The organism is Paraburkholderia sp. BL18I3N2, assembly GCF_003001875.1.
Lineage (GTDB): Bacteria > Pseudomonadota > Gammaproteobacteria > Burkholderiales > Burkholderiaceae > Paraburkholderia > Paraburkholderia phytofirmans.
This window is the reverse complement of the sequence record NZ_PVNC01000006.1, coordinates 115,343-346,028: the sequence shown is the minus strand read 5'-3', so window position 1 is coordinate 346,028 and position 230,686 is coordinate 115,343. Positions and strand designations below refer to the sequence as shown.

Here is a 230,686-nt window from a genome sequence, read left to right as displayed (position 1 = left end):
TATCGTCGCTTACGAGGACACCCCTTCATGATTCAGCCTGCTTCAACGGTGCTCGAAACCAAAGCCGCCGACATCGAACTGGTGCACGTGTCGAAGCAATATGGCGACTCGCTCGCCGTCGACGCGATCGATCTGCGCATCGACGGTGGCCAGTACTGCTGCCTGCTCGGGCCATCGGGATGCGGCAAGACCTCCACCTTGCGCATGATCGCCGGGCATGAATCGGTCACCGATGGTGACATTCTGATCGCCGGCCGCAACGTCACGCGCGCCGAACCTGCTGCTCGCGGCACAGCCATGGTGTTCCAGAACTACGCGCTGTTCCCGCATTTGAGCGCGCTCGACAACGTCGCGTTCAGCCTGAAGATGCGCGGCATCGCCAAAGACGTACGGCGCAAACGCGCGGGCGAACTGCTCGAACTGGTCGCCATGTCGGCGTACGCGGAACGCAAACCGGCGCAGCTATCCGGCGGCCAGCAGCAACGGGTCGCACTCGCCCGCGCGTTGCTGAATCAGCCGGGCTGTCTGTTACTCGACGAACCGCTCTCCGCGCTCGACCCGTTCCTGCGCGTGCAGATGCGCGCCGAACTCAAGCGCTGGCAGAAAGAACTCGGCATCACTTTCGTGCACGTCACCCATTCGCAGGAAGAAGCGATGGCGCTCGCCGATCTCGTCGTGGTGATGAGCCATGGACGCATCGAGCAAAGCGGCACGCCGCACGAAGTGTTCAACCGTCCGCGCACCGAGTTCGTCGCGCGATTCCTCGGCGGTCACAACGTCTTCAATACCAATGGCCGCTCGTTTACCGTGCGCGCCGATCATCTGCGCGTTGTGCCGCATGGCATTACGCCGGTGCAGAACGCGAGCGGCGACAACGGCATGACGCGCATCGGCGGCGTGCCCTGCACGGTGCGTGAAGCTGAATATCAAGGCACGCATCTGCGCGTGACGCTCGACCCGCTCGACGGTTCGCCCGAACTCGTCTCGCTCGTGAGCGATGGCGACTACGACCCGGCGCGGCTCGGCCCCGAGGCGCGCGTGGTGGTCTGGTGGGAAGAGCGGGACGCGCATCCGCTCGCGGCGTGAGTATCGAACCGCGTCGTCCACACGTGACTGCAACAACAAGCAAGCGATAAGCAAACGTCAATCGAACGTCAACTGAGGAGAAAGCAATGAGTGAAGCGAACGAAAGCCCGGCAGCGGCCGCAACCGATGTGAAGGAAAAAGGCCTGTCGCGCCGCACGTTCATCAAGGGCGCGGTGGCGGCGGCCGGCATTGCCGGTTTTCCGTACGTGCACGCACAGGATAAGATCACGTTGCGCTACCTCGGTACGGCGGTCAATCAGAGCGCCGACATCGCGAAGAAATTCAAGGAAGACACCGGCATCGAGATTCAATACGTGCCGGTGACCACCGACGACGTCGCCAAACGCATCATCACCCAACCGAACTCGTTCGACATCGTCGACACCGAATACTTTGCGCTCAAGAAGTTGATTCCGGCCGGCACGCTGGCCGGCATGGACGCGAAGCGTATCAAGCTCGCCGACAAGATTACGCCGGTGCTCACGCGCGGCGAAGTCAACGGCAAGAAGATCGGCGATCAAGGCACCGCGCCGAAGAAGGTGATGTTCCTCACCGGCCCGCGTTCCACGGAGTTCTCCGCCACGCCGACCGAGTGGATGACGCTCATTCCCACCACCTACAACGCGGACACGCTCGGCATTCGGCCCGACCTGATCAAGCGGCCCATCGACAGTTGGGCGGAACTGCTCAATCCGCAGTTCAAGGGCAAGGCGGCGCTGCTGAACATTCCCGCGATCGGCATCATGGACTCGGCCATGGCGATCGAGGCGATGGGTCACATGAAATACGGCGACAAAGGCAACATGACCAAGGCGGAGATCGATCAGACCATCAAGATCCTGATCGAAGCGAAACGCGCCGGCCAGTTTCGCGCGTTCTGGAAGGACTTCAACGAGAGCGTGAACCTGATGGCCTCGGGCGAAGTGGTGATCCAGTCGATGTGGTCGCCAGCGGTCACGAAAGTGCGCACCATGGGTGTTGCCTGCAAGTTTCAGCCGCTCAAGGAAGGCTACCGTTCGTGGGCGTCGGGCTTTGGTTTCCCGCGCTCGCTGCAAGGCAAGAAGCTCGACGCCGCCTATGAGTTCGTCAACTGGTTCCAGGACGGCTGGGCGGGTGCATATCTGATGCGTCAGGGCTATTACTCGGGCGTGCTGGAAACCGCGAAAACGCACATGCAGCCCTACGAATGGGACTACTGGATCGAAGGCAAGCCGGCTGCGCAGGACATCAAGGCGCCGGACGGCCAGTTGCTCGAAAAGACCGGCACCGTGCGCGACGGCGGCTCGTACAACCAGCGCATGGGTGCGATTGCCTGCTGGAACGCGGTGATGGACGAGAACATCTATATGGTCCAGAAGTGGAACGAGTTCATCGCGGCCTGATTGGCGCAGCGGTTCGAGATGACAGCCGGCACGCGACACGCCGGTTGTCACCACCTGTCCGAATGAACGCATAGTCCACTCTTTAGAAATACGCCCATGGCAACGATCGACCTTCCCTTGCACGCACAGGACAAGCCTGTCAAACATCGCCGCGCGCCGGCGTGGTTGCAGGCGACGCCACTTTCGCTGACGTTCCTGCTGTTTTTTATCGTGCCGCTGGTCATCACGCTGATCGTCAGTTTCTGGGACTTCAACGAATACCAGATCATTCCCGCGTTCACGCTAAAGAACTACGCGGCGATCTTCAATGGCTGTTCGTCGCTGACGGATGTTTGCGTCACCTTCAAGACATACTGGTCGACGCTCAAGTTCTGCGCGATCGTGTGGGCGGTGACCTTGCTGCTGGGGTTTTCGATCGCCTATTTCCTTGCGTTCCACGTGCGCACCACGAGCATGCAGACCGTGCTGTTCCTCGTCTGCACGATTCCGTTCTGGACCTCGAACGTGATCCGCATGATTTCGTGGATGCCGCTGCTCGGGCGCAACGGCCTCGTCAATCAGGCTCTGCTCGGTGCGCATCTGATCGATCAGCCGCTGGAATGGCTGCTGTATTCGAACTTTTCGGTGGTGCTCGCTTTCGTTCACCTCTACACGTTCTTCATGATCGTGCCGATCTTCAACGCGATGATGCGCATTGACCGCTCCCTCCTGGAAGCCGCGCGCGACGCCGGCGCAAGCGGCTGGCAAGTGGTGCGCGACGTGGTTCTGCCGCTGTCGAAAACCGGCATCGTGATCGGTTCGATCTTCGTCATCACAATCGTGATGGGCGACTTCCTGACCGTCGGCGTGATGGGCGGCCAGCAGATCGCGTCGGTGGGCAAGATCATTCAGGTGCAAACCGGCTACCTGCAATTTCCCGCGGCGGCGGCCAACGCGATCATGCTGCTCGCCGTGGTGCTGATGATCGTGTGGGGCTTGACGCGGGTCGTCGACATCCGCAAGGAGTTGTGAAGATGCAGGCCATTCGTCTCAAACATCGGGAACACCGTCCGGCGAGTTTCTATTGGCTCGCGCTGCTGTTCGGCCTGTTCGTGCTGTTTCTCTACGGCCCTGTGATCACGATTTTCATTCTGTCGTTTCAGGGCCCCGAAGGCGGCCTCACATTTCCGATGCGCGGTGTGTCGCTGCACTGGTTCGCCATGTTGCGCAACGGTGTGGGCGATGTCGATATCTGGGGTGCGTTCGGACGTTCCGTGCGGCTCGCGTTGGCGGTCACGGTGCTGACGGTGCTGTTTTCCGTCGCGGCGGGTCTCGCGTTTCGCAGAAAATTTCGCGGCGATACAGCGGTGTTTTATGTCTCCGTGGCCAGTCTGATCATGCCGTCCATTATCGTGTCGCTCGGCATCGGCTTGACGTTCCGTCTGCTGGATAACGGCGTGAAGTACTTCGCCACCGCGTGGGGCTATCAGTCTTTCGCCGACAGCTACACCACGTCGATGGGCTTGTTCAGCTCGGCACTCGGCGCGCATCTGACGTGGACGCTGCCGTTCGGTTTGCTGGTGATGTTCGCGGTCTTCAACCGCTTCAATCCCGCTTACGAAGAAGCCTCGCGCGATCTGGGCGCCACGCCCTGGCAAAGTTTCCGGCATGTGGTGCTGCCGATCATCGGACCGTCGGTGGTGGGTGTCGCCATGTTCGGCTTCACGCTCTCATGGGACGAAATTGCCCGCACTTCACAGGCGATCGGCGATCAGAACACCTTGCCGCTCGAGCTTCAGGGTCTCACCACGTCGGTGACCACGCCCGTGATCTACGCGCTGGGCACCATGACGACGGTGTTGTCGCTGACCGTGATGGGCGTGTGTCTGCTTGCCGTGCGATTGCTGGCGCGCAGGCGCGCGGTGGCGGCACTGAAATAAAGCGCGCCGCTTATCGCGGCGCGCCGCAACCATTTCACTCCTGCTGCTAAGAATCGGCCAAATACTTCGTTGCTAGCACCCTGCCGCGTCCCTTACCGTTCTCTGATTGCGCCTCGTGCGCATCCCGTTTCGGAGAACCCATGTCCGCAGTTGAGTTAGCAATAAACCCGAATCACAGCATTGCCGACGCCGCGCAACTCTTCGGCGACGATGCGCTGACCCGCCGCTTCGCGCCGGTTTTCGCGCGTATCGCCGAGGGCGCGGTCGAGCGCGAGCAGCATCGCGAACTCGCCTATGCGCCCGTCGAGTGGCTGCGCGAGGCCGGCTACACCAAACTGCGCGTGCCTAAACAGTACGGCGGCGAAGGCATCTCGCTCGCACGGTTCTTCGCGCTGGTTACGCGCCTCGGCGAAGCGGATTCGAATCTGCCGCAAATCCTGCGCGTGCATGGCGGCTTTATCGAATCCCTACTGGAACAAGGCGACGAAGCGTTGCGCGACCGTTGGCTCACGCGTGTGGCGCAAGGTGAGATAGTCGGTGGCGCGGTGTCGGAGCGCACTGGCGTCACCAGCAACAGCGTGCGTCTCACGCAAACCGATGGCGCCTGGCATCTGGATGGCGAGAAGTACTACACCACCGGCACGCTCTACGCCGACTGGGTAGACGTCACCGCGCACGACGGCCCGAGCGATGTGCGCGTGCTCGTCAAAACCGACACGCCGGGACTCGAACGCATCGACGATTGGGATGGTTTCGGGCAACGGCTCACGGGCAGCGGCACGGCGCGCTTCACGCACGTGCCGGTCTCGCTCGACAATCTTTACCGCCGCTATAACGCCTCCGAGCCGCGTCGCAACAGCCTGCTGACGGCCTACTACCAGGCGCTGCATGTCGCAAACCTCGCGGGCATCAGCCGCGCGGCGCTGCGCGACGCGGTCGCGTTCACGCAAACTAAAACGCGCACTTTCGGTGTGCCGGGCGAATCGAGTCCGCGCGACAATCCGCTCGTGCATCGCGTGGTCGGGCGGCTCGCGAGTCTGGCTTACTCGGCGCAGAGCATCAGCGCGTCGCTCGCGCGTGCCATCGACGACGTCTCGGTCGCGCGGCAGGAAGGCCGCACCGACGAACAGACTTACATCAACCTCGACATCCAGACCTTCCAGGCGCAACAGATCGTCATCGAGCAAACGTTGCAGGCGGCGACGCTGCTGTTCGAGGTGGGCGGCGCATCGGCGACCAGCGAGACACGCCGTTTCGATCGCTACTGGCGCAATGCACGCGTGCTGGCGTCGCACAATCCCGCGATCATTCGCGAGGCCGCGATCGGTGATTTTTACCTGAACGGCAACGCGCATAACGAGCGCTTCAGCGTGGCGCGAGGAGCGGTGTTGGCAACCGAAGCGGCCACGGCAACGGCATAAGGACCGCTGCCGCGCGGGTCGCCCGCTTCATGTGGCACAGTATCGTCGGACGCATGCGCTAAGCTTGCGCAATCGAACAGCCCTGACGAGCGACATGAAGAACTTGCCTGCCTACGAGCCGCCGGTCGACGAGAACCAGCTTCTGTTGAAATGGATCCGGCGCGCGCGCGAATCCCAGATGAGCCACTACGACATGGCCGATCTGCTGTCGGCGCGCGACCGCAAGGTCGGCTGGCTCGTGACCGCTTTGACCGCTTTCGTGGGCACGGCGGTGTTTGCGTCGCTGAATCTGTCGGCGGTTTCGCCGGGACTCAGGATCCTGGTCGGCCTCGTGAGCGTAACGGCCGCGGTCTCGGCCGCGTTGCAGACGTTCCTGCGCTACGCCGAGCGCGCTGAGAAACATCGCGCGGCCGGCGCACGCTATGGCGCGGTGCGCCGCCGGCTCGAAGCGATTTTCGCGGGCGATGCCGATGCGCGCGACGGCCACTACCTCACGGCAATTCGCGACGAACTCGACCGGCTCGCCGAAGATTCGCCCAACGTGCCACCGCGCGTTTTCTACCGCACGCAGCGGACGCTATCCGCGGATCCGCAGCGCAAGCGCGGCGACTAATGCGTGACCGGATCGCCGTAAATATTTTGTGTCATGTGTAAATAGCCTTAACTGGAATCCGCACAGATCGAATACAGGTACGTTACGAATGCCGAACCTGCCGGCTTGCGTCTTGGTTCATGCAGGTTAGATGGGAAAGCGCATCGCACGATTTTAAGGGCACTGCCCAAAGCCCTCGCAACCACCGCGCAATTACGCTTAAGCATCACTTAAGCTCGCATACCCCATCATTCATTACGCTGAAAATAGCCCGCTTCACGAGCGTCTATTTTGTCAGCCAATCGAAATACAGCATTTGCGCCTGAACATTCAAATTTTACACTTGCCCGATTTCGAGTCAGCGCGCTTATGGTATTGTCCGGCCTGCGCTCGAATGCGCACGTCACACTCAATCGGGAAGCGCCGTTGCTCCCCATAAATAAATATCATGGAAGTTCAGAACGCCCGACGCTGGGCACCACGGGGAACGCGCGCCTGGCTTGCCGCCGCTGCCGCATTGGCGATTGCCAGCGGAGTGCGTCTGTTGCTCCACCCATTTATCGGCACGTTTCTGCCGGGCTCCGCCTTTTGTATCGCGGCATCGCTGGTCGAATATTTTTTCGGGCTGGCGCCGGCATTGACGGTCATGCTGCTCGGCCTGTGTATTGCCGACTATCTATTCGTGCCGCCTTACGCGGACATTACCGTATTCGATCGCGCGGACCTGGCGCTGCTGATTTCCTATCCGCTCGTCACGCTGCTGGTGATCGTTCTGATCGAGCGTTTGCGACGCTCGCAGTTTCGCGCGGAGCTCATTGCCTCGGTCGCGCAGTCGCGCTATGAAATGCTGCTGCGTCACGATAACGAACGCATGCTGGCGCGGCGCGCCGTGGACGAAACGCATCGGCTGCTGCGGCATCTGTCGCATCATCACAAGACCTTTATTTTCATTCAGGCGCTCGAGCGCAATGCCTTGCAACCGGCGGACGACCTCAAGCCGCAAAGCGCGCTACCGCGTTTGCCCAATGAAATCGCCCCGGGCCCGCGCTTTGCCGATGCTGATCCCGACGACATTGCGCGGCTTAGCAAGGGATTGTGGCCGGGCAGCCATCGCGTACGCATGAAAAGCGGCGACGGCGCCGCGAAGATCACCGAATGCGTGTGCGAGCGCTTCACAACACATGCCGGCGACTTCCTCGTGCTGCGGATTGGAACCTGAACCATGAGCCAGCCGACCGCCCCGAGCGCCCTGTTCTTCCCCGGCGACGACCACGCCGTGCTGATGTTGCACGGCCTCTCGAGTTCGCCGCTCGAATTGCGTTTCCTCGCGCGCTTTCTGAACGCCGAAGGCTTCACCACCTGCGCGCCGTTGTTGCCCGGCTATAGCGCCGGTTCCGACGAAGCCGCGATGGAAACGTGGATCGAGGCCGCCGTGCGCGAGTACGACGCGCTGGCCGCCCGTTTCGCGCGCGTGTCGATCTGCGGCCTGTCGATCGGCGCGGCGTTGGCGCTCGCGCTGGCGCAGCGCCGGCCGCAGGCGCAGTCGCTCGTGCTGCTTTCGCTCACGCTCTCGTACGACGGCTGGGCGATGCCGTGGTATCGCTTCCTGCTCGACTGGGCGTACTACACGCCGCTGCGCAAACGCTGGCGCTATCGCGAAGCCGCGCCGTTCGGCCTGCGCAACGAAGCGCTCCGGGCAAAGATCGCCCGCGCCATGCAGCGCAGCGATTTCAGCGAAGTCGGGCCGTCGACGATCTCGTTGCCTGCGTTGCACGAAGCGAGCCGCCTCGCGTCGAATGTGCGCACGCTGGTGCGCGACATCAAGACCGATTGCCTGATCGTCCATGCCATCGACGATGAAACCTCGAGCCCGCGCAATGCCCGCTTCGTCGCCGGACAGATCGGCGCCGCCTTCTTACGCACGATCTGGCTGGATGATTCGTATCACATGATTACGTCGGACAACGAGCGCGAGATCGTCGCGCGCGAAACCGCGCTGTTTTTGCGCGAAAGCGAAGCCGCTCACAGCGGCGACGAAGGCGGCAAACAACCCGTCGTCTCGAAGGCGCTGGCGCGCCGCCTCCGGCAACTCGCGGCGCTCGGCAAGGAACGCGTATGACGGCGCGCAAACCTGTGAGGCCGACGCCGGCATCGTTGCTGCTCGCCGCGGCGCTGGGTCTTTCGGCGGCACCAGCCGCCCATGCCGACGACGCCGCTTCAAACGCGAATGCAGGTGCGGATGCCGGCACGAGCGCTGCCGCCGACAGCAAATGGAAGATCGGCGTCGGCCCCGGCGTCGTGATAACGCCGAAATATCCGGGCTCGCGGCAACTGAGCTACATCCCCTTCCCGGCGCTCGATATCTCTTACGACGACCGGTTCTTCTCGCAAGGCCCGGACGTGCTCGGCGTGAATGTGTTGCGTGGTCCCGCGTATCACGTGGGCGCCGCGCTGAGTTTCGATTTCCAGTTGCGCAAGGAGTCGGACGATCCGCGCCTGCATGGTCTCGGCGACGTGGACGGCGGCCCCAAGCTGAAGCTGTTCGCCGACTACACGTGGTGGGCATTCACCGGCTCGGTCGCGTTGTATCAGGACATCGCCGGACATCATCAAGGGACGACGGTCAGCACCGACGTGCTGGCGTCGGCGCCGGTGGGCGGCTGGCTGTTTTCAGTGGGTCCGGGTTTCACGTGGGCGAACGGCACGTATACGCGGACCTTCTTCGGCGTGTCGGACCAGCAAAGCGCCGCGTCGGGACTGCCCGCCTACAGCACGAGCGCGGGCGTGCGGGACATTCATATGAACGCGATGGTGACGTACGATTTTTCGCGCCACTGGAACGGTTCGGTCGCCGCGACCTTCGGGCGTCTTCAGCATGATGCCGCGAACAGCCCGATTACCGAAAAGCGCTTCGAAATCAATACGCTCGCTTCCGTGAACTACAAGTTCTAGGCTGGCCGCTTTCTCGCCTGCCGCGCGTGAGGTCATGCGCGACAGGCCATGCGAACGCTATTCGCCTGCCGTGAGATCGCCGGCATCGATGCCCAGTTCCGCCGCCATGCGGCGGACCACGGTCTGCAGCCGGCTCACTTCGTCGGCGAGACGCTTCTGTTCGGCCTTGACTGCTTCGAACGCGGACAACGGCACCGAGTCGTCTTCATCGCCCGGCTGCGCCAATTCGCTCACGCTCACTTCACCGCACAGCAGATGCATCCAGCGGTTCTCGCGCTCGCCCGGCACGCGGGCGAGTTTCACGACCCGTGGCGGGTCGTTGGCCGCGAGTTCGTCGAGAAACGCCTCGACCGATGAGATATCCGCGAAACCATGCAAACGCGCGCTGTTCAGGCGCAGTTCAGCCGCCGTTTGCGGACCGCGCAGCAGCAGGATGGTAAGCAACGCCGCCGACTGGCTCGGCAGCCCCAGCACGCGGTTCATGTTGTGCTCGAAGCGCGGCACGCGGCTGCTGCTGCCTTCCATCACGAGGCTCAGCCGCTTCAGGCCGTCGACAGCGGTCAGCACTTCGGCTTCCGTGGCGTTCATGACCGGCGCGCGGCCGGTTTTCTGGTTGCAGCCCAAGGTCAGCGCGTTCAGCGAAAGCGGATAACTGTCCGGTACCGTGTTTTGCTTCTCGACGAGCACGCCAAGCACGCGTCCTTCGAGCAAGGTCAGCGCGCGGATCGAAGGACGGGAAGAAGCGTCGGGAGTGGAATTCATAAGTGATGTCGCGGCAAATGCCGCCGGGTCTCGTGGATGAGGTGCCTTACCGTTGCACAGCCGGACGGCGTTTTCTGGTTTGTGGGCACTATCATAAACGGCCCAGGCCGCGCGAGTGTGCGAATCTCGGCTGCATCGTGGCGCGCGCGGTGCCGTCTGGCATGTCGCGTGCTGGCACAGGAAGTCCTTCATTCATGGAGTCAATCGATGGCACTACGCGGACAATCGGTGCTGCGCGTGAGCGCCCTTTCACTGGCGCTTGGCGCGGTGTGCCTGCTCGGCGCCTGCGCGCTCAGTCCTGCCGGCAAGAGCGGCAACGCGCATGTGCCCGAGCCCGCCAAGCCGGTCGACCTGAGCCGCTATCTCGGTCGATGGTACGAACTGGCGCGCTATGAAAACGGCTTCGAACGCGGTTGCGAAGCCGTCACTGCCGACTACGCCACGCGCGACGACGGCCTGATCGACGTCACCAACAGTTGCCATAAAGGCGGCGTGAATGGACCGCTCGACGTGTCGAAAGGCCGCGCGAAGGTGGTCGCCGGCTCGGAGAATAACAGGCTGAAGGTGTCGTTCTTCGGACCGTTCTTCTTCGGCAACTACTGGGTGCTCGATCACGCGGACGACTATAGCTGGTCGATCGTCGGCGAGCCGAGCGGCCGTTATCTATGGATTCTCACGCGCGCGGCCATTCCCGCTGCGAGCGTGAAGAACGCGCTGATCGAGCGGGTTCGCGCGCTCGGCTACGACACGTCGATGCTGCGCATGACCCGGCACGGGTAAGCCAGGCGCGCCGCTTCCGTCGAACCGCCCCACGTTTTTTCCTAGTTGACTGGTTTCCATATTCGAGATAATTTCCCGAATATGGAAACCACGCTCCCCGACGACAACGCTATCGACCGCCGCATCGCACAGCGGCTGCGAGCGTTGCGCGCCGAGCGCAACTGGTCGCTCGACGATCTCGCCAAACTCAGCGGCGTGAGCCGCGCGACCTTGTCACGCCTCGAAAACGCCGCCGTGAGCCCGACGGCGAGCGTGCTCGGCAAGCTCTGCGTGGCCTACGCCCTGCCGATGTCGCGCCTGATGCACATGGTCGAGGAAGACTTCGCGCCGCTGGTCCCACGTGCCGCCCAGCCGCTCTGGACCGACGCCAGCGTCGGCTTCCGGCGGCGCTCCGTGTCGCCGCCTGCGCAGGCGCTGAGCGGCGAGGCGCTCGAATGCGAACTCGACGCGAGCGTGCAGATCACCTACGACGCGTCGCCGCGGCCTGGGCTCGAACATCATCTGATCCTGCTCGACGGACAACTGCAAATCACCGTCGACGGCCAGAGCCACGACCTGCAACCGGGCGACTGCCTGCGCTATCAACTATTCGGCCCCAGCGCATTCGTGACGCCCGCACATAGCGGTGCCCGCTACCTTCTCTTCATCGTGTGAGCGAGAGCATGAGCGTGACTACCACCACTAACATCACCACCTTCACCGCCGACGACCTCGTGCGTCATCTTCCCGAACTCGGCGCGCTGCTGCGCGCCTGTGTGCATGACGGCGCCAGCGTCGGCTTCGTGATGCCGTGCGGCGTCGACGAGAGTGAAGCATTCTGGCGCGGCAAAGTCTTGTCTTCGCTGCGTGCCGGCGGTCTGGTGCTGTTGGTCGCGCGTCAAGGCAAGACGATCGCCGGCACCGTGCAACTCGATTACGACACGATGCCGAATCAGCGGCATCGCGCGGAGGTGCGCAAGCTGCTGGTCCATCCGGAGTTTCGCCGCCAGGGCATCGCGCGGGCGCTGATGACGGAAATCGAACGCCACGCGCATGGATTGCAGCGCAGCCTGCTCACGCTCGACACTCGCACCGGCGACCACGCGGAGCCGCTTTACGCGGATCTCGGTTATCGCACAGCGGGCGTGATCCCTGGATACGCTCGCGGCACGCACAACCATGAGTTCGACGCGACCACCATCATGTACAAGGCGCTATGAGCGTTTGGACCTCAAGCCGGCCGTGAATACTTGAACGTGCCCTGCGCGCTGGCGATCAGCAGCTTGCCGTCCACCCAGGCCTCGCCGCGCGAGAAGAAAATCGAACGGCCCGCGCGCTCCAGAAAACCCTTTGCGGTGATGGATTCGCCGAATCCCTTGTCGAGATAGTTGGTGGTCAGCGAGAGCGTGAAAGCATGCCGCGCCGGTGCGCCCGTTTCTGCGAAGAGTCCCGCATAGCCCGCCGCCGCATCGAGCAGCGTCGCGATCGCGCCGCCTTGCAGCACGCCCTGGCGATTGAGCTTGCTCGCATCGATCGGCATGAACAGTTCGGCGTAGCCATCGCGCCATTGCGTGAGACGAACGCCGAGCGATTCGAGAAACGGGTTGTCGATGGGAAAGTCGGACATGGGCTTGCAACTCAGCGACGCGAATCGAGCGCGATGCGCACCGCGAGTCCGGCGAGCACGGTGCCCATCAGCCAGCGCTGCACTTGCAGCCACACCGGCCGTCCGCCGAGAAACACGGCGATCGAGCCCGCCATGCTCGCGATCAGCGCGTTGACCGTCACGCTGATGACGATCTGCACGCAGCCAAGCGCGATAGACTGCGAGAGCACACTGCCGTGCCCCGGCGAAATGAACTGCGGCAGCAGCGACAGGTACATCACCGCGATCTTCGGATTCGCGAGGTTGGTGACGAGGCCCATGGTGAAGAGCTTGCGGCGGCTGTCGTGCGGCAGATCGCGGACCTGGAACGGCGAACGGCCACCCGGCTTGACCGCCTGCCATGCCAGATACAGCAGATAGAGCGCGCCGCCGAAGCGCAACGCGTCGTACGCGTACGGCACCGTCAACAGCAGCGCGGTGATGCCGAACGCGGCGCAGAACATGTAGAACACGAAGCCGAGCGCGACGCCGCCAAGCGATATGAGGCCCGCACGCCGCCCCTGGCACAGCGATCGCGAGATCAGATAGATCATGTTTGGACCGGGCGTGAGCACCATGCCGAGCGAGACCAGGCCGAAGGCGAGCAGCGTTGTGAAGGCGGGCACGGCATTCTCCTCAGTGAGCGGAAGTGGGGCAGTGGCGTCGAATATAGCCGATCCAGGCATTGGCCGTGCCTCGACATGCCTGCCGATGCCGGCTACAAAATCCCGTAGTTCTGCTAGTGTTCTCCCCTTACGTATCACCGCAGCGGAGAAACCCATGCCTCACGCCCGAGCAGAAAAACACAAGGCAGACAGCGCGCGTTTGAGCGACGCGCAGATCGCCGCGGAGGCGACCCGGCGTCTCGCCTGGGACGCCGCAGTCCCCGAACACGCCGTGAAAGTCCACGTCTCGCGCGGTCGCATCACACTGCGTGGCGAGCTGCAACGCGATCAGCAACGCACCGCGGCGCTCGAAGACGTGACACGCCTGTTCGGTGTAACCGGCGTATCGGATCACACTGTCGTCAAGCCTGAATGAAAGTCAGGCCTTCGTTGCCTGGCGCAATAGCGTGCGGCAATGCCGCGCGATCTGCTTTTCCTCTTCAGTGTGAATCGCTCTCACCTTGCCGGCCGGATCGCTTTCCGTCAGCCCCATGAAAGCAAGCCCGTCGCACACGCGCCTGCGAATCTCCTGGCTGTGTTCGCCGATGCCGCCGGTAAACACGAGCAAGTCGATTCCGCCCAGCAACGCCGCATAACCGCCGATCGTCTTGCGCACGGCGGTCGCAAACGCATCGAGCGCCAGCGACGCATTCGCATCGCCCGCCGCGGCGCGTTTTTCCAGCGCTTGCATATCGCTTTCGCCGTCCGCGTAACCGGCGAGACCGCTCTGGCGATTCAGCAGCGTCTCCAATGCGCCGGCATCGAGCTTCTCCACGCGCATCAGATACAGCAGCACGCCCGGATCGAGATCGCCGCTGCGCGTGCCCATCGGCACGCCGCCGGTCGGCGTCAAGCCCATCGACGTATCGATCGATCTGCCGTCGCGCAATGCGCACACGCTCGAACCGTTGCCGAGATGTGCGAACACCGCGCGCGCCGGCAAGTCGGCGCCGAGCCGCGTTACCAGCGATTCGTACGAGAGCCCATGAAAGCCGTAGCGCATCACGCCGGCCTCCGCGTAACGGCGCGGCAACGCAAGATGCGCGGCGCGCGGCGGCAGCGTCGCGTGGAACGCCGTGTCGAAACACGCGAAGTGCGGCGCGTCGTCGAAAATCTTTTCGGCCTCGTCGATTAACGCAAGCGCCGGCGGAATATGCAGCGGCGCGAAGTGCAGGGCCTCGTGCAATTGACGGCGCACGTCGGCGGTAATGCGCTGGTGCGTGCGCAAATGCGGTCCGCCATGCACCACCCGATGCCCCACCGCCGCAGGCCGGGCATCGTGCTGTTCTTTCAGCACCTGCGCGAGCTTTTGCAACGCGTCGATCTGCGATTCGAGCACGCGCTCCTGCTGCAGCAGCACGCGGCCATCGGGCGCCTTGATCCGCAAACTGCCGTCGTCGCGCCCAATGCCTTCGGCACTGCCTTCCAGCAGCAGGGATTCGTCATCGTCCGCGTGCCTGAATAGTCCGAACTTTAGCGACGAGGAACCGCTGTTCAGCACCAGAATCGTTCGATCGTCAGCGCTGTTTTCAGTTTGCATGGTCATGCCTCGCTCAGCCTTTCCACGTCCAGTTGCGGATTTCTTCCTTATCGATGCCCTCGGCGTGCGCATAAGCCAGATGCTCGATGATCTGGCCACGCAGCCATTCCTTCGCATGGTCGCCGACACCGCGCAGCTTCGGCACACGATCGATCACGTCGATCGCCAGCGAAAAACGGTCGACCTGATTGATGATCGCCAACTCCAGCGGCGTGTTGATGTTGCCCTTCTCGTGATAGCCGTGCACATGCAGGTTGTCGTGGTTGGTGCGGTTATAGGTCAGCTTGTGCACCAGCGAAGCATACGAGTGGAAGTTGAAAATCACCGGCTTGTCAGCGGTGAACAACGAATCGAAATCGCGGCTGGACAGGCCGTGCGGATGCGCATGCTCGGGCATCAGGCGAAACAGGTCGACAACATTGACGAAGCGGATCTTCAGGTCGGCGAACTGCTCCTTCAGAATCTGCACGGCGGCGAGCGCCTCCATGGTCGGGATATCGCCCGCGCAGGCCATCACCACGTCGGGCTCGGCGCCTTGATCCGTCGACGCCCAGTCCCAGATGCCGATGCCCTTGGTGCAATGCGTGACGGCCGCGTCCATGTCGAGATACTGCAGATGCGGCTGCTTGTCGGCGACGATCACGTTGACGTAATCGCGCGAACGCAGGCAGTGATCGGCGACGCTCAGCAGGCAGTTCGCGTCCGGCGGCAGATAAATGCGCACCACGTCCGGGCTTTTATTCGTGACGACATCCAGAAAGCCGGGGTCCTGGTGCGTGAAGCCGTTGTGATCCTGACGCCAGACGAGCGATGTGATCAGCAGGTTGATCGACGGCACCGGCTGGCGCCAGCCGAGATCGCGTTTGGCTTTCTCCAGCCACTTGGCGTGCTGGTTGAACATGGAGTCGATCACGTGGACGAACGCTTCGTACGTGGCGAACAGGCCATGGCGGCCGGTCAGCACGTAGCCTTCGAACCAGCCTTCGAGCGTGTGCTCGCTGAGCATTTCCATCACGCGGCCGTCTACCGCGAGTTCGCCGCCGTCCACGTCGCTCGGCACGGTTTGCGCGAGCCAGGTTTTTTCCGACGCCTCATAGATCGCGGTCAGCTTGTTGCTCGAAGTCTCATCGGGGCCGAACACGCGGAAGTTCGTCATGTTGTTGCGCATCACGTCGCGCAGGAACTTGCCGAGCACCTCGGTCGGCGATGTGTACGAGCCGGCTGGTTTTTTCACCGCCACTGCGTAATCGCGAAACGGCGGCATGGCGAGCGTCTTGCAAAGCACACCGCCGTTCGCATGCGGATTGGCGCTGATGCGGCGCGCGCCTTCGGGCGCAAGTTCGCGCAGTTCTTTCACGAGGCGCCCTGCTTCGTCGAACAGCGTTTCGGGCTCGTAACTGCGCAGCCAGTTCTCGACCAGCTTCAGGCTCTTGCTATTCGTCACCGGATCGAGCACGGGCACCTGGTGCGCGCGCCACGAGCCTTCCACCTTGTGTCCGTCGACCTCCTTCGGGCCGGTCCAGCCTTTGGGCGAACGCAGCACGATCATCGGCCAGCGCGGCCGCGACGCGTCGTTGCTCTCACGCGCATGCTGCTGGATCGCGCGGATTTCGCCGATGCATTGCTCCAACGTCGCGGCCATCTGCTGGTGCATGATGGCGGGATCATCGCCTTCGACGAAATACGGTTTGTGTCCGTAGCCGGTCAACAAGGCTTCGAGTTCTTCACGGGGAATGCGCGCGAGAATGGTCGGATTGGCGATCTTGTAGCCGTTCAGATGCAGCACCGGCAACACCGCGCCGTCGCGGATCGGATTCAGGAACTTGTTCGAGTGCCACGAGGTGGCGAGCGGACCGGTCTCCGCTTCGCCGTCGCCGATCATCACCGCGACGATCAGATCGGGATTGTCGAACGCGGCGCCGTAGCCGTGCGAGAGGCTATAGCCAAGTTCGCCGCCTTCGTGAATCGAGCCCGGCGTCTCCGGCGTGCAATGCGAACCGATGCCGCCCGGAAACGAGAACTGCCGGAAGAAGCGCTCCATGCCGGCTACGTCCTGACTGCGGTCGGGATAGATTTCCGAGTAGTGGCCTTCAAGATAACAATTGGCCAGCGTGGCCGGTGCGCCATGACCGGGACCGGCTACGTAGATCACATTCAGATCGAGCTTTTTGATCAGCCGGTTCAGATGCACGAGCAGGAAACTCTGCCCCGGGTCCGAACCCCAGTGGCCCAGCAGGCGGTTCTTGATGTGTTCGGGCTTCAGCGGTTCGCGCAGCAGCGGATTGTCGCGCAGATAGATCATGCCGGCCGAGAGGTAGTTGCAGGCCCGCCAGTAGCGATCCATATTGCGCAACGTGTCGGCGTCTAAAGTTTGCGGCGGCGTGGGATGGGAGGTTGCTTCAGCCATGGTGTCACTCCTTGAAAAGGACTGTCAGGCAGGTTGGCGAATGCGGCAATGGTGGTTCGTGACGCGGCCGGCGTGAAAGAATCAGCAACGCCGGCCATCCTGTCACGCGAACGACACAAGAAAAGCGTACGGGTAGCGTCCCGTGTTGGCGGCGGGCGTGAGCGCCCTTATGCGGTGAGCCTCAGTGTGACAGGAAGCGCGCCGCATGGTTCGACGCAATCGCCCAAACCTTGATCCAACTGCGACTTCGCGACTTCGCGACAACCGCAAGCGTCGGCCTCACGCTGCATGCGCCAGACTTTAAGCGCATATTAAGTGAATGCCTTTATGCTCCCCTTCATGCTCCTCATGCCGCAGGCGCGACCGCGAACCGCATCAGGCGTATCCCGCCTTGCTCACCTCTTACCCGAACGCTCAATCATGCCGACACCCAGCCGCGTCAAAGCGCCGTTGATCCTCGTTCTGACCTTCGTGTTCCTGTGCGCGGGTGTCGCCATCCTGCTCGGCGTGTTCGGCTTGCTGGTCAAGCTGTTCGGCCACGCCTGAGTGCCGCTGCGTGGGCGTCGCCGGCGCGAAATGTGTATCCTGAGCAATCTTCCCGGCGCCTTCACACAGGGTCTCCTGCCTTCCCGAGACCCGGAACGCCCGGCTTCATTGCAAGGAGTTTCCATTGACGGACCACGCTGATACTTCCCCGACCTCCGGCCAGCCGATCGATCCGGAGTTGCTCGAACTGGCGCATCAGGTTTTCGACCTTGCGCGGAGCGGCGATGCCGCCATGCTTGCGGCAGTGATCGAAAAAGGCGTGCCGCCGAATCTGCGCAACGACAAAGGCGACAGCCTCGTCATGCTCGCCAGCTACCACGGTCACGCGGACGCCGTGCGCACGCTGCTCGAACGCGGAGCCGATCCGAATCTGCGTAACGACAACGGACAGACACCGATTGCGGGAGCGGCGTTCAAGGGCTTCGACAAGGTGATCGCAACCTTGCTCGCGCATGGCGCGGATGTGGAAGGCGCGTCACCGGACGGACGCACCGCGTTGATGATCGCGGCGATGTTCAATCGCATAGCGATCATGGAGTTGCTGATAGCGCATGGCGCGGACCCGAAGGCTCGCGACGCGAACGGCGTGACGGCAATGGATGCCGCGGGCCGCATGGGCGCCGGCGATGCCCAAGCGCGCCTGAAGGAACTCGGTTCATAAAGCGAACCGTCATTGGCACGCGGCGCTCCCGCATCTTCCTATGCGTGTCACGCACATGGAGATGCGCAACACGCCGCGAACCGCTAGCCTTTCTCCGCCAACAAAGACTCCACGTCGATCTCCGCCAGCTCGCCGATCCGCTCCACCGTCACGTCCGCCGGTGGATTACTGGCGATCTCTTTCGGATCGAACGCATAATGCCCCTGGCGGGGAAACACCGTCGTCAGTTTTGCGCCCCACGCCTTTTTCATCGCCGTGAGAATGCGCAGCTTGTCGTCGACCATCACATAGTGGCGCGCGGGATAACACTCCATCACCTGGTCGAGCATCAGCTCTTTGTGGATGTAGATCAGCACGCGCCCTTCGACTTCGTCCCACAGCCCCGAGCGGGCGATCTTGCGCGGCTGGAACACCACGTCGCCGTCGGAGAGGATGACCGTGGGGCCGCGCTTGCCCACATGATCAAGCGCATCCAGCGCGCCCGGATACAGGCGGTTCGCAAACGGATACTCGATCAGGAACGACGACATCAACAGCAAGCGCGTATCCCGTGGACGCTCCGAGCGATACCGCTGCAACGCGCCCAGGTAGTCGGCATAGCCGAGCTCGGCGCGCAGGTTCTCGAAGATTTCCCAGTACCGCGCGCTGTTCTCCGCGCCGAACTCGCGCATCATGTGCGCGCGCAGATCCGCGAGCACATGGTCGTTGTCCAGCAAGGTGTTGTCGCAGTCGAACAGAAACACGACGTCGTGCGGCGTAGAGGTAGTGGCTGGCATCGCGGCTCCCTGAAATCAGCTTTTCGGCTTATCGGACGGCGTGGCCGCTTTCTCGGCGTGGCCACCGAAATCATTGCGCATGGCCGAGAGCACCCGGTTCGCGAAATCCGCCTCACCGCGCGAACTGAAACGCGCAAACAGCGCGGCGCTCAGCACCGGCGTAGGCACACCCTCGTCGATGGCGGCCGCCACGGTCCAGCGCCCCTCGCCCGAATCGGATACGCGCCCTGCGTAGTTCTTCAGATCGGCGTCGCTAACGAGCGACCCGGCGATCAGATCGAGCAGCCAGGAACTGATCACGCTGCCGCGCCGCCAGACCTCGGTGACGTCGGCGAGATTCAGATCGTACTGGTACAACTCGGGCCGGCGCAGCGGCGAGGTTTCGGCGTCGGCCTCGCGCGCGTGCTTGCCGGCGTCGGCGTGATGCAGAATGTTCAAGCCCTCGGCATACGCGGCCATCATGCCGTACTCGATACCGTTGTGAACCATCTTGACGAAGTGCCCCGCACCCTGCGGCCCGCAATGCAGGAAGCCCTGATCCGCGGTGCTCGAGCCGGCGACACGCCCCGGCGTGACCGGCTCGGAGCCGGCACCCGGCGCGAGCGTCGCGAAGATCGGTTCGAGCCGCTTCACGATCTCCGGCTCGCCGCCGATCATCAGGCAGTAGCCGCGCTCGCGGCCCGCCACGCCGCCGCTCGTGCCGACGTCCACATAGTGAAGCTTGCGCTCGGCCAGCTCGGTGCCGCGGCGGATGTCGTCGTGGTAATAGGAGTTGCCGCCGTCGATCACGATGTCGCCCGGCTCCAGCAAGGGCACGAGTTTCTCCAGCGTCGTGTCGACCACGGCGGCCGGCACCATCAGCCACACGGCGCGCGGCTTGTCGAGCTGCGCGACGAGGTCTTCCAGCGACGCCGCGCCCGCCACGCCGTCCTGCTTCAGCTTCTCGACCGCCGCTGGCTGCACGTCGTAGGCGATACACTGCTGACCGCCCTTCGTCAGACGCCGCACCATGTCGGCGCCCATGCGTCCCAATCCAATCATGCCTAGCTGCATATCTCGCTCCGGAAAGTGCCTCGTTGCGCTGCTGGATGTGCTTCGACGATTTGCTTCGTTCTGTTGCGGCTCTGCTGCGTTTTCGCTGGGCGCTTCAGTCGCGGCGCCAGGGATCGCGCGTGACTACGCTCACTGTAGTGGTGTTTTTTCGCGTGCGCCGGACACACGGTAGCAGCCCTGAAGCGCTCTTGCAGCGAAGCGGGCAGCGCCGCATGCATCGAAAGACGATACGCCCTTTTGCAGAGGTTTTGCGCGGCGTAAAGTTTCTCGCGGTTGCAGTCGCGCTGGATTGCCGGGCGAGGCGCTCGCGCAGGCTTCGATCCGGCTGACTGCCTTCTTACAGTTCCACTCGCCGTGGCAGCCGTTGCAGCCGCCGCGTCTAACGCTGTCGCTCCCGCTGTCTGGCCTGGAGCTTGCCATATTGCGAACGCGCAAAGCGCTTCACGGCTTTCCACATCAACGGATAGCGATATCCCGGCACGGCGAACAGCACCAGCGCGCACAGCGCCAGCAAGCCGCAGAACAGAAACGTGCCGCGATAGCTGAACGCCTGCACCAGCAAACCCGACAACACGCCCGAGAGAATCGAGCCGACGCGCGCCGCGTTGAAGAACAGCGCGGTGGCGCGGCCCGGCGCGTGCGGCATCAGGTCCTGCACATAGGTCATGCCGAGACACGAAGTCACGGCGACCACGAAGGCGTTGAGCATCTGCATCGGGATCAGCACGTGGACGCCCCCGGCCAGCGACATGCCGACGAAATACACCGCGTGCACCGCGGCGCAGGCGGCCAGCCAATTGGGCTTGTGCAGCGCCGACGACTTCGCGCCGAGCGCGAGCATCATCGGAATCTCCATCAAGGCGCCGAGGCCGAGCATGATCGACACGTCCAGATGCGTGCCGTTCAGCCCGTGCACGATATAGAGCGGCAGCACGATCATGGTCGCGTTCGCGGCGAGGCCGAGCAACGTGAGCGCGGCAACCGCGCGGCCGATGTCGTTGGCCGAGGCGACACCCGGCAGATCCTCGTGCGCCTCTTCGCCCGGCGTGGTGAGCGGCGGTACGGTGATCGAGGCCGACGGCTCCGACGCGGTGTCTTCCACCGTGTGATCGCCCAGATGGCCTTGCGGCTCGCGCATGCGCCAGACGATCGTCGCGCACGCGCCGAAACTGGCCGCGGCGAACAGGAAAAGCCCGTAAAAGCTGCTGGCGGCGAGCACCAGCGCGCCCACCGACGGCCCAAACACCCACGCCGCCGACAGAATGGTCCGCAAGGTCGCGCTGGCGAACACGCGCTCCGCCGGGTCCGCGACCGGCAAGGCCGCGCGGCTGAACGAGAACACCATCGAAATGGCCGAGCCGCCCGCGCCGATAAAAACGATGCCGACCACCAGCAGCAGCCGGTAATCACGCACCACGCATAAACACAGATAGCCGAGCGCCGCGGCGATCAGCGCGGCCAGCAGCAAAGGCCGGTGCCGTCCGCTCGCGTCGCTCCAGCGGCCCGCGAAGGTGCTGGCGAGCACCCCGCTCGCCGCGATCAGCGTCATGAACACGCCGAGCCTGAACGGCGTCATGCCGGCGCGCTCGACGCCGAACAGGGAGAGATAGGGAGCGGTGAACGACATCGCCACACCGAGCATGAGCGTCGCGGCGGCGAGCGGCTTGAAGCCGGGAATGCGCAGTAGATCGAAAAAACGTGAGGTCTTTAACACGAGGGGCGGTGGGTCAGGGAAAGCGAGCCTGCGACGCGCGATGCACGCCGCACACTTCGTGGCCGGAACGACCGGGGCATTATCGGCTTAGCTCGCGGGCGCGTAAACCGGCGCCACCGCATCCCAAAATTGCAGACCATACGGTTGCCGCGCGGCTGACGGTGGGGAGCACGCTACTTGCCGTCCGTTGCGCGCATTTGCTGCGCTTGCGCCTTGTAGTCGTAGGTCGGATAAAACTCGGTGCGATAGCCGCCCCATGCGGTTGTTTCGATCGCCCGGTTGACTTCGCGCAGACGGCTCGCGGGCACGCGCAGCGTGACCACCTGCCCGATGCCCATCATCACGTACCACGACACCACTTCGATGCCGGGCGGCGGAAAGGTCTTGAAGAAACCTTGTGCGCGCAACTGGTCGTTGATCTTCGGCAGCGGCTTGGACTCGTCGTGACGCAGGAAGATGGTGAGCAGGAAGGTGTCGTCTGGAGCCGACGCTGCCGGTGCGGACGCTGCCGCCGCGGTGGCGCTCGACGCGCCGGGTGAGCCGGTCATGCCGGCGCCTGGCGCTGCACTCGGGTCCGCGCCATATGCAAGCGGCGCAATGCCAAGCGACACGGCCAGCGCTGCGCCGGCCAGGTTGCGGCGCAGCAGGCCGGACAACATCGTGCAACGGCGTGGAGCAAGTGCATTGGGCATGGGATGCCTCCATGACGCGGGGGGAAATATGTCTGACGGCGCGCGCTTCGGTTTCTTTGTTTCGTTTCGTTTCCGTGCATGCGCGCGCGGCGTTGGGCAAGCAATATCCACTCCCGCGCGACACTGCCGACGCGCGTTACAGCACGACGTAACCGCGTTTCTCCAACGTCCAGCGGTGCCACTGATTGCCATACATACCGCAAGCGATACCGAACAGCACCGACAGCACGAGTCCGATCAGGTCGGCAGTTTCGCCCCATAGACCCGAGCAGAAAAGCAGCAGGTTGATCGCCAGCATGACGAAAGCAGCAAACCACATCTTCTTCGACAACGCCCACACGAAACCCAGCAGACACGCGCCCCAACTGAAGCCAGTGGCCACCGCGACGGTTTCGTCCTTGCCGGGATATCGCAGATAAATCTTTTCGCCCATTTCTTCCCTTTCCTACCTCGATGATTCGCCGCACGTCGGCGACACCCGGACGAATGTTTAACACGCCATGCCGGCAAGAATATGAGTTTGCGTGAAATTCACACCGCCGCGCTTCGAGCCGCGCCGCGCCGCGCGTTCGGGCGAAGCCACGCTCACTGACGATCCCGCGCATAGCTGCTACTCTTGGCAAATCCACCCGCAGGGGACCGCCACGACGGCGCAATCCCCTGCCTGCACAGGTTAAACCGCTCCGGAGCACGCATGGCAACCCAGACAGCCTATTCTTCGCAAGCCCCCTCGCGAGCCCAACTCGATGCCCTGCCGGGCGCCACCCTCGTCGAATTCGGCACGGACTGGTGCGGCTACTGCCAGGGCGCGCAGGCGTCGATTGCCCAGGCTCTCGAACCGCACGACGGCCTCAGGCATCTGAAGATCGAAGACGGCCCGGGCCGGCCGCTCGGCCGCTCGTTCAAGGTCAAACTCTGGCCCACGCTGATCCTGATGCGCGACGGCGCGGAAGTCGCGCGCGTGGTCCGCCCGGCCAATGCCGCGGCAGTCGCGAACATTCTGACGTCGCTCTGAGGTCTAGCGGCGCATGCGACGTCTCATGCGCCGCGCCATGTCCACCCGATCACTATCATGCGACAAGCCATCCACCATCTGAGCATCAAGGCCCGCAGCCGCGGCCTCGTCGAATTCACCGACGAAGCGCGCCGCTTCGTCGCTGCGCAGGCCATCGATACCGGCTTGCTGACGCTGTTTTGCCGCCATACTTCCGCTTCATTGCTGATTCAGGAGAATGCCGACCCGTCGGTGCAGCGCGATCTGGAGCGCTACTTCGCGAGCCTCGCGCCCGAAGACGCCGAGCGCTACGAACACGACGCCGAAGGCCTGGATGACATGCCGGCTCATTTGCGCACCGCGCTCACGCAAGTGCAATTGTCGGTGCCGGTCGAACACGGGCAGATGGTGCTCGGCACATGGCAAGGCTTGTATCTGTTCGAGCATCGCCGTCACACGCAGCAGCGGGACATCGTGCTGCATCTGATCGGCGAATGACGCCAGTTCACCGCCTCACAGCGGCGCCCCGCCGAACGCCTGGCGCTGCGCGAGCGACACGAAAGCCTGCGCGTCGCGTGCCGCCTGCACCACCGCTGCCATGCCGAAGAACTCGTGCGTCGCGCCCCGATAATTGCGATGCTCGACGGGCACGCCCGCGCCGTGCAGTTTCTGCGCGAGCTTCTCGCCGTCCGAGCGCAGCGGATCGATACCCGCCGTCACGATCACGGCCGGCGGCAAGCGTGACAGATCCGCGCTCACCACGTCGATCAGCGGACTGGTGAGATCGCTCTCGCTGTTGATCACGTTATGCATGAACCACAGCATCATCGACTTGTTCAAGGGTTTGGCGTTGCGGTTCTCTTCATAAGAGATCGACACGATGTTATTGCTCGCCACCGGATAGATGAGCGCCTGATGCATCGGCATGCGGATGCCGGTATTGCGCGCGCGGATCGATACGTTGATCGCCAGATTGGCGCCGGCGCTCTCGCCCATGATGGCGATCTTGTCCGGGTTGCCGCCGACGCTCTTCGCATTGCCGATCAGCCAGCCCCACGCGGCGAACGCGTCGTCATGCGCGGCCGGCAAGCGGTGTTCGGGCGCCTGCCGGTAGTGCGCGGACACCACGATGGCGCGGCTTTGCGCGGCCATCGAGCGCGGCGTGGCGTCGTAGGTATCGAGATCGGCGAGCACCCAGCCGCCGCCGTGAAAATACAGAATCAGCGGGAACGGCCCCTCGCCTTGCGGCGTGTAGACGCGCGCCGAAATGCTGCCGGCCGCGCCCGGAATCATGATGTCCTTGGTGCGTACCGCTTCCAGTTCCAGCGCGGGCCGCGCGCTGAATGCCGGGTCCTGCATGAGTTTTTTGACGGCGTCGGCGGGCGTGGGCTGCTGCCTCGCCTCCTCCACCGTGCAGTCTTCGATGGGCTTCGGGTCGAGACTCTTGAGCGCGTCGAGCACCGCTTTCATGTCGGGATCGGCATGTCCCGTTGGATCCATGCCGACCATGCCTTTGATCGTATCGCCGAGTGTCATGTCCATGCTCCTGCGGAAAACGAGGGGCACGGACTCATCGGAGGCTTTCACGACCGGCGCTCGACAACCGTGCATGCGGTCAATTTCAGCAAGGGCTATACCTGTGAATGGCATGCAGCGCCGGCTACGGTTGCGTCACTGCCCCTTCGTATCGCTGCTTGCGTCCGCGCCCGGCATATTGGTCGAGTCGGTTGCCGGCTTAGTTTTCGACGACTTCATGTGATGCTTTTTAGTCGACTTCGAATGCGCCATCGCGCCGGACGCCTGCATGTCGCCGCCTTCACGCGTCGAGCCGGCGTTGGTGCCCGCGTTCGGGTCGTTGCCGGCCGGACCGCCGCCGCCGCTGCCTTGCGCCATCGCGACCGACGAAGCGGCGAGCAACGCCGAGATGAGAATTGCGCTGCGAGTCCTGTTTCTGAAGTTCATGACTTTCTCCTGTCCGAAAAGAAGCGGGCTGCGCCGGCCGGTTCGGCCAAATACGCATACCTCGTCTCCCTCTCAGCAAGGGGTGTGCCGCAAGTCACGGAACACTTCGAACATCCCAGGCCTCGAGCTGCGAACGGCGAGCCTTACGGTTCACACGCCACCAGCGCGTGCAGTTCGTCGATATTGAATGGCTTGGCGAGTATCGCCACGCCAAGGCGCCGCGCGCGTTCGAGTTCGTCCGCGTAGCCGGTCATCAAGGCGATCTTCTGCGACGGCCACGCGCTGCGCACCTTCTCCGCGAGGTCGATGCCATTCAGCTTGCCCGGCATCTGGATGTCGGACAGCACGAGTTCGAAGCGCGCGCCGCCCGTGAGGACGTCGAGCGCCTGATCGGCGGTCGGCTCATGACGCACCTCGCAGCCGAAAGTCTCCAGCACCGCCGCCACGCCTGCCGCGACTTCTTCGTTGTCTTCAACCAGCAGCACGACCCCGCTCGGCGCCGGCACCGGCGCCGACACTGTCTCGGCTTGCACGACCGACGTCTTCCGGCGGCCGCGATAGCGCGGCAAATACAGCCTCACCGTCGTGCCGCTGCCCGGCACGCTGTCGATCTTCGCCGTGCCGCCCGCCTGTTCGCACATGGACAGCACCTGTGCGAGCCCGAGGCCGGTGCCCGAACCACACAGCTTGGTCGTGAACAGCGGCTCGAAGGCGCGCCGCGCGACGGCTTCGGGCATGCCCTCGCCGTCGTCGGTACAGGCGATCAGCACGTATTCGCCGTCGGGCAGCAAGGTATCGCTGCCGACCAGCCGGTTGTTCTGGCAACGAATCACGAAGCGGCCGCCGCGCGGCATCGCATCGCGCGCGTTGACGGCCAGATTCATGATGGCGAATTCAAGATCGGTCGGATCGGCCAGCACCTGCCAGACGTTCTCGACCATGTTCAAGGCGAGCTCCACGTTGTCGCCGAGCGCGGCGTCGATCAGGGGTGCGGCGGCGGGCAGCCACGTGGCGAGCTCGAGCGGCTGCTGTTTGAGCGGCTGCTTGCGCGCCACGCTCAGAAGGCGCCGCGTGAGCGATTCGGCGGTGGCGGTGGCGCGCTCCACCGCGAGCACTTCTTTCTCGACGTTGTTAAAGCGCTTGAGCCGCGCGAGCTCCGTGTTGGCGGAAACGACCATCAGCAGATTGTTGAAATCGTGCGCGACGTTGGCGACGAGGTTGCCGAGTGCGCCCATGCGCTGCAGTTGTCTGCTCGAGGCTTCGGCGGAGAGACGCATCGCCACTTCGCCCTGCCAGCGTTCCCACGCGCGGCGCTCGCCCTCCAGTTGACGCAGCGAGTAGAACACCAGCAGCCAGACGGCGATGCAGGGCAGCGCAGTCAGTGCAGCAATCATGATGAAGTGCTGGCGCCATGCTTCGCCGATCGACGAAGTGGCGTAGGCGCTCATCACATAGAGCGGATAGTCGCCGACGCGGCGAAACGCCAACAGACGCTCCACGCCGTCCACCGTGGAATTCAGACGGACGTGGCCGGACAGTTGTCTGTCGCGCAACGCCTGCGTGAATTTGCTTCGCGGGCTAGGGTTCGCGCCCGCCGGCCACGGCGGATAGCGCACCAGCAGGCTGCCGTCCTGGCGATACAGGGCCAACGCCAGCGATGAATCGCCGTTGGTCAGCTCACGATAGAAGCGCGAGAAGTACTCATTGCGCAGCGCCACCGACACCACGCCGAGGAACTGGCCGTTAGCGTCCGAGCGGCCCGTCGCGGTGGTGAACACATTGGTCCGCGAGAGTGGGCCGAACATCGGCAGAGAAAAATACGGCTGCGGGCGCATCGCCTTCGCGCTGATGAAGTCTTCGCGCTGCGCGATCGACATGGCGGGCGCGGGATACGTGCGGCTCGACACCAGCAGATCGCCTTGCGCGCCAAGCAGATAGATCGACGAGACCTGCGGAAAGTCGCCGCCGATTCCGTGCAGACGGTCGTGCAGCATCGCTTCACGCGCGCGGATCTGCGCATCGTCGTCATTGCCGAGCAGTTCGACGATGCGCGAGGACATCTGCTGGTTCAGATCCATCACCTTGACGGCCTGTTCCTCGGCGACGCGCGCGAGCCGGTCGATCATGTCGTTCGAATCGGCGATCCGGCGCTGGTAGTCGAAGTAGCCGTAGCCCGCAAGGCAGACCAGAGGAATGGCAATCGACACGGCGAGGACGATCAGCAGCATGCGCCGCGTCGCCGCGAAATTGCGCGACGGCATGGGGAAATCGACTGCTGCACGTTCCGCACGTTGCACGGTCACGATCTCCAAAAAGGTCAACACAGGTCAGGCACGCCATGGCACGGCATGTTCGTCGCATGTTCGTACGCTGTTTCTTTTTCCCTGAATTTACCGCACTTCAGCGGTTCTCCATAGTGCGCCGGGCGAGGAAACCGCGCTTGTGCCGGTGCGCGCAGCTGGGCACATGAATTGCTGAACCATTAGGGTTCTGCGATCTGAAAGCGTGCTGCATTGCGGCGTGCTCATGCGCGTTGCGCTGCTTGCGCTGTTCTGCGCTGCGCTTTCTCACTCCACCGTCCGCGAGGAACCGTCCATGCCTACGACTGCCCGATGCGTCGCTCAGCTCTCGCAATTGCGAACCGACCGCGCTGAACGTGTCGTGGTGAACGACGAAAAGATTCTGCTGGTGCGCGACGGCGATACCGTGCACGCGTATTCCGCCGATTGCCCGCACGCGGGCGCGCCACTCGAAGAAGGCGCGCTCTGCCACGGCCGGATCATCTGTCCGTGGCACAAGGGGACGTTCGACGTCGCCACCGGCAACGTGCTCGAACCGCCCGCGCTGGTCGGGCTCGATCGCTATCCCGTGGTGGTGACGGGCGACGACGTGATGGTCACGCCGGAAAAAATCCCACAGCCGGCGCATAACGCCAACACCAACGCCAAAGAATCGCATTACGTGGTGATCGGCGCGGGCGCGGCAGGGGCCGCCGCATGCGCGGCCCTGCGCGACTGTGAATTCAGCGGCCGTATCACGCTTGTAGGCAATGAACCGCACGCGCCCTACGACCGCACCTCGCTGAGCAAATTTGTCCCGTCCGGTGAAATGGCGCCCGCCGATGTACCGCCGCTTCTTGCGCCGGATTGGCTCGAGCGGCACGACGTCGAACGCATCGTGCAGAAGGTTGCGCGGCTCGATGTGCCTGCCCGCACGATTCATTTCGAAAGCGGCGCCACGCTGACTTACGACACGGCCCTGCTTGCGACCGGCGGTGTGCCGAAGCTTCCCCACATTCCCGGTGTTGAACTCGGCGGCGTGCACGTGCTGCGCAGTCTCGACGATGCCGCCGCGCTCGTCGACGCCGTCGGCGACGATGTCAGCCAGACCCAGGTCGTCATTCTGGGCAGCAGCTTCATCGGACTCGAAACGGCTTCGGCGCTGCGCAAACGCGGCACGCCAGTCACCGTCATTTCGCCGGAGAAAGTGCCGTTCGCGAGGCAGTTCGGCGAGCGCGCGGGCGCGATGTTCCGCGCGCTTCATGAGCGCAACGGCGTGGTGTTTCATCTGGAAGCGAAGGTCGCCTCGCTCGAAGGAGAAGAAGGCAACGTGCATCAGGTGATGCTCGAAAACGGCGAGCATGTCGCCGCCGACGTCGTGCTGTTGGGCACGGGTGTCACGCCGGCCACCGGTTTTGTCGAAGGCCTGCCGCTGCAAAAAGACGGCGGCGTGCTCGTCAACGCGGGCATGCAGGCCGCGTGCGGTCTCTACGCGGCGGGCGATATCGCGGTCTTTCCGCTGCATGAAGATCAGGAACCGGTGCGTATCGAACATTGGCGCGTTTCCCAGCAGCATGCGCGCATTGCCGCGCAAAACATGTGCGGCGCGCGGCATCGCTACGTCGGCGTACCGTATTTCTGGACCTATCACTTCGGCAAGAACTTCGAATATCTCGGCCATGCGAGCGAGTGGGACGAGATCGTGACCGACGGCGACCTCGATCGCCAGCAATTCCTCTCGCTGTATTTGAAGGACGACAAGGTGGTCGCCGTGCTCGCCTGCGAACGCGAAGCGCAGACCGCGCGGCTGATCGATGCAATGAGAAGCGGTGTGTCGCGCGCGGATGCGTTGGCCATCGTCGGCGGCGCTTCATGCGTCACGAAATGAACAACCGGTAACCTGAAGGAGAAACGCCATGACAGACAACAAGGAAAAGCACCCGCACTCGAACAAGAGCGAAAAGCAGATCGACAAGCAGGTCGAAGACAGCTTTCCCGCGAGCGATCCGCCTTCCACGGGCGGCATCACGAAGATCGTCCCCGACAACGAAGCCGCTTCGAAAGACAAGTCGGCCGCAAAGAAACCGGCTGCGCACTAGCCTGCGCTGAGCCGCGCAAAGTGGAGATGAACCGCCCTGCCGCATTGCCGGCGGGCGGTTTTTCCAATGATGTATCGCACCGTTCAGACGCGCTGTCGTCGCATCGCCGAGCAAAGAGAACAACTTTCAAAGAAATCGCAGCGACTTAACCGTTGACCACGATGGGCAGTTCGTCCTCCGTCCGGCTTCTCGCCGCCTCGACACGCCGGCAAGCCGCGAGAATCTCCTGCAACGTGCTCGCATAACACTCTGCCCCGACTGCGCTTTGCAGATCCGCGCTCCACTTCTCCGTATCCTCCGCCGCCCACAATCCGATCACGATCGACACGTTCGGCAATCGTGCGCGAATGCGCCTGACCAGATAGCGCAAATGCGACGGAATGCCGTCGATCTGCAAGTAGAGAATACAGACGATGCCGACATCGTCGGCGTCGAGCTGATCGATCGACGCGCGCGATGCGGCCTCATGCGGCAACGCACGCGACGTGAACCCGTGCTTGCCCAGCAACTGCAACAGGATAGTCGTCGCTAATGGGTCGAGCGGGCCGCGTCCGGGAATGCACAGCACGCGGCTGCTTGCAGCGAGCGGCGACTGGTTCGTTGCATGTGCTTCTCCCGAATGGCCTGACGTGACGGGCCGTGGATTCGCTGCTTCAGTTCGTGCAACTTCGGACGCGTCGGAAGCCGACGGCGCCAACGGCCCTGCCGCACTCCAGTTTTCGTCCGCGGCGGAGGTAGCAGGCTCTCGGTCGTCATAACCGTCAAGGCCATCCACGAGGTCGTTCGTCGTCGCCTCGATGCGCGCAAGCTGCGTCGCCGTGACGCTGCCGCGCACGACGTCGTTGGCGGCGAGCTGCAGGCCCTTGATCGCGACCTCGTCATAGTACGAGGACAAGGAGCGCTCGCGCAGCAGGAGTTCGGCTTGCTCGATTGCCTCGTCCGGATCGCCCGCCAACGCACGCTGATAAAAGTTTTCCACGGGCGTCAGCGCGGGCTGGTCGCCCAGCAGCACGTCGAGAAACTCCAGGCGCCGCACATGCCTGCCGAGCACGAGCAGGCAAAGCGTCAACGGCGTGGACAGAATCAAGCCTATCGGCCCCCAGATCCAGCTCCAGAAAATCGCGGCCACCACGACCGAAAACGGCGAGAGCCCCGTGCTGCGCCCATACAGCAGCGGCTCGACGATCTGCCCAACCAGTACTTCCACGCTGACGAACAGCGCCAGTGACCAGATCGCCATCGTCCAGCCCGGACTCACGGCGGCGGCGAGCGCGGTGGCCAGCGTCGCTGAGATCCATATGCCGACGTAAGGCACGAGCCGCAGCAGCGCCGCGAGAATGCCCCACAGGATCGGACTCGGCACACCGATCATGAATAGGCCCGTGCCGATGATCACGCCGACGCCCGCGTTCAGGCCGAGTTGCGAAACGAAGTAACGGCTCAAACGCCGCGCGGCTTCGTCCATCACCATGGTCGTGCGGTGCAGGTCGCGCGAGCCGAACAGACGGATAGCGCGGTCGCGCAGATCGTCGCGTTGCAACAGGATCACCACCATCACGACGAAAACGATAAACGCCGTTTCGAGCGGACTGATCGCCGGCGACAACACCCGTCTCGCGAGTTCGAACGGCGTCGGCACCGGCTCGCGCACTTCGACGGGCACGGCAGCGGGCTCGCTAGCTGTCGAATGCGCGTCGCCGCGAGACGCCGCGCCACGCTGCGGCGCGGGTTGCGGCGGCTCGACCGTCGCGCGTTGCAGCGCCTGGCCTGCCGCACTCGCAAACCGGTTCAGTTTGCCGATGGTCAGGCTGTGCGCCGCCTCCATCTTCTGCTCGATGGTCGCCTGATAGCGTGGCATGCCGGCCGCAAGATCGGTCAATTGCGTGGCAATCACCGCGCCGAGCATCCCGATCACCGATACCGAAATCACCACGGCGGCGAACACCGACGCGACGTGCCCAAGCCGCAAACGCATCAACGCATTGGCGAGCGGCGCGACGAGAAAGCTGAGCAGGATGGCGAGCGTTATCGGAATCAGTACGGCGCTCGCGAAGTAGAGGCAAGCGACCACCGTCACGCCCACCGCGAGCGAGATCAGGCTGTCCAGGCTGAAGGCCGTGGCGGGTGCTCGAATGTGGGCGGCCGGCCTCACGCCGCGCGGTTCGGGGATGTCCTTCATTTGCGCCAATCTATCCGGTTGTGTTCGGTTCCCGCTCCTGTCAGGCGAGACTTGCGAGGCGAATTGCGCACGCCGATGGTGGCGACGTGCCGACGCGCTGTCGTGCCTCGCTCATGCGTTCAACCTTCAGTTGCGTCGCGATACCACACTTACTTCGCGGGTTCGCCGGAATCCGGCCCACTTTCCACCGGCGGGGCTTCCTTCTCTATCTCCGCGCGCGCCTGATCCCAATACTCGTCGGGCGTACCTTTGGGATCGTCAGCCTGCTCCCACAAGTAATAAGCGCGCATGCGGATCTGCTCCTCCTGAGAGGTTTGTTCCTGTTCCATTTGATCACCTCGGTTGAACCTGGCGTGGGCCGATATTGGCGTGCGCTGCACGCAGGCCGCCGCAAAAGAAGCGGCTCGCGCGCAGTCCCTTGCAATCGAGCAAACGCTATACCCGGCGGCGCGAGCTCGACTGCGTTGCACGCCCGGGTCCGTCAGGCTCCGGCGGAGGGTTCGCTTTCGTCAGTGGTGAGCTGCTCTTCGAGGCGGTCGAAGACACGCTGCGTGACGCGGTTCGGTGTCTCGAGGGCGAACAGCAGGAGCGAGCGTCCCGTCACCTGATACGCGTCGCCGGTGCTGAACTGCGGCAATTCGGAACGTACCGGCATGTTGGTGTCGACGAGGCAGGTCCACCGATCACCCTCGGGAACGTCCGGCAGTGTGAAGTTGACGACATCGTGATGCGCATTCAACACGAGCAGCAAGGTCGCGTCCGAGGCCGGCCGGCGAATGCCGCTCGCCTGCGCGCGGCCGTCGATCACGAGGCCGAAGCAGCGCATCAATGGATCGTCCCACTGTTCCTGGGAGAGATCCGTGCCGTCCGGCGAGAGCCAGCGCGCGTCGGTCACGTCCAACGCCTCGTTGTATTCGCCGATGATAAAGCGGCCACGCCGCAATACCGGCAGACGGTGACGCAGCGTGGTCAGATTCTTGACGAACTCGATAAGCGCGCGGCCGTCGTCGTCGATGCCTTCCCAATCCACCCAACTGATCTCGTTGTCCTGGCAATAGGCGTTGTTGTTGCCCTGCTGCGTGCGGCCGAATTCGTCGCCCGCGAGAATCATCGGCGTGCCTTGCGAGAGCAGCAACGTAGCCAGCAGATTGCGTTTCTGGCGCTCGCGCTGTTGACGAATCTCCGGATCGTCGGTCGGACCTTCCACGCCCATGTTCCAGGACTTGTTGTCCGAGTGGCCGTCCTTGTTGTCCTCGCCGTTGGCTTCGTTGTGTTTGTCGTTGTATGAAACCAGATCGTTGAGCGTGAAGCCATCGTGCGCGGCAATGAAGTTCACGCTGGCCCACGGGCGGCGGCCGCGATGATTGAACTTGTCGCCCGAGCCGGTGAGGCGCGTGGCGAGATCGGCGACTTTGCCTTCGTCGCCCTTCCAGTATTCGCGCACCGTGTCGCGAAAGCGGTCGTTCCACTCGGCCCAGCCGGGCGGAAAGCCGCCGACCTGATAGCCGCCCGGGCCGCAGTCCCATGGCTCGGCAATCAGCCGCACGCTCGAGAGCACCGGGTCCTGCCGGCAACTGTCGAGGAAACCGCCGCCCTCGTCGAAGCCATGCAGTTCGCGGCCGAGAATCGTGGCGAGATCGAAACGGAAACCGTCCACCTTCATTTCCGTTACCCAGTAGCGCAGGCTGTCGGTCACCATCTGCAGCACGCGCGGATGCGACAGGTTCAGCGTGTTGCCGGTGCCGGTATCGTTGATGTAGTAGCGCGGCTCGTCGGGCATCAGGCGATAGTACGACGCGTTGTCGATGCCCTTGAACGAGATCGTCGGGCCACGCTCATTGCCTTCCGCGGTGTGGTTGTACACCACGTCGAGTATGACTTCGAGATTGTTGTTGTGAAAGCGGTCCACCATCTCCTTGAACTCGCCCACCGAATCGATCGACGATGCGAAGAAACGTGGATCGGCCGCGAAGAAACCAATCGTGTTGTAGCCCCAGTAGTTAGTGAGGCCCTTATCGAGCAGATAGCTGTCGTTCACGAAGGTCTGGACCGGCATGAGTTCGACCGACGTCACGCCGAGGTTTCTGATGTAGTCGAGCACGACCTGTTGCCCGAGTCCGGCGAACGTGCCGCGGAGATTTTCCGGTACTTCCGGATGCCGTTTGGTAAATCCGCGCACGTGGGCTTCATAAAAAATCACGCGCTCCCACGGCAGCGCATTGCGCTCGGGATGACTCCACGAAAAATTGGCGTCGACCACCTTGCACTTGGGCACGAAGGGCGCGCTGTCGCGCTCGTCGAAAGACAGGTCGCCCTCTTCGGAATCCAGCGTGTAGCCGAAGATTTCCGGCGCCCATCTGAGTTCGCCGATATGCGCCTTCGCATAGGGATCGAGCAGCAGCTTGTTCGGATTGAAGCGATGGCCTTTCTCGGGTTCATAAGGGCCATGCACGCGATAGCCGTAAACCGCGCCCGGTTTGAGGTTTGGCACGAACACGTGCCAAACCTCGTCGGTGTATTCCGGCAGTTCGATGCGTTCGATTTCGTTTTCGCCGGTTTCATCGAACAGACACAATTCGACCTTGGTAGCGTGCGCCGAGAACAGCGCGAAATTGACACCGCTTCCGTTCCATGTCGCGCCGAGCGGAAAAGGCGTGCCTTCCGCGATGCGTGTCGAGTAGTTGGCCTGGAATGACATAGTGGTTCCTGTGGAAGCAAGAGGCGCTGGCGCGCATGTTTTAGTGTAAGGGTGGATCAGTCGATGCAGGAGTTTCCGGCCGTATGGAAGCCACCGTCGGAACGTCGAGAGCAAGCCCCGCTGATTAGCAAATTCCGGACCTGAGAGCACTGGCGCGAGTATTTGCGCGCCGCGGCACAACTCTTGCAGCAAGCATGATGCAGGCTGACTCAGTGAAGCGGCGCGGTACAAGAAGCGCCGCACATGTCATCAGGGAGAAAATCATCATGCAACGAGTGCAGATCAAGTCACTGGCCGCCACCGCCCTGCTCCTTGCCACGCTGGCCTCGTATGGCCACGCGTACGCTCAGGGCGCGCCTCAGGCGATCACCGAGAGACGTACAGACGTGGTGCAACTCGCAAGCGGCTACCGCGCGTCGAAGTTGAGTGGCGCCGATGTCTACAACAAGACCAAGGACACGATTGGCACGTTGGACGATCTGATCGTCTCGCCGAGCGGCGACCGCAGCACATACGCGATTCTGTCGGTAGGGGGATTCCTCGGCATGGGCAAACACCTGGTCGCCGTGCCGTTCAACGATTTGCAGATCAATAACCGCCGAGTGGTGCTGCCCGAAGCCACCAAAAAGTCGCTCGAGGCGCTGCCTGAATTCAAGTACGCGCCGGACTGATCGATGCCTTTGACTCCACTGGCCCAGCTGCAAGGGACTAGCCTTTGCAGCTGGTTTGTTCCACTGGCGTAAGCTACGTGATCAGCAGACCCGTCGGCACGGCGATATATTCAATTAACCTAAATAATTGCGTGCCGCTTAACGTTCGATCCAGCAAAACAGTAATTGAAGTCGTGCCCTCGACACCGCGCGTTTGCTTCAGTCCGCGGCGAATTCCACTATTGCTGCATGGAGAATTTCTTTCAAAGCGCGCGCAGCCTTTACGACGGACCGGCCACGTGCAGCGCCGCCGCCGATTCAAGCACTCGCAACAGACGCTCGGGCGTCAGCGGTTTCGCGCAATGCGCATCGAAACCAGCGGCTTTCGCACGTGCGCGGTCATCACGTGAGGCAAACGCTGTACACGCGACTAGCAACATATGCGAAGTCGAAGGATGGGCGCGCAGGCGCCGGGCCAGCTCGAGGCCATCCAGGCCCGGCATCTTGATGTCCAGCACCACCGCGAACGGCTGCCATTCACGCGCCATCTCGCAGACGGCAAAAGGATCCTCGAGCGCGCGGCACTCGAAGCCGTCGGCAACCAGCAACATCTGCAATGCTTCTGCCGCTTCCTGGTAATCGTCCACCACGAGGACGCGCCGGTGCGATGCCATCGCGTACTGGATAGGCCGCCACACTACGACGTCTTCGTTATCGTCCATCCGGTCGTCGAACGTCACCATCTTCTCCTTGGCATTTGCGCGTGCCACTCGCGGGCACTTCGGAACCTGCGTGCAAGATTCGCTCCTGACACGCGGACAAAACTCATCGTTCGCCAGACGATGGTCTCCCCGTTGCGTCGCGTTCGCGACGTACGCCTTACCTCATCACCTTAGCTCAGGCAATAAAATGCCGCTGGCTAAAAACCCTGCACCTTTTTAGGGATTTGTACTCAGCGGGTTATCCCGCACGATCGTCGATGAAGCCCTTTAGCATCGCCAGCGTATCGGCGTCGTCGATATGTTTATCGGTCCGCCAGCGCAACATGCGTGGAAAACGCACCGCCACGCCGGACTTATGACGGGGACTCGCCTGAATGCCTTCGAAGCCGATCTCGAAGACCAGCGTGGGTGTGACGCTGCGCACCGGGCCAAATTTTTCGATCGTGGTCTTGCGCACGATTGCGTCTACCTGGCGCATTTCTTCGTCGGTTAGACCGGAATAAGCTTTCGCGAAAGGCACCAACGTGCGCACGCCGTTCGCCTCGTCCCATACCGCGAAGGTGAAATCGGTGTAGAGACTCGCACGGCGGCCGTGGCCGCGTTGTGCGTAGAGCAGCACCGCATCGATTGCATACGGATCGATCTTCCATTTCCACCACGTGCCGGAGGCTTTGGTGCGGCCCACGCCGTACATCGATTCGCGTTGCTTGACCATGAGCCCTTCCACGCCACGCGCACGGCTCTCGTCACGTAATGCAGCAAGCGCCTGCCAGTCCGCTGCGCGAACCAGTGGCGAGACGCGCAGCAGATCTTGCGCAAGCGTGCCTTCGATTGAAACAGCCAGCGCCTCCAGTTGCGCGCGCCGCTCGACGAGCGGCGTCATGCGCAGGTCCTGGCCGTGCGCTTCGAGCAGATCGTAGGCAAGCAGCGTCGCCGGTGAGTCGGCGAGAATTTTTTTAGTCAGCGTTTTGCGGGCAATGCGCGGTTGCAGGCGCGCGAACGGTAATGGCGCCATGTCGCCGGGTTCCCACGCGAGAATCTCTCCGTCGACCACGAAACCATCCGGCAAGGCTTCGCCCAACGCCGCTACTTCTGGGAAGCGATCCGTGATCAGATCCTCGCCGCGTGACCATAACCAGACACGCCCACCACGTTTGACGAGTTGCGCGCGAATGCCATCCCACTTCCATTCGATCTGCCATTGCGATGGATCGCCAAGCGTCGCCGGATCGGCTTGCAATGGATGGGCGAGAAAGAACGGATACGGCAGGCCGAGGTCGCTCTCATGCGGATGATCTGCGGCCTGCGTCTCATCGCCTGTCGCCTCCGGTGCGATCAAACGCAGATAGCGCGCGGCATCGGGCTTCTGTTGCGAGTCGGTCCAACCGACCATGCGTTGCGCAATCCGTTTATGATCGACGCCCGCGACTTCCGCCAGCGCCCTCACCACCAGTTGCCGCGCAACGCCCACCCGAAATCCGCCGCCAATCAGTTTGGTCAGCAGGAAACGGCCGCCCCAGTCGAGTTCGTCCCAGTAGCTGAGCAAACGCGTGCGCAATTCTTCCGGCGCCACGCCACGTAAAGTCAGCACGCGTTGCTCGATCCATTGCGTGAGACCCAGTTCCGAACTGCGTTGCGCGGGCGGCAGGATATGGGCGATGGTTTCGGCCAGATCGCCCACTGCGTGATAGGACTCTTCGAATAACCACTCGGGCAATCCGGCACGCTCGCGGGCGATCTCGGTCAGCAGACGCGTCGGCACCGATTGGCGCGGTTTGCCGCCGGCGAGAAAATACGACGCCCACGCCGCGTCTTCCGGTTCGGCCACGGCGAAGTAGCTGGTAAGCGCTTCGAGTTTGTCGTGCGTGGACGTGGTCGCGTCGAGCGCGGTGTAGAGGGCGGCGAAGCGTTTCATACGCGGCTCGACGGGTTGGCCGCGTTGGCCGTGTCATCAGTGGACGCGTCGCGCTCCGCGGCCTGAGCGAACTCGTGCGGCACGCTGCCAGTCGCGGCGGTTTCATCCGCGCCCGCGGCATCGGCTTCGACCGTATCGTCGCCATATTGCGTTGCAAACGCGCCGGCCTCGAGGCCTTGCTCGCGCAACCATCGCACCATCGGTTCCACCGAACCGTGCGTGACGATCACGCGTTCGGCGCCCGTCGCCTGAATGGCGGTTTGCAGGCTGGGCCAATCGGCGTGATCCGACAGCACGAAGCCGCGGTCGACACCCCGCCTGCGGCGCGCGCCACGCAGACGCATCCAGCCCGACGCGAACGCATCGCTATAGTCGCCGAAGCGCTTGAGCCATGCGCTGCCCTGTGCGGACGGCGGCGCCACGATCAATGCCTGGCGGAACGCCACCTTGTCCTTGACCGGTATCTCGCTCACGAGCCGCACCGGCGGCAAATGCACGCCAGCGTCGCGATACGCGCGATTGAGCGGCTCCACGGCGCCGTGACAGAAAATCGGCCCAATGCCCGCATCGACACTCGCGAGCACGCGCTGCGCCTTGCCGAACGAATAGCAGAACAGCACGGACGCGCGTCCTTCGGCGGCGTTATGACGCCACCACGAATCGACGCCGTCGAATACGGTTTGCGGCGCGTCCCACCGGTAGATCGGCAGGCCGAAGGTCGACTCGGTAATGAAGGTGTCGCAGCGCACCGGCTCGAAGGCATCGCAGGTCGGGTCGGGGTCGAGCTTGTAGTCGCCCGAGGCGACCCACACGCGCCCCCGATGTTCGATCCGCACTTGCGCCGAACCAAGCACATGCCCTGCGGGATGCAGCGAAACGGCCGTGCCGTTGAGATCCAGGCGCTCGCCATACGCCAGGGTTTGCAGCGATATGCCGGGCAAACGCGACAGCAGTACGTCCGCTCCTGCATGGGACGCGAGGTAGTGCCGATGCCCGAAGCGCGCGTGGTCGGAATGGGCATGCGTGATCACCGCGCGTTCGACGGGACGCCACGGATCGATATAGAAGTCGCCAGGCGGACAATACAATCCCTCCGGGCGTGCCACTACGAGGTCTGCGAGATCTGCTTCGTCAGAGGCTATAGTCAATGGTGGTTCCGATGAAAAGCGGGCGTGTTGCGGCAGGTCGATGCGACCTCGATACAGCCGCCAAGCAAACTGCATTCCTGGCACGTGCTGGCGACCCGGAATGCCAGGAGGAAACGGCAATGTGAGAGTGGCTGCATTCTTGCTTGAGTACGCACGAGCAACAAGGCAAGCGCATCGGCGAAGCCAGCAGTCCGGCAGGCCAGCCACGCGCGCTGTGAGGTCCCATGCAAACCATCATCGATGACCACGCGTTATATGTGGCGAGACATCCCGGTGCATTCGCGCTGCAAACCTTGAAGGCGTTTCGCGCCAACCAAGGGCTGCTGCTTGCGGGCGCGGTCGCGTATTACGCGCTGTTGTCGATCGTACCGCTCATGATCCTGATCGTGATCGCCCTGTCGCGTTTCGTGCCGCAGCATGTGTTGCTCGCGGCGCTCGCGCATCTGTTGCAATGGCTAGTGCCGGGCCAGTCGAACGCGCTGGTGCACGAGCTGGCCAATTTTCTCTCGCATCGCGCGGTGATCGGCTGGGTCCTGCTGCTGACGATGATCTTTTTCAGTTCGCTCGCCTTCACCGTGCTGGAGAATGCGATGTCGCTGATTTTCGTCCACCGCGTGGTGGTCCGGCGGCGGCACTTCCTGCTCTCGGCGATGCTGCCGTATTGCTACATTCTGTGTCTGGGCGTCGGTATCCTGATCGTGACCTTTGTGTCGAGCGGACTCGAAGCGATCGGCGCCGAAGGCATCGATCTGTTCGGCCTACATGTATCGTTGCAAGGACTCTCGCGCGTCGTGTTGTATCTGCTCGGCCTCGCGGGTGAGGTCTTCGTGCTGACCTCGATCTATATGGTGATGCCGGTCGGTCGTCCTTCACTCAAACATGCGCTGTTCGGCGGCGTGGTCGCCGCCGTGCTGTGGGAGATTACGCGGCACGTGCTGGTCTGGTACTTCGCGACGCTCTCGCAAGTCAGCGTGGTGTATGGGTCGCTGACCATGGCCATCGTCATCCTGTTCAGCCTGGAATGGCTTGCGACCTTGCTGCTGCTCGGGGCGCAGGTGATTTCGCAATACGAGCGGTTCGGGCTCGAACCGCTTCAGGCGCCGCAGCCTGACATCAAGACCGGTTGAGACCTCGCGGCGGTGCGCGTTATGGCTCGGCAACGAGGTTTCGCGGCAAGACTGCTGTAACATTCTGTTGAATACCGGCCGAGGCGCACGCCTGGCATAACCGCCGCTTCGACCCGGCAGGCTTCAGGACCCACAATGAGCATCACCCAGCGCAACAACATACAGATTTCCGGCAACGGCAAGCGGACCATGGTGCTGGCGCACGGCTTCGGTTGCGATCAAGGCATGTGGCGCTTACTCGCACCGTCGTTTCATGACGAATACCGCACCGTGCTGTTCGATCACGTCGGCAGCGGTTCGTCGGATCTGAACGCCTACGACATCGACAAATACGACTCGCTGTACGGCTACGCCAGCGACCTGATCGAGATCGTCCGTGAAGTTGCCGAGGGCCCGGTGGTGTTCGTCGGCCACTCGGTCAGCGCGATGATCGGCCTGATCGCGAGCCTCAAGGCGCCACAGCTTTTCTCCGCTCTGATCATGGTGGGCCCGTCGCCGTGTTACGTGAACGACGGCGACTACGTCGGCGGCTTCTCGCGCGAAGACATCGAAGATCTGCTGCGCACGCTCGAAAGCAACTATCTCGGCTGGTCGAGCACCATGGCGCCGGCCATCATGGGCGCGCCGGAGCAACCGGAGCTCGGCGTCGAACTGACCAACAGTTTCTGCCGCACCGATCCCGAGATCGCGCGGCAATTCGCGCGCGTCACGTTTCTCTCCGACCATCGCGCGATACTCTCGCGCACCACCACGCCCACGCTGATTCTGCAATGTAGCGACGACATCATCGCGCCGTGCGTGGTGGGCGAATACCTGCACCGCACGATTCCTGGCAGCACGCTGCATCTCATCGAGAACGTCGGCCATTGTCCGCACCTGAGTTCACCGGGCGCAAGTGCGGACGCGATGAACGCTTTTCTCGGGCCAATGAGCCTGTAGCACGATGCACAGCACGGACCGCCCGCTGCCCTCAGCCGATGCGTTGTTCGAGCACGCCGCTTGCGGCCTGCTCATCACCGATGTCAACGGCCGCATCCTGCGCGTGAACGCGACCTTCTGCGGCTGGCTCGGCTACGAGACCGCGGAGCTCGCCGGGACGAGGCAAATCCAGGATCTGCTGAGTGCCGGCGGCAAGGTGTTCTATCAGACGCATTGGGCGCCGCTTCTGCAAATGCAGGGTTCGGTGGCCGAGGTCAAACTGAACATGGCGCATCGCGACGGCCACATGGTGCCGATGCTGCTCAACGCGGTGCGCCGCCGTCATGGCGACGTGACTTACCTCGAAGTGGCGGTGCTGATCGTCGCCGACCGTCATAAGTACGAGCAGGAGTTGCTGCTGGCGCGGCGCAATGCCGAGGCGTCCGTGGCCGCGCATCAGCGCGCGCAGCGCGAGTTGCAGGAAAGCCGCGACGTGCTGAGTCTCGCCATGCGCGGCGCGCGCATGGGCGCGTGGTCGCACGAGCCGAAGTCGGGCAAGTTCTGGTGGAGCCGCGAACTCGAAGCGCTCGCGGGCTACGCCGAAGGCCGTTTTGCCGACACACCCGGCGGCTTTTTCGAACTGATTCATCCAGGCGACCTGCTCGCGCTGAACGAGGCAGTAGATCACGCGGTGGAAAGCGGTGACGACTATGTCGCCGAGTTCCGCTTTCTGCACGCGAGCGGCGAGTGGTGCTGGATGGAAGGCCGCGGGCGCGCCACTTACGACCGCCACGGCGAGCCGCTGACGATCTACGGCCTCGGCATCGACATCACCGAACGCAAGGAAGCGCAGACGGTCCTGCTGCGTCAGGCGGCAATCTTCGAGCACCTGAGCGACGCGATCGTGATCACCGATTTGCGCGGCAGTATCACCGACTTCAACGTGGGCGGCGAACGCATGCTGGGTTATCGCATGCGCGAGGTTCTCGGCAAACCGGTCGCGCTCTTCCTGCCGCCGGAAGAGGCACTGAACATCCGCCGCGAAGCACTCGCCGCACTCGCCGCCGAAGGCACGTGGCGCGGCGAATTGCCATTCGTGCGGCGCGACGGTTCGCGCGGCGTGTGCGAAACCGTGATCAAGCCGCTCGCCAACGCGCGCGGCGATATCTACGGCGCGGTCAGCATCAATCGGGACATTACCGGGCGCCGGCATGCCGAACAGCAACTCACGCGGCTAAACCTCGAACTCTCGAAGGCCGATCGCCGCAAGGACGAATTCCTCGCCACGCTCGCACACGAACTGCGCAATCCGCTCGCGCCGATGCGCAACGTGCTCGAAATTCTGCGCCTGAAGGAATTCGCCGATCCGCAGTTAAGCTGGTCGCGCGACGTGTTCGACCGGCAACTGCAGCACATGACGCATCTGGTCGACGATCTGCTGGAAGTCTCGCGTATCACTCAGGGCAAGCTGGAGTTGCGCAAGCAACGTCTCGAACTGGCGCGTGCGATGCAGTCGGCCATGGAGGCGGCGCGGCCGACCGTGCAGGCCTCGTCGCACCATCTGAGCGTAACGCTGCCACGCGAGCCGCTCTACCTGGTCGCCGATCCCACGCGCCTGTCGCAAATGATCCTGAATCTGCTGAACAACGCCGCCAAGTACACGCCGCCCGGCGGCACCATTTCACTCGCGGCGGAACGCGAAGGCGACGAAGCGGTGATCGTCGTGCGCGATTCCGGCATCGGCATTCCGGCCGAGCATCTGAACAGCGTGTTCGAAATGTTTTCGCAACTCGCGCCGGCGTTGGACCGCTCGCAAGGCGGACTCGGCATCGGCCTCGCGCTGGTGCGCGGCCTCGCGGAACTGCATGGCGGCACGGTCGCGGCCTTTAGTGACGGTCCCGGCAAAGGCAGCGAATTCGTGATCCGGCTGCCGGTGACGAACGCCGCGTCGCTGCCGTCAGATAGTGCGCCGGTCGAGGCGCCGCACGCGGGCGGCCTGCGAGTCGTGATCGTCGACGACAATGCGGACGCCGCCGACAGCCTCGCGATGGTGCTCGAACTCGAAGGCCACGAAGTGCGCACGGCCGGCGACGGTATCGCCGGTCTCGAACTGATCGGCGCGTTCGAACCGCAGGCGGTGATTCTCGATATCGGCTTACCGCAACTGAACGGCTATGAAGTGGCGCGGCGGATTCGCCAGGATTATCCGGACGCCGGCGTTGTGCTGATCGCCGTCACCGGCTGGGGCCAGCAGCAGGACAAGCAGACGGCTCTCGCCGCGGGCTTCGACCATCACTTCACGAAGCCGGTCGATCCAGGCGAGTTGCAGCGGGTGTTGAGCCGGCAGCGGGTATGAGCGATGAACGCGCCTTGTTAAACTGACGCGATTTCCGCCCGCCGTCCGCCCTTTATGTCCATCGACACCGCCTCCCCATTCGCCCTCCTCTCTTGCGAAACCGTTTCGTCACGCACCGGCACGCGTGCCCATGCTTGACGACGCTCAGGTCACACGCACCCTCGCCGCGCGCGGTATCGTGCCCGACGCGAGCCAGCGCGAAGCGATCGCCGCGCTCATCACGTTGCTCGGCGCGAACGGCCAGCGCGCGAGTTCCGGTGCGACATCGCCGCATCAGGGCGTGTATTGCTATGGGCTGCCTGGGCGCGGCAAGAGTCTGGTGGTCGATACTGTGTTCGAGTTGGCGACCTGCCGCAAGCGGCGTCTGCACTTTCACGAATTTCTGCGTGAGATGAACCGGCGACTCGTGAGCGAGCCGCGCGGCGACGACCGGCTCGGCTCGGTGTCGCGGCAATGGCTCGACGGTATCGAGCTGCTGTGCTTCGACGAATTTCACGTGCACGATATCGCCGATGCATTCCTGATGGGCCGCTTTCTCGATACCGCGATCGGTCTCGGCACACGTATCGTGCTCACCTCGAACTACGCGCCGGAAGGCCTGCTCGCCGACCCGGAGTTTCACGAGCGTTTTCTGCCGACCATCGAGCAGATCGAACGCCGCTTCACCGTGATTCATTTCGACGGCGCGCGCGACTACCGTTTCGGCGGAGAAGAAGCGCAAGTGCCGCATTTCTTCGCGCCGCTCGATGCGGCCACGCGTGAGGCCTTGCTGCGGATTTTCGTGCGCTACGAAGGCAGCGAAACGCTGGATCCGGTCACGGTGAGCGCGGCGGGCCGCCCGCTTTCCGCACGCGCGGCGGGCGCCGCCTTGCTATGGGCGGACTTCGAGAATCTGTGCGTGGCAAGCCGCTCGCATCTCGACTATCTGGATCTCGCCGAGCAATGGCATGGTCTGATCCTCGACAATCTCCGCACGGAGTGGCTGCGTACGTCTCACACGCTGCAACGGCTGATCTGGCTGGTCGATATCTTCTACGACCGCAAGCGTGCGCTGTTCATCGCGTCCGATGAACCGATCGAGACAGCGCTCACCGGTTTGGAAGGCGCGCACGACTTGTCGCGCACGCTGAGCCGGCTCGCCGAAATGCAATCGCGCGCCTATCGCAACACGCTCGACGGAACGCGCGAGGTTTCGGCGGACACGCCCGCAAATGCACTGGACGGGTCCGCGTGAACCAACCGCCGCCAGGGGCGCGTTTTCTGCAAATCTTGCAACACAATCGCAAATCCTGCGCGCCTCTCTGAATCGCCGTCCTGCGAAAAAGGCCGCTATTCATAGGATGAAACGGTAAAAAGCGCGCACGCGGCGCGACTCGGGAATGGCAGCTGCTACCGCCGTCGGGTAAAAAAACCGGCGGTTCTCATCGAACCGCCGGTTTCTCATTGCTCAGCTTTTCGTACCTTTATCCCTGGCTGCGCTTCGACTTCACCCGCTCGATCTGCTGCTTCGCCGCTTCATACACACGCTCCGGCGTGAAGCCAAACTTCTTCTTCAGATCGGCGAGCGGCGCGGACGCGCCGAACGTATGCATCACCACCTGCGCGCCGAGTCGGCCCACATACCGGTCCCAGCCAAGCGAGGCAGCCTGTTCGACGGCGACACGCGCGTCGACGTCCGACGGCAACACCGATTCCTGATACGCCTCGTCCTGGCGCTCGAAGATGTCCCACGACGGCATCGACACGACACGCGCCGCAATGCCCTCGCCCTTGAGCTTTTCGTACACGTCGACGCACACCGAGAGTTCGCTGCCCGTCGCCATCAGGATCACTTGCGGCTTCCGTCCATCGGCCGCATCGGCGAGCACATAAGCGCCCTTCTGCGTGCCGCTGGCGGCGGCATAGCGGCTGCGGTCCAAGGTGGGCAACGCCTGACGCGACACCACGATGCACGACGGCCGCCGCGGATCCGACAGCGCCACACGCCACGCCTCGGCGACTTCGTTGGCATCGCCCGGGCGCAGCACGGTGAGTCCCGGCACACCGCGTAGCGAAGCCAGTTGTTCGATCGGCTGATGGGTCGGACCGTCTTCGCCCACGCCGATCGAATCGTGCGTGAACACGAAGATGGACGGCACTTCCATGATGGCCGAGAGGCGGATCGGCGGCTTCATGTAGTCGCTGAAAATCAGGAACGTGGAGCCGAACGGCCGCAGATTCGACAGCGCGAGGCCATTCACCGCCGCGCCCATCGCGTGTTCGCGAATGCCGAAGTGCAGATTGCAGCCGCCGTAGCTATCGTGCTCGAAGCTGCCCGCGCCCTCGAATTTCAGATTGGTTTTGGTGGACGGCGAGAGATCGGCCGCGCCGCCGATCATCCACGGCACGCGCGCGGCAATCGCGTTGAGCACCTTGCCCGACGAGTCGCGTGACGCGACGCCCTTCGGGTCGGCATCGAACGTGGGGATGTCGCTGTCCCAGCCCGCCGGCAATTCGTGTGCTTCCATCTGCGCGAATTCACGCGCGAGTTCCGGGTACTTCTTGTTGTAGGCGTCGTACTGCGCCTGCCATGCCTCGCGCGCCGCCTTGCCGCGCGCGCCGATGCCCGCCGCAAAGCGCTCGTGCACGCCGTCAGGCACATGGAAGAATTTATCCTCGGGCCAGCCGTACGCCTTCTTGGTGAGCGCCACTTCTTCGACGCCGAGCGCTTCGCCGTGCGCCGATGACGAGTCCTGCTTGTGCGGCGAGCCCCAGCCGATGATGCTGTGCACGACGATCAGCGTCGGCCTGTCGGTGATGCTTTTCGCCTCGACCAAAGCGGCTTCGAGCGCGGCGGCGTCGTTGGCGTCGTTCACACGCAGCGTATGCCAGTTGTAGCCGCGGAACCGGCTTTCCACGTCGTCGCTGTACGCGAGGTCCGTGTGGCCCTCGATCGTCACGCGATTGCTGTCGTAGATCCAAATCAGATTGGACAGTTTCAGATGCCCGGCGAGCGAGGCCGCCTCGTGCGAGATGCCTTCCATCATGTCGCCGTCGCCGCATAGCGCGTAGACGCGATGGCCGAAGAGCGGCGCATCCGGCTTGTTGAAGTGGCTCTCGCACCAGCGCCCCGCCATCGCCATGCCGACGCTGTTGCCGAGTCCCTGGCCGAGCGGGCCGGTGGTGGTCTCGACGCCAGTAGTCATGCGGTACTCGGGGTGCCCCGGCGTGTTGCTGTCGATCTGACGGAAGTGCTGGATGTCGTCGAGCGAGACGGAGGGCCTGCCGGTCGGCTTGCCGTCGTCATCCACCGCCTTTACGTTGGCGAGATGCAGCAACGAATACAGCAGCATCGACGCATGCCCCACCGAGAGCACGAAACGATCGCGGTTCGGCCACAACGGCTCGTCCGGATCGTACACAAGATGGTTTTGCCACAGATGATAGGCCACGGGTGCCAGTGCCATCGGCGTGCCGGGGTGACCGGAATTGGCCTTTTGCACAGCGTCCATCGACAGCGTGCGGATCGTGTTGATACACAGCTGATCGAGGGCGGGATCGTTTTGCATGGGACACTCCTTGTTCGGCGGTTGAAGAGAAAAGCCGGGACGCACTGTGTCGGCGCACCCGGCGAACCGTGTTACGTGGAAGAACGCATGAGGAACCGCTGCGAGGCTCAACGATGATGCGCCGATGCGCGCAAATCTGCACGGAGCGTTACACGCGGCATTGGGGCAAGCTTGCAGCGGGAAGCGGATCTTTCAGCAGGCTTGCGGTCCGAACCCGCCCAGATCGGCACGGATACGCAAAAATGAAACGGCGTACGCCAGCATCAAGCCGCGCGCAGCCAATGCTCGACCAGCGGACCGTGCTTGCCGTCGATCGGGTCCAGCGGCGGAAAAGGCAATGCCTCCATGGCCGTCAGTTCGTCCGGCGTGAGCGGCTCGCGGCGGATGTCCCACTGCTGGCCCTCCGGATAGCCGGCGACGACCCGAAAATGCCGCGCGAACGATTGCAGACAGTGGCCAGTGCCGGCCGGCAGCAGGATCGCATCGCCGGCGGATAGCGTCACCACTCTGCCACCCGGACCGCCGATGATCACCTGCGCCGAGCCATCCGTTACGCCGAGTATTTCATGCGCCGTGGCGTGGAAATGGTGATAGTCGAAGATGCCGTCGCGCCACTGCGGCGGCCATGCGTTGCGTTCGAAGAGAATTTCGAAGGCGGCCGCAAGGTCGCCGCTCTCCGGCATCAGCGCGCGCCGGTAAATCACGACGGGCAGGTGGCGATTATTTGGCACCCAGTCGTGCGGCTTGAGCATGAAGGCTTCGTACTCGGTTTTGGCGGCGTCGAATCCATGCTTTGAATCGTTGAACATGGTTTGCTCCCTGGCGTTCCGAAGATCGCGGTGCTCCGTTGAAGCCGGCGTTGAGGACACTGTGCTCGTCGGCTCGGGCGATCTTTTTAGCGCCGCATAAAGCGCGCCTGCCCTGGCATCCGCCTCTTTTCGGGCATGTCTGTACGCGCTGCCGTGACGGTGGACGAATTTTGCAAACATATGAGGTATTGCTCGCTGGTTACCCCGCCTTGCGTGGCATCGGCCGCGACGGTCGAGTGCCGCGCAAGCCGGACATTGGTCAGCCGCCGCCGATGCCTTGCAGCACTTTGCCGGTGCCGCCGCACACCGCGCATTGTTTGCCTTCCACCGTGCCGGTGCCGCGACACACGGCGCACGTGTCTTCGCCGACGCCGGGTGCATCGGGCGATGCTTCGTCGCCGGGGTTCAGCGGTTCGTTTTCCTGTTGCATGAATTTCTCCTTCCGGTTTCTGGCTTGTAGTGTCAAGCCCGCATCCGCCGCATCATTCCTTGTGCTGCGATTCACGTCCGCCGCCTCCGGGCGGCTCCGCATGCGTGTCGGTGCCGAGGGGCACTTCGGCGGTTTGTGCAGGGCGCTCGTTCGAGCGCGGCGGATTGGTTGCCTTATCGACGCCCGTCTGCTCGACGGGCTCGATGCCGAGCGGGCTGGGTTCGACATAGTGCGCACCGCTCGGCTTGTTGCGCTGCTTGACCTCGTCCGTGACCAACGCGTCCAGCTCGTCCTGCGATTTGATGTCCTGCATGTCGCTCTCCTCGTGAGGTCGGATATAGATTCGATGCAGCAACATCCGGTCCCTCTCCGTCAACTCGTCCACTGCACGTGAACGGCCGGCTGGGCACGGCCGTTGCGGAAGGTGCGCTGAAGGTCTGGACCGACATTTGTAAAAAGGAGATCCTCATGACAATGACGACGATTCGCGTGTCCGATACCGAAGTGCAAGTCGAACGCACTTTGTACACATTCGCGCAAAAAAGCGACGCGGACGCATTCCAGCGCTGCCTCGCCGATTCCTCCATCGACAGTTGCTACCGCACTCATCCGCCCCTCTCGGCTCAACCGACCATGCCTGACGCACAACCCGACGACCCGGCCCGCGGCAGCACGATTTCTCCGTCGCTCGGCGGCATGCCATAAGTAAACCGGTCTTTGCGGCGGCGCGCATGCGCCGCCATTCGTCACATACCCTCACTTCTCAGGGCTCGCACGATCCGCGGCCACGATCTCCCGTCCATAGTCGATCGCGGCGCGGCGCGCTTCGTCGGCGGTCGCGTAGGGCCCGATTTCGGGCGCGCCATCGAATGGAAACAGAATTTTTCTGTCCGCCTTTCTGACGACCTTCAGTCCACCTACGTAACGGCCGTCGCCTGTTCCGTGATAGCTGGCGTAAATCTCGAAGTTGTCGTCGGCAACGTCGGCCTTATGTCGCGCCATTTGTCTTTCCCTTATCCCTGCACTTCAGTGCGTCATGTTCCGTCTGATATCGCGCTGCGCACCGCCGCTGTGGCGTACGCGCTTGCGGTGGTCGAGCAATAGCTGTTCCACACGGTGTGCGCCCGCGTTGCGGGCGGCTCGCGCCGGTGGCATGCCAGTTGCGGCTTCGCTGTGGCTCCCACGCAGCACATCACGGAGACCACGATGACGATGACGAACACCCGCTGCATACCGGGTCTGCATCTGCACACACCGATGCCACCGGAAATCGACCCCGACGCGCCGCAGCCGACAAGCGATCCCGATCCATCGCCGCCACCTGACGATGTGCCGCCGAATGATCCGGATCGTGCGCCCGAAGGCGATCCGCCTGCGAGGCCGCCGCCGGTCAACGCCGCGTGATCTTGTCCAACACGCTCGAACACAGTGAAGGCTCGGCGGGACGGTTGTAAGCGCAAATTAATCCAGTGGTCCGGTAATTGCGGAAGGCTCGGTTAAGCCGGTGCGCAAGGACCGGCAACCCGCCAGGAGTCAACATGAGCACCGATCACACCGTCGACGGCGCGCCCGAGCGTGGAGCGAAAGACACGCCGGGCACACCCGATAGCGAGCCCATCACGCCATATCGCAACGCCGCCGGGGGCTGGGGCTCGGTGAAAGCGGTCGCATCGATCCTCGTGCAGGAACACGTGACGCTGAACGGCAGCCGCATCCTCGCCAAGCAGAACAAGGCTGACGGCTTCGCCTGCGTGAGCTGTTCGTGGGCCAAACCTGCGGACCCGCATCTTTTCGAATTCTGTGAGAACGGCGCGAAGGCGACCGCGTGGGAAATCACCAGCAAACGCGTCGACGCGGACTTCTTCGCCAACCATACGCTGAGCGAATTGCGCTCATGGAGCGGCCTGGAACTCGAATCGCGCGGCCGGCTAACCACGCCAATGCGCTGGGACTCCGCCACCGACCGCTACGTGCCGACCACCTGGCAACACGCGTTCACCGAAATCGCGAGCGAACTGCAAGCGCTGGATCCGAATGAGGCGGTGTTCTACGCGTCGGGCCGCGCGTCGCTGGAAACGTCTTACATGTATGCCCTGTTGGCGCGCCTGTATGGCACCAACAACCTGCCGGACAGTTCGAACATGTGCCACGAAAGCACTTCGGTCGGCTTGCCGAAGACGATCGGCGTGCCAGTCGGAACCGTGCAACTCGAAGATTTCGAGCACACCGACTGCATGCTGTTTTTCGGCCACAACACCGGCACCAACGCGCCGCGCATGCTGCATCAGTTGCAGGATGCCCGCAAACGTGGCGTGGAGATCATCACCTTCAATCCGCTCAAGGAACGCGGCCTCGTCACCTTCGCGAACCCGCAGTCGCCGCTCGACATGCTCACCCCGGCCGACACGCGGATCAGCACGCAATATCATCAGGTCAAGATCGGCGGCGACGCGGCGGCGATTGCCGGGCTCTGCAAGCTGCTGATCGAGTGGGACGACGACGCGCAACGCAACGGTGAGCCACGCGTGCTCGACGCCGCCTTCATCGCGGAGCATACGCACGGTTTCGACGAGTTCGCCGGGGCGATGCGCGCCACTTCATGGGAAGAGATCGAGCACCACTCGCAACTCAGCCGCGCCGCGCTCGAAGACGCCGCACGCGTCTACGCGAAAGCCAATGCCGCGATGGTCCTGTACGGGATGGGCATCACCCAGCATCGCAGCGGCGTGCACAACGTGCAGATGCTGTCGAACCTGCTGCTTCTACGCGGCAATATCGGCCGGCCGGGCGCGGGCATCTGCCCGATTCGCGGCCATTCGAACGTGCAGGGACAGCGCACGGTCGGCATCACGGAAAAGCCTGAACTCGCGCCGCTCGACAAGCTAAAGGAACTCTACGGCTTCGAGCCGCCGCGCGACAAAGGCATGACCACGGTCGAAGCCTGCCGCGGCGTGCTCGACGGCAAGGTCAAAGCGTTCATCGGCCTCGGCGGCAATTTTCAGGTGGCGATTCCCGATCATCACGTGATGGACCCTGCGTGGCAGCGTCTGCGGCTCACAGTGCAGATCGCCACCAAACTCAATCGCAGCCATCTGCTGCACGGCGAGGTCGCGTATCTGTTGCCATGCCTCGGGCGCATCGAGATCGACCGTCAGGCGAGCGGCGAGCAATGGGTCAGCGTGGAGGACAGCACGGCCTGCGTGCACGGCTCGCACGGGCTCGCCGAGCCGGCCGGCGACATGCTGCTGTCGGAGCCCGCTATCGTCGCGGGTCTTGCAAAGGCGCTGCTGCCCCGCAATCCGAAGATCGAGTGGGATGCCTGGGTCGACGACTACTCTTTAGTGCGCGACGCGATCGAACGCACCTATCCGGATCAGTTCAAGGACTTCAATCGGCGCTTCAGGCAACCCGGCGGCTTTCACCGGCCGCTCGCGGCTTGCGAGCGCAAATGGAACACGGAAAGCGGCAAGGCGAATTTCATCGTGCCCGAGACGCTCGACGAAGACGCCGACATGCCGTCGCGAGGCCCCGACGTGCTGCGCCTGATGACGACACGTGGCGACAGCCAGTTCAACACCACGGTCTACGGTCTCGACGACCGCTTCCGCGGCGTGCACGGCAGCCGCAACGTGCTGCTCATGCATCAGGACGACATGACGCGGCGCGGCTTCGCGGAGGGCGACGCGGTGTGCATCTCCACCGTCTCGAACGACGCCGTGACGCGCGAAGTCGACGGCATGCATGTCCACGCGTTCGACATTCCGCCCGGCTGCATCATGGGCTACTACCCGGAATGCAATCGCCTGATTCCACTCTCGCATCACGCGGAATCGAGTCAGGTGCCAGCGTCGAAGTCGATTCCGGTGCGCTTGCGCAAGTCGGTGAGCGAGGATCTGGCGGCGTAAGAACGCACGAAGGGCGCACCGGCGTGAGCCGGGGCGCCCCTTGTTCCATTCCGCACCACCCGCTCTCTACACCGCGTCTAATCGACCGTGTCTAACCGACCGCGTCTAACCGACCGCGTCTAACCGGCCGTGCCTAACCGGCCGTGTCAGAACTGATGCAGCATCCCGACATACGCACCGGTTTGCGATTCGCCCACCAGCGGACTCGTATTGCTGGTCGCATCGCGCGGCGACGCTTCGAGCGAGAAATTCGAGTTGCTGCCATTGCGCACGTAGCCCACCGTGCCGTACAGGAAGGTGCGCTTCGACAGGTTGTAGGTGGTGCCGAGCACATACATCATCGCGTGGCCGGAGGGGTCGTGCGCGGCATCGCCCGAGCCGTCGCCGACCTTCACATAAAAGCCGCCCGCCGTCATGGCCCAGCGCGGCAGGAAGTTGTAGGTGGCGCCGAGCCAGTAGTGATCGGCCGAGTCGGCGACGCCGACTGGCGAGTCAGGCGCCGAGTAATGCGTGTAGGCGCCCTGGATCTTCACCGAGTCGAAATGCACGTTCACGCCGGCGAAATATTCGCGCGATGCCTGGAAGATGTTGCTGAAGCGGCCGTTGTTGTCGCGCAACTCGTCGTAGATGCCGCGCACGTCGAACAGCGGCGAATGATAAGTCAGCATGATGCCGTCCGAGCGGCCGAACTCACCGGCCGCGCCGCTGTTGAAAGCGCCCGCCTGATTGCCGAACGCATATTGCGCCTGCACGTCGAAACCCCAGAACACCGGGCTGTGATACTCGACGTTGTTGCTGGTTTGCTGCCAGTTGCGCCCACGCACGAGCGAGGCCGACGAAAACGCCTGCTGCACGAACGGATCGAATTCCCATACGCCGTCGCTGTCTATAAACAGATTACGTCCAGCCTGCAATGTGCCCCACTGCTCGCTCTTCAAACCGACGAACGCGCGCCGCGACCAGAGCCGCCCGCCGCTCGTCGTACCGTTCATGACCTGCAAACCGGTTTCGAGGTTGAAGATCGCATTGAGGCCGCCGCCCAGATCTTCGTTGCCTTTGAGGCCGAGCATGCTGGTGCCCCAGTCGCCGCCTTCCGCGCTCCAGCGGCTCGAACTGCCGCCCGCGCCATTATTGATGTGATTCAGGTATTCCAGGCCGGCGTCGAGACGGCCATATAAGCTCACGCTGGTTTGACCATATGCCAGCGGACTTGCCACGGCGAGGGCCGCCATTAATTTTGTATGTAGTCTCATTGTTTTGCCGTCAATTTTTTGTGTCGCGATGCAGGCCAAAGCGGACTGCGGATGCTTTCAAACACGATCGGCGAGAAAGATATGGATGAAACCGCAGCGCCAGGTCCGACGAACTATAGGCGACAGGCGCTTCATGGCCTATTCGATTGACGCAATAAATATTTGCCCGGCATGCGCTCGACAAAGCCCGCCTGCCAATGCAACGGAAGATCGAAAGGCACTCAAGATAAGATAGTCGGTCATTCGGCCTCAGCCAAATTGCAATGCATGATTCGTTATTGACTATTCAACCTCTGCCATGAACGCGCCCGAACTGACCGAAGACGAAAACCTTGGCCTTTACCAACGCGCAACGGAGAACGGCGCGGAATGGTGGCGCGTCAGCGTGGCCGACCGGCCGGAAAACTATCGGCTCGAACACGGCGTCGACAATGGCGGGGGCCCTGGCGCGGTCGACATCGATCTCGTGGTGGACGCGGAAAATCTGCGCGCCAAACTGAAGAAATGGCGCCGCGAAGGCTTCGCGATGGATACGGCCGACGCCGCGAGCGAGCAGTCCGCAGCCGGCCGCGTCGCCTTCATGCCGGAGTTGCAGCGCGCGGCGGCGCGGGCTGGCGCGGCGAAACATCGGCAGCCGGAAGGCACCGGCGAGACCGTGCGCATCGGTCATGTGGAAGTGCCGTGCGGCGTCGGCAATGCGCTCGTGCCGCGCATCAATCCGGCCTATCTCTTCTCCGAGCGCTTCAACGACATTGTCGAAGACATCGTCGAGAACCGGCGCGTGATGCTGATCGGCCACACCGGCGCCGGCAAGACCAGCCTGATCGAACAGGTCGCGGCGCGTTCGCGCCACGGCGTGCTGCGCTCGAACATGAACGGGCAGACCACCGTCGGCGACTTCGTCGGCTTCTGGACCGTCAAGGGCGGCGAGACGCTGTGGGTCGACGGCGTGCTGCCCACGGCCATGCGCGAGGGGCTCTGGCTGATCGTCGACGAGATCGATTTTGCCGAACCGTCGATTCTCGCCGCCCTCACCGCTGTGCTCGAACCGCACGGCCGCCTCGTGCTGAAGGAAAAAGGCAATGAGATCGTCGCGCCGCATCCGGCCTTCCGGCTGTTCGCCACCGCGAATGCGGTCGGCGCGATGAGCCAGTTCCGGCACCTGTATCAGGGCGCCAATCTGATGAACGAGGCGTTTCTGGATCGCTGGCGCGTGTATCTGCTCGACTATCTGACGCCCGCCGAAGAAGCCGACGTACTGATCGCCACCCTCGCCCCGCATATGACGCGCGCGCTCGCCACCACGCTCGCCGCGATTGCCGCCGACTGCCGCGCGGCGTTCGCGCGCGAGGATCTCTCGAGCGCGTTCTCCACCCGGCGCCTGCTCGACTGGGCCGAACTGATGCTGCGCACGGGCGATCCCGAACGCGCCGCCGGGCCGGCCATCTACGCGAAGGTGAGCCCGGAAGACGCCGCGTTGATTCGCGGCATCGTTCGTCATCACATCGCGCCGGCCCCGGAAGCGTAAGCGCGATGCATGCAACCCGCGACACGCGCGGCTTCGCATTCGAATCCACGCTCGGCAAGGTCGCCCGTGTACTAACGGGGCAATACGGTGTGACGGTCGTGTTCAGTCCGGACGGTCCGCGCGTGGAACCGGGCCGCATCGTGATTCCCGACTACGAGTTGAATGGCGAGGTCGAGCGCGACGTGCTGATCGGCTATCTGGATCTGCTGGTCGCGCGCGCCAAGCATGCGTCGCTCGCGCAATTCGACGCGCTGCCGGCGGGCGTCGCCGCGAATCTCGCGGAAGTGATCGACGACCGCCGCGTCTGTGCGCAGTTGCTCGACGAATATCCGGGCGCGCGCTGGTTCATCGGCAAGCTGCGCCTGCATGCGGCCGAGCGCGTACGGCAACGCTGGCCGAAGCTGCACTGGCGCGACCGGCTGGTCTGGCTGGTCGAGCGCGCGTTGTGGGACGAACCGCCCACCCGGACCGAAGCGAGCCATTCGCTGCTCGCCGCCTTGCATGCCGCGGAGGATCTGCTGCACGAGGCGCGTGCGAGCCGCTCGACCGCGCAGAGCGTCGCGGTGGCGCAGGCGCTGGTGGCGCGCGTACGCGCGCTGTCGGAGGGCGAGGTGAACAGCATGATGTTCACTGCGGACCCGGTCGAGGACATCGATACGGAAACGGCGGCTTCGTCGTCTGCCCCAATCGGCGATGCCGACACCGCGCTGCCCGATCAGAACAGTGCGAACTCCCCGCCATCCGATCGAAGCGGTGGCGCGCAGGCGGACAACGCGGTCGGCATGGGTCAATCGCTGGCGGACGCGCAGCAGCCGTCCACGCGTTCCTCCGAAGGCAAAGCGGGCAGCGCGAATACGCATGCGTTCAAAGCCACCCTGTCGATCCCGCTCGCCACCGAATTCGACGACATCCGCGACCTCACGGGCCAGGGCGACAGCACCGCGTGGCGTGAGTTGCGCGCGCAGGCTCGCGCGGACACCGCGCCGCTCAAGGAGAAACTCGAACGCGCGCTGAGCGCCGACGAGCGCGCGCGCTGGCGCCGCGAGCAGGAGCGCGGCGAGATCGATCGCACCGCGCTGGCGAGGCTTGCGACCTCGCCGGGTTACCGTACGCCGTTTCGCACGCAGCGGGCTGCTAAAGGACGCGACGTCGCCGTCACGCTGCTGATCGACCGCAGCGGCTCGATGGCCGGCCGCAAGATCGAACTCGCGCGCCAGTGCGCGGCCGCCTTGTGCGATGCGCTCACGCAGTTGTCGTTCGATTGCGAAGTGCTCGGTTATTGCTCGGTCGAATCCGCGCCCATGAAGCAGCTCTACGAGCGGCAACTCGCTGGCGGCGCGGATCTGCGGCGCTACAACCGCTTCGTCGAACGGCTCGACCTGAAGGTTTATAAGCGCTTCGGCGCGACGGACCTGAGCGGGATCGCCGCGATCGACTGCGGCCATGAAAATCCGGACGGCGAGGCGCTGGCCTGGGCCGCGACGCGCCTCGCCGACCATCAGGCCGAACGGCGCATTCTGATGATGTTCTCCGACGGTTATCCCTCCACCGGCGATGGCAATCCACAGGTATTGCGCAGCGATCTGCGCGAGCGCGTCGCGGCCATCGGCAAGCGCGGCATCGAGCTGGTGGGGATCGGCGTGCTGACCGACGCGGTCGAGGACTTCTATCCGCACAACGTGGTGGTCAGCCGCCTTGCCGAATTGCCGTCCACCGTGTTCTCTGTGTTGAGCTCGATGCTGCTCGCGCGTTGACGCCGGCGCTCGCCCGGTTCACGCAAGTCACGCCGCGTGCGGCTTGAACGGATACTGTTCGATTTCACCGCCCCGTGCCACCACCGCCGTGCTCTCGGGAATCTCCTGCCACCAGCCGGGCAGGTCCGCGAGCGGCTCGGACAGCACCAGAAACGCATTCTCGCCGGCCGCGATGATACGCGGATCGTCCGGATACAGCGCGTGCAACTGCTGAAACGAGCTGCTGTGAAAAAGCGAGCGCGACTGCCCTTCGCTCGAATAGCGCACCGCGACGATCTGCTCGCCGTCGGTGGCGCACACGGTCATGTTCAGCGGCTCATCCACGCCGTGTTTGTGAGCGGTCTCTTCGACGAAGGCCACCATCCGCTCGAGCGCGGTGACCGGCGCCAGTTCGAGACCGAAGCTCAGCGCGAGGAAAAACATCACCTCGGAGTCGGTCGAGCCTTCGATGGACGGAAACAGATCGGCGTCGATCGCCAGCATCAGATCGCGGCGCACGGATGGATAGTTGCGGATCAGCCCATTGTGCGCGAAGAGCCAGCGGCCATAACGGAACGGATGGCAGTTGGTTTCCTGCGAAGGCGTATCTGTCGCCGCGCGGATGTGCGCGACGAACAGCGGCGCGCGGATCGCCCGGGCGGCCTCGCGCAGATTGCGGTCGCTCCACGCGGGATGGATGCAACGGTAGCGAAACGGAATATCGGTCGGGTGGCCGTACCAGCCGATACCGAATCCGTCGCCGTTGGTCGTGGTCTGGCCGAGCCGCGAATGCAGGCTCTGGTCGATCAAAGAATGCTTTGCGTTGAACAACACCGTTTCGAGTTGAATCGGGTTGCCCGTATAAGCGAGCCAGCGGCACATGAGCTTCTCTCCTGTTCGGTCCCACGCAAGATAACGGCTGTCCGGTACGCATGGGCGCCCCGGCGCAGCGTGCTGCCGGGTACGCGTCTACTTGACTACGGGCTGCATCGTCGCGATCGGAATAAGAAATTCGGAGAAGCCGGTCAACATGATCTGCACGCCGATGCACAGCAGCAAAAAGGAAGATACACGCATGGCGACCTTGGTGCCTTCCACGCCGAGGTACTTGGCGAACACCACTGCGCGGCTGTAGATCAGATAGACCGTCACGGCCACCGCCAGCGAGATCACCACCGACGCGATGCTCGAAATCACGAACTCGGAGAGCTTATGCGTGCGGTTCGCGGTCAGTGCGACAGCCGTGGCGATCGAGCCCGGCCCGGTGGTCAGCGGAATGGTGAAGGGGAAAAATGCCTTCGACATCGCATTGTCCGCGTCCACCCGCTTGACCGCCGGTTTTTCGGCCGGCTGCGTGTCGGGCGCATTGAGCATCTGCCATCCGCCCACCGCGACGGCGAGCCCGCCGCCGATGCGCAGCGCCTGCATGGAGATGCCGAAGAAATGCAGGATCGGCGTGCCGATGAAGAACGCCACCAGCAGCACGCACATCACGTTGATGGCGATCTTGCGGGCGAGCGCGGTGCGCTCCTCCGTGGTCAACGAAGCAGTCCGGTCAAGGAAGACGAAAGCAATGCCGATTGGATTGATGATGCTGATCAACCCGGTAAAGCCAAACAGAATGTCCGAGATCAGACTTTCGACCATATGCGTTCCGTGTCGAGCGGCGGCTCAGGCGGCTCCACTGCGCACCCGGCACGCCGCGCCAATGTTGATGGAACCGGACTCTGTCCGGCGCTCCGGTTGTTTGTTCAGAGGTTGCTCGCGTTGCGTGGCGAGATGATATCGCGCCGCGCCAGTCAAAGCCGTAAAAAGGCCAGGCTCCGGCAGGCGTGCGGCAGCGCGCCACGCTATACGCGCCGCCTTGCAGCGCAGCAACCGACCCCATAAAGATGCGTCCGCAACTTTCAGAAAGCCTACACTTTTTTGACCAGCTTTACGGGACCAAAGCATCCGGCATACAGTCCCCAGCGAAGCCGCACTTTCAACGAGACGTACTTACCAGTTCGAGGAGTTGCCCCCATGTTGCTTCGTGTACTCGCCGCGCTGCCGTTCATCGGCATTCTGCTCGGTGTCCCGTTTGTGAACCGTGTCGAGCCGCTGATGCTCGGCATGCCGTTCGTGCTGGCCTGGATCGTCATGTGGGTGGTGCTCAGTTCGATGATCATGGCGATCGTCTACCGTCTGGATCCGTCCAACCGTCAACTTGCCGCCGATGGCGAGGAGGTCAGTTCATGAGCGCACTCGTCATCATTGCGGCAATCACGCTGTTTGCGCTTTACCTTGGCGTGCGCGCCAAGCGCGGCCACGATATGAGTCTCGAACAATGGACCGTGGGCGGCCGCAGCTTCGGCACCGCCTTCGTGTTCCTGCTGATGGCCGGTGAAATCTATACGACCTTCACCTTCCTCGGCGGCAGCGGCTTTGCTTATGGCAAGGGCGCGCCCGTCTATTACATTCTGGCGTACGGCACGCTCGCGTATATCCTCTCGTACTGGATGCTGCCGCCGATCTGGCGTTACGCGAAGAATCACCGGCTCGTCTCGCAGCCGCACTTCTTCACGCGCAAATACGACAGCCCGGCGCTCGGCACGCTCGTCGCACTGGTCGGCGTGGCCGCGTTGATTCCCTACCTCGTGCTGCAACTGAAGGGGCTGGGCATCATCGTCGCAACGGCCTCGTACGGCGCGATTTCGTCGACGGCGGCCGTGTGGATCGGCGCCTGCGTGGTGACGGCCTATGTGATCGTCTCCGGCGTGCGCGGCTCGGCGTGGAATTCGGTGGTGAAGGACATACTGATTCTCGCGATCGTGCTGTTCCTCGGCATCTATCTGCCGCTGCACTATTACGGCGGCTTCGGCGACATGTTCCGCGCGATCGACGCCGCGCGCCCCGGCTTCCTGACCTTCCCGGCCAAGGGTTCGAGCGTGACGTGGTTCCAGTCGACCGTGCTGCTGACGGCGCTGGGCTTCTTCATGTGGCCTCATACGTTCGGTTCGATTTTCACCGCGAAGGACGAACGCATTTTCCGCCGCAACGCGATGGTGCTGCCGCTCTATCAGCTGATTCTGCTGTTCGTGTTCTTCGTCGGCTTCGCGGCGACGCTGAAGGTGCCGGGTCTGAAGGGCGGCGACATCGACCTCTCGCTGTTCCGCCTGTCGTTGCAGACCTTCGACCCGTGGTTCGTCGGCGTGATCGGCGCGGCCGGGATTCTGACCGCGCTCGTGCCGGGCTCGATGATCCTCACGTCCGCATCGACGCTGCTCGCCAACGACGTATACCGCGGCATGGTGAGCCGCAACGCCTCGGACGCCACGGTGGCGAAGCTCGCCCGCTTGCTCGTGCCGGTGGTGGCGCTGGTCGCGGTCGGCTTCACGCTGCAAGGCGGCGAAACCATCGTCGCGTTGCTGCTGATGGGCTACAGCTTCGTGACCCAGCTCTTTCCGGCGGTGATCTGCAGCCTGCGTCCGCATAATCGCGCGACGAAGCAAGGCGCGTTTTGCGGGATTCTGGCCGGCGTCGCGGTGGTGGCCGTCACGACCACGATGCACCTGAGCATCGGTCAGTTGATGCCGTTCCTGCCCGATGCGCTGAAGGACGTCAATATCGGCTTCCTGGCGCTGGCGGTGAACATCATCGTGTTCGCGGCGGTGAGCGCGGTGACGCAGCCGCGGCCGGTCGAGCAGACGCCCGCGCCGGTGCATTGATTCGGGCTTGCCCGTTTGCGTAGTGAACGAAGGGCTGTCGTTTCGGCGACAGCCCTTTTAATTTTTTCAGACGCCACGCCGGCTTGTCGAATCGAATGTCAAACCTACACACGAATGAAAAAAACGGCGCTGCAGACGGCTGAGCGTCAAGCCAGATAAATAGGCTTTTCAAGCCAAAGAATCGCCCACCCGCACTGCAATACAAACCCTCCTCGCGCCCCCTGCAAAACCGCTGACCTCAGGCACATCCCTTGCTGAAATGACGCGTTCGCGATCTCACCGCACTGTGCAAGTGCAAAAAAACCCGTCCTTGGGGGCCACTTTGCCGCTTAACGTTCTTCTCGTCGCTTCCGAAGCCCTGCCGCTCGCCAAATCCGGCGGCCTCGGCGACATGGTCAGCGCCTATGCCGCCGCGCTGCGCGATGCCGGCGTCGACGTCTCGATCCTGATGCCCGCATATCCGGCCGCGCTGGAACGCGCGGTCGACGTCGAGCCGGTGGCGCGCATGACCGGCCTGCCCGGCGGCGACGCGCGGCTGCTGCGCGGCCAGATGCCCGATACCGGCGTACCGGTGCTGCTTCTGCAAATGGATCACCTGTTCGCGCGCGAAGGCCTGTATCGCGATCCGCAAGGGCGCGACTACCTGGACAACCTCACGCGCTTCGCCTCGCTTGCCGCAGCGGCCGCGCGAGTCGCGCGCGGCGTGCGCAACGTGAAGCGCCCCGACATCGTGCACGCGCACGATTGGCATGCAGGACTCACGCCGCTCTATCTGCGGCTTGCGGGCGTCGCCGCGAAAAGCGTCTTCACGATTCACAACCTGGCGTTCCAGGGCAATCATCCGCTCGCCATGGGCGGCTGGATCGGCGTGCCGCCGGAACTGCTGGCGCCGGCGCTCTCCGACGAACGCAGCATCGAGTTCTACGGGTCGCTGAGCATGATGAAAGCCGGTATCGTCCATTCGGATCGCGTCACGACGGTGAGCCGGCGTTATGCACACGAAATCATGACGCCGCGCTTCGGCCACGGCATGGAAGGCGTGTTGCAGGCACAGGCCGGCAAGCTGTCGGGCATCGTCAACGGTATCGATACGAGCGTGTGGAACCCGGCCACCGACAAACATATCGCGCGCCCCTACTCCGTCGACGACACCGCCGGCAAGCAGGCCTGCAAGCGCGAACTGCAACAGGCCTTCGGTCTGACGCGCGATCCGTTCGCGCCGCTGGTCGCAATCGGCAGCCGCCTGACGGAACAGAAGCTCGCCGATGTCGTCGTGCATACGCTGCCGGCGCTGCTCGAACGGCATCCACGGCTGCAGTTCGCGATTCTCGGCCAGGGCGAGCACGGGCTCGAACAGGCGTTGCAGGACGTCGCGGCCGCTTGGCCGGGACGTGTCGGCGTGCAGATCGGCTATGACGAGCGGCGTGCGCACATGCTGCACGCGGGCGCGGACATTCTGCTGCACGGCAGCCGCTTCGAACCGTGCGGCCTCACGCAGCTCTATGCAATGCGCTACGGCACGATTCCGGTGGCCTCGCGCGTCGGCGGCCTGGCCGACACCATCGTCGACTACGTACCGCACGACCCTCGTGGCGAACAGAAGGCAACGGGTTTCCTGTTCGACGGCGAAAGCGCGGACGACGTGATGCATGCGCTCGGCCGCGCGCTGGCCGCGTTCGTGCAGCCGTCGTCGTGGCACGTACTGCAGCGTAATGCGATGAGCCGCGACTTCGGCTGGGACGCGTCCACCGCGAACTATCTCGCGTTGTACGCGGATCTGGTCGATGCACGTCCGGCGCTGCGTGATACGCGAGTCCGCAAGACCCCGCTTCGGGCGCGTACGGCAGTCGCCGCGGGTACACACAGGGAGGAGTTCAACGCGGGCATTGGCGAGATGGCGCGAAGCGCCTGAACTGTTTTGACGCACTCGGGCGCGCTGCGGCGCGCGTGGCACGTTATGCTTTGCGGCACATCCGTGTTTCGTGGAGTTGCCGATGCAGCCGCCCGTTCTCCGAGTCGCTCGCCCTACCAACGATCTGCATAAGGTCGCTGATTTCTATACGCGGGGATTGGGCTTCGAAGTCCTCGCGAGCTTCGAGAATCATGAAGGCTTCGATGGCGTCATCGTTGGGCGGCGAGACTGTCCATGGCACATCGAGTTCACCCATCAGCATGGCGTGACCGTCGAACGCGCGCCGACCACCGAGCACCTGCTTGTGCTCTATCTCCCGGAACGCGACGCATGGAGCGCGGCCGTCGAACGGCTGGAAGCGCTCGGCGTGCCGGTGTGCGCATCGGAGAATCCCTACTGGGACCGTCAAGGCAAAACGTTCGAAGATCCGGACGGCTACCGGATCGTTTTGCAGAATGCAGCGTGGGGATGACGAGGCGCGGCAGCCTGCAGCCGATGCGTTCTGGTCAGTGGCCAACCCTGCGTTGCCGAGCCGATGACTGCGCGTTCCCCCGCCGATTGCGCATAGGCACGCGTCAGGAACGGCGGTAGACTGTCCGCCGGATCGAAACCGGACCTCAAGCCACTATGCCCCGCGATTCCACCCCTTACGTGCTTTACTATTCGCCCGGCGCGGCAAGCATGGCCGTGCACTGGATGCTGATCGAACTCGGCATCTCGTTCGAATCCCAGTTGATCGACATCGACGCCGGCCGGCAGCACGACCCGGCGTATCTGCGGCTCAATCCCGCGGGACGCGTGCCCACGCTGATGGTCGACGGCACGCCGCGCCACGAGTCGGCCGCGTTGCTGATCCTGCTGGCCGAGCGGCATCCGGAGGCCGCGCTTGCCCCTGAGCCGGGTTCCGTCGATCGCGCCGCGTGGCTCGAAATGATGGTCTATCTCGCCAACACAATTCTGCCCGCCATGCGCGACTGGTTCTATGCGGACTCCGACGGCGACCCCGTCGGCGCCGAAGCGGTTCGCGCGCTGGCCTGCCGTCGTCTCGACGCAGCGTGGGACAAGCTTGACGCACATCTCGGCGAAAACCATGACTATCTGATCGGCGACAAACTCAGCACCGCGGACTTCATGGCCGTCATGTTGATGCGCTGGACCCGCAATATGCCGCGGCCCGCGCTCGGCTGGCCGAATCTTGCGCGCTATATCCGACAGCTACGTGCGCGGCCTTCGTTCATCGAATTGAATGCGCGCGAAGGGCTGACGGAATGGCGTAACGAAGAGGCGTGACGCGTGCTTGATCGGGATCGCACGGCGCCGGTTTGCTGTGGCCGTACTCGCGTGAGCCGTCTCTCGTGCCGCACGATTCAATGTCGCGGCCGCCTTGGCAAGCAGTCATCAACCCGGCCGCTTGCCGATGATCACCATGCCGCGTGAAATTCCGCTGACGCTATCCACCGCCAACGCGCCTGCGTACAACTGCGCGACCGGCACCCACACAGCTGGATATTTGTAGCGCGCCACGTCGAGCAGCAATGCGCTGTCGCTCGCCGAATCGTAGGCGGCGAGCGGCGACCAGTGTCCGCCGCCGGTCTCGCCGATTTCCACCCGCCTGAAATTCAACAGCACGAAGCGATCGCTGTGGCCGGTGGTCGCGCGCACCAGGTCGCGGAACTGGCCGAGCGACAGATCCGCCGCGTGATATTTCGAGACCTCGACCGGAAAGGCCTTCAAGGCCGTGCCGAGCTGATCGAGCGTCATGCCCTCCTGCGAGACCTTGGCGGCATTGGCCACCTGCGGATCGATACCGTGGAAGAAATCTTCCTGCGAGAAGAACGGAAAGTCCGGGTACAGGGTCGACTGCGGCCGGCGGATGCCCAATGCGTTGAGCGCCATGACCGAGGTCGCGACGGAGCAATAGGCCTGGTTGCGCTGGGTTTCGAAATACTGCGAGAGCGGCCAGTACGACTGCTTGGACGTGGCGCTCGTCAGGCGTTTCTGGCCGGCCGGCTGCGCCAGCGCGACGAGGTTCGGCGGCACTGCCAGCGGGCCGTCGGCCGGGCGTCCCGAGGCCTCGATATCGGGCTGAACGGCGGGCTGAACAGCGGGCCGAATAACGGCAGGCGGAACGGCGGTCTGGCTGCTGGCCGGCGGCACCGGCGCACAGGCGGCGAGCGCCGCGGCCATAACGGCGACGATCCACTCAGGCTGGCTCAAGCGCCCAACGGCGCGCATCAACGAATATCTGAACATGGATCTTTCCGCTGTGGATGAACCGGGACGACTGCGGCTGTGCCGGCGCATGAACCGGCGCGCACGCGCAAGCCTCGATTTTGTAGCACGAAACAAAACTTGGCGTGCGCGACGATGCGCGCGCTTTGGCCCGCGAAGCGCGCTTCTCCCCTACAATGCTGCAGCATTTTTCTAACCGACTCTCGCCAATCACCGTCGAGGTCAACCCCACGGAACCGCTGGTCCGATCATGACAATCCAGTCACCCTGTATCGACATTTGCAAACTCGACGGCAAAACCGGCTTCTGCCTCGGCTGTCTGCGTACGCGCGACGAAATCCGCGCGTGGAAGACCATGAGCGACGATGTGCGCCTCGCGGTCATCAATGAACGGCCGGGTCGGGAAGCGATACTGAAATCGGAAACGGAAACGGCAACAAACGCGCAAGCGGCGCAAGCAACACCCGAAACCCAAACCTCCTGAGCGCGCCGCTCAATCAGCCTGAGCTGAGAACGCGTAGCCGTTCTTGCCGCCACGCTTGACGCGATACATCGCGTCGTCGGCCGCGGCGACGAGGCGTTGATAGTCGCTGACGAGATCGGGATAGCTGGCAATACCGATGCTCGCGCGCACCACGCCGATGCCCATCTCCGCGTCGGTCTCGACCACGCACGCAATCAGCCGTTGGGCAATCTCGGCCAATTCATCCGGCGTCGAATACTCTCGAATCAGAACCGCGAATTCGTCGCCGCCGATGCGCGCGACGACATCCACTTTGCGCACCGACTCGCGAAAGGACCGCGACACGGCAATCAGGAACTCGTCGCCGACGCGGTGACCGAGCGTGTCGTTGACCTGCTTGAAACCGTCCAGATCCACATACAGCACGGCGATCTTGCGAGACCTCGGGCCGGCGTGCAAATTCGCGGCCACTTCGTCGAGCATCGCGAACAGACTGCGCCGGTTCGGCAAGCCGGTCATGGAATCGTGCAGCGCCGCGTACTCGAACTCGTACGACTCGCCCGCCAGCTGACGATTGCGTTTAGCGTACATGCCGAGCGCTGTGAGCAACATGCAGAACAGCAGCGCGGCCAACGCGATCAATACATTCGCGACATGGGCAATGCGCAGGCGCACGTCGGCGCCATCGGCATCGCGCTGCGCGCGCCAGTACGGCGGGATCGTGGCAAGCAGCGCATCAATGCCGTTCAGACTGGCATCGGGCGTCAACGCCGACGCCGGCATCCGTGGCGCCGCCGACGGACTGGCGTTCACCAATGCCGCGAGCGACTTCAGGCGATCGGCGAGTTCGGTGCGTGCATGGCGGTAAGCCTGCGTTTGCGCCTGGCTGTCGCCGGCGTGTTGCTGCCACACGCCGACCATTGCGCGAGCACTTTCCGCGCGCTCCGCCGCTTCGAGCACGAGTCCGGCGTATTCCTGCTTTAGCTGATCGGAGAAGATGGTCCTGATCTGCAACGCGAGATAAAGAAGACCGACCAGCAGACAAAGCAAAGACGCGCCGGCCAGCAGGGCGGGAGCCCGTCTGAAGGGGCTCACGAAAGCGCCTTTTGAACCGGCGCGCCCGGCACGGCGCCGCTCACGGATGTGAGTAGATGTCTTGCCGATTTGTGTTGCCATGCTGCCGGTAACTCACTCGACGGAAGAAGAGCCCCATGCGGGCGAACAGACTGTTCTTGTGGCGCGCGTTCTCGGGCGCGGCGCGGCGCTCCTGAGGCATGGCGCGGCCATCTCTGGCTGGACGCGACGCCGCAACTTGCTGCGTCGGTGCGGCGTTTGCGTTTGCTGGCCGGCGAGCAGACGTGGGCGGCGGTGCCGCGGATGCGGACGTGCCTGATGCCGCATTCGCAACGACCGCAGGCTGCGCCGGCCGCGCCTTGACCTGACCGGACCAGGACGCGAACTGCCCGCCCGCTTCCTGATCCGCAAGGGCGGGCGATGCCGCCACCGTCGCGCCGCTCGTCGCGGTTGCATGCAACGGTTGCGGCGGTGTTGCCGGTACGGCCGCTGCCGGCGCCGCCGTGATGCTCGCGGTTTTTGCCATCACGGCCGCATTCGCCGACGCGCCGTTGCCGAGCGCCCGGCGTGCGCCGGCCATGGCTTCGGCGTACGCCTGCTGGTCGTGGTTGAACCAGACGCTATACGCCACTGTACCCATCACGCCGATGACGAGCGCGCTGGCCGCGGCCACGCACATGGCGAGGCGTCCGAACCTCGGCGGCGTGGCGGAAATTGACAGACCGCTCGCCTGGCCGCCGGCATCCTGGCCATCGAGCACCGATTTTGGCGAGTCCGCATCGTTGTACATCGCAATAACTCCGGAATCCTTACGTCTGGCCGGTAGGCCGACATTGTTCACACGATTTTGCAGATCCATGCAAAGCCGCTCGAAGAATCCGACCTGCCCATCGCACGAGAACATCGACTTGGCAATGCTGCGCTTTAAACGCAGTCTTTGCGAGGCAGTTTTGCACGGAAGAAACAGGTAAATCGTTTGCCGCCGCGCGTAGCCACGCGCGATGTCCGGGAAAGGCTAGCTTGTTGTCTGGTTAAGCCGTATAGGCGCGCGCGGAAAGGAGGCGCCGGTGGCTTTGAATCACACAACAACCACGCCCGAGCGCAGTGGGGACATCGACGCTTCGAGGGCTCCATTTCAAACGCAAGCGCTGTTCCTGATGCCGGCTTCGCAGCCTGGCGGCGGATTCTTTTTGTGGAGCGCCTCCATAGCGGCTCGTTCTGTTTTCACCCGCACGCCTGATTCGCAAAACGCTCGTCTTTGGACGGACGCCGCGCGCCGCCATTGATCCCGCTCTGGAATGATTCATATGCCGTCGCGCGCCTTCCCGGGGCATATCGGAATGGATAAATTCTCCATCAACGAATCGGCCACTCGCTGAACGTCTCCGAACTCACTACCCGGTAAAGGAAAGATCATGGCTCACCTGTTCACCACGAAGAAGGTCGGGGCTTACACCCTCGCGCATCGCGTTGTGCTCGCACCGATGACCCGCCTGCGCACCATTCAGCCCGGCGACATTCCCAGTCCGATGATGGCCGACTTCTACGGCCAGCGCGCCTCGCAAGGCGGCCTCGAAATCGTCGAAGGCGCCAGCATTTCGATTCCCGCCCGTTCGTATCTGGGCGCCGCAAGCTTCTATCACGACGGCCAGATGGAAGGCTGGAAAGCGATTGCCAATGCGGTCCACGCCAAAGGCGGCCGCGTCTTCATGCAGTTGATTCACGGTGGCCGTCAAAGCCACGTCGAGATGACCGGCGGTGTCGCGCCGCTCGCGCCCTCGGTCGTCCCGTTCGATGGCGTGGCGCTGACTAAAGACGGCTTCGTACCGGCCTCGCCGCATCGGGCGCTCGGCATCGAGGAAATTCCGGGCATCGTCGAAGAGTTTCGAGTGGCCGCGCAGCGGGCGCTGGATGCGGGCTTCGACGGCGTGGAATTGCACGGCGCGAACGGCTACCTCGTCGACCAGTTCATTCAGGACGGCACCAACCATCGCACCGACGCCTACGGCGGTCCGATCGAAAACCGCGTGCGTTTCCTGCGCGAAACCGTCGAGGCGCTGATTTCCGTCTGGGGTGCGGACCGGGTCGGCGTACGTATCTCGCCGTCCGGCGAATGGGGCGGCATCTCCGATAGCGATCCGGAAGCCACCTTCAGCCACGTCGCCCGCGTGCTGGATGGCTACGGCATTGCTTACCTGCATGTGATCGAACCACGCGTGAAGGGCGATGACACGTTGCACGAAGGCCACGCGCCGGTCGCCGTGAAGTATCTGCGTCCGCACTTCTCCGGGCCGATCATCGCCGCGGGCGGATTCGACGGCGACAGCGCGGAAGCCATCGTCGCGTCCGGCGACGCGGACCTGGTCGCCTTTGGCCGCCATTTCTCGTCGAATCCGGACCTGCCGTACCGGCTCCAGCACAAGCTGCCGCTCACGCCCTATGTCCGCGCCGCATTCTGGGGCGGCGACGAAAAGCACTACTCGGACTTTGCGGTTTATTCGCCTACTGTAGAAGCCGCTGCCGCTGAACAATCTGCTGAAACTGCCTGAGCGCACGCGCCCTAGCCCTTGCCTTGCTGGCCTCCCTGGCTCGTTTGTGGCGGCGGCACCCAACCCGGAGACTGTTAATGCCACGCACCATAATGTTTGCAAAAGCCGGTGGTCCTGAAGTGCTCGAGTTCATCGAGACGCCGGTGGCCGCGCCCGGTCCGCACGAAGTTCGCATCAAGGTCGAGGCCATCGGCCTGAATCGCGCCGAGTCGATGTGGCGTAGGGACGCCTATATCGAGCCCGTCCGGTTTCCCGCCGGACTCGGCTACGAAGCCGCGGGCCTCGTCGATGCGGTTGGCGCCGATGTCACGGGTATCGCGCCCGGCGACAAGGTGAACGTGATGCCGTCGTTCTCGATGAACCAGTACTTCACGTATGGCGAAGTTATCGTCGTGCCGGACAGCGCCGTCGTGAAGCATCCCGAGTCGCTCTCGTCCGCCGAGGCGGCATCGGTCTGGATGATGTTCGTGACGGCCTACGGCGCGCTGGTCGAAGACGCGAAGGTAGGCAAAGGCGACTTCGTCATCGTGCCCGCCGCGTCGAGCAGCGTCGGCCTCGCGGCCATTCAGATCGCCAACTACGCCGGCGCGACGTCGATTGCGCTCACACGCACTTCGGCGAAACGCGAGCGGCTGCTGGAAGCCGGCGCCGCGCACGTGGTCGCAACCGGCGAGACCGATCTGGTGGCGGAAGTCATGCGCATCACGGACGGCAAAGGCGCGCGCGTGGCGTTCGATCCGGTCGGCGGCTCGAGCTTCGCGAAGCTGCTCGCGGCGCTGTCGTTTCAGGGCATCGCCTACATTTACGGCGCGCTGAGCGAGGAGGCCACGACGTTGCCGTTGCTCGATATGATCGCCAAGGTACTGACCGTGAAGGCCCACAACATCTGGCTGACGAGCGGCGATCCGGTACGGCAGAAGGCCGCGGTGGACTATGTGCTCAAAGGCTTCGCGAGCGGCGCGCTCAAGCCGGTGATCGACCGCACCTTCAGATTCGACGACATGGTGGAGGCGCACCGCTATCTGGAAGAGAACGGCCAGTTCGGCAAGATCGTCGTGACGCTTTAGACCGGCCTCGCGGATTCGAGCGCCGGGTCCGCCGCGCGTGAAGCGGGAGCGGCTTCGTCGGCGAGGCAGTTTTCCACGAACGCGGTGAACTGTCTTGCCTTGGTGCTCGCGAGGCGTCCGGTCGGATAGACGGCCGACAGACTGACGTTGGGCAGCATCCAGTCGTCCATGACCGACACCACCGCGCCCGACTTCAGCTCCGGCGTAAAGGCCCATTCGGACGCCACGGCAACGCCCATGTCGGCGAAGACGGCCGCGCGCAGGCCTTCGGTCGCGGTGATCCTGAGGCGCCCTTGCATGCGCACCGAGACTTCCGCGGTTTCCTTGCGGAACTTCCAGTCTTCGCCGCCGCCGTCGCGCGTGTAGATGAGGCACTTGTGCGCGAGCAGATCGGCCGGCGCCGCAGGAATGCCGTGGCGGTTGAAGTAAGCCGGTGTGGCGATGACGCGGCGGCGCGCCTCGGCAATGCGGCGCGCGGTCATGTTGGAATCGGCGAGCTCGCCCATGCGCAAGGCGACGTCGATGCCCTCCTCGACGAGGTCGATATTGCGGTCGTCGAGCACCAGTTCGAGTTCGAGGTTCGGATGGTCGTCGAGAAACGCCGGCAGACGCGGCACGATATGCAGCCGCGCGAAACAGACCGCCGCCGAGACCCGCAGTTTGCCCGAGAGGCCAGCCGCCGAGCCGCGCGCGGCAATCACGGCTTCGTCGGTTTCCTCCACCGCGCGTTTCGCGCGCTGGTAGAAGCTGGTGCCGGCTTCGGTCGGCGTGAGGGTGCGCGTGGTGCGAAGCAGGAGCTTGACGCCGAGCCACTCCTCGAGTTGCGCGATCGCTTTCGATACCGCCGGCTGACCGACATCGAAATGGCGCGCGGCGGCCGAAAACGAGCCGGTGTCGACCACGCGTATGAAAATTTCGATTGCCGCCAGGCGGTCCATCACATGTCTCCCGTGGAATAAGCGCAGCCGATTTTGCACCTTTCGCGCGGACAGTGTAATGAATAAATGGGTCGCGGGGACACGGAGGGAAACATGGCAGACGTACAAACCGATGACAGCGCCGCAATGCGGCAAGCACGGCAGTCGCGGCAATCGGATATCGACGCCGAGCTGGCACTCGGCGCGGCGGCCGCAGCTGCGTCGAACGCCTTGCGGGCGGGCTCGCGCGCGCCGCTTTTCACGTTATCCGATCGCGCTGGCCGACGCGTGAGCCTCGACGAACAGCTGCGCGCCGGACCGGTCGTGCTGCATTTTTTCAGAGGCGGCTGGTGTACGTTCGCCGAGTCGAGTCTGGCCGATTTTGCGGCGGCCTACGAGGATCTGCTCGCACTCGGCGCGAGCGCCGTCGCCATCGCGCCGCCGTGCGGGGGCGCGGTGCAGCGCGCCCCTGGCCATCTGCGTGAATTGCTCGACGTGAACCTGCAGGTCGCACGCGCTTATGGCGTTGCGTTCGAACTGCCGCTGCGTCTGCGCGCCACCTATGAACGGCTGGGTTACACGCGGCCGGCGGCCAGTGAGGCAAGCCGCTGGCTGGTTCCCATTCCGGCCACGTTCGTGCTCGATCGCGACGGCAGCGCCGCCCTGGTCCACATCGACGTGGACTAATCGCAAATCGCTCGACATCGAATCGCTGCTGCGTGCGCTCAAGGCGCTTCAGGCAAGGCATGCAACCGATCAGCATGCCTTGCGCGAGCGCCCTGGCCGCAGTCTGTAGAGGGGTCTCCTGCAACGCTCACGCTCACTGCACCGTGATGGTCTCCTTCATATTCGGATGAATGCCGCAGAACACCTTGTACACACCCGGCTTGTCGAACTTGAACTGGTACGTGTCGTTCTGGTCGAGCGCGGCGGAGCGGAACATGCCCGAGTCGTTCACTACCGTGTGCGGCTCGCCGTCGAGATTTTTCCAGGTCACGGTCGAACCGGCTTTGACCGTCATCTCCATCGGCGTGAACATGAAATTTTTGATGGTGACTGTGTTCGGCGTCTGTGCGCGCGCCACGGACAACCCCGACGACGCCGCGAACAATGCGGAACTTGCGGCCATTGCGAGCAAAACGCGGCGAATGTTTTTGGTTTGCATAACTGATCTCCTGCAATGGAAAGAACTGACGTTCAAGCCAGCGTCGTGTCGTCGAGCGTGGCCTTGACTGGATGCCGGGCAATCTTGATGCTGGTCACCCCGAGCATTTTCGGAAGCTGGTCGCTGGCCACCGTCAACGGTCCAGGACCCGTGCCGTTGCCGGCGGTCGGCTGCGGATAAGCCGTCGAGCGCGCCGTGTGGAAAGTGATGTTGCCCTCCACTTTCGACACGATCTGATGAATGTGGCCATTCAGTACGGTCACCGAGCCGAAGCGTTTCAGATAGCTCATCGCCTGGCCCGCGTCGCCCGTGCCCCAGCCCCACGGCTCGTAGATCGTCCACATCGGCATGTGCGCGAATACGACGATCGGCGTGCTGGACGAACGCCCTTTCAGATCGTTTTCAAGCCACTCGAGCTGTTCGTCGCCGAGGCCGCCCAGGCCGTTCGGCTTGAAATGCATCACGTTGACGAGGCCGACGAAATGCACGCCCTGATGGTCGAAGCTGTAATAGCCCTTGTTGTCCGAGGCCTTGCCGAAGCGGCTGAAGTATTCGGTTCCGGGGCCGTCCGTCACGTCGTGCTCGCCGGGCACGGTATGCAACTCCGTGATATTCAGACCGGACATCAACTGGGCGGCCAGATCGAACTCCGATGGTTTGGAAAGATGCGTGATATCGCCGGTATGAATGGTCAACGCGGGCTTGACCGGCATCGCGTTGACGTACTCGATGGTCTGTTTCAGCGTGCCCGCCACGTCGGGATTGGCTTCCTTGTTAAAGCCGATATGCGAGTCGCTGATCTGCAGGAAAAGCGGCACACCGCCTTTTCCAGCGGACGAGTTCGGGTCGGCCGCGAGTGTCAGCTCCACGGGCGTGAGAATGCCGCCCGCCAGAACAAACACCGTGCCGAGACCGCCGAACGCAAGACACTTGAGTGCGCCGCGCCGCGACGCGTCGAATGAATCATGTGATGACATGTTGACCTCACGATTAAGAGTCGCAGTCGAGCCGTGGATCATCCGGCGGCCCTCGCGAGTCGTTCGTCAGGCATGACTGCGCCGGCTCCGGTTTTATTCCAGCTTCTATCAATGGGCGGATGAATCGTGTCGCGGCGTCGACGCGTACGGAGGGTCTTACCTCGCGGCGGGCGGACGCCAGGCCCGCGTCGAGCACTTGCGCAGCCCAAGCGATCCATGCCTGACAGGCATGCCAGCCAGCTTATAAAGTCTTTTTACTCCGGCAGGGAAGTCACTAAATTGCAGTCAAGGCAATGATTTAAGCAGGTCACAGCCGCTCAACCGGCCGCGGGCTGCTTCGCCCCCATACCGCAAATACATACCCATCAGGAGTTTGAAATGAGCCACCCCGTAGTTCTGATCACCGGCGCACTCACCTGCATCGGCCGCGCCACTGCCCTCGCCTTCGCCGACAGCGGCGCCCGTCTCGTCGTCTCCGGCCGTCGCGAAGCCGAAGGCAAGGCGCTCGAAAAAGAACTGCGCGAACTCGGCGCGGACGCCCACTTCATCCAGGCCGACGTGCGCCGCGACGACGAAGTCGCGAACCTCGTCGACCAGACGGTCGCGCGCTTCGGCCGCATCGACGCCGCCGTGAACAACGCCGGCACCGAAGGCCAGCCCGGCGCGATCACGAGTCAAACCGTCGAGAGCTACAGCGCGACGTTCGACACCAACGTGCTCGGCACGCTGCTCAGCATGAAGCACGAACTGCGCGTGATGTCGGCGCAAAAGAGCGGCAGCGTGGTGAACGTTTCGTCGACGTACGGCCACGAAGGCGCGGCCTTCGCTTCCGTGTACGCCGGCAGCAAGCACGCGGTGGAAGGCATGACCAAGTCGGCGGCGCTCGAAGTGGCGTCCACCGGCGTGCGGGTCAACGCCGTCGCGCCGGGGCCGACGGATACCGGCATGCTCGACCGCTTCACCGGCACGCCGGAGAACAAGGCGGCGCTCGCCGCCAAGGTACCGCTCGGCCGGGTCGGCCAGCCGGTCGACGTGGCGCGCGCCATCGTATTCCTGGCATCGGAGGCGGCCTCCTTCATCACGGGGCAGATCGTGACGGTCGACGGCGGCAAGACCGCGGGCTGATCTTCGCCCGATTGCAGCGGCGCGCGGCCACGCGCGCCGCTGCGAAGCATCATTCAAAGGACTATCAACATGACTACCGGAACATTGACGCTTTACCATTCCACCGCGTCGCCGAACTCCCGGCGCGTGCGCATCTTTCTCGCCGAAAAAGGCGTCACGGCGACGCTCGCGGCGGTCGACCTCGGCAAACGCGAACAGCACGGTGACGCCTATCGCGCGATCAATCCCCGGCGCGTGGTACCGACGCTGGTGCTCGAAGACGGCACGTCGATTGGCGAGGTGCCCGCTATCCAGCGCTACATTGAGGACGTCTATCCCGACACACCGCTTTTCGGCACCACGCCGAAAGATAAAGCGCTGATCACGATGTGGGAGCGGCGCGCGGAACAGGAGGGGTTTGCCTCGGTGATGGAAGCGATCCGCAACACCGCGCCCGGTTTGAAGGGCCGCGCGATTGCCGGCCCGCACGACTACGAGCAGATTGCTGCGCTAGCCGAACGCAGCCGGCAACGGGCTGTCCATTTTATGGAGGACCTCGACGATCGCCTGAAACAGTCCGCGTTCGTGGCGGGCGAGCGCTTCTCGGTTGCCGACATCACCGCACTGGTGACGATCGACTTCGCCGCGAAAGCAATCGACTTGCAAGTGCCGGCTGATCTGAAATCGCTCAGGCGTTGGTATGACACAGTGTCCTCGCGACCCAGCGCCACGGCGTGACCTGTCGCGGCATCCGTAGCGGCAAGAAGAAAGCGGCCCGCATCGCTGCAACACGATGCGGGCCGCCGAACTACCCAATACGGCCGTTTATTGGCCTTGCTGCGCCTGCGGCTTCAGTTTGAACTTGCCCTGATAGCGGATCGTCGGACGCTGCGATTGCGTGGTCGGCGCCGTCATCAGCAACTGGCGTGCGAGCGGTGTGGCGGCCGGGCTCAGCGAGCCGATACTCGTGACGCGCGACGGGTCCGCGAGACCGTTGTTCACCAGCAGCTTCGCTTCGAGTTGCAGACTGGTCAGCAGGACCGGATCCTTCAGCGCATTACCCTGCGCGAGCAACTGGCTCCACGCGTTGTTGCTGTAGTTGGTCACGTAGTAGTCGAGACCGCTCGGATCGGCAAGCACCGCGGAACAGCCGTTCAGACGCACCTGGGTTTGCGTATCCTTCATCGCCAACGTCTTGCGCGAAGTGAGGCCGTCGCCGTATGCGAGCGTCAACGGAATGGTCCATTGTGTGCCCGGATACTGATTCTGATTCGGGAACGGCGACTGTTTCAGCGTGACCACAGTCTGGTTAGTCGTCAGATCGCACTGCGTGTCGAGCGAAATCAGCGGCACGCCTGTTTGCCGCACGAAGCTGTCGCCGATCGCCACCATCGGCTGGCCGCTAGCCTTCGACAGTTCGTCCCACAAACGTTTGGGCGTAACGTTGCCGAGCGAGTAGTCGGCGAGATACGACTGCAGGCCCTTGCGCATCACTTCTTCACCCAGGTAGTTCTCCAGCATCTTCAGCACGTGACCGCCTTTGTCGTACGTGAAGGCGCTCGCGCTCAGCACGAAGTCGTTCGACGCCCAGCCGTTGAAATTCGGCTGCACCGGGAACGCCGTGGACTTCAGGTCAGCGTTAATCACCGCGTACTTGTTCTTCACGTCGTCGACCCAGCTGAAACGGTCCGGGAAGAAACGCACCTTGGTCTTGTTCTCGAAGAACGTTGCGAACGACTCGTTCAGCCAGACATCGTCCCACCAGTCCAGCGTGACGAGATCGCCGAACCATTGGTGCGCCGCTTCGTGCGTGAGCACCGTCACGCCGTAGTCGGACATCGTCGTGCCCGGCGCCGGCAGAATGTCGTCGGCGAATTCGAGAATGGCGCCCCAGTTCTCCATGCCGCCGAAGTTCAGGTCCTTCTGCTCCTTGAACGCGTCGTTGGCCGCGATCGTGTCGAACTTGGTGAGCGGCAGCGGAATGCCGGTGTAGCGATAGTAGTAATCGAGCGCCTGCTTGGTCTGCTGTATGGCCGGTTTAGCCCAGTCACGCATGCCGGGCGGCGTGAAAATCCGCAGATGCAGGCCTTTGCCGTCGGGCAGCGGGCTCGTGAAGTCGTCTTCGAGAATGTCGAACTGGCCGCCGCCGAAGAACAGCAGATACGACGGCATGGGCGGCGTCTTCTCGAACGACACCAGCTTGTAGCCGCTATCCACGTTCACCGCCGGTTTCTCGGCCGCGTTGGAGACCACGTTCCAGTTCTGCGGGACCTCCGCGCTCACCTCGTAGGTGGGGCGGAAAGCCGGTTCGTCCCAGCCGGGGAACCATTGGCGCGCGAGGTTCGATTCGCCCTGCGTGAGGATCGCGCCGCTCGTCGTGCCGTCGGTCGACTTCAGGTCGACGCGGAACACGCCTTCGGCCGCGGAGCAACCCGGATACGGATCGTCGCCGCAACTGCCGCCGGTTTTGGCGACCGGATCGTCATAGGTCTTGAAGTTGATGATGCCGCTCCACTCCATATGCAGCGAGTAGTTGCCGGCGGCGATCTGCCCGCTCACGGGGCGCAGTTGATAGAAGTCGCCGTCGTCCTGCGGCGTGGCGATCAACGGGATGTTGCCCGGCTGAAGCGTGATCGTGCCGTTGGTGAACTTGACCCGGTGCCCGGCGATCGTGATCGCGTTGACGGCCTTTTGCACCTTGATCTGCACGTCGGCGCGGCCGTCGAACGAAGATAGCGCGGGGTTCGGCCGGAACCACAGCTTGTAGTTGATCGGCGTAACCGTGTCGGGCAACTCGACCGGCGCCACAGTCTTGTTGATCGAGGTGTCCGCCACAACCGGCGCGGCGGGCGGGGCCAGCGCCACTTCGGAGGCGCCTGACGCAGCTGCGGGCGCCTGCCCGGATTTGCTCGTCAAGGAAGACGAGCCGTCGCTGCCGCCGCATCCCGCCAGAATCGCAATTCCGGCTAGTGCGAGGCACTGCATCTGCAATCGGAAATTTATACGCATGATTAATCCTCGACTGACAATATCGGCAAAATAAAGTGCGTTGAGTGCTTAAGCTGGTTTTCTCTTTTTTCAGCGAAAATGGTCTCCCGCACTAGCACCGAATTGCTAGCGAGAATATAAGGACGTGTTGGCGCCTCAGCACTTGTGGCTGATTTTAGAATTGCGACACACGTTTATTACAATGCTTTCATATCGACAGCCAGGGAGATTTTCCCGGCTGTTATTCGATCGTCCGGCTGACCGGCAAAGCGGCGGCTTACCTGCGTCTCCGGGCAGGTGGATTAAACCGAATCAGTTTTTGGACGACAGTGCGTAGCCTAGTTTGGCAAACGTTCCCGTGTCAACTTCCTTTCACAAACTTTCTTTCATTCGTGCGATTTGCATGCAAATCGAATGGCATCGGTAATGAAGCCGAGTTAATCCTCTAAGAATCCTAATATCGCGCATGACTACGGGAAACTTTATTTTTCTTTGCGCGGTATTGTGCTATGCGAGATGGCGCGAGCGAATAACTTCGAGTGAGCTTTTATCTTAACCAGCTGGAGAGTTCACAAAGAAATTGGCGTGAATAATACGCAAACGATCGGTTAGCCATTCACCGTCGCCACGATTCTTGCGCAGATCGCCTTGTCGGGTAATGGGCCCGAACCGGCCCGAACGTTGTCCGCCATGTATTGCGGACGCCCCGTGCCGGGAATCACGACCGTCACCGCCGGCTGCGCGAGCACGAACTTCAGAAGAATCTGCGCCCAACTCGTGCAGCCGATTTCCGCCGCCCACGCAGGCAGCGGCGTTTTGCCGACGCGTGCCAGCAAGCCGCCGCCGCCGAAGGGCTGATTGATCACGACGCCAATGCCCAATTCCGAAGCGAGCGGCAAGATGCGCGCTTCGGCCGCGCGGTCGTCCGCGGCGTAGTTGATCTGCACGAAGTCGGGCTTCTCGCTGCGCATGACAGACGCGACTTCATCGAACGCACTCGACGTGTAGTGCGTGATGCCGATATAGCGAATCCGGCCGCGCGCTTTCCAGTCGCGCAGCGTGGCGAGTTGCGTGCGCCAGTCGAGCAGGTTGTGAACCTGCATCAGATCGATGCGCGGCTGCTGAAAGCGGCGCAGCGATTCTTCCATCTGAGCGATGCCCGCTTCGCGTCCTTCGGTCCAGACCTTGGTGGCGACAAAGGCTTTGTTGTGCGCATCCAGTTGCGTAAGCAAAGCACCGGCCACGGCTTCCGACGAACCATACATCGGTGAAGAATCGATCACCGAACCACCGGCTTCGAACAGAATGCGCAGCACGTCGGCGAGTTGCGCGCGACCGGCGGGATCGGTGCCGACATCGAAGGTGCGCCAGGTGCCGCAGCCGACGACGGGCAAGCGTTCGCCCGTGGCCGGAATCACGCGTTGCGACATGCGTGGGAGCGGCGTGGTGGCGGATTCGGGTTGCGGCTTGGGCGTTGGCGATGACGTTTGCGATGACGTTTGCGTTTGAGCCGCCGCCATCCGCGGCAATGCGAGCAACGCCGACAAGCCGACCGCAGTGTGTCCTGCCGAGCGCAGAAAACGCCGCCTGCTGGAAATTCCCACAGCGTTTTTCGACGAAAGTGCCATGACGTGCCCTCGATTCGCGCGCAGTACAGTGACTTCGTACGATACGGCAAATCGGCACAGCACGTTGGAGCCGCGTAAGAGGCAACGCGTGCTAGCGGATAAAGTGCCCGCAAATCGGCGTACTACCCAGCCGCGCGATCAACGACGACTGTTGTTGTCCACCGCCCGCCACCGCAAACTGGTCCGCCGCCATGGCGGACCCTGCCGCCGCGGCGATCGCGATAACCGCGATCGCAATCCGGCGCAGCCGCCCGACGCGGCCGGCGAGCGAGCTCGACACGCCGCGCCAGCTGGCCAGCAAGGTCATCGTGAGTGCAACTATGGCGCAGCACATGACTCCTCCTCAGGCATTCGCCGTGGCGCGCTCCCGCCGCGCGGGGAACGGGTCGCGCCATGCATCGATGGCGTTCAGTTGATCGTGCCAGCGCACCACTTCCGGAAACTCTTCAAGCGGCATTGCCGCGCTTTGCGCGTACGGCAGCGAGATGCCAACGGAGAAATCCGCGACCGACAGGTCATCGCCAAGCAACCACTTGCGTCCCTTCAGATGCTGGTCGAGCACGGCGGCATGCTTGCGGAAAAACCCTTGCGCCTCGGCGACCTTGGAAGCGTCGGGCTCTCCCAGTCCAACCCACGGCTTGATCAGATACTCGAAGTAGAGCGCTCCTGCATGCCGGAGCAGATGCTGGCTATTCCAGCTGAACCAGCGCACGATGTCGATCTGCTGCTGCGCGCCCCGCGGCCAGAGCGGGGATTCCGCGCGCTGCGCGAGATGGCACATGATCGCGTCAGCCTCCCAGATGATCTTCTCCCCGTCGACGAGACAAGGCACTTTGCCGTTCGGATTGATTGCCAGATAGTCCGGTCGGGTATGCTCGCCTTTGCGCAGATCGACAAAGGCATAGTCGATTGGCAACCCTAAGTATTGAGCTAACGCGCAGGTTTTCCTGGGAGACAGCGTTTCAGCATAGTAAAGCTTCATGGTCGACCTCAGTATGCGTTGACTTCGGTGGGATGTGCTTCATCTGGCTTCGTTTTCCAGCTCGGCAATCAGTGCGTCCAGCTTCTCGAATGCACCGGTCCAGCCGGTTTGATGACCATCGCGCGCGGCCTCGTCGAAGAACTGCGCGTGAGTGAAATGCAGTTCGGTGCCCTCTTCTATCGGACGAAACCGGATCGTCACCAGCGAGCGCCGCTCGGGCAGCGTGACCCACTCCCATGTGAAGACGAGCTTGCGGTCCGCTTCGACTTCCTGGTATTCGCCGCGGCAGTCGTGCGTTTCGCCGTCCAGCGTCTGAAACACCACGCGAAAGCGCCCGCCCACGCGCGCATCGGCTTCGGCGCTCAGCACCGGCCCGGCGTCCGGTCCCCACCAGCGCGCCATCAGTTCCGGCCGCGTCCATGCCGCGTAGACTTTTGCAGGCGGCGCCTTGATGCGCCGAATGATGGTCAGGCTGGGCTTTTCGTTCATTCGTCGTTCCTCTCCACAAATTCGGCAAGCCTGTCGAGACTCGCGGACCAGAAGCGTTCGTAGCGCCGCAGCCACGCCATCGCCTCTTCCATTGGGCCGGCGACCAGTTCCACCGAAACGGTCCGGCCACTCTTTGTGCGCGCTACCAGACCCGCTTCGCTCAGCACGTCGAGGTGCTTCATGACGGCGGGCAGTTTGAGCGGCAACGGCCGCGCGATTTCCGTGACCGACAGGCCCGGCTCGCGTTCGAGACGCGCGAGGATGGCCCGCCGCGTGGGGTCCACGAGGGCGGAAAACGTGCGATCGAGTTGACTGACTGGAGACTTTGCCATATGGTGAACTATAGGCCGTGAACTCCGGGAGTCAAGGGTTTTTACGGCCGACTCCGTGAACCCGTAGGCCCGTTCACACTGCCCGCCCCGGACGCGCCGCGGCTATCATTCCAACGATTCGCGATCACGGAGTCGCTCAGCGTCGAGAGGACAGCACCGTATGGATCTTCTTCAGGGCATGGCAGTGTTCAAGCGCGTCGTGGACGCGTCCAGTTTCTCGAAAGCGGCGGATTCACTGGAGATGCCGCGCGCATCCGTGTCGACGGTCGTGCAGAATCTGGAGAGTCATCTCGGCGTGCGCCTGCTCAACCGCACGACGCGCCGCGTGCAGGTGACCGACGACGGCGCGCTTTATTACGAATACTGCGCACGCATTCTCGCCGAGGTCTCCGACGCCGAGTCGGCGCTATCGAGCAAACGTCAAAGTCCGCGCGGCACGGTCCGCGTCGACACGTCCGCCACGTTCGCGGCTCACGTGCTGATTCCCGTGATGCGCGATTTCAACGCGCGCTATCCCGACATCACGGTGAAGCTGGGACTGGCTGACCGCAACGTTGATCTCGTGCAGGAAGGCGTCGATTGCGTGATCCGCATTGGCGTGCTCGACGATTCGAACCTGGTGGCGCGCTCGCTCGGCAGCGTGCGCATGACGATCTGCGCCGCGCCGGCGTATCTCGAGCAGATGGGCGAGCCCGCCACGCCGGACGATCTCGACCGGCACCACGCGGTGAATTATTTTTCCGCGCGCACAGGGCGCGTCTATCCGATGGAGTTCGAAGCGGACGGCGTACTCATCAAAAGACCGATCGAGGGCAAACTCGCGGTGAATGAAGGCCAGGTCTATGTCGCGTCCGCGGTGGAAGGCCTCGGCTTGATCCAGACGCCGCGTTTCATGGCGGCGAAGGCAATCGAATCCGGCGCGCTGCGTGAGATTTTGCGCGACTGCCATTGCGCGCCGTTACCGCTCTCGATTCTTTATCCGCACCGTCGTTTGAGCATGTCCGTGCGGGTGTTCAGCGAGTGGGTGCACGAACTGGTGCAGCAGAATCCGGACTTCTGCGAATAGCACATTCGAAGACAACCACAGCTGCTATATCAAACCGCGACGCTGCAAATCTTCCGACAATGCGCCGACGCTGACGAACATGTGCCCTTGTAGTCCCGCATCAATCGCGCCGTTCACGTTGGCGGCCGTGTCGTCGACGAAAAGCGTTTGGGCCGCGGACACGCCGAGTTGCTCCAGACAACGCAGATAGGTTTGCGCCGCCGGCTTGGCGGCGCCAAAAGCCGCCGACGGGTAAACCTGCGGCCCGAACAGCCGCGCGACAGGCGGATTCAGATAAGCGATGTGATCGGTCAACAGGCGGCAATTGTTGGTCAGCACCGCGATGCGGTGCCGCTCGGCGACCTGGGCGGCAAGCGCGAGCGCGTCCTGGTTCGGCGTAATCGACGCGTGACGAGCCGCCAGCCAGTCGTCGCGGCTGATGGGGTAATTCAGCAGCATGCCTAACTCGCGCAGATACTCGTCATCGCTGATTTCCCCGGCGTCCGCGCGCGCTTCGAGCCCCGAACCCCAGATCGCGTGACGCACGGTGTCCGCTGTGCAACCGGCGGTTGCCGCCAGATGATCGACTCGCGCGGCGCGGTCGTAATGGGACAAAACACCTTCCATGTCGAACAGAACCAGCGTGATGAATGCGGTCATGCTGTCGGCCTCGCGTCGAAAGCTTTCAGAAATGAAGCAACCGCGCGACGCGATGACGCCGAACGGTTGCCTGTTTCTATTGTGCCTCGACAAAACCATGACTGCCGGCAACGGCATCGGCCGGCGTCACGGTCTTCTTCCTGGAGGTCGGCAAAGCAGCAGCTCAATACGGTCCGCTTTTCAAAAAGGCCCTCACGCGCCGCTGCCGCCTACCGTCTTGACGCTTTTCCACTGGCCCTGCTCGACCTGAAACAACGTGTACGGCGGCTTGATCAGATCGCCGTAAGGATCGAACGTGATATTGCCGGTGACGCCCGTGACCGTGACCTTGGCGAGGCTGTCGACGATCTTCGCGCGATCGAGCGAGTCGGCGGCGTGAATCGCTTTCAGCATGGCGAGCGCCGCGTCATAGGAAAACGGCGCATACAGTTCGACATCCTGATTGAAGCGCGCCTTGTAGCGCTTGCCGAACGCCTGAGCGGCCGGCAGCTTGTCGAGCGCCGGGCCCGGTTCGAGATCTTGCGTTCCGTTGCCCGCCGTGCCGGCGATCTGGAGGAATGCATTGCTCTTCAGCGCGCCAGCGCCGAACAATTGCGTGTTCATGCCCAGCGAGCGCATCTGCTTGACCAGCATCGCGCCCTGCTCATCCAGCCCGCCGAAGAAAATCAGGTCGACGTTCTTGCTCTTGAGCGTGGTCAGAATGGCGCGAAAATCGATCGCTTTGTCGTTCGTGAATTCGCGATCGACGATATTGCCGTTCGCTTCCTTGACGCCCTTCTCGAACGCGTCGGCCAGCCCTTGCCCGAAGGCGGTGCGGTCGTCGATGATGGCAATGCGCTTCGCCTTCATCTGCTCCACCACGAAATGCCCCGCCACGACGCCGCCGATGCCGTCGTGACCCATCGTGCGAAACACGTTCTTGAAACCTTGCTTGGTCAATTGCGGATTGGTCGAGCCGGGCGTGATCATCGCCACGTTCGCCTGGTGATAGACCGTCGAGGCCGGAATGCTGCAGCCCGAGTTGTAATGGCCAATCACGCCGACCACGCCGTCGTCGACCAGTTTCTGCGCGACCTGAATCGCCACGCGCGGGTCGGCCTGATCGTCCTGCACGTCGAGCACGAACTTGACCGGCTTGCCGCCGATCATTGGGTTCTTCGCGTTCTCTTCATCGAGTGCCAACTGCGCGCCGTACTGCAAGTCCTTGCCGACCCGCGCAACGGGCCCCGTCAACGGTCCGACGAAACCGATCTTGACGATCTGGGGGTCGGCGGCCCACGAAAACGGCATATGCGTGGCGAGTGCACAGACCGTGGCACTCAATAGCCAATAGCGGCGATTCATGATGCGCTCCTTGCGAGATGTGACGTCGCGCGTGTGTGTGCAGATTGGCCGATCCGATGCGCGACGCGTCGAAACCGCTCTGCGATGCTGGTGGTAAAACCATTAAAAATCTGCGAACCAACCCTCTGCTGCAATCAAAAGCGCGTGGCCGCGTAGGGCGCGAGATCAAGCGGCGGCGCACGCTGTGCGATCAGATCGGCGACGATGCGCCCGCTCACGCCTGCCAGCGTCAAGCCCAGATGCTGATGACCGAACGCGTAGATCACGCGCTCGCTCGCGCTTGAACGCGCGAGCACCGGCACGCCGTCGGGCAACGTGGGCCGAAAGCCGAGCCAGTTGCTATCCGGTGTATCCAGTGCGGGCAACGCCCGCTTCGACGAAAACGTCAGCAGGTCGAGCAGCGAGCGGTTGCGCGTGTCGCCGAAACCGGCGAGTTCGACCGTGCCAGCCACGCGCAGGCCGTCGCTCATCGGCGTCATGTAGAAACCGCGCTCGGCCCAGCCGACCGGCCGCGACACCAGTTGTTGCGCGCCGGGAAAGCGCACGTGATAGCCGCGTTCCGTATCCAGCGGAACCGGGTCGCCGCACTGGCTGGCGAACTGCGCCGAACGCGCCCCGGTCGCCACCACCACGTGATCGAAACCCCGCGTCACGCCGCCGACCGTCAGGCTCGCGCTGTCCGCGCCGGGTTGCACCGCGTCGACGGTCGAGCGTTCGAGCTTCAGACCCTGCGCGGCGAGTTGTTCATACAGCGTCTGCAGAAAGCCTTGCGGATCGGAAAAGTGCCAGCTATTGCTGAACAGCACGCCGCGCTCGAAGATCGGCGCCAGCGCCGGTTCGAGTGCGCGAATGGCGGCGCCGTCGAGCACCTCGAAAGCGACGCCGAGCTTGTGCCGCAGATCGAGTGCGGGACGCGCGGCATCGAACGAAGCCGCGTTCGAGTACAGATAGAGACACTCGCGCGGCCGGACAAAACGCGCCAACTCCGCATTGGCGAGTAGCGGCGCGTATCCGTCCTGCGCGCAATCGAGCAGCGCGGCGAGCGCACCGGCGCTCGTCTCATAGCGCCGCGGCAGCGAGCTCATCATGAAGCGCACCAGCCACGGCGTGAGATGCGGCAGATATCCCCAGCGCAATCTGAACGGGCTTTGATTCGACAGCAGGAAGCGCGGCAAATCGCGGAACACGGACGGGTTGTTGACCGGGATGCACGCATAGTGCGCGAAGGTGCCGGCATTGCCGAACGACGCGCCCTGCCCCACGCCGGCCGGATCGAATAGCGTGATCCGATGGCCGTCGCGCATCAGCGCCGCAGCGCTCGCGAGGCCAATGAATCCCGCTCCGATGATGGCAATCTCCGGCATCACTTGCGTCCTTCGCCGAGGCCCATGCGCGCTTGTTCGGTGAACGAGCCGGCGCCGGGTTTCCGCCTGATGCCGGGTGCGGAAGACTGGGAAAATCTCATCGGACAACTCCTGCGGACAGATTGCTGAACACCGCCCGGCGACGTCTCCCGATTCGCGCCCCCAGACAAACCATGGCATCTAGAATCACACAATATTTTTTTGTGTGCAATTAAAACGCACATTGTGTGGCCCTGGCACTTTCCCTGGATCATCGCGGGAGTGCTCCTTGCCAGCGCGCCGGGGCCGGGTGAGCAAGCGCTTGAAGCGCTTGCAGTCGGGCAGGTCTGGTATAGAATCGGCAAACCTCCGCACAATTGCGGACAAAGCCGGTTTTGTATGGAGACACCTGATCTTATGGCTTCTGACAAAGACGCCGCCCGCTCCGCCCCTGGCGCGCCGGAGCAGGCGAAACGCTCCACTTATATCGAGGTGTCCAGCTCGATCGAAAACGAGATCCGCAGCGGCATCTATCCGCCCGGTAGCCGCCTGCCGCCGCAGCGGCAACTGGCCACCGAACTGGGCATCAACGTGTCCACGGTGTCGCGCGCGTACAAGGAATTGCAGCTGCGCGGACTGGTGATCGGCAGCAAACGGCGCGGCTCGCTCGTGACCGGGGGCGCGATGCCGAGCGTGGAGCCGGCGCAGGCCGCGAGCAACGCGGCAATCGATCTGACCGTCAACCGTCCGGCCACGGGCGAGTTCCTGAACTGCCTCGCGCGCACGCTGGCCGATTTGCCGCGTGATCCGCGCTATCCGCAATTGCAGGAGTACCAGCCGCCGCAAGGGCCCGCGTGGGCGCGCGCAGCCGGCGCGCGCTGGATGGCCGCGCCCGGCTTTGCCCCGTCGGCCGATCACGTGGTCGTCACGAGCGGCGCGCAGCATGGCTTGTATGCGGTGCTGAACAGCCTGATCGGCACCGACGGCGTGATCCTCGCCGATCAGCTCACCTACTACGGCCTCAAAGCGCTCGCGCCGGTGTTCCAGTTCGAGATCGTCGGTATTCCTAGCGATCGCGAAGGGCTGCTGACCGACGAAGTGGAGCGCGCCTGCCGGCGCATGCCGGTGAAAGCGATTTTCACCGTGCCGAATCTGCAGAACCCGACCGTCACGACCATGAGTCTCGAACGCCGCATGGCGCTCGTCGACATTGCGCGCCGGCACGGCGTGGCGATCATCGAGGACGATGTATATGGACCGCTCGTCTCGCAACGTCTGCCGACGATCGCGAGCCTGTGCCCCGAACTCACCTTCCACCTTGCTGCCACCTCGAAGATCCTTGCGCCCGGTCTGCGGCTCGGTTATCTGCTGAGCCCGCCGGACAGCGCCGCGCTATGCGCGGAAGCCGTCCGCACGACCGCATGGATGCCCGCGCCAATGTCGATGCTGATCGCCTCGATCTGGATCGAGGACGGCACCGCGCGCCACATCATGGACGCGCAGCTCGCCGAGATTCGCGCGCGCCAGGACCTCGCGCGCGAGCTGTTGCCGCAGGAGTTGCTGCAGACCGATCCGGCGTGCATGTTCGTGTGGCTGAAGCTGCCGCCGCCCTGGCGCGCCGACGACTTCGCGGCCAATGCGAAGGCGCGCGGCGTGGTAGTGATGCCGTCGTCGGCATTCGCCGTCGACCGGTCGGAGATCGAGCATGGCGTGCGAATCAACCTCGCCTGCGCGACCAGCCGCGATCAGCTCGTGAGCGCGCTGCGGCTCCTGACCGGCACACTCAAGGATCGTCCGCGCGCACTGTTCGGCACAATATGACGCGCCGCCCGACTGGCCGCTCCACATCGATCAAAAAAACTTCTTCGCCAAAGGAATAAAGCCGCGACGCCGTGCGTTCAATAGGCGCAATGACCATCGGTCATGACAGAGAGGTGCGGCCATGAAATCTGTGCTTAAGGCATTGGGCGTCGTCGTGGGCGGCGCGGCATTGGTGAGTCTTGTCGCGTCGTGCGGCGGTTCCGATTCGGTCAACAACCAATCGTTCACGTCGACGGCACTCGTATCGGACGGCGCCGTCGCTGCGGCGCACACGGACCCGAATCTGAAAAACGCATGGGGCGTTGCGTTCAATCCAAAAGGTTTCGTCTGGGTGGCCGACAACGCCACCTCGCTGGCAACGCTTTATGACGGCAACGGTACGCCGCAATCGCTCGTCGTCAGCATTCCGAACGGAATCAACGGGACGGCGAATCCGACCGGCATCGTGTTCAACGGCACCACGGATTTCGTCGTGACTCGAGGCGGCAAATCCGGCGTGGGCGCCTTTATCTTTGCCGGCGAAGGCGGCACGATCACCGCGTGGGCGCCGGCGGTCGGGCCCACCAACGCGTTCGTCGTATTCGACAGCGGCAGCGCCGCCGCGGTCTACAAGGGCCTCGCGCTGGCCAGCAACGGCGGCGCCAACTTCCTCTACGCCGCCGACTTTCACAACAACAGAATCGACGTCTTCGACAAGAGCTTCGCGAAGGTATCGACGCCCGGCAAGTTCCAGGACGCCTCGCTCCCGGCGGGCTTCGCGCCGTTCGGCATTCAGGCGATCGGCGCAAAGCTCTTCGTGACCTACGCTAAACAGGACGCGGCGGCGCACGACAACATTGACGGCGCCGGCCTCGGCTTCGTGGATGTCTACGACACGGCGGGCAACCTGTTGCAGCGTTTCGCTTCGGGGGGCGTGCTGAATGCGCCGTGGGGCATCACGCAGGCGCCGGCCAATTTTGGACGCTTCAGTGGCGACGTGCTGATCGGCAATTTCGGTGACGGCACGATCAACGCCTTCGATCCGGCGAGCGGCCAGTCCCTCGGCGCCATCAACTTGCCCGACAATACGTCTTTCGTGCAGCACGGCCTGTGGGGAATCGCGTTCGGCAATGGGCTCAGCAATCAACCGGTCAACACGCTGTTTTTCGCAGCCGGGCCGAATGACGAAGCGAACGGCGTATACGGACGCATCGACGTGAAAATGTGACAGGGGAATGGGCGCTGCGGGCGCTGCGGGCGCGCGCCGTCATGCGAAAGCGACTGGCGCGGCGGCCTCTTCACGCCGCGCAGCGCATCCGCGCCGCGAGCCGCGCCATGTTCAGCATCCTCACAATCCGCTTGATCGCGTGACGTACGCGGCCACGCAAATGTGCCGCGCGCATGGTGCGCCAGAAACGCTCCGGCGCGAAGTCGTCGAAACGGGCTTCTTTTTCGAGCAGTGCCTTGCTGCCAGGCAAATGGACGAACGAACAGCAGCGGAACCAGCGCAAATCCCGATAATTGTTGCCGGCCCAGTGGCGTCCCACGGCCTGATACGCTCCGACTTCGATCAGCACTTGTCCTTCGTCGCTGAGCGCATTGAGCGCGGCCGAGATGAACGCTTCGTCGCCGTGATGTTTCAGACGCTCGCTTTCACTGAGGTAGCGTGCGTAACTGGCTCGCGCGCGCGGCACCAGCCGGCGCAGCGCGGCGGGTGTCGCGATCAGAAATTCGCCGCCGTACCAGCGCGGATTCATCAAGCGCCGGCCCGCGACGATTTCCAGATCCGCGACCACGCGCTCGCTGCCGTAAGCCGGAAACACCTGGTCCGAAATATCGAAGACACCGAGGCCCGCTTGCGCGCATCGTTCGATCAGATCGGGGTCGAGCGGCAGCAGCGCCACCATGTCGGCGTCGAGCAACAACATCATCGTGTCGGCGGGCAAGCTCTCCGCCACCTGATCCATCAGGTCGAGTTTGAAATGCGCGGCGTAGAACGGCGTGTTCTTCGGCAACTCGATCGTCGCGGTAAGCGGCGTCACGGCCGGGCGATTCTGCGCCGGCATACCCGCGAGCCGGCGCGCGACCAGCTCCGGCGCGTTGGTCATGATCGTCAAGGTCGGCAGGCCCACGCGCCGCAAGCTGTTGTTCAGGCAGATCGCCTGACTCACATACGAGAGCGGATCGCGATTCGTCGAGTTGGGACCCGGCTTCGCATCGACATCGACATAAACGAGAGTGCAAGGAAAAAGATTCACGTTGCTCCTCAGCACGCGTTAGCGACGGATCGCCTTTTGAGCGATACCGTGACAGTCGGAGGTTGATCCACATGTTCTTGCCTGGGGGCGCGGAAGCACCCGCAAGGTGCGCGACGTATGAAAATCGCGAATCGTGCCGTCGCGGCGTCATATTCGAGCCGGGCACGCTGATCTGCGGCGATGGAGTCGGATGAACCGGGGCGCAGGCATCAGGGTTGGTCTATCGTTTCACGTCCTTGCATTGCCTTTCCGCCAAAACGCAGAGAGATTGACGTTGCGCTGCCGCAGCCTCAATGCGAACCGTCGGCATCGCGCAATAATTGCGGATTCGTGATGAGCGTCGCGCATAACTTACTCGTTGCGCGCTACCCGATGCGCTTGCGATTTGCAACCACGTCATTTGCATGCCCAAGCGTTCGCAACTTTGCGACAGACGAAAGCGCTATTCAGCCGGGTCCGGTTTGTCTCCGTATCGCATTACATGTGAAATGTCAGCCGACGGTAAAGCGCATCGGTTCTAACGCGGTCTGGCGGCAGCAGCGCGGCCGCGTTTTTGCTAGCGCCGCTGCTGCCGCAGCGGCCGGAAGAACTGGCGAATTTCCGCGGCGAGCAGATCGGGCTTTTCCATTGCGGCGAAATGCCCGCCAGCCGGCATGTCGGCCCATTGCACGACGTCGAATGTTCTTTCGAGCCAACTGCGCGGCGGATGATTGATCTCCTCCGGAAAGTGCGCGAAACCGACCGGCGGCGCGACGCGTTGCCCTTCGGCGAAACGCATCGGCTGCAAGCGGTTTTCCCAATACATCTGGATCGCCGGGCCGATACACTGCGTGTACCAGTAGAGCGAGATGTTGGTCAGCAGATCGTCTTTCGAAAACACACGCTCCACGTCGCCTTCGCAATCGCTCCATGCGCGAAACTTCTCGCCGATCCATGCAGCGAGTCCCACCGGTGAATCGTTGAGTGACGCAGCGAGCGTTTGCGGCCTGGTGCTGTGCATGTGCGCATAGCCGCCCTCCTGCGCGGCCCACTCGTTTTTCTCCCGCAAGAAATTTTCTTCGGCCGGCGTGAGCGGTTTTTGCGCCACGCCGATGGCCGGCTCGTACGAACTCGGCAGGAAGTTGAGATGAATACCGTCGACGGCTTGCGGATGCCGCGCGGCGAGCGCGATCGACACGCCCGCGCCGAGATCGCCGCCTTGCGCGCCGAAGCGCTCATAGCCGAGGCCTCGCATCAGCGAGGCCCACAAATCGGCCACTTGCCACGCGGACGTGCCGGGTTGCGCGGGCGCCTGCGAAAACGCGAAGCCGGGCAGCGAAGGCACCACGACATCGAAGGCATCGGCGGGATCGCCGCCGGACGCGGCCGGGTCGCATAAGCGGTCGAGCAACGCATGAAACTCGAAAAACGAGCCGGGCCAGCCATGGGTGATCACGAGCGGATACGGCGCCGGCCCCGCACCGCGCCGATGGACGAAATGCACGCCCTGCCCTTGTACATCCGCGAGAAATTGCGGCTGCCGATTCAAGCCGCGCTCGGCCGCGCGCCAGTCGAAACGCTCGGCCCAATACTCAGCCAGTTCGCGCAGCCATGTGGCATCGGCGCCCTGTTGCCAGGCCGGTGACGGCGTTGCGGGCGCCCAGCGGGTCGCGCGAATACGCCGGTGAAGATCGTCGATCTCGTGATCGTCGATTGCAATCTGAAATGCTTGTATCTGCATGGCAACTGGCCCGGGACGGTGTGTTGGTTGACGTGCACATCTACCTCAAACAGCAAAGACCGCGCCTCGCTCAGGCAACGAGCCAGCACGAGCTAATCCGCATGGTACACAATGGCGCATTTTCCGTTTCGCGTTCCGGAGACTGCCATGCTTCAAGCGCTCGCCGCCTTGCTCACTTTTCAGTGTCTCGGCGAAGGTGTGTCGTACGTGTTCCATTTGCCTGTGCCGGGTCCGGTGATCGGCATGCTGCTGTTGTTCGGTTTCCTCATGCTGCGCCCACAAACCGCCGATGCAATCGAGCCGACCGCGCTCGAATTGCTCCGCCATCTGTCCTTGCTATTCGTTCCAGCGGGCGTCGGCATCATGGTGTCGGCGAGCCGGATTCGCGGCGACGCCGTCGCGGTGATCGTCTCCATTGCGGTCAGCACGACGCTCGCGATTGCGGTGGCAGCGCTCGTCACACGCGCGTTGATGCGCCGCCAGCGCCGTGAGCCCTCCGCGACGGAGTCCGCATCATGACCGCCATTCCGAAGCTCGGCGCCATCTGGGTGTATCTCGCCGCGAGTCCGCTGCTCGGGCTGACGATTACGCTGATCGCCTACCTCATCGCCCAGACGATCTACGCGAAGGCGCGCTTCAATCCGCTAGCCAATCCCGTGCTGATAGCGGTGGCGCTGCTGGTCGTGCTGCTCGAGATCACCGGCACGCCGTATGCCACGTACTTTGAAGGCGCGCAATTCGTTCACTTTCTGCTGGGCCCCGCAACCGTGGCGCTCGCGCTGCCGCTTTACCGGCAGTGGCCGAAGCTGCGCCGCTCCGCGTTGCCGCTGATCGGCGGGCTCGTCGCGGGATCGTTGACGGCCATCATTTCGGCGGTCGGCGTGGCGGCGCTGTTCGGCGCGTCGCATCAAACGCTCGCGTCGCTCGCACCCAAATCCGCAACCACGCCCATTGCGATGGCGGTCGCATCGGAGATCGGCGGCATTCCGTCCTTGACCGCCGTGCTCGTCATTTCGACCGGCGTATTCGGCGCCGTGTTTGCGCGTGCGATTCTCAACGCGCTGCGCATCGCCGAACCCGAGGTGCGCGGTTTCGCACTGGGCATTGCGTCACATGGCATCGGCACGGCGCGCGCTTTTCAGGTGAGCGAGGAAATGGGCGCGTTCGCCGGCCTCGGCATGGGTCTGAACGGACTGTTCACCGCGTTCGTCGTACCGGTGTTGATGCCGCTCGCGGCGCGCTGGTTGACGGGCTAAACGACGTCATCGCAGCAACAGAAAGGCCCGCAAATTGCGGGCCTTTCTGTTACGTGCTGCTCGAACCGTCCGTTTAGAATTGCTCGAATCGCAATTAATTTTTTCTCATTTAAAAAGGCTTTAAAAAAGCGCGCCAAACAAATTGTCTCCGTTCGAAAATGCGCTGCGCGGATCGCATCGAGGCACGAGTTGACCGATGGCTGGATAATGGCGCATCCCTTCCCCTACCCACCCAGAGGAGTTAGCCGCGATGTCTGCCTATGAATCCAAAGTGCCGCGAGTACTGTTGACGAACGACGACGGTATCGACGCGCCCGGCCTCGCCGTACTCGAAGCCGTAGCCGCGGAGCTCGCGCACGAAGTCTGGGTGGTCGCGCCCGAGCACGATCAGAGCGGCACGTCGCATTCGATCAGCCTGCATTCGCCATTGCGCGTGAGCCGCCAGGGCGAGCGGCGTTTCGGCGTGGCCGGCACGCCCGGCGATTGTGTCGTGATGGGCGTGCGCCATCTCATGCGCGACACGCCGCCCACGCTGATTCTTTCCGGCATCAATCGCGGTGGCAATCTCGGTGTGGAAACGATGTTTTCGGGCACCGTCGGCGCTGCCATGACGGGCCTGCTGCTCGGCTTGCCGTCGTTCGCGCTGAGCCAGACCTTCAGCAATCGCGACAACGTGCGCTGGGACACCGCGCGCGCGCTCGCGCCCGGCGTGATCCGTCAGTTGCTTGCAATCGAGCAGGCGGCGCCCACCTGCCTGAACATCAACTTTCCCGATGTCGACGCGGCGCTTGCCGGTCCGCTCACGCCGACTCGCCAGGGCGTTGGACTCGTCGAAGATATCGACGTGTTGCCGCAAGTCGATCCGCGCGGCATGGCGTATCACTGGTTGCGCTTTCAACGCGGTGCGCGCGCGAACGATCCCGATAGCGAAACGGCCGTAGTGGCGTCGGGGCGCGTGTCGGTCACGCCGCTCGCTTTCGATCGCACCGACGAGCCCACCTTCGCGCGGCTCGCGGCTTCGCTGAGTTGAAACTGTGGTGTGACCTTCTGCCAGGCGTCAGTCGGTTTGCGCGGCGTTAGGGACGCGGCGCGCCAGTGAGACTCGGCGCCCCGCCCGGCCCCGCGGGGTCGGGATTGCCGAACGCGGGAAGGCTGCCGTTTTCCCGGGCACGGGCGATTTCGGCGCGCACCTGCGAGCGCGTTTTCGGCCCGTCGTCCGTTCTCGCCACCGTGCCGCTGGAGGGCGTGGACTGCACCAACGGCGGTGACGGCAACGTGGCTTGCGTGGTCAGGTCGGCTTGCGGCTCAGTCGGCACGGGTGAAATCATCGGCGGTTTCTGCGGCATTTGCTGAACCAGCGGCGGCGTCACGACGCCCGGTGCGCTGCTCGCGCTCTGCATCGCTTTCAGCCCGGCCTGAATAGATGAGGGTTGCCTCGCCGTAGCCGTTCCACCGCTGACCGGCGTTCTCGCGTTCGGCGCGCTATTGCTGTCGACGCGCGCTACCAGGTTGTCCAGCGCCGCCTGACTTTTCGCATAGCTCGACGCGCGGTTCGTCTCGCGGTTCGTCTGCTCGCGGGCCGGAGCGCGGCTTTCACGCGACCGGCCATGTTTCGGCGACGAAGACATCCGCACCGGCTTCGCAGCCGGTTGCGGCATCTTCTCGACGCGCGCCGTGTTCGCTGCACGCTGCTCGTTATCCGCGCGCGCCTGCACTTCCTTTTGCAACGCGCGCACCTGATCGCCGTCCTGATAGGCGGAACGGACCGCGTCCAGTTGCGTCTGCGCGGCGGCAAGATCGTTGCGTTGCAGACTATTGCGCGGCGCCTGCAGACTGCTGGCCGAAGCACCGCTCGAATCGTTGCGAGCGGTGACCGGACCGGATATGACCGCCCCGCTGATGGTGTTGCCGCGCATGCGGTAAGCCGGCGTATCGCCTCGCGCGGAACCGAATTCGTCCGTCGACTGCCAGGGCTTGGCAGCCTGCGACACATACGCAGCGATTGCAATAGCGCCGACGACAAGACCTGCGAGAACGATCTTCCTGGGTTCGCTATACATGAAGTCTCCCCCTTCCAATCGTGTTACGTGCGCGTCCGCGGCTTTACAAACGTGCCCGGATTCATCTGAAGGTTAGCGGCGAATGTGTCAATTCGACGCCACTGCGATGACCGCAAGTTCGGGCCGATCAAGTCACGTACGTGAGGCGCACGCGAACTGGATGCGCTCATTTTCTATTTATATTCTTCAGGCGTCGAATCGTCTGATTGTGCATACCGTGTTGGCCGAAAAAGCCAGTTTCGACTTGTATTTCTTCCCGACGATGATTGGAACTACCAGGCAATCCGGCAAGACCGGATCGTGCTCGCCAATTCACACACTATCTATACGAGCGGCCCTTCTTCCTGCTTGCCACGCATCGCAACTGCGATCGAACTGCCGACAATCAATGCAATGCCGAGCAGCGACATGGCGCCGATGGTCTCGCCCCATGCCACATAACCGAACAGCGCCGCCCACACAATGCTCGTGTAGTTATACGGTGCGAGCGCGCCGGCGTCGGCCTGGCGAAATGCCATGGTCATCAGCAATTGCCCGGCCGTGGCGAAGCCGCCGAGCAGGGCCATTACCGCGAGCGCCTGGAGCGTGGGCGCGCGCCACGCGAAAAACAGCGAAGCGCTAGTGACGATCGTGCCGATCACCGTGAAATACAGCACCGTCGTGCCCGAATCGTCCGAGGCGCGAATGCGCTTGATCTGAATGATCGATAGCGCGCCGAAGAAGGCGCTCGACATCAGCAGGACAGGACCGAGCCAACTCGAATGCGAGCCGTCCGGACGCACCACGAACAGCACGCCAACAAAGCCGACCGCGGCGGCCAGCGCATCGCGCGGCTTCAACGCCTCCTTCAGCAACAACGGCGCGAGCACGATCACCAGCAAGGTCTCCGATTAGACGATCGCCACCGCTTCGCTAAGCGGCATGTACGGCAAACCGGCGAAGAAAAGCCCCGACGCGCCGAGCAACGTCAGCGCGCGAAGGGTCTGCCCGCGCACGTCCATGTGTTTGATCCGCTCGACGATCGGCTTGCCGCGCAGGCATACCGCGACAGCCGGCACCAGGCCGAACAGCATGCGAAAGAACGTCACTTCGTTGGCCGGATAAGCGAGCGCCACGGATTTGGCGAGCGCATCGACCAGCGCGAAACAGAACATCGACACGAGGATCAGCGCAACGCTGCGCAAGGGCACGACGCTCGTGCGGACGGCGGTGATGGGCGGCATGGACTTTCCTGGGAGCGCGCGAAACGACGCGTCGCCCCGGTCTCGCGGACCGGCTGCGCGGCTCGCATGGGTGGAAAACGGATTATGCCTGCGCCGCCATGAAGGGACCGACGAGGCGCGTGACGATTGATTCGAGCCGCGCCGGCCTTACGACTGCCTGCGGCTTCGCCCGGCGTGATCTCGCGAGCCACATTACCTACTTCGTCGGCCCGCACCGTAAGGACCCGCGCATCATCTTCTGGGAAGCGCGTCAGCGGACCGGCAGTAAGTGCACATATACCAGCCCGGATTGTGCAGCGCAGCGGCGTGCGCACCTTGCGTATGCCTTCCGCATCGGCGTTTGTAACGCCCCGTTATTTGTGCGATGCTAGCCACGCCCTGGTTATCCCTAGAAGAAACATTGGGCGCGAGGCAGACCAATCCTGTTGTCCATTCCTCTGGAGGAGACATGATTGAGTCATCGCAATTGCGCAACTTCGGGCGCGCCGGCATCGCATCTCGCACCGCTTTCCGTAGCGTCGAATCCACCAGGCTGCACCGCATAGCGGCCGCTTCAAGCTTCGTTTTCCTGATCAATCTCGCCGGCGTTTGCCATGCCGACACCCAGGTCGGCGGCACGCTTCCGCCCGCGCCCGACAAACTCTACGGCGATCTCTTCGTCGCCGTGCAGACCGCGCAGATCTATCCGGACCAGAAGACCTTCGTCGACGCAACGCCGAACGCCGATCCCGCCGCGATCGTGCAACTGTACGAGCAGAAGAAGCACAACCCCGGCTTTTCGCTGGCGAACTTCGTCAACAAATACTTCACGCCGCCGAGCGAGCCGGTCATTACGCCGCCCGCCAACCAGACGCTGCGTGAACACATCAACTGGCTATGGCCCGCGCTCACCCGCACCACCACCAGCGCGCCGCCGAACAGCTCGCTGATTCCATTGCCGAAACCCTATGTGGTGCCGGGCGGCCGTTTCCGCGAAGGCTACTACTGGGACACCTATTTCACGATGCTTGGGCTGCAGGAATCGGGCAACGAAAATCTCGTCGACGACATGCTCGACAACTTCGCCTACGAGATCGATACCTTCGGCCACATTCCGAACGGCAATCGCACCTACTATCTGGACCGTTCGCAGCCGCCGTTTTTCTCGCACATGGTGGAACTCGCGGCGAAAGTGGAAGGCCACGGCGTCTACCAGAAGTACCTGCCGGCGTTACGCAAGGAATACGCGTACTGGATGCAGGGCGAGACCACCACGCAACCCGGCTCGGCCACGCGCAATGTCGTCGTGATGCCGGATCGCACGGTGCTCAACCGCTACTGGGATGAGCTCGACACGCCGCGCGACGAATCGTATCTGGAGGACATTCAGACCGCGCAACAGGCGAGCGGCCGCAATCCGAACGACGTCTACCGCGAGTTGCGCGCCACCGCCGAAAGCGGCTGGGATTTTAGCTCGCGCTGGTTCGGCGACAACATGACCCTCGCGACGGTGCGCACCACGTCGATTATTCCGGTCGACCTGAACAGCCTGATGTTCCATCTCGAGATCACCATCGCCAAAGGTTGCGGCGAGACGCGCGATTTCCGCTGCGTCGGCGAATTCGCGCAACGCGCCGCGAAGCGCGCTCTCGGCATCAACCGCTATCTGTGGAATCCCAACGGCTATTACGGCGACTATGACTGGCAGCTCGCCAAGCCGCGCGACAACAAGACGGCGGCAATGGTATTTCCGCTGTTTGTCGGCGCGGCGTGGCCGGATCGCGCGCTCAAGACGGCGAAACAGGTGCAGTCCACCTTGCTGCAACCGGGCGGCCTCGTCACTACGACCTACAACACCACGCAGCAGTGGGACGCGCCGAACGGCTGGGCGCCGCTGCACTGGGCGGCGATTCAGGGCCTGAAGCGTTATGGCCAGGACGCGCTCGCGCAACAGATCGGCACGCGTTTTCTCACCGACGTCAAAGGCGTCTATGCGTCCGATCAGAAACTGGTCGAGAAATACGTGGTGGAAGGCGCGGGAACGGGCGGCGGCGGCGGTGGCGAATATCCGCTGCAGGACGGCTTCGGCTGGACCAATGGCGTGACGCTCAAGCTGCTCGACCTGTATAGCCCGGGCGAGTGAGTCTGCACGGAGGGCGGTCTGGCGATGGCGGCAGGTCATGAATACTGTATAAAAACACAGTATAATGATTTGCCCCAGCCGCCCTTCGTTGCGTGACCGCGCGGCACCCAGCCCGCATCGGAATCATGGTGTCCCAGCAAGCCCTATTCGCGCCCGAGCCCGTAGCCCTTCTCCATGACGAGCAAGACGGGATCCGCTATCTGCCCGAGTCGATCCCGGCTGCCACGGCGCAGGCGTGGTTCGAGACTGCGCTGCGCAATGTCGGCTGGCTTAGTCAGCAGCGCATGATGTACGACCGCGAAGTCGCCGTGCCGCGTCTGCTCGCCACCTTCGCCCGTGACGCCGGCGATCTGCCCGCGCCTTTGGGCGAGGCATTCGAAGCCGTACGCGCGCTCGTGGGTGCGCCGTTCAATCGCGTCGGTCTCAATCTCTATCGCGACGGCAGCGACAGCGTCGCGCTGCACAGCGACAAGACAGAGAAGCTGGTGCCCGCTCAACCGATAGCCATCATTTCGCTCGGCGCGAGCCGCCGCATGACGATCCGGCCGAAAGTCGGCGTCGGCGTCGGCGCAGGACGGATCGTGCATGTCGAATTGGAGCCCGGCAGTTGTCTGGTCATGAGCTATGCGTCGCAATTCACGCATGAGCACGGTATTCCCAAGCTTGCGGGTGTGACGCAGCCGCGCATCAGCCTCGCGTTTCGCTGCTTCAGCGGTTAACGAGCGCGAGCAGCGGTTCTGGTTTCACGGCTTCGAACCGCTCATTTCAGACATGCAAGGAATCAGTCGGCGTGACATCCGGGCGAGAGGCGCGTCAGAGCAACGTGACCTTACCCGTCGCCAGATCGTAGATACCGCCGACAATCTTGACCTTGCCGCTCTTCACATACGGCCCGATGAGCGGTCTGGATACGGTCAGCCGGTTGGCATTCAACCTGACGTTTTCGATCGTGGTTTGCGCAACGAGATCTTCGCCTTGATCTCCTTTCGCCACTTTCGCCATCTGCATGGCCGGCTTGATCGCGCGAACCAGTTCGGGCAGATGGCCGGGCAAATGAACGCCATCCTTGAGCGCCTTGACCGTGGCGGCCACCGCGCCACACTGGGTATGCCCGAGCACCATGATGAGCGGCACGCCGAGGACCTCGACGCCGTATTCGAGGCTCGCCAGAATATCGTCGTTGACGAAATTGCCGGCCACGCGCACCACGAACAGATCGCCCGGCCCCTGATCGAACGCAAGCTCCGGCGCAACCCGCGAATCCGCACACCCGACGATCGCGGCAATCGGATACTGCGCCGAAACACGCGCCGCGCGGCCCGCGGAATAGTCCTTGTTTGAAGGGGTATTCGCGGCGTAACGGGCGTTGCCCTGCATCAGGCGTTCGAGCGCTTCGGAAGGTGGAATCGAATTCGGCCTGTTGCCAGACGCAGGTTCGGCCGCCACCGCAACGCGCTGCGACAAACCAGCCAGCGTGATCGACGACGCACCGGCCAGCAGCAGATTGCGCCGCATGGGGGAAGACAGATGACGGCCGCACATGGCTCGCCTCCTATGTCATGAACAACGCCCCAGCGGTGCCGTGCGAGCCGGCATGAGCCGTGAAAGTTGGTCGCGCACGCGACGTCTCATCGTGCGCCTCTCACGTTCAAACATCAAGTTAGACGGCGTAGATGTCCGGGTTGTCCACCAGCGGCAAGAATTTTCCGCTAGATCCGTCGAGCGCGAGCATCGTGCCGCTTTCGATATCGAAGATCCAGCCGTGCAGCCGCAGCGTTTTGTTCGCGAGCCCGACTGCCACCGACGGATGTGTGCGGATGTTCGCAAGTTGCGCGATCACGTTGTCCTTGACCAGCGCGGAGAGGCACTCGGCGTCCGAATGGTAAGTGCGTGATGCGTTGATGGCCTTGGCCGCATCCGCGTGACGCAGCCAGCCTGCCACCGCCGGCAGATGATCGAGATTCTTGCAGGTCGAGATCGCCGTCATCGCGCCGCAATTCGAGTGGCCGCAAATCACGATATCGCGCACGCCCAACACGGCCACCGCGTACTCGACGGTCGCCGACACGCCGCCCGGCTCCGGACCATAAGACGGCACGATATTGCCCGCATTGCGGATCACGAACAGTGAACCGGGCTCGGTCTGCGTCAGCAACTCCGGCACGACACGGCTGTCCGAGCACGTCACGAAAAGCGTACTGGGACTTTGCGCCATCGACAGGCGCTTGAACAATGCGCTCTGCTGCGGAAAGACTTCGCGTTGAAAGCGGATGAGACCTTCGATGATTTCCTGCACGGTTGTTCTCCAGATAAATCGAAGCCTGAGCCTGCAGTGCTCGCGACAATATGAAAGCCGGGAGCATACATGCGATCTATTGGCGCGACTATACCGCAGCCTCAACCGCAGCCGCGAACCGGACAACTATGCGGGCGGGTGCGCAGCGAAATAAAAAAAGCCCCGGCTGTTACCAACCGGGGCCAACTCTCTCGCTCGCACACCGGAAACCGTGCGTGCCTGACTACTTTACCGATACCGCCGATGCGGATATATACGCCATGCTGGAAGAGTCCCTTCCAACGTGGCCCGCCCCACACTACGCGGGGCGCGTCGGATCAACGGCTATACATCGCATTCCAGTCAGCGGCGGGCACAGCCGGGCGGCCGCTTTGCGACGAACCCGCCACGCTGCCGCCATAACCGCTGGTCTCGCCGCTGCGCGCGGCGATGCGCGCTTCCGCGGCCTGAATCGCTTCCGGGTAACGCGCCTGATCGCCGTCGCCGACGTGATAGCCGGCCGCTTGCAGTTGAACCAGTTCCGCGCGCACCTGCTCGCGCGTGATGCCGGAATTCGATTGGGCGAATACAGTGGCCGAAGCAGCCAGCGAAGCAGCGATAACGACGGCCTTGATCAGGGACTTCATGATAAAAACAACCTCCGGTAATTGATGGTCGGCGGCGCTTCGAATCACTCTGCGCGCCACCCGTGAACTCAATATAGGCGCCGATTCCTCAGAGAATAACGGCCGCCCGTCGAAGGGATTGTTCCTGAATCTGGAGAAATCACGCTCAGAAGCGCGTGCGGATCCCCACCGTGCCGACCACCTGGTTGCCCGTCGAAGACGCGCCGCCCGCTGTGTTGATAAACGCGGTGTAGCCCTTGCCGCTCACGTGCTGATACATCGCTTCGGCATACACGTCGGTGCGCAACGACAGCGAATAGACGGCCTGCAGGTTTATCTGATTCCATTTCGGATCCGAGCCGAAGCTCGAGGTGCCGCCCACATGCGCGTCCGTATAGGTGTAGGCCGCGCCGAGGCTCAGCGCGGGCGTCAGCGCGTACTTGCCGTTCACTTCATAGTTATCGAAGCGCATCGAGCCATGCGTGGCGCCGAACGACGCGGTGTTCTGGAACTGGCTATGCGTATAGACGAAGCCTGCCGTCACGGGACCGAAACCATAGCTCAACGCGGCGCCGGCCGTGCGCTGCACATCGGCGCCGAGCTGGAAGCCGCCCGTGCCGTTGGCCGCGGATTCGCCGAGATCGACCGCGCCGGCCGTGTTGGCGGTCGAGTTCGAACCGTTGATCTGCAAATAGCCGGCAGCCGCCTTGAACGGACCGTTGGCGTAGCTCACGCCCGCGCTATAGGCACGATTGACCGCGAAGCCCGTGTTGTTCGAGAACGCATACATTCCGCCGAACTTCAGACCGGCATAGTTCGCGCTCGTGTACTTGACGGCGTTGCTCATGCGCACCGAGTGATTCAGATTGTCGTTGTCGAACGGATGCGCGAAGCCGGTATCGCCGAACGTGCCCGCCGTGCCGGAGAGCGGCGCGACGAAATCAACCAGCGAATCGTACTGGCGGCCCAGCGCGAACGTGCCGTACTGCTTGCTGCTCAAGCCGACAAACGCCTGACGGCCGAACAGCCGGTTGTTCTGGCCGAGCTTGCCGTTCTGCACGTTGTAGCCGTTCTCCAGCACGAAGATCGCCTGCAATCCGCCGCCGAGATCTTCTGCGCCGCGCAAGCCGAAGCGGCTGCCGTTGATGTTGCCGCTAGTGGCCTGAACTAGCGCGCCCTGCGAGCCGCCCTTCTTCACGTTGTTGGTGTACATCACCCCGGCGTCGATGAGGCCGTACAGCGTGACTGAACTTTGCGCATGCGCCGTGGCGGCGGCAAGTCCTGCGAACGCCGCGACCGCGGCGGAAATCTTTTTCACGTCAATGCTCCTGCGTAGCTGGAAGGTCGGGTTGAACAGCGACGCGAGTATAGAAACGCGGGCATCGAAAACGAATGCCCGTGCTCTGGAGCAGTCCTTTATGGAATCTGGAAGAATCCGTCATCTAAACGCAGCAATCGCGATGCGCCGCGCTTTGACGGGTGTTTTGAAAGCTGAAGACGCGCGACCAGAGGTCTGCGCGCAATGAACGGGTTGTGTGTGAACAACAGGCGTCAGGCGCTGAGTCGTTTGCGAGCCCGGCGTGTGCGCCGGACTCATCCTCAATCAGAATCCGCGCCGCTCAGCTTCTGTTGAAGTCGCCGGTCTCGAGTTCCACGGACTGGCCGCCGTTTTTTTCGAGGACCTTGCGCGTAGCCTTTTCAATCTGCGCGCGATTTGCCTCGAACGTGTTGACAAGGTTATGGGCTGATGGGCCGTCGTTGCCGAAATGCTCGTTCAGCGCATCCAGCGACACGCTGCACCAGACGTCGGCCCCGTCGACATTGGCTTCGAAGGCGACGCGTGCCGCTGCAACCACTTCACGGCGTCCGGTGAATTCGATCCTCATGATGACCCTCCATTTGTCGAAAGAAAGCTTCAGGCGCGCAAACACTGTGCCACGGCGGCTTGGTCCGCAAGGCCGACCGTTGTCAGCGCGCATTCTCAGCAGGGTGCATACTCGACATCGGCCGTCCTCGTACGGTCGTGCTGATGCGTCACGGCCTGGCCACCCATGGCCATGCTGCCTGACGTGCCTTATATCCTAATACTAACTCCTGGCCCATGTCCCGCAACCCGCAATCGTCGCGTCCTCTCGTCATTGCCGCCGTGATGGCTTCGATGGCGATGGTCGCCATCGAAGCCACCATCGTTTCCACCGCCATGCCTCAGATCGTCGCGCAGCTCGGCGATCTGCATTTGTATAGCTGGGTCTTCTCGTCGTTCCTGCTCACGCAGACCGCGATGACCGTGGTGTTCGGCAAACTCGCCGACCTCTACGGCCGCAAGCCGGTCATACTGGCCGGCATCGCGATCTTTCTGCTTGGCTCGGTGCTGGCCGGCTTCGCCTGGTCGATGCCGGCCATGATCGCCTTCCGCCTGATTCAGGGCGTCGGCGCGGGCGCGATTCAACCGGTCACGCTCACCGTCGTCGCCGATCTTTATCCCGCGCGCGAACGCGGCAAGGTACAAGGCTACCTCGCGAGCGTCTGGGCGATTTCCGCGGTGGTGGGTCCGATGGTCGGCGGCTTCATCATTCACAATATGTCATGGGCGTGGATCTTCTGGATGAACGTGCCGATCGGCCTCGCCTCCGCGGCGGGCTTCATCGCGTTCCTGCGCGAATCGGAACGGCATGCGCGCCCTTCGATCGATTTCGGCGGTGCGGCGCTGTTCATGGCGGCCATCGCCGCGCTCATGATGGCACTCACCTACGCCGGCGACGACCAGGTCGCGCAAGCGTCGATGGCGGGCGGCGTGTTCGCGCTGTGCGTGCTGCTGTTCGCGTGGCAGGAGCGCCGCGCGGCTGAACCGATGATCTCCTTCGCGCTCTGGAGCCGCCGGCCGATTGCCGCCTCGAACGGCGCGACGTTGCTGTCCGGCATGATCCTGATGGGCTCGACCACGTTTTTGCCGATGTATGTGCAGGGCGTGCTGCATCGCTCGCCGGTGATCGCCGGCCTCGCCTTGACGATGATGATGGTGGGCTGGCCGACCGGCGCGACGCTCGCCGCGAAGTCGTTTCATCGCCTCGGCTTGCGGCGCATTCTGATTGGCGGCAGCGCGGCCATTCCGCTCGGCGCGCTGTTGCTGCTGTTCCTGTCGCCTGGCGGCTCGCCGCTCGTCGCGGCGTTCGGCTCGCTGGTCATGGGCTTCGGCATGGGCACGTCGAGCGTCAGCTGCCTGATCCTGATTCAGGAGATCGTTCGCATGGACGAACGCGGCAGCGCCACCGCGTCGAATCTGTTTTCGCGCAATCTCGGCAGTACGTTGGGCGCGACGCTATTCGGCGCGGTGCTCAACTTCGGCCTGAGTCATTCGAAGGGCGTGGCCGTGGTCACGTCGGATCAGTTGAAAGCGCTGCTGCAGAATCAGGCCGCCAGCCTCGGTGACAGCGAGATGATCCGCACTGTGCTGCATCAGTCGCTGCACCTCACGTTCATTTCGCTCTTCGTCATTGCGATCTTCGTGGTCGTGCTGCTGATGTTCGTGCCGGCCATCAAGATCGGCGGCGACAAGAAGATGCCGATCGAAGCGTTGGCGCCGTTGGAGGATTGAGATGCGTGGCGGCGTAGCGCGCGCTGCCACGCTTGGTTCGATAACGCTGGCGCACTGCCGTTAGCGTCGGCGCGCCGGCAAGGTCGCTGAGAAAAATCGGATCGCCCGATCAGTTGCCAGCGCATGCACCGCATCACGATCGACGCCCGGGCCATCCTGGCAAATGTCCGCGAGATGCGCGACCACCTCGGCGAGACAGGTATCCAGGAACGTGTAATGCGACGCGCCCGGCACCATCTCCACATGCGTGTTGGGCTGCGAACCCGCGATGCGGTGAATGTTGGTGGCTACCGGCGCGGCGACATCGGCCTCGCCCGCGAGCAGCGAGACGGGAATCGTCACGTCGGCAAACGAGTTGCTATCGAAAGCTTCGCCGAGCGCGGGCGCAGTTGAAATCGGGTTCGTGAAGCGTCGTTGAATGAGCCGCGCATTCGTCACGATGCACCGCCTTCTTCCGTCAGCAGCTCGATACCGTCGAGTTGCGCCGCGCAAGTATCGCGAACGATCCTGACGAAATCGTCGAAATAAGGCCGGCTTGCCAGGCCTTTCCCGGCCACGGCATACAACTCGCTCCACAGTCCCTGGGTGCCGACGCGCTTGGCCAGCACATAGTCGTGATCGACGTAGTTTTTCACGCCCCAGTTCGGCAGCGCGGCGATCCCGCGGCGGCTCGCCACCAGTTGCATGATGGCGATGGTCAGTTCCGCCGTGCGCCGTTCGAGTTTGATGCCAGCCGGCTCCAGCACCTGCCGGATCAGATCGATGCGCGCGTCGGGCACCGGATAGGTAATCAACGTCTCGTCGCGCAGATCTTCCGGCGTCAAGCGACGTTTGTTGCGCAAGCGGTGTTCATTAGCCATCACCACCAGAATCTCGAAGCGAAACAGCGGCGCGATATGCAGGCTGCGCCGCGTGGCCGGTTTCGAGCCGATCACCACATCGGCTTTGCCGTCGCTCAGCAAACGCAGCGGATCGGCATGGAAGCCCGCGACGAGGTCCACTTCGACTTCCGGCCAGCGCCGGCGGAATTCGTCCATGACCGGCATCAGCCAGTCGAAGCAGGTATGGCATTCGAGCACGATGCGCAACTCGCCGCGCGTGTCGCCTTTCAGCCGAACAAGATCGCGCTCCGCCGCGCTCACCGCCGCGATCGTTTCGCGGCCGAGCGCAAGCAGCCGCTCACCTGCGGCAGTGAATCGCAACCCCTGCTTGGTGCGCTCGAACAGCGACACCTCATAGTGCGCCTCGATATCGCGAATCTGATGCGAGAGCGCGGACTGGCTCAGATGCACGCGCTCGGCAGCCGCCACCAGCTTGCCCGAGTCGGCAATGGCAATCAACGAACGCAGGTGGCGAAGCTCAAGCATGGAATGGCTCCGCATTGAACGAATAAATCTTGATATGAATCTGGCTCATACATTGGTGAAAACATGTCGCTTGATGAATCATAGCGCGACTTCCACACTGGACGCCAATTCACACAACGAACAACAGGACTTCACATGGCCCGCACGCATATTCCCGGCTTTCCTCGCATCGGCGCGCAGCGCGAACTGAAATTCGCGCAGGAATCGTTCTGGCGCGGCGAATCCGACGAACAGTATTTGCGTGGCGTCGCGCGCGAACTGCGCGCCCGTCATTGGCAATTGCAGCAGGATGCCAAATTGGATTTCGTCACCGTCGGCGATTTCGCCTACTACGACCAGATGCTCAATCTGAGCGCGTTGCTCGGCGCCTTGCCGCAGCGTTTCGGCTTCGATGCGAAGACGTTGTCGCTTGCCCAGTACTACGAGCTCGCGCGCGGCAACGCCGCGCAACCGGCCATGGAAATGACCAAATGGTTCGACACGAACTACCACTACCTCGTCCCGGAACTGGGGCCGCAGACGAGTTTCGACGGCGGCGTCGAGTGGCTGTTCGACGAAATCGATGAAGCGCTCGCGCTGAATCTGCCGGTCAAACCGGTGCTGATCGGGCCGATCACTTACCTGTGGCTGTCGAAGAGCCATGTCGCCGGCTTCGACCGATTGTCGTTGCTGCCGAAGCTCGTGATCCGTTACAGCCGTTTGCTGGACAAGCTCAAGCAGCGTGGCATCGAATGGGTGCAACTGGACGAGCCGGCCTTGTGCGTCGATCTGCCCACTGAATGGCTCGACGCGTTTTCCGCCGCGTATGACGTGCTCGGCACGTCGGGCGTGAAAGTGCTGCTGGCCACGTACTTCGAAAGCGCCGCGGAACACGCGCCGCGCGTGGCTGCGCTGCCGGTCGCCGGTGTGCATGTCGACCTGGTGCGCGCACCGCAGCAACTCGACGCTTGGCGCGCCGCCCTGCCCGCGCACGCGGTGCTGTCGGCCGGCGTGATCGATGGCCGCAATATCTGGCGCGCGGATCTCGGCGAGATCGTCGAATCGCTGCAGGGCCTGCATGCGGAATTCGGCGAACGGCTGTGGGTTTCGTCGTCGTGCTCGCTGCTGCATGTGCCGGTCTCGCTCGATGGGGAGCAAAAACTCGACGCCGATCTGAAATCCTGGCTCGCCTTCGCCACCGAAAAACTCGACGAAGTCGCCACGCTCGCCCTCGCCTTGCGCGATCGCGCGGCAGCTGAAGCCGCACTCGCTGCCGCCGACCGCGCGCTCGAAGCGCGCCGCCATTCCAGCACGGTGGTCAACGCGCTCGTGCAAAAACGCGTGGCCGCGGTAAGCAGCGCGATGGCCGACCGGCAAAGCCCGTTCGCCGAACGCAATCGACTGCAACGCGAAGCGCTCGGCCTGCCGCTCCTGCCGACCACCACGATCGGCTCGTTCCCGCAAACGCCGGCGATTCGCCAGGCGCGCGCCGCCTACAAGCGCGGCGAACTGCGCGCACTCGACTATCTGCAGCGCATGCGCGCCGAGATCGAGATCGCCGTACGCAAACAGGAAGAGCTGGGCCTCGACGTACTGGTGCACGGCGAAGCCGAACGCAACGACATGGTCGAATATTTCGGCGAACAGTTGTGGGGCTATGCGTTCACGGAAAACGGCTGGGTGCAAAGCTATGGCTCTCGCTGCGTGAAACCGCCGATCATTTACGGCGACGTGTATCGTCCCGAACCGATGACGGTCGAAACCACACGCTACGCGCAATCGCTCACGCAGCGTCTCATGAAAGGCATGCTGACCGGTCCGGTGACGATGCTGCAATGGTCGTTCGTGCGTGACGACCAGCCGCGCTCGACCACCGCGCTGCAACTCGCGCTCGCGATCCGAGACGAGGTGGTGGATCTGGAAAAGGCCGGCATTCGCATCATCCAGATCGACGAACCAGCTTTCCGCGAAGGCTTGCCGTTGCGTCGCGGCGATTGGGCCGCGTATCTGGAATGGGCCACGCGCGTGTTCCGCATTTCAGCAGCGGGCGTCGCCGATCAAACGCAGATTCATACGCATATGTGCTATTCGGAGTTCAACGACATTCTGCCGTCGATCGCCGCGATGGATGCCGACGTGATCACCATCGAGACCTCGCGCTCGGCGATGGAACTGCTCGACGGCTTCGGCGCGTTCGCGTACCCGAACGAGATCGGCCCGGGTGTCTACGATATCCACTCGCCGCGCGTGCCCGATGCGCAAGCCATGCAACGCCTGCTGGAACGCGCGTGCGAAGTGATTCCCGCTGAACGCCTGTGGGTCAATCCGGATTGCGGGCTGAAGACGCGCGGCTGGCCGGAAACCGAAGCGGCGCTGGCGAACATGGTTCGGGCCGCCAAGGCATTGCGTGCGAAGCTGGCGGCGAAGCAGCCAGATGAAGTGACGGCGTGAGAGGATCGGCCGCTGATCTCGTGTTGGTCTGGTATTGATCGCTCATCCGCGCACTGTGTCTGGGTGCGCGGATGAGCTTTTCACGCAGGCCGTTCAGACTTTCGCGTACAGCGTCGAGTCGGCGAAGCCTTCCGCGGCCAGCACCTGTCCGACCAGAATCAATGCGGTCCGCTCGATGGATGTCGATTGCACCTTGCTGACAATATCATCGAGCGTGCCGGTGATCTTTTCCTCGTCGGGCCAGCTCGCGCGATAGATCACCGCGATCGGACACGCACCGCCGTAATGCGGCCGCAATTCGTCGACGATGCGCGCAAGGTGTCGCACGCCGAGATGAATCGCCATCGTCGCGCGATGCCGGGCGAGGTCGGCGAGCTGTTCGCCTTCGGGCATGCTGGTTTTGGTGGCGAAGCGCGTGAGAATCAGCGTCTGCGAAATATCCGGCAACGTGAGTTCGCAACCCAGCGCCGCCGCGCATGCGGCCGTGGCGGTGACGCCCGGCACGATCTCATAGGGAATCTTCAGTTCGCGCAGTCTGCGGATCTGCTCACCGATCGCGCCGTACAACGATGGATCGCCGGAATGCACGCGCGCCACGTCCAGACCTTGGTCGTGCGCGGCCGCAAGCAACGCGATGATCTGATCGAGGTCGAGTTCGGCGGTATTGACGACCTGCTGCGCCGCATGACCTTCGAGCACGGCAGCCGGCACGAGCGAACCCGCGTACAGGATCACCGGACAACTGCGCACGAGGCGCTGCCCTTTCACCGTGATCAGTTCGGGGTCGCCCGGACCCGCGCCGATAAAAAACACCGTCATTCACTACTCCATGATTCATTGAGGCGGCATGGCATGCATGCGCGATTCACGCTCAAGTTCAATGCGCCACTTTCAGCGCGTCGAGCAGGTCGGCCACGCTCTCGAATTCCCTCTCTGCCGCCGGCAACTCAGGACGGCGCAGCATCACGACCGGCAAACCGCGTTCACGCGCGACTTCGAGCTTCGCTTCAGTCGCCTGGCCGCCGCTATTTTTGCTGACCACTACGTCGAAGGCTTGTAGTGCGAATAGCGCACGCTCACCTTCGAGCGTGAATGGACCGCGTGCCGCAAGTATCCGCGCACGTGCCGTGTCTTCGTGCGCTTCAAGACAACGCACGACCCAGAACTGATGCGGCGGGATCTCGTCGAGATGCGCGAGCGGTTCGCGGCCCAGTGCGAAGAGCGGCTTCCTGAACGGCGCCAGCGCATCCGCGAGTTCGTGCCAGTCGCCGACCATGCGCCAATCGTCGCCGGCTTGCGGCTGCCACGCAGGGCGATGCAGTGCCCAATACGGCACGCGTGCGGCGCGGCTCGCCTGCGCCGCGTTCGCGCTGATTTGCGCGGCATAAGGGTGCGTCGCGTCGATCACGAGATCGATGCCTTCACCGACGATGTAGCGCGCCATACCTTCACTGCCGCCGAAGCCGCCGACGCGCACCGTGCACGCCAGATCGTCCGGCACCTTGCCAAGGCCGGCGAGACTATACACGTGCTCAGGACCGAGTCGCCTCGCGATCCGCAGCGCGTCGCCGGTGCCGCCGAGCAGCAGAATCCGCTTCATTTTCATTGCGCGGCTCCGATCAGCTTGCCCTGCCGGTCGATAGCGAACATTTCGACGTTGACCTGCGGCGGGACGATCTCGCGCGCCACGGCAAGTGCATGCCGGCAGACGATATCGCCGAGCGGCACCTGCTGCGCGTGTGCCAACGCGACCGCCTGCTGACTCGTGTTGGCCGCGCGGATCGCGGCTTGAAGCGCGTTGTCGGCGCCCTGTTCGGCGGCCCATTGCGCGAGCCGTTCGAGGTCGATGCTCGAATTGCGGCTATGCAGGTCGAGATGACCCGCCGCCAGCTTGCTGAGCTTGCCGAAACCGCCGCACACGCTCAGCCGCTCGACCGGCGCGCGTTTCATATGCTTGAGCACCGCGCCGACGAAGTCGCCCATTTCGATCAGCGCGATATCCGGCAGGCCGTAGTGCGCGCGCATGGCGTCCTCGCTCGCGTTGCCGGTGCAGGCGGCGAGATGCGTGTAGCCGTTCGCGCGCGCGACGTCGATGCCCTGATGAATCGACGCGATATACGCCGAGCACGAAAACGGACGCACGATGCCGGTGGTGCCGAGGATCGACAGGCCGCCGAGAATGCCGAGACGTGGGTTCATCGTTTTCAGCGCGAGCGCTTCGCCGCCTTCCACGCCGATCGTCACTTCGAAGCCGCCGCCGTATGCATGCTCCGCCGCGAGTTCGGCCAGATGCTCGGTCATCATTCTGCGCGGCACCGGGTTGATCGCAGGTTCGCCGACCGGCAGCGTGAGCCCCGCGCGCGTCACCGTGCCGACACCCGGCCCCGCGCGAAATATCACGCCCGGTTCGGCGACGAGCCGCACGCGGGCGAAGACGATCGCGCGGTGCGTGACGTCGGGGTCGTCGCCGGCGTCCTTGACCGTGCCGGCCTCCGCGCCTTCGTCGCCATTCCCGATCAGGCGGCAGAACACCAGCGGCATCGGCACATGCTGGCCTTTCGGCAAGACAATCTCCGCGACTTCGCTGGCGACACCCGCGAGCAACAGACGCGCCGCCGCGAGCGACGTCGCGGTGGCGCAACTGCCGGTCGTGTAGCCGCTACGCAGCGGCGCGGGGTGTTCGGGGGTTTCTTCGCGCATCAGGAACTCCGGGCGCTCGCAACGTCAATCATGGCATGGGTTCCGTTCACGCTCGCTCTCCGCCACCGGCCTGCTTCGTCACCTCCAGCAGCGTGATCGGCAACGCCTGCCGCCACGTATCGAAACCGCCAAGCGGTTGCGCGTCCGCCAAGGCGATCCGTGTCAACGTCCCGCCATGCCGCTCGCGCCACAACGTCAGCACCGCCTCGCCTTGCAAAGTGACCGCATTAGCGACCAGCCGCCCACCCTCGCGCAGACCAGCCCAGCAGGCCTCCAGCACGCCCGGCACCGTCACCCCGCCGCCGATGAACACGGCATCCGGCACCGGCAACCCCTGCAGCGCGTCAGGCGCGCGCCCCGCCACGAGTTGCAGCCCCGGCACGCCCAACGCATCGCGATTGTGTTCGATAAAGCGTTGCCGCTCCGCGTGCCCTTCAATCGCAATCGCGCGACAGCTGGAATGCGCGCGCATCCATTCGATGCCGATCGAGCCGCTGCCCGCGCCCACATCCCACAGCAATTCGCCGGGCGTCGGCGCAAGGCGCGCGAGCGTGATCGCACGCACGTCGCGCTTGGTCAACTGGCCGTCGTGACGAAACGCATCGTCAGGCAAACCGCAGGTCAGCGGCAGACGCGGCGCGCCTTCGGTGGCGCGGCAGTCGAGCGCGATCAGGTTGAGCGCGGCCACATCGCCCGCGGACCACTGATCCGCGCGGCCGTCGATGCGCCGCTCCAGTTCGCCGCCCAGGTGCTCCAGCACGCTCATGCGGGTCGCCCCGAAACCGCGCGCGTTCAGCAGCTCGGCGAGCGCTGCGGGCGTGCGCCCGTCCGCGCTCAGCACGAACACGCGCGCGCCGTCGTGCAGATGTGCGTTCAGCGTGGCCAACGGCCGCCCCACCAGCGACGCCGTCGCGACATCCTGCAACGGCCAGCCGAGCCGCGCGGCCGCCAGCGACAGCGACGACGGCGCCGGCAGCACCCGCAGTTCGCCCGCCGGCAATTGCCGCGCGAGCGTAGCGCCTACGCCGAACAGCATCGGGTCGCCGCTCGCCAGCACGCACACGGCGGCGCCGCGCTCGGCCAGCAAGGGTGCGAGATCGAACGGACGCGGCCAGGCGGCACGGCGCGCGGCGAGACGCGCGGGCAGCATCGCCAGATGACGTTCGCCGCCGTACACCACCGACGCTTCCAGCAAAGCGCGCCGCGCGGGCCTCCCCAGACCGGCAAAGCCGTCGTCGCCTATGCCCACCACCGTCAGCCACGCGGGCATGCATCCATCCTCATTCTGTGTCTTCAAATAATGCGCTGTGCCACGCCGGTCAAAGCGTCCAGCCTCGTTGTGCTGTTCGAAAAAAGGCATAATACAGCCGCCGGTGCCCTTCGGGGCCGAAGAGGGAACACAGTGTCGCTGTGGCTGCCCCCGCAACTGTATGCAGCGAGTCCGCCTGCGCTCCACGCCACTGGTTTAACCGGGAAGGCCGCGGCGGACCATGACCTGCCAGCCAGGAGACCTGCCGGCAAGACTGTTCGTGCCAGCCAACATCGGGCGGGGTGTACCGATGCCGCAGCCATGCCCGCCTCACGGCATGCTCGGGCCGTCGCGCGACGCTAAACCCGGTGTCCGTCTTGAATCAAGCTTCGCCTACCTCCGTTTTATCCGACGCGGCCGCCACGCTGCGGCCCTCGGCGTGTCCGGGGTTGCTGCGCATCGTCGCCGCGCGCGACGGCGGGATTTGCCGGATCAAACTGCCCGGCGGCGAATTGAGCGCGGCGCAGGCGCGGGCGATCGCTGACGCTAGCGCGCGGCACGCGGCCGGGGTAGTCGAGTTGACCAATCGCGCGAATGTGCAGGTGCGCGGCGTCAAGCGCGGTGAAGAGGCGGCGTTGATCGCGGCTTTGACCGATGCGGGTCTTGGGCCGATGCCGGCGAACGGCACGGCGAGCCATGCGAACACGACGGCTGCGGAGAACGCTGCGGACGCCGGGGCTGCCAGCGCTGTAGATGCAATAGCGGCCACCGCCGCAGCCGACGACGTCCGCAATGTCATGATCAGCCCCGCAGCCGGGCGCGATCCATGCGCGCTATTCGACACACGCCCGCTGTGCGCCGAACTACTCACCATGCTGCAAAGCGAAACGCGTTTCGCGGCGCTGTCGCCGAAATTCGCGCTGCTGCTGGACGGCGGCGAGCGGCTTGCGAGAGTAGATCATCCGCACGATGTGTGGCTGGCGGCATCGCAAGATGCGGACGGCGTGCGGTTCGTGTTCGGGTTGGCGGGTTGTCCGCCTGTGGGCGCCTATGCCGGCGCTCTCATGCAAAGCCAAGGCACCGGGCCTGGAAAACCGGGCGTGAACCGCACAGGCGCACTAGCCGCGATCCTGCCTTCACAAGTGCCGGCACTGGTTCGCGCGCTGCTCCTCACACTCCTCGACCTCGCCGCCGCCGACGCCACACGCATGCGCCACCTGCTAACCGCGCATACCGTCGACGCGGTACTGCATCACGCCCAGCGATATCTCGACTTCCCGCTGACGCAAAACGCGAAGCTGACCAACTGGCATCGCGGCACACCAGCCGACGCCAATCTCCGTCTTGGCGCCCACGCCCAACGCGTGCCCGGAACCTGGCACGTCGGCGGCCAACCGCCGCTGGGACGCCTCGACGCCGACACGCTGCATGCCCTCGCCACGCTGTCTCAACAGCACGGCAACGCCACGCTTCACCTGACACCCTGGCAAAGCGTGCTACTACCCGACATCGCCACGCCCGCCGTCCCCACCGTGTTGTCCGGCCTGAACGCGCTCGGTCTCGCCTGCGAACCCGCACAAGCGATCACGCACCTGATCGCATGCGCCGGATCGAGCGGCTGCGCGAAGGGCCTCGCCGACACCAAGACCGACGCGTTGCGCCTCGCGGCTCGCCTGCCTGCCGGCGTCGACGTGCATCTGAGCGGCTGCTCGCGCTCGTGCGCCGCCGCGCATTGCGCGCCGTACACGCTGCTGGCCGCGGCGCCCGGCCTCTATGACTTTTATCGACGCGACGGCCAGCCCGGCTTCGGCCACTGCGTCGCGCGCCAACTGACGATCGACCAGGCCGCCGACATGCTCGAACGCCTGGTCCGGAGTGACACCGATGCTTGATTACATTCGCGACGGTCAGGAGATCTATCGCCAATCCTTCGCGACGATCCGCGCGGAGGCTGACTTGTCGCGCATTCCCGCCGACCTCGAAAAACTCGCGGTGCGGGTGATCCACGCGTGCGGTATGGTCGATGTGATCGACGATCTGCAATTTTCCGCAGGCGCGGGCGCGGCGGGCCGCGCGGCGCTCGCGCAAGGCGCGCCGATCCTGTGCGATGCCGGCATGGTCGCGCAAGGCATCACGCGCGCGCGGCTGCCGGCCAACAACGAGGTCATCTGCACGCTAACGCATCCGGACGTGCCGTCGCTCGCCCGCGAACTCGGCAATACCCGCTCGGCGGCGGCGCTCGAATTGTGGCGGCCGCATCTGGCGGGCAGCGTCGTCGTGATCGGCAATGCGCCGACCGCGCTCTTTCATCTGCTCGATATGCTCGACTCCGGCGCTCCAAAACCCGCGTTGATTCTCGGCTTTCCCGTTGGTTTTGTCGGCGCGGCCGAATCGAAAGCGATGCTCGCGGACGACAGCCGCGGCGTGCCCTTCGTGGTGGTGCATGGCCGGCGCGGCGGCAGCGCGATGGCGGCGGCCGCCGTGAATGCGCTGGCCACGGAGGTCGAATAAATGACGGCGCAAGGACGTTTGTTCGGACTCGGCGTCGGCCCCGGCGACCCGGAACTCATCACGCTGAAGGCGCTGCGCTTGCTGAAGGCGTCGCCGGTGGTCGCATACTTCGTTGCCAAGGGCAAGAAGGGCAACGCGTTCAGCATCATCGAAGCGCATTTGCACGATGCCCAGCAGCATCTGCCGCTCGTTTATCCCGTCACCACCGAAGCGCTCGAACCGCCGCTTTCGTATGAAGCGATCATTGCCGACTTCTACGACACCGCCGCGCAAGTCGTCGCCGCGCATCTCGATGCGGGCCGTGACGTCGCCGTGATCTGCGAAGGCGATCCGTTCTTCTACGGCTCGTACATGTATCTGCACGACCGGCTCGCGGCGCGCTACGAAAGCGAAGTGGTGCCGGGCGTGTGCTCGATGCTCGGCGGCGCGGCCGTACTCGGCGCGCCGCTGGTGTATCGCAATCAGAGCCTCTCGGTGCTCTCGGGCGTGTTGCCCGAAGACGAATTGCGCCGCCGTCTCGCCGATGCCGACGCCGCCGTCGTGATGAAACTCGGCCGCAACTTCGACAAGGTGCGGCGCGTGCTCGGCGAACTCGGTCTCGCGGGCCGCGCGCTCTACGTCGAACGCGCAACGATGGGCAATCAGCGCATCGTGCCGCTCGCCGAAGTCGATCCGATGGCGTCGCCGTATTTTTCGCTGCTGGTGGTGCCGGGGGAAAAATGGCAAGGATGAGCGCACCCGCGATCGTGATTCTCGGCGCGGGCGCATTGGCGACGGCGCGGCGCGTTCAGGCGCTGTACGCGGGCAGCCAGGTGCATGCGTTGCAGGGACGCGTCGAGGCGGACGTGTCGTACAGCGAACTCGGCGCGCATCTGCGGGAACTGTATGCACGCGGCACGCCGATCGTCGCGTTGTGCGCGGCGGGCATCGTGATTCGCTGTCTGGCTCCGTCGTTGTCGAACAAGGGCGTCGAGCCGCCGGTGCTGGCTGTCGCCGAGGATGGCAGCGCGGTCGTGCCGCTGCTCGGCGGTCTTGCCGGCGTCAACCTGATGGCGCGCGAGATTGCCGCGCTGCTGGCCGTGCCGCCGGCCATCACGACAAGCGGCGAACTGCGTTTCGGCACCTGCGTGCTGAATCCGCCCGAGGGCTACACGCTCGCCGATCTCGGCCAAGGCAAGCGCTTCGTGTCGGATATGCTGGCCGGCGAGAGCACGCGCATCGAAGGCGAAGCGCCGTGGCTCGATGACGCGCAACTGCCCCGCTCCGACTCGGCGCGTCTCGCGATCCGCGTTACGCCGCGGGCATGGGACGGACGCGACGATGAACTGGTGATTCATCCACGCAGCGTGGTTGCTGCAGTGACGGCCGTGGATGGCGAGATCGTGACGCGCGTGCGCAACGCCTTGGATGCGCAGGGGCTCGCGCCGCTGTCGCTCGCGGCATTGCTCGCCTCGTCTGAATGCATGGCCAACCCGGCGCTTGCCGAGGCCGCGGCGCACCTGAAGGTGCCGTTGCGTTTCGCACTACCAGGTCCAGAAGATGGCGAGCCGCCGGCCAATCTGCTGCATGCCGCGCTGCGCATCCCCTACGAGACGCTGCACAACGATGCGGCGGCAGGCGTCGCGCTTGCCTTGGCGCCGCTCGCCATAGATCCCGACACGATCGGCCGCGCGCGTGGCCGTCTGACCGTGATCGGCCTCGGCCCTGGCAGCGCCGATCTGATGGTGCCGGCCGCACGCACGGCGCTCGACGGAGCCACCGATATTCTCGGCTACGACACCTACGTGAAAATGGCCGGCCCGTTGCGCGCCGACCAGCGCGTGCACGGCACGGACAATCGCGAGGAAATACAACGCGCGCGGCATGCGTTCGAACTGGCGAGCGAGGGACGTTCCGTGGTGATGGTGTCGTCGGGCGATCCGGGGGTATTCGCGATGGCGGCGGCTGTGCTCGAGGCGCTGGAGTCGTCGGATAACGCGGACTGGGTTGCGGTCGAACTGACGATCTTGCCGGGTGTGTCGGCGGCGATGGCGACGGCGGCGCAGGCGGGTGCGCCGTTGGGCCATGACTTCTGCATGCTGTCGCTGTCCGACAATCTGAAGCCTTGGGCGATCATCGAAAAGCGTCTGCGGCATGCGGCCGAAGCGGATCTGGTGATGGCGTTCTATAACCCGATTTCGCGTGCACGGCCTTGGCAGTTGGATAAGGCGCTGGATATCGTGCGGGAGTGTCGCGCCGCACAGACCCAGGTGGTGCTGGGCCGCGATATCGGCCGGCCTGGCGGCACACTGCGCACGGTCACGCTAGGTGAACTGCGGTCGTCCGATGTGGATATGCGCACGATGGTGATCGTGGGGTCGTCGACGACGCGGCGATTTGGCGTTGGCGCCGGCGGCGCCGAATGGGTTTATACGCCGCGGTGGTATGAGTGAGGGGTTCGTTGAGGTTATGAGGTTTTTCTGTGTAGAAGCCGACGCAGCACCAGGCAGCAAAGAAACACCGGCACCCCGATAGCCAGTGTAGCTACTGCCCAGTAAAAATCCATGGCGTACGACAGCATGTCGAGATCTTGATCCGACCTGACGCTTTGGCCTGTCACTGACAGACAGAATCTGATAATCGCTTTGACAGGCAACGGTATGTGGAACGGGTAGAGAGTGAGTGGGCTCGTTAGGTACCATGCGAGATCACTAATGATGAGAAGCGCGAACAAAGAGGCGATGACCGTGACGGACAAGGGCATCTTAGGAACCGCTTCACCACGCTTTCTTGCGGTGAGATAGCGAGACAGCCACCGTTTAAGTCCAACCAGCGCTAACACGATCAGCAAGGTGGCGATCGACCAGCAGAGTAGAAGCGCAAGCACCTCCATATCGTCAGGATTTCCAAGATATTCGGTGCCCGTGCAGGATAGCCAAAATCGGATAAAGGCTTCCACGCTGTCCGGCATCTCTATAGGAAGCATGTCGACAAGATACGTGGTCTTCAAACCAGCAATCGCCGATACCACTATCAAGCCGGTGTAAATCGCAAAACTGATTGCAAATCGTTTGGTCATTTCACCTCAACTGTCCCATAGGCTCGCAAAGCTGTCCTCGGCACAGGCACGGTCTGTCCTCGTGAACGAATGAATTGCTGAAGTCGATCAAATTCCTGACGGTTCACAACCGTGATACATCCATGACTCAGTCTCAAGTGGCCCATTGGATGCAGCCGGAAGTTACCGCGCTTGATGCCATCGATGTTTGTCGTGTCCCCCGTTTTCGGATTCCAGAGCATGAACCATTGTCGACGATCGGTAGAGCTAACGCCCTGCGCATTCCACCAATCATAAAAAAAGCCCATATATCCGCCGGACTGACGATTGATGAGATAGTAGGTCCCTTTCGGAATCGGCCCAACGTTCTCGATGGCCGTGTCATCAGGATTGTCCCGGCCACGACCCGTTCCAGAAAAAGCGGTAACCGACGCGGTGCCCTCACACGAAAAAACCGAGTCCGCCTGCCCGTTCAAAAGAAATGTGCATTTAACCGGCATGTCCTCCTCCCCCGCCCGGTCAATTCGTCGTGTTGTTCTTGATATACAGAGTGGCAGTCACCGCACCGCCGCTCCCTCCCAGCGCGTTTTGCACAAAGTACTCATGCTTCATCGTCGAGAAAGACAGGTGAACATCTTCATGGCACTCGTCACCGCCGCCGATCGGTTCCACCTGGGTAATGATCACGTCATACATCGTGATCTTCAGGTATTCGAACGGCACGCCCCCGGCCTTTCGCACAGTCAGCTTCACCAGGTCCACATGCTTGCCGGTGAAGCAATATTTGGCCAGATTCGGACTGGCGCGGTCCAGCTTGTGCGTGAATTCCAGATCTGAAACGCTAGCCTTGCCCGCGCCGCCGCCGGAGCCCGCCATCATGATCGAGTCCTGTGAAATCTTCCAACGCCAACCGATTACGTCGATTTCGTTCAGATGCGAGGCATCCTGCGATTCGCCGTCGCAGCCGTTAATCTTGATGAACGTATCCTGTGCCATTAAGCATCCCCGTGACATGTGCGACTGTTCAAATGGTCGTCACGCGGACATGCAGAAACATTCGGCACACGCAGATTGAAATACTGTTGGCGAAAGGATCAGACCGCAGCGAAGACTCGAATCAGCAGTGTCGGGGGAATGCCGACCTGCGGAGTTGCGAGCTTTCTGCAAATTCGTGAGGAATTGCGCTCTTTTCATCGGCCGCATGTGGCGATTCATGCGGCCTGACTCGTTCGCCCCTGGCGCCGGGCTTGCCTTGCCCTCTGCTTAGGCCGCCACCTTCAAATCCTCGATCGCCCGCTGCCTAACGCCCAGGTCATCCCACAACTCAGGGTGGCAAGTGAAGACCAGAATCTGATGCCGCGTGGCCGCGTCGATCAGCGCGCGCTTGATCGCGTCGCGTCGCGCGGCATCGGTATGCACCGCCGCGTCGTCGAGCATGAGCAAGGTCGGCCGGCCTGATGCCTTCAACAGATCCGCGTAAGCGAGCCGCGTCAGAATGCCGAGTTGTTCGCGCGTGCCGAAGCTCAGCGCCTCGAGCGTGTCCGCGCGGCCAAAGCGGTCCAACGTCGCGGGACTCAGATCGTCACCGAGCGCGATCGTGGATTGCGGGAAAATCCGCTTCAGATAATGCCCGAGGCGCTCGGTCAACGGCGCGCGCAGTTGCGCGACCGCGGCGTCGCGTTCGTCGACCAGCACTTCGTCGAGCAGGCTCAACGCGCTCGCGCGCAAGCCGAGTTCGTCCTTGCGCCGCGTGGCTTGTTCGACCTTGGCCTGCACCGCCGCCAGACGCTCGCCGAGACCCGAGGCGCCGGCCGTCTCCAGTTGACCGCGCAACGCCGCGATCTTCACCTGTCGCTCGTTCTGCTCGCCGCGCGCGAGTTCCGCCGACGCGCGATAGCGCTTCGCCTCAGCCGCCGGGTCGTCGAGACGTGCCGCTTCCAGTTCGCGCTCGCGCCCTTCGCGCTGCTTGCGCAATGCCTCCACCTGCACGCGTTGTTCGACGATCTTCGCCTGCCACTGCGCGCGCTTGCGGCGGAACGCTTCGTCGTCCAGTTGCGCCTGCTTGCGTTGCAATTGATCAGCGAGCGATTCCGCGTTCGCCATGCCGGCCGATTTTTTGTCGGCCGCTTGCGTTAGCACTTTTCGTGCGGCTTCCAACGCGTCGCGCGCGATCTCCGCGTTGCGGCGGGCTTCGTCGAGCGGCGGAGCGGCGGAAACGTCGGGCAGACCCGCGAGCCGCTCATTGGCGGCATGCATGCGCGCCGCAGCCGTTGCCGACGCTGCGCGCAGCGCTTCGATGCCCTGCGGCGCGTGCACGTCGAGAATCTTCGCCTGGCTTTTCTGCTGCGCGAGCGCCGCCTTCCAGCGCTCGTGCCGCGCTTCGCCCTCGCCGAGCGACGCGACGCCGAGCGCCTGCAACAACTGCGCATGCTGGGCTTCGAGCGACGCGAGTTCGGACAAACGCGCCGGCAGATCCGAGACACCCGGAATCACCCGCAATTCACCGAGCGCGCCGAGGCCGATCCGTTTCTCTTCGTCCACACGCAGGACGCCTTCGCCGCTCACCGGTTTTTCGTCGACGGTAATCGCGCCGTTCAGGCGATATTCGATGCGGGTCATCGCTGCTTCAGTGCGAGCTCGCAACACGCTCAGCTCGCTGCCGAGCGCGGCGAGCCGCTTCAGCTTCGCCTCGTCGATTTCGAGCGTGGCCGCTTCCCGCGCGGCTTCGAGCACGGCGTCGTTCGCCTTGCTGGCGGCGGCAATCGACGCTTCGAGCCGCTCGCTTTCCGCGCGAAAGAGTCCGATCTGGCTGCGCAGATCGGCCGCGGTCACGGCTGCGTTAGCCAGTTCGAGCGCGCGGTTGGCATCGGCGAAAGCCTGCTCGAATTGCGTCACGCTGGCCGCGGCATCCGCGTGTTCGGCCTGGACCGCCGCCACGCTCGCACGCAACGCGTCGAGTTGCTGGCGCTCGCGCGCGACGGCCGCTTCCAGGTCGAGCGCGTTCTGCTCCTGCTGCAGCGGCAAAGCCAGTTCGGCTTCACTCGCTTTCAGCGACTGCTCAAGTCCTTTGAGGCTGCCTTCGAGTTGCACGACGGCGTCGGCGCGCAATTGCGCCTGCACGGCTTTCTGCTCGTGAATTTCCCACGGGCGTTTGCGCTGCGTATCGTCGAAGGTTTGCTGCAGCGTGGCGAGGCTCGCAATGTTCGCCTCGAACTGTTGACGCTGCTGTTCGAGATCGGCGCGCTCCTCGATCAGGCGCGCGAGGGTCTGTTCGGCCTCGGCGAGCGGCCCAGTCGATTTCTGCGTGCGCGCGGTGAGCAGTTGCCGAAGCTCGCGCTGCACGGCGGCGATCAACGCATCCTCGCCCGCCGATTCGCGGCCGCCCGAGAGTTGCGACAGCGCATCGCGCAGATACTGCGCCGCGTGGCCGGTGGAATCGCGCATCTCCTGCGTGCCGCCTTGCTGCACCCACAACAAACCGGGGACGCCCGCGTTCTCCGCCTTCAACGGCCCACGCGCGGGACGTGAAAAGCCGAGCAAGGCCGCGAGCTTGTCTTCGGCTTCATCCTCACCGAACGCGCTCTGGCCGATCCTCAGTTCGCAGCGCTGCCGCGTCACGAACTGCTTCGACAAGCGGCACGCCATGCCGTCCAGCTCGAAGCTCACTTCGACCGACGGCTGCCCGCTCGCCTTGCCCCACGGCAACAGGTCTTTCAGATGCGAGGCCTTGTAGCGCTCCAGAAACACGGCGCGCACGGCTTCGGCAATCGTGCTCTTGCCGGCCTCGTTCGGACCGACGAACAGATTCAGACCGGGCTGCAGATCGTCGATGACGAGCTTGCCCGTGAACTGCTTGAACTCCTGAATCGCAATGCTTTGCAGCTTCATGCGGACCTCGCTTCACGCGGCAGTTCACGTTGAAAACGCGCCAGAAGCAGCAATGCCTCGGCCGCGCGCTTGATCTCTTGCGGGTCGGACTGCGGGTCTTCCTGCAAGCCACGCAGACGCGCCACCACTTTCGCGAGGTAGCCGCTTTGCGCGCCGAGTTCGGCGAGATCGTCGTCGGTGGGCAGCACTTGCAGGCCGCTCAGGTCGACGCGCAACGCTCGCACGCGCGCGCGGGCTTCTTCCACCGCGATGTGAAGCGCTTCGGCGTCGGCGAGTGCTGCGGTGCCGCCGACCGTCACGCGCAACACGTCGTGGCTGCCTAGCGTGGCGAGGCGCGCCTTGAGCGAATCCACATCGGTCGGCACGGCGATGGTTTCCTCCCAACGATGCCATTGATATTGACCGACCCGCACCGGCTCGACCAACGGCGACGCGCCCGGCTCGCTCAACGTGACATCGAGCATGAAGCCCGGATCGTTGGCGCGGAAGCGGTCCTGCTCGTGCGTGCCCGCGTACCAGACGCGCTCATCGACACGCAGATGCCCGTGCCAGTCGCCGAGCGCCAGATAGTCCAGACGCGCGCTTGCGGCACGCGTCGGCGCGATAGGATTCGACGAGTCGATGCCTTCCTGCAGAATCCCGCTCACGCTGCCGTGCGCGAGTCCGACGCGGTGATAGCCGGGCGGCGTCTCCGCGGTATCGAAGAAACCGGTGGTGTCGTCATACGTGATGCGTTGCGTGAGCGGCGCGCACAGCAGCGCGCACCGGCAGTCGTCCAGCAGCACCACACCGGGTTCGAGCACCACGCGCACATTCGGTGCGATGCAGTTCAGGCGCTGCGCGCGCGTCCACACGCTCTCGACGAGCGCGGCATCGTGATTGCCCGGCAACATGATCCACGGCCCCGCGAACGCTTGCACCGCGCCGAACAAACGGCGGATCACGGTGTCGGAGACGGTTTGCAGATCGAAGACGTCGCCGGCCACGAGCACCGCATCGACATTGCGCGCGGCGGCTTCTCCGGCGATCCGGCGCACGGTCTCGAAGCGCGCCTCGGCAAGATGCGCCGCCTCGTCCGGCTCGAACTGGCCGAATTGCGTGCCGATCTGCCAGTCCGCGGTGTGCAGAAACCTGATCACTGTGCCTCCCTTCTGTTTCATTCCGTTCAATTGCAAGCTGGCTCGCCAGGCAAGGCAGCGCAGTCTAACCGCAGATGTTACCGTGCCCGCGCGGCAAAGCTAGTCCTCGACGGCGAGCGCGGCCCTGGCCCACACGCCGGCGAGCGGCGCTACACTCGCGATTCCGGCTGCGCTCGCCGAGCGCGCCGCATGATTTCAATCGCCCCGGACCCGTTGCCTGCCGCCAATGAACAAAGCAATCGAACTGAAGAAGGCCAAGCGCACCCCGCTCCTGCTGTTGTTCGCCGCCGCCTGCGTTTTCGTGGTGACCGCGTTCATGCCGCGCGGCATCTGGGTGGACGGCATCAAGGCGGTCGCCGAGGCCGCGATGGTGGGCGCGCTCGCCGACTGGTTCGCGGTGGCCGCCCTGTTTCGACGCGTGCCGATCCCGGTCGTCTCCGCACACACCGCGATCATTCCGAGGAACAAGCATAAGATCGCCGACAACCTCGCGGTGTTCGTGCAGGACAAGTTCCTGGATGTGCCATCGCTCGTCGGTCTGATCCAGAAGCACGACCCGGCGCGCAGCATCACCGCGTGGCTGACGCAGCCAGAGAACACCGCGCGTTTGGGCGACTACGTCGTCAAGCTCACCAGCGGCATTCTCGAATTGACCGACGACGTACGCATTCAGGTCTTCATCAAGGACGCGCTGCGCGACGTGCTGGCCAAGGTCGATCTATCGCAATCGATGGGCTCGATTCTCGACACGCTCACCAAGGACGGCCGCCATCAGGAACTGCTCGACGCCGGCATCGAACAGGTCGTGGCGCTGCTGCGCGAACCGCACGCGCGCGAGTTCATCGCCGAGCGGATCGTCGAATGGGTGAAGACCGAGTATCCGAAGATGGAGAAGATTTTGCCGTCGACATTTTCTGCCTGGCTGGGCGACAAAGGCGCCGAAACCATCGCCAACGCGGTGAATCGCATACTTGAACAGATCAGCGAAAATCCCACGCATCAGCTGCGTCAGAAGTTCGACGACGCCGCGCACAAACTGATCGTCAAGCTCAAAACCGATCCCGCGTTCCTGCAAAAAGGCGAGGAGTTGAAACGCTATCTGGTGGAAGGCGACGCGCTCAGTTCGTATGTGAAAGACATGTGGGGCGAATTGCGCGCGTGGCTCAAGCGCGATCTGCAAAGCAGCGACTCGGCCCTGCATGCACGCGTGGTGGCGATGGGCCAATGGGTCGGCCGCGAGCTCGCGCACGATCCGGCGTTGCGCCAATCGCTCAACGATCACCTCGAAGAAGCCGCGCGCACCATGGCGCCGGACTTCGCGCGCTTCCTGACGCGCCATATCAGCGATACCGTGAAGAACTGGGACTCGCATGAGATGTCACGGCAGATCGAGCTGAACATTGGTAAGGATCTGCAATACATCCGCATCAACGGGACGATTGTGGGCGGCTTTATCGGTCTGCTGCTGTACGCCAGCTCGCAGTTGCTGGGTTTGCTGCGCCTGCACATGGGGTGAGCAATAGGCCGCCGCGCGTCAAAGCGCCTACAATCCGGGCATATGAATTGCTCATGCGCTGTGCCCGGACACCCTCTCACTGTTCGCGAGCGGCCCTTATAAAAACGACAGCGCGTCTCAATCGGAAAGTGTGCTCATGAAAATCTCGTTACCGCCGTCTGGGCGGCCGAACCGCGTTTACCCGCCGGGCGCGCCGAGTCTGCACGGCCTTGCGTCGGTGATTACCGGCGTGGTGGTGGTGTGCGGCTTGTACTTCGGCCGCGCGGTGTTGATCCCGATCACGCTGTCGGTGTTGCTCAGCTTTCTGCTCGCTCCGCTCGTACAGATGTTGCGGCGTTTCCATATGGGGCAATTGCCGTCGATCTTTATCGCCGTGTTGTTCGCCTTGGCCAGCTTGCTCGCCGTCGGTGCGCTGATCACAGCGCAACTCGTGCAACTCGCTGCCGATCTGCCGCAGTATCAGGAGGCGATCGAGCAGAAGATCGAGACGGTGCAGGAAAAAACCGTCGGCCGCGCCGATTCGCTGATGAGCCGCGCCGCCGTCGCGTTGCAGCGCGTGTCTCCGCCCAAACCGAACCCGCCCCGTCCGACCGGACGCGCCGCGCGCAATGCGCCCGCCGTGCCGCAGCCAGTCGAAGTGCACGAACCCTCGCCCACGCCGATGCAGCTCGCACAGCGCGCGTTGTCGCCGGCCATCGCGCCAATCGAAACGACCTTCATCGTGCTGGTCGTGACGATCTTTATCCTGCTGCAACGCGAGGATTTGCGCGACCGTTTGATTAGCCTGTTCGGCTCGCGCGATCTGCATCGCACCACCACTGCGATCAACGACGCTGCCGTGCGGCTGTCTCGCTACTTCGTCGCGCAACTCGGTGTGAATCTGAGTGCGGGTGGCGTGATCGCCATCGGGCTCGCGATAATCGGCGTGCCGGGTGCGCTGCTGTTCGGCGTGATCGCCGCGCTGCTGCGCTTCGTGCCGTATATCGGCATCTGGATCGCCGCGATTCTCGCCGTGTTCCTCGCGGCCGCGATCCAGCCGCAATGGACCATGGCGGTCTATACGCTGATCCTGTTCATCGTCGTCGACGTGGTGGCCGGGCAGATCGCCGAGCCGCTGCTGTATGGCCACCGCTCCGGCCTGTCGCCGCTCGCGGTGGTGGTGGCGGCGATTTTCTGGAGCTGGCTGTGGGGGCCGATCGGCCTCGTGCTGTCGACGCCGCTCACGTTGTGCGTGGTCACGCTGGGCCGCTACGCCGACCGGCTGAACTTTCTCACGGTGCTGCTGGGCGATCAGCCCGCGCTCACACCCGCGCAGAACTTCTATCAGCGGCTGCTCGCGGACGATCCGCACGAGGCCATCGTGCAGGCGGAGCGCCTGTTGCGCGAGATGTCGCTGATCGATTACTACGACAAGGTCGCGCTCGAAGGCCTCAAGCTCGCCCGCAACGATGCAATGCGCGGCGTGCTGATGCCGGACCAGTTGCAGCGCATCAACGACGCGCTGGTGGATATCGTCGAAAACCTGGAAATCGCGGACGGCTTGCCAGACCGCATGGCGCGCAGCGAACCCGCCGATACCGCGAGCGCGTTGCTCGCTTCGGCCTCGGCCGATCTGTCCGAGCGGCACGACAGCCATATTGCAGCGCACCCGCGGCTGCGCCGCGAAGCGGAAAAAACCTCCGTGCTGTGCGTGCCCGGACGCGGTTCGTTCGACGAAGTCACCACCGCGATTGCCGTGCAACTGCTCGGCCGCCAGGGCCTCGCGCCGGTGATGGCGACGCACTCCGGCTATCGCAGCGCACGCGCCGACGAACCAAGCTTCAAGGACGCGCCGATCATCTGCATCGTCTCGCTCGATGCGCCGGAGTCGCCGCCGTACCTGCGCAACATGCTGCGGCGCACGCGCGAATGGCGGCCGCGCGCGACGCTGGTGGTCGGCGTGGGCGGCGCGCCGGAAGGCGGCCCGGAAATGGGCGCGACCGGCGCTTCGCACGCGGCGCCCACCTTCCGCGCGATGATCGAGGAATGCCTGGCCGCGTCGAGCTTGCCGCACGCGCGCCACGCTTCGCACGTGGGCGGAGCGGACTAGGCGCCTTCGCTGTGGGTACGCCCGCCCGGCGGCGCGGCTGTACCCAAAATGAGGACAGCCGCGCGCGCACCCTCCTTCATACTTCGCTATCGATTCGCACCGCCTCGAAGAGCTGACCAGCCCCGGCGGGCGATCCCCGACATCGAAGCTCCAGGAGACAAGCATGAGCCGCCCCTTCAAACCCTATCCGTTTTCGCCGCGTCACTATGAAGGCGTGGCGCCACCGCTCGTCGACGGGCGCGATCCTGTCAGGCGGCCGGTGGCGATTGTCGGCGGCGGGCCGGTCGGCATGACGGTGGCGCTCGCGCTGGCTCGCCAGGGCGTGCGCTCGGTGCTGATCGAAGCCGACGACGGAGTCTGCACCGGCAGCCGCGCGATCTGCATCTCGCGGCGCAGCCTGGAAATCTTCAAGCGACTCGGCGTCGTAGAAGGCTTCCTGCAAAAAGGCCTGCCGTGGACCGGCGGCCGCAGCTTCTACCGCGATGCCGAAGTGTTCCGCTTCGCCATGCACCAGGACGACGAGCAATCGCTGCCGCCCATGATCAACATCGCGCAATATCAGATCGAGCAGTTGCTGCTCGACGAGGTAGAACGGCATGCCGATCTGATCGAGATCCGCTGGCAGACGCGCGTGACCGGCATCGAACAGCATGCGGCGGAAGGCGATCGCGGGAACCAGGAAGGCACGGCCGGCGCGACGCTCGCGCTGCGCACCGGCGACACCGCATGGCAGATGCACGCCGACTGGGTCGTCGCCTGCGACGGCGGCCGCAGCACAATTCGCGAGGCGCTCGGTCTCAAGCTCACCGGCACCACTTACGAGGGCCGCTACGTGATCGTGGATATCGAACTTGACAGCTCGCGCGCCACCGAGCGCCTCGCCTATTTCGATCCGCCGTCCAATCCCGGCTCGACGGTGCTGGTGCACAAGCAGCCCGACAACGTCTGGCGCATCGACTACCAGCTTCGCGACGACGAAGACCCGGAAGCCGCCGTGCAGCCCGCGAACGTCATGCCACGCGTGCAGAGCGTGCTCGATTCGATGGGCGAAACCGGCGCATGGTCGCCGATCTGGATCACCGTCTACAAGGCCAACGCATTGACGCTCGAACGCTACCGGCATGGCCCGGTGCTGTTCGCGGGCGACGCCGCGCATCTCGTGCCGATCTTCGGCGTGCGCGGCGCCAACTCCGGTATCGACGACGCGGACAACCTCGGCTGGAAACTGGGCTGCGTGCTGAACGGGGTGGCGTCGCCGCGTCTGCTCGATAGCTACAGCGACGAGCGGGTGTTCGCGGCACGCGAGAACCTGAGTTACGGCATGAAGAGCACGGAGTTCATGGCGCCGCCCTCGTTCGCCTTCGATCTGATGCGCCAGGCGGTGCTCAGTCTCGCGGAACATCATGCGGCGGTGCGTCCGTTGATCAATCCGCGGCAGACGCATCCGATCGCGTATGTGCAGTCGCCGCTCAACCAGGCCGCTGGCGACGCGAGCGGCGCTTTCGCGCAAGGCCCAGCGCCCGGCACTGTGCTTCCGGAGTGCAGACTCCAGCGCAGGGACGACGGCGTCTTTCACGATATCCATCTGACGGATATGCTCGGGGCATGCTTCACTGCATTACGTTTTGGTGCGAACGCGAACGACGACTCCGGGCAAGACGCAGCGTGGCAGCAGTTGCAAGACACGCTGGCCGAACAACGTATCCCGTTCAAATCCGTCAAGCTGGTCAGGAACGACACGGATAGCGTTGCGAACTCAAACGTGGTCGATCACACCGGCCGTTTGCACGACATGCTCGACGCCACGCCCGGCACGGTCTATCTGATTCGGCCCGACGGCCATGTACTGGCCCGCTGGCGCGACGGCAGCGCGGAAGCCACGCAGCGCGCCATCCGCGCGGCGCTGACGATCTAATACAAAGGAGACAAACGTCATGACCGATAGCGATCTCGACCTCGTCTATACGACGCTCTGCAAGACCCTCACGAATGAAGGCGAAGCTCAGGCGCCGCTATATCTGGCCCGCCTCGCGATGCTGTGCCTGACCGAACTCGACAACCCGCGCCGCGCGTTGTCGTTGATCGAAGCGGCACGACTGCCGGCCGCCACTACGGTGACGGCATAAGGCGTAAAAAAACCGCCGCGCCATGCGAGGCGCGGCGGTTTTCGCTTGATGCAACTGTTACTGCTTCGGATACAGACCCAGCGTCCTCGCATGCAGGCGCGCGAGACCGAGCAACGCATCCGTATACGGCGTAGCGACGCCTGTCAGTTGTCCCAGTTCGCGCACTGCTGCCACCAGCGCGTCGAGTTCGACCGCTTTACCCGCCTGCACGTCCTGCAGCATCGAGGTTTTCATCGCGCCGAGTTTCAGCGTGACTTCGTGGCGGTCCTCAGGGTCCTGATCGATTGGAATGCCGAAGCGTGCGCCGATTTCCTTCGCCTCCAGCATGATGCTCGTGACGAAGTTGCGCACCAGCTCGTCGCTGAGAATCCGGTCGGTGGTCGCGCCGGTGAAGGCGCTGATCGGATTCATCGTCATATTGCCCCACAGCTTGTACCAGACGTCGCGCTGAATCTGCGCCGACGCCGACGCATTGAAGCCGGCCGCCGCGAGCGTGGCCGTGAGCGCCGCGACACGCTCGCTCGCCTGCCCCGACGCCTCGCCGATAATCAGCCCATTGCCCTGATGATGCCGGATGACGCCCGGTGCTTCGACGAGGCAACTGGCGTGCACCACGCAGCCCACCGTCTGCGCGCTCGGAATCGCGGCGGCAATCGCGCCGTCCGGATCGATCGACTTCAGGCGTTTGCCGGTGAAGTCCGCGCCGAGTCCGTCGCAGAACCACCAGGGCACGCCGTTCATCGCAGTCACTACGATGGTTTGCGCGCCAAGCAGCGGCGCGATCCGCGCGGCCACCGACGCCATTGCCGGACCCTTGACGGCGACCACGACGAGATCCTGCACGCCGAGGTCAGCGGGATTCTCGCTCGCATTCACTTTCACGGCATGCGTCGCGCCGCCTTCGATCAAACGCAGGCCGTGTTCGCGCAGCGTGTTCAGCGTCTCGCCGCGCGCCACCACGCTCACGTCATGGCCGGCCTGCGCGAGCTTCACGCCCATCCAGCCGCCGATCGCGCCCGCACCGTAGATTGCTGCTTTCATCGTTTCAATCCTTGTAACTGGCGTCGATGCGGTCCACTCGCCGCACCAACGCGTCGAACACATCCTGGCCCGCGCCGTGACGCGGATCGAACTGCAGCGCGTCGCGCGAGCAGCGAATCGCGACATCTTCCGGTACCGGCCGCGCGCGGCCCATCGCAAAGGTCGCCATCTGGATTTCGCAGGCGCGGTTGAGCGTCCACAGGACCGCGAAAGTTTGCGGCAAGGTGTGGCCCCACGCAAGCAGGCCATGGTTGCGCAAGATCACCGCCTGCCTGTTGCCGATATGTTCCAACAGACGCGGACCTTCTTCCGCGTGCACGGTGATGCCCTCGAAGTCGTGATACGCAATGCGGTCGTACAATTGCGCGCTGTAGAAGTTGGTCTGCTGCAGACCGTCTTCCAGACAGGCCACGGCGACGCCCGCCGTGGTGTGCGTGTGCATCACGCAGTGCGCGTCGGGCAAGCCTTCATGAATCGCCGCATGCACGACGAAACCGGCCGGATTCACCGGATAAGGCGAGTGATCGAGCACGCGCCCCTGTGCATCGATCTTCACGAGATTGCTCGCGGTCACTTCGCTGTAGTGCAGCCCGAACGGATTGATCAGGAACTGCCGCTCGCCGCCGCTCACGCTGGCGGGAACGCGCAGCGTGATGTGGTTGTAGATCATCTCGGTCCAGCCGAGCATGTCGAAGATCCGGTAGCACGCTGCAAGCTGCACGCGCGCATGCCATTCGTCCGGATGCATCGCGTGGGCCTTCGGCGCGCTCGGCGCTGGTATATCGAGGGTGGTCATTTGGGTCTCCCTTGTCGACCGTTGTTATCGTTCTGCTGCTTGAAAAGCCGCGCTTACGCGCCCGACACCACGGCCGCAATCGACGAAGCCACATACTCCGCGTTGCGTTCGTTCAGACCGGCCACGCACATGCGCCCGGAGCGCAGCACATACACCGCGTATTCGCTGCGCAGACGCTCCACCTGGCTTTCGCTCAAGCCCGTATAGGTGAACATGCCGCGCTGCGCGACGTAGCGCGCGCGCATCACTTCATCCACCCGGCCCGCGAGTCCGGCGTGAATCGTGCCGCGCATGGCGAGAATCCGCTCGCGCATGGTGGCGAGTTCCGCTTCCCACGAAGCGCGCAACGACGCGTCCGCGAGCACGTTGGCGACGAGCCGCGCGCCGTGCGTCGGCGGATTGCTGTAGTTCGCGCGCACCGTCGACATCAATTGACCGAGTACGCGGCCCGCCTCTTCCGCGCTCTTGCAGACCACGCTCAACGCACCGACGCGCTCGCCGTACAGCGAGAAATTCTTCGAGAACGAATTCGCGGCGATCAACGGAATGCCCGCGTCGGCCAGCAGACGCACGCAGGCGGCGTCTTCTTCAAGACCGGCGCCGAACCCCTGATAAGCCATATCGACGAACGCGATCAGCTTGCGGCGCTGCAAAACCGGCACCAGTTCGGCCCATTGCGCCTGGCTCAGATCCACGCCGGTCGGGTTGTGGCAGCACGCGTGCAGCAGCACGACGCTCTGTTCGGGCAAGCGGCCGATCGTTTCGATCATGTCGGCGAAGCGCAAGCCGCCGGTCTGTTCGTCGTAGTACGGATAAGTGTTGACCGTCAACCCCGCGCCTTCGAACACGACGCGATGGTTTTCCCAGCTCGGGTCGCTGATCCAGATCTGCGAGCCGGGGAAATAACGCTTCAGGAAATCGGCGCCAACCTTGAGCGCGCCCGATCCGCCGATGGTTTGCAGCGTCGCGATGCGCCCCGCCTTGCGCGCCTCGCTGTCCGCGCCGAATACGAGTGCTTGCGCCGTGTCGCGATAAAGCGGGAGGCCCGCCATCGGCAGATACGAGCGCGGGCCGATCGAATCGAGCAGCGCGGTTTCGGCGCGGCGCACGGCGTCCATGACGGGCAGCTTGCCGGCGTCGTCGAAATAGATGCCGATGCTCAGATTGACCTTGTTCGAGCGCGGGTCGAGTTGGAAGTCTTCATTCAGGCTCAGAATCGGGTCGCCTGGATAAGCGGGAATGTGGTCGAACATGGCAATTCCTTGAATGTGGCCGCAGCGCGGCCTCGGTGTGGCGCTCGGTATGGCGCGCGCGTGGCGCGTGTGGCGGACGACAGCCCGCGTGAACCGGCTTGACTCAGACTGGCGAGACGGAAGTCTAAGCGGGTTTGGCTGGGTGCGTCGATGGGGACAAGTCTCCGCGCATGCGGCACGCTACACAATCAATCGATTTTTCACGATTCGTTAGTTTTTCTTTAGAATCGCCCAATGCCACTCACACGCGTCACCATCCGTCAGTTCGAAGCGTTTCTCGCCATCGTCGATCTGCATAGCATCGGCGCGGCGGCGGACCGCCTCGGGCTGACTTCGTCGGCGGTCAGCCAGTTGCTCGCCGACCTTGAAACGGAACTCGGCTTCCGCCTCTTCGACCGGACCACGCGGCGCGTGAATCTGTCGAGCGCGGGGCAGGATTTTCTGGCGTCGGCGGAATCGGTGTTGCGGCACGTGCGTGCCGCCGCGCAATCCGCCGACGATATCCGCAACCGCGCCGCCGGCATCGTGCGGATCGGCGCGCCGCTGGTGCTGGCAGCGACCGCGCTGCCCGCGGCCATCGCCGAATATGCGCGCGACAAGCCGAAGGTGGTCGTGCGCATTTGCGATACCGTGGTCGAGCAACTGGTGGAGCGCGTGGAAAGCGGCGACGTCGATCTCGCGATCGGCCCTGACCGGCCAAGCGGCACGCGCGTGCGTCGCGAGCCGGCGTTCGCGAGTCCGTGGGTGATGTGGTGCGCGCCGACCCATCCGTTGAACGCGCGCCGCCGCGTGCAGTGGCCGCATTTGCGCGACGTGCCAATCGTCGCCACCGGTCGCGACCATGAACGCGCGGTCGGGCAAATGCTGGCCAATCTGCCGGTGGAAGCCCGCATCAGTCCCGTGGACGTGGTGGACAACGTCACCACGGCGTTCGGCCTCGCCTCACAAGGGCTGGCCATCACGCTCGCGCCCGCCTACGTCGCGCCGTTGGCGCGCACCTTTGGGCTGGTGATGAAGCGCATCGTCGATCCCGAAACGATCCGCGAGGTGTGCGTGTATCGCTCGACCGAGCGCGCGCTGTCGCCGCCCGCCGACGGTTTCGCGGATTTCATCATGCCGTGGTTAAAGCGCTGGGATCGCGAGACGCAGGCGGAGGCACGGGGCAAGCGTGCGTGATCGGTGGCTGCGGTGCTCGGTGGTTGCGCTTAGGAGACAAGCGCCAGTGACGGCCGCACCGGCTTAACGTAAAACGTGCGGGCCGGCCGCGCTGCGTTTCAGGATCAAGCCAGTTCGGGCGTCATGCACAACGCGAACAACTGCCTCTGGCTCGAGATGCCGAGCCGCGCATAAGCGCGCTTCTGATAGGTAATCACACTGGCAGGCTTGACGCCCATTTGCACCGCGATTTCAGCGGCGCTCGCGCCTTCGAGCGTGCCGCGCAACACATCGAGTTCGCGCGACGTGAGTGCCGGGCAAGCGCGCCTGACCCGCGCCAGCATCGCGGTGGCCGAACCCTGCTGATGTTGTCCATTCAGCGCGTAGTGGCCCTTCGCCGCGTGTGCGAACAAGTGCGCGAGGCTTTCCACGCGCTCGAGTTCGCCCAGCTGAAACACGCCATAGGCACGATCGCGATACAGATTGATCGACAGCCAGACGCTTTCCATGGGCTGCACGAGCAGCGATAGCCGGTCGGACACGTTCGGCTGCGCATAACATGCTGCGCGATACGCTTCGTTCTCGATCTCTTCGCTCTGCTGCTGGTGCAACATCAGCGCGTCTCGCGCCGGTTTGTCGTGCGGCCGGCCGATGATGGCGCGGTTGCCGTCAAGTGCATAGAAATGCGTGGCGTAGCGATCGGCGACGTCGCGCAGAAAACGGCCGCCGCGATGATCCGCGGCGGAAACCGTGCGCGGCCTCGCGTCGAATTCGTAGGCAAAGATGGTGCACTGCGAGACCGGCAGCGTATCGCCGACAGTCTTTAGAATGCTGGCAGCGAGCGCGTCGGCATCGGCATGCGAAATCGCCATGACCAGTTCGGTCGCGCGCGAAGTGCTGATCTGTTCGCCGCGATGCGGTGGAGAAATGCGCCAGGAACGCATGATGGAAGTCGGTCGCCGTGCTGTAGTTCGGTCCGGCAAGCGTAGCACAGCGCAACAGGAGACTGTTTCCGGTGGTCTGCGAAAACGCCTACCGTTGCCGAGGACGCATGATCGATCCGATGAGGCAGTTTCTCGCGGCGCATCTCGCGCGCTAGTTATGGAGGCCCGTCCAACGCTGCGCGAGACTCTCGCGGTCTACTTCCCCGTAAACGACCCGCGCTGGAACGTCACCATTCTGGGCAACTCGATCGTGAAGACCGTGCCTATGGCTTCGTCGGAATTCACGCTGACGCTGCCGCCGTGCATGCGCGCAATTTCCTGCACGATATGCAGGCCCAGCCCCAGCCCTTCGCGCGAGCGACCACCGCTATTGTTCGGGCCGAACGCCTTGAACAGATGCGGGAATACCTCGGCCGGAATCGTGCCGCGATTGGCGACCTTCAAACGCACCGACTCGACCGCCTCGCCGTCTACCTCGACGCCAATATCGCCGCCCGGCGCGCCATGATGCAGCGCGTTGCTCACCAGATTCGACACGGCTTGCCAGACGAGATCGGTATCCCACGCGCCCGACGTATTGCCGCGGCTCGCGAACACGATCTGCTTGCCGTTCTCACGCGACGCGAATTCGTCGATCACGGAGCGGCACAGCGACGCCAGTTCGATCGAGCGCGGCTGTAGCGGCAGGCGTCCGCCCTGCAAACGCGCGAGATTGAGCAGTTGGTCGACCATGCGCGCCATACGCAGCGAACTGTTCTTTACGCGCGCGGCGACGGTGGCCGACTGTTCGTCGGCTGCCGTGCGCATCAGATACTCCGCCGACGCTAGCACCGCGCCGAGCGGCGTGCGCAGGTCGTGACTGAGCACGGCCATCAGCATTTCGTTGGCTTCGAGCATCTGCCGCGTGGTGACGAGCTGCGCCGCAAGCTGACGCTTCTGCTGTTCGAGTTGCACGAACACATCGACCTTGGATTGCAGAATCCGCGGATCGAACGGTTTGTAGAGAAAGTCGACCGCGCCGGCCTCATAGCCGCGGAACGTGCGCGACGCGTCCTGCGCGGTCGCCGTCAGAAAGATGATCGGCACGTGCGAGGTGCGCGGGCTGCCACGCATCAGCGCGGCCAGTTCGAAGCCGTTCATGCCAGGCATGTTGACATCGAGAATCGCCAGCGCGACTTCGTGCTTGAGCAGCAGGTCGAGCGCCGCCGTGCCCGAGTCGGCCACCAGCACGGCGAGATCCGGCCGCGCCAGCAAGGCTTCGAGCGCCGTAATGTTGTGAACGATGTCGTCGACGATCAGAATGTTCACGGGTGAGTTCGTCATGGCATCGCGTCAGAAAGAGGCCGGCAATGCAGCAAGCCGCCGGGCCATGGTTTCGGGAGTGTAGATAAAATCCGCCGCGCCGCGTTCAATCGCGGCGCGCGGCATTTCCGGGGAAGCAGCGGTGTCGGGCGCCTGTACCCACGCCGTGCCGCCCATTGCGCGCACGCGCTTCAGGCCTTGCGCGCCGTCGTCGTTGGCGCCGGACAGCAGGAGCGCCAGCAGGCGTTCGCCATACACGGCAGCGGCCGATTCGAACAGCACGTCGATCGAGGGACGCGAAAAGCGCACGGCGGCGTCGGTCGACAGCGCAACAGTGCGGTCCACTTCCACCAGCATGTGATAGCCCGGCGGCGCAATATGCACGCGGCCCGCCATGATGCGCTCGCCAGCATCGGGTTCGAGCACCGGCAGCGCGCAACGATGCGCGAATGCATGCACCAGATAGCTCGGCGAATCGGGCGGCAGGTGCGTGACGATCATCACCGCCGGTGCAAAGCCCGCGGGCAGCGCGCTGAGCAGCACATTCAGCACTTCGATGCCGCCCGCCGAACCGCCGATCACGACGAGCTCGTAGCCGCGCGCCGCTTCGGCATCGACATTTGGCTGGACAGTTGAGCGTGACATGATGACCGGCCTAGCGCTTCTGATAAATACGTTCGGTCGGACGGAATTCGTCGAACGCTTCGTAGTGTTTGGAAAACCGCAGACTTTCCTTGCTGCCCAAACCCAGGAATCCACGCCGCACGAGCGCGTTCTCGAACAGACCTAGCGCGCGATCCTGCAAGCCGCGATCGAAATAGATCAGCACGTTGCGGCACGACACCAGATGCGCTTCGAGAAAGACTTCGTCGGTGGACAGGCTGTGGTCGGCGAACACCACGCGCTCTTTCAGCGAGCCCGCGAAGCGCGCGCCGCCATAGGCCGCATGATAGTAGTCGGACAGCGAACGCTTGCCGCCGGCCGCCAGATAGTTTTGCGTGAAGCCTTGAATGCGGTCCAGCGCGTAGATGCCGGACTCGGCGCGCGCGAGCGCGTCCGGGTTGATATCCGTCGCATAGAAGAGCGTGCGTTCGGTGAGGCCTTCTTCGTCGAAGAGGATTTTCAGCGACCAGAGCTCCTCGCCCGTGCTGCACCCCGCCACCCACACCTTGATCGACGGATAAGTGCGCAGACGCGGCAGCACGTGTTCGCGCAGCGCGAGGAAATACGACGGATCGCGAAACATCTCGCTGACCTGCACCGTGAGGTACTGGAACAGCCGCGAGAACTCGTCGCCGTTGCGCATGATGCGGTCCTGCAGCTGCGACAGCGTCTTCAGCCCGAATTCCTCGAGCGCCTGCGTCAGGCGGCGCCGCAGCGACGACATCGCGTAATGACGGAAGTCGTGCTGATACTTGAGGTAAACCGCCTCCAGCAGCAGCTTCAACTCGATGTCGAAGTCGCTGATGCGTTGCGGCGGTTCGAATTCGGACTGGCTCATTGTGTTCTCGTGTTCCTTCTACCGTTGCCGCAGCCAGACGCGGCACAGCGCGACCAGCTTGTCCACGTCGATCGGCTTCGAGACGTAGTCGTCCGCGCCGGCTTCGAGGCAGCGCATGCGGTCGTTCGCCATGGCCTTCGCCGTCAGCGCGATGATCGGCAGATGAGCAAAACGCGGATCGCGGCGAATCTCGCCCATCGCGGTCAACCCGTCCATCTCCGGCATCATGATGTCCATCAGAATCAGATGCACTTCGGGGCCGTTTTCCAGCGCTTCGAGCGCTTCACGGCCGTTGCGCGCAATCTGCAGTTTCGCACCGAGCGGCTCCAGCACGTGCGAGAGCGCGAAGATATTGCGGACGTCGTCTTCGGCCAGCAGGATCGTGCGGCCCTCGAAGGCATTGTCGCGCTGACGCACCGTGCGCAGCATGCGTTGCTGCTCGGGCGCGAGCGACGACTCCACGCTGTGCAGGAACAGGGTCACTTCGTCGAGCAGGCGCTCGGGCGACTTCGCGCCCTTGATGATGATCGACTTCGAATAGCGGCGCAGCCGGTGCTCTTCCTCATCGGACAGCATGCGGCCCGTGTAGACGATCACCGGCAACGCGGCATGCGCGGTGTTCGCCGCGAGCCGTTCGAGCAGGTCGTAGCCGGTGCCGTCGGGCAGCGCGAGATCGGTCACCACGCAGTCGAAGCTGAATTTCCCAAGATACTCCGACGCTTCGGCCAAGGTTGCAACTGCAACGATCTCGGTGTTTTCGCTTTGCAGCAATGCGCGGATGCTCTCGCGCATCGGCGCGTCGTCCTCGATCACCAGCACGCGTTTGAGGCGCTGCTGCAGACGCGCTTCGAGGCGGCGGATCGCGGCTTCCATCGTGCTGCGCGCGGTGGGCTTGAGCGTATAGCCGATGGCGCCGAGGTGCAGCGCCTTGTCGGCGTGATCGGTAGCGGAGACGATGTGGATCGGAATATGACGCGTGAGCGGATCGTTCTTCAGCCACTCCAGCACGGTCAGGCCGGAACGGTCCGGCAGGCCGACATCCAGCAGCACCGCCGCGGGGCGCATGTCGCGCACGAGCGCGAGCCCGCTGGCGGCGCTGCTTGCGTGGACGAAGTCGAAGTCGAGTTCGTGGGTCAGATCGCGCAGGATTTCGGCGAAGGCCGCATCGTCTTCCACGGCGATGATCAGACGGCCGGCGCGGGTACGGTTGTCGCGGTCGTCGGCAATCGGGCTGTGCGTGGTTTCGGATGAGTTGCCGTTGGTTAAGCCGCTAGTCAGGCCGTTGGCCGGCGTGATCACGGTGGGCTGGCTGCCGCGCGAAGGGGGGTGCGCCAGCAGCGGTTCGGGCGCGGCCTGCGCGCCGGCCGGTGCCTGAGCCGAAGCAAACACCGGCGCCGTTGCGTGGTGCGCGTCCTGGCTTGCGTTCAGTGCCGCCTCCGCATCGAGCGGCAACCACAACGTGAACACACTGCCCTTGCCGACTTCGCTGGCGACGGTGATCCGGCCGCCCAGCAAGTGCGAAAACTCCCGCGAAATCGACAGGCCCAACCCGCTGCCGCCGTATTGACGGCTGGTGGAACCGTCGGCCTGCTGGAACGCTTCGAAGATCATCTCCAGCTTGTCGGCCGCGATGCCAATGCCGGAATCGCGCACGTCGAAGCGCAGCATGCCACCTTCGGCCGGCGCGACGGACAGCGCCACCTCACCGCGCTCGGTGAATTTCACCGCGTTCGAAAGCAGGTTGCGCAGAATCTGCGTGACACGCTGACCGTCGGTGATGAAGGTATCCGGCGTGCCCGGCGAGCGGTCGAACGCAAGGCTCAAATGCCTGGCGCCGGCCAATGGCTTGAAGGTTTCCTCGAGCGCCTGCAGGGTCGCGTCGATCGACACCGTTTCGAGTTCGACCGTCACCTGACCGGCTTCGACCTTCGACAGATCGAGAATGTCGTTGATCAGCACCAGCAAGTCGCTGTTCGACGCGTGGATCGTTTCCGCGTAGCGCACCTGCTCTTCCGTCAGATTGCCGGTACGGTTCTGCTGCAGGAGCTTGGCGAGAATCAGCGAACTGTTCAGCGGCGTGCGCAGTTCGTGTGACATGTTGGCGAGGAACTCGGACTTGTAGCGGCTCGACTGTTCGAGGCGCGCCGCGTTGGCCGCGAGGTCGTCCTGCGCGCGCAGCAGATCGGACTTCTGCCGCTCGAGACGTTGCGCGTATTCTTCGAGCTGCACGTTGGTCTGTTCGAGCTCGGATTGCTGCGCTTCCAGACGCGTTTGCGATTCCATCAGCGCGCGGCCGCGCTCTTCGAGTCCTTCGTTGGAGACGCGCAATTCTTCCTGCTGCACCTGCAGTTCTTCGTTCAACTGCTGCGTCTCGGCCAACGCGTCCTGCAAACGCTCGCGGTACAACGCGGCTTCGACGAAGTCGCCCATGCTGCTGGCGATCAGTTCCATGAACTCCTGATCGCGCACGCCCAACTCGCGAATGAAGCCCAGTTCGACGACACCGTTGACCTGGCCGTCGTTTTCAATCGGCATGACGAGCAGGTTCTTCGGCGCGCTCTTGCCGGTCGCGGACACGACCTGCACGTAATCCGCCGGCACGTCGCGCAAGACCAGCGTGCGGCGCGCCAAAGCCGCCTGGCCGATCAGCGTCTCGCCTTCGGCGAAACTGCGCGCGGTGGCCTGCTCGCTTTCGCGGCTAAAACCGTAAGTCGCGATCCGGCGCAGCTTGCCCTGCTGCTTATCACGCACGTAGAGCGCGGCCACGACGGCGTCCAGATATTGGGCGAGAAAGTCGAGTATCGCGCGGCCCACCAGCAGCGAGGTAGTCTGCCCGACCACCTTTTCAGCAAGCAGGCGCTGCCCGGAGCGCAACCACACTTGCTCCTGCAGCATCTCGGTCTGTTCGGCCTGCTGGCGCAACGCGCCGTCATAGGTGGTCGACAGGCTCATCAATTCGCGGCGGCCCATCCATGCGAGCAGGCCGCTCACGCCCAGGCTGAAGAGCAGGAACACGCTCACGAGCGTGGTCGTGACGCGGCGCGTGGCTTCGCTGCGCTCCTGGCGCAGGCGCAACTCGACGTCGAGAAAATCGCCGAATTCACGGCGCGTTTCGTCGAATTCGATCTTGCCGCGCCCGCTCGCCACGGCCGCCTCGAAGTTCTGATTGCGACGGCGCGCGTCGATCATCTCTTCGGCAAAACGGCTCCAGCGTTGCTGGATCGCCTGGATCTGCTTGAGCTTTCCGACTTGCGGCGGGTTGTCGGCGACCATCTCCTGCAACGCCTCGATCTGCGTCTTGAAGCGCGGGCCGCCGGTTTCGTAGGGCGTGAGGAAGCTCTCGTCGCCCGTGATCAGGAAGCCTCGCATCGACGATTCGCGATCGACCGCGAGACGCAGCATTTCATTGGCCTGGCCGATCACGCGCTCGGAATGCTCGGCCCAGTTCATGGTCGAGACGAGATAAGCAATCAGTCCGACGAAGATGGCCATCGTGACCAGGCCGACACCCAGGGGCAAGGCAATGTTGCGGCGAATGATGCTGCGAAAACGATTCTGGTCGACGGCCTGAGATGCGGTCATTTTTTCTATCTTCGGCGGGGCGAATCGAGTCGATTCGGAATATTTTTCGGGTATTTCGCGTGATTCTTTCTCTCGCGAAGCGACGCGCGTAATCATACAGGATGGGTTTGTTTTTGAGACGTGCACATGGCGGTCTAGGCTTGCTGGACGGGCCTGTTGCCGACTCGCGCAACTTTGCGCCGCCTATCGGGTCAACCGTGCGAGGAATGCCGATCCGCTCTTCGATCATCCGATCGCCGTCCACTTTCTTCCGGTAGCCGATGCCTTCTCACGCCTTCACCGATTTCTCCCGCGCGCCCTTGCGTATCGCCCTCGCCGCCGCGTTCATGTGGCATGCCTCGTTGAGCGGCGCGGCGCAGGTTGCCGAGCCGCCCGCGGCACACGGCGGCATCGCGGCTGCCACCGTGCATGTCGAGGCGCCCACGCAAGCTTCGCCGGTCGTGCCCGTACCGCCGTCGGAGCAATATCCAACGCTCTATCGCGACGTGCAGCTCGCGCATCTCTACCCCGACAGCAAAACCTTTGCGGACATGGTGCCGCTTTCTGCGCCCGCGCACATCGCGGCTGCGTATAACGCCGCCGGGCAACGGGCCAATTTCAATCTCGCGGACTTCGTGAAGCACAACTTCACGTTGCCGACGCGCACGGCGAAGGCCTACGTGTCCGATCCGAATCAGGATGTGGTGGGCCATATCGATACGCTCTGGAACGTGCTCCGCCGCGAACCGGATGCGGCCGCGAGCCCGTGGTCCTCGCTGCTGCCGCTGCCGTACGCGTACATCGTGCCGGGCGACCGCTTCGATGAAATCTACTACTGGGACTCGTACTTCATCATGCTCGGCCTCGAACAGAGCGGACAGCATGCGCTGGTCGTCGACGAACTGAAAAACTTCGCAACCCTGATCGATCGCTACGGCCATATTCCGAACGGCAACCGCACCTACTACCTGAGCCGCTCGCAACCGCCGTTCTTCGCGCAAATGGTGCGGCTCGTCGCCGAGCAAGATGGCGACGCGGTCTACGCGCAGTATCTGCCCGAGTTGCAGCGCGAGTACGCCTACTGGATGGACGGCGCAGACGGCCTGCCCACCGGCCACGCCAACCGGCACGTGGTGCGCCTGCCGGACGGCACGTTGCTCAACCGCTATTGGGACGCACGCGCCACGCCACGCGACGAGTCGTATCGCGAAGACGTCCTCACCGCGCAGCAGACGCCGCAACGCGATTCCGCGGACCTGTGGCGCAATCTGCGCGCGGGCGGCGAAACCGGCTGGGATTTCAGCTCGCGCTGGTTTGCGGACGGCAAGACGCTCGCCACGGTGGACGTGACCTCGCTCGTGCCCGTCGATCTGAATTGCCTGCTGGCCGATCTGGAACGTACGTTGGCCAAAGCCTATCGTCTCCGTGGCGACGTCACGCATGCGGAAAATATGGAGCAGCGCGCCACCGCGCGCGCCGAAGCGATCCGCCGCGTGCTGTGGGATCCGCAACTGCAGGCATTCGGCGACTACGACTTCGTGCATCACACGCTCACGCACAGGCTCACAGCCGCGACGGTGTTTCCGCTGTATACGGGGATAGCGACCCGTCAGCAGGCGAAGACTGTCGCCGCGACCTTGCAGCGCGAACTACTGCGCCCGGGCGGGCTCGCCACCACGCAAACGGTGACTGGCCAGCAGTGGGACGCGCCGAATGGCTGGGCGCCGTTGCAGTATCTGGCGGTGATCGGCTTGCGGCGTTACAGCGAAATGGCGCTCGCGCAAACCATCGCGACTCGCTGGATCAGGACCAATGTGTCGTACTACCAGCACACGGGTAAGCTCGTCGAGAAATACGATATCGACGCAGCCGCGCCAGGCGTCTCGGCCGGTGGTGGCGAGTATCCGCTGCAGGATGGCTTCGGCTGGACCAACGGCGTGCTGCGCGCGTTGCTCGTGCTGTATCCGCAAACAGTGCAGGCGTCGCGCCCTAGCGATATTGCCGAAGGTCCGGCGGGCGTGTCGGCGGCTGCCGCTTCGGCCGCAGCCGCGCCGAAGAATACGCATCGGCTGCATGGCACGCGGGTGAATCCTTAACGCTCTTTACGCTGCAACTTAAAAAAGACCCGGCCGGTGCGAACCAGCCAGGTCTTTTAGCGACTCACCGCACGCTCAAGCCGGCACGGTCTCGGCCTGCTTCGCCCGCGACCACACGCGATGCTGCTCGGCCGCCTTGATGAAGGCCTTCAGTACGTCGGCGGCCTGTTTGTCGTCGCCGGTGGCAACACCGTCGGCGTTGTCGGGCAAGTGCGCGGCAGTGAGCACGTCACGTCCCGCGCCGATCGCCGCGATCGCCTTCAGATGCTTGAACGCCTCGAGCACGAAATGCCGCGCGTCGCCGGACTGCGCCAGCGTCTTCGCGCCCTTGTCGCCGCCCACCACGATCACCGCGTCGAACATGATCGACGGCAAGCCGGCAATCGTGGCGTCCGGCGCCATGCCGTCGATCGCGGCAAGCGTCGGCGCAATCAGCATGGGCACCGCGCCCTCGCCTTGCAGCGCCTGCTGAAGCGTCTTGATGGCGGCGCCATCGGAACCCGGCGCGGCGAGCAACGCAATCTTGCAGGTTTTGATGCCTGGCTGCACGCGGTTGAGCAAGCTCAGCGCGGGCGATTCCTTGGGGCCGGTCAGCTTCGCCGTGCCTTTCTTCGGCGCGGGCAATCCGAGCCCTTCGGCCACCTGCGCCGCAAGTCCCGCGTCGAAGTTGGCGAGAATCTCGTTCACCACGCGCGCGCGAATCTCGGGCTTCGTCACCTTGCCGAGTTCGAACTGGTACGCCGCGGCGATGTGGTCTTTCTCAGGCTGCGACATGCTGTTGTAGAACAGCGCGGCCTGCGAGAAATGATCGGCGAACGATTCGCTGCGCACACGTATCTTGGTGCCTTCCACACGCTCCTGATAACTTTCGAAGCCGCCGTCGGACGGCGCCGGATCGGTTTCCTTCGGCCAGCCGCCGCTCAGCGAATTCGGCTCATACGAGGCCTGGCCGACATTGATCGTCTGGCGGTGCATCGCGTCGCGCTGGTTGTTATTGAACGGGCAGACCGGCCGGTTGATCGGAATTTCGTGGAAGTTGGGGCCGCCCAGCCGGCTGATCTGCGTGTCCGTGTACGAGAACAAACGGCCTTGCAACAGCGGATCGTTCGAGAAATCGATGCCCGGGACGATATGCCCCGGATGGAACGCGACCTGTTCGGTCTCGGCGAAGAAGTTGTCCGGGTTGCGATTGAGCGTCATCTTGCCGATGATCTTGACCGGCACGAGTTCTTCCGGAATCAGCTTGGTCGGATCGAGCAGGTCGAAATCGAATTTGTGCTCGTCGGCTTCTTCAATGATCTGCACGCCGAGTTCGAACTCGGGGAAGTTGCCCGATTCGATCGACTCCCACAGATCGCGCCGATGAAAGTCCGGATCCTTGCCGGCCAGTTTCTGCGCTTCGTCCCACAGCAGCGAGTACGAGCCCAGCACCGGGCGCCAGTGGAATTTGACGAAGCGTCCCTTGCCTTGCGCATTCACGAAACGGAACGTGTGAATGCCGAAGCCTTCCATGGTGCGCAGGCTGCGCGGAATCGCGCGGTCCGACATGGTCCAGAGCACCATATGCGCGGACTCGGGCACCAGCGAGACGAAGTCCCAGAACGTGTCGTGCGCGGAGCCGCCGGTCGGCATCTCGTTCGGCGCTTCCGGTTTGACCGCGTGGACGAAGTCGGGAAACTTGATGGCGTCCTGAATGAAGAACACCGGCATGTTGTTGCCGACCAGATCGTAATTGCCTTCCTGCGTGTAGAACTTCACGGCGAAGCCGCGCACGTCGCGCACTGTGTCGGCGGAACCGCGCGGACCCTGCACCGTGGAAAAGCGCACATAGACCGGCGTCTGGACAGCGGGGTCCTGCAGGAACGCGGCCTTGGTGTATTCCTTCATCGACTCGTACACCTGAAACACGCCGTGCGCCGCCGAACCGCGCGCATGCACGATGCGCTCGGGAATGCGTTCGTGGTCGAAGTGCGTGATCTTCTCACGCATGATGAAATCTTCGAGCAGCGAGGGGCCGCGTGGACCGGCGCGCAGGCTGTTCTGATTGTCGGAGATCTTGACGCCCTGATTGGTTCTCAGCGCCTCGCCTTCCGGACTGACGCGAAACTGTTCGAGATCCTTCGATTTCGGATCGGCTTGCGAGTCAGTCGCCTGCGCGTTCTTCGCTGCGGGCTTTTGCGTAGTCGTTTTACCTGCCATGAGAATCTGCTCCTTGCGTTCGGGGACGTGCCGGTGGGGAAATCCAGTCTGACGCATCGGAACAAGGCAGCAATCGATATACCCGCGTCGGTTCGTCGCCAATCACGCTTGCTGGCACACGAGCGATGCTGGACGCGCAATGCGGCTGGCGCGCCACAAATTGCGCGCCGCCGTCCATCCATGGAAGCGCAAAAGAGCGATCAGAAGCGGTAATTGATCGAAATATCGGCTACGCCGTTGGCTTTGCGGTGCGTGACCGGACTATTGCCCGCACTGCCCACCAGTTGTTCGAAGGCGCCGTCCGCGGTGGCGAACCAGTGCTTGTCGAACAGCCATATGGCGCTGACGCCGAAGCCCACCGATTTGAAGCCCGCGCTCGCGTGGTACTGCGAGTATTTCGAATTCGCCGCCTGAGTCTGATTCACGCCGAACCAGCTATTCATGTAAGTGGAGTCCGCCAGCGTCACGTTCGGACCGGCGAACCAGAAGAACTTCTCGGTGCTGCCCGGCATTGGCATATAGGCGCCGAGATCGCCGATCCAGCCGTTCGAGCCGCCGAAATAGCGCCTGACGTCCGCACGCAGCACGAGCGGGAAATCCTTCGAGACCACATACTCGCCGGACAGCTTGACACCCGGCGCGAGGTTGATATTGCCGAGGCCGTCCAACTCTTGCGGGTCGTCGTGACCGCGGCGTCCGAGATCGTAGACGGCGGCAAGACTTGCGCGCCAGTTCTCGCCTTGCGCGAAGTTGACTCCAAACCCCTCGCCGCTCGATAAGAAGAACAGATCCTTGTAACGCACGTCGATGCTGGGTCCCGCCACCAGGTGATACCGGTCGGAACCCTCATAGCGCGGCTGGAACGACGTCGCCGCGCCAACCCGCACCTGCCAGTCCGGAATATTGGGTTGCCACATCTTCTGTAGTGGAATGCCGACCGAGTATTGCCATTCGCCCAGTGGCGAGGGCGTCTGCGCCGAGGCCGAATCCGGTATGACAGCGACGCCGCCGATGGCCACCGCCACCAGGGAAGTTGCCGCGATGCCTGTTTGTTTATTGCGGGACTTGCCGCCCCGCTTTCTACGGCTGTTAAACACCAGAAGCCTCCGATCTCGCATATCGCGAAGGGGTTATGTTCTCTCCCCGGGATCCGCAAGGGATAAAAAAGCACCCGGGCAACCGCCGCATTACTACTTGCGGTATGTAATTTTTTCAGCGAATGACACGCATCGCTCGGCGAATCACACGACCCGCATTTGGTCAGAATGCCCGTAAATAGAGGCATTTGTCTGAACAGAACGGTACGAAAGATTTGCCGACGGACGCACTAGTGCAAAATGCGGGCCTAGTCGCTGGAGAACGAGCTCGGATCGGCTGAAGACAAAGACGTGAATACGCGGACGCGGATGCGGATGCAATGAGCAAGACACGGCCGGCACCGTACGAAGCGGCGCCGGGCACACTCGTGGCCTACTGCGATGCTTCGACCAGCACCGGCTTGTCGCGATACAGATTCGGGAACAGACGCTTCAGGTTGGCGACCTTCGGCATGTCGTTGATCGCGATATACGCCGAGTTGGGATGCAGCGTCAGATAGTTCTGGTGATACGACTCAGCCGGATAAAAGCCCTTGAACGGCTCGGTCTTCGTGACGATCGGCGCGGGGAAGGCGCGCGCCTTGTCGAGTTGCGCGATATAGCTTTGCGCGACGCGCCGCTGCGTATCGTTTAGCGGAAACACCGCCGAGCGGTATTGCGTGCCGCTGTCCGGTCCCTGGCGGTTCAACTGCGTCGGGTCCTGAATCACGGAGAAATACACCTGCAGCAACTGGCCGTAAGTGACCTTGGTAGGATCGAACGTGACCTGCACCGACTCCGCGTGCCCCGTCTCGCCGCCGCTGACCGTTTCGTACTGCGCGGTATCGCGCTGGCCGCCCGAGTACCCCGAGACGGCCTTTGTGACACCACGCACGTGCTGGAACACCCCCTGTACGCCCCAGAAGCAGCCACCGGCGAAGACCGCGGTCTCTTCGTGCGCGGTCGTGGCGGACACCGGTTCGTCGAGCGCCGGTGGCGCGATCACGACGGCGGCCTCCGATGAAAACGCCATGCGCTGCGCCAGCAGCAGCGCGAGCGCGCCGAATCCGACCGACAGTGAAATCGCCGCCAGGCGCGAGCGCGCTGGCCTGCCGTCGATGCGTTTTTCGAACTTCGTCATGATGGTCACCCTGCTTTGCTGAACTCACGCGCCCGCTGTGGGCGTAAATGTCATCGCCAGACCGTTCATGCAGTAGCGCAGGCCGGTCGGCTTGGGGCCGTCGTCGAACACGTGGCCGAGATGGCCGCCGCAGCGCCGGCATAGCACTTCGTCGCGCGTCATGCCGAACGACTTGTCGGTATGCGTAATGACCGCGTGATCGAGCGGTTGCCAGAAACTCGGCCAGCCCGTGCCGCTGTCGAACTTGGTCTTCGACGAGAACAGCGGCAGTTTGCACCCCGCGCACGCAAACGTGCCGGCGCGGTGCTCGTCGTTCAACGGACTGGTGAACGGGCGCTCCGTGCCCGCCTCGCGCAGCACGCGGTATTGCGCGTCGGTCAACAATTTGCGCCACTCGGCGTCGCTGTGCGTGACCTCGTAGGCAGCGGCCGCGCTGCCGCCTGGCGCTTGTGCCGGCTGCGCCGCGCGCGCCGTGCGCCACACCGAGGCGCCGCCAGCCAGCGACAGCGCACCGATTAACCTGAAGAATATCCGTCTGTTGCAAGCCATGATGATCGCTCCGGAAAGTCCGTACCGTTCACCCGTTCCCGGCGCCGACCGCGCCGCCCGCGAGTGGTCCCAATGCTTGGTCGCACGAGAGCGGGATAAATGACAGCATGCGCGTCTTTTCGTGTCACGGTGACTGCCGCAATGGCAATTACAGCGGAAATTTCGTGGTCGAGAGGATTTCCTTGAGCACCATGAACGAGCGGATTTGCCGAACGCCCGGCAGATAGAGCAACTGCTCCGCGTGCAGACGGTTGAAACTGTCGCTGTCGCGTGTGCGGATCGTCATGAAGTAGTCGAATTCGCCGGTCACGACGTGGCATTCCATGCAGCCGGCCACCTTCTGCGCCGCTTTTTCGAACTCGGCGAACGACTCCGGCGTGGAGCGGTCCAGCACCACGCCGATGATCACCAGCATCCCCGCCCCCGCCGCCTTCGGGTCGATCAATGCGACGACGCCGCGGATCAGTCCGGACTCCTTGAGCCGCTCCACCCGCCGCAAACACGCCGGCGCGCTCAGCTTGACCTTCGCCGCGAGCGCGACGTTCGAAATCGACGCGTCGGTTTGCAACTGACGCAAGATCGCGCGGTCGATGCGGTCGAGCGCCTGCAGCGGGTCGGCCGGGACCGTGGCGGTTGCCACGGCTGTCGGGGTGCTGCGAATTTTTGTTGCGTTCATGGGTTCCTATACATTCAATTTCTTAATCGGTTCACGGTTTTGGTGTTTTAAAAGTATGCCTACGCCAATTTTTTCGCAAGCTCATTTCCAGCTGTTTTCCCTACCATTTGATCAACGCGACGGGATGCCGTTCGCGCCCCACTTACCCCGACCACGGAGCTGCCATGAACCTGCAACGATTCCCTCGTTACCCGCTGACCTTTGGGCCGACGCCGATCCAGCCGCTCAAGCACCTGAGCGAGCACCTCGGCGGCAAAGTGCATCTGTATGCGAAACGCGAAGACTGCAACAGCGGCTTTGCGTTCGGCGGCAACAAGACGCGCAAGCTCGAATACCTGATCCCCGAAGCGCTCGCGCAGGGCTGCGACACGCTGGTGTCGATCGGCGGAATCCAGTCCAACCAGACGCGCCAGGTGGCGGCCGTGGCGGCGCATCTGGGCATGAAGTGCGTGCTGGTGCAGGAGAACTGGGTGAACTACTCGGATGCGGTCTACGACCGGGTCGGCAACATCCAGATGTCGCGCATCCTCGGCGCCGACGTGCGCCTTGTGGCCGATGGTTTCGACATCGGCTTTCGCAAGAGTTGGGAAGATGCGCTGGAAAGCGTGCGGACCGCCGGCGGCAAGCCGTATGCAATTCCGGCCGGGTGCTCCGACCATCTGCTCGGCGGACTCGGTTTCGTCGGTTTCGCGGAGGAGGTTCGCCAGCAGGAAGCGGAATTGGGCTTCAAGTTCGACTATATCGTCGTGTGTTCCGTGACCGGCAGCACGCAGGCCGGCATGGTAGTGGGTTTCGCCGACGACGGCCGCGCCGAGCGTGTGATCGGCATCGACGCGTCGGCCAAGCCCGAGCAGACGCGCGAGCAGATCACCCGCATCGCGAAGCGAACCGCGGAACAGGTCGGCCTGGGACGCGATATCACCAGCAAGGACGTGGTGCTCGACGAGCGCTTCGGCGGCCCGGAATACGGTTTGCCCAATGACGGCACGCTGGAAGCGATCCGGTTGTGCGCGCGCCTGGAAGGCGTGTTGACCGATCCCGTCTACGAGGGCAAATCCATGCACGGCATGATCGAGATGGTGCGCAACCGCGAATTCCCCGAAGGTTCGCGCGTGCTGTACGCGCACCTCGGCGGCGTGCCCGCGCTGAACGGCTACAGCTTCATTTTCCGCAACGGCTAAACCAGCCGCTTGCTCAAATGCTCCCTCAGGAATTCCACGAATGCCCGGATCGTGAGGGAGCTTTGCCTGTGCTGCGGATACACCGCGTAGACGCTCGTCGCGCTGGGCAGGAATGCTTCGAGCACTGGCACGAGCTGGCCACTTTTAAGCGCATCGGCGACGATAAAGTCAGGAAGCCGAACAATCCCCAGGCCGGCGACGGCCGCATCGCGCACCAGCTCGCCATTATTGGCGCGCAACGGTCCGTGGACCTCGACGCCTTTCGTCACGCCATCGATAACAAACTCCCAGCTCACCGCGCCGCCGTGCCCGTATAACAGACACGAATGGCGCTCCAGATCGCCGGGCACCTTGGGCGCGCCACGGCGCCGCACATAACCGGGACTGCAGCAGGCCACCATCCGGATATCCACGAGCTTCTGTCCGATCAGCGTGGAATCCGGCAAGCTGCCGATCCGGATCGCCATGTCGAAGCCTTCGCCGACCACATCCACCGTGCGGTCGCTCAATTCCATCTCGAAGCGCACGTCGCCGTGCTCGCGCAGAAACATCGCCACGAGCGGCGACAGATGCGCCATGCCGAACGACATCGGCGCGCTCACGCGCAGCAGCCCGCGCGGCCCGGCGCGCCGCAGCGACATGGCCTGCTCGGCGTCTTCCACTTCGCCGAGGATGCGTTTGGCGCGCTCGTAAAACTCCTGCCCGAGGTCGGTCACCGCGAGCTTGCGCGTATTGCGGATCAGCAACGGCACGCCGAGCGTTTCCTCCAGCGCCATCACCCGGCGGCTGACGAACTGCTTCGACAGCGACAGGCGGTTGGCGGCGGCCGTGAAGTTGTGCGCGTCGACCGTGGCGACGAAGATCCGCATGTCATCGAGTTGCATTGTATTGTCCACTCCACAGTGACAGTGTTTCCGTTTTCAGGTCGATTATACCGATGTGGATTGACCTACACTCTCATTCATGGATCGCGGACAAACATCTGGCCGGATCGCACAACCCAAGGAGAAAAAAGATGCTTGAAATCAGACACGCCAATCAACGCGGCCGCGCGGAGCACGGCTGGCTCAGCTCGCGTCATACGTTTTCCTTCGCTAACTATCACGATCCGAAGCAGAACGGCTTCTCCGACCTGCTTGTGATCAACGACGACCGCGTTGCGCCGGCGCAGGGCTTCGGCAAGCACCCGCACCGCGACATGGAAATCTTTTCGTACGTGCTGGAAGGCGCGCTGGAGCATAAGGACACGATGGGCACCGGCTCGGTGATCGTGCCTGGCGACATCCAGTTGATGAGCGCGGGAACCGGCGTCGCGCACAGCGAATACAACCATTCGAAGAGCGACCCGGTGCACTTTCTGCAAATCTGGATCGCGCCGGGACAGAAGGGTACGACGCCGCGTTATCAGCAGCGTCACTTCGGCGCGGATCAGAAGCGCGGTGTTTTGCGCCTCGTGATCTCGCCGGACGGTGCGGACGATTCGTTGACGGTGCAGCAGGACACGCGGGTCTATGCGGGTCTGTTCGACGGCGATGAAACGGCGCGTCTCGAACTGGCGACCGACCGCTATGCGTATGTCCACGTGGCGCGCGGCAGTGTGACTGTGAACGGCGTCGAGTTCAAAGAAGGCGATGGTGCGCGTGTGCGCGGCGAAGAAGCGCTAACCTTCACGCAAGGCCACGATGCGGAAGTCCTCGTTTTCGACTTGCGCAACATCGAGATGTCGGAGTTGTGGGCTTGAACGGCCGAATGAACTAAGTACGGGCTCGCCGGAAACAGTCCGGCGAGCCACCCTCTTCTTTCCCTGTCGAGAAAAAATCGTGCGCTATACGCTGTTTGAAAATCAGAAAGACGCGGTCATCCTCGTCGCCCGTGTTCTGTTGATGGTGCTGTTCGTCATGTTCGGTTGGTCGAAGCTCACCGGTTTCTCCGGCACCGTGGCTTATATGACGTCGAGCGGCGCGCCGGTGCCCGAGTTGTCGGCGGTGATCGCGGTGGTGATGGAGTTTGTCGTGGGCATCGCGCTGCTGGTCGGTTTCTTTACGCGGCCGCTTGCGTTGCTCCTCGCCGTTTATACGCTCGGCACCGCGTTTATTGGCCATCATTACTGGAACATGACCGGTGCGGTGCAGTACGACAATATGATTCACTTCTACAAGAACATCAGCATCATCGGTGGACTGTTGCTGTTGTGTGTGACGGGCGCCGGGAAGTATTCGATTGATCGGCGTTGATGTTGCTGCATTGCGCGGTGCCAGGCGGTTCGGTACGCCGCGAAGAAAGCCGCCCGGTTTGCTGCCGGGCGGCTTTTTTTGGGCGTCGAACCGTTCGCACTAGCCCGCGAATTGCGCGAGGACGCGCGCGCGAATGGCAGGTCGGATATTCGACTGCGCCATGTCGCCACGATAGTGCGCGACGACGCGCGGATTCATCACGCGAAACCACAGCGGCGGCACGTACGCGAGCATGATCATCGTGGCATAGCCCGACGGCAGTTGCGGCGCGCCGTCAAAGTGACGCAGCGCCTGATACGAACGCGTCGGATTCGCGTGATGATCGGCATGACGCTGCAACTGATACAGAAAGAGATTGGTCACGATGCGATTGCTGTTCCACGAGTGCTGCGGCTGGCAACGCTCGTAACGGCCGCTCGCGAGTTGTTTGCGGCCGAGACCGTAGTGCTCCAGATAGTTGACCACCTCCAGCAGCGACGCACCGTACACTGCCTGGATCAGCAGGAACGGAACCACGATCTTGCCGTATAGCGCGATCATGGCGCCCCACAACGCCACGGTCATGGCCCACGCATGCAGAACCTCGTTGCGCCACGTCCACGGCGACTTCCCGAGGCGCGTCAGGCGCTGCTTTTCAAGCCGCCATGCGGACGCGATGCTGCCGAACACCGTGCGCGGCAAAAAGGCCCAGAACGATTCGCCGTAGCGCGCGCTGGCCGGATCGGGCGGCGTCGCGACCCGCACGTGATGCCCGCGATTGTGTTCGACGAAGAAGTGGCCGTAAGCGACCGGCGCCAGCGTGATCTTGGCGAGCCATCGCTCGAAGCGGTCCGTCTTGTGGCCGAGTTCGTGCGCCGTGTTGATCGACACGCCGGTCGCCGCGCCGAGCGAGAGCGCGAAGCCCACGTAGTCGTTCCACGTCATTGCATGTGTGCCCACGATCCATACCGCGCCAAAGAACGACACATATTCGATGAACGTGGCGAGATACACGACGCGGCGGTAATAGCGCTCTTTTTCGAGCGTGGCGACGAGGTGCTCGGGCGGATTGCCGGGGTCGTCACCGATCAGGTGGTCGAGGACCGGAATGATGCCGAACACGAAGATCGGGCCGAACCACCAGAAAATGTGCCAGCCGGTTTGCAGGGCAAGATTTGCTGCGTGCAGCGGCAGGGTGATTGTTAGCGCGCCGAGCAGCCATAGATAGCGCTTGCCGTCGACCCAGCGCGCGGGGGCCGCTTGCGATGTTGCCATTGTCTCTCTCCTTATTTGTGTGGCCCGCGCGGTGCTTGCGCACGGCCGTACTGCGTACGCATGGGCCGGCGGACTTTTCTTTTCCGACTCCCGGATTTATATGGCTTGATTGGCGCGATAGCCAAGGAATCTGGCCAGGTGGAAGTCTCCAAACGGACGGAGCACGGGCGCGACAGGCGGGGTGTGGGTCGAGCGGGTGAATGAAACGGCTGTTTTGCGGCGGCGCGAAGGCCAAATAAAAACGGCGGCCCAAAGGCCGCCGTCTACTTCCTGCCGTCTACTTCCACTACTCACACAACTGCATCAAACCGCTACTGCCACCTCAGCTTCACCAACCACTTCCACTTCTTCGCTATTGCGGATCAGGTGATCGAACGCGGAAAGCGATGCCTTCGCGCCTTCGCCCACGGCGATCACGATCTGCTTGAACGGCACCGTGGTCACGTCACCGGCGGCGAACACGCCCGGCACCGATGTCGCGCCGCGAGCGTCTACGACGATCTCGCCGTGCTTCGACAACTCGACCGTGCCCTTGAGCCATTCCGTGTTCGGAACAAGACCGATCTGCACGAACACGCCTTCCAGTTCGATCTGCTTCACTTCGCCCGAACGCAGATCCTTGTAGACCAGACCGTTGACCTTCTTGCCGTCGCCGGTGATTTCCGTGGTTTGGGCCTGCGTGATGACGGTCACATTAGCGAGGCTGCGCAGCTTGCGTTGCAGCACTTCGTCGGCACGCAGCGTGGCGCCGAACTCGAACAGCGTCACTTCACGCACGATACCCGCCAGATCGATCGCCGCTTCGACACCGGAATTGCCGCCACCGATCACCGCGACGCGCTTGCCCTTGAACAACGGACCGTCGCAGTGCGGGCAGTACGCGACGCCATGATTACGGTACTCGCGCTCGCCCGGCACGTTGATTTCGCGCCAACGTGCGCCCGTCGCCAGAATGATCGTTTTGGCCTTGAGCACCGCGCCGTTCGCCAGACGCACTTCGTTGATGCGGCCCGGGATCAGCGCCTCAGCACGCTGCACGTCCATGATGTCGACTTCATAAGTCTTCACGTGCTGCTCGAGCGCCGTGGCGAACTTCGGTCCTTCGGTTTCCGTCACGGAGACGAAGTTTTCGATGGCCAGCGTGTCCAGCACCTGACCGCCGAAGCGCTCCGCTACCACGCCCGTCGCGATACCCTTGCGCGCCGAGTAGATCGCCGCAGCCGCGCCCGCAGGGCCGCCGCCGACGATCAGCGTATCGAACACCGGCTTCTTTTCCAGCTCTTTCGCGGCGCGCGCACCGGCGTTGGTGTCGAGTTTCGCGAGAATTTCCTTTACGCCGCTGCGACCTTGGCCGAACACTTCGCCGTTCATGAACATGGTCGGTACCGCCATGATCTGGCGCGCTTCGACTTCGTTCTGGAATAGCGCGCCGTCGATCGCGACGTGGCGGATGCGCGGGTTGATCAGCGCCATCACGTTCAGTGCCTGGACGACTTCCGGGCAGTTCTGACATGACAGCGAAAAATACGTTTCGAATTGATAGTCACCGTCGAGATTGCGGATCTGTTCGATCACGGCATCTTCGAGCTTGACCGGATGACCGCCCACCTGCAACAACGCAAGCACGAGCGACGTGAATTCATGACCCATCGGAATACCGGCGAAACGGATGCCCGTGTCCTTGCCCGGCTCGCCAATCGAAAACGACGGCTTACGCTCGGCGTCGCCACGACGCTCGATCACGTTGACGCGCTCCGACAACGTCGCGATATCGTTCAGCAATGCCAGCAGCTCTTGCGATTTTGCGCTGTCGTCGAGCGACGCGACGATCTCGATAGGCCTGCTAACCTTTTCGAGGTACGTCTTCAACTGAGTCTTGAGATTGGCATCAAGCATGGCTATTCGATTCCGTGACGATGGGTGTTGGGTTCCCGGCGCCGCACGCATCCGGATAGGACGGGTGCGGCCCGGGCACGTGCGAATCACTGTAAAAAGCGATCCACACGGTGATGCGCCGCGAGAGCGCCGACTGCGAAAGGTCGTGAGACCTTAGATCTTGCCGATCAGGTCCAGCGACGGGGTCAGCGTTTCTGCGCCCGGCGTCCACTTGGCGGGGCACACTTCACCCGGGTGAGCGGCGATGTATTGCGCAGCTTGCACCTTGCGCAGCAGTTCGCCGGCGTCACGGCCAATGCCGTTGTCGTGAATTTCGGCCAGCTTGATTTCGCCTTCCGGGTTGATCACGAACGTGCCGCGCAGTGCCAGGCCTTCTTCTTCGATCAGCACGTCGAAGTTGCGCGAGATTGCCAGCGTCGGGTCGGCGATCATCGGGTACTTGATCTTCTGGATCGTATCGGACGTGTCGTGCCATGCCTTGTGCGTGAAGTGCGTATCGGTCGACACGCTGTAGATTTCGACGCCGAGCTTCTGGAATTCGTCGTAACGATCGGCCAGGTCGCCCAGTTCGGTCGGGCACACGAAAGTGAAGTCAGCCGGGTAGAAAACGAACACCGACCACTTGCCCTTCAGGCTTTCTTCCGTGACGGTCTGAAAATCGCCATTGTGATAAGCCTGCGCCTTGAACGGTTTGACTTGACTGTTGATGATCGGCATTTTGCTGAGTCCTCTTTCGGAGTGGTTGGAAAGTGGAGTCAGTATCTCAGACGACGCTTAATAGGTAAAGCGGAGTGTTTTAATGACGGCGATAGTCTGACACTATTTATCGCACTGCGGAAGACTATCGCGCCGTGGCTCAGGCTTTCAGAAGACGCCAGAGGGTAGTACGGCCGATGCCCAGCGCCCGGCTCGCCGCGGCGCGGTTGCCACCGGCCTGTTCGAGGGCGTGAAGGACGTTCTCGCGGGTCGGGCTGATGCGGCTCGGGGCGGGCTCAGCGGCGGTATTCACGCCGTTTGCGACGTTTGCGCCGTTTTTTGTCCCGCTCATGCCGTGTGCGCTCGACTTCACGGCCCCCGCCTTCATGCGCCCGAATTCTGGAAACATCGCCTGCCAATCCTGACCGGCATCGCCTGCTGCATCGCCGCAATAGATCGCGGCGCGCGTCAGCAGATTTTCCAGCTCCCGTACATTGCCGGGCCACGCGTAGTGCTCGAACAGCGGCGCGAGAAACGCCAGCACCCGCTCGAACGCGCCTTCCGACAAGCCATATTGGAGCGCACTGCGGCTCAACAGGTAACGCGCCAGTTGCGGCACATCGTCGCGCCGTTCGCGCAGCGGCGGCAATTTTAACTGAAGCAGGTTCAGACGAAAATACAGATCCGCGCGAAACGCGCCCTGCTCGACCAGCGCGTGCAGATCGCGGTGCGTGGCGGCGATCACCCGCACGTCGACCGGCGTGGCGCGTCCGGAGCCGAGCTTCATTACCTCGCGCTCCTGCAGGACGCGCAGCAGACGGCTTTGCAGCGCCGCCGGCATCTCGCCGATTTCATCGAGGAAAATCGTCCCCGTGTGGGCGATTTCGAACAGCCCCGGCTTGCCGCCGCGCCGCGCGCCAGTGAACGCGCCTTCCTCGTGACCAAACAGTTCGCTTTCGATCAGCCCCTCGGGCAACGCCGCGCAATTGAACGCGACGAACGGATTGCCGCGCCGCCGGCTCGCATTGTGGATGCCTTGCGCGACCAGTTCCTTGCCGGTCCCGCTTTCGCCGCTCAGGAGCACCGTGGCGTCGTGCGCGGCGCCCGCGCGCGCCAGCCGCCGCACGCGCTCGAGCGCCGCCGAGTTGCCGATCAGATCGTCCAGTTGATGCCGCGCGACCAGATGTTTCGGCCGCTGGCTGGTGCGCAGCGAGCGGTCGATGCGCTGCGCGACCAGCGCGTCCTGCAACGTGATCACCGAGCCGGAGCGCACGCCCTGCTCCACGATCGGCACGCAATTGACGATCAGCGCGCGCCCTGCGATCTGCTCGATACGCTCCTCGATCGGCAGGTTGTCCTCGAGCGTCTCACGCAGTAACGGCCCGACGGCGCGCTCCACTTGCGCCGGCACGTCCTGCTCGCGATCCAGACCGAGCAGGTCGAGCATGGCGGGATTGACGGCTTCGACCTGGCCGGCGTCGTCGAAAGCGGCGACGCCGTCGCGCAGGTGCGCCACGATCGTGTTCAGGCGCACGCGCTTCGATTCCTTCTGGCGGCTCACGCGCGCCAGTTCGACCGAGCGCTCGAACGCTTCTTCGACCGCGCCGAGCGAGTACAGGAAAACGCTCGCGAGGCCCGCCTGCTGGGCGAAGTCGCACGCCATGCCGGGGCCGATGATGACGCTGCAGCCTTCGGTGGCCAGGCTGTCGACCGCGAGCCGCACTTCGTCGACCGAACGGTAGGCGCGCTGTTTCAGGCTCACTTTCAGCCACGAGCTCAGGTCGGCCAGTTCATGCGAGATCGTTTCGTGCAGCACGAGGCCGATTTGCGCGTTAGGCCACGTGGTCGTGGCGCGGGTGATTGCGCTGAGCACGTCGAAGCCGTTCACCTTGACCATCACGACGGGCACGTTCAGGTTGTCGCGCAGGTAGGCGCCGTTCGAACCGGCGGCCAGCACGACGTCGACCGCGCCCGCGTCCACGTAAGCCTGCAAGGCGGTGACTGCGGCGCCGTAACCTTCCCGGACGGAGAAGATTTTCGCGCGCCTGGCGTAGCGCGGTGCGACGGTCTCGCAAAGCGACTGCAACCGGCTGATACTCACCAATGCAATGCCTGGGCGGCCCGGATCGGGATTCGCAAGGGACGACGTGAAGGTGGACACCGCGGCGCTCCCGTTTACGTTGAAACGTTCCACGAAACGTTTCATGGAACAGCATTCTCATTGTGCCATGGAACGCCGCGTCACCACTTCTTCGCTAACTTGCTGATTGTTTGGGACAAACCGGCGAGCCCGCAAAATGGCACGCTTCCTGCGGATTCCCGCTCGCGCCATTTATCCGACTTTCCTGAAAGGAGACACACCGTCATGACCACATCCGCCACCCGCCGCGCAGCCTTCCGCGCCAAAGTCAACGAACGCCAGGGCCTACTCGTGCCCGGTGCCTTCAATGCGATGAGCGCCCGCGTGATCGAGGACGCCGGCTTCGAGGCGATCTACATCACGGGCGCGGGCGTCACTAATATGTCGCTCGGTCTGCCCGACCTCGGCTTCATCGGCCTTGCCGAAGTCGCCGAACATACGGCGCGGATTCGCGACGCGGTCGCGCTGCCGCTGATCGTCGACGCCGACACCGGCTTCGGCAACGCGCTGAACGTGCGCCAGACGGTGCGCGTGCTGGAGCGCAGCGGCGCCGACGTGATCCAATTCGAAGATCAGATCATGCCGAAGAAATGCGGCCACTTCTCCGGCAAGGAAGTGGTTAGCACAAGCGAGATGGTCGGCAAGATCCGCGCGGCCGTCGATGCCCGTGAAGACGGCAATCTGCAGATCATGGCTCGCACCGACGCGGCCGCGGTTCACGGCATCGAAGACGCGATCGAGCGCGGCCATCGCTTCATCGAAGCCGGCGCCGACATTCTGTTCATCGAAGCGACCGAATCGCTCGCCGACATCGAACGTTTGCCGGGCCTGTTCGACAAGCCGCAGCTGATCAATATCGTGATCGGCGGCAAGACGCCGGTGCAATCGCGCGAGGCGCTCGCCAAGCTCGGCTACGGCATCGTGCTGTATGCGAACGCGGCGCTGCAAGGCGCGGTACTCGGGATGCAGCGCGCGCTCGGCACGCTCAAGAGCAGTGGCCGCCTCGACGAGGACGCCACGCTGGTCGCGCCGTTCAGCGAACGCCAGCGGCTGGTCAACAAGCCGCTGTATGACAAGCTGGATCGGGAGTACGCCGCGAAAGAGTGAGCGGTGGAGGGATCTGTGTTTTGGGTGGGTTTAGCGGCCCGGTGGGCTTGTGGCTCGCGGGTTTGCGGGCTCGCGGGTTCGCGGGTTCACGGGTTCACGGGTTCACGGGTTCACGGGTTCACGGGTTCACGGGTTCACGGGTTCACGGGTTCACGGGTTCACGGGTTCACGGGTTCACGGTTCACGGGCTTGCGGTTCACGGGCTTGCGGTTCGCGGGCTTGCGGGCTTGCGAATTGCGGCTGCGGCTGCGGCTGCGGCTGCGGCTGCGGCTCGCAGCTTTGCGGAGGCGCAGGCCTGCGGACTGCGAACTTGCGAACTCGCTGCCCCTCGGCCCCGCCAACCTTCCGCTCCGCAGAAGCGCCACCTACCCCACTGCCATCGTCACCGATATGGCGCCCCGTATTGCGTTAGGATTCAGGGCCAGCCATCGTTTGGCCATCTTCGGCAAAACCATCCTGAATAGCTTCGCCGGCGCGCCAACCGCGGCCACGATCCCCTCGCGCGTCCGCCTCCGGACGCCGGAAACACGTTTTCAAAAGGTAGTCGCAAGAACATGAAGGCCCAACCATCGCGCGCGAAGCGCCGGCACTGCAGCGGCACCGATAGGCGCTCGCACGACACCGCAAGCAGCGCGACGGGAGCCGCCCAATGAGCGGCAGCGAGACACGCAACACGCACGTCGGCTGGCTGCCGTATATCGTCGCGGCTACCTTCTTCATGGAATACCTCGACACCACGGTGATCGCCACCGCGTTGCCGCAGATGGCGCACTCGTTCGGCGTCGGTCCCAACAGCCTCAGTCTCGGCATGACGGCCTACATGCTGGCGCTGGCGATCTTCATCCCCGCGAGCGGCTGGGTCGCCGACCGCTGTGGCTCGCGCACGGTGTTCTTCAGCGCGATCGGCGTGTTCACCGTGGCTTCCGTGTTGTGCGGCCTGTCGCAGAACGTTGTCGAGTTCACCGCCGCCCGTCTGCTGCAAGGCATAGGCGGCGCGATGATGGTGCCGGTGGGCCGGCTGATCGTGGTCCGCAGCACCGAAAAAAGCCGCATGATGCAGGCGATCTCGACCATCACGTGGCCGGCAATTGCCGCGCCAGTGGTGGGGCCGCCGATCGGCGGCTTCATCACGACTTACGCGTCGTGGCGCTGGATCTTTCTGCTCAACGTGCCGTTCGGCCTCGCGGCCATGGCCGTTGCGCTCGCGCTGGTGCCGAACCTGCGCGGCACCGAACGCAAGCCGCTCGACGTGGTCGGCCTGCTGCTGAGCGGCGCGGCGTTGACGGCGATTCTCTACGGCGCGGAGTTGGCAAGCCAGCCCGGCGAGAATCCGTGGATCGCCGGCGCGATCATCCTTGGCGGTTTGCTGGTGGGCGTGGTGGCGTTCCAGCATGCGAAGCGTCATCCGCATCCGCTCATCGACGTCTCGACGCTGAAAATCCCCACTTTTTCCGTGACCGTGGTGACCGGCTCATTCACGCGCATCGGCATCGGCGCGGTGCCTTATCTGATGCCGCTGCTGTTCCAGGTGGGCTTCGGCCTGTCGGCGTTCAAGTCGGGGCTGTTGCTGCTCGCGAGCGCGCTCGGCAACCTCGGCATGAAGGCGCTGACCACACGCATCCTGCAGCGTTACGGTTTTCGCATGGTGTCGATCGTCGACGTGACGGTGGCCGGCGTCTTCATCATCGCGTGCGGATTGCTCAGCCCGAATGTGCCGCTCGCGCTGGTGCTGTTCGTCGTGTTCATCTACGGCGTGGCGCGTTCGATGCAGTTTTCCACGCTCGCCACGCTCGCCTATGCCGACGTCGCACAACCGCAGATGAGCGCGGCCAGCACGCTATGGAGCGCGGCCGCGCAGATGACGATCGGCCTCGGCATCGCGTTCGGCGCGGTGTCGCTGCGCGCGGCGGCGTTCTTCAACGGCGAAATCACGGGCCGCGTGTTCACGCTCGACGATTTCCGTCTCGCGTTTCTGTTCGCGGGCGTAGTGACGCTGGCATCCGTGATCGGCTACATGGGTCTCGCACGCGATGCCGGCCAGAGCATCGGCGGCGGTTCGCGCGGCAGCGAAGATCCGGCCAAGGGTTGACGGCGAAGCACTCTGATAAAACAGGCGGAGATAACAGGCGGAGATACGCGGTGCAAGCACAAGAACTCACGATTTCGCATGACAAGGCCGACCTCGACATCGAGATGGTCTACACGTTCCTGTCGCAAGAAACCCCATGGGCCAAGGGCATGCCGCGCGAGACGTTCGAGCGGGCCGTCGCGGGCTCGCTGTGTTTCGGCGGCTATATCGATGGCAAACAGATCGCGTTCGCGCGTCTGATCACGGACGAGGCAACCTTCGCGTACCTGTGCGACGTGTTCGTGCTGCCGGCGTATCGCGGTAAGGGATACGCGTCCGCTTTAATGAAGCACGTTTTCGCCAGCCCCTCGCTGCAGGGCCTGCGAAGAATCATGCTAGCGACGACCGATGCGCATCATGTATATGCGTCGCATGGTTTCGAGGGGCTCACGAATCCGGAGCTTTTCATGCAGGTGCACAACCCTGACGTCTATAAAACGCCCTGAGCGCGAAGTGCAGCAATAGCGACCGAGGGCAAACGCGAACTCGCGTCACGCATATGACAGCCCCAAGACGAAAGGACCTATAGCGGATCGCAACGGGCAGGCCACGGCGCGCTGGCGCCGCAAACCCTCGCGGCGCTGTCATCGGCGTGCCACGTTGGACGGCTAATTTGCTGCGGGAACAGAAACCGCACAAGAGCAAAAACCGTCCCCAGCCCATGCCACAGCAATCCGCGCGCGAGACCTGCAGCGATTCCGTCGACGGCGGCGGCCTTGTTTAAGGCCGCCTCCGCCAGCGCGCTGCTCAACGCGTTCCTTTCGGCGATGCAGATCGCCATCGGCCTCATGGCGCATTCGGACGGGCTCTTTGCCGACGGTGTGCACACCTTGAGCGACCTCGCGGCGGATGGCGTCGTGCTAATCGTGCTATACCTCACCACAAGACACCCGCGCGCTGCCGAAACCGGCACTGATACCGGCATCGAACAGGCGCTGGCCACGCTGTTCATCGCCGCCGTCCTGATACTCACCGCCGCCGAAATGCTCTGGACCAGCGTCGCGCAAACCTCCGCGCTGAACGGCGACACCGCGATGCATATCGGTGCGCTGGCCGTCAGCGGCTTCGTCATGCTCGCCAAAGAGGCCCTGTTTCGCTATATGCGTGCCGAAGGCGCCCGCACCGGCTCGGCGATTCTGCTGGCCAGCGCGTGGCATGCACGCGTCGACGCGGCGTCGGCGCTCGTGGCGACGTTGGGACTCGCCGGCAGTCTGGCCGGCATGCCGATGCTGGATCACATCGCCGGCGCGGCGATTGGCCTGATGATCATGCGGATGGGTTACTTGAGCGGGCGCGGCGCGTTGAAGCAGTTATTCCCCGGCTCGCCGGGCAACGCGACTGCCACCGCCGGCCAGCCGGCCGATTAGCATCTGGAATCGGTTTGCGTCAGCCGTAAGCGCGTTCGCGCATCCACTTCGTCATGATCCATTTGTCGCCGCCGAGCACGGGTGCGCCGCCATGCAAGGTCAGTGGATCGAGTTGGCGCTGGCCGTTCATATACCGGAAATACACCGCCCCACCCTGTCTTGCCGCGACCGATATGCCCGCTTCGGGGAAGATGGTTTCGCCGCCGTCCGGCACGTCGTTCAGGTAGATCACCAGCGTGGCGACGCGCTGGCCGCCCTGCGCGGTATGCACGGCGCTGCCGGGTTGATCGGGCGGGAAGTAGTCGAAATGCGGGCGGTATTCGCCGGTCGTGCCGTAGTGCAGAATCTGCAGCCCTTCGCCGTTTTCGACCGGCCAGTTCATCAGGCTCGAAATGCGCCGATCCATCCGTTCGATGAACGCGTCTTCGCCGCGCTGATACCAGATGCCTTCGCTGGTGCGATTGCGGATCACGTCTTCCTTGCCGGTCTCGGGATTGACCGTGGTGGAGCGCTTCAACCGATGACGCGAGCGCTCGATCATCTCGGCGCATTCGTCCGGCGACAACACGTCGCCGAACACGATCACCTGGGGACGCTCGCAACGCATCAGCACACGCACGTCGCGATCGTGCGCGCGGATCAGATTGCCGCGCGCGACGGGCGGATCGTCGTAGTCATAAGTCCGTGGCGCGGCTTTGGCGAGCGCCGCTTCGGTCGCGGCCGCCGCGGCAAAGGCCGGATTCGCCGATTTAGCCGGGTCCTGATTGAACGTCCTGTGCACGGCCGCGCGCGCGGCGTCGGTGGCGAAACCGGCCTGCACCATGGCATCGACCATCGAATCGGGACTGCAGCCGCGCGCCACGTTGCTGCTCAGCCACTCTTCCCATGCGGCATCCACTACTGGCATAGCATTCCTCATTCGTCCGCTTGAAGAAATTCAGCATCACGTGGCTGAATGATAGCAAGCAGGCGGTCTTAGGCCTGACTGCGCGGCACGCTGCTCAAGTGCGCTGTTGGCGCCGCCGGTAGAGCTCGAGTCCTTTTCTCGCCTGCGTTCGGATAGCGCGCTGCACGAGCGGCGACCAGCCGAGCAACGTCCCCTTGAGGCCCAACGCCTGGCGCGTCCAGCTCCACAAATCGAAGCTGTCGCGATGTTCGACGATGCGGCCGTCGCGGAACACGAAACGGGCGTCGATGCGATTGACCACCGCGCGCCCCGTCTGGCTGAAGAGATAACTTGCAACCCAGCGGGCACGGCCGCTACGGTCTTCCGCTTCCACGCCCTCGAACGTCAGCGAGAAATCCTGCGCGCGCGCCACCAGCATGCGCCACATATCGCGCGCTTCCTCGCCGCGCAGCTCGCCGAACGCGGGGTCGCTAAAGACGACGTCGTCCGCGTAACAGGCCACCATGGTTTCGGCGTCGCGTTGCTGGAGCGCCGTATAGAAACGTTGGATCAGTTCGGTGTTGCTGTTGGCGTTGGGATGGCTCATTGTTTTGATGTGGTGTGTTGGCCGTTTTTGAAGTCGATCCGGAAAAGCACCCGGCGATCATTCGAAGGCGGGCACGCCGCACACGATATCGGAAAACCGGGCCCAACGGGCGACACAGCGCGCCTATCCGTTCGACGCCGCGCCACGCATCCGCGCGGCCTCGCTTCTGCCGGCCAGCAACCACACGCCCGCCGCAATCGACACCGCAATGAGCGCGGCCAGACCCAGCGCGGCGGCAAAACCACTCGCAAAGCTCGCGTGCGCAGCCGACATCAGCGCAGCTCGTACGGCGGCCGGCAAACCGGCTGTGGCCTGCGCCGTATCGCCGGCTAGCACGCGAGACATGAAGCCGGCATCGAGCGCGGTTTTCACCTCGGGCGTCACTGGCGTCGCCGCAAGAAATGCCGTGTGCGTGCGCGCCGCGAGCACCGCGCCGAGCACCCCGACCGACGTGACGATAGCGGTGAAGCGTGTCGTCGTGCTGATGCCGGAGGCCATGCCGGTGCGATCCGGCGGCACACAGGCCATGATCGCCTTCTGCGTGTCGCCGTTCAGAATTCCCGCGCCGAGGCCGGTCACGATCATGCCGAGCGCGACCAGCGCATAGCGTTCGTCGCCCGCAACCACTGCCGTCAGCAGATTGCCGAAGGCGATCAGCACCAGGCCCGCCGACAGCACCGCCATGCTCGACACGCGCCTGCCGAGCGCGGCGCCGATGTATGGTCCGGCCACCATCGACAGCGCGAACGGCAACATGCCGACGCCCGCCGCCACTGCCGACAGACCGAACGCGTTCTGCAGATACAGCGGCAGGAACGTCATCATCACTTGCGCGCAGGCGGCGTAGCCGAACATGGCAAGCACGGCGGCGACAAAGCGCGGTTGCCGGAACAGCGCGAGATCGACCATCGCATGTGCCCGTACTCGCTGCACCTGAACGAAGGCGGCGAACAACAGCACGCAGGCCAGCAGCCGCGCGACGGTCGGCCAGCCCGCGAGGCCGTCGGCCGGCACTTCGATCAACGCCCAGATGCCGAGCGCGAGCGCGCCGCCGAACAACACGCTGCCGGCGAGATCGAGCGGACCGGGTTTCGGATTGCGCGACTCGACGATCGCGCGCGACGCGCACCACGCGAGCACCGCGCACACCGGCAGATTCAGCAGAAAGATCCAGCGCCAGCCGAACCATTGCGTGATGACGCCGCCGACCAGCGGCGCCACCGTGGTCGCGAGACCCATGCAGGTGCCCCACACGGCCCACGCGCGCACTCGGGCGGGGCCTTCGTGAAACGTGTTCGCGATCACGGCGAGCGCGGCGGTGAGCAGCATCGCAGCGCCGACGCCTTTGACCGCCCGTGCGATGTTCAGGGCCGCCGCCGTGGGCGCCGCGCCGCAACCGAGCGACGCCAGAAAGAACACCGCCAGCCCGAGCAGCAGCATTTTTTTGCGGCCGACGCGGTCGGCGAGACCGCCCGCGGGCAGCAGGCATGACGCGAACGCGACCATGTACGCGCTGACGACCCATTCGACGTCGGCGAAACTCGCGTGGAACGAGCGTGCGATCGACGGCAGCGAGACCGCCACGACATTGGTGTCCAGCACGATCAGCGCGCAAGTGGCCGAGGCGGTGGCCAGCACGAATGCGGGATTGACGGGTGTTGCGCGCTGATGTTGCGAATGAGGCGGCATAGGAAGGCAAATTGGCGGTGAGTTGAAGTCATCTCATCGTAGCGATCCGTGTATTGCCTGTCATTGGCATAGAATCGCAAAATAATTAGCTTGAATGGAAATACAGAAAACCATGCGGCAACTCGAACTCCGCCACATCCACGCCTTCGTTTGCGTCGCGAAACAGCTTCATTTCTCGCGCGCCGCCGACGAACTGGGCATCGCCGCGCCATCGCTGACCAAGCTGATCCAGGAAGCGGAACGGCTGCTCGGCGTGCGGCTGTTTCATCGCACCAAGCGCTCGGTCGCGCTCAGCGCGGCGGGCAGCGCCTATCTCGCCGAGGCGCTGGTCGCGCTCGATCACCTCGCGCGCGGCGAGGAGCGCGCGGTGCTGGCCGAGCGTGGCGAACTTGGGCGCGTCGAAGTCGGTTATGTGGCGTCGGCGGCGTATGCGGGCGTGTTGCAGCGCGACGTCGGCGGATTTCGCGGCACGCATCCGGGCGTCGATATTTCGATCCGCGAGGTGCCGATGGACAACATCGCCGCCATGCTGCGCGACGGCCTGCTCGACGCCGCCTACGTGCGCCCGCCGATGCTGCTCGCCGACGGCATTCAGGCCACGACCGTGCATCGCGACCAGTTCGTCCTCGCGCTGCCGGCTGATTCCGCGCTGGCGGCGTCAGCGAGCGTCAAACCAGCGCAACTGCGCGACCAGTGCTTCGTGCTGCCGGAGCAGGAAGCCGGCACCTTCGAAGTGGCGCGCCGCGGACGCTTCTCCGCGCGCCTCGGACCGCGCCCCGGCACGCTCGCCTCGGTGCTGGCCTGCGTGTCGCTGGGCGGCTACGTCGCCGTCGTGCCGCATACGCTGGCTGACTGCATCGCGTTGCCGGGTGTGGTGTACCGCGACATCGCCGGGCCAACCATCGCGTCGGAGATCGCGATTGCCTTCCGCAAGTACGAGCGGGCCCCGGCCGTCAAGGCGTTTCTCGACTTCGTGAGGCGCAAATGACAGTGATCTGACTGCGGCGCGAAGGGCCCGGAAACGGCTCCTGTCCTGGAATGCAGCCGCCGCCGCTCCGACCGCCCTTGCTCCGAATGCGTGGCGGCCGGATCGATATCCGCGCTTCGGGCGTTGCGGTCTGGCGAGCGAGCAAGGCGGCGCACTAGCCTTCGTGTGCGTGTGCGCGGCTTCTGATTTCAGCAAGCGACATATCGACCAGCAGCTTGCCGAACTCGAACACTGTCACCAACGCTTCTTCCCAATCGCCTTCGACGGCAACGGGCAGGGTCGTCGTTCGATACTCGCCCGTGTGGCGATTCTTCAGCAGCGTCAGTCGCCCTTTCATCGAGCGCTTTCCAGCGTCCGTGACAGGGTCTTTGAGCACGTCGTGCCACTCGTCGCCTAACCGGATCGCCGAGCACTTCATCGCGAAGCGCTGCGTGTCGCGGTTGATCTGCTGCAACAGCGCGCCGCCCATGCCGAACACGATGTTGTCCGTAGCGAAACAGGCTTGGTCGATGGCGCCGAGAATCGCTTCTATCGAATTGGGATTGACGCCGTCGCCCTGGATCACGCGCACATTGTTGAGCACGCGCCGCCCTTTGCCGTTCACCACCGATCCGAACGACGCCTCCAATGCCCGCAGCGTTTGCAGCACGATGGTTTGCGGATCGCCGGAGTCGGGCCGGATCACCAGCGTGCCACCGGAGTCGAGCACCGCCTGTTTCAACTCCGTGCCCCAGGCGTTCAGCGCGGCGAACAGATCGTAGGAGTCGGACACCACCGACACGATCGCGCCCGGCTTGCCGAAGCGCGCGATCATGTTGCGAAACGCGTCGGTTTCGCGCTCGCGGCCCCACGAGGTGATCGTGCTGTGCTCCGCCGCCGGCACGGAAAACGCCGCCATCGTTTCGTTGTAGTAGTGGTTCGCCGCGACCACGCCGAGCACGGTATCCGAGCCCATGAAGCTGACGAGATGCGCCGCGCCGCCGATCGCCGCCGACTCCGCGCTCGATACGCCGCGCGCGCCGAAGTCGTGCAGCTTGAACGGCAATTGCGTGAGGTCGTCGCTGCTCTTCAGCAGATAGCCGCGGATCGTCCCGCGCAGATGCCAGCTTTGCGTCGCGACCGTAATCGGATACCACACGCGCAGGAGCATGGTCTCCAGATACGACGCCAGCCAGAACACCTGCGGGTCGTCGCATTCCACCGTGACGAGCACGTTGTGCGTCGGCACGACCGAGCCTTCCGGCACCGCGCGGATGCGCACCGGCAGATAGCCGCCGTGATGTTCGACGATGTAGCGCCAGCCCGCTTCGTTGAACGGCTCGCCGTGCGCCGTAAAAAACGCCTTGGCCTGCTCGATCATGGCCGGCGTGATCGGGCGGCACAGATATTCCTTGATCAGCATCTGCAGGCCGAAGAACAGCGTGCGGTCGTAGCGCCCGCCGCGCGATTCGATGTATGAAAACATCGCCGACGCTTCGGGCGGATATTGCAGGTAGTGCGACGCCTTGTACGAATCCGTGTTGAGAATCGGATTGGACAGGATCGACGCGATATCGTTGAGACCGCTGGACTCATTTTGCATGGGCGATGCCGCGCTCAAAGGCGCGCAGGAAAGTAAGCAGACGGACCGCTCATCCAGCCGGCCACATCGACACGATACACCGTCAAAACACGCCGGGAATCACGCGAAATCGCACCTTGCCTCGATAGGCGCAATAGCTCTCGTCGCCGGACAACAGCTTTTCTTCGCGCAAGATGCGGCCGACCTGCAAAGCGAACTGGCATCCATACACGATCATGTTCTGAATCCCGAAGTTCACCAGCTCCGCCACACTGCCCGGTTCATCGCTCCTGTTTTTCGCGGGACAATGCTCGCCATGACGCTCAGGCGGCGGAGTGGTCCATGTCATTCCAGACTCGTTTCGATATGCGAATTATTATTCGAGCCGGCTACGCCACGGGCTGCCGGCCTCCCAGTGTCGCAGCGTAGCAGCGGCACGGGTCCGCTGTCCAGATCAGGCCATGGACGTGCGGATTCGCTTCCAGCGAGTCTGTCCCGCTTGACAGGATGGTTTCAATGCCCCGGCTTGAGCTGCGGCGGCACGTTCGGCCGCGACGCGAACAGCCGGCCGAACACGCCTTTGCGGCGCTCGGCGCTGCACGGCCACAGCATGTCCGCCAGCAGGCTGATGCCTTGCGCAAGCGTGCTGTCTCTCGCCGACGTCACCAGCGGCACACCGCGGCTGAGCGCGTCGTTGGCCTGCTTGTCGTCGCGCGGAAGCTGATGCGCCACCTTCGCGCCAAGCGTCTGTTCGAGCTTCGACAGGTTGATCTGGGCGTTCTTGTCGTAGTGATTCACCACCACCCGCACCTTGCTGGCCGGATAGCCCAGTTCCCTGAAAATATCGAGCATGCGGCGCCCGCCGTGCAGGTAGAGCAGGTTCTGCCGCACCACCATGCAGATCGCGTCGCTGCGATCGAGCGCGCGGATCGTCATCGGATTCAGGCTCTGCCCGACGTCGATCAACACCGCGTCATAGCGCTCGCGCGCGAGCGCGAGAATGCGCTCCAACTGCGCGGGCAGCAGTTCGGCGGCCTTGAGCGGGTCGCCCGCGCCCGCCAGCACATCGAGATTTGCGTGGACATGCATCACGCATGATTCGAGTAGTGCGGCGTCGAGGCGCTCCGCCTGGGAGCAGAGATCGGCAAGCGTGGTGGGCGGCGGTTTATCGGCCATGAGCAGACTGGCGTCGCCGAATTGCTGGCTCAGGTCGATCAGCAGCACACGCCGGTTGCTCAGCGCGGCAAGTGAATACGCGAGATTCACGGCGATCAGCGTGGTGCCGCTGCCGCCCTTGCTCGAAGCAAGCGAGACCACCCGGCCGGCGCGGCGGCTAGTGGCGTTTTTCCGCGCGTCGGCCTGGATGAGAATGGTGGTGATCTCGTCGGCGTCGGCCGGCCACGACAGCACGTGCCGCACGCCGACGCGCATCGCCACGCCCAGCAACGCGGTGGACGGCGCCGCTGTCAACAGCACGCAATGCAGGGCCGGCATGCAGGCCAGCGCTTCCTCGACGCCGTCCAGATCGCGCGTGCCCAGATCGGCGTCGTCGACGATCAGCATATCGGCGCTCTGAATCGCACGGTCGTGCGCCCGAACCTGCCGGGCCGTGCCCTGAGCGGTCCGCAACCGGTAAGCCACGCCACTTGCCTCGAGGCGAGCGACGATTTGCGGCGCACGCTCCATGCTGGATGAAATCAGGAAGATGTCGATCATGTCGGCTCTCCGCCGGTCTGACGCCGTTCGGTTGGCGAGGTCACCTCGATAGCGGTCAAGGCTCTTTTTATTCGTCGGCATCGGACGGATAAACGTCCGCACCGCGTTCGTAGTTTCGTTCCTGCGACACCGGCATTTCATACACCGAATCGCGCAGCGCCTCGCGCTGGATTTCCGCTTGCGCCCGCCGCTTGATCGCCTCGGCGATCACCAGCGTCGTCAGATCGACCGGCGGCGCGGCGAACAAGGCACGCGGCGCGGCGACATGCCGTTGATACGAGACGTTCACTGAGTGAGTCGTGCTTTGACGATCCGACCATGCTGTGCCGGCCGGTTTGGTGATCTGTCTGGTCATGACAACCCCCGAAAAGATGTGTTTCTTTTACTGCCCTGTCCAGGTGAGCCGTGTCCGCAACTTCGCGGACACGGCGCCCGGTCCACCTCGTAACCCCGCCTCTCTATGGAGACTCCGGCCTTTCCTCCCCGCTTCATCGCGCCCGGTCGGACCTCGACCGCGCGCTGCCCCGTCGCTGTTCTTTCGCTGTTTTCTTATTGTTGTGCGTACCGTTCGCTCGCCAACTCCGCTAGCGCGGTACGTGTTGTTTTGCCATCCCCTTCACATCCGCCCATACAGACGGAAAAAGTGGCGAGGTCGACCTTTACATCGTCCGGTCGAAATGACCGGTACGTTGTACCGATCATTTCGCCGTTCTTTTATGACATCTGTTTTCAGTGGCCCCGCCGCACCCTCGCAGAACGCATTGGCTTCCCCGGCCGCGCCTACGAAGTCTCTTGCCGCCGGTCTCTTCTTATTCTGGCTTCCCTGACCCAGGACCGGGCGGCACCCGCTTTCGCTGTGCAGAGCATATTGCAACGGCTATGCCATGCACCCTCAAACCCTTATGGCACCACGATCGTCGCGATGGCGCACTAGGTTGGGGCCTCCTTCGCAGCTCGCGTTGATTCGAATTCGACACGTATTCGCGCACTGGGCGATGCGCGGCGGCAAGGTATTCGCGGCCGTCTGCACACCGGGCAGCCCGCACGTTCCATGCGTGGCCGGGCGTTGCGTCGCATCCCAGGCAGATATGTCGACGCTTCGGCACCCTACCTGGTGGCGTCCGTACGTATGCCCAATGTGTCGCACGCGTGAGACAAGGTGAGTCACGACCTACAGTTCCTTTTGACATTTGCCGTAAAACGAATTGAGGTGCTATGTGGGATGCCTCGCATAGCAGGACTTGACCGTACATTTTTGAACCGCAAGGACATAGGCGTAACGTGAAAAACGTTTCTGAATCCCGACTTGTTTGTATGGCGCTCGAAAGCGGTTTCGCTTATCGTTAAGCCCATGCGCCAATAAGAGCGCCTGTATCAGGCCAACGAGGTTGAAAACGGTTTGAGTGATTCGGGGAAAAGATCGCGTGACGGTTACAACGGTGAACACCATTTCCGCCATTCGTCCGATATGTAGCACCTCGCGGTTTGCGCCGCCTGCTCCATGCCCCCGAGATTGCCGCTACCGTGAATCGTGACCGCCGGGCTCGGAGGAGCAGAACCCCAAAGCGGTGGATCAATCCATGTCCGGACCCGCGCAAGCGGACCGGCTGGCTCCGTTGGCCGGAAGCCGGCATCTTGCCGGTCTGTCGCGTACGTCGCAGAACAGTCCTGAGAGCTGCATCAAACCGGGGGTAACATGAATACGACTTGCACGCCTGTCGACACGGAACGTACCGTTCTATATGTGTCGAATTCGCCGGATCAGAAACTCGCCGCTTTTCTGGCGGCTTCTGGCTGGCAAGCGGTGCATGCCAAAAGCACGGCCGTGGCCGAGCGTATGCTCGAGCGCGGCAACATCAAGGTCGGCCTGGTCGAGCTGCCTGGCGACTGCACATCCCAACATCTTTCCGCGCTGGCGTCCTGCATGCGGCGCGTCGAAACCAACTGGGTCGCCCAGATCGCGCCGGGTCAGGCGGAAAACGAACTGGTCAGCCGCTTCATCCTCGACTACTGCTTCGACTTCGTGACCCGGCCGTGGCTCAATGAGCGGCTCGTATTCGCCCTCGGCCATGCGCATGGTCTGTCGAGCCTGCGGCATGTGGAAGTCGCGCCGGAGCCTTCGGCCGGCCGGCACGGCATGGTCGGGCAATGCGAGGCAATGCAGCAGTTGTACCGGCGCATCGACAAATGCGGCGTGACCGACGCGCCGGTATTCGTCGCGGGGGAATCCGGCACGGGTAAGGAACTGACCGCCAAGGCAATTCACGAACGCTCGCCACGCGCCGGCCGCCCCTTCGTCGCGATCAACTGCGCGGCCATTCCGCCGAGCCTGCTGCAAGCCGAACTGTTCGGCCATGAACGCGGCGCGTTTACCGGCGCGCTCCAGCGCAAGATCGGCCGGATCGAGAGCGCGCACGAAGGCACGCTCTTTCTCGATGAAATCGGCGATATGCCGCATGAATGCCAGGCGGTCCTGTTGCGCTTCCTGCAGGAAGGCACGATCGAACGGCTGGGCGGCAACGGTCCGATCAACGTCGATGTGCGGGTGATTTCAGCGACCCACGTCGATCTGGACAAGGCGGTCGAAGACGGGCGCTTCCGCTCCGACCTGTATCACCGCCTATGCGTATTGCGTCTGGTCGAGCCGCCGTTGCGCGAGCGCGGCGGCGACATCAAGCTGCTCGCCAACTATGCACTGAGCATGTACAAACAGGACGGCGCGCGCAAACTGCGCGGCCTGTCGAGCGACGCGATCGTTGCCATGTCGAACTATCCGTGGCCGGGCAACGTGCGCGAGTTGATCAATTGCGTGCGCCGCGCCGTCGTAATGAGCGAGGGGCGCTTTATCACGGCCAGCGATCTGGGCCTGCCGGAAGCCGACAACGGGCCGGCCGTGACGCTGGCGGAAATCCGCAGCAAAGCCGAGAAAGACGCGATCGAACACGCTCTGCAGCGGCATGGCTACAAGTTGTCCGAAGCGGCGGCCGAACTCGGCATTTCGCGGGCCACGCTGTATCGGCTGATGCACGCCAATCGGCTGCATCAGGAGCCGGCGGCCGGGCGCGCTTCCAGCACGGCCGGCGGCGCGGATGCCGATGGCGAGGCGGAGCGGCGGGCGCCTTCGCTGGTGTGAGCGGGTAAGTTCGGCGTCGCTCATTGCTTCGCCTGATTCTGCTGGCTCCGGCTTGGACCTCGCCGGCCGGAAGATCGCGGGCTGCGCACGCCGCCACTGGGCGCGCACCATGGCGTGCAATGACGTCGATGCGTCAGCAGCGCTGCCGTCATCCCTCGCGCCTTTCGCCGACGCCTCGGCATTGCTATGCTAAAGGCCGTTCATCCATCCTCCGGGAGCGGACTTGGCCGACCCGCACGCACCGGCGCTCGAGCGCCGTTCCTCGTCCGTCCTGCCCGCTCAGGCCAGCCCGTGCGATGCGCTCGTCATCCGCGCGCAGCCTCCCAGTTTCGTCCACCCATGCCGGCGCAAAAGACTCGCGCTGGCCGCGACCATCCTCGGTTCGAGCATGGCCTTCATCGACGGCTCCGTGGTCAACGTCGCCTTGCCGTCCATCCAGAGCGAACTGGGCGCGAGCGTGGCGGCGATCCAGTGGGTCGTCGACGCCTATCTGCTGTTTCTCGGCGCGCTGGTGCTGGTGGGCGGCTCGCTCGGCGATAAGCTCGGCCGGCGCACGGTGTTCATCGCGGGAATCGGGCTGTTCACGCTGGCCTCGATCGGCTGCGGCCTCGCGCCGGGCGCCGCCGCCCTGATCGCGGCGCGCGCCGTGCAAGGCGTGGGCGCGGCGCTGCTGGTGCCGAGCAGCCTCTCGATCATCGGCGCCGTGTTCGACGACAAGGAGCGCGGCCAGGCGATCGGCACCTGGGCCGGCGTCGGAGCGATCACCTCGGCGCTCGGGCCGGTTGCGGGCGGCTGGCTCGTCGATGCGTTTTCGTGGCGAGCCATCTTCTTCCTGAACGTGCCGATTGCGTGCGCGACGGTGGCGCTGGCGGTCATGGCCGTGCCGGATAGCCGGCAGGACGATGAGGGGAATTCGTCCACGCTTGCCGGCGGGACCACCGCACAGGCGGCGGCCGGCCTCGACTGGCCGGGCGCGGCCACGGCCACCGCCGGGCTCGCCGGCCTGACCTACGGCCTGACCCTTGCCTCGGCGCGCGGCTTCGGCGACCGCTGGGTGCTGGCGTCGATCCTCGGCGGCCTGCTGGTGCTGATCGCTTTCGTCGCGCTCGAAGCGAGAACCCGCAATCCGATGATGCCACTCGACGTGTTCCGTTCACGCGACTTCGTCGGCGCTAATCTCGTCACCCTGCTGCTCTACTTTGGCTTGGGCGGTGCGTTGTTCTTCCTGCCGTTCACGCTCATCCGTGCTTACGGTTACAGCGCGACTCAGGCGGGCGCGGCGTTGCTGCCGGTGCCGGTGACCATCGGCCTGCTGTCGCGCTTCACCGGCGGCCTGACGAGCCGCTACGGCGCGCGGGCCTTGCTGACGGTGGGGCCGGTAGTCGCCGCGGCCGGCTTCGCGATGCTCGCGCTGCCGTGGGTCCGCGGCGACTACTGGCGCGGCTTTCTGCCCGCGCTGACCGTGCTCGGGCTCGGCATGACCGTCACCGTCGCGCCGCTCACGACGACCGTGATGACCTCGGTGTCCGCCGCCCGCACGGGCGTCGCTTCGGGCATCAATAACGCGGTGGCGCGTGTGGCGAGCCTGCTGGCCATCGCGGTGTTGGGGATCGTGTTCGTGTGGTCGCACGACGCGGCACTTCATGCGCGGCTTGATGCGCTCCATGTGCCGCAGGCGGCGCGCGACGCGGCGAGTCTGGCGCAGATCGGAATGGATGCGGGCGCGGCGTCGCCGGCTACCGGGACCGGTGCGTCGAAAGGGAAAACGGGCGCGGCGGATCCGACCGCGGCGCACACCGAAACCGACGCGGCCCACACAAACGTGGATACGGCGCAAGCGCAGCCCGAAGTGGCACGGGCACAAGCCGACGCCCTCGGCGCGGCATTGCGCGCGGTGGCGCTGGTGTCGGCGTTATGCGCGCTGGCCGGTGCGGCGCTGGCGTTTTTGACGATCCGCTCGCAAAGGCCGCTTTAGATGCGCGGCGTCTGAATTACGCGTCGCGCACGGTCACCATCCATAGTTCAGACCGCGCTGAAACATCGCTGCCCCGCGCGCTCCATACTGCAGTCACGGTGCCTCACACCAAGACCTTCGACTAAACCGGGAGCTTGCACATGGCGATTACCTGCTTCATCCGCTACCAGATCGATCCGTTCCAGCGCGATGCCTTCGACGAATACGCCCGCAACTGGGGCCGCATTATTCCGCGCTGCGGCGGCCATCTGATCGGCTATTTCCTGCCGCACGAGGGGACCAACGACATCGCGTGGGGTTTGATCGCGTTCGACAGTCTCGCGGCCTATGAAGCATATCGGGCGAGACTGCGCGCCGATGCCGAGGCACGCGACAATTTCAAGCTGGCTCAAACGAAGCGCTTCATTCTGCGCGAGGAGCGCACCTTCACCGAAGTCGTGGAAGGCACCTTGGGTGTGCCGCCGATGCGCAGGGCAGCGGCGACGGAGTGATGGCGAGGCGGTGGGGGTAACGGCAACACGGGCATTGCACGGGCGGAGCGGGTGCGGGTGCGATTGCGGAGACGTGCAGTCCCGCACGCACTCGCGAAGGCGAAATGAGCGGGAATTCCGGCGCGTCGCGGCCGGCATGGGACAATGCGGTTCTTTTCCGACGGGCAGGTTTTTTGCTAGCGCAAGATGCCGCCGCACGGGGCTTGCCGGCTTTCCGGTACCTTGCGCCAAGGCCGCTCAAGGAACTTGTACGACCAAACGCGAGTCGGTTCATGGTCACGCCGCCGAACCGGTCCGTATGTATCGGCACAGCCTTCCGCATCTGTACCCCGCTTTACACCCTATGCGCAAACTATTCCCAATCTGGCTTTTCTTCCTCCTCGCTTTCATCGCCGCGCCGGTTTTCGCCGTCACCGCGCCGGCCGCGCCCGCATCGTCGGCTTCCGGCGTCGGCGTCACGCTGACGCCCGAGCAGGCCCGCCAGGCGCTCGCCGTCCTCAATGATCCCAAGCGCCGCGCGCAAGTCGCCGACACGCTGCAGGCCATCGCCGCCGCCGGCGCGCTGAGCGCGCCGCCCGCTTCCGCGCCCACGGCCGCCTCGGCGCCCGCCGCGGCAAGCGGCGCCGCCGCGCTCGTGCCGGCGGCGTTCAAATCCAACGGCCTCGCCTCGCAACTGGCCCGTCAGGGCGCGCACTGGGCCGTCCACCTCGGTACGTCGTTGCGCAGTTCGGTCGCCGCGCTGCTCGACGTCGCATCGGTCCGCGCCTGGTGGAACTGGCAGTCGACCAACCCACAAGCGCGCACTGTGCTGGGCCACGTCGCCTGGTCGCTGCTGGCCGCGCTGATCCCCGCGCTCGTGCTCGAATGGCTCGCGCGCCGCCTGCTGCGCCGCGCCTACCGGGCGCTGGCTGCGCGCCGCGAACTGGAAGACGAAGACGACGCCGCGCGCGCCGACCTGCCCGTCGACGTCGCGCCCCAACCCGCCGACGCGCCGAACGCCGCGCCGCCCTTGCCGGCTTCGCCCGCTTCTCCGGCTTCGCCGGTAAGCGCGGCGCAGGCACAGGCCGAGGCCGTGCCGTCGGGCACCTCGGCCGCTACGAAGGCCAAAGGCAAGGTCACCGAAGCCAAAGGCAAGCAGAACGCCAAACATCACTGGACGCTCCTGCGCCGCCTGCCGCGCGCGCTCCTGACGATGGTGCTGCGGCTATTGCCGCTGGTGGTGTTCGTCGGCGCGGCGAGCGCGCTGATGTCGATCTTCACCGACGACGGCACGCCGCAAGACCGCGCGCTCGATTCGCTGGTCGATATCTACGTGCTGTGCCGGGTGATCGTGATCGTCAGCGGTTTCTTCCTGCAGCCGGCCGCGCCGCGTTTGCGCCTGCTGCGCATGAGCGATGCGTGGGCCGCCTTCATGCAGCGCTGGGTCGTGCGGATCGTCAGCGTGGTGGGCGCGGGTTCCGCGCTCGCGGAGATCGCGCAGTCGCTCGGCCTGAACGACGCGGCGCATCTCGCCTTGATGAAAGTGGTCGCGCTCGCCGGCCACGTCCTGATTTCGATTCTGCTGCTGCAATGCGCGAACCCGGTCGGCGAACTGATCCGCAAGCGCGTCGCCGAGCGTAAATCGCTGGAGATCCTCGGCAATGTCTTCGCCGAGGTCTGGGCGTGGGCCGCGGTATTCGTCGTGATGGCGCTGTGGTTCGTCTGGGCGCTCGACGTGCAGAACGGCTATCACACGCTGCTGCACCTCGGCGGCATTTCGCTGGCGGTGCTGGTGGGCGCGCGGGTCGTGTCGATCGTGGTGTTCGGGGCGCTGGCCCGGCTCTTCAATGTGCAGGACGACGCGACGAAGTCGCTCGTGCATCAGCACGCGTACCGCTATTACCCGCTGCTGCGCCGTGCAGTGGCGTGGATCATCGGCGTCGTGACCGCGCTCGCGCTGTTGCAGGTGTGGGGCGTGCATGTGGTCGACCTGTTCCGTACGGGCACGATCGGGCACCGGCTCGCATCGGCGATCATCACGATCGGCGTAGCCGCCGTGATCGCGCTGCTGGTGTGGGAAGGCGTCAATGTCTCCGTCGAACAGCGGCTGGACCGCTGGACCGCCAGCGGCGACCTCGTGCGCGCCGCGCGCTTGCGCACCCTGTTGCCGATGCTGCGCAGCGCGCTCTTCTGCGCGATCGCGCTGGTGGTGGTGCTGACTGGTTTGAGCGAACTCGGCGTGAACATCGGGCCGCTGCTCGCGGGCGCGAGTATCTTCGGCGTGGCGCTCGGTTTCGGCTCGCAAAAACTGGTGCAGGATTTCATCACCGGCATTTTCCTGTTGATGGAAAACGCAATGCAGGTCGGCGACTGGGTCACGCTCGCGGGCGTGTCCGGCACCGTCGAATATCTGTCGATCCGCACCGTGCGGCTGCGCGGCGGCGACGGCTCGCTCTACACCGTGCCGTTCAGTTCGGTGTCGACGGTGAACAACACGAATCGCGGCATCGGCAATGCGGCGGTGAAGGTCAACATCGTGTTCGGCCAGGATGTCGATCTCGCCATCGACACCTTGAAGGAAATCGGCGCCGCCTTGCGCGAGGACGACAAGTTCAAGGACGGCATTCTGTCGGACTTCAGTTTCTGGGGTGTCGATGCGCTCGACGGCTCCGCCATCACGCTGGCCGGGCAGATTCAGTGCCGCGACAGCGCGCGCTGGGGCGTGCAGCGCGAATTCAACCGCCGCATCCTGTTCCAGTTCCAGGAGCGCGGCATCGAGATCGCGAACCCGCAGCGCAATCTGTTGACGTGGGATCCGGAAAGCGCGCCGGCCAGGATCGAAGCGGATGACGCGCACAAAGACGCACCCGGCTCACGTGACGCAGCGCGGGACGATCGGCCCGCCGCCGCGCCGTCCGCCGATGGCGCCGGTGCTCCCGCCCAGGCCGACGCGCCGGTGGAAGACCAGTTGCCCGTCGATCCTAAGCCGGCTGGCGGCCCAGGAACGCCAGCAAATCCTGGTTCAACCTCTCCGCATGAGTGAAGTAAAAGCCGTGACCGGCGCCTTCGTAGACATGCAGTGACGCGCCGGGTATCAGCGCGGCGGTGGGCCGCCCGGTCAGTTCGAGCGGCGCCGACGCATCGCGGTCGCCATGCAGGACCAGCGACGGCACCTCGATCCGCGCCAGTTCCGCGCGAAAATCGGTGATGGTCTGCACGCGGGCCAGTTCGAGCATCGCCTGATGCGAGGTTTGCAGCATCATGCGGATCGTCCAGTCCATCGGCGCGCGCGACACGCCGGGCCCGAAATACGGCGCCGCGTTCGCTTCGATCCAGTCGGGAAACGAGCGGCTCAGCGCGAGGCGGCCTTGCTCGAACAAGGCGGCGTCGATGCCGTTCGGGTTGTCCTCCGTCTTCAGCAGATACGGTGTGGCGGCGGGCGCGACGAACGCGACCCGGGCGACGCGCGCCGAACCGTAACGCGTCAGGTAACGCACCGCTTCACCGCTCGCAATCGAATGCGCGACCAGCGTGACGCCGCTCAGATCGAGCGCGCTCAACACGCTTTCCAGATCGTCGGCCAGCGTGTCGAAGTCGTAGCCGCGGCCCGGGTCGCTCGAACGGCCATGCCCGCGCCGGTCGTACGCGATGCAGCGGCAGTCGAGGCGCGACAGCGGTTCCATCTGGTAGGCCCACATGTCGGAATTGAGCGTCCAGCCTGAGAGGAACACGAGCGGCGTGCCCTGCCCCCAGTCGCGGTAGAAAAGGCGCGTGTTGTCGGCGGTGCGGATGGTGTTCGGTTCGTCGGCGAGATAGGGGGCGGTTGCGTTCATGGAAGTCTCCTTTGTCGGCCAGAGTCGGCGCTTTAGCGCTGACTCTGGTCCCATGCAACATCGTTGCGGCCTCAAGTGGGAATCGTGATGCCGTGCCACCACTGTGCCGGGCGGCAGTAGGCACGTCGATTACCCGGGAGGTAAAGAGGCGCACTGACGAAGCCCCGTGCTCCCCCGCTATTGCACGTCCCACCAGCGCGGCAGCAAGCGCCGCACTTCCGGCCGCCGATAACGGTCGTCGATCAGATGCACCACGCCCTGGTCCTGCTCCGTGCGAATCACGCGCCCGGCCGCCTGCACCACCTTCTGCAAGCCTGGGTACAGATACATGTAGTCGTAGCCGTTGCCGAACCTCGTCTCCATCGTGCGACGCATCTGTTCGTTGATCTCGTTCATCTGCGGCAAACCGAGCGTGGCGATAAACGCGCCGATCAATTGCTGGCCGACCAGATCGACGCCTTCCGAAAACGCGCCGCCGAGCACCGCGAAGCCCACGCCCTGGTCCATGGTGCGAAAGCGCGCGAGAAAAGCGTCGCGCGCCGTTTCGTCCATGCCGGGTTCCTGCGCCCAGACCGGCAACTCCGGATGCCGCTCGCGCATCAGCGCGACCACGCGCTGCAGATACTCGAAGCTGCTCAGAAAGCCCAGATAGTTGCCCGGCTGCGCCGCGTATTGCTTCGCGATCAGATCGACGATCGGCATGAGGGAACGCTCGCGGTCGCGCCAACGCGTCGATACGTTGCCGGCCACGCGCACCTGCAACTGCTCGGCGCGAAAGGGCCCTTCCACGTCGAGCCATTGGGTCTTTTCGGGCAGGCCCAGCGTGTCGCGATAGAAATGATGCGGGTTGAGCGTGCCGGAGAACATCACCGTGGTGCGCGCGGCCGCGTAGCGAGGCGCGAGAAACGGCGCGGGAATCACGTTGCGAACGCACAGCGTGGCATTCGTTTTGTCGCGCGGCGCGTAACGGTCTGTGGCGAGCGTGATATCGAAGATCGAATGCTCGCCGAACTGCTCGGCCAGCGCGACGAAATGCATCGCGTCGAAGAAAAAACGCAGCGACGCTTCGTCGATGGTCAGCGGTGCTTCCGCCAGTTGATCGGTGACGGCGCCGATCAGATTCTGCGCGGCCGAGAGCAGTTTACGGGGGACCTCGGCATAAACCTGATAGGTCGCGGTCTGCGCGCGCTTGACGGCGCTCCACTCGCGTTGCAGCCGCTCGAGCGGCTTGCGCAAGGTGGCCGGCGCCGTCTTGCGCGCGAGCCGGAACGCGGCCTGATCGAGCGACGCGCTGTACATGCGCCGCGCGCGGTCGAGCAGATTGTGCGCCTCGTCCACCAGCACGCCGACGCGCCACTGGTTGATCTGCGTAAGCGCGTACAGCATCGCGCTGCTGTCGTAGTAGTAGTTGTAATCGCCGACCACCACGTCGGCCCAACGCGCCAGTTCCTGTGCGAGATAGTATGGACAGACCTCGTTGGCGAGCGCCGCTTCGCGCACCGCCGCGCGGTCGAGGCGCGGACCGGCCAGCGCCGCGCTGCGGGCCGCGTCGAGCCGGTCGTAGAAGCCGCGCGCAAGCGGACAGGATTCGCCGTTGCAGGCTTTGTCGGGATGCTCGCAGGCTTTGTCGCGCGCGACCAGTTCGAGGGTTCTTAACGGCAGACGCGTGGCGCCTTGATGGAGTGTTTCGATCGCGTCCAATGCCAGCGCGCGGCCCGGCGTCTTGGCGGTCAGAAAGAATATCCGCTCGATCTGGTCCGCAGCGCACGCCTTGAGCAAGGGGAAAATCGTCGCGAGCGTTTTGCCGATGCCGGTCGGCGCCTGCGCCATCAAAGGCTTGCCGTCGCGCGCCGCGCGATACACCGACACCGCCAGCTCGCGCTGCCCACTGCGAAACTGCCCGTGCGGAAACTGCAGCGCGCCGAGCGCCGCGTTGCGCTCGGCCCGATGCGCTTCTTCCTGCACCGCCCAATCGAGAAAGCATTCGCATTGCTCGACGAAGAAAATTTCCAGGTCGCGCGCGGTGTGCGTTTGCGTCAGCAGTACCTCTTTCTGCGTGCCGATATCGAAGTACACCAGCGCTACGGTCAGCTCCGTTAGCTCCCGCGTCCGGCACAGCAGATGACCGTAGACGAGCGCCTGCGCCCAGTGCAGCGTGCGATGATTGGCCGGCATGCGTTCGAGATCGCCGCGATGCGTCTTGACCTCTTTCACGCGGTTCGCGACGGGATCGTAGCCGTCGGCGCGCCCGCGCACGGTCAGATTGCGGTGCGTGCCGGTCAGCGTGATCTCGGTTTCATAGCCGCTCGCGCGCCGGCCGGCGACGGTCACGTGGCCCGCCATGCCTTCGAGCGAGGTCGGTGCAGGCGTGAAGCGCAGATCCAGATCGCCACGCCTCGCGGTGAACTCGCACATCGCTCGCACAGCGACCACGTAGGTCATGCGCGGGCCTCGGTGGTTGGGGTGATGGTGTTTGTGGCGGGCTTGGTGGCGACCTCGATAGTGGCGTTGGTGGAGGCCTCGGCAGCGACCTCGACAGTAAAGTTGACGGCGGCCTCAGGGACGGCCTCGGTGGCGGCCTGGGCGGCAGCTTCCGCCGCGCCACCTTCCGCGACTACCGCTTCATCGGCCCAGCGCACATCGAGCACGCGCACCGGCATGCCGTGCTGCGCGCAATACGCGAGCCAGCGAATCTGGTTGTCCTGCAAGCGGTCGCCCGGGCCCTTCACTTCGATCAACTCATAGCGGCGTTCGGCCGGCCAGAAGCGGATCAGGTCCGGCAAACCGGAGCGATTGCCGCGGACGTCACGCAGCAAGCGTTCGAACCACAGCTTCAGATGCGCGGCCGGCAGACAGTCGAGCGCCAACGCAACCAGCTCCGGCGTGAGCAGCCCCCAGAACACGAACGGCGATTGCAGCCCTGCCTTGCCATGCAGATGCCGCACGATCGTCTCGCGATAGACACCGCTATCGAGTTGTTCGAGACACGCGGCGAACTGCTCAGCGCGGCGCGCATGAAAGTCCGGCGCGTGCAGATCGGCGGGACCGCGCTGGAACGGATGAAAAAACGCGCCGGGCAACGCCGCGAAAACCGGCTCCCAACACAATAGCCCGAACAACGAGTTGATCAGCGCGTTCTCGACGTAGTGCACCGGCGCGCTCTCGCATGTCAAATGATCGCGGGCCACGTATTCGACCGGCGTCGGCGTTTCGGGTCGCGGCAACACGAGCGTGCTGCGCTCGACCGGGCGAGCGGCAGGCACGCGCGCGACCGGTTCGCCGCGCTTGCGCTGCAAACGCGGCAGCATACGCGCGACGCGTTGCGCCTCTTCTTCGCTCTCCGGTGCGGCGGCGGCTTGCGAGGCCAGCGCGAAAGCATCGCCGAAACGCTCGCTGCGTTCCAGCACCCGCATGCGCCGATGACGCGCGCCGGGCCACGCGCAACGCTCATAAACGGCGAGCGCGGCCACCCAGTTCTGCCGACGCTCGCACAGGTAGCCGATGCGGAACAACAGTTTCGCGCGCCGCGTTTCGAGCCAGGGGTTGGCAGTTTCAATGGCGACGACAGTGGCGACGATCTCTTCGACCGCGACGGCTTCCGTCTCGTCACCGGGCAAGCATTCGAGCGCTTCACGGCATGCGTGCAGCGCGAGATAGACGTCGACGTCCGCGCGCTGCTGAAACGCGCGCGACGAAGGCGCGAACGCCACGTTCTCGTACTGGAATACACCGAGATCGGCGAGCACGAACTCCGACCATTCCTGCTGCAAGTTGCCGAAGAACATCAACCGCAAGCGTTCGCAAAGCGGCGCGATCGCCACGTGAAAAACGCGGTCCTCCGTTCGGCTATGCCATGCCGAAAGCGGACGCGCCGTGGCGTCTTGCTCGTCGATTTCGCTTGCATAAAACGGGCGCAATGTTTCCAGCAGATCCGGCTTGCGCAGGTTCCGCGCGCCCGGAATCATCGCGATGGCATCCGCGAATATCTCCATCAACCCGGGACGCGTGGTAACCGCGAACAGTTCGTCGAGCGTGAGCCTCGGTTCGGTGTCGACCCAGCCGAGGGCCGCGATCGGCGCGGCCGCCTGTAACGGGCAGCCGATCTCGTGGTAAGACAGGCGGCTTGCGCGGAACAGCGTGCCTTTGCGCATCAGCATGCGAACCAGCAGCGCACGCGATGACTGAGGCAACGCGGCGAACTCGCGCAGAAACGCTTGCTCGCGTGCGTCGAACAGATCGTCGTAACGCTGCGCGAGCCACGCGAGGGCGCACTCGAAGTTCAGCAGATAGTAGAGAGCGTAGGGAGAAGCAGTTGTTGCCACGGCACTTTCATGAAACCTGTATGTTTATACAGTGATGATAGCAAAATCCGTGGCGAGCCCGACCACCGCGTTTTCGACGAACCCCATGCGCACGTGACCCAAGACGCCCGCCGCGATCGGCAGAGTGGCAGGCTTATCGGACGGAATGCCGCAGTGTGCGATTCGATCATGCCGCCGCTACCGCATTTTCATTGCGCCGCCAGCCACACCACCGTCAACGAACGCACGCCTTGCGCGCCGCGAATCAGCACGCCCTCGATATCCGCCGTCGCCGACGGTCCGGTGACGAGCGCCGCGTAACGCGCATCGCGGAAATCGTCACGCCGGTACACGTCCTGCAAACCGTCGATCAATTGCGCCGGATCGAGCAGCACGACCAGATGCTGCACGATGTAGCCCAGCGCGTTAACCACGTACTCCCGTTCGCTGAACCACACCGAGCCGGTTTCGGCGACGCCGAAGCGCGCCCGCACCACGCCGACGTCGATATCCTGCAACGAAGCGGGTTCCGTATCGGCGGTGAGCGCGCGCGTGCCCGGCACCTCAGTGGCCGCCGAGGCCACTGAGGCCTCAGCGCCGAAGCGTTCGCGAATTAGCCCGCTCACGTCGGTCGCGGACGTGGCTTCGACGCAGGTGCCGCCCATCGCCTGCAAGGCCGCCGTGAAGCGCGCGCGCAGATCGCCGCCCGCCGCGTCGAAAAGTGGCACCTCGGGCCGTGGCCGCGACGGCGGCTGTGCTTGGCGAACCCTGTCCAGAAAAGCCTCACGCGTTGCCATTGCCGTCTCCACGATTCTTTTTGTACCAGGCGTGGAAGGTCAGCTTCGGCGCCTCCGGCAACTCGCGTTGCTTGCCCCAGATATTGAGCGGGTTATACAGCACGAAATTCGGCAGCCGCCGCAGCGCGCTGCCCATCGACGACACCGTCGCGCGATACAACGTCGGGCTCGCCAGCAAACGCCCCGCCATCTTCAGCACTTCCTGCTTCACGAACGGCACTTCATGGCGCTCGGCGATCACCGTGCGCCACTTGTAGATCTGCTCGTGAATATTGATTTTCACCGGACACACGTTGGTGCAACTGCCATTGAGCGTCGACGCGAACGGCAGCGCGCTATAGCGCTTCAGATCGAAAGTCGGATTGATGATCGCGCCAATCGGTCCCGAGTATGTGCCGCCGTACGACAGCCCGCCGCTGCGCCGGTACACGGGACACGTATTCATGCACGCGCCGCAGCGAATGCATTTGAGCGAGTACCAGAAGTCCTCCATCGCGAGCCGCTCCGAGCGGCCGTGATCGACGAGGATGAAATGCATCTCCGTGCCCGGACGCGGCGCGCGGAAATGCGAGGTGTATTGCGTGATCGGCGAGCCGAGCGCGCTGCGCGACAACATGCGGATGAACACGCCGAGGTCCGACACTTTCGGAATGAGCTTCTCGATTCCAATCGACGCGATATGCAAAGGCGGCACATTCGCCGACAGATCCGCATTGCCTTCGTTCGTACACACCACGACCGTGCCGGTCTCCGCCACCGCGAAATTGCAGCCAGTCATGCCGGCGGTCTTCTCGCGCACGAAGTACGGCCGCGTGTTCATCCGCTGGCTTTCCGCGAGATAGTGGATGTCGCTGTTCTTCGGATCGGTGCCGATGGTGCGGCCGAACAGTTCGGCGACATCGGCACGCAGTTTGTGGACCGCCGGCACCACCATATGGCTCGGGTCCTGATGATCGAGTTGCTGGATGCGTTCGCCCAGGTCCGTTTCCATCACCGTGATGCCGCGCGGTTCGAGATACTCGCGCATCTTGCATTCGTCGGTGAGCATCGACTTGCTTTTGACGAGCGTGGTCATGCCGCGCTCCGACATGATCTGGTGCACGAGCGCGTTGTGCTCTTCGGCGGTAGCGGCCCAGTGAACCGTCACGCCGTTGGCCTCGGCGGCCGCCGCGAACTGTTCGAGATACTGCGAGAGGTTCGACAGCGTGTGTTCCTTGATACCCGACGCCAGTTCGCGCATCGTCTCCCATTCGGCGATGCCGTGCGCCTGCACGTCGCGCTTCTCACGCAAATCCCACAGACGTTTGTCATGAAACGCCACGTGCTCTGTCTTGCCGATGAAAGCGCCCGCGGCTTTCGCGTGATCGATCCGGTTGCTCATGCGCGTGCTCCGTTGAGGACCTGCGCGATATGAATGAAGCGCGCGTCGGCTTTCATGCGTTCCGCGCAGCCTTGCTGATGCATCAGACACGACATGTCGCCCGAGACGATGTATTCGGCGCCCGCGTTCAGATGATCGCGCACCTTGTCCTGCCCCATGCGTACCGACACTGGCTCTTCGGTGACGGAGAACGTGCCGCCGAAACCGCAGCATTCGTCGGGCCGCGCCGGCTTGACGAACTCGATGCCCTTCACGCCTTCGAGCAAGGTGCGCGGCTTCGAAAACGGCGTGCCCGCCACTTCCGAAATCGACGCTTCTTTCAGATGCCGCAACGCGCTGCAACTGTTATGCAAGCCCACGCGATGCGGAAACTCGGCCCAGGGAAATTCACGCGCGCCGACCACGTCGTGCAGAAACTCGACGAGTTCATAGGCGTTCGCGCGTACCTTCTTCACTTCGTCGGTTTGTTCGAGCGCGGTCAAATGCTCGCGCACGTGATGGATGCAGCTCGCCGACGGCCCGACGATGTAGTCGTAGCCCGCGAAGTTGCGCGCGAACACACGCTCGGTGCCGGCCGCCTCGGCATGCGCGCCGCTGTTGGCCATCGGCTGGCCGCAGCAGGTTTGCTCCTGCGGATAGTCGACCTGTATGCCGAAGCGTTCGAGCAATTCGAGCGTGGCGATCCCTACTTCGGGATAGAACGCGTCGATGAAACACGGGATGAACAGGGCGACTTTCATAGGCTCTTTGAAAGAAAAAGCAGCAGCCGGCGATTCACCTACTCTACTGCGGAATCGCGTTGCGGAACGATCGTGGCACGGCATGGGCGACGGCCACATGACAGAGTTTCAGCCGTTTCAGCCAGACTGGTCAGGTTGGTCTGACCAAGAATATAAGGGAAGTCGCGAAAGCATGTCAATGGCGCGCTGGCGAGAGATGACAGCTTGCGCTGCGGGAATCGGAAGCGCTACAGCCAGCTATCGAGACTTGTGACCAAACGGTCCGTTCGGGTCGATATAAGGGTTATCGGTTTTTCGCCTCACGTCCGAATGCGTTTTGGACAATCCCGCCTGTTCCCGCAAAGGCGCGGGCACGCCCTTTCCAGGCTTCGCATCTGGCTTGATGTCCTCGAGACCTCGCGCCCACGCCTCCAGCATTCGCTTGCCCACATTCCTGAACTCGGGATAACGCTCCGTGTATGCGCTGACCAGCGGAAGCACCTTCTGCACCGCGCTTACCACCTGTTCAAGCGCTGCGTTCATATCCGTTGGCGAGAGACTCAATCGCGCACCGCCGTATTCGAACAGGGCCTTACCGCAACACCACAGTTTTTTGCCTTTCAGCGACAACGCCGGTGCGTCATCCTGATAGCGAGGATAAGCGGTGACAGTCACGATGTCGTACACAGGAGAAAGGCGAGCGTCCCGCTCGTTCGTGTACGTCAACGCGTAGTTCTTCATGTGCGCGTCAGCGTTACGCAGCGCATAGTTCAGCAGCAACAGCAGGAACAGCTTGCGCTTGCTGTCTTTGCGATGATCCACCCCGAGATACTGATTACAGAGTTTCGCAAGGTCTTCGACGGTGCCCTGGTATTTGCGTACAGGATCAAAGCCCTTCAACGCGCAAAAATCCTCGACCCCGACGCGCGTGCCATCCGCTTCCAGATCGAAGCGCCGTATCGCGAGCACACGGCCGTCCTCCGAAAGGCGCGTTTCCGGAACATTCAGGTCCGTGTTCCTCGCGACCTCAAGGCAGAGGTATTCGTTGATGCTGAGCCCCGGCAGGTCAACCGGACCAGTCTTGAGGATGTACTCGTCCGTCCAGACGGTCGCCTTCTCCTCACCGGAAGCCAGTGTTTTGGGCATGACCCCCGAAACACCCTCGCTGATGCCTGCCTCAAGGTGTTTGAGCAGGTTATCTCTGGAGTCCGGGCTCGCGAGAAGCGTCGCCATATCGAACTTAGACCGCGCAATAGCAAGCGGCGCCCCGTGCGGGATTGCTCTTACCCGCCCGATGGTGTTTGCTCCCGTTAGTGCGAGAAGCCCCATATCGCTCACGTCCGCGTGAGGGCCGAGATGTTGACGAATGAGGTCCTTCTTGAAGCCTTCAGGCAGATTCATCTGAAACGAAGGCATGATGCCTCCGGGCCAGGTGTACGACCCGTTTCGTACCGGCATGAGAAGCGAGACGACGTCGGCCGTGGACGTACCGGGCAGATAGGTGAAGACGCCACTGTGCGCCTCTTCCGTCAGTGTCCCGACCAACGTGGTGTTGCAGTAGATGTCGAGTACGGCCATGACCTATTCGCGCTTTCCGGTAGTGCTGACACTGGCCTCGGAGCGCGGGGGCCGAACACGCCGCCGGGTTTCGTCGACGGGAACAGCAGGCGTTCGCTGTTCGGCGAGAACGTCGTCAAGCGTACGCCGATGGCCTATTGGACGAGCCAAAAGCTCGAGCCCCACCGCCTCGAAGAGACTCAGCAGCTTGACTGTGCCGAGTTCGGGAAGCAGTCCGGTCTCAAAACGGCTAATCCGCGCGCGAGTGATGCCGCTTTGCTCGGCAACCTGCTGCTGAGTCTTGTTTGCGGCAAGCCGGGCGAGGCGAAATGTTTCGCCAAGTTCGAAGAGGTCCATGTGCCACCTGCGATACGTTAAGGGCAATCAGGTCGATATTGTATCTCAAGAGATACGCTATTGACTCAAAATTATGTGTCGTATAAAGCACATTATCCGTATTTTGTCTATTAATGTGCCTTATACGACACATAAAGACGCCGCAGGACTACTCGAGCCATCGTGACGGCGGTGCGGGTTTCCTTGCGCACTGGCCGCAAGTGGCGGGAGCTAAGCGCGCGGTCTTTCAGCGAGGGGTCGGTCATGCATCAGGAGGGAGGGTCCAAGCGCTTCACTTCTCGCGTTGATGGACCACCACGCGGGACAAGGATGATTGAGGGCGGAAACTGAAAGCGCCCGATGCCGGTCGGCGCGCGGGCGCCCGCGCAATTACGAAACCGCGCTCGACGAAGGCTTCGCCGCATCTTCCTTGTACATCTCGCGCACGAAGGTCAGATGACGCTCGGCGGCCTTGCGCGCCTTTTGCGCGTCGCGCGCCATGACGGCGTCGTAGATGGCCTGATGCTGGCTCATCAGTTGCTTTTCCATCGCGTCGTCGTAATCGATCAGCCGATGATACTGGCGCATGCCCTCGCGAATCAGCGTATGGATGCCGTGCATCACATGCGCGAGCGCGATGTTGTGCGTGGAGTCCGCGATCGCGAGGTGAAACGCGGCATCCAGTTCCGCGAGGTTCACGCGATCTTGCGACTGCGAGCCGGCCTTCAACGCCTCGAACGCCACGCTGATGTTTTTCAGGTCGGCGGCCGTGGCGCGCTCGGCGGCATACACCGTGGAAATCGATTCGAGCCCCTGGCGCAATTCAAGAATATCGGCACTGGTGCGCGGATTCTGCAACAACAGCTCGGCGAGCGGCTTGGAGATGATCGGCGCCGTGACATCGACCACCGTAAAACCGCCCCGCCCCGATGTCTCGATGTAGCCGTCCGCTTCGAGCCGAATCAGCGCTTCCCGCAACGACGGCCGCGACACGCCGAGCTGCGTCGCCAGATCGCGTTCGGCCGGCAAGCGGTCGCCGGGCATCAGCGTGCCGTCCGAGATCAGTTGCTTGATCTGGTCGGACACCACGTCGGAGAGCCGTTTGCGCGTGAAGGACTGGATCGGGAGAAATGGCATGGGCAGCGGTCGGTGAAGCCGGTTGAGCGAGCGGTTTTCAGGCCGTGGGAGAGTGTCCAAACACGATGCGTTGCAACGTTGCAGTCACGCTTGAACGTTGCAGCGAATTATACCGTTCAACGGAACACGCCGAATCCGGTTGCGAGGCAAGCCCCGACCGCGCTGCGAGTCGTTCGGAACCGGCTAGCGCGCACCCGCTGCATAGAAACTCGCCAGATCGCGCCTGAGCGTGTGCAAGGCCGCGTCGTCGAGATAGATCATGTGCCCGGTCGGATAGTAGGCGATGTGCACATTGGCGCGCAGCGGCCCGTCCACGCCAAGGTGCGCGAGCGCATATTCGGTCGCGTAGAACGGCGTGGCCAGATCGAAATAGCCGTTCACCGACATCACGCGCAATTGCGGATTCTGCCGCATCGCTTCGGCCAGATCCCCCGCCGCATACGGTACGGGCAAACGCTCGCCCCACCATTCGCGATGCTTCCAGTCCCATTGCGTCAACGCTTCGTCGTTGAAGACGCGGTAGCGGTCGGCCGGCGTGAAGTGCAGGTCCTGAGCGAAATGCTGGTGGAGCGCCGCGTCGAAAGCACTCGACACGCTGCTCACCGACGCATCGTAATCGGGGCGATCGGCGACGCTGTCGAAGTCGATGCCTTCAAAGCGCGCATCGTAACGGCCAACGCTACGCGCCTGATCGCGCAGCAATTCACTGCGATAACGCGACGGATAGAGACGCAGGCGGCTGCGCTTCACATAGGCGACATCGAGGCCGGTGAATTGCGCGACACGCGCGGCGATTGCGTCGCGCTCGGCCTCGGGCAGCGCGTCGCCTTGTGCGAGGGCTTGCGCATACGGGCCGCGTGCGAACGCGCGGGCTTCGTCGAGAAAGGCTGGCAGACTGGCCGGCTTCGGTACGATCTTGTCGTGATACCAGGCGATCGCCGCGAAGCTCGGCAGATAGCTTTCGCTCTTGAAATCCGAGCCAGCCGAAAACGCGGCCGAATCGAGCACCGACGACATCAGGATCACGCCGTTAAGCGCGATATTGTTCTGCCCCAACTGATACGCGAGCATCGCGGCGCGCGCGGTCCCATACGATTCGCCGAGCAGATACTTCGGCGAATTCCAGCGCTGGTTCACCGTCAGATAGCGGTCGATGAATTGCGAAAACGCGTCGACATCCTTGTCGACGCCCCAGAAGTCTTTGCCCGTTCCATGACCGACGACGCGCGACAAGCCCGCGCCGACGGCGTCGATAAAGACGAGGTCGGTGCTATCGAGCAGGCTGTCGGGATTGTCGGCGAGCGTGTACGGTGCGGGCGGCGTGATATCGGGACTCGCGGTGCGCACCCGCTTCGGCCCGAATGAGCCGATCATCAGAAAGATGGTGCCGGCGCCCGGACCGCCGTTGAACAGAAACGTAACCGGCCGCGTCTGCGGCGTTTTACTCGCGACGGTGTAGGCAACGTAAAAGACGCTCGCGTTGGCCTGCCCTGTCTTGTCGCGCAACAGCAGGTTGCCTGCGGTGGCCGTGTAGTCGATTTTGCGGCCATCGAGCCGAATGGAATGCTGCGTAACCGACGAGGTTTCCGGCGGCACGGGAATCGCTGCCGGCTCGGCTTTCGCGTTGCGCTGCGCCGTGCTACCCGACGCTTCGTTCTGCGCCGACGCGACCGCCCGTGGCTGCCGGGGCGCGCGTGTCGGAGCCGCGTGCGAATCCTGCAGCGGTTGGCCGTTCGGCTCCGCGCGCTGATTGGGCTGGCCGCTCACGAAGCGGGGCGCGTCCGGCGCCGATGCCTCAGTGTCGGCGCTGGCGGCGGCTTCTGGCGAATCGTCCGGTTCAGCCGCCGCGCACATGGTGCTGAACGTGGCGAGCGCGAGCAGCACAAGCGTCATCGCGACGAGCGCGGCCGCCATGGATCCTGCCATCAGTGATTGGCGCAACCAGAAGGTGAAGCGAAGGCCCATGAGTTTTCCGACCGAGAGTCGATAGACGCCGATGTCCCGCAGGTCAAAGCTGAAGACGAACTCGGCGCTCGATTTTTGACGCAAGCATTTGCGGCGTCAATCGAAAACTGGCGAGAACACGCATTCCTCCCACGACGCATCGCCGCGTTACGCCAATCGAAAAGCAAACGAAACGTTGGCGAAAGACTCAACGACCCGGCAACCCGCCGACGAATGCAGCGATACGTTCGCACGCATCGATCAGACTGGCCTCGTCGACGACGAAACCCAGCCGCACGAAACCCTTCGCCGTCTCGCCGAAAGCGCTCGCGTCGAGCAGCGACACGCCCTGCGCGCGAAACAGCTGCCAGGTGAAGTCGACCGTATCGAGGCCCGTGCCGCTCACGTCGACCATCATGAACATGCCCGCCTCGGGCAACAGGCATCGCAACTTGGGCACACGATGCAAACGCTCGAACACCACGTCGCGCCGGCGCCGGTAGATCTCGCGCATCTCGGCGGCGATCCGCGCCTTGTGCTGCACCGCCGTCAATGCGGCCTGCTGGATGAAGCCGGGCAGGCCGTAAAGCATGGCCAGCGCGAGCCGCCCCATGTGCTCGATCAACTCGGTGGGAGCGATCGCCCAGCCCACGCGCCAACCGGCCATGGCATGCGATTTCGACAGGCTGCCGAGCGTCACGGTGCGCTCCGCCATGCCGGGCAGCGCGGCGATGCTCACGTGCTCGCGTTCGAACGTCAGTTCGGCGTAGACCTCGTCGGAGAGCACCCATAGGTCGTGCCGGCACGCGAGCCGCGCAATACGTTCGAGATCGGCGCGTTGCATGACCACGCCGGTCGGATTGCAGGGCGTCGCGAAGAAGATGGCTTTGGTGCGCGACGTAACGGCGGCTTCGAGCGCGTCGCAGTCGACGTGAAACGCCCGCGCCGGATCGACCGGCACCGTCACGAGCGTGGCGCCGGCCGCGCGCACGCAGGCCTCGTATGTGAGATACATGGGCTCGGGGACGATCACTTCATCGCCCGCTTCCAGCAGACACAGCGACGCGGCGAACACGCCGTTCTGCGCCCCCGCGGTCAGGATCACGTTGGCGGCGCTCGCTGCGCAGCCGGTCATGCGCGTGTGTTCCGCGGCGATCGCCGCGCGCACCGGCTCGCGGCCGGACACGGCACTGTAGTGCGTATCGCCGCCGCGCAAGGCCTCGATTGCACGTTCGACGATCGGCGCGGGCGTGGCAAAGTCGGGGTCGCCCACGCTCAGGACGATGACGTCTTCACCTCTCGCCTCCGCCTGCTGCGCGACACGATGGATTTCCCACGCGGAGGTGCGCCGGCCTTGCAGGCGTTCTACCAGATTCGAGTACTTCATTGACTGCGCCCCGTTCCCTATGGACCCGCCAATGTAAAGGGGCGCGCGTGAAACGTCCAGATACGAAAAAGCGCCACGAGAACGGACAGTCTCGCACGGCGCTCGGGCGTTGCCCCTTGTTCGCGGGGCGCGGCGCGTTTAAATCTGGCGGCGCAGCTCCGCCGGCGGCACCTTCATCAGATGCCGGTACTTCGCCACGGTGCGGCGCGCCACCAGCACGCCCTGATCGGCGAGCATTTTGGCGAGCGTCACGTCCGAAAGCGGATCGTGTGTGTTTTCCGCGGCGATCATTTCCTTGAGCAGCGCGCGCACGGCTGCGGCTGAACAGGTGCCGCCGCTTTCCGTGCCCAGTTCGCGCGGGAAGAAATGCTTGAACTCGAAAATACCGCGCGGCGTGGCCATATATTTATTGCCGGTGGCGCGCGAGATGGTGGATTCGTGCAGGCCGAGTTCGTCGGCGACATCGCGCAGCACCATCGGCTTGAGCGCGATTTCGCCGTACTGGAAGAAGGCTTTCTGATGCGCGACGATGCATTCGGCCACGCGCTGAATCGTATCGAAGCGTTGCTGCGCGTTACGGATCAGCCAGCGCGCTTCCTGCAGTTGCTGTGCGAGCGGCGAGCGGCTTGCGCCCGCCGACTGCGCGAACAGTTCGGCATACATGCGATGGATGCGAGCGCGCGGCTGCACCGCCGGATTGATCGCCACGACCCACTTGTTGCGGACCTGACGCACGATCACGTCCGGCACCACGTAGTTGTCTTCGGTGCGGCCGTAGCTGTTGCCGGGCTTCGGGTCGAGCTTGCGCACCAGCGCGCAGGCCACGCGCAGTTCTTCGGCGCTGCAGCCGATCTGCTTCTGCAGTTCGGCCTGCTCGCGACGCGCGAGCCGTTCCAGATGATGTTCGACGATTTGCCGAGCGACATCACGCCCCGGCGTGTCGGCGGGCAAGGCATTCACCTGCAGCGAGAGGCATTCGGACAACGAGCGGGCACCCAGGCCCGGACGATCGAGCGATTGGACGAGACGCAGCGCGACCAGCAATTCTTCTTCCGTCAGTTCGGGTTCGAGATCGACGCTGTCCGCGAGATCGGAGAGTTCCTGACGCAGATAGCCGTCGTCGTCGAGCGCTTCGATGATGAAACGGGCCACCGCGCGGTCACGGTCGTCGAGTCGATAGAGGCGTAGCGAATCGTGCAACTGCTCGCGCAAGGTCGGCTGCGAGCGTGCCCATTCGGCGGGGTCGCTGCTGTCCGAGTCGCCGTTCTGGCGGGTCGAACTGCGGCTGCTGTAGTCGCCGGAGAAATCGCCGGGCATATCGTCCTGGCCCGCGCTTTCCAGTGTGTCGTTGCTGCCGGATTCAGCCGGCAGCGAATCGGGTTCGGCGGTCGCAACCGTGTCGGTGGCGGGCAGCGCGCCGCCGTCTTCGCCAGAGGTCGCGGTTGCCAGCGCCACGTCTTCCGTCTCCGACGAGTCGTACTCGAGGAACGGATTGGTGTCGAGCGCGGTACGCAGTTCCTGCTGGAATTCCAGAGACGACAACTGCAACAGACGCACTGATTGCTGAAGACGCGGCGTGAGTGCGAGAGACTGCCTTGTGCGTAGTTCAATAGAAGGCATTGTAGTGAGGTCCCGTTGATAGCCGAAAATTGGTGAGTAGCCCGTCTAGAGCAACTGTCGTACCAACTCGCGCAAAGCCCTGTTTTTTCTACGCTTTGTCTTTTCAGGCCCGCCAATTGCGTAGGCCGCCAGGCGCCTTTTTTACAAGTACCCGGCAAATTCCGGTCCCTGCCGCGGTGAGCCGTCGAGGCTCGTATCGATGCATCGCGGCGGCTTATTCCTCAGCCTAAATACCTGTGTCGTAACGGCTTTCCTGCGACGTCGATCTTTTGACGCCATGGCGGGCACACCGCTTGCGTACTTGCACTATGTGGACGGACGCCGGTCTGCGCATGCGAGACGCTATAGCACGCAAGCGAAACACATGCACAGACCGTCGGCCGGTGTCGATAACGGGCCCTGACGGAACCGTAGCGGCAACGATCCCACGCGTGTCATCAACGGCTTCGACCGCGATCGACCGCAGGCAACAAGACCGCAATTTCATCAACACCCGAAGGAGAAACCATGAAGACCATCCAACTTCTGAAGACCGCAGGTAGCATCGCTTGTGTCGCTTTCGCACTGAACGCGACGAATGCCATGGCGCAAAGCAGCGCTCCGTCGGCGGCGTCGGAGACCGTCGGCCAGCATGTCGACGACGGCGCCATCACCACCAAGGTCAAGGCCGATCTGCTGGCCGCGAAGAACGTCAAGTCGACGCATATCCACGTGAAGACCCGCAAGGGCGTGGTGTGGCTCACGGGCACGGTGCCTTCGGCCGAGGACAAGGCAGCGGCTGGCGAAGTCGTGCAAGCCGTGAAGGGCGTGTCGAGCGTGAAGAACCATTTGAAGATCGCGGCCGAATAAGAGCTGCGGGTCCGTCCGGCAGCGCCGACTTCGGTTGGCGCTTTCCGATGCTACTGCTGCAGGAAAGAAAAAAGCCATCCGCATTGCGGATGGCTTTTTTACGTGCGGCTCGCTATCGCATCGAGCCGCTTGCAACCGGACACGAGCAACAAACAATCGGCGCCCCGCAGGGCGCCGGTCACTCATCTGCTTTTAACGCTTCGCCGCCGCATATTGATCGCGCAGATCACGCACGCGGTCGTGATTCTGCAGCACGCCTTGATACTGCCGCTCGACGATCGCCCGCACATCCGCGGGCAATTCCTTTTCGAGTGCATCGTGATAGCGCTTCTTCGCGACGTCCTCGCCCTTCTCACACTCGGCCAGAATTTCGTGGTCGCTGCGATTCGTCACGGCCGACTTCACGTCGACCCAGCCGCGATGCAGCGCGCCGCTCATGCTGCCGCCCGTTTCGGGCTTGCCGCCCAATGCCTGAACCGCATCCTGCAACTCACGCGCGCCGCGTGCGCAATCCTCGGCACGCGACAGGAATAGCGTTTTCAACTGTGCGTCGTGCGCATCTTCAGCAGCCTTGCGAAAGCCCTTCTCGCCATCCTTCGACGTTTCGACCAGATCGTTCAGCACGGAAACAACGTTCGTAGCCATCCAATACCTCCAAGGGTTTCGTTAGTCATGGAATTCGCCGATGCAGATGAGTTGCCCTACCAGAGGCACTCGTTCTCCAGCGACAGAGTTCATAGGTGTAGTCGCACGGGCCGTGCCTGGTACATAGCGCTATGGGCGTTTGCGCGCTGCGTCGACGCGCACGTCCAATCTTTGCCAACACGCGTAAATGTTGCCCGCCGCCGCGCGCGGTGATTGCCGGCGAAGCCCCGCTCGGCGGCCTTCCGCCCAATGGCACAGCGGTTGCTTAATATGCTCCGCCCAGCACGCGTGCAACGCAGCAACCCACACACTGCAAGACGTGCCAACGGATTGAAAACAATGGGCAGGCAACAGCGACAGGGAGAATCATCATGAAGATCAGGAGCGCAGAATTTCTGGCCGCCGTCGCGATCATCAGCTCGGCGGCCGTGATGCAGATTCGCGAACACGTGCTGGTGCAGGAAACGCCGGCTTCAAATGCGCAGGCCGCGTCGCCTCCGTGTGGCGCGATGCATGAAGGATTGGTGCCGGCAGCTTGCGAACCGACGCGCGAAAAACGTCAGGTGGATCGCGCACCCCAGCCGCAGCGCAGTGCGCCGCAAGTATGGGTTTGAGCAGACGTTTGAATACTGCTCGAGTGCTGACGGACAGGCACAAAAAGAACGGCCCGATCAAATCGGGCCGTTCTGCTAATTACCGCAACGAAGGCTACTGCAATTAGAACATTCCGCGACTCAAGCGCTCTTTTCGCTGAATTCGCCGAGCGGCACCGGTTTCTTCAGCGGATCGAAGTCGGCCCAGCGCCCCTGCTGCCAGCGGCCGCTCGCCCGCTCGATCGCCGACCCGCCGGCTTCGCGCAGCACGCGGGCGGCATCGAACTGATTGTCCGGCGAGACGTGCACGGCGACCAGCACACCGGAATCGCGCGTCTCCTCGTGGAACGCCGAGCGATGCCCTGTGTGGCCGGCATCGCGCGTAAGCGACATAGCCCCGACCAGCGAGCCGACATATGCGCCGACACCCGCCGCAATCAACGACACGATGATCGGCGCGGAGAACGCCGCGAAGATCCCGACGCCTACCACGGCGCCGACTACCGCACCGATCGTGACGCCCATGCCGGCGCCTTTGGGCGCATCCTTCGCGCCGGCATCGGTGGCGGTGTCGCCGCCGATCGGATAGCGTGCGTGCTGACCGCGTGGATTGACGAAGAACAGCGTGACGTCTTCCTCGACGAATCCTGCCTTGAAGAGCTTGGCCGCCGCGTCTTCAGCGGCGGGGAAAGTCGTAAAGCGTGCTGCGACGATGAGTGACATGAGGCCTCCTTGCATCGTTGGATAGCGTTTTGCGGACCATGCCGCCGCGTTTCGCCACGCCGCACAGCGCGCGCGAGCGACGGCACGCGCCGGCCCTACGCCGTGGTGCCGCGATCCGGTTCCATGCCTTCCACTCTGAACAGTCCGCTATGCAACACTACGCCTTCACCGTCGTTCTGGTCGAGTGCTTCGGCGCAAACCGAACGGATACGTTGACGGCCTTTGTCGAAGGCCGACATTAGCGTGGCTTCCAGAGCGGAATCGGCGCCGAAGTGATCCTCGAGCGCCTCGGCGGTAATCGTGCATACGACCGGTTCGCCGTCCACCCGCGCCATGAAGCGCAGGGTCAGATTCGCTCCGTCGAAGACCGGCTTGTCGTCGGAAAAAGTGATCTGCATAAGGGAATCCTCATAGGCCGGCCGCGGCAGGATCGCGTTCATGGCGAACCCTTCATTGCGCCGGCGAGTTGCTGCGCCATCGCGAGATGATGTTTGATGGTCGGCAGCGCATGTTGGGCCGCGGCTTTGAGTTGCGCGTCGGTGCCGCTGGTGCTTTCCTGCTGGAACAGATCGACCGCTCGCTGGTGCGCTTCCACCCCGACCTGCTCGACGTAGGCCTGATCGAATTCCTTGCCCTTGAGCGTCTGAAGTTTACCGACCAGCGCCGAATCCGCCGACGGCGTCGAAGTAAAGCCCTTCTTGGAGACGAGCGCCGCCATGGCGTGCGAGAGTTTCGTGTGATCCGTAATCATCTGCTGCGCGAATTTCTTCACGTGCGGATCGCTGGAATTCTTGAGCGCGACCTTGCTGGCCGCGATTTCGGTGGCGTCGGACTGCGAGGCGTCCTGCACGAATTGCTGATCCGCGGGCGAAAGCTTCGTGCCGCTGACCGGCGCATCGCTCGCCGGGGCGTCGCTCGCTTGCGCGTAGACCATGCCGATGGACGCCGCGCTCAAACTCAGCGCGACAGTCATCGCTTGTAGGGAATACCGGAATTTCATGCATTTTCTCCCAGATCGACGGATACGCCGAAGCGGAACCGATATGACGGAGCGCAGCCTTCATTCAATCTGCGCGAGCGGTTCGTCACCGCACTCATGCCGCCTTGCGTTTCGACAACTGCGCAATCAGCGTTTTGTTGAAGGCCGGCAGATCGTCGGGTTTGCGGCTACTGATCAGATTGCCGTCCTCGACCACTTCCCGGTCCACCCACGTGCCGCCCGCATTGCGAATGTCGTCCTGCAGGCTCGGCCAACTCGTCATCGTGCGGCCCTTGATGATTCCAGCCGACACCGGCAACCACCCGCCATGGCAGATCACCGCGATCGGCTTCTTCGCGTTGTCGGCTGCCTTGACGAAGGCTTGCGCCTGCGGCAGCAAACGGATCGCGTCGCCGTTGACCACACCGCCTGGCAACACCACCGCGTCGTAGTCGTCCGCGCTGGCCTTGTCGAACGTCGTATCCACCTCGACGGCGTCGCCCTTATCCACGTGCTTGAAACCCTGAATCTTGCCGGGCTTCGCCGAAATGACATGCACCGTTGCGCCTGCCTCGATGAGCGCGCGTTGCGGCTCGATCAGTTCGGCCTGCTCGAATCCGTCCACTGCAAGTACCGCCACCTTGTAACCATTCAGCGTGCTGGCCATGCCTAATCTCCTTCGTTTCATTGCTGGACCGGCTGTGCCGCGCGGCCGGCCCGTTCGTCAATAGCGTGTCAGCAAAGTACGTGCCCATGCCTTCGGCGCGCGTGGCCGCTTTTTTACTTACTCGTCGAACGGCTGCTGCCTGAGGCCGGTTTAAAGGCCTTGCGGGTCATCGTCGAGGCCGTCATCGTCGTTAGCCAGCGGATCGATCACCCGGTCTGGCTCGATATCGGCGTCCGGTACAAGGGTGGAATCGCCGTCGGCCGCGGCGCGCTCGCCTGTGCCGGCACGATCCGTATCGCTGCCGAGTTCGGTGTCGCCGGTTTCGAGCGCGTGATTGTCCAGTTCGGTATCCACGTCGAACTCGTGACGCTTCGCACCGGCGACATCGCTGCCGCTGTCGGACGAATCGCTGGGACCGAGCGCGCCGGTGGTGCCGGCGGTTTGTTTGACGACCTGTTGCGGCTCTTCATCGGGATTCAGGGTGCTGCTCATGGCGCTCTCCTTGGTTGATTCGTTTCGTTCGTTACCCATAGCGAGAGTTCGCAAGGACTGTTCCGCTCAGGCGCGCGGCAATCCGAAGCAACCCAGGCAACCATGCCCGCCGTGCCAACGCCGGCGCTGGGCACTGCCTTTGCTTGCAGGCACGGTCACCGGCGCCACGCGCCTTCTGCTTGAAATTTCTACTTTCGACGATGGCTGCCACCTCCACCCCGATTCAACGCCGCCCTGAACGCACGGACGACGACAGCGCGAAACAGCCGACGCCCACCGCCATGCCGCCGGGTTTGCGCCATGCCGACGACACGAAACCCGGTATCACGCGTCAGCGTGAAAAAGACGGCTTCGCGTATTTCGACGTGGCGGGCAAACGCATCGTCGATGAAGACGAAATCAAACGCATCAACGCGCTTGCCATTCCGCCGGCGTATGAAAGCGTGTGGATCTGTCCGGATGCGCGTGGCCATATCCAGGCGACGGGTCGCGATGCGCGCGGCCGCAAGCAATACCGCTATCACCCGCGCTGGCGTGAAACGCGCGACGCGGACAAATACGAGCGCATGGCCGAGTTCGGCCGTGCATTGCCGAAGATCCGCGCCCGTGTCGCGCGCGATCTGAATCTGCCGGGCATGCCGTGCGACAAAGTCATCGCCGCGATCGTGCAATTGCTCGACACGACGCTGATCCGGATCGGCAGCGTCGAATACGCGCGCGATAACCAGTCGTACGGTTTGACGACGCTGCGCAAGAAGCACGTGAAGATCGAAGCCGGCCAGTTGCGCTTCAAGTTTCGCGGCAAGAGCGGCATCGAGCACGACGTGACGGTGAACAATCCGCGCGTCAAACGCATCGTGCGGCGTTGCGCCGAACTGCCGGGCCACGACCTGTTCCAGTATCTCGACGAAGACGGCACGCGCCGCACCGTCGGCTCCGCCGATATCAACGACTATCTGCGTCGCGCGAGCGGCGCGGATTTCACGGCCAAGGACTACCGCACGTGGGCCGGCAGCGTCTATGCGCTGGCTGCGCTGCGTCGCCTGATGTGCAGCAGTGCGGCGGAAGCGCGCCGTCATATCGTTGCGACCGTGAAGGACGTGGCGGCGTTATTGCGCAATACGCCGGCCGTGTGCAGGCGTTGCTACATCCATCCCGCCGTGATCAGCTCGTTCGAAGCGGACGAATTGCAGCGTCTCGCGCCCGCGGAATCGCGCCGCGGGCTGAGAGTGGATGAAGTCGCCTTGGCCACGTTGCTCGCGCAGGCGGAGAAACGCGCCGCGAAGCTCGCGCGGCAGGCCGGCGCGAAAGGCCGCAAGGCGCGCGAATCGGCGGTGACGGAAAGCATCGACGATTCGATTACGAGTTTGCTGAAGAAGTCGCGCGTGGTGCGCAAGGCGGCAGCCGCAAAGGTCGATGCGAAGTCTGGTGCGCAAGCTGCACGGCGAACGGGCGGGCGCGCGGCGGGTGCTTCGCGGGCAGTGAAACAGACCGCGCCTTAAAGCTTTGAAATTAGAACCTGGAGAGATTGCGGCGCTTCGCGCTTCTTGACTTGTCGCGTTAGCGCCGCCGCTTCACCGCGCGCTCACTGACCTTTCGTATCGCTACTCGCATCCGCGCCCGGCATATTGGTCGAGTCAGTCTTCGGCTTCTTCATTTTCGACTTGGACATGTGATGCGATTTGGAGCCGCTGGAACTCATCGCTCCCGATGTAGGTTGTCCGTCCGTGGTCGGGGCCGCGGTCGCCGCGCCGTGAGCGTTACCCGAGCCGCCGGAGCCACTGTTGCCGCCGTTACCGTTGCCGCCGCCCGCTTGTGCGAACGCTGAGCCCGACATCGCAACGAGTACCGACACCAGCAATGCTTTTGTATGTTTCATCAAAGTCTCCGAGGGTAGATGGACAGCGCGCGTAGGTGATATATCGCGCTGCTGGTCGAACGTCCCGCAAGGGCTATGCCTCACGGCAAGGGCATATCGTCTTCTGTTGCCCTCCTCTCTCCAGACGAAATATTTTCAATCGCGTCAGCACGCTTTACGCGGGTCAGCACGACTCTGCGCACGCGCTTCGCGCAAAAGGCACGCACCCGCGATGCATGGATCACCCGCAGCCGTATCGCGCGCATGCCTTGCGGCTCATGAAGGAACGCCGGTTGCTCAACGCTTCACACACCCAACCTGTAGAGGAGGCTCATCATGGTGAACCAGACACAAACGCAAGCCGGCATGCGCCAGGATCAGGGCGCCCGGATCGTCGGCAAGGGCAGCGCGACCGCGGACGGCCCCGGCCCGGACGTGATGGCGGCCGCCACGCTCGACGGCAACAAGGTGCTCAGCAGCGACGGCGAGGACATCGGCAAGATCAAGGACATCATGCTCGACGTCGGCTCGGGCCGCGTCGCGTATGCCGTGCTCTCGAGCGGCGGCTTTCTCGGCATCGGTGACAAGCTGCTCGCCATTCCATGGCATGCACTGACGCTCGATACGGGCCGCAAGTGCTTCGTGCTGAACATGACCGCGGAACGCGTGAAGAACGCACCGGGCTTCGACAAAGATCATTGGCCATCCATGGCGGACCAGACGTGGGCCACGTCCGTGCACCAGTACTACGGCAGCGAACCCTATTGGGGCCGCGACTCGAATCTGCGTCGCGAAGACTACGGCGTGGGCGACGTTCCGCCCGCGTCGTCAGACGCGCCCGAGGCTGGCGGCCTGAAGCTATAACGCGTGGTCACTGCGGGCGCGCGTGGCCATAAGCCGCCACGCGTGCCGGCACCGATGCGCCGGCATGCCGCCATCGCGGCAGCCGGCGCGTTTCACTTTGAGCGCACAATAAGCGCGATCAGCGCGCGCACCACCCGATAAGGAGGCGGCAGCATGGCCACCCGAAAAAAATCCACCAGCAAGTCCAAACGCCCAGTCTCGCGCGGCAAGTCGGGCCGGCCGCCGCGCCAGCGGCATGCCCAGGCTCACGCGGCACATAGCGCCAAAAGCCCGCAGAAGTGGTCGCATCACGTGATGGAAACCAGTGACGCGATGGATATCGAGCACGATGTGTTCAAGACCGGCAGCGCGGAGTCGATCGCGCAATCGCTCAAACGGTCGTCCACGACAAGCCGCCGCCGCAAAGGCACACCGTTCCAGTCGGCCATGTCGATGCTGAACTTCTATATCAATCGTGCCGGCAGGAATCTGCCGAAAGCCCGCCGCGACACCTTGCAGCAGGCCAAGCGCAAGCTGCGCGAAGCATTCGGACGCGCGCCTTGAAGTGACGCGTCAGTGACCGACGCGTCCGGGCGCACCTTTCTTTAACCGGCCACGCATGCGGCACGCGCAGGCAGGCCCTCACCGGATGTTCATGCACGAAACTTTGTGGTTTCTCATCGTTGGCGCCGTGCTCGTCTTCATGGGCCTGGCGGCAACGACACTGCGGCGGCTGCCTGTGAGCGCCGCCATGTTTTATCTCGCGATCGGCTACTTTCTCGGGCCGCCCGGTGTCGGCCTGTTGCGCCTCGATATGATCGCCGACGCGCATCTGCTGCGCATCGTCACCGAAGTCGCTCTGCTCGTCTCGCTGTTCGCCATCGGCCTGCGGCTTCGGCTCGACGTGCTCGAAAAACTCTGGACCGTGCCGCTGCGTCTCGGCTTTCTTGCGATGCTCGCGACCATTCCGCTACTGATGCTGTTCGGCGTGTACGTCCTGCATCTCGGCTGGGGGCCGGCCTTGCTGCTGGCCGCGATCCTCGCGCCGACCGATCCGGTATTGGCGCACGACGTGCAGGTGCACAACCCCGGCGACCACGACCTGCTGCGCTTTGCGCTCTCCGGCGAAGGCGGACTGAACGACGGCATCGCGCTGCCCTTCGCGATGCTTGGCCTCGCGCTATGCGCGGCACCCGCCGCCGAAGCGGGCGATCTGTTGAACTTGGCGCTCGCGGTCAGCATCGTGTGGGGCGTGGCGGGCGGAATCGCGATCGGCGGGGCGCTCGGCTGGGCCACCACCCACGCGGTGACATGGCTGCGCACCCGCCACGCGCAGGCACTCGGACTCGAGGGTTTTTTCGCGCTGGGTTTGATCGTGCTGTCCTTCGGCGCCGCGCAGCTTGCGCATACGTACGGTTTTCTGGCCGTTTTCGCGGCCGGCGTCGCGATGCGCCGTGTCGAACACCGCGCGAGCGGCGGCCAGTCGCCTCGCGAAACCATCGGCACGGTCGATTCCGAGAACGTCGAAGCGACCGCGGCCAATCCAAGCAAAGCGCACGCGTATATGACGGAGTCGGTGCTCGGCTTCACGATCGAACTCGAACGCATCGCCGAGGTTGCCGTCATGGCAATGGTCGGCAACGTGCTCGCCACGATACAAACACCGCTCTTCACCTGGCAGACCGTCGCGCTGACCGCGGCGTTGTTCGTGCTCGTGAGGCCGGCATCGGTGGAGTTGTCGCTGCTCGGGTCGAGCGCGACGCCGACGCAGCGCCGTTTGATGAGCTGGTTCGGCATTCGCGGCATCGGTTCGTTTTACTACCTGGCGTACGCGCTCGAAAATCGCGCCGCCTCGGACGTCGCCCCGCTCGTGCCACTCACGCTGGCGGTGGTCGCGGCATCGGTGGTGATTCACGGCGTTTCGGCGACACCGTTGATGAGCTGGTATCGCCGGTTACGCAGTGGTGAAGGTTAGCTCGACCGTTAATTGGAGTCGCTAGAATACGGGACCTTCATGCTGCAACAAGGCTTCTCCCATTCGATGACCCCACCCGACGACTCCCGACGCGCGGCACGGACGAGCGCCGCCAACTCGCTGTTTGCCTTTCTCAAGTCGTTGCCGCTCGGCGAGCGCCTGATCGAAGGCAGCTTCATGGCCGTGCAGGCGGTCGCCGGCGCGAGCCTCGCGGTCGCCATCGGCCGTCTGCTGCATACCGAGCAGAGCTTCTGGGCCGCCATCACCGCGATCGCGGTCAGCCAGCACAGCTATGTCGACACCCGCAACCTGTCGCGCGATCAATTCATCGGCGCGATGGTCGGCGGCTTGTGCGGACTGCTGGGCGCCACGTTCGGCGCCGGCTATTTCGCGGCCTATGCGGCCACCGTGGGCGTGGCGATCGCCCTGTGCTGGATCCTGAACGTCGGCAGTGCGGCGCGTCTGGGCGGCATCACGGCGACGATCATGTTGCTGGTGCCGGGCATGGGTCCCGCGTGGGACAAAGCCCTCATGCGCCTCGGCGAAGTGACGCTCGGCACGATCTGCGCGTTGCTGGTGGCCTTCCTGATGTCGTGGATCGAGCATCGCTGGTTCGGCAAACCAGGCAAGCCTTAGTTAGTTTTCCGCCCCATCGTTCTCTTGCGGACGACGCCGGTAGCGTCCCGGCGGCACGCCGACACTTTGCTGGAACGCCTTGCCGAAGGCGGCTTCCGATTGATAGCCCACCGCCTCGCCGATCTCGGCCGCGCTGCGCTGCGTGCGGCGCAGCAGATCGCACGCGATGGTCATGCGGATCTGCGTGAGAAAGTCCATCACCGTCATGCCGGCGCGCTCGTTGAAATGGCGTGCGTAAGTGGCGCGCGACATCGCGGCGAGATCGCCGAGTTCGGCGATGGTCCATGCCCGTTCGGGCGCGCTCAGCATGGCCTGCACGGAAGCGCCGAGGCGCGCGTCGGCAAGCAGCGCGAGCACGCCAGAAGCCGACGCGTTCTGCTCGCCGTGCACCCTCAGCGCGATGGCGAGCAGCGCGTGGCTCAAGGCGGTGACGATGGCGAGCGCGCCAGCCTGGCGCCGTTCGGCCTCGCTGCGCATCAGCGCGATCACCGTTTGCAGCGAGCCCAGCGTTTCGATGCCGCTCAGCGAGACACGGAACGGGTCGGGCAGCGCGTTAAGCAGCAAGGCCGACGAACCCGGCGAATAGACGAAGCGGCCGCAAAGAAGATCGAGGTCGGCGGGGCTGCGCGCCCTGTCGTCGCCGTCCTTGCCGTCGTTGCGTCGCAACGGCAGCATGCCGTCATGGCTTTGCGTCAAAGGTGCCGTAGCGGCCGAGCGCTGCACGTCGCGCACACGATGCGCTGCGCCGCGCGGAAACAGCATGAAGTCGCCCGTGCGCAACTCGCGCTGCGCGCCGTCGGCGGTTTCGACGACGCATGCGCCGTCCAGCACCAGATGAAACGGCGCAATGCCCGCTTCCAGCGGGCCATGATCGATGTCGAAGGCGCCCGAGAGCAGGCAACGCAGGTCTAGACTGGCCTGAGGCCGGGCGAGGTCGATCAGTCGGCTGAGCGTATCCATGAGACGAACGCGCTAAAAGTTGAGCGAATCGAGTATTCAGGATATCGCGGCGCGGCGCAATACTTGTCTCACGACGCCGGCACCCGCCGACGCGCATCAGACCAAGGAGCACTGCCATGTTGAACTGGATCGATTACCGTCAAGAACTGTTCGGCCGTATCGGCGAGATCGCCAAGCTGTCGCCGGATACCGTCAGGGGCTATCAGGCGCTCTCGAGCGCCGGTCAGAAGAAGGACCTGCTCGGCGCCAAGACGCGCGAACTGATCGCGCTCGCCGTGGCGGTCAGCCTGCGCTGTGACGGCTGTATTACCGTGCACACCGCCGAAGCGCTCAAGCACGGCGCGACGCGCGAGGAAATCGCCGAAGCGCTGGGCGTGGCGATCGCCGTCAATGCCGGGGCCGCGATGGTGTACTCGGCTCGCACGATCGATGCCGCCGCGGCTTATACGGCGCAGGCGGCCGCGGAATGACCGGCGGCATCGCGAGATGCGTGGGGTAACTGAAGCGGTGTAGCCGGTCGGCTGCGTCCGCTTTCGCCAATCGCTGCCGCTACGCCGCCCGATGCCGCGCCTCTTCAAGCTGCTTGCGGCGCGGCTCGCCTTGCCGCTCCAGCATCCAGCCAGGATATTCCGCGGGCAGCGTGCTGACCTGATCGAGCTTCGCAAGCTCGTCCGCGGTGAACGAGACGGCGGTTGCGGCGATATTGTCCTCGAGTTGTTCGACCTTCTTCGCGCCGACGATCACCGTGGTCACCACCCGCTGATGCAGCAGCCACGCGAGCGCGATCTGCGCGACCGACACCTGCTTCGTTTCGGCGATGCCGCGCATCACGTCGATGCAGTCATACGCGCGATCGCGATCGACGGGCGGAAAATCGAACGTCGTGCGGCGGCTGCCCGCCTCGCCCTGCTGCTCGCGTCCATATTTGCCGCTCAGCAAGCCGCCCGCGAGCGGACTCCACACCATCAGGCCGAGGCCTTCGCTGTGCAGCATCGGCGCGAGTTCCCGTTCGAGGTCGCGGCCCGCCAGCGTGTAATACGCCTGCAGCGTTTCGAAGCGCGCGAGCCCGAGGCGCTCGGAAATGCCGAGCGCTTTCACGATCTGCCACGCGGCCCAGTTCGACACGCCCACGTAGCGCACATGGCCGTGCTGCACCAGCGTATCGAGCGCGCGCATGGTTTCCTCGATGGGCGTGGCAGGATCGAAGCCGTGGATCTGATACAGGTCGACGTGATCGAGTTGCAGACGCTTCAAACTCGCCTTCACACCGTCGATGATGTGATAACGCGAGGCGCCGCGCGCATTGGGAAACTCGCCCGTCTGGCCGAAGACCTTGGTGGCCACCACGACTTTGTCGCGCGGCACCTTGAGGTTTTTCAGCGCCTGGCCCGTGATCTGTTCGGACAGGCCCTCCGAGTAGACGTCGGCTGTGTCGATGAAATTGATGCCCGCGTCGAGCGCCCGGCCGACCAGCCGCTCCGCGTCAGCCTGCTGCAGATCGCCGATCTGCTTCCAGATGCCCCCGCCGCCGCCGAAGGTCATCGTGCCCAAACATAGTTCTGAAACAAACACACCGGTACGGCCCAACTGGTTGTATCGCATCGTCGAGACTCCAACGTGGTTCGTGGATGGGTGAGGCGTAGAGAGTACTGCAATCGGCAGAATCCGGCAGCGTGAGACCCAAGCCTGCGTCGCGCGGCAAAAATTCCCGCAACGCGGCTTTCGATAGCGACATAACTGCCGACATGAAGCCTTCGGCAAAAGCGGAGTAAACCTGCCAGACTGATTCCTGAACCTTGCAACCGGCCGCTTTCGCCGCCCTCTGGATATGGCACGCCTCGCCCCCAACTATGCAAGCATGACTTCGGCTTCCACCACTACTGCTGCCTTGGGCGCGGCGCCCGCCGCCACATCCGTCGCGACGCCGGCCATCGGGCACTCGACGGCCGGCGCGCTCGCCGATTTCCATCCCGCGGTCGCGAGCTGGTTCCTCAACACCTTCCCCGCGCCGACCGACGCCCAGGCCGCCGCGTGGCCGCAGATTCGTCGGGGCCGCTCGACGCTGGTGGCTGCGCCAACGGGTTCGGGCAAGACGCTCACCGCTTTCCTGTCCGCGCTCGACGATCTGGTCCAGCAAGGCCTCGCCAACGGCGGCGCATTGCCGGACGAGACGTTGGTGGTCTACGTGTCGCCGCTGAAGGCGCTCTCCAACGACATCCGCCTCAATCTGCGAATGCCGTTGCAAGGCATCGCCGCGGAACTCGATGCGCGCGGCTTGCCGCCGCTGGATATCCGCACCGCCGTGCGGACCGGCGATACCACGCAGCAGGAACGCAACGCGTTGAAAAAGCGCGCGCCGCATATTCTCGTCACCACGCCGGAATCGCTTTACGTGCTGCTCGGTTCGGACTCCGGCCGCCGCATGCTCTCGACCGTGCGCACGGTAATCGTCGATGAAATTCACGCGCTCGCCGGCGGCAAGCGTGGCAGCCATCTGGCGCTTAGCCTGGAGCGGCTCGACGCGCTGTGCCAGCGGCGCTTGCCGCGGATCGGGTTGTCGGCGACGCAAAAGCCGGTAAGCGCGGTCGCGCGCTTTCTGGTGGGCGGCGGCGGCATCGACAGCGGCATTCCCGCCGATTGCGCGATCGTCGACGTGGGTCATATTCGCGAACGCGATCTGGCGCTCGAGATTCCGCCCGTGCCGCTCGAAGCGGTCATGCCCAACGAAGTGTGGGAGCGCGTCTACGATCGTCTCGCCGAACTGGTGGCGATGCATCGCACCACGCTGATTTTCGTCAACACACGCCGCATGGCCGAGCGTGCCGCGCGTCATCTCACCGAACGGCTGGGCAAAGACGTGGTCGCCGCGCATCACGGCAGCCTCGCGAAAGAACATCGTTTCGATGCCGAACAGCGCCTGAAACGCGGCGAACTGCGCGTGCTGATCGCCACGGCTTCGCTGGAACTCGGCATCGATATCGGCGACGTCGATCTGGTCTGCCAGATGGGTTCGCCCCGCGCGATCGCACCGTTTCTGCAACGGGTCGGACGCTCGGGCCACCACGTCGGCGGCATGCCGAAAGGCAGGCTGTTTCCGAATTCGCGCGACGATCTGATCGAATGCGCCGCGCTGCTCGATTGCGTGCGGCGCGGCGAACTCGACGCGCTGCGCATTCCGCGCGCGCCGCTCGATGTGCTGGCCCAGCAGATCGTCGCGGAAGTATCGAGCGCCGAGTGGAACGAAGACGCGTTGTTCGAACTCATGCGGCGCGCCGCCCCATACGCGGACCTGACGCGTGAGCAGTACGACGCCGTGCTGCGCATGCTCGCCGAAGGCTACACGAGCCGCAACGGTCCGCGCGCCGCTTACGTTCATCGCGACGTGGTGAGCGGCACGCTGCGCGGCCGGCGCGGCGGCAAGCTGGTCGCGGTCACGTCGGGCGGCACGATTCCCGAGAACGCCGACTACGCCGTCGTGCTCGAACCGCAGGCGATCAATATCGGCACGGTCAACGAGGATTTCGCCGTCGAAAGTCTGGCCGGCGACGTGTTTCAACTCGGCAATGCGTCGTACCGGATACTGCGGATCGAAAGCGGGCGCGTGCGGGTCGAGGACGCACAAGGACAGCCGCCGAATATTCCGTTCTGGCTCGGCGAAGCGCCGGGGCGCAGCGACGAGTTGTCGTTCGGCGTCGCGCGTTTGCGCGAACAGATCGAGCGTCTTCTCGACGATAACAAGGCGGCGGACGAAAGCGGCGCCGCAGCCGAAACGCTGCCCGCCCGCATCGACCACGCGATTGACTGGCTGGTCGACAACCTGCAACTCGACGAAGCCGCCGCGCGCCAGATCGTCGACTACCTCGCCCGCGCGCGCGTCGCGCTCAGCGTGCTGCCCACGCAGAATACGCTGGTCATGGAGCGCTTCTTCGATGAATCCGGCGGCACGCAGCTCGTGATCCACGCGCCGTTCGGCAGCCGGGTCAACCGCGCGTGGGGCCTCGCGCTGCGCAAACGGTTTTGCCGCACCTTCAACTTCGAGCTGCAAGCCGCCGCCACCGAAGACGCGATCGTGCTGTCGCTGACCGGCAGCCATTCCTTCGTGCTCGACGAAGTGTGGCGTTATCTGCATTCGAACAGCGCCGAGCATCTGCTGATTCAGGCGCTGCTCGATGCGCCGCTGTTCGGCGTGCGCTGGCGCTGGAACGCGACTACCGCGCTCGGCCTGCCGCGATACACCGGCGGGCGCAAGACCGCGCCGCAATTGCAGCGCATGCGCAGCGAGGATCTGCTGGCGAACGTGTTTCCCGAACAGGCCGCGTGTCTTGAGAACGTGGTCGGCGAACGGGAACTGCCGCACCATCCGTTAGTGGACCAAACCGTCGACGACTGTTTGCACGAAGCGATGGACAGCGAACGCTGGCTCGCGCTGCTGCGCCGTATCGAACAGGGCGACGTGCAACTGGTCGCGCGCGATTTGCCGGCGCCCTCGCCGCTCGCCGCCGAAATCCTCAACGCGAAACCGTACGCCTATCTCGACGACGCGCCGATCGAGGAGCGCCGCACACAAGCCGTGCTGAACCGCCGCTGGACCGACCCGTCGAGTGCCGACGATCTCGGCGCGCTCGACGCGGAGGCGATCGAAAGCGTGCGCGACGAGGCGTGGCCGCAGGCGCGCAACGCCGATGAAATGCATGAAGCGTTGACCGGACTTGCGTGCGTCACCGAGACCGAAGCGCGCCGCAACGAGGGCTGGCCGGCCTGGCTCGCATCGTTGGCCGAATCCGGGCGCGCCACCCGCTTGCAGCTCGCCCACGATTGCGCCCTGTGGCTGCCGGTCGAACGCGTCACCTGTTTTCAGGCGCTCTATCCGCACGCTGAATTCGCGCCGCCGCTCGCCGCGCCGAAAGGCTACACAGAAACATGGAACGCCGACGACGCCCTGATCGACGTGCTCCGTGCGCGTCTGACCGGCTTCGGCCCGCTGCCTGTCGGCGCGATTGCCGAAGCGCTGAAGTTGCCGGCCGCATCGGTCGAACAGAGTCTGACGCGCCTCGAAGCCGAAGGCTACGTGATGCGCGGCCGCTTCACGCCGCAAGCCGCCGAAGAAGAATGGTGCGAACGGCATCTGCTCGCGCGGATCCACCGTTACACCGTGAAACGCTTGCGGCGCGAAATTGAGCCGGTGGAACGGCACGACTTCATGCGCTTTCTGTTCGAGTGGCAGCATCTGACGCCGGACACGCGCAGCGAGGGGCGCGACGCGCTGGCCGCGGTCCTCGAACAGCTCGAAGGCTTCCAGGCCGCGGCGGCCGCCTGGGAGGAAGACATTTTGCCCGCGCGCGTGAAGGCCTACGCGAATACTTCGCTCGACGAACTATGCCGGGCCGGCAAGATAGTCTGGACGCGCCTGACGGAACGCGCGCGCGGCGCCGCCGGGCCAATCCGCAGTACACCGATCGTGCTGCTGCCGCGCGTGCAAGTGCGCGTATGGAGCGCGTTGCTCGATCCATCGAAACAACCGGAGTTGTCGGCGCGCGCGCAAAGCGTGTATGACACGCTCGTGCAACACGGCGCGATGTTCTTCGACGAATTGCTCGCCGAAGTTCGCGTATTGCGTATGGAATTGGAAAGCGCGCTGGGAGAACTGGTGGCGGCGGGGCTCGTGAACTCCGACAGTTTCGCGGGCTTGCGCGCCTTGCTGAAACCGGTCGCCAAACGCAACGCGTTTTCCAGCAACCGGCGCGCGCGCTCCAGCGCGCTGATCGGCGGCATGGACGACGCCGGACGCTGGGCGTTGGTCAACCGCCCCTCCGCTGCTGCGGCAGAGAATGTGCCGGAGCGCCGCCGGCAATTGCCGCCTGAAGTGCTCGAACATGTCGCCATGACGCTCTTGCGCCGTTATGGCGTGGTGTTCTGGCGTCTGCTCGAACGCGAAGCCGAGTGGCTGCCGCCGTGGCGCGACTTGTTACGCGTTTTTCAGCGGCTCGAAGCGCGTGGCGTGATTCGCGGCGGACGCTTTGTGAATGGCCTCGCCGGCGAACAATTTGCGTTGCCAGAAGCGATTCCCGTGCTGCGAGAAGTTCGGCGGCATGCGAACGACGGTGCTTTTGTCTGTGTCGCCGGGACCGATCCGTTGAATCTCGCGGGCACTTTGCTGGTCGGCGAACGTGTGCCCGCGGTAGCGGGAAACCGGATTCTGTATCGCGACGGCGTCGTGGCGGCCACGCTCGTGGCAGGCACTTTCTGGTTCGACGCGTCGCTGGAAACGGTTCCCGTCGAAAGAGAGAAGGCTCGCGCGTGGCTGGCGCGGCGGTTCTAGCTTTAAAAATGCGCGCGGATTGCCGTAAATTACCTGCGTATGGCCGAAAAAGAGCATGTAAAAAAGGACGTAGAAAAAGCTAAAGGCGCAAGGCTTACTAACCGTTAATCTTTATAAGCCTTAATTCCAATCGCTTCGCTACAATGGGGACAGTCTTAAGTATGATGAAGACTGTTTGCCGACCCCGCCTGCAAGGCGGCCACCGGCACACACCGCCCGGGGATCTCATGAACGACGACCAACACGAGCAGGTGCTATTTGCCCAGTTCGGCACAAGCAGCCCATGCTGGCGTCTGTCGAACGACAGCAACGCGCTCGAACTCACGCCCGTAACTGGCGACGTGCCGGCCAATGTCGCCATTCCGCTGAATCCTCAGCAAGCTTCGCAAATCCGCTGCCTCACTGGCGTGACCTCGCATCTCGTCCTCGACGTGCGGCTGTTCGGCGAACCGCTGCGTTTGCATCTGGTCGGTAAAAAGCTCAGCAGCAACAGCTGGGCCGGCACCGCGTCGGCCTATGACGACACCGAATCCGTCGCCCGCGATCTCGTCCACGGCCTCTCGTTTGCTGAACAAGTCGTGTCCGAGGTGAATTCGGTCGTCGTGATCGTCGACCGGCATGGTCGAATACAACGCTTCAACCGTCTTGCCGAGGAACTCACGGGCGTCAAGGAAGAGAACATCGTGGGCCGCAACGTCTGGGCATTGTTCATGTCCAGCGAAGACGGCGCGGCCTCCAGCCAGAACATCGCGGGCTTCTTCAATCGCGGCGTGTCGTACGAAGTCGAGCGGCGCGTCAAAACAGTGCATGGCGAGCGGCTGTTTCTGTTCCGCAATAAGTTCGTGCAGAGCGGCAGCGGCATCGACGAACAATTCCTGATCTGCTCCGGCACCGACATCACCGAGGAACGGCTCGCGCAGGAACGCCTCACCGAACTGGCGAACACCGACTCGCTGACCGGCCTCGCGAACCGCAACGCGATCCAGGACAAGATCCGCACCGCCATCGAAGACGCCGCGCCGGGCGAAGCCGTCGGCGTGCTGTTCCTCGACCTCGACAACTTCAAGAAGGTCAACGACCACTACGGCCATGTCTTCGGCGACCGCTTGATCCGCGATGTCTCGTCGGCCATCAGCGAGTGTCTGAACGAAGGCGATACGCTCGCGCGTCTCGGTGGCGACGAATTCATCGTGCTCGCCGCCAAGGGCACGGCGCATGAACTCGAAGCCACCGCGCAGCGCATTCTCGAACGCATGCGCACGCCGTTCGCCCTCGGGCTCGTGGAGGTCTACACGGGCTGCTCGATCGGCATCGCGCTGTATCCGGAACACGGCGACAGTCTCGAATCGCTGATCCGTTCGGCCGACACGGCCATGTACGTCGCCAAAGACGAAGGCAAACGCACGCACCGCGTGTTCTCGCCGGAAATGAACCGCCGCGTCGCCGAGTACATGTGGCTCGACACCAACTTGCGGCGCGGCCTCGAAGAAGGTCAGCTGACGCTGCACTACCAGCCGAAACTGTCGCTCGCCACCGGTGTGGTGCAGGGCGTCGAAGCGCTGGTGCGCTGGAATTCGCCGGAGCGCGGGCAGATCATGCCGAACGAGTTCATCCGTTACGCGGAAGAGTCCGGGCTGATCGGCGTGCTCGGCCGCTGGGTCATGGAAACGGCCGCGAAACAGGCCGCCAAATGGAAGGCGGACGGCTACAACCTGCGCATCGCGATCAACGTGTCGGCGCGGCAACTAGTCGATACGGCCGTGGTCCGCCATTTCAGCGAGGCGCTGCAGAACGCCAGGCTCGACCCCTGCCTGATCGATCTCGAACTGACCGAGAGTTGCCTGATCGAAGACGAAACGGCCGCGATCGATCTGATCAAGCAATTCCGCCAGCTCGGCGCGCAGGTTCATCTGGACGATTTCGGCACGGGTTATTCGTCGCTGTCGCAGCTCGGCCGGATTCCGCTCGATGTCATCAAGCTCGACCGCAGCTTCGTGCGCTCGATCAACGCCGACACCAAAGCGCAGGCACTGGTGCGCTCCATGGTGGCCGTCGCGCAGGAATTGAATTTCAAGGTGGTCGCCGAAGGGATCGAGACCGAGTCGGAAGAAGTGTTCATGAAGGGCCTGGGCGTGGATTACGTGCAGGGCTTCCTGTACGGTCAGGCCATGCCGGCGGCTGAATTCGAACGCTGGCTGCAGGATAGACAGAAGCTCAGGCTGATTGCCTGAGCTTCCGGCGCCGCCCCCCTTGCGGCTTATTATGGTCAAACCCGTGGTCAAACTCGTGGCGGAACCCGCGGCCGACCTCCGGTCAGTTCAGGCGAAATTGGCCGCGTTGGCCGTCTGACGCAGGTTCGAAGTACGGCGGTTCTGCAGCATCACCAGCCGCTCCATGAAGGCGAGATCCTTCTCCTCGATCGTGAAGGCGGCGTCGACCCAATCCTCGGTGATTTCCATCAGCTCGGCGCGCGAGAGTTGCAGCACGCGCTGGCGTGCCCGCAGCATCGCCCGGATGCCGTTCATTTTCGGCTTGAGCGTGTCGATGAAAGTGCGGGTCGCCATATAGGCTTCGCCGGGTTCGAACAGCTGATCGACCAGACCCTTGCCGTAGTGCCATTCGGCCGTATGCGATTCGCCGACCCCGATCAGTTCCTCCGCGAGCCGCATGCCGGCCTTGCGCGCCACCAGTGAATAACCGCCCATGCCCGGGAACAGATTGAACGCGATCTCCGGGAAGCCCATGCGTGCGTCGCTCTGCGCGAGCAGGAAATGATGCGCGAGCGCGGCCTCGAAGCCCCCACCGAGTGCCGTGCCCTCCACCATCGCGATCGAGATCGCCCCCGTGTCGAATCCTCGCGACGCCGCGTGCACGCAATCCACACAGGCCCGCGCATACGACATCAGCGCCTGACGCTTGCCGGCGCGGATCGCGTCCGCGAAGAAGTCCAGATCGCCGCCGACGTTGTACATGGTCGGAATCAACGAACCGGTGACCCAGAAATCGATCGGCAATCCCGACTCTCGTGCTGCCTGCGCGAGCTCCAGGATGTCATGGACCAGATCGAGATTGAAACAGGGACGCGGCTGCGCCCGCAACATCATCCACATGACGTTGCGGCCTTCTTCGTAGTAAGCCGAAATTTGCGAAAGATTGCCGGCTTCGAGGAACGGACGGCAGGCGTGATGGTTATGCAGATTCATTTTGAACGGTCCTTTTAAGGTTAAACACTGGTATTGCTATGCGAGCCTAAAGCAGACCGGAATCGGATGGGAGCGGGGTAACCAACAGATGAATGCAAGCCGCCTTCAAAAGCCCGCCAGCAGGCGTTCTGCGGGATAGAGAACGGTCGGCGGCATGTCGCATCGGCGCAAACGCTTGCGCACCGAAGATGGGCGAAATTGACCCACAAATAGGCGCGCGGCGGCGATCAATTTGCGCGCGGCCCGAGATTGAATTTCTCGCCGGACTGGCAAGGATAAAGAAATGGTCTTCGATTAGAAAATGCAATCGAAAATGGTGGGCACCGGAATGATTATTTCTGTGATGGGTGGGCTAACAGACAGTGTATCCGCTATGCATAATCGAACGCGAAACGCGGGCGGCTTGCCGCGCCCGCGCCTTTGCATCAGAGTGGTTTATTGCAAACGCGCGGACCAGCGGCCGGCTTCTTCCGCGCTCATGCCTACGGCGAGCGCCGCGGCGAGAATCTGCGCCCACGTGGCCGCATCCACGGGAATGCCCTCGGCCTCGCGCTGCGCGCGCGTCACGCGCTCGGGTTCGCCGGGCTCATAGATACGGTCGGCGCCCGCCGCGAGCGGCGAGGCCTTCACCCAGTCGATGAACGCGTCGGCTTCGGCTTGTGCGTCGGGCGCGTCGAACGCGGCCGGATCGATGATCACCGACAGCATGCAGTTGATGATCGCGTTGGTCGTGCCGAGCGTGGTCGAGTGCGTGGTGAAGCCGCCCGACAGCGCACCGCCGAAGATCTCGCACATGGCCGCGAGTCCGAAGCCCTTATGTCCGCCGAACGGCGTCAGCGAACCGAACGGCGCCTCGTGCATGACTTTGGGTTCGAGCGTGGCGCGGCCCTCGTGATCGATCAGCGCGCCCGGTTGCACCTGCTTGCCCTGGTTATAGGCGACGCGCGTCTTGCCATAGGCCACCGTGCTGGTCGCGAAGTCGAGCACGAGCGGCGGCTTGCCGGGCCGCGGATAAGCCGCGCAAAACGGATTCGTGCCGATGCGCCGGTCCGCGCCGCCGAACGGCGCGACGAGCGGATCGCCCGCCACGTTGACGAAGTGGAACGACACGAGCCCCGCCCACGCGCACTGTTCGGCCCAATGACCGATGCGCCCGATGTGATGCGCGCCGCGCAAGCCGACCGCGCAGATGCCGAGGCGTCCGGCGCGCTCGATGCCCTGCTCCATGGCCTCGAACGCCACCACCTGGCCGAAGCCTCTGCCGCCTTCGACGGTGAGCACGGCCCCCGCGTCTTTCACCACGTCGGCGTGCAGGTTCAGTTGAAGCTCGCCGTCGGCGAGCGACGCCACATAGCGCGGAATCATCCCCACGCCATGCGAGTCGTGACCTGTCAGGTTCGCCGCCACCAGATGATCGGCGACCAGTTCCGCTTCGCGTGGCGTGCTGCCCGCCTGCTCCCAGATCGCCCTCACATAGGCGTGCAATTGATCGGCCGGAATCCGGGGCGTGACGGGTTGAGCGGTCGAGTTATCGGTCATTCACAAGTCACCGGAGGTGACGGATTCAGGGCAAGCGATAGTTGAAGGAAACGCTCAGGGCGCGGCGGCGATCACCTCGGCAACCGCGGCCGTGAGCTTCTTGCCGTACGGCACGTGCAGGAACTCGTTCGGCCCGTGCGCATTCGACTTCGGTCCGAGCACGCCGCACACCATGAACTGCGACTTCGGGAAGCCTGCCTTCAGTACGTTCATTAGCGGGATGGTGCCGCCCTGCCCCATATACGCGACGTCGGCGCCGTAGTGCTGGCGCGACGCGTCGTTGAGCGCCGTGGCGAGCCACGGGGCGAGATCGGGCGCGCTCCAGCCGCTCGCCGCGCCCGCGTCCGGCTTGAAGGTCACCTTGGCGTTGTACGGCGGATCGACTTCGAGCAGCGCCTTCAGTTCGGCGACGGCCTTCTCTGCTTCGACCATCGGCGGCAGACGCAGCGACAGCTTGAACGCGGTGCGCGGACGCAGCACGTTGCCGGCGTCAGCGAGCGCGGGCAAGCCGGCCGCGCCGGTCACCGAGAGCGACGGACGCCACGTCGAATTGAGCAACGCCTCCTTCGGATCGGTGGTGGTGGGCAGCACCTGGCGGCCGTCCTGGCCGCAGGCCCATGGCAGCTTCTTCCAGACGTCGTCGCCGAGAATCCTGGCGGTGGCTTCCGCTTCACGCAACCGATCCGCGGGGATGTCGATATGAAAACCTTTCGGCAGCAGCGTGCCGTTTGCCGAATCTTCAAGACGGTCGAACAGTTGCCGCATGATGCGGAAGCTCGACGGCGCGATGCCGCCATAGCCGCCCGAGTGAATGCCTTCGTCGAGCACCTGCACTTCGAGATCGCCGGCGACCAGGCCGCGCAACGACGTGGTGAGCCACAACTGATCGTAGTTGCCCGCGCCCGAATCCAGGCACACCACCAGACCCACCTTGCCGAGCCGTTCGCGTAGCGCATCGACATACGGCAGCAGATCGTAGCTGCCCGACTCCTCGCAGGTTTCGATCAAACCGACGCAACGCGGACGCTCGACACCTTGCGCGTCCAGCGCGGCGAGCGCGGTGATGCTTGCGTAGATCGCATAACCGTCGTCGGCGCCGCCGCGGCCGTAGAGCTTGTCGTTCTCGAGCATGGGTGTCCACGGTCCGAGGTCGTTGCGCCAGCCGTCGAACTCAGGCTGCTTGTCGAGGTGCCCGTACAGCACGATGGTTTCCTCGCTGCCCGAACGCGTCGCCGGCGACTCGAAGAAGATCACGGGCGTGCGGCCCGGCAAACGAATGATTTCGAGTTTCAGGCCGCGCACCGGCTGCTGTTCGGCCCATTGCGCCGCGTCGGTGATCACGCGCTCCAGATAGCCGTGCTTGACCCACTCGGGATCGAAAGCCGGGCTCTTGGCCGGTACCGCGATGTAGTCCGTCAACGCCGGCACGATCTCGTCGTTCCACTTACGGTCCACGAATTCGCGTAGCGTCTCGGGGTTGATGCGTTGAGCCTGCTGGGTATCGTCGGAGATCATGATGGCGGTCCGTGGGGATCTGTTCTGTCGAAACGATCATGATAGTCCCGATGTGAGATTGGCTGAACCCCTTGCGGTGCATCGGGCTCGCCGAACGATCGCTGCGAACTGCCGGCGTCAGCTATCTCACGCGCGGCGCAACGCCTTCGCGGCGAGCTTACGCAAACAAAACAATCGCGCGACAATCACAGCATAGGCCGCCAATCGGGAAGGAGCCGCTTCATGGGGAGCAACGTCGTCGTGCAGTCCATCGCCGCGGTGCTGGCGCTGGCGCTCTATTTCTTGCCGGCCGTAGTGGCGGACCGGCGCAAGCGTCATGACGTGCTGACGCTGGCGCTCTTCAACGCCTGTCTCGGCTGGACCGTGGTCGGCTGGCTGCTCGCGCTCTTCTGGTCGTTGCAACCGAACCCGCCGAAAAACATCGCGGGCGAGGTCGCTCAGACGCGCAAGCTCGTGAGGATGCGGGCGTTTTCTTCCGCGCTGCTGGTGCGCGTGCAACGACGCGAGAGCGCGCGGGATCGCTCTGGCAAGTAAATCAGGCGTGGTGTGGCGAGGCGGAAAACGGGCTGATCGGCTAAGGCGCCGGCCGACCATGCCGCGGGCCGTTCAGGCCGCGCGGCTCATGCGGTTCCACAAGACGGAACCGGCAGGAATGGAGCGCGGCTCGACGCGCACGCTCGCGGGTGAAAACATCTCGCGGCGCAGTTCGCCGTGTTCATCGAACCATTCGCAAATCAGCCAATCGCCGGGATTGAGCGCCACCGGGCCTGCGTAGGTTACCGTCATGCGCGAGCCGCCTTCCTTCAACGTGACGACGTCGCCGGCGTTGAACTGGCTGGTAAGCGGTGTCTGGAATGCGTCAATGGTAGCGGTCAGCATATTCATCCCCCTACGGAACCGTTGAACGGTATTTAAGTCATTGCGCCGGTTTTTTCGACTTTAGACCTGCTGAAGTAAAACTCTAAAAAGTCAGGCAAGATTAACAATCGAAATTAATAGCTGCAAGCGCTTTTTATTGATACCGATTTCATCCGCAGTGGAATGGCTTCCGCTGCCGGATCTGACTGCGTGAAAATGGGGAAAACCCTGCAATGCACCGTCAGGCCGCCTCTTCATGTCGCACTGCACGATCGCAAGACTTACCGCGAAATGCCAGCGCGGCCAGTCGAAAATGCGAATGCGCTTTCGTCATATCTAACGCGCCAGCAGACGGGCATTCAGGGTTTATTCCGATCCGCCGTAACAGAATTACCTGTGAATAACGAACTCATCGGTAAATGCGGCATGCTTAAAATCGGTCTCGTTTAAAAAAATGCCTAATAACTCCGGCAACCTTTGTTGAAAACGATTGCGGCTGCGAGATTTTCAAACCGGCTGCGCCGGGCGGCGCAGCGCGAGTCGCTGGTGCCGCACGAGCAGCACACTCAAGCCGATGCACACGAACATCAGGACTGCATTGATCGCGAGGCTGATCTGGAACGCGTGCGCGTAGTCGCCCGACGTCGCGCGAGCGCCGATTGCACCGAAGAACGCACCGCTGATGGCGGCCGTGCCGAATGCCGAGCCGATCTGCAGCGTCGACGACACCACGCCGGAAGCAAGCCCGGCTTTCTCCGGTACGACCTCGAGCAACACGATGCGCATGATCGACGGCAGCAGCAGGCCATGACCGACGCCCGCGCACACCAGCCCGCAATAGAACAGCAGATCCGGCGTGGCTGACTGCGTGGCGGACCAACCCGTGACCGTGAAGCCGACCGTCATCATCGAAAAACCGAGCGTGAGCACATGGCCGCCGATGCGCTTGACCACCGCCGGCGAGGTCAGCGGCCCGACGACGAAACCGATCGCGAACGGCATGATCGCCATGCCCGAGGCGAGCGGCGTCCAGTGCAAACCGGTTTGCAGGAAGATCCCGTAGGTCAGGAAAAACGCGCTATTGCAGTAGAACAGGAACGCGAGCACGAGACCCAGGGCGAAGGCCCGGTTGCGGAACAATTGCAGGTCCACGAGCGGATGGCCGCCGCTGCGCTCCACGCGTTGCTCGGTCGTCACGAAGAGCGCGAACGCCGGGACGGCGAGCGCGAACATCACGAAGGTCCACGCCGGCCAGCCGGCTTCGCGGCCGTGCGTCATCGGGTAAATGACCAGCAGCAGCACGGCGGACAGCAGCGCCACGCCCTTCACGTCGATGCCGGTTCGCGTGGCCGGCTGATTTTCCGGCACGAACTTCCACGTGCCGAGAAACGCCGCGATGCCGATCGGAATGTTGATCAGAAAGATGATGCGCCAGTCGAGCCCGAACGGGCGGTACGTGATCAGCGCGCCGCCGCCCAACTGGCCGACAATCGACGACAAGCCGAACACGAAACCATACAGACTCATCACCTTGGTCTGCTGATGCAGCGGCACCACCGCGCGAATCGTGGCGAGCACTTGCGGCGCCATGACGGCGGCGGCGATGCCCTGCACGATCCGCGAGATCACCAGCATGTGCCCGCTGGTCGCGAAGCCGCACAGCGCCGAGGCGACCACGAACGCCGCCATGCCCGTCATGAACATGCGGCGGCGGCCGAACAGATCGCCGAGCCGCCCGCCCGTGATCAGCAGCACCGCGTACGCCGACGCATAGGCGGAGACGACGAGTTGCAATTGCGCATCGGTGGCGTTCAGGCCGGTGTGGATCGAGGGCAGCGCGAGATTGACGATGAAGTAGTCGAGCGGCGCAAGGAAGGCGCCGACGAACAGCACCGCCAGCGCAAGCGCTTGCCGTTCGAAGCGCGGCTGAGTGTTGTCGGCCGATGTTGCCACGCCCTTTGCAAGGCCCTTTGCTACGCCCGTCGCCAGATTCGCGGCCGCAGAGCCTGGACAGATCACCGTTGAGACTGCGGCGCCGCGAGGTCCAACGCATGCCGCCGGAGCGGACTTGATCGCTTCGCTTTTCATGACTGATCGTTCAAAAATTCGGCAAAAAATTTAGACGAGCGCACGCATGGCGACGTCCACGATTCCGGTCAGCGCATCTTCTTTGTGGGCGACCCGCCCCAGTACGCGCAGACCTTGCATGACGCAGAGCAGAAAATCGCCGACGGCTTTTTCGTCGAGCCTGGAGTTGAAGGCGCCGCTCGCCTGGCCGCGTATCACCGACGCCGCCAGCAGCGTTGCCATGCGGCGCTGAATCGCGGCGACGCGGGTGCGCAGTTCTTCGTCGCCCGGTTGCATTTCAAGCGTGGTGTTGGTGATGAAACAGCTACGCTCGCCGGTCAGCGCGCACGCAACCCTTGCGTAATGCAGCAACGCGTTGCGCAGTGACTCTTCGGGTGGCACGGGTGCATTCAGCCGTTCGGCGAGCCGCGCGACCGACCCTTCCGCGTAGTGATCCAGCGCGGCCAGCATGATGCCGTGCTTGTCGCCGAACACGCCGTACAGGCTGCCGCGCAGCAGGCCGGTGGCTTTGCACAGGTCGTCGATCGAGGTGGCGTGGTAGCCGTGATTCCAGAACACCTGGCTCGCGCTCGCCAATACCGTGTCCGTGTCGAACTCGCGCGGCCGGCCCCGCGAGCAGACCTCGCCGGCTTTCTTCGCGGAGTGTTTCGAATCGCCTGATTGCTTCATGCAGCGGATATTATGACTAACCGTTCAAGAAAGCAAGACGAGTTTCCGTAGGAGGCGACGCACAGGCGCGTCCAGAACGCGTGATGGCGGAAATTCGTGCGGTGCAGTACAACGGTTAAAACCACGACGGTACTTTCGTTTTCCCTATGAGTTCGACGACTGCTGCGCGGCCGCATAACGGAGGTCAGGATGGCGACGACGAAAGACATCCCCGCGATCGGTCTCGCCCTCCAGGGCGGCGGCGCGCACGCGGCGTTCACGTGGGGCGTGCTCGACCGCCTGCTCGACGAAGTCGAGCGCGGAACGCTGTCGATTCTCGCGATCAGCGGCGCGAGCGGCGGCGCGCTCAACGCCGCGGCCTGCACGTACGGCCTGAGCAGAAGTCCGACCGATGCCAAACGGGCGCTCGAACAACTCTGGACGCTGGTCGGAGCCGCGTCGAAATGGCAGCCGTTCTACAACTTCCCCACGAATCTGCTGAAGTCGCCCGAGCGCTGGAATGTGGATCTCAATCCGGTGGTGCTCGCCCAAAGCATGCTCGAGCCGTTCAGTTCGCCGTACGCAATGCCGTGGCTAACCAATTCGCTCGGCTCCATCATGGAAACGGTGATACCGGATTTCGGGGCCGTCAATCATCCGAAAGACGCCGTGCCCCAGTTCTACGTGGCGGCGACCAACGTCAACCTGACTGCGCTGCGCATCTTCGGTCCGGGCGAAATTTCGGCGAAGGCGCTGATGGCCTCCGCCTGCTTTCCCACGCTCTTCGAGGCGGTGAAAATCGACGGCGAGTTCTATTGGGACGGTGGCTACATGGCCAATCCGGCGCTCGCTCCGCTCGTCGAGTGGGCCGACGATATCCTGAGCGTTCTCATCGATCCACTCTGCACGAAGCATGGGCCGCCTGAGCGCCCCGGCGAGATCAACAACCGGATCAACGAAATCAGCTTCGGCGCGTCGTGGGTCGCGGAAGTCCGTCAGATCCAGCTAATCAACGAACTCGCCACCGAAAACCCCGGCCTTGTGCACCACACAAAGCCGTACTCGCCCAAGCGATTTCACGTGATTCGCGCCGACCGCTTCATGGACGAAGTCGGCGCTGCATCGAAGAACACACCCTCCATCGAATTTTTCCGCGCCTTGCGCGAGGCGGGCCACGCCGCCGCCGACACATGGGTGCGCGATTGCCTGCCGAGCGTCGGCAAGACTTCTACTTTCGATCTCGACAAGCTCGTGAAGAACCGGGTCAAAGGAACGCCCGCCGCAATGCGTACCGTTCAGCAGGCCGAGGGGAAAACGGTTTGACACGCCTTATCTGATCGAGCCGGATAAAGTCGGCTCGTCTTCGCGCCAGAACTTTGCTTCGTAGCGCTGCGAGAAGGCCAAGGTCCGACGGCATAGGCGTCCCGCTTCAAGGTCAGCAAACAAAAACCGGCGCCCGGTTCGACCCGTGCGCCGGCGTTATCGCTTGTCAGTCACCAAGGAAAATCCCGAACTCAGGTTTCAAGCTTCGCGTCCATCGTAATCGTGGCGTTCAACACTTTCGACACCGGGCAACCGGCCTTGGCGTCGGCGGTCGCTTTATCGAAGGCGGCTTTGTCGCCGCCGGGGATTTTCACGGCCACGTCGAGATGCACCGCGGTGATCGCGAAACCGCCGCCGTCCTTGTCGAGCGTGACGGTGGCCGTCGTGCCGATGCGTTCGGGCGTAATGCCGGCCTTGCCCAGTTCCGCCGATAGCGCCATCGAGAAACACCCCGCATGCGCAGCCGCAATCAGCTCTTCCGGATTCGTGCCGATGCCGTCCGCGAAGCGTGTCGAAAACGAGTATTGGGTCTCCTTGAGGACGCCGCTGTCGGTGGAAATCGAGCCCTTGCCGTCTTGCAGGCCGCCTTGCCAGACTGCTGATGCCTTGCGCTTCATCTCTCTCTCCTGTTTGTGCCTGCTTCGCGCGCTGCATGACCGAATCTGATGCCTGCCGCAACGGCCCCGCCCGGGTGGTTTGCGGCTTCGGCATCGGTCGCGAGTGTCGCGCGGCGTTGCCGGCGCGGGTGTGGACCGAACTTCATCATAGGCGCTTCCGTGTGCCAGCGTCGTGACGATGCCGGCAATCGGCCAAAACAGAAGCCGCGTCGGAAACTATTTCAATAACAGTAATAATCTTTACTCCGAAAGCGGCTTTTTCACCGACCTCGTAAGAAATAGACTCGCTTCAACGGATCGGCACACAGCAGTCAACCGATCTCACCAACACTCGAATAACTGGAGGTCATTATGAAATCGCTTATTTCCGCAGTCGTTATCGCTTCGGCGCTGATCGTCCCGGCTGTTTCGTTCGCCCAGCAGGCGAATGGTCCGGTGACCCGCGCTCAAGTGCGCGCCGAACTGGTTGCCGCACAAAAAGCGGGCCTTCTGAACCAGAACGACACCGACTATCCGAAGACCGTGCCGCAAAGCGCAACGACCGTGGCCGCCGTAGCGCAGGGTTCGCAGGACGTCGGCGGCGTCAAGGCGGTTTCTTCGGATGCCGGCGCGCGGGATTCGGTGCAGCAAGGCCTGTTCTCGACGTATCGCGGTCAGTAAGCCGGTAGGCCGCACGGTTCGCGCTGTGGCTCTTACCGGTGCTGGCAGTGGATGGAAGGTGAAGGTGTAGTCGCAGTAAAAAAGCGCCCCGGTTGCGAAGTTTGCAAACCGGGGCGCTTTTTATTGTGCGTACTGTGCGGCGGAAAAGTTGGGCGACTGTTGTAAAAGAGGCGGCGTTCGATGCCGAGTCCGGCCGCGCCGAAGTTGCCTCTCGCAGCGCTCGCGCAATTGCACACGGCGCCGCCATGCTGCCCGCCTATTCAGCGAACGGCAAGCTCTCCTGCCCGAGTGCGCGCATGCCGAACACGTTCAGCGTCATGGCCACCAACGCGTAATAGCCGAGCAGACCGACCAGGTTGATGACCACCTGGTGTCCGAAGCGTTCGACTGCCTTCGCATAGATCGCGTCCGAAACGCGCCTGGTGTCGTACAGCTCGCTCGCGAAGTCGTGGATCAACGCTTCGTCGGCGTCCGCGAAATCCGGGCGCTTTCTCTCGCGAATCGTCTCGGCATCCGCTGCGGACACGCCGGCTTGCAACGCGATCGGATAATGGATGTACCACTCCGCCTGCGCCTGCCAGCGCGCCGCGGTCACCAGAATCGCCAGCTCCGACAGGCGCAGCGGCAAACCCGTCCGATAACGGCAGAACGCGCCCAGACGTTGCGCCTGCTGCGCCAGTTCCGGACTATGAATCCAGCCGAGAAACGGCCCGTTCAGGTTGCCGCGCGGGCCGGACAGAATTTCGTCGAGCACAGCTTTCTGTTCGGGCGTGGCGGCGGCCGGGTCGAAGTGAGGCAAACGCTCGGTCATGATCGTTCTCTTGAGTGGTGGTGTCGGAATGTTCAAACGGCGGCGAGGGCGCCGCCGACCGCATCCGTCAACCGGCTGACGATCTCGTCGATGTCGCGCTCGGTGCAGATGAACGGCGGCGCCAGCAGCACATGATCGCCGATCTGGCCGTCCACGGTGCCGCCCATCGGATACACCATCAAACCACGCGCGAACGCCTCGCGCCGGATTGCCGCGTGCAGCTTGAGCCGGGCGTCGAACGGCGTTTTGCTGGCGCGGTCCTTGACCAGTTCCACGCCGACGAACAGCCCCCGGCCGCGCACGTCGCCGATATGCGGATGCTGCGCGTAATGCTCGCGCAGTTGGCCACGCAATTGTTCGCCGCGCGCGAGCACGTTGGGCAGCAGTTTGTCGTCCGCAATCACGCGCTGCACTTCGAGCGCCGCGGCGCAGGCGGTGGCGTGGCCGATGTAGGTATGACCGTGCTGAAAGAACCCCGAGCCGCCGACGATCGCCTGATAGATGCGGTCGCTCACGAGCGTCGCGCCGATCGGCTGATAGCCCGCGCCGAGCCCTTTGGCGATGGTCAGGATGTCCGGCGCCACGCCGTCTTCCTCGCAGGCGTACAGGTAGCCGGTGCGGCCCATGCCCGACATGATCTCGTCGAGAATCAGCAGCACGCCGTAGCGATCGCACACCGCGCGAATCTTGCGGAAGTACTCGCGCACCGGCGGCACTGCGCCCGCCGTCGCGCCGACCACCGTTTCCGCGACGAAGGCCGCGACCGTGTCCGCGCCGAGTTCGAGAATCTTCTGCTCGAGTTCATCGGCGAGACGCTGAGCGAAGGTCTCTTCCGTTTCGTCGGCGCGCTGCTCGCGATACGCGTAACACGGGCTTACGTGATGCGCTTCGATCAGAATCGGCAGGAACGGCTCGCGGCGCCATGCATTGCCGCCGATCGCCAGCGCGCCGAGCGTGTTGCCGTGATAACTCTGCCGACGCGCGATGAAATGGCGGCGCTGCGTCTCACCCTTCTCCACGAAATACTGGCGCGCGAGCTTCAGCGCCGCCTCGATCGCCTCGGAACCGCCCGACACGAAATACACATGTTCGAGCCCCTGCGGCGCGCTCGCGACCAGCCGGTCCGCGAGTTCTTCGGCAGGCGCTGTAGTAAAGAACGACGTGTGCGCGTATGGCAACTGCTGCGATTGCCGCTTGATCGCGTCGATCACTCGCTGGTTGCTGTGACCGAGACACGAGACGGCGGCGCCGCCCGACGCGTCGATATAGCGCTTGCCGGTGGAATCGATGATCTCGATGCCGTCGCCCGCGACGGCGACCGGAAGCGACTGTTTAGGCAAACGATGAAAAACGGTGGACATGGTGTTTCGGTTTCCTGTGATGGCGGCAAGCGCCTAAGCGCCGGCTCGTTCAGATGCCGTGCGGGCGATGAAGGTGTCGAATGCGCACTGCCCTTGCCGGTAAACTTTCATCGACACACCTTTTTCGACGTCACCATCGCGCCTACTCAACAATCGGTACGTATTTATACGTCAAAACAACATTTGTTGTCAAACGATGTAACGCCGCTCCAGATGGAGCTGTCCTGCTTTCACAGAAGACCTCGGCCCAATCAGACAGGAATGTTCAAGGCACGTATGCGCCCTTCGCGTGCAGCGACTGCTCCGCGATGGCGAGCTGTTCGACCGCATCCGCGCCTTCCAGCGCGAGCAGATGCGCGACCAGCGACTCGGCCAGCGCCGTAGCCGCCACCAGCGACGGAAAGAACGAGGGACTCTCGTGCGAAAAGATCAGCACCTTGTCGGCGTTCAAGGCGATCGGCGAGACGGCGCTGTCGGTGATGGCAATCAGCTTGCTGCCCTTTTCCAGCGCGGCTTCGGCCGCGCGCGCGGCCTCCACCGAATACGGCGCGAAACTGATCACAATGGTCGCGCTGTCACGCTCGATGGTGCGCAGTTGCATTTCCAGCGTGCCGGCCTCGCCGTTGAGCAAGGACACCGAGGAACGGAACAGCCGGTAACCGTACACGAGACCGAACGCCACCGCGTAACAGGACCGGAAGCCGGCCACATGAACGTGCGGCGCGCGCCGCAACAAACGCGCGGCTTCAACAATCACACGGCCGCTATGCGCGGCGGTGACCTCGAGGTTGTGCTGCTGCGCGACCAGCAGGTCGTTCGCCAGCGCGTCTTTCGATTTGACGAGCGAACGGGCGCGGCTCGTAAGCGGCTCGGGCCGCGTGCGCACGCGCGCGACGAACAGGTTACGCAATTCGTTCCAGCCGGGGAAACCGAGTTGCTGCGACAGGCGCACCAGCGAGGCCGGTTGCACCTGCGCCCTTTCCGCCACTTTGCGCATGGACGAGACCGCGACCTCGTCGGGATGATCGAGCAGAAAACCCGCTCCCATCTGGAACTGCGGACTCAGTTCGGAAAAGCGCGCCCGGATCAGGGCGGCGAGCTGGTCGAAACTGTCTGGCATGCGGAGGTACCGGGCGAACGGTCGATAAGGATGACAACAAATGTTACCACCCGGCACCTCGCATCCAACAGCAGTTCCGGCAGGTGGCGGCTCGCAAACAATACCTGTCGTATCGCAATCGATCCTGTCCCAGCTAGTTTTTCACAAAACAAACTGGCCCAACTCGGAGGGGCTTCTCGTCCCATTCTCGCTAACAAACGTCCAGGCGGATGGCGTCTTCCAGGGCGTTCCGACAATTACAATGGCCATTGGATACAAGAGGGTTGTATCTGCGCAAATCTATCCGTTGCAAGATTAAAGACTTGGTTGTCGGCATCGCAAACAAAGCTGGCCTCCCGGGCCGAGTTCTTTAACGCATGCCGCAGTCGATATCGATGGTCATCGCGTTCAGATACGCGTTCTCGACGATGTGCCGCACGAGCCCGGCAAACTCTTCCGCCCTACCCATACGCCGTGGAAACAGCATCTTTTCGATCAAGCCGTCCGAGACCTTCTGCGGCATGCCTGCCGACATGCCCGACTCGAAGAGCCCCGGCGCAACCGACACGACCCGGATACCGTGTTCGGCGAGATCGCGCGCGATCGGCAGCGTCATGCCGATCACGCCCGCCTTGCTCGCGCTATACGCCGCCTGTCCCATCTGCCCCGCACGGGCCGCGCCCGAAGACGTGTTGATGATCACGCCACGCTCTCCGGTTTCTTCAGGATCGTTTGCGCTCATCACGAGCGCGGCGTGACGAATGACATTGAAAGTCCCGGTCAGGTTAACGCCCAGCACGCGATTCCACAGGTCGGTGGGAAACAGTTGTCCCTTGGAGAGAGTCTTGCAAGGACCGAGAATGCCGGCGCAATTGACCGCCACATGCACGCGTCCATGCATAGCCACCACGACGTCGATCGCGGACTTCACACTGGATTCGTTGGAGACGTCGGCCGCGATACCCTGCATGTCTGCGCCCAGCGCTTCGTCGAGCCTTGTCTGGTCGAGGTCGAAGCCAACCACCGTGGCGCCGGCTGCCGCCAGCCCCTTGCATGTTGCAAGTCCGAGCCCTGAGGCCGCGCCCGTCACAATCGCCACCTTGTTCTGGAGATTCATCTTCTTCCTTGACTTCCTGTTACCCAGCCAAAAGCACAGCCCGAACGGCCGGCGCCAGCCGCAACGCCCATTCGCTATCAGAAGCGATACGACATGCCGGTGGCCACCATCGTCTGTGTGGCGTTCTGCCCGCTGACGCTGATACCGGGCCAGCTCATCGTCGCCGAACCGTTGTTCTTCATATAACCTGCGCGTGCGTAAAGTGTCGTCCGCTTGGACAACAGGTGCTCGAAGCCGAGTTGCACGCCGGGTGTGTTGTCATGCACGCCGCGCACGTCGCGCTCGATGGCTGCAATTTCCACCGTATCGGCCGGGCTCGCCTGGATCGTCGCCCCGACTTCGGCGATGCTGTAGGAGTTATTGGCGCCCAGACGCGCGGCCAGTGATCCAGCGGGTGCGTCTTTCGAGCGGTTGTATGTGTAGTTGAGCTGCAGGTTCACGATGCCGATCCGGTAAGCCAGGGCACCGGTAAAGCGCTCCGTGCCAAGTAGATTCAGCGCAGACGGCAGCCCCGGAATCGCTGCAGTGCCTGCATGCACGTTCTGGTACGCGAGACCCACGTACGCGCCATAACCCGAATAGGTCACCGCAAGATCAAGAATATTGCCGACGGTCTGCGCAACAGGCTGCGTGACAGTCGCGGAGAAACCATACATCGCGTACAGCTTCAGCCCCGCTACTATCGGCGACTGATAGACAATCGCGTTGCTGCTGCGTCCGGACGCGCTCTGCGTGGCAAACGTGTGCCTGTCCAGAGCACTCGCCGCAGCCGACAACGGCGAAAGAACCTCATCGCCGCGGAACGGATCGGTGGGATACACCGCCCAGAAAGTGGGTTGATATTGGCGTCCAAAAGTGAGCGAACCATACTTTTCGGCGCTCAGCCCCACCCACGCTTGCCGATAGAACATCGTCGAACTGTCGACGAAGAATCCGCCGTTATTAATGGTGTATCCGTTCTCCAGCGTGAATATGGCCTTGAGGCCGCCGCCAAGATCTTCACTTCCCTTCAGCCCGAAATTGGAGCCTGAATTCCCGCCGCTTCGCATCGACCACGAATGAACTGCGCCGTTGCCGAGAAATTGCACGAACGTATCCGCCACGCCGTACAAGGTCACACTGGATTGCGCTGCCGCTCCGCCTGCCGCGATGAGCATCGAAGCGCCCATCAGGCCTTTACCGATATTACGCATGCATGTCTCCTTCATTGTCGACCGCGTCTTGGACTGCGCGGGTAGAGCGCTTGAGTCGACATCAACCGGAAACCGCTGGGCGTGTCACGGGATTGATCTCGAACTCGGGTTGCGGCGCTTGCGATCAAGGATAGGCATTTCGACTTATGCCCTACCCCCTCGCTATTGGGGGGTCTCGATCTGCTGTCGTATGGCACGGCTCGAACGGAAATGCGCGAGGCGCAATCAGATGGCGTTCAGACGGAGACGGGTCCCAGCGCCATGACTGCCTGGCGCAAGGCTGGTGAGAGTAGTTCAGGAAGACGATCGACTTGCCATCGTTGGTTTTTCCATTCGTAGGGCAGCGCGTTGCAAGGATAGGCTCCGTAAAAGTCGCGCCGTCCCCCTCAAGATTGGGGGAGCACGGCACTACTCGCACTCTCTACGATGGGTCCCGTCAACATGTACCGAGACCACCACCCATGACAACAAAACGACAAGGTCCGCTCGCCGGGCTCAAAGTTCTGGAAATCGCCGGCATCGGCCCCGGTCCGTTCTGCGCCATGCTGTTCGCCGATCTCGGCGCAGACGTGGTCGTGGTGGATCGCATCGAAACCGGTCCCGATGCGCTCGACCTTGGCGGCACGCAACTCGCCAATCGCGGCAAACGCTCCGTAGCGGTGGATCTCAAGACGGCCGAAGGCGTCGAGACGGTGTTGCGTCTCATCGAGCAGAGCGACGCCCTCATTGAAGGCATGCGTCCCGGCGTAATGGAGCGACTCGGCCTTGGTCCCGACATGTGTCTCGCGCGTAATCCGCGCCTCATTTACGGACGCATGACAGGCTGGGGGCAGGACGGCCCGCTCGCTCACGCGGCCGGCCACGACCTGAACTACATCGCGCTGTCCGGTGCGCTCTGGTATGCAGGACAGCCTGGCGAAGCGCCCGTGACACCCCCGAGCCTCGTTGGCGATGTGGGCGGCGGAGCGATGTATCTCGCGGTGGGCCTGCTCGCCGGGATCATGAACGCGCGCGCGACGGGCGTGGGCCAGGTCGTGGACGCTGCCATCGTGGATGGCAGCGCGCACATGACGACGCTTCTGCTCGCATTGCAGGCATCGGGGCAGATGCGCAGCGAGCGTGGCCAAAGCCTGCTGGACGGCCCCCATTGGTACAACACCTACCGCTGCGCCGATGGCGGCTTTATTTCCGTCGGCTCGCTCGAACCCAAGTTCTATCGTGAACTGCGCGAAAAGCTCTGCCTCGGCGCCGACCCGCTCTTCGACAAGCCCTATGACGCGAGCAGATGGCCGCAGTTGCGTGAACGCTTCACCACACTTTTTTCCGAGCGCAGCCGCGATGAATGGTGTGCGCTACTCGAAGGAACCGACGCCTGCTTTGCGCCAGTGCTCAGCCCCGACGAGGCGGCCGCCCATCCGCACATGCATGCACGCGGTATCTATACGCGTGAGGACGGTGTGCTCCAGGCCGCTCCGGCGCCGCGCTTCTCGGCAACGCCGGCAGGCCAGCCCGGGCCGATCCCGCGGCGCGGTGAGCACCAGGACGACGTGCTGGGCGACTGGCTGCCTAACCAAACGAAACCTGCTTCACACGTGAACGGAACACACCCATGACCGATAGCAACCGCTCGTTCCTCACCGAGCAACAGATGTTGATTCGCGACACCGCGCGCAGAGTGGCGAACGAAATCATCGCACCCACCGCCGCGCAACGCGATCTCCAATCCGCCTGGCCGCGCAGTGAATTGAAGGCGCTCGCCGAACTCGGCTTTCTCGGCATGCTGATCCCCGAGCAATACGGAGGATCCGGCGCGGGCATCCTCGATTTCTGCATCGCGCAGCACGAATTTGCGTCAGTCGATGCCGGACTTGCCACCATCGTGCACGTTCACAACTTCACTGCGCTCACGATCGTCGAGCACGGCACCGAAGCGCAGAAGCTGCGTTACCTGCCCGCCATGGCGCGCGGCGAGTCGATCGGCGCGTTCCTGCTGAC

206 protein-coding genes, 1 pseudogene and 1 riboswitch (1 of these 208 only partly in view) are annotated in these 230,686 nt (G+C 63.7%); of the genes and pseudogenes, 87 read left to right on the top strand and 120 right to left on the bottom strand.

Annotation, left to right across the window (positions count from 1 at the left end; genetic code table 11):
* Positions 1-27: 27 nt before the first annotated feature.
* The 9 genes from B0G75_RS19330 to B0G75_RS19290 all read left to right on the top strand — a co-directional run bounded on the left by B0G75_RS19330 (position 28) and on the right by B0G75_RS19290 (position 9,352).
* Positions 28-1,086, top strand: a complete 1,059-nt coding sequence (locus B0G75_RS19330) for an ABC transporter ATP-binding protein (RefSeq protein WP_106308850.1) — start codon at positions 28-30, stop codon at positions 1,084-1,086.
* An 86-nt stretch (positions 1,087-1,172) separates the two neighbouring features.
* Positions 1,173-2,468 (top strand): PotD/PotF family extracellular solute-binding protein, encoded by a 1,296-nt coding sequence (locus B0G75_RS19325; protein ID WP_106308847.1) that lies wholly within the window; start codon positions 1,173-1,175, stop codon positions 2,466-2,468.
* Between the two features lie 96 nt (positions 2,469-2,564).
* Complete coding sequence (locus B0G75_RS19320) at positions 2,565-3,479, top strand: ABC transporter permease (RefSeq protein WP_106308844.1); 915 nt, start codon at positions 2,565-2,567, stop codon at positions 3,477-3,479.
* A 2-nt stretch (positions 3,480-3,481) separates the two neighbouring features.
* Positions 3,482-4,387, top strand: coding sequence for an ABC transporter permease (locus B0G75_RS19315; protein ID WP_106308841.1), 906 nt, complete (start codon positions 3,482-3,484; stop codon positions 4,385-4,387).
* Between the two features lie 140 nt (positions 4,388-4,527).
* On the top strand, positions 4,528-5,808 hold the full coding sequence (locus B0G75_RS19310) for an acyl-CoA dehydrogenase family protein (protein WP_106308838.1): 1,281 nt from the start codon (positions 4,528-4,530) through the stop codon (positions 5,806-5,808).
* A gap of 94 nt (positions 5,809-5,902) precedes the next feature.
* Complete coding sequence (locus B0G75_RS19305) at positions 5,903-6,421, top strand: SLATT domain-containing protein (RefSeq protein WP_106308835.1); 519 nt, start codon at positions 5,903-5,905, stop codon at positions 6,419-6,421.
* Positions 6,422-6,848: 427 nt separating this feature from the next.
* The gene (locus tag B0G75_RS19300) at positions 6,849-7,619 is read left to right on the top strand and encodes a DUF4118 domain-containing protein (protein ID WP_106308833.1); all 771 of its coding nucleotides are present in this window, start codon (positions 6,849-6,851) and stop codon (positions 7,617-7,619) included.
* A gap of 3 nt (positions 7,620-7,622) precedes the next feature.
* The gene (locus B0G75_RS19295) at positions 7,623-8,519 is read left to right on the top strand and encodes a carboxylesterase (RefSeq protein WP_106308830.1); all 897 of its coding nucleotides are present in this window, start codon (positions 7,623-7,625) and stop codon (positions 8,517-8,519) included.
* Positions 8,516-9,352 (top strand): MipA/OmpV family protein, encoded by an 837-nt coding sequence (locus B0G75_RS19290; RefSeq protein WP_181309301.1) that lies wholly within the window; start codon positions 8,516-8,518, stop codon positions 9,350-9,352. Before B0G75_RS19295 ends, B0G75_RS19290 begins: the two co-directional genes overlap by 4 nt.
* A 57-nt stretch (positions 9,353-9,409) precedes the next feature.
* On the opposite strand, the gene B0G75_RS19285 is transcribed toward B0G75_RS19290, so the two are convergent.
* Entirely contained in the window at positions 9,410-10,114 is a 705-nt protein-coding gene (locus tag B0G75_RS19285) for a YceH family protein (RefSeq protein ID WP_106308827.1), read from the bottom strand.
* A gap of 207 nt (positions 10,115-10,321) precedes the next feature.
* On the opposite strand from B0G75_RS19285, the gene B0G75_RS19280 reads away from it, so the two are divergent.
* From B0G75_RS19280 to B0G75_RS19270, 3 genes are all read left to right on the top strand, one after another.
* Positions 10,322-10,894: a lipocalin family protein gene (locus B0G75_RS19280; protein ID WP_106308824.1), complete on the top strand. Its 573-nt coding sequence runs from the start codon at positions 10,322-10,324 to the stop codon at positions 10,892-10,894.
* Between the two features lie 81 nt (positions 10,895-10,975).
* A complete protein-coding gene (locus B0G75_RS19275) occupies positions 10,976-11,548 on the top strand; it encodes a helix-turn-helix domain-containing protein (RefSeq protein ID WP_106308821.1) in 573 nt (190 codons plus the stop codon).
* A gap of 8 nt (positions 11,549-11,556) precedes the next feature.
* Positions 11,557-12,093 (top strand): GNAT family N-acetyltransferase, encoded by a 537-nt coding sequence (locus B0G75_RS19270; protein WP_106308818.1) that lies wholly within the window; start codon positions 11,557-11,559, stop codon positions 12,091-12,093.
* 11 nt (positions 12,094-12,104) lie between these two features.
* On the opposite strand, the gene B0G75_RS19265 is transcribed toward B0G75_RS19270, so the two are convergent.
* Entirely contained in the window at positions 12,105-12,500 is a 396-nt protein-coding gene (locus tag B0G75_RS19265; protein WP_106308816.1) for a PaaI family thioesterase, read from the bottom strand.
* 11 nt (positions 12,501-12,511) lie between these two features.
* Complete coding sequence (locus B0G75_RS19260; protein ID WP_106308813.1) at positions 12,512-13,144, bottom strand: LysE family translocator; 633 nt, start codon at positions 13,142-13,144, stop codon at positions 12,512-12,514.
* Positions 13,145-13,298: 154 nt separating this feature from the next.
* Here B0G75_RS19260 and B0G75_RS19255 point away from each other — a divergent pair, with 154 nt between their 5' ends.
* Positions 13,299-13,559 (top strand): BON domain-containing protein, encoded by a 261-nt coding sequence (locus B0G75_RS19255; RefSeq protein WP_106308810.1) that lies wholly within the window; start codon positions 13,299-13,301, stop codon positions 13,557-13,559.
* Positions 13,560-13,562: 3 nt separating this feature from the next.
* On the opposite strand, the gene B0G75_RS19250 is transcribed toward B0G75_RS19255, so the two are convergent.
* Together B0G75_RS19250 and B0G75_RS19245 are read right to left on the bottom strand one after the other, a co-directional pair.
* Complete coding sequence (locus B0G75_RS19250; protein ID WP_106309170.1) at positions 13,563-14,723, bottom strand: acetate/propionate family kinase; 1,161 nt, start codon at positions 14,721-14,723, stop codon at positions 13,563-13,565.
* Positions 14,724-14,736: 13 nt separating this feature from the next.
* On the bottom strand, positions 14,737-17,130 hold the full coding sequence (locus tag B0G75_RS19245; protein WP_106308807.1) for a phosphoketolase: 2,394 nt from the start codon (positions 17,128-17,130) through the stop codon (positions 14,737-14,739).
* Positions 17,131-17,550: 420 nt separating this feature from the next.
* On the opposite strand from B0G75_RS19245, the gene B0G75_RS41390 reads away from it, so the two are divergent.
* Positions 17,551-17,676, top strand: coding sequence for a hypothetical protein (locus B0G75_RS41390; RefSeq protein WP_258194565.1), 126 nt, complete (start codon positions 17,551-17,553; stop codon positions 17,674-17,676).
* 124 nt (positions 17,677-17,800) lie between these two features.
* Complete coding sequence (locus B0G75_RS19240) at positions 17,801-18,337, top strand: ankyrin repeat domain-containing protein (protein WP_106308804.1); 537 nt, start codon at positions 17,801-17,803, stop codon at positions 18,335-18,337.
* Positions 18,338-18,420: 83 nt separating this feature from the next.
* Here B0G75_RS19240 and B0G75_RS19235 read toward each other — a convergent pair whose 3' ends face one another.
* The 5 genes from B0G75_RS19235 to B0G75_RS19215 form a co-directional block, all read right to left on the bottom strand.
* Entirely contained in the window at positions 18,421-19,113 is a 693-nt protein-coding gene (locus B0G75_RS19235; protein WP_106308801.1) for an HAD family hydrolase, read from the bottom strand.
* Between the two features lie 15 nt (positions 19,114-19,128).
* Complete coding sequence (gene gnd / locus B0G75_RS19230) at positions 19,129-20,280, bottom strand: phosphogluconate dehydrogenase (NAD(+)-dependent, decarboxylating) (protein ID WP_258194575.1); 1,152 nt, start codon at positions 20,278-20,280, stop codon at positions 19,129-19,131.
* Positions 20,281-20,545: 265 nt separating this feature from the next.
* A complete protein-coding gene (locus B0G75_RS19225) occupies positions 20,546-21,880 on the bottom strand; it encodes a sugar efflux transporter (RefSeq protein WP_106308795.1) in 1,335 nt (444 codons plus the stop codon).
* Positions 21,881-22,053: 173 nt separating this feature from the next.
* The gene (locus B0G75_RS19220; RefSeq protein ID WP_106308792.1) at positions 22,054-22,572 is read right to left on the bottom strand and encodes a hypothetical protein; all 519 of its coding nucleotides are present in this window, start codon (positions 22,570-22,572) and stop codon (positions 22,054-22,056) included.
* A gap of 136 nt (positions 22,573-22,708) precedes the next feature.
* Complete coding sequence (locus tag B0G75_RS19215) at positions 22,709-23,005, bottom strand: DUF2628 domain-containing protein (RefSeq protein ID WP_012427147.1); 297 nt, start codon at positions 23,003-23,005, stop codon at positions 22,709-22,711.
* A gap of 261 nt (positions 23,006-23,266) precedes the next feature.
* Here B0G75_RS19215 and B0G75_RS19210 point away from each other — a divergent pair, with 261 nt between their 5' ends.
* Positions 23,267-23,587 (top strand): thioredoxin family protein, encoded by a 321-nt coding sequence (locus tag B0G75_RS19210; RefSeq protein ID WP_106308789.1) that lies wholly within the window; start codon positions 23,267-23,269, stop codon positions 23,585-23,587.
* 57 nt (positions 23,588-23,644) lie between these two features.
* Positions 23,645-24,064, top strand: a complete 420-nt coding sequence (locus B0G75_RS19205) for a secondary thiamine-phosphate synthase enzyme YjbQ (RefSeq protein WP_106308786.1) — start codon at positions 23,645-23,647, stop codon at positions 24,062-24,064.
* Between the two features lie 15 nt (positions 24,065-24,079).
* Here B0G75_RS19205 and B0G75_RS19200 read toward each other — a convergent pair whose 3' ends face one another.
* The 3 genes from B0G75_RS19200 to B0G75_RS19190 all read right to left on the bottom strand — a co-directional run bounded on the left by B0G75_RS19200 (position 24,080) and on the right by B0G75_RS19190 (position 27,825).
* Positions 24,080-25,102 (bottom strand): alpha/beta hydrolase, encoded by a 1,023-nt coding sequence (locus tag B0G75_RS19200; protein WP_106308783.1) that lies wholly within the window; start codon positions 25,100-25,102, stop codon positions 24,080-24,082.
* A 135-nt stretch (positions 25,103-25,237) separates the two neighbouring features.
* A complete protein-coding gene (locus B0G75_RS19195; RefSeq protein ID WP_106308780.1) occupies positions 25,238-25,528 on the bottom strand; it encodes a hypothetical protein in 291 nt (96 codons plus the stop codon).
* Positions 25,529-25,671: 143 nt separating this feature from the next.
* Positions 25,672-27,825, bottom strand: coding sequence for a hybrid sensor histidine kinase/response regulator (locus tag B0G75_RS19190; RefSeq protein WP_106309167.1), 2,154 nt, complete (start codon positions 27,823-27,825; stop codon positions 25,672-25,674).
* Between the two features lie 298 nt (positions 27,826-28,123).
* Between B0G75_RS19190 and B0G75_RS19185 the strand changes: the two genes are divergently transcribed.
* Together B0G75_RS19185 and B0G75_RS19180 are read left to right on the top strand one after the other, a co-directional pair.
* Positions 28,124-29,695, top strand: coding sequence for an FAD-dependent oxidoreductase (locus tag B0G75_RS19185; RefSeq protein WP_106309164.1), 1,572 nt, complete (start codon positions 28,124-28,126; stop codon positions 29,693-29,695).
* Between the two features lie 28 nt (positions 29,696-29,723).
* Positions 29,724-29,906, top strand: coding sequence for a hypothetical protein (locus tag B0G75_RS19180; protein WP_106308777.1), 183 nt, complete (start codon positions 29,724-29,726; stop codon positions 29,904-29,906).
* A 145-nt stretch (positions 29,907-30,051) separates the two neighbouring features.
* Here B0G75_RS19180 and B0G75_RS19175 read toward each other — a convergent pair whose 3' ends face one another.
* The 3 genes from B0G75_RS19175 to glgX all read right to left on the bottom strand — a co-directional run bounded on the left by B0G75_RS19175 (position 30,052) and on the right by glgX (position 34,783).
* Positions 30,052-32,085, bottom strand: coding sequence for an AI-2E family transporter (locus B0G75_RS19175; RefSeq protein ID WP_106308774.1), 2,034 nt, complete (start codon positions 32,083-32,085; stop codon positions 30,052-30,054).
* A gap of 149 nt (positions 32,086-32,234) precedes the next feature.
* Positions 32,235-32,414, bottom strand: coding sequence for a DUF2934 domain-containing protein (locus B0G75_RS19170; RefSeq protein WP_106308772.1), 180 nt, complete (start codon positions 32,412-32,414; stop codon positions 32,235-32,237).
* A gap of 152 nt (positions 32,415-32,566) precedes the next feature.
* A complete protein-coding gene (gene glgX, locus B0G75_RS19165; RefSeq protein ID WP_106308769.1) occupies positions 32,567-34,783 on the bottom strand; it encodes a glycogen debranching protein GlgX in 2,217 nt (738 codons plus the stop codon).
* Between the two features lie 266 nt (positions 34,784-35,049).
* Here glgX and B0G75_RS19160 point away from each other — a divergent pair, with 266 nt between their 5' ends.
* A complete protein-coding gene (locus B0G75_RS19160) occupies positions 35,050-35,454 on the top strand; it encodes a PRC-barrel domain-containing protein (RefSeq protein ID WP_181309300.1) in 405 nt (134 codons plus the stop codon).
* Positions 35,455-35,714: 260 nt separating this feature from the next.
* Here the strand turns inward: B0G75_RS19160 and B0G75_RS19155 are convergent, their stop codons facing one another.
* The 3 genes from B0G75_RS19155 to B0G75_RS19145 all read right to left on the bottom strand — a co-directional run bounded on the left by B0G75_RS19155 (position 35,715) and on the right by B0G75_RS19145 (position 39,218).
* Positions 35,715-36,173: a response regulator gene (locus B0G75_RS19155; protein ID WP_374956907.1), complete on the bottom strand. Its 459-nt coding sequence runs from the start codon at positions 36,171-36,173 to the stop codon at positions 35,715-35,717.
* Positions 36,174-36,393: 220 nt separating this feature from the next.
* Positions 36,394-38,070 carry an ATP-dependent DNA ligase gene (locus B0G75_RS19150; protein WP_106308762.1) on the bottom strand — a complete coding sequence of 559 codons (1,677 nt, stop codon included), beginning with the start codon at positions 38,068-38,070 and terminating at the stop codon, positions 36,394-36,396.
* On the bottom strand, positions 38,067-39,218 hold the full coding sequence (locus B0G75_RS19145; RefSeq protein ID WP_106309156.1) for a ligase-associated DNA damage response exonuclease: 1,152 nt from the start codon (positions 39,216-39,218) through the stop codon (positions 38,067-38,069). Before B0G75_RS19145 ends, B0G75_RS19150 begins: the two co-directional genes overlap by 4 nt.
* Before the next feature lie 224 nt (positions 39,219-39,442).
* Between B0G75_RS19145 and B0G75_RS19140 the strand changes: the two genes are divergently transcribed.
* The 4 genes from B0G75_RS19140 to zapE all read left to right on the top strand — a co-directional run bounded on the left by B0G75_RS19140 (position 39,443) and on the right by zapE (position 44,853).
* Entirely contained in the window at positions 39,443-40,345 is a 903-nt protein-coding gene (locus B0G75_RS19140; RefSeq protein ID WP_106308759.1) for a YihY/virulence factor BrkB family protein, read from the top strand.
* A 135-nt stretch (positions 40,346-40,480) separates the two neighbouring features.
* Positions 40,481-41,284, top strand: a complete 804-nt coding sequence (locus B0G75_RS19135) for an alpha/beta fold hydrolase (RefSeq protein WP_106308756.1) — start codon at positions 40,481-40,483, stop codon at positions 41,282-41,284.
* A gap of 4 nt (positions 41,285-41,288) precedes the next feature.
* Entirely contained in the window at positions 41,289-43,619 is a 2,331-nt protein-coding gene (locus tag B0G75_RS19130; protein ID WP_106308753.1) for a PAS domain S-box protein, read from the top strand.
* 130 nt (positions 43,620-43,749) lie between these two features.
* The gene (gene zapE, locus B0G75_RS19125; RefSeq protein ID WP_106308750.1) at positions 43,750-44,853 is read left to right on the top strand and encodes a cell division protein ZapE; all 1,104 of its coding nucleotides are present in this window, start codon (positions 43,750-43,752) and stop codon (positions 44,851-44,853) included.
* Positions 44,854-45,082: 229 nt separating this feature from the next.
* Here zapE and tkt read toward each other — a convergent pair whose 3' ends face one another.
* From tkt to B0G75_RS19110, 4 genes are all read right to left on the bottom strand, one after another.
* Complete coding sequence (gene tkt / locus B0G75_RS19120) at positions 45,083-47,167, bottom strand: transketolase (RefSeq protein ID WP_106308747.1); 2,085 nt, start codon at positions 47,165-47,167, stop codon at positions 45,083-45,085.
* A 263-nt stretch (positions 47,168-47,430) separates the two neighbouring features.
* A complete protein-coding gene (locus B0G75_RS19115) occupies positions 47,431-47,976 on the bottom strand; it encodes a cupin domain-containing protein (protein WP_106308744.1) in 546 nt (181 codons plus the stop codon).
* Positions 47,977-48,235: 259 nt separating this feature from the next.
* Positions 48,236-48,406 carry a hypothetical protein gene (locus tag B0G75_RS40725; RefSeq protein WP_181309299.1) on the bottom strand — a complete coding sequence of 57 codons (171 nt, stop codon included), beginning with the start codon at positions 48,404-48,406 and terminating at the stop codon, positions 48,236-48,238.
* Between the two features lie 52 nt (positions 48,407-48,458).
* A complete protein-coding gene (locus B0G75_RS19110; protein WP_106309153.1) occupies positions 48,459-48,719 on the bottom strand; it encodes a hypothetical protein in 261 nt (86 codons plus the stop codon).
* 155 nt (positions 48,720-48,874) lie between these two features.
* Between B0G75_RS19110 and B0G75_RS19105 the strand changes: the two genes are divergently transcribed.
* The gene (locus B0G75_RS19105) at positions 48,875-49,111 is read left to right on the top strand and encodes a hypothetical protein (RefSeq protein WP_106309150.1); all 237 of its coding nucleotides are present in this window, start codon (positions 48,875-48,877) and stop codon (positions 49,109-49,111) included.
* 51 nt (positions 49,112-49,162) lie between these two features.
* On the opposite strand, the gene B0G75_RS19100 is transcribed toward B0G75_RS19105, so the two are convergent.
* Positions 49,163-49,408 carry a DUF6723 family protein gene (locus B0G75_RS19100; RefSeq protein ID WP_012427171.1) on the bottom strand — a complete coding sequence of 82 codons (246 nt, stop codon included), beginning with the start codon at positions 49,406-49,408 and terminating at the stop codon, positions 49,163-49,165.
* Between the two features lie 204 nt (positions 49,409-49,612).
* Here B0G75_RS19100 and B0G75_RS19095 point away from each other — a divergent pair, with 204 nt between their 5' ends.
* Together B0G75_RS19095 and B0G75_RS19090 are read left to right on the top strand one after the other, a co-directional pair.
* Positions 49,613-49,810: a hypothetical protein gene (locus B0G75_RS19095; protein ID WP_106308741.1), complete on the top strand. Its 198-nt coding sequence runs from the start codon at positions 49,613-49,615 to the stop codon at positions 49,808-49,810.
* Positions 49,811-49,944: 134 nt separating this feature from the next.
* Positions 49,945-52,311: an FdhF/YdeP family oxidoreductase gene (locus B0G75_RS19090; protein ID WP_106308738.1), complete on the top strand. Its 2,367-nt coding sequence runs from the start codon at positions 49,945-49,947 to the stop codon at positions 52,309-52,311.
* A 146-nt stretch (positions 52,312-52,457) separates the two neighbouring features.
* Here the strand turns inward: B0G75_RS19090 and B0G75_RS19085 are convergent, their stop codons facing one another.
* Positions 52,458-53,543, bottom strand: coding sequence for a porin (locus B0G75_RS19085; RefSeq protein WP_106308735.1), 1,086 nt, complete (start codon positions 53,541-53,543; stop codon positions 52,458-52,460).
* A 319-nt stretch (positions 53,544-53,862) separates the two neighbouring features.
* Between B0G75_RS19085 and B0G75_RS19080 the strand changes: the two genes are divergently transcribed.
* Positions 53,863-55,092 (top strand): AAA family ATPase, encoded by a 1,230-nt coding sequence (locus B0G75_RS19080; protein WP_106308732.1) that lies wholly within the window; start codon positions 53,863-53,865, stop codon positions 55,090-55,092.
* A 5-nt stretch (positions 55,093-55,097) separates the two neighbouring features.
* Positions 55,098-56,846 (top strand): cobalamin biosynthesis protein CobT, encoded by a 1,749-nt coding sequence (locus B0G75_RS19075; RefSeq protein WP_106308728.1) that lies wholly within the window; start codon positions 55,098-55,100, stop codon positions 56,844-56,846.
* 27 nt (positions 56,847-56,873) lie between these two features.
* Here B0G75_RS19075 and B0G75_RS19070 read toward each other — a convergent pair whose 3' ends face one another.
* Together B0G75_RS19070 and B0G75_RS19065 are read right to left on the bottom strand one after the other, a co-directional pair.
* A complete protein-coding gene (locus B0G75_RS19070) occupies positions 56,874-57,707 on the bottom strand; it encodes a class II glutamine amidotransferase (RefSeq protein WP_106308726.1) in 834 nt (277 codons plus the stop codon).
* A gap of 87 nt (positions 57,708-57,794) precedes the next feature.
* Entirely contained in the window at positions 57,795-58,472 is a 678-nt protein-coding gene (locus B0G75_RS19065; protein ID WP_106308723.1) for a MarC family protein, read from the bottom strand.
* 375 nt (positions 58,473-58,847) lie between these two features.
* Between B0G75_RS19065 and B0G75_RS19060 the strand changes: the two genes are divergently transcribed.
* The 5 genes from B0G75_RS19060 (at position 58,848) to B0G75_RS19040 (ending at position 63,734) form a co-directional block, all read left to right on the top strand.
* Positions 58,848-59,063 (top strand): DUF3311 domain-containing protein, encoded by a 216-nt coding sequence (locus B0G75_RS19060; RefSeq protein WP_106308720.1) that lies wholly within the window; start codon positions 58,848-58,850, stop codon positions 59,061-59,063.
* Positions 59,060-60,532: a sodium:solute symporter gene (locus tag B0G75_RS19055; RefSeq protein WP_106308717.1), complete on the top strand. Its 1,473-nt coding sequence runs from the start codon at positions 59,060-59,062 to the stop codon at positions 60,530-60,532. Before B0G75_RS19060 ends, B0G75_RS19055 begins: the two co-directional genes overlap by 4 nt.
* A gap of 322 nt (positions 60,533-60,854) precedes the next feature.
* Positions 60,855-62,444 carry a glycogen synthase GlgA gene (glgA, locus tag B0G75_RS19050; RefSeq protein ID WP_106309146.1) on the top strand — a complete coding sequence of 530 codons (1,590 nt, stop codon included), beginning with the start codon at positions 60,855-60,857 and terminating at the stop codon, positions 62,442-62,444.
* Positions 62,445-62,526: 82 nt separating this feature from the next.
* Entirely contained in the window at positions 62,527-62,916 is a 390-nt protein-coding gene (locus tag B0G75_RS19045) for a VOC family protein (protein ID WP_106308713.1), read from the top strand.
* Positions 62,917-63,071: 155 nt separating this feature from the next.
* Positions 63,072-63,734 carry a glutathione S-transferase family protein gene (locus tag B0G75_RS19040; RefSeq protein WP_106308710.1) on the top strand — a complete coding sequence of 221 codons (663 nt, stop codon included), beginning with the start codon at positions 63,072-63,074 and terminating at the stop codon, positions 63,732-63,734.
* A 108-nt stretch (positions 63,735-63,842) separates the two neighbouring features.
* On the opposite strand, the gene B0G75_RS19035 is transcribed toward B0G75_RS19040, so the two are convergent.
* On the bottom strand, positions 63,843-64,697 hold the full coding sequence (locus tag B0G75_RS19035) for a phytochelatin synthase family protein (protein WP_106308707.1): 855 nt from the start codon (positions 64,695-64,697) through the stop codon (positions 63,843-63,845).
* Between the two features lie 229 nt (positions 64,698-64,926).
* Here B0G75_RS19035 and B0G75_RS19030 point away from each other — a divergent pair, with 229 nt between their 5' ends.
* Entirely contained in the window at positions 64,927-65,160 is a 234-nt protein-coding gene (locus B0G75_RS19030) for a DUF1289 domain-containing protein (RefSeq protein ID WP_106308705.1), read from the top strand.
* 9 nt (positions 65,161-65,169) lie between these two features.
* Here the strand turns inward: B0G75_RS19030 and B0G75_RS19025 are convergent, their stop codons facing one another.
* Both B0G75_RS19025 and B0G75_RS19020 read right to left on the bottom strand, forming a co-directional pair.
* Complete coding sequence (locus tag B0G75_RS19025; RefSeq protein WP_106308701.1) at positions 65,170-66,234, bottom strand: diguanylate cyclase; 1,065 nt, start codon at positions 66,232-66,234, stop codon at positions 65,170-65,172.
* Between the two features lie 40 nt (positions 66,235-66,274).
* Entirely contained in the window at positions 66,275-67,003 is a 729-nt protein-coding gene (locus tag B0G75_RS19020; RefSeq protein ID WP_106308698.1) for a hypothetical protein, read from the bottom strand.
* A gap of 625 nt (positions 67,004-67,628) precedes the next feature.
* Here B0G75_RS19020 and B0G75_RS19015 point away from each other — a divergent pair.
* Together B0G75_RS19015 and B0G75_RS19010 are read left to right on the top strand one after the other, a co-directional pair.
* Complete coding sequence (locus tag B0G75_RS19015) at positions 67,629-68,762, top strand: alkene reductase (protein WP_106308695.1); 1,134 nt, start codon at positions 67,629-67,631, stop codon at positions 68,760-68,762.
* A 77-nt stretch (positions 68,763-68,839) separates the two neighbouring features.
* Complete coding sequence (locus tag B0G75_RS19010) at positions 68,840-69,829, top strand: zinc-dependent alcohol dehydrogenase family protein (RefSeq protein ID WP_106308692.1); 990 nt, start codon at positions 68,840-68,842, stop codon at positions 69,827-69,829.
* Here B0G75_RS19010 and B0G75_RS19005 read toward each other — a convergent pair.
* On the bottom strand, positions 69,826-70,767 hold the full coding sequence (locus B0G75_RS19005; protein WP_106308689.1) for a LysR family transcriptional regulator: 942 nt from the start codon (positions 70,765-70,767) through the stop codon (positions 69,826-69,828). The two genes, B0G75_RS19010 and B0G75_RS19005, sit on opposite strands and share 4 nt — an antisense overlap.
* 93 nt (positions 70,768-70,860) lie before the next feature.
* On the opposite strand from B0G75_RS19005, the gene B0G75_RS19000 reads away from it, so the two are divergent.
* Positions 70,861-71,433, top strand: coding sequence for a peroxiredoxin-like family protein (locus B0G75_RS19000; RefSeq protein ID WP_181309298.1), 573 nt, complete (start codon positions 70,861-70,863; stop codon positions 71,431-71,433).
* A gap of 133 nt (positions 71,434-71,566) precedes the next feature.
* Here B0G75_RS19000 and B0G75_RS18995 read toward each other — a convergent pair whose 3' ends face one another.
* Entirely contained in the window at positions 71,567-71,911 is a 345-nt protein-coding gene (locus B0G75_RS18995) for a cupredoxin family copper-binding protein (protein ID WP_106308682.1), read from the bottom strand.
* Between the two features lie 32 nt (positions 71,912-71,943).
* Positions 71,944-72,888, bottom strand: coding sequence for a metallophosphoesterase (locus tag B0G75_RS18990; protein ID WP_106308679.1), 945 nt, complete (start codon positions 72,886-72,888; stop codon positions 71,944-71,946).
* A 378-nt stretch (positions 72,889-73,266) separates the two neighbouring features.
* Here B0G75_RS18990 and B0G75_RS18985 point away from each other — a divergent pair, with 378 nt between their 5' ends.
* Positions 73,267-74,013 (top strand): SDR family NAD(P)-dependent oxidoreductase, encoded by a 747-nt coding sequence (locus B0G75_RS18985; protein WP_106308676.1) that lies wholly within the window; start codon positions 73,267-73,269, stop codon positions 74,011-74,013.
* A 69-nt stretch (positions 74,014-74,082) separates the two neighbouring features.
* Positions 74,083-74,730 (top strand): glutathione S-transferase family protein, encoded by a 648-nt coding sequence (locus B0G75_RS18980; protein WP_106308673.1) that lies wholly within the window; start codon positions 74,083-74,085, stop codon positions 74,728-74,730.
* Positions 74,731-74,817: 87 nt separating this feature from the next.
* On the opposite strand, the gene B0G75_RS18975 is transcribed toward B0G75_RS18980, so the two are convergent.
* From B0G75_RS18975 to B0G75_RS18950, 6 genes are all read right to left on the bottom strand, one after another.
* The gene (locus tag B0G75_RS18975; protein ID WP_106308670.1) at positions 74,818-77,001 is read right to left on the bottom strand and encodes a M1 family metallopeptidase; all 2,184 of its coding nucleotides are present in this window, start codon (positions 76,999-77,001) and stop codon (positions 74,818-74,820) included.
* 587 nt (positions 77,002-77,588) lie between these two features.
* Positions 77,589-78,608, bottom strand: coding sequence for an aldo/keto reductase (locus B0G75_RS18970; RefSeq protein ID WP_106308667.1), 1,020 nt, complete (start codon positions 78,606-78,608; stop codon positions 77,589-77,591).
* A gap of 91 nt (positions 78,609-78,699) precedes the next feature.
* Positions 78,700-78,942, bottom strand: coding sequence for a hypothetical protein (locus tag B0G75_RS18965; RefSeq protein ID WP_146142524.1), 243 nt, complete (start codon positions 78,940-78,942; stop codon positions 78,700-78,702).
* A gap of 9 nt (positions 78,943-78,951) precedes the next feature.
* Positions 78,952-79,590 (bottom strand): glutathione S-transferase family protein, encoded by a 639-nt coding sequence (locus B0G75_RS18960; protein ID WP_106308661.1) that lies wholly within the window; start codon positions 79,588-79,590, stop codon positions 78,952-78,954.
* A gap of 39 nt (positions 79,591-79,629) precedes the next feature.
* Positions 79,630-80,079 (bottom strand): SRPBCC domain-containing protein, encoded by a 450-nt coding sequence (locus B0G75_RS18955; RefSeq protein WP_106308658.1) that lies wholly within the window; start codon positions 80,077-80,079, stop codon positions 79,630-79,632.
* Positions 80,076-80,411, bottom strand: coding sequence for a helix-turn-helix transcriptional regulator (locus tag B0G75_RS18950; RefSeq protein ID WP_106308655.1), 336 nt, complete (start codon positions 80,409-80,411; stop codon positions 80,076-80,078). Before B0G75_RS18950 ends, B0G75_RS18955 begins: the two co-directional genes overlap by 4 nt.
* A 160-nt stretch (positions 80,412-80,571) precedes the next feature.
* On the opposite strand from B0G75_RS18950, the gene B0G75_RS18945 reads away from it, so the two are divergent.
* Positions 80,572-81,477 (top strand): LysR family transcriptional regulator, encoded by a 906-nt coding sequence (locus B0G75_RS18945; RefSeq protein ID WP_106308652.1) that lies wholly within the window; start codon positions 80,572-80,574, stop codon positions 81,475-81,477.
* Between the two features lie 24 nt (positions 81,478-81,501).
* On the opposite strand, the gene B0G75_RS18940 is transcribed toward B0G75_RS18945, so the two are convergent.
* The 3 genes from B0G75_RS18940 to B0G75_RS18930 all read right to left on the bottom strand — a co-directional run bounded on the left by B0G75_RS18940 (position 81,502) and on the right by B0G75_RS18930 (position 84,824).
* Positions 81,502-82,116 carry an HAD-IA family hydrolase gene (locus B0G75_RS18940; RefSeq protein WP_106309143.1) on the bottom strand — a complete coding sequence of 205 codons (615 nt, stop codon included), beginning with the start codon at positions 82,114-82,116 and terminating at the stop codon, positions 81,502-81,504.
* 192 nt (positions 82,117-82,308) lie between these two features.
* Positions 82,309-83,460 carry a branched-chain amino acid ABC transporter substrate-binding protein gene (locus tag B0G75_RS18935; protein ID WP_106308649.1) on the bottom strand — a complete coding sequence of 384 codons (1,152 nt, stop codon included), beginning with the start codon at positions 83,458-83,460 and terminating at the stop codon, positions 82,309-82,311.
* 134 nt (positions 83,461-83,594) lie between these two features.
* On the bottom strand, positions 83,595-84,824 hold the full coding sequence (locus B0G75_RS18930; protein ID WP_106308646.1) for an FAD-binding oxidoreductase: 1,230 nt from the start codon (positions 84,822-84,824) through the stop codon (positions 83,595-83,597).
* A gap of 396 nt (positions 84,825-85,220) precedes the next feature.
* Between B0G75_RS18930 and B0G75_RS18925 the strand changes: the two genes are divergently transcribed.
* Together B0G75_RS18925 and B0G75_RS18920 are read left to right on the top strand one after the other, a co-directional pair.
* Positions 85,221-86,624, top strand: coding sequence for a PLP-dependent aminotransferase family protein (locus tag B0G75_RS18925; RefSeq protein WP_106308643.1), 1,404 nt, complete (start codon positions 85,221-85,223; stop codon positions 86,622-86,624).
* Between the two features lie 121 nt (positions 86,625-86,745).
* The gene (locus B0G75_RS18920) at positions 86,746-87,831 is read left to right on the top strand and encodes a TIGR03118 family protein (protein ID WP_106308640.1); all 1,086 of its coding nucleotides are present in this window, start codon (positions 86,746-86,748) and stop codon (positions 87,829-87,831) included.
* Between the two features lie 70 nt (positions 87,832-87,901).
* On the opposite strand, the gene B0G75_RS18915 is transcribed toward B0G75_RS18920, so the two are convergent.
* Positions 87,902-88,861 carry a hypothetical protein gene (locus B0G75_RS18915; protein ID WP_106309140.1) on the bottom strand — a complete coding sequence of 320 codons (960 nt, stop codon included), beginning with the start codon at positions 88,859-88,861 and terminating at the stop codon, positions 87,902-87,904.
* A gap of 556 nt (positions 88,862-89,417) precedes the next feature.
* Complete coding sequence (locus tag B0G75_RS18910) at positions 89,418-90,581, bottom strand: epoxide hydrolase family protein (protein WP_106308637.1); 1,164 nt, start codon at positions 90,579-90,581, stop codon at positions 89,418-89,420.
* Positions 90,582-90,728: 147 nt separating this feature from the next.
* Here B0G75_RS18910 and B0G75_RS18905 point away from each other — a divergent pair, with 147 nt between their 5' ends.
* The 3 genes from B0G75_RS18905 (at position 90,729) to surE (ending at position 92,867) form a co-directional block, all read left to right on the top strand.
* Positions 90,729-91,100, top strand: a complete 372-nt coding sequence (locus B0G75_RS18905) for a CidA/LrgA family protein (protein WP_106309137.1) — start codon at positions 90,729-90,731, stop codon at positions 91,098-91,100.
* Positions 91,097-91,837, top strand: coding sequence for an LrgB family protein (locus B0G75_RS18900; protein WP_106308634.1), 741 nt, complete (start codon positions 91,097-91,099; stop codon positions 91,835-91,837). The genes B0G75_RS18905 and B0G75_RS18900 overlap by 4 nt, the downstream gene beginning before the upstream one ends.
* Before the next feature lie 250 nt (positions 91,838-92,087).
* Complete coding sequence (gene surE / locus B0G75_RS18895) at positions 92,088-92,867, top strand: 5'/3'-nucleotidase SurE (RefSeq protein ID WP_106308631.1); 780 nt, start codon at positions 92,088-92,090, stop codon at positions 92,865-92,867.
* Between the two features lie 46 nt (positions 92,868-92,913).
* On the opposite strand, the gene B0G75_RS18890 is transcribed toward surE, so the two are convergent.
* Both B0G75_RS18890 and B0G75_RS18885 read right to left on the bottom strand, forming a co-directional pair.
* Positions 92,914-93,897 (bottom strand): DUF4148 domain-containing protein, encoded by a 984-nt coding sequence (locus B0G75_RS18890; RefSeq protein WP_106308628.1) that lies wholly within the window; start codon positions 93,895-93,897, stop codon positions 92,914-92,916.
* A 323-nt stretch (positions 93,898-94,220) separates the two neighbouring features.
* Positions 94,221-95,120 (bottom strand): annotated as a pseudogene (locus tag B0G75_RS18885) (DMT family transporter).
* 448 nt (positions 95,121-95,568) lie between these two features.
* Here B0G75_RS18885 and treA point away from each other — a divergent pair.
* Positions 95,569-97,242, top strand: a complete 1,674-nt coding sequence (gene treA, locus B0G75_RS18880) for an alpha,alpha-trehalase TreA (protein WP_106308625.1) — start codon at positions 95,569-95,571, stop codon at positions 97,240-97,242.
* Positions 97,243-97,367: 125 nt separating this feature from the next.
* Positions 97,368-97,961, top strand: a complete 594-nt coding sequence (locus B0G75_RS18875; protein WP_106308622.1) for an alpha-ketoglutarate-dependent dioxygenase AlkB — start codon at positions 97,368-97,370, stop codon at positions 97,959-97,961.
* A 94-nt stretch (positions 97,962-98,055) separates the two neighbouring features.
* Here the strand turns inward: B0G75_RS18875 and B0G75_RS18870 are convergent, their stop codons facing one another.
* From B0G75_RS18870 to B0G75_RS18850, 5 genes are all read right to left on the bottom strand, one after another.
* Positions 98,056-98,784, bottom strand: a complete 729-nt coding sequence (locus tag B0G75_RS18870) for a carbonic anhydrase (RefSeq protein ID WP_106308619.1) — start codon at positions 98,782-98,784, stop codon at positions 98,056-98,058.
* Positions 98,785-98,902: 118 nt separating this feature from the next.
* Positions 98,903-99,538 carry a carbonic anhydrase gene (locus tag B0G75_RS18865; protein WP_106308616.1) on the bottom strand — a complete coding sequence of 212 codons (636 nt, stop codon included), beginning with the start codon at positions 99,536-99,538 and terminating at the stop codon, positions 98,903-98,905.
* Between the two features lie 317 nt (positions 99,539-99,855).
* Positions 99,856-100,164 carry a DUF4148 domain-containing protein gene (locus tag B0G75_RS18860; protein WP_106308614.1) on the bottom strand — a complete coding sequence of 103 codons (309 nt, stop codon included), beginning with the start codon at positions 100,162-100,164 and terminating at the stop codon, positions 99,856-99,858.
* 145 nt (positions 100,165-100,309) lie between these two features.
* Complete coding sequence (locus tag B0G75_RS18855) at positions 100,310-101,461, bottom strand: porin (protein WP_106308611.1); 1,152 nt, start codon at positions 101,459-101,461, stop codon at positions 100,310-100,312.
* Between the two features lie 301 nt (positions 101,462-101,762).
* Positions 101,763-102,029, bottom strand: a complete 267-nt coding sequence (locus tag B0G75_RS18850) for a DUF1488 domain-containing protein (protein ID WP_012427223.1) — start codon at positions 102,027-102,029, stop codon at positions 101,763-101,765.
* A 215-nt stretch (positions 102,030-102,244) separates the two neighbouring features.
* Here B0G75_RS18850 and B0G75_RS18845 point away from each other — a divergent pair, with 215 nt between their 5' ends.
* The gene (locus tag B0G75_RS18845) at positions 102,245-103,738 is read left to right on the top strand and encodes an MDR family MFS transporter (RefSeq protein ID WP_106308608.1); all 1,494 of its coding nucleotides are present in this window, start codon (positions 102,245-102,247) and stop codon (positions 103,736-103,738) included.
* Between the two features lie 60 nt (positions 103,739-103,798).
* Here B0G75_RS18845 and B0G75_RS18840 read toward each other — a convergent pair whose 3' ends face one another.
* Positions 103,799-104,176 (bottom strand): hypothetical protein, encoded by a 378-nt coding sequence (locus tag B0G75_RS18840; protein ID WP_181309297.1) that lies wholly within the window; start codon positions 104,174-104,176, stop codon positions 103,799-103,801.
* Positions 104,173-105,105: a LysR family transcriptional regulator gene (locus B0G75_RS18835; protein WP_106308605.1), complete on the bottom strand. Its 933-nt coding sequence runs from the start codon at positions 105,103-105,105 to the stop codon at positions 104,173-104,175. The genes B0G75_RS18840 and B0G75_RS18835 overlap by 4 nt, the downstream gene beginning before the upstream one ends.
* Before the next feature lie 135 nt (positions 105,106-105,240).
* On the opposite strand from B0G75_RS18835, the gene metE reads away from it, so the two are divergent.
* A complete protein-coding gene (gene metE, locus B0G75_RS18830) occupies positions 105,241-107,535 on the top strand; it encodes a 5-methyltetrahydropteroyltriglutamate--homocysteine S-methyltransferase (RefSeq protein ID WP_106308602.1) in 2,295 nt (764 codons plus the stop codon).
* A gap of 93 nt (positions 107,536-107,628) precedes the next feature.
* Here the strand turns inward: metE and cobM are convergent, their stop codons facing one another.
* Genes cobM through cbiE form a run of 4 tightly spaced genes read right to left on the bottom strand, consistent with a single transcriptional unit; the run spans position 107,629 to position 111,505 of the window.
* Complete coding sequence (cobM, locus tag B0G75_RS18825; protein ID WP_106308599.1) at positions 107,629-108,354, bottom strand: precorrin-4 C(11)-methyltransferase; 726 nt, start codon at positions 108,352-108,354, stop codon at positions 107,629-107,631.
* Positions 108,355-108,412: 58 nt separating this feature from the next.
* Positions 108,413-109,135, bottom strand: coding sequence for a cobalt-precorrin-6A reductase (locus B0G75_RS18820; protein ID WP_181309305.1), 723 nt, complete (start codon positions 109,133-109,135; stop codon positions 108,413-108,415).
* 2 nt (positions 109,136-109,137) lie between these two features.
* A complete protein-coding gene (locus B0G75_RS18815; RefSeq protein WP_106308593.1) occupies positions 109,138-110,235 on the bottom strand; it encodes a cobalt-precorrin-5B (C(1))-methyltransferase in 1,098 nt (365 codons plus the stop codon).
* A gap of 46 nt (positions 110,236-110,281) precedes the next feature.
* A complete protein-coding gene (gene cbiE, locus B0G75_RS18810; protein ID WP_106308590.1) occupies positions 110,282-111,505 on the bottom strand; it encodes a precorrin-6y C5,15-methyltransferase (decarboxylating) subunit CbiE in 1,224 nt (407 codons plus the stop codon).
* Between the two features lie 84 nt (positions 111,506-111,589).
* A riboswitch (cobalamin riboswitch) is annotated at positions 111,590-111,769 on the top strand.
* A gap of 83 nt (positions 111,770-111,852) precedes the next feature.
* On the opposite strand from cbiE, the gene cobG reads away from it, so the two are divergent.
* The 4 genes from cobG to cobJ are packed head-to-tail and all read left to right on the top strand — an operon-like array spanning position 111,853 to position 116,427.
* Positions 111,853-113,376: a precorrin-3B synthase gene (cobG, locus tag B0G75_RS18805; RefSeq protein ID WP_106308587.1), complete on the top strand. Its 1,524-nt coding sequence runs from the start codon at positions 111,853-111,855 to the stop codon at positions 113,374-113,376.
* Positions 113,369-113,995, top strand: coding sequence for a precorrin-8X methylmutase (locus tag B0G75_RS18800; RefSeq protein WP_106308584.1), 627 nt, complete (start codon positions 113,369-113,371; stop codon positions 113,993-113,995). Before cobG ends, B0G75_RS18800 begins: the two co-directional genes overlap by 8 nt.
* Positions 113,996-114,727, top strand: coding sequence for a precorrin-2 C(20)-methyltransferase (locus B0G75_RS18795; RefSeq protein ID WP_106308581.1), 732 nt, complete (start codon positions 113,996-113,998; stop codon positions 114,725-114,727).
* Positions 114,724-116,427 carry a precorrin-3B C(17)-methyltransferase gene (cobJ, locus tag B0G75_RS18790; protein WP_106308578.1) on the top strand — a complete coding sequence of 568 codons (1,704 nt, stop codon included), beginning with the start codon at positions 114,724-114,726 and terminating at the stop codon, positions 116,425-116,427. Before B0G75_RS18795 ends, cobJ begins: the two co-directional genes overlap by 4 nt.
* A gap of 14 nt (positions 116,428-116,441) precedes the next feature.
* Here cobJ and B0G75_RS18785 read toward each other — a convergent pair whose 3' ends face one another.
* From B0G75_RS18785 to B0G75_RS18765, 5 genes are all read right to left on the bottom strand, one after another.
* The gene (locus B0G75_RS18785) at positions 116,442-117,053 is read right to left on the bottom strand and encodes a hypothetical protein (RefSeq protein WP_106308575.1); all 612 of its coding nucleotides are present in this window, start codon (positions 117,051-117,053) and stop codon (positions 116,442-116,444) included.
* Positions 117,050-117,532: a DUF2778 domain-containing protein gene (locus B0G75_RS18780; RefSeq protein ID WP_106308572.1), complete on the bottom strand. Its 483-nt coding sequence runs from the start codon at positions 117,530-117,532 to the stop codon at positions 117,050-117,052. The genes B0G75_RS18785 and B0G75_RS18780 overlap by 4 nt, the downstream gene beginning before the upstream one ends.
* 19 nt (positions 117,533-117,551) lie before the next feature.
* Positions 117,552-118,028 carry a type VI secretion system tube protein Hcp gene (locus B0G75_RS18775; RefSeq protein ID WP_106308569.1) on the bottom strand — a complete coding sequence of 159 codons (477 nt, stop codon included), beginning with the start codon at positions 118,026-118,028 and terminating at the stop codon, positions 117,552-117,554.
* Between the two features lie 267 nt (positions 118,029-118,295).
* Positions 118,296-120,920, bottom strand: coding sequence for an AAA family ATPase (locus B0G75_RS18770; protein WP_106308566.1), 2,625 nt, complete (start codon positions 120,918-120,920; stop codon positions 118,296-118,298).
* A complete protein-coding gene (locus B0G75_RS18765) occupies positions 120,917-122,059 on the bottom strand; it encodes a DNA repair exonuclease (RefSeq protein WP_106309134.1) in 1,143 nt (380 codons plus the stop codon). Before B0G75_RS18765 ends, B0G75_RS18770 begins: the two co-directional genes overlap by 4 nt.
* Positions 122,060-122,285: 226 nt before the next feature.
* Between B0G75_RS18765 and B0G75_RS18760 the strand changes: the two genes are divergently transcribed.
* The 4 genes from B0G75_RS18760 (at position 122,286) to B0G75_RS18745 (ending at position 127,790) form a co-directional block, all read left to right on the top strand.
* Positions 122,286-123,575, top strand: coding sequence for a DUF445 domain-containing protein (locus B0G75_RS18760; protein WP_106308563.1), 1,290 nt, complete (start codon positions 122,286-122,288; stop codon positions 123,573-123,575).
* A 136-nt stretch (positions 123,576-123,711) separates the two neighbouring features.
* Positions 123,712-125,664, top strand: a complete 1,953-nt coding sequence (locus B0G75_RS18755; RefSeq protein ID WP_106308560.1) for an AI-2E family transporter — start codon at positions 123,712-123,714, stop codon at positions 125,662-125,664.
* A 163-nt stretch (positions 125,665-125,827) separates the two neighbouring features.
* Complete coding sequence (locus B0G75_RS18750; protein WP_106308557.1) at positions 125,828-127,579, top strand: FAD-dependent oxidoreductase; 1,752 nt, start codon at positions 125,828-125,830, stop codon at positions 127,577-127,579.
* A 19-nt stretch (positions 127,580-127,598) separates the two neighbouring features.
* The gene (locus tag B0G75_RS18745; protein WP_106308554.1) at positions 127,599-127,790 is read left to right on the top strand and encodes a hypothetical protein; all 192 of its coding nucleotides are present in this window, start codon (positions 127,599-127,601) and stop codon (positions 127,788-127,790) included.
* 57 nt (positions 127,791-127,847) lie between these two features.
* Here the strand turns inward: B0G75_RS18745 and B0G75_RS18740 are convergent, their stop codons facing one another.
* From B0G75_RS18740 to B0G75_RS18730, 3 genes are read right to left on the bottom strand one after another with little or no spacing between them, the layout of a single operon-like run.
* Entirely contained in the window at positions 127,848-128,831 is a 984-nt protein-coding gene (locus B0G75_RS18740; protein ID WP_106308551.1) for a 2-dehydropantoate 2-reductase, read from the bottom strand.
* A gap of 4 nt (positions 128,832-128,835) precedes the next feature.
* Positions 128,836-129,627, bottom strand: a complete 792-nt coding sequence (locus B0G75_RS18735; protein WP_106308548.1) for a class II aldolase/adducin family protein — start codon at positions 129,625-129,627, stop codon at positions 128,836-128,838.
* Positions 129,628-129,680: 53 nt separating this feature from the next.
* The gene (locus tag B0G75_RS18730; protein WP_106308545.1) at positions 129,681-130,880 is read right to left on the bottom strand and encodes an amino acid aminotransferase; all 1,200 of its coding nucleotides are present in this window, start codon (positions 130,878-130,880) and stop codon (positions 129,681-129,683) included.
* 234 nt (positions 130,881-131,114) lie between these two features.
* Between B0G75_RS18730 and B0G75_RS18725 the strand changes: the two genes are divergently transcribed.
* Entirely contained in the window at positions 131,115-132,056 is a 942-nt protein-coding gene (locus B0G75_RS18725) for a LysR family transcriptional regulator (protein WP_106308542.1), read from the top strand.
* 104 nt (positions 132,057-132,160) lie between these two features.
* On the opposite strand, the gene B0G75_RS18720 is transcribed toward B0G75_RS18725, so the two are convergent.
* The 5 genes from B0G75_RS18720 to B0G75_RS18700 form a co-directional block, all read right to left on the bottom strand.
* Positions 132,161-132,979 (bottom strand): helix-turn-helix transcriptional regulator, encoded by an 819-nt coding sequence (locus B0G75_RS18720; RefSeq protein ID WP_106308539.1) that lies wholly within the window; start codon positions 132,977-132,979, stop codon positions 132,161-132,163.
* 195 nt (positions 132,980-133,174) lie between these two features.
* Positions 133,175-134,302 carry a hybrid sensor histidine kinase/response regulator gene (locus tag B0G75_RS18715; protein ID WP_106308536.1) on the bottom strand — a complete coding sequence of 376 codons (1,128 nt, stop codon included), beginning with the start codon at positions 134,300-134,302 and terminating at the stop codon, positions 133,175-133,177.
* A 9-nt stretch (positions 134,303-134,311) separates the two neighbouring features.
* Positions 134,312-134,926, bottom strand: coding sequence for a chemotaxis protein CheB (locus B0G75_RS18710; RefSeq protein WP_106308533.1), 615 nt, complete (start codon positions 134,924-134,926; stop codon positions 134,312-134,314).
* A 10-nt stretch (positions 134,927-134,936) separates the two neighbouring features.
* On the bottom strand, positions 134,937-135,782 hold the full coding sequence (locus B0G75_RS18705; protein WP_106308531.1) for a protein-glutamate O-methyltransferase CheR: 846 nt from the start codon (positions 135,780-135,782) through the stop codon (positions 134,937-134,939).
* 18 nt (positions 135,783-135,800) lie between these two features.
* On the bottom strand, positions 135,801-139,364 hold the full coding sequence (locus B0G75_RS18700; protein ID WP_106308528.1) for a response regulator: 3,564 nt from the start codon (positions 139,362-139,364) through the stop codon (positions 135,801-135,803).
* 260 nt (positions 139,365-139,624) lie between these two features.
* On the opposite strand from B0G75_RS18700, the gene treF reads away from it, so the two are divergent.
* Entirely contained in the window at positions 139,625-141,439 is a 1,815-nt protein-coding gene (gene treF / locus B0G75_RS18695; RefSeq protein WP_106308525.1) for an alpha,alpha-trehalase TreF, read from the top strand.
* A 75-nt stretch (positions 141,440-141,514) separates the two neighbouring features.
* On the opposite strand, the gene katE is transcribed toward treF, so the two are convergent.
* The 5 genes from katE to B0G75_RS18670 all read right to left on the bottom strand — a co-directional run bounded on the left by katE (position 141,515) and on the right by B0G75_RS18670 (position 147,080).
* Positions 141,515-143,638, bottom strand: a complete 2,124-nt coding sequence (gene katE / locus B0G75_RS18690) for a catalase HPII (RefSeq protein ID WP_106308521.1) — start codon at positions 143,636-143,638, stop codon at positions 141,515-141,517.
* Between the two features lie 200 nt (positions 143,639-143,838).
* Complete coding sequence (locus B0G75_RS18685) at positions 143,839-144,735, bottom strand: MipA/OmpV family protein (protein WP_106308519.1); 897 nt, start codon at positions 144,733-144,735, stop codon at positions 143,839-143,841.
* Positions 144,736-145,108: 373 nt separating this feature from the next.
* Positions 145,109-145,855 (bottom strand): peptide-methionine (S)-S-oxide reductase MsrA, encoded by a 747-nt coding sequence (gene msrA / locus B0G75_RS18680; protein WP_106308515.1) that lies wholly within the window; start codon positions 145,853-145,855, stop codon positions 145,109-145,111.
* A 24-nt stretch (positions 145,856-145,879) separates the two neighbouring features.
* On the bottom strand, positions 145,880-146,404 hold the full coding sequence (msrB, locus tag B0G75_RS18675) for a peptide-methionine (R)-S-oxide reductase MsrB (RefSeq protein ID WP_106308512.1): 525 nt from the start codon (positions 146,402-146,404) through the stop codon (positions 145,880-145,882).
* Between the two features lie 148 nt (positions 146,405-146,552).
* Positions 146,553-147,080, bottom strand: a complete 528-nt coding sequence (locus tag B0G75_RS18670; protein ID WP_106308509.1) for an Lrp/AsnC family transcriptional regulator — start codon at positions 147,078-147,080, stop codon at positions 146,553-146,555.
* A gap of 164 nt (positions 147,081-147,244) precedes the next feature.
* Between B0G75_RS18670 and B0G75_RS18665 the strand changes: the two genes are divergently transcribed.
* On the top strand, positions 147,245-148,261 hold the full coding sequence (locus B0G75_RS18665; RefSeq protein WP_106308506.1) for a 1-aminocyclopropane-1-carboxylate deaminase: 1,017 nt from the start codon (positions 147,245-147,247) through the stop codon (positions 148,259-148,261).
* Here B0G75_RS18665 and B0G75_RS18660 read toward each other — a convergent pair.
* On the bottom strand, positions 148,258-149,145 hold the full coding sequence (locus B0G75_RS18660) for a LysR family transcriptional regulator (protein ID WP_106308503.1): 888 nt from the start codon (positions 149,143-149,145) through the stop codon (positions 148,258-148,260). The genes B0G75_RS18665 and B0G75_RS18660 overlap by 4 nt on opposite strands.
* Before the next feature lie 131 nt (positions 149,146-149,276).
* On the opposite strand from B0G75_RS18660, the gene B0G75_RS18655 reads away from it, so the two are divergent.
* The gene (locus B0G75_RS18655; RefSeq protein ID WP_106308500.1) at positions 149,277-150,002 is read left to right on the top strand and encodes a pirin family protein; all 726 of its coding nucleotides are present in this window, start codon (positions 149,277-149,279) and stop codon (positions 150,000-150,002) included.
* Positions 150,003-150,081: 79 nt separating this feature from the next.
* Entirely contained in the window at positions 150,082-150,495 is a 414-nt protein-coding gene (locus tag B0G75_RS18650) for a DoxX family protein (RefSeq protein ID WP_012427266.1), read from the top strand.
* Between the two features lie 99 nt (positions 150,496-150,594).
* Here B0G75_RS18650 and B0G75_RS18645 read toward each other — a convergent pair whose 3' ends face one another.
* The 4 genes from B0G75_RS18645 to prpR all read right to left on the bottom strand — a co-directional run bounded on the left by B0G75_RS18645 (position 150,595) and on the right by prpR (position 156,547).
* On the bottom strand, positions 150,595-151,749 hold the full coding sequence (locus tag B0G75_RS18645; RefSeq protein ID WP_106308497.1) for an alkane 1-monooxygenase: 1,155 nt from the start codon (positions 151,747-151,749) through the stop codon (positions 150,595-150,597).
* 303 nt (positions 151,750-152,052) lie between these two features.
* Complete coding sequence (gene ahpF, locus B0G75_RS18640) at positions 152,053-153,645, bottom strand: alkyl hydroperoxide reductase subunit F (RefSeq protein WP_106278256.1); 1,593 nt, start codon at positions 153,643-153,645, stop codon at positions 152,053-152,055.
* A 153-nt stretch (positions 153,646-153,798) separates the two neighbouring features.
* Positions 153,799-154,362: an alkyl hydroperoxide reductase subunit C gene (gene ahpC, locus B0G75_RS18635; protein WP_012427269.1), complete on the bottom strand. Its 564-nt coding sequence runs from the start codon at positions 154,360-154,362 to the stop codon at positions 153,799-153,801.
* Between the two features lie 139 nt (positions 154,363-154,501).
* Complete coding sequence (gene prpR / locus B0G75_RS18630; protein WP_258194557.1) at positions 154,502-156,547, bottom strand: propionate catabolism operon regulatory protein PrpR; 2,046 nt, start codon at positions 156,545-156,547, stop codon at positions 154,502-154,504.
* 159 nt (positions 156,548-156,706) lie between these two features.
* Here prpR and B0G75_RS18625 point away from each other — a divergent pair, with 159 nt between their 5' ends.
* The 4 genes from B0G75_RS18625 (at position 156,707) to B0G75_RS18605 (ending at position 161,083) form a co-directional block, all read left to right on the top strand.
* The gene (locus B0G75_RS18625; protein ID WP_106308494.1) at positions 156,707-157,588 is read left to right on the top strand and encodes an oxaloacetate decarboxylase; all 882 of its coding nucleotides are present in this window, start codon (positions 156,707-156,709) and stop codon (positions 157,586-157,588) included.
* Positions 157,589-158,237: 649 nt separating this feature from the next.
* Entirely contained in the window at positions 158,238-159,677 is a 1,440-nt protein-coding gene (locus B0G75_RS18615) for an MFS transporter (protein WP_106308489.1), read from the top strand.
* A gap of 50 nt (positions 159,678-159,727) precedes the next feature.
* Entirely contained in the window at positions 159,728-160,162 is a 435-nt protein-coding gene (locus tag B0G75_RS18610) for a GNAT family N-acetyltransferase (RefSeq protein ID WP_106308486.1), read from the top strand.
* 270 nt (positions 160,163-160,432) lie between these two features.
* The gene (locus B0G75_RS18605) at positions 160,433-161,083 is read left to right on the top strand and encodes a cation diffusion facilitator family transporter (RefSeq protein ID WP_106308483.1); all 651 of its coding nucleotides are present in this window, start codon (positions 160,433-160,435) and stop codon (positions 161,081-161,083) included.
* 19 nt (positions 161,084-161,102) lie between these two features.
* On the opposite strand, the gene B0G75_RS18600 is transcribed toward B0G75_RS18605, so the two are convergent.
* The 3 genes from B0G75_RS18600 to B0G75_RS18590 all read right to left on the bottom strand — a co-directional run bounded on the left by B0G75_RS18600 (position 161,103) and on the right by B0G75_RS18590 (position 164,265).
* Positions 161,103-161,990: a 2OG-Fe(II) oxygenase gene (locus B0G75_RS18600; RefSeq protein ID WP_106308480.1), complete on the bottom strand. Its 888-nt coding sequence runs from the start codon at positions 161,988-161,990 to the stop codon at positions 161,103-161,105.
* A gap of 94 nt (positions 161,991-162,084) precedes the next feature.
* The gene (locus tag B0G75_RS18595; RefSeq protein ID WP_106308477.1) at positions 162,085-162,576 is read right to left on the bottom strand and encodes a nuclear transport factor 2 family protein; all 492 of its coding nucleotides are present in this window, start codon (positions 162,574-162,576) and stop codon (positions 162,085-162,087) included.
* A gap of 123 nt (positions 162,577-162,699) precedes the next feature.
* Positions 162,700-164,265 (bottom strand): MFS transporter, encoded by a 1,566-nt coding sequence (locus B0G75_RS18590; RefSeq protein ID WP_106308474.1) that lies wholly within the window; start codon positions 164,263-164,265, stop codon positions 162,700-162,702.
* Positions 164,266-164,377: 112 nt separating this feature from the next.
* Here B0G75_RS18590 and B0G75_RS18585 point away from each other — a divergent pair, with 112 nt between their 5' ends.
* The gene (locus B0G75_RS18585; RefSeq protein ID WP_106308471.1) at positions 164,378-165,253 is read left to right on the top strand and encodes a LysR family transcriptional regulator; all 876 of its coding nucleotides are present in this window, start codon (positions 164,378-164,380) and stop codon (positions 165,251-165,253) included.
* Positions 165,254-165,407: 154 nt separating this feature from the next.
* On the opposite strand, the gene B0G75_RS18580 is transcribed toward B0G75_RS18585, so the two are convergent.
* The 4 genes from B0G75_RS18580 to B0G75_RS18565 all read right to left on the bottom strand — a co-directional run bounded on the left by B0G75_RS18580 (position 165,408) and on the right by B0G75_RS18565 (position 168,885).
* On the bottom strand, positions 165,408-166,835 hold the full coding sequence (locus B0G75_RS18580) for a nicotinate phosphoribosyltransferase (RefSeq protein WP_106308468.1): 1,428 nt from the start codon (positions 166,833-166,835) through the stop codon (positions 165,408-165,410).
* Positions 166,836-166,917: 82 nt separating this feature from the next.
* A complete protein-coding gene (locus B0G75_RS18575) occupies positions 166,918-167,163 on the bottom strand; it encodes a hypothetical protein (RefSeq protein ID WP_181309296.1) in 246 nt (81 codons plus the stop codon).
* Positions 167,164-167,327: 164 nt separating this feature from the next.
* Positions 167,328-168,530 (bottom strand): AAA family ATPase, encoded by a 1,203-nt coding sequence (locus tag B0G75_RS18570; RefSeq protein WP_106308465.1) that lies wholly within the window; start codon positions 168,528-168,530, stop codon positions 167,328-167,330.
* A 67-nt stretch (positions 168,531-168,597) separates the two neighbouring features.
* Positions 168,598-168,885, bottom strand: a complete 288-nt coding sequence (locus B0G75_RS18565) for a hypothetical protein (protein WP_106308462.1) — start codon at positions 168,883-168,885, stop codon at positions 168,598-168,600.
* A 1,341-nt stretch (positions 168,886-170,226) separates the two neighbouring features.
* Between B0G75_RS18565 and B0G75_RS18560 the strand changes: the two genes are divergently transcribed.
* The 4 genes from B0G75_RS18560 (at position 170,227) to B0G75_RS18545 (ending at position 177,151) form a co-directional block, all read left to right on the top strand.
* On the top strand, positions 170,227-171,663 hold the full coding sequence (locus tag B0G75_RS18560; protein WP_106308459.1) for a sigma-54 dependent transcriptional regulator: 1,437 nt from the start codon (positions 170,227-170,229) through the stop codon (positions 171,661-171,663).
* Positions 171,664-171,886: 223 nt separating this feature from the next.
* Complete coding sequence (locus tag B0G75_RS18555; protein ID WP_106308456.1) at positions 171,887-173,638, top strand: MFS transporter; 1,752 nt, start codon at positions 171,887-171,889, stop codon at positions 173,636-173,638.
* 140 nt (positions 173,639-173,778) lie between these two features.
* Positions 173,779-174,129: an NIPSNAP family protein gene (locus B0G75_RS18550; RefSeq protein ID WP_106308454.1), complete on the top strand. Its 351-nt coding sequence runs from the start codon at positions 173,779-173,781 to the stop codon at positions 174,127-174,129.
* Between the two features lie 343 nt (positions 174,130-174,472).
* Positions 174,473-177,151, top strand: coding sequence for a mechanosensitive ion channel family protein (locus B0G75_RS18545; protein ID WP_106308451.1), 2,679 nt, complete (start codon positions 174,473-174,475; stop codon positions 177,149-177,151).
* Here B0G75_RS18545 and B0G75_RS18540 read toward each other — a convergent pair.
* From B0G75_RS18540 to B0G75_RS18485, 12 genes are all read right to left on the bottom strand, one after another.
* Complete coding sequence (locus B0G75_RS18540) at positions 177,090-177,941, bottom strand: alpha/beta fold hydrolase (protein WP_106308448.1); 852 nt, start codon at positions 177,939-177,941, stop codon at positions 177,090-177,092. The two genes, B0G75_RS18545 and B0G75_RS18540, sit on opposite strands and share 62 nt — an antisense overlap.
* A 177-nt stretch (positions 177,942-178,118) precedes the next feature.
* Positions 178,119-180,383, bottom strand: a complete 2,265-nt coding sequence (locus B0G75_RS18535) for an ATP-dependent DNA helicase (RefSeq protein ID WP_106308444.1) — start codon at positions 180,381-180,383, stop codon at positions 178,119-178,121.
* The gene (locus B0G75_RS18530; protein ID WP_106308441.1) at positions 180,380-182,263 is read right to left on the bottom strand and encodes a VRR-NUC domain-containing protein; all 1,884 of its coding nucleotides are present in this window, start codon (positions 182,261-182,263) and stop codon (positions 180,380-180,382) included. Before B0G75_RS18530 ends, B0G75_RS18535 begins: the two co-directional genes overlap by 4 nt.
* 188 nt (positions 182,264-182,451) lie before the next feature.
* Complete coding sequence (locus tag B0G75_RS18525) at positions 182,452-183,039, bottom strand: LUD domain-containing protein (RefSeq protein ID WP_106308438.1); 588 nt, start codon at positions 183,037-183,039, stop codon at positions 182,452-182,454.
* On the bottom strand, positions 183,026-184,420 hold the full coding sequence (locus B0G75_RS18520) for a lactate utilization protein B (RefSeq protein ID WP_106308435.1): 1,395 nt from the start codon (positions 184,418-184,420) through the stop codon (positions 183,026-183,028). Before B0G75_RS18520 ends, B0G75_RS18525 begins: the two co-directional genes overlap by 14 nt.
* Positions 184,417-185,160: a (Fe-S)-binding protein gene (locus tag B0G75_RS18515; protein ID WP_106308432.1), complete on the bottom strand. Its 744-nt coding sequence runs from the start codon at positions 185,158-185,160 to the stop codon at positions 184,417-184,419. The genes B0G75_RS18520 and B0G75_RS18515 overlap by 4 nt, the downstream gene beginning before the upstream one ends.
* Positions 185,161-185,397: 237 nt before the next feature.
* Complete coding sequence (locus tag B0G75_RS18510; RefSeq protein WP_106308429.1) at positions 185,398-186,717, bottom strand: type II toxin-antitoxin system HipA family toxin; 1,320 nt, start codon at positions 186,715-186,717, stop codon at positions 185,398-185,400.
* A 3-nt stretch (positions 186,718-186,720) separates the two neighbouring features.
* Entirely contained in the window at positions 186,721-187,053 is a 333-nt protein-coding gene (locus tag B0G75_RS18505) for a helix-turn-helix transcriptional regulator (protein ID WP_106308426.1), read from the bottom strand.
* 369 nt (positions 187,054-187,422) lie between these two features.
* Entirely contained in the window at positions 187,423-188,169 is a 747-nt protein-coding gene (locus B0G75_RS18500) for a FadR/GntR family transcriptional regulator (RefSeq protein WP_106308423.1), read from the bottom strand.
* A gap of 183 nt (positions 188,170-188,352) precedes the next feature.
* A complete protein-coding gene (locus B0G75_RS18495) occupies positions 188,353-190,134 on the bottom strand; it encodes a S10 family peptidase (protein WP_106309127.1) in 1,782 nt (593 codons plus the stop codon).
* Positions 190,135-190,321: 187 nt separating this feature from the next.
* Positions 190,322-191,500 (bottom strand): pyridoxal phosphate-dependent aminotransferase, encoded by a 1,179-nt coding sequence (locus B0G75_RS18490; protein WP_106308420.1) that lies wholly within the window; start codon positions 191,498-191,500, stop codon positions 190,322-190,324.
* 138 nt (positions 191,501-191,638) lie between these two features.
* Entirely contained in the window at positions 191,639-193,120 is a 1,482-nt protein-coding gene (locus tag B0G75_RS18485; protein WP_106308417.1) for an RNA polymerase factor sigma-54, read from the bottom strand.
* Positions 193,121-193,627: 507 nt separating this feature from the next.
* Here B0G75_RS18485 and B0G75_RS18480 point away from each other — a divergent pair.
* Complete coding sequence (locus B0G75_RS18480; protein ID WP_106308414.1) at positions 193,628-193,969, top strand: BON domain-containing protein; 342 nt, start codon at positions 193,628-193,630, stop codon at positions 193,967-193,969.
* Positions 193,970-194,161: 192 nt separating this feature from the next.
* On the opposite strand, the gene B0G75_RS18475 is transcribed toward B0G75_RS18480, so the two are convergent.
* Entirely contained in the window at positions 194,162-194,614 is a 453-nt protein-coding gene (locus B0G75_RS18475) for a PA2169 family four-helix-bundle protein (protein ID WP_106308411.1), read from the bottom strand.
* A 371-nt stretch (positions 194,615-194,985) separates the two neighbouring features.
* Between B0G75_RS18475 and B0G75_RS18470 the strand changes: the two genes are divergently transcribed.
* Positions 194,986-195,228: a hypothetical protein gene (locus B0G75_RS18470; RefSeq protein WP_106308408.1), complete on the top strand. Its 243-nt coding sequence runs from the start codon at positions 194,986-194,988 to the stop codon at positions 195,226-195,228.
* Positions 195,229-195,348: 120 nt separating this feature from the next.
* Here the strand turns inward: B0G75_RS18470 and B0G75_RS18465 are convergent, their stop codons facing one another.
* The 5 genes from B0G75_RS18465 to B0G75_RS40720 all read right to left on the bottom strand — a co-directional run bounded on the left by B0G75_RS18465 (position 195,349) and on the right by B0G75_RS40720 (position 198,068).
* On the bottom strand, positions 195,349-195,930 hold the full coding sequence (locus B0G75_RS18465; RefSeq protein WP_106308405.1) for a hypothetical protein: 582 nt from the start codon (positions 195,928-195,930) through the stop codon (positions 195,349-195,351).
* Between the two features lie 95 nt (positions 195,931-196,025).
* Positions 196,026-196,370, bottom strand: coding sequence for a DUF1488 domain-containing protein (locus tag B0G75_RS18460; protein ID WP_106308402.1), 345 nt, complete (start codon positions 196,368-196,370; stop codon positions 196,026-196,028).
* Positions 196,367-196,930, bottom strand: a complete 564-nt coding sequence (locus B0G75_RS18455; RefSeq protein WP_106308399.1) for a DUF4142 domain-containing protein — start codon at positions 196,928-196,930, stop codon at positions 196,367-196,369. Before B0G75_RS18455 ends, B0G75_RS18460 begins: the two co-directional genes overlap by 4 nt.
* A gap of 94 nt (positions 196,931-197,024) precedes the next feature.
* On the bottom strand, positions 197,025-197,576 hold the full coding sequence (locus tag B0G75_RS18450; RefSeq protein ID WP_106308396.1) for a type 1 glutamine amidotransferase domain-containing protein: 552 nt from the start codon (positions 197,574-197,576) through the stop codon (positions 197,025-197,027).
* 150 nt (positions 197,577-197,726) lie between these two features.
* Entirely contained in the window at positions 197,727-198,068 is a 342-nt protein-coding gene (locus tag B0G75_RS40720) for a hypothetical protein (RefSeq protein ID WP_012427309.1), read from the bottom strand.
* 200 nt (positions 198,069-198,268) lie between these two features.
* On the opposite strand from B0G75_RS40720, the gene B0G75_RS18445 reads away from it, so the two are divergent.
* Positions 198,269-199,570 (top strand): DNA topoisomerase IB, encoded by a 1,302-nt coding sequence (locus B0G75_RS18445; RefSeq protein ID WP_106308393.1) that lies wholly within the window; start codon positions 198,269-198,271, stop codon positions 199,568-199,570.
* A gap of 83 nt (positions 199,571-199,653) precedes the next feature.
* Here B0G75_RS18445 and B0G75_RS18440 read toward each other — a convergent pair whose 3' ends face one another.
* Positions 199,654-199,947: a hypothetical protein gene (locus tag B0G75_RS18440; protein WP_181309295.1), complete on the bottom strand. Its 294-nt coding sequence runs from the start codon at positions 199,945-199,947 to the stop codon at positions 199,654-199,656.
* 315 nt (positions 199,948-200,262) lie between these two features.
* Between B0G75_RS18440 and B0G75_RS18435 the strand changes: the two genes are divergently transcribed.
* The 4 genes from B0G75_RS18435 to B0G75_RS18420 all read left to right on the top strand — a co-directional run bounded on the left by B0G75_RS18435 (position 200,263) and on the right by B0G75_RS18420 (position 203,380).
* Complete coding sequence (locus tag B0G75_RS18435) at positions 200,263-200,790, top strand: PRC-barrel domain-containing protein (protein ID WP_106308387.1); 528 nt, start codon at positions 200,263-200,265, stop codon at positions 200,788-200,790.
* Positions 200,791-200,943: 153 nt separating this feature from the next.
* Positions 200,944-201,333: a DUF3175 domain-containing protein gene (locus B0G75_RS18430; RefSeq protein ID WP_106308384.1), complete on the top strand. Its 390-nt coding sequence runs from the start codon at positions 200,944-200,946 to the stop codon at positions 201,331-201,333.
* Between the two features lie 91 nt (positions 201,334-201,424).
* Positions 201,425-202,744: a sodium:proton antiporter gene (locus B0G75_RS18425; RefSeq protein ID WP_106309124.1), complete on the top strand. Its 1,320-nt coding sequence runs from the start codon at positions 201,425-201,427 to the stop codon at positions 202,742-202,744.
* Positions 202,745-202,810: 66 nt separating this feature from the next.
* On the top strand, positions 202,811-203,380 hold the full coding sequence (locus B0G75_RS18420) for an aromatic acid exporter family protein (RefSeq protein ID WP_106309121.1): 570 nt from the start codon (positions 202,811-202,813) through the stop codon (positions 203,378-203,380).
* On the opposite strand, the gene B0G75_RS18415 is transcribed toward B0G75_RS18420, so the two are convergent.
* Positions 203,381-204,340: an AraC family transcriptional regulator gene (locus tag B0G75_RS18415; RefSeq protein ID WP_106308381.1), complete on the bottom strand. Its 960-nt coding sequence runs from the start codon at positions 204,338-204,340 to the stop codon at positions 203,381-203,383. It abuts the gene before it with no gap.
* A gap of 116 nt (positions 204,341-204,456) precedes the next feature.
* Here B0G75_RS18415 and B0G75_RS18410 point away from each other — a divergent pair, with 116 nt between their 5' ends.
* The gene (locus B0G75_RS18410; RefSeq protein ID WP_106308378.1) at positions 204,457-204,810 is read left to right on the top strand and encodes a carboxymuconolactone decarboxylase family protein; all 354 of its coding nucleotides are present in this window, start codon (positions 204,457-204,459) and stop codon (positions 204,808-204,810) included.
* Between the two features lie 79 nt (positions 204,811-204,889).
* Here B0G75_RS18410 and B0G75_RS18405 read toward each other — a convergent pair whose 3' ends face one another.
* Positions 204,890-205,942, bottom strand: coding sequence for an aldo/keto reductase (locus tag B0G75_RS18405; RefSeq protein WP_106308375.1), 1,053 nt, complete (start codon positions 205,940-205,942; stop codon positions 204,890-204,892).
* A gap of 256 nt (positions 205,943-206,198) precedes the next feature.
* On the opposite strand from B0G75_RS18405, the gene B0G75_RS18400 reads away from it, so the two are divergent.
* Positions 206,199-210,659 carry a DEAD/DEAH box helicase gene (locus B0G75_RS18400; protein WP_258194552.1) on the top strand — a complete coding sequence of 1,487 codons (4,461 nt, stop codon included), beginning with the start codon at positions 206,199-206,201 and terminating at the stop codon, positions 210,657-210,659.
* A gap of 227 nt (positions 210,660-210,886) precedes the next feature.
* A complete protein-coding gene (gene pdeR, locus B0G75_RS18395; RefSeq protein WP_106308369.1) occupies positions 210,887-212,890 on the top strand; it encodes a cyclic di-GMP phosphodiesterase in 2,004 nt (667 codons plus the stop codon).
* An 87-nt stretch (positions 212,891-212,977) separates the two neighbouring features.
* Here pdeR and B0G75_RS18390 read toward each other — a convergent pair whose 3' ends face one another.
* The 3 genes from B0G75_RS18390 to B0G75_RS18380 all read right to left on the bottom strand — a co-directional run bounded on the left by B0G75_RS18390 (position 212,978) and on the right by B0G75_RS18380 (position 216,916).
* On the bottom strand, positions 212,978-213,862 hold the full coding sequence (locus B0G75_RS18390) for a crotonase/enoyl-CoA hydratase family protein (RefSeq protein WP_106308366.1): 885 nt from the start codon (positions 213,860-213,862) through the stop codon (positions 212,978-212,980).
* A gap of 435 nt (positions 213,863-214,297) precedes the next feature.
* The gene (locus B0G75_RS18385; RefSeq protein WP_106308363.1) at positions 214,298-215,401 is read right to left on the bottom strand and encodes a malate/lactate/ureidoglycolate dehydrogenase; all 1,104 of its coding nucleotides are present in this window, start codon (positions 215,399-215,401) and stop codon (positions 214,298-214,300) included.
* 54 nt (positions 215,402-215,455) lie between these two features.
* On the bottom strand, positions 215,456-216,916 hold the full coding sequence (locus B0G75_RS18380; protein ID WP_106308360.1) for a M20 family metallopeptidase: 1,461 nt from the start codon (positions 216,914-216,916) through the stop codon (positions 215,456-215,458).
* Positions 216,917-217,138: 222 nt separating this feature from the next.
* On the opposite strand from B0G75_RS18380, the gene B0G75_RS18375 reads away from it, so the two are divergent.
* Positions 217,139-217,450 carry a superinfection immunity protein gene (locus B0G75_RS18375; protein ID WP_106308357.1) on the top strand — a complete coding sequence of 104 codons (312 nt, stop codon included), beginning with the start codon at positions 217,139-217,141 and terminating at the stop codon, positions 217,448-217,450.
* A 72-nt stretch (positions 217,451-217,522) separates the two neighbouring features.
* Here the strand turns inward: B0G75_RS18375 and B0G75_RS18370 are convergent, their stop codons facing one another.
* The 3 genes from B0G75_RS18370 to B0G75_RS18360 all read right to left on the bottom strand — a co-directional run bounded on the left by B0G75_RS18370 (position 217,523) and on the right by B0G75_RS18360 (position 220,531).
* Positions 217,523-217,795: a YodC family protein gene (locus B0G75_RS18370; RefSeq protein ID WP_106309118.1), complete on the bottom strand. Its 273-nt coding sequence runs from the start codon at positions 217,793-217,795 to the stop codon at positions 217,523-217,525.
* Positions 217,796-218,281: 486 nt separating this feature from the next.
* Positions 218,282-219,862 carry an MFS transporter gene (locus tag B0G75_RS18365; RefSeq protein WP_106308354.1) on the bottom strand — a complete coding sequence of 527 codons (1,581 nt, stop codon included), beginning with the start codon at positions 219,860-219,862 and terminating at the stop codon, positions 218,282-218,284.
* Between the two features lie 30 nt (positions 219,863-219,892).
* Positions 219,893-220,531, bottom strand: a complete 639-nt coding sequence (locus B0G75_RS18360; RefSeq protein ID WP_106308351.1) for a TetR/AcrR family transcriptional regulator — start codon at positions 220,529-220,531, stop codon at positions 219,893-219,895.
* 189 nt (positions 220,532-220,720) lie between these two features.
* Between B0G75_RS18360 and B0G75_RS18355 the strand changes: the two genes are divergently transcribed.
* On the top strand, positions 220,721-221,833 hold the full coding sequence (locus B0G75_RS18355) for a patatin-like phospholipase family protein (RefSeq protein WP_106308348.1): 1,113 nt from the start codon (positions 220,721-220,723) through the stop codon (positions 221,831-221,833).
* Between the two features lie 191 nt (positions 221,834-222,024).
* Here the strand turns inward: B0G75_RS18355 and B0G75_RS18350 are convergent, their stop codons facing one another.
* Positions 222,025-222,450: an OsmC family protein gene (locus B0G75_RS18350; protein ID WP_012427331.1), complete on the bottom strand. Its 426-nt coding sequence runs from the start codon at positions 222,448-222,450 to the stop codon at positions 222,025-222,027.
* 351 nt (positions 222,451-222,801) lie between these two features.
* On the opposite strand from B0G75_RS18350, the gene B0G75_RS18345 reads away from it, so the two are divergent.
* Complete coding sequence (locus tag B0G75_RS18345) at positions 222,802-223,110, top strand: DUF4148 domain-containing protein (RefSeq protein ID WP_106308345.1); 309 nt, start codon at positions 222,802-222,804, stop codon at positions 223,108-223,110.
* A 256-nt stretch (positions 223,111-223,366) separates the two neighbouring features.
* Here B0G75_RS18345 and B0G75_RS18340 read toward each other — a convergent pair whose 3' ends face one another.
* The 5 genes from B0G75_RS18340 to B0G75_RS18320 all read right to left on the bottom strand — a co-directional run bounded on the left by B0G75_RS18340 (position 223,367) and on the right by B0G75_RS18320 (position 228,691).
* Entirely contained in the window at positions 223,367-223,921 is a 555-nt protein-coding gene (locus B0G75_RS18340) for a carboxymuconolactone decarboxylase family protein (protein WP_106308342.1), read from the bottom strand.
* A gap of 32 nt (positions 223,922-223,953) precedes the next feature.
* Positions 223,954-225,282 (bottom strand): aspartate aminotransferase family protein, encoded by a 1,329-nt coding sequence (locus tag B0G75_RS18335; RefSeq protein WP_106308339.1) that lies wholly within the window; start codon positions 225,280-225,282, stop codon positions 223,954-223,956.
* A gap of 265 nt (positions 225,283-225,547) precedes the next feature.
* Positions 225,548-226,402: a MurR/RpiR family transcriptional regulator gene (locus tag B0G75_RS18330; protein WP_106308336.1), complete on the bottom strand. Its 855-nt coding sequence runs from the start codon at positions 226,400-226,402 to the stop codon at positions 225,548-225,550.
* A 349-nt stretch (positions 226,403-226,751) separates the two neighbouring features.
* Positions 226,752-227,498 (bottom strand): SDR family NAD(P)-dependent oxidoreductase, encoded by a 747-nt coding sequence (locus tag B0G75_RS18325; protein WP_106308332.1) that lies wholly within the window; start codon positions 227,496-227,498, stop codon positions 226,752-226,754.
* Positions 227,499-227,575: 77 nt separating this feature from the next.
* A complete protein-coding gene (locus tag B0G75_RS18320) occupies positions 227,576-228,691 on the bottom strand; it encodes a porin (RefSeq protein WP_106308329.1) in 1,116 nt (371 codons plus the stop codon).
* Between the two features lie 461 nt (positions 228,692-229,152).
* Here B0G75_RS18320 and B0G75_RS18315 point away from each other — a divergent pair, with 461 nt between their 5' ends.
* Together B0G75_RS18315 and B0G75_RS18310 are read left to right on the top strand one after the other, a co-directional pair.
* Positions 229,153-230,304, top strand: coding sequence for a CaiB/BaiF CoA-transferase family protein (locus B0G75_RS18315; RefSeq protein ID WP_106308326.1), 1,152 nt, complete (start codon positions 229,153-229,155; stop codon positions 230,302-230,304).
* Positions 230,301-230,686: the beginning of an acyl-CoA dehydrogenase family protein gene (locus tag B0G75_RS18310; RefSeq protein WP_106308323.1), read on the top strand. Its footprint extends 760 nt past the window's final position; the window shows 386 of its 1,146 coding nt (coding positions 1-386); it begins with the start codon at positions 230,301-230,303; its stop codon lies off the right edge, out of view. Before B0G75_RS18315 ends, B0G75_RS18310 begins: the two co-directional genes overlap by 4 nt.

Coding starts and splice junctions, on each gene's coding strand:
- B0G75_RS19330 (WP_106308850.1), top strand. CDS start 28: ATGATTCAGCCTGCTTCAACGGTGCTCGAAACCAAAGCCGCCGACATC.
- B0G75_RS19325 (WP_106308847.1), top strand. CDS start 1,173: ATGAGTGAAGCGAACGAAAGCCCGGCAGCGGCCGCAACCGATGTGAAG.
- B0G75_RS19320 (WP_106308844.1), top strand. CDS start 2,565: ATGGCAACGATCGACCTTCCCTTGCACGCACAGGACAAGCCTGTCAAA.
- B0G75_RS19315 (WP_106308841.1), top strand. CDS start 3,482: ATGCAGGCCATTCGTCTCAAACATCGGGAACACCGTCCGGCGAGTTTC.
- B0G75_RS19310 (WP_106308838.1), top strand. CDS start 4,528: ATGTCCGCAGTTGAGTTAGCAATAAACCCGAATCACAGCATTGCCGAC.
- B0G75_RS19305 (WP_106308835.1), top strand. CDS start 5,903: ATGAAGAACTTGCCTGCCTACGAGCCGCCGGTCGACGAGAACCAGCTT.
- B0G75_RS19300 (WP_106308833.1), top strand. CDS start 6,849: ATGGAAGTTCAGAACGCCCGACGCTGGGCACCACGGGGAACGCGCGCC.
- B0G75_RS19295 (WP_106308830.1), top strand. CDS start 7,623: ATGAGCCAGCCGACCGCCCCGAGCGCCCTGTTCTTCCCCGGCGACGAC.
- B0G75_RS19290 (WP_181309301.1), top strand. CDS start 8,516: ATGACGGCGCGCAAACCTGTGAGGCCGACGCCGGCATCGTTGCTGCTC.
- B0G75_RS19285 (WP_106308827.1), bottom strand. CDS start 10,114: ATGAATTCCACTCCCGACGCTTCTTCCCGTCCTTCGATCCGCGCGCTG.
- B0G75_RS19280 (WP_106308824.1), top strand. CDS start 10,322: ATGGCACTACGCGGACAATCGGTGCTGCGCGTGAGCGCCCTTTCACTG.
- B0G75_RS19275 (WP_106308821.1), top strand. CDS start 10,976: ATGGAAACCACGCTCCCCGACGACAACGCTATCGACCGCCGCATCGCA.
- B0G75_RS19270 (WP_106308818.1), top strand. CDS start 11,557: ATGAGCGTGACTACCACCACTAACATCACCACCTTCACCGCCGACGAC.
- B0G75_RS19265 (WP_106308816.1), bottom strand. CDS start 12,500: ATGTCCGACTTTCCCATCGACAACCCGTTTCTCGAATCGCTCGGCGTT.
- B0G75_RS19255 (WP_106308810.1), top strand. CDS start 13,299: ATGCCTCACGCCCGAGCAGAAAAACACAAGGCAGACAGCGCGCGTTTG.
- B0G75_RS19250 (WP_106309170.1), bottom strand. CDS start 14,723: ATGCAAACTGAAAACAGCGCTGACGATCGAACGATTCTGGTGCTGAAC.
- B0G75_RS19245 (WP_106308807.1), bottom strand. CDS start 17,130: ATGGCTGAAGCAACCTCCCATCCCACGCCGCCGCAAACTTTAGACGCC.
- B0G75_RS41390 (WP_258194565.1), top strand. CDS start 17,551: ATGCCGACACCCAGCCGCGTCAAAGCGCCGTTGATCCTCGTTCTGACC.
- B0G75_RS19235 (WP_106308801.1), bottom strand. CDS start 19,113: ATGCCAGCCACTACCTCTACGCCGCACGACGTCGTGTTTCTGTTCGAC.
- B0G75_RS19220 (WP_106308792.1), bottom strand. CDS start 22,572: ATGCCCAATGCACTTGCTCCACGCCGTTGCACGATGTTGTCCGGCCTG.
- B0G75_RS19215 (WP_012427147.1), bottom strand. CDS start 23,005: ATGGGCGAAAAGATTTATCTGCGATATCCCGGCAAGGACGAAACCGTC.
- B0G75_RS19210 (WP_106308789.1), top strand. CDS start 23,267: ATGGCAACCCAGACAGCCTATTCTTCGCAAGCCCCCTCGCGAGCCCAA.
- B0G75_RS19205 (WP_106308786.1), top strand. CDS start 23,645: ATGCGACAAGCCATCCACCATCTGAGCATCAAGGCCCGCAGCCGCGGC.
- B0G75_RS19200 (WP_106308783.1), bottom strand. CDS start 25,102: ATGACACTCGGCGATACGATCAAAGGCATGGTCGGCATGGATCCAACG.
- B0G75_RS19195 (WP_106308780.1), bottom strand. CDS start 25,528: ATGAACTTCAGAAACAGGACTCGCAGCGCAATTCTCATCTCGGCGTTG.
- B0G75_RS19185 (WP_106309164.1), top strand. CDS start 28,124: ATGCCTACGACTGCCCGATGCGTCGCTCAGCTCTCGCAATTGCGAACC.
- B0G75_RS19180 (WP_106308777.1), top strand. CDS start 29,724: ATGACAGACAACAAGGAAAAGCACCCGCACTCGAACAAGAGCGAAAAG.
- B0G75_RS19175 (WP_106308774.1), bottom strand. CDS start 32,085: ATGAAGGACATCCCCGAACCGCGCGGCGTGAGGCCGGCCGCCCACATT.
- B0G75_RS19170 (WP_106308772.1), bottom strand. CDS start 32,414: ATGGAACAGGAACAAACCTCTCAGGAGGAGCAGATCCGCATGCGCGCT.
- glgX (WP_106308769.1), bottom strand. CDS start 34,783: ATGTCATTCCAGGCCAACTACTCGACACGCATCGCGGAAGGCACGCCT.
- B0G75_RS19160 (WP_181309300.1), top strand. CDS start 35,050: ATGCAACGAGTGCAGATCAAGTCACTGGCCGCCACCGCCCTGCTCCTT.
- B0G75_RS19150 (WP_106308762.1), bottom strand. CDS start 38,070: ATGAAACGCTTCGCCGCCCTCTACACCGCGCTCGACGCGACCACGTCC.
- B0G75_RS19140 (WP_106308759.1), top strand. CDS start 39,443: ATGCAAACCATCATCGATGACCACGCGTTATATGTGGCGAGACATCCC.
- B0G75_RS19135 (WP_106308756.1), top strand. CDS start 40,481: ATGAGCATCACCCAGCGCAACAACATACAGATTTCCGGCAACGGCAAG.
- B0G75_RS19130 (WP_106308753.1), top strand. CDS start 41,289: ATGCACAGCACGGACCGCCCGCTGCCCTCAGCCGATGCGTTGTTCGAG.
- zapE (WP_106308750.1), top strand. CDS start 43,750: ATGCTTGACGACGCTCAGGTCACACGCACCCTCGCCGCGCGCGGTATC.
- tkt (WP_106308747.1), bottom strand. CDS start 47,167: ATGCAAAACGATCCCGCCCTCGATCAGCTGTGTATCAACACGATCCGC.
- B0G75_RS19115 (WP_106308744.1), bottom strand. CDS start 47,976: ATGTTCAACGATTCAAAGCATGGATTCGACGCCGCCAAAACCGAGTAC.
- B0G75_RS40725 (WP_181309299.1), bottom strand. CDS start 48,406: ATGCAACAGGAAAACGAACCGCTGAACCCCGGCGACGAAGCATCGCCC.
- B0G75_RS19110 (WP_106309153.1), bottom strand. CDS start 48,719: ATGCAGGACATCAAATCGCAGGACGAGCTGGACGCGTTGGTCACGGAC.
- B0G75_RS19105 (WP_106309150.1), top strand. CDS start 48,875: ATGACAATGACGACGATTCGCGTGTCCGATACCGAAGTGCAAGTCGAA.
- B0G75_RS19100 (WP_012427171.1), bottom strand. CDS start 49,408: ATGGCGCGACATAAGGCCGACGTTGCCGACGACAACTTCGAGATTTAC.
- B0G75_RS19095 (WP_106308741.1), top strand. CDS start 49,613: ATGACGATGACGAACACCCGCTGCATACCGGGTCTGCATCTGCACACA.
- B0G75_RS19090 (WP_106308738.1), top strand. CDS start 49,945: ATGAGCACCGATCACACCGTCGACGGCGCGCCCGAGCGTGGAGCGAAA.
- B0G75_RS19085 (WP_106308735.1), bottom strand. CDS start 53,543: ATGGCGGCCCTCGCCGTGGCAAGTCCGCTGGCATATGGTCAAACCAGC.
- B0G75_RS19080 (WP_106308732.1), top strand. CDS start 53,863: ATGAACGCGCCCGAACTGACCGAAGACGAAAACCTTGGCCTTTACCAA.
- B0G75_RS19075 (WP_106308728.1), top strand. CDS start 55,098: ATGCATGCAACCCGCGACACGCGCGGCTTCGCATTCGAATCCACGCTC.
- B0G75_RS19070 (WP_106308726.1), bottom strand. CDS start 57,707: ATGTGCCGCTGGCTCGCTTATACGGGCAACCCGATTCAACTCGAAACG.
- B0G75_RS19065 (WP_106308723.1), bottom strand. CDS start 58,472: ATGGTCGAAAGTCTGATCTCGGACATTCTGTTTGGCTTTACCGGGTTG.
- B0G75_RS19060 (WP_106308720.1), top strand. CDS start 58,848: ATGTTGCTTCGTGTACTCGCCGCGCTGCCGTTCATCGGCATTCTGCTC.
- B0G75_RS19055 (WP_106308717.1), top strand. CDS start 59,060: ATGAGCGCACTCGTCATCATTGCGGCAATCACGCTGTTTGCGCTTTAC.
- B0G75_RS19045 (WP_106308713.1), top strand. CDS start 62,527: ATGCAGCCGCCCGTTCTCCGAGTCGCTCGCCCTACCAACGATCTGCAT.
- B0G75_RS19040 (WP_106308710.1), top strand. CDS start 63,072: ATGCCCCGCGATTCCACCCCTTACGTGCTTTACTATTCGCCCGGCGCG.
- B0G75_RS19035 (WP_106308707.1), bottom strand. CDS start 64,697: ATGTTCAGATATTCGTTGATGCGCGCCGTTGGGCGCTTGAGCCAGCCT.
- B0G75_RS19030 (WP_106308705.1), top strand. CDS start 64,927: ATGACAATCCAGTCACCCTGTATCGACATTTGCAAACTCGACGGCAAA.
- B0G75_RS19020 (WP_106308698.1), bottom strand. CDS start 67,003: ATGTACAACGATGCGGACTCGCCAAAATCGGTGCTCGATGGCCAGGAT.
- B0G75_RS19015 (WP_106308695.1), top strand. CDS start 67,629: ATGGCTCACCTGTTCACCACGAAGAAGGTCGGGGCTTACACCCTCGCG.
- B0G75_RS19010 (WP_106308692.1), top strand. CDS start 68,840: ATGCCACGCACCATAATGTTTGCAAAAGCCGGTGGTCCTGAAGTGCTC.
- B0G75_RS19005 (WP_106308689.1), bottom strand. CDS start 70,767: ATGGACCGCCTGGCGGCAATCGAAATTTTCATACGCGTGGTCGACACC.
- B0G75_RS19000 (WP_181309298.1), top strand. CDS start 70,861: ATGGCAGACGTACAAACCGATGACAGCGCCGCAATGCGGCAAGCACGG.
- B0G75_RS18995 (WP_106308682.1), bottom strand. CDS start 71,911: ATGCAAACCAAAAACATTCGCCGCGTTTTGCTCGCAATGGCCGCAAGT.
- B0G75_RS18990 (WP_106308679.1), bottom strand. CDS start 72,888: ATGTCATCACATGATTCATTCGACGCGTCGCGGCGCGGCGCACTCAAG.
- B0G75_RS18985 (WP_106308676.1), top strand. CDS start 73,267: ATGAGCCACCCCGTAGTTCTGATCACCGGCGCACTCACCTGCATCGGC.
- B0G75_RS18980 (WP_106308673.1), top strand. CDS start 74,083: ATGACTACCGGAACATTGACGCTTTACCATTCCACCGCGTCGCCGAAC.
- B0G75_RS18975 (WP_106308670.1), bottom strand. CDS start 77,001: ATGCGTATAAATTTCCGATTGCAGATGCAGTGCCTCGCACTAGCCGGA.
- B0G75_RS18970 (WP_106308667.1), bottom strand. CDS start 78,608: ATGGCACTTTCGTCGAAAAACGCTGTGGGAATTTCCAGCAGGCGGCGT.
- B0G75_RS18965 (WP_146142524.1), bottom strand. CDS start 78,942: ATGTGCTGCGCCATAGTTGCACTCACGATGACCTTGCTGGCCAGCTGG.
- B0G75_RS18960 (WP_106308661.1), bottom strand. CDS start 79,590: ATGAAGCTTTACTATGCTGAAACGCTGTCTCCCAGGAAAACCTGCGCG.
- B0G75_RS18955 (WP_106308658.1), bottom strand. CDS start 80,079: ATGAACGAAAAGCCCAGCCTGACCATCATTCGGCGCATCAAGGCGCCG.
- B0G75_RS18950 (WP_106308655.1), bottom strand. CDS start 80,411: ATGGCAAAGTCTCCAGTCAGTCAACTCGATCGCACGTTTTCCGCCCTC.
- B0G75_RS18945 (WP_106308652.1), top strand. CDS start 80,572: ATGGATCTTCTTCAGGGCATGGCAGTGTTCAAGCGCGTCGTGGACGCG.
- B0G75_RS18940 (WP_106309143.1), bottom strand. CDS start 82,116: ATGACCGCATTCATCACGCTGGTTCTGTTCGACATGGAAGGTGTTTTG.
- B0G75_RS18935 (WP_106308649.1), bottom strand. CDS start 83,460: ATGAATCGCCGCTATTGGCTATTGAGTGCCACGGTCTGTGCACTCGCC.
- B0G75_RS18930 (WP_106308646.1), bottom strand. CDS start 84,824: ATGCCGGAGATTGCCATCATCGGAGCGGGATTCATTGGCCTCGCGAGC.
- B0G75_RS18925 (WP_106308643.1), top strand. CDS start 85,221: ATGGCTTCTGACAAAGACGCCGCCCGCTCCGCCCCTGGCGCGCCGGAG.
- B0G75_RS18920 (WP_106308640.1), top strand. CDS start 86,746: ATGAAATCTGTGCTTAAGGCATTGGGCGTCGTCGTGGGCGGCGCGGCA.
- B0G75_RS18910 (WP_106308637.1), bottom strand. CDS start 90,581: ATGCAGATACAAGCATTTCAGATTGCAATCGACGATCACGAGATCGAC.
- B0G75_RS18905 (WP_106309137.1), top strand. CDS start 90,729: ATGCTTCAAGCGCTCGCCGCCTTGCTCACTTTTCAGTGTCTCGGCGAA.
- B0G75_RS18900 (WP_106308634.1), top strand. CDS start 91,097: ATGACCGCCATTCCGAAGCTCGGCGCCATCTGGGTGTATCTCGCCGCG.
- surE (WP_106308631.1), top strand. CDS start 92,088: ATGTCTGCCTATGAATCCAAAGTGCCGCGAGTACTGTTGACGAACGAC.
- B0G75_RS18890 (WP_106308628.1), bottom strand. CDS start 93,897: ATGTATAGCGAACCCAGGAAGATCGTTCTCGCAGGTCTTGTCGTCGGC.
- treA (WP_106308625.1), top strand. CDS start 95,569: ATGATTGAGTCATCGCAATTGCGCAACTTCGGGCGCGCCGGCATCGCA.
- B0G75_RS18875 (WP_106308622.1), top strand. CDS start 97,368: ATGGTGTCCCAGCAAGCCCTATTCGCGCCCGAGCCCGTAGCCCTTCTC.
- B0G75_RS18870 (WP_106308619.1), bottom strand. CDS start 98,784: ATGTGCGGCCGTCATCTGTCTTCCCCCATGCGGCGCAATCTGCTGCTG.
- B0G75_RS18860 (WP_106308614.1), bottom strand. CDS start 100,164: ATGAAGTCCCTGATCAAGGCCGTCGTTATCGCTGCTTCGCTGGCTGCT.
- B0G75_RS18850 (WP_012427223.1), bottom strand. CDS start 102,029: ATGAGGATCGAATTCACCGGACGCCGTGAAGTGGTTGCAGCGGCACGC.
- B0G75_RS18845 (WP_106308608.1), top strand. CDS start 102,245: ATGTCCCGCAACCCGCAATCGTCGCGTCCTCTCGTCATTGCCGCCGTG.
- B0G75_RS18835 (WP_106308605.1), bottom strand. CDS start 105,105: ATGCTTGAGCTTCGCCACCTGCGTTCGTTGATTGCCATTGCCGACTCG.
- metE (WP_106308602.1), top strand. CDS start 105,241: ATGGCCCGCACGCATATTCCCGGCTTTCCTCGCATCGGCGCGCAGCGC.
- cobM (WP_106308599.1), bottom strand. CDS start 108,354: ATGACGGTGTTTTTTATCGGCGCGGGTCCGGGCGACCCCGAACTGATC.
- B0G75_RS18820 (WP_181309305.1), bottom strand. CDS start 109,135: ATGAAGCGGATTCTGCTGCTCGGCGGCACCGGCGACGCGCTGCGGATC.
- B0G75_RS18815 (WP_106308593.1), bottom strand. CDS start 110,235: ATGCGCGAAGAAACCCCCGAACACCCCGCGCCGCTGCGTAGCGGCTAC.
- cbiE (WP_106308590.1), bottom strand. CDS start 111,505: ATGCCCGCGTGGCTGACGGTGGTGGGCATAGGCGACGACGGCTTTGCC.
- B0G75_RS18800 (WP_106308584.1), top strand. CDS start 113,369: ATGCTTGATTACATTCGCGACGGTCAGGAGATCTATCGCCAATCCTTC.
- B0G75_RS18795 (WP_106308581.1), top strand. CDS start 113,996: ATGACGGCGCAAGGACGTTTGTTCGGACTCGGCGTCGGCCCCGGCGAC.
- cobJ (WP_106308578.1), top strand. CDS start 114,724: ATGAGCGCACCCGCGATCGTGATTCTCGGCGCGGGCGCATTGGCGACG.
- B0G75_RS18785 (WP_106308575.1), bottom strand. CDS start 117,053: ATGACCAAACGATTTGCAATCAGTTTTGCGATTTACACCGGCTTGATA.
- B0G75_RS18780 (WP_106308572.1), bottom strand. CDS start 117,532: ATGCCGGTTAAATGCACATTTCTTTTGAACGGGCAGGCGGACTCGGTT.
- B0G75_RS18775 (WP_106308569.1), bottom strand. CDS start 118,028: ATGGCACAGGATACGTTCATCAAGATTAACGGCTGCGACGGCGAATCG.
- B0G75_RS18770 (WP_106308566.1), bottom strand. CDS start 120,920: ATGAAGCTGCAAAGCATTGCGATTCAGGAGTTCAAGCAGTTCACGGGC.
- B0G75_RS18760 (WP_106308563.1), top strand. CDS start 122,286: ATGAACAAAGCAATCGAACTGAAGAAGGCCAAGCGCACCCCGCTCCTG.
- B0G75_RS18755 (WP_106308560.1), top strand. CDS start 123,712: ATGAAAATCTCGTTACCGCCGTCTGGGCGGCCGAACCGCGTTTACCCG.
- B0G75_RS18750 (WP_106308557.1), top strand. CDS start 125,828: ATGAGCCGCCCCTTCAAACCCTATCCGTTTTCGCCGCGTCACTATGAA.
- B0G75_RS18745 (WP_106308554.1), top strand. CDS start 127,599: ATGACCGATAGCGATCTCGACCTCGTCTATACGACGCTCTGCAAGACC.
- B0G75_RS18740 (WP_106308551.1), bottom strand. CDS start 128,831: ATGAAAGCAGCAATCTACGGTGCGGGCGCGATCGGCGGCTGGATGGGC.
- B0G75_RS18735 (WP_106308548.1), bottom strand. CDS start 129,627: ATGACCACCCTCGATATACCAGCGCCGAGCGCGCCGAAGGCCCACGCG.
- B0G75_RS18730 (WP_106308545.1), bottom strand. CDS start 130,880: ATGTTCGACCACATTCCCGCTTATCCAGGCGACCCGATTCTGAGCCTG.
- B0G75_RS18725 (WP_106308542.1), top strand. CDS start 131,115: ATGCCACTCACACGCGTCACCATCCGTCAGTTCGAAGCGTTTCTCGCC.
- B0G75_RS18720 (WP_106308539.1), bottom strand. CDS start 132,979: ATGCGTTCCTGGCGCATTTCTCCACCGCATCGCGGCGAACAGATCAGC.
- B0G75_RS18715 (WP_106308536.1), bottom strand. CDS start 134,302: ATGACGAACTCACCCGTGAACATTCTGATCGTCGACGACATCGTTCAC.
- B0G75_RS18710 (WP_106308533.1), bottom strand. CDS start 134,926: ATGTCACGCTCAACTGTCCAGCCAAATGTCGATGCCGAAGCGGCGCGC.
- B0G75_RS18705 (WP_106308531.1), bottom strand. CDS start 135,782: ATGAGCCAGTCCGAATTCGAACCGCCGCAACGCATCAGCGACTTCGAC.
- B0G75_RS18700 (WP_106308528.1), bottom strand. CDS start 139,364: ATGACCGCATCTCAGGCCGTCGACCAGAATCGTTTTCGCAGCATCATT.
- treF (WP_106308525.1), top strand. CDS start 139,625: ATGCCTTCTCACGCCTTCACCGATTTCTCCCGCGCGCCCTTGCGTATC.
- katE (WP_106308521.1), bottom strand. CDS start 143,638: ATGGCAGGTAAAACGACTACGCAAAAGCCCGCAGCGAAGAACGCGCAG.
- msrA (WP_106308515.1), bottom strand. CDS start 145,855: ATGACGAAGTTCGAAAAACGCATCGACGGCAGGCCAGCGCGCTCGCGC.
- msrB (WP_106308512.1), bottom strand. CDS start 146,404: ATGGCTTGCAACAGACGGATATTCTTCAGGTTAATCGGTGCGCTGTCG.
- B0G75_RS18670 (WP_106308509.1), bottom strand. CDS start 147,080: ATGAACGCAACAAAAATTCGCAGCACCCCGACAGCCGTGGCAACCGCC.
- B0G75_RS18665 (WP_106308506.1), top strand. CDS start 147,245: ATGAACCTGCAACGATTCCCTCGTTACCCGCTGACCTTTGGGCCGACG.
- B0G75_RS18660 (WP_106308503.1), bottom strand. CDS start 149,145: ATGCAACTCGATGACATGCGGATCTTCGTCGCCACGGTCGACGCGCAC.
- B0G75_RS18655 (WP_106308500.1), top strand. CDS start 149,277: ATGCTTGAAATCAGACACGCCAATCAACGCGGCCGCGCGGAGCACGGC.
- B0G75_RS18645 (WP_106308497.1), bottom strand. CDS start 151,749: ATGGCAACATCGCAAGCGGCCCCCGCGCGCTGGGTCGACGGCAAGCGC.
- ahpF (WP_106278256.1), bottom strand. CDS start 153,645: ATGCTTGATGCCAATCTCAAGACTCAGTTGAAGACGTACCTCGAAAAG.
- ahpC (WP_012427269.1), bottom strand. CDS start 154,362: ATGCCGATCATCAACAGTCAAGTCAAACCGTTCAAGGCGCAGGCTTAT.
- prpR (WP_258194557.1), bottom strand. CDS start 156,547: ATGAAACGTTTCGTGGAACGTTTCAACGTAAACGGGAGCGCCGCGGTG.
- B0G75_RS18625 (WP_106308494.1), top strand. CDS start 156,707: ATGACCACATCCGCCACCCGCCGCGCAGCCTTCCGCGCCAAAGTCAAC.
- B0G75_RS18615 (WP_106308489.1), top strand. CDS start 158,238: ATGAGCGGCAGCGAGACACGCAACACGCACGTCGGCTGGCTGCCGTAT.
- B0G75_RS18600 (WP_106308480.1), bottom strand. CDS start 161,990: ATGCCAGTAGTGGATGCCGCATGGGAAGAGTGGCTGAGCAGCAACGTG.
- B0G75_RS18595 (WP_106308477.1), bottom strand. CDS start 162,576: ATGAGCCATCCCAACGCCAACAGCAACACCGAACTGATCCAACGTTTC.
- B0G75_RS18590 (WP_106308474.1), bottom strand. CDS start 164,265: ATGCCGCCTCATTCGCAACATCAGCGCGCAACACCCGTCAATCCCGCA.
- B0G75_RS18585 (WP_106308471.1), top strand. CDS start 164,378: ATGCGGCAACTCGAACTCCGCCACATCCACGCCTTCGTTTGCGTCGCG.
- B0G75_RS18580 (WP_106308468.1), bottom strand. CDS start 166,835: ATGCAAAATGAGTCCAGCGGTCTCAACGATATCGCGTCGATCCTGTCC.
- B0G75_RS18575 (WP_181309296.1), bottom strand. CDS start 167,163: ATGACATGGACCACTCCGCCGCCTGAGCGTCATGGCGAGCATTGTCCC.
- B0G75_RS18570 (WP_106308465.1), bottom strand. CDS start 168,530: ATGATCGACATCTTCCTGATTTCATCCAGCATGGAGCGTGCGCCGCAA.
- B0G75_RS18565 (WP_106308462.1), bottom strand. CDS start 168,885: ATGACCAGACAGATCACCAAACCGGCCGGCACAGCATGGTCGGATCGT.
- B0G75_RS18560 (WP_106308459.1), top strand. CDS start 170,227: ATGAATACGACTTGCACGCCTGTCGACACGGAACGTACCGTTCTATAT.
- B0G75_RS18550 (WP_106308454.1), top strand. CDS start 173,779: ATGGCGATTACCTGCTTCATCCGCTACCAGATCGATCCGTTCCAGCGC.
- B0G75_RS18545 (WP_106308451.1), top strand. CDS start 174,473: ATGCGCAAACTATTCCCAATCTGGCTTTTCTTCCTCCTCGCTTTCATC.
- B0G75_RS18540 (WP_106308448.1), bottom strand. CDS start 177,941: ATGAACGCAACCGCCCCCTATCTCGCCGACGAACCGAACACCATCCGC.
- B0G75_RS18535 (WP_106308444.1), bottom strand. CDS start 180,383: ATGACCTACGTGGTCGCTGTGCGAGCGATGTGCGAGTTCACCGCGAGG.
- B0G75_RS18525 (WP_106308438.1), bottom strand. CDS start 183,039: ATGGCAACGCGTGAGGCTTTTCTGGACAGGGTTCGCCAAGCACAGCCG.
- B0G75_RS18520 (WP_106308435.1), bottom strand. CDS start 184,420: ATGAGCAACCGGATCGATCACGCGAAAGCCGCGGGCGCTTTCATCGGC.
- B0G75_RS18515 (WP_106308432.1), bottom strand. CDS start 185,160: ATGAAAGTCGCCCTGTTCATCCCGTGTTTCATCGACGCGTTCTATCCC.
- B0G75_RS18510 (WP_106308429.1), bottom strand. CDS start 186,717: ATGGCCGTACTCGACATCTACTGCAACACCACGTTGGTCGGGACACTG.
- B0G75_RS18505 (WP_106308426.1), bottom strand. CDS start 187,053: ATGGACCTCTTCGAACTTGGCGAAACATTTCGCCTCGCCCGGCTTGCC.
- B0G75_RS18500 (WP_106308423.1), bottom strand. CDS start 188,169: ATGCCATTTCTCCCGATCCAGTCCTTCACGCGCAAACGGCTCTCCGAC.
- B0G75_RS18495 (WP_106309127.1), bottom strand. CDS start 190,134: ATGGGCCTTCGCTTCACCTTCTGGTTGCGCCAATCACTGATGGCAGGA.
- B0G75_RS18490 (WP_106308420.1), bottom strand. CDS start 191,500: ATGAAGTACTCGAATCTGGTAGAACGCCTGCAAGGCCGGCGCACCTCC.
- B0G75_RS18485 (WP_106308417.1), bottom strand. CDS start 193,120: ATGCCTTCTATTGAACTACGCACAAGGCAGTCTCTCGCACTCACGCCG.
- B0G75_RS18480 (WP_106308414.1), top strand. CDS start 193,628: ATGAAGACCATCCAACTTCTGAAGACCGCAGGTAGCATCGCTTGTGTC.
- B0G75_RS18475 (WP_106308411.1), bottom strand. CDS start 194,614: ATGGCTACGAACGTTGTTTCCGTGCTGAACGATCTGGTCGAAACGTCG.
- B0G75_RS18470 (WP_106308408.1), top strand. CDS start 194,986: ATGAAGATCAGGAGCGCAGAATTTCTGGCCGCCGTCGCGATCATCAGC.
- B0G75_RS18465 (WP_106308405.1), bottom strand. CDS start 195,930: ATGTCACTCATCGTCGCAGCACGCTTTACGACTTTCCCCGCCGCTGAA.
- B0G75_RS18460 (WP_106308402.1), bottom strand. CDS start 196,370: ATGAACGCGATCCTGCCGCGGCCGGCCTATGAGGATTCCCTTATGCAG.
- B0G75_RS18455 (WP_106308399.1), bottom strand. CDS start 196,930: ATGAAATTCCGGTATTCCCTACAAGCGATGACTGTCGCGCTGAGTTTG.
- B0G75_RS18450 (WP_106308396.1), bottom strand. CDS start 197,576: ATGGCCAGCACGCTGAATGGTTACAAGGTGGCGGTACTTGCAGTGGAC.
- B0G75_RS40720 (WP_012427309.1), bottom strand. CDS start 198,068: ATGAGCAGCACCCTGAATCCCGATGAAGAGCCGCAACAGGTCGTCAAA.
- B0G75_RS18445 (WP_106308393.1), top strand. CDS start 198,269: ATGGCTGCCACCTCCACCCCGATTCAACGCCGCCCTGAACGCACGGAC.
- B0G75_RS18440 (WP_181309295.1), bottom strand. CDS start 199,947: ATGAAACATACAAAAGCATTGCTGGTGTCGGTACTCGTTGCGATGTCG.
- B0G75_RS18435 (WP_106308387.1), top strand. CDS start 200,263: ATGGTGAACCAGACACAAACGCAAGCCGGCATGCGCCAGGATCAGGGC.
- B0G75_RS18430 (WP_106308384.1), top strand. CDS start 200,944: ATGGCCACCCGAAAAAAATCCACCAGCAAGTCCAAACGCCCAGTCTCG.
- B0G75_RS18425 (WP_106309124.1), top strand. CDS start 201,425: ATGCACGAAACTTTGTGGTTTCTCATCGTTGGCGCCGTGCTCGTCTTC.
- B0G75_RS18420 (WP_106309121.1), top strand. CDS start 202,811: ATGACCCCACCCGACGACTCCCGACGCGCGGCACGGACGAGCGCCGCC.
- B0G75_RS18415 (WP_106308381.1), bottom strand. CDS start 204,340: ATGGATACGCTCAGCCGACTGATCGACCTCGCCCGGCCTCAGGCCAGT.
- B0G75_RS18410 (WP_106308378.1), top strand. CDS start 204,457: ATGTTGAACTGGATCGATTACCGTCAAGAACTGTTCGGCCGTATCGGC.
- B0G75_RS18405 (WP_106308375.1), bottom strand. CDS start 205,942: ATGCGATACAACCAGTTGGGCCGTACCGGTGTGTTTGTTTCAGAACTA.
- B0G75_RS18400 (WP_258194552.1), top strand. CDS start 206,199: ATGACTTCGGCTTCCACCACTACTGCTGCCTTGGGCGCGGCGCCCGCC.
- pdeR (WP_106308369.1), top strand. CDS start 210,887: ATGAACGACGACCAACACGAGCAGGTGCTATTTGCCCAGTTCGGCACA.
- B0G75_RS18390 (WP_106308366.1), bottom strand. CDS start 213,862: ATGAATCTGCATAACCATCACGCCTGCCGTCCGTTCCTCGAAGCCGGC.
- B0G75_RS18385 (WP_106308363.1), bottom strand. CDS start 215,401: ATGACCGATAACTCGACCGCTCAACCCGTCACGCCCCGGATTCCGGCC.
- B0G75_RS18380 (WP_106308360.1), bottom strand. CDS start 216,916: ATGATCTCCGACGATACCCAGCAGGCTCAACGCATCAACCCCGAGACG.
- B0G75_RS18375 (WP_106308357.1), top strand. CDS start 217,139: ATGGGGAGCAACGTCGTCGTGCAGTCCATCGCCGCGGTGCTGGCGCTG.
- B0G75_RS18370 (WP_106309118.1), bottom strand. CDS start 217,795: ATGCTGACCGCTACCATTGACGCATTCCAGACACCGCTTACCAGCCAG.
- B0G75_RS18365 (WP_106308354.1), bottom strand. CDS start 219,862: ATGAAAAGCGAAGCGATCAAGTCCGCTCCGGCGGCATGCGTTGGACCT.
- B0G75_RS18360 (WP_106308351.1), bottom strand. CDS start 220,531: ATGAAGCAATCAGGCGATTCGAAACACTCCGCGAAGAAAGCCGGCGAG.
- B0G75_RS18355 (WP_106308348.1), top strand. CDS start 220,721: ATGGCGACGACGAAAGACATCCCCGCGATCGGTCTCGCCCTCCAGGGC.
- B0G75_RS18350 (WP_012427331.1), bottom strand. CDS start 222,450: ATGAAGCGCAAGGCATCAGCAGTCTGGCAAGGCGGCCTGCAAGACGGC.
- B0G75_RS18345 (WP_106308345.1), top strand. CDS start 222,802: ATGAAATCGCTTATTTCCGCAGTCGTTATCGCTTCGGCGCTGATCGTC.
- B0G75_RS18340 (WP_106308342.1), bottom strand. CDS start 223,921: ATGACCGAGCGTTTGCCTCACTTCGACCCGGCCGCCGCCACGCCCGAA.
- B0G75_RS18335 (WP_106308339.1), bottom strand. CDS start 225,282: ATGTCCACCGTTTTTCATCGTTTGCCTAAACAGTCGCTTCCGGTCGCC.
- B0G75_RS18330 (WP_106308336.1), bottom strand. CDS start 226,402: ATGCCAGACAGTTTCGACCAGCTCGCCGCCCTGATCCGGGCGCGCTTT.
- B0G75_RS18325 (WP_106308332.1), bottom strand. CDS start 227,498: ATGAATCTCCAGAACAAGGTGGCGATTGTGACGGGCGCGGCCTCAGGG.
- B0G75_RS18320 (WP_106308329.1), bottom strand. CDS start 228,691: ATGCGTAATATCGGTAAAGGCCTGATGGGCGCTTCGATGCTCATCGCG.
- B0G75_RS18315 (WP_106308326.1), top strand. CDS start 229,153: ATGACAACAAAACGACAAGGTCCGCTCGCCGGGCTCAAAGTTCTGGAA.